177 protein-coding genes, 1 tRNA gene and 1 riboswitch (2 of these 179 cut by a window edge) are annotated in these 230,686 nt (G+C 53.5%); of the genes, 137 read left to right on the top strand and 41 right to left on the bottom strand.

Annotated elements, in window-relative coordinates; genetic code table 11:
* The 3 genes from MHI42_RS11650 to MHI42_RS11640 all read left to right on the top strand — a co-directional run.
* Positions 1-599: the end of an FAD-dependent oxidoreductase gene (locus MHI42_RS11650; RefSeq protein ID WP_342424725.1), read on the top strand. 802 nt of this gene lie to the left of the window's left edge; the window shows 599 of its 1,401 coding nt (coding positions 803-1,401); its start codon lies off the left edge, out of view; it ends in the stop codon at positions 597-599.
* Positions 596-1,594, top strand: coding sequence for an SGNH/GDSL hydrolase family protein (locus MHI42_RS11645; RefSeq protein WP_342423860.1), 999 nt, complete (start codon positions 596-598; stop codon positions 1,592-1,594). The genes MHI42_RS11650 and MHI42_RS11645 overlap by 4 nt, the downstream gene beginning before the upstream one ends.
* A gap of 1,553 nt (positions 1,595-3,147) precedes the next feature.
* Positions 3,148-3,915 (top strand): nucleotidyltransferase domain-containing protein, encoded by a 768-nt coding sequence (locus MHI42_RS11640; protein WP_342423859.1) that lies wholly within the window; start codon positions 3,148-3,150, stop codon positions 3,913-3,915.
* Positions 3,916-4,242: 327 nt separating this feature from the next.
* Here the strand turns inward: MHI42_RS11640 and MHI42_RS11635 are convergent, their stop codons facing one another.
* The 3 genes from MHI42_RS11635 to MHI42_RS11625 form a co-directional block, all read right to left on the bottom strand.
* Positions 4,243-5,448, bottom strand: a complete 1,206-nt coding sequence (locus tag MHI42_RS11635) for an ROK family protein (protein WP_342423858.1) — start codon at positions 5,446-5,448, stop codon at positions 4,243-4,245.
* A 126-nt stretch (positions 5,449-5,574) separates the two neighbouring features.
* Entirely contained in the window at positions 5,575-6,387 is an 813-nt protein-coding gene (locus MHI42_RS11630) for an ABC transporter permease subunit (RefSeq protein ID WP_342423857.1), read from the bottom strand.
* Complete coding sequence (locus tag MHI42_RS11625; protein WP_042134887.1) at positions 6,384-7,271, bottom strand: ABC transporter ATP-binding protein; 888 nt, start codon at positions 7,269-7,271, stop codon at positions 6,384-6,386. The genes MHI42_RS11630 and MHI42_RS11625 overlap by 4 nt, the downstream gene beginning before the upstream one ends.
* Positions 7,272-7,446: 175 nt before the next feature.
* Between MHI42_RS11625 and MHI42_RS11620 the strand changes: the two genes are divergently transcribed.
* A complete protein-coding gene (locus MHI42_RS11620) occupies positions 7,447-8,046 on the top strand; it encodes a TetR/AcrR family transcriptional regulator (protein ID WP_076242560.1) in 600 nt (199 codons plus the stop codon).
* Positions 8,047-8,113: 67 nt separating this feature from the next.
* On the opposite strand, the gene MHI42_RS11615 is transcribed toward MHI42_RS11620, so the two are convergent.
* Entirely contained in the window at positions 8,114-8,569 is a 456-nt protein-coding gene (locus MHI42_RS11615) for a CBS domain-containing protein (RefSeq protein ID WP_039309990.1), read from the bottom strand.
* A 118-nt stretch (positions 8,570-8,687) separates the two neighbouring features.
* On the opposite strand from MHI42_RS11615, the gene MHI42_RS11610 reads away from it, so the two are divergent.
* Positions 8,688-9,122 (top strand): MarR family transcriptional regulator, encoded by a 435-nt coding sequence (locus MHI42_RS11610; RefSeq protein ID WP_171718791.1) that lies wholly within the window; start codon positions 8,688-8,690, stop codon positions 9,120-9,122.
* 82 nt (positions 9,123-9,204) lie between these two features.
* Positions 9,205-9,672: a MarR family winged helix-turn-helix transcriptional regulator gene (locus MHI42_RS11605; RefSeq protein WP_042134894.1), complete on the top strand. Its 468-nt coding sequence runs from the start codon at positions 9,205-9,207 to the stop codon at positions 9,670-9,672.
* 99 nt (positions 9,673-9,771) lie between these two features.
* Here MHI42_RS11605 and MHI42_RS11600 read toward each other — a convergent pair whose 3' ends face one another.
* Complete coding sequence (locus tag MHI42_RS11600; RefSeq protein ID WP_342423856.1) at positions 9,772-11,406, bottom strand: MDR family MFS transporter; 1,635 nt, start codon at positions 11,404-11,406, stop codon at positions 9,772-9,774.
* A 287-nt stretch (positions 11,407-11,693) separates the two neighbouring features.
* On the opposite strand from MHI42_RS11600, the gene MHI42_RS11595 reads away from it, so the two are divergent.
* From MHI42_RS11595 to MHI42_RS11555, 9 genes are all read left to right on the top strand, one after another.
* The gene (locus tag MHI42_RS11595; protein ID WP_342423855.1) at positions 11,694-12,113 is read left to right on the top strand and encodes a MarR family transcriptional regulator; all 420 of its coding nucleotides are present in this window, start codon (positions 11,694-11,696) and stop codon (positions 12,111-12,113) included.
* Between the two features lie 678 nt (positions 12,114-12,791).
* Positions 12,792-16,745 (top strand): X2-like carbohydrate binding domain-containing protein, encoded by a 3,954-nt coding sequence (locus MHI42_RS11590; RefSeq protein WP_342423854.1) that lies wholly within the window; start codon positions 12,792-12,794, stop codon positions 16,743-16,745.
* A gap of 257 nt (positions 16,746-17,002) precedes the next feature.
* Positions 17,003-19,294 carry a helix-turn-helix domain-containing protein gene (locus tag MHI42_RS11585; RefSeq protein ID WP_171718794.1) on the top strand — a complete coding sequence of 764 codons (2,292 nt, stop codon included), beginning with the start codon at positions 17,003-17,005 and terminating at the stop codon, positions 19,292-19,294.
* Positions 19,295-20,474: 1,180 nt separating this feature from the next.
* Positions 20,475-21,359 carry an ABC transporter permease subunit gene (locus MHI42_RS11580; protein ID WP_039307795.1) on the top strand — a complete coding sequence of 295 codons (885 nt, stop codon included), beginning with the start codon at positions 20,475-20,477 and terminating at the stop codon, positions 21,357-21,359.
* A gap of 15 nt (positions 21,360-21,374) precedes the next feature.
* Positions 21,375-22,280, top strand: a complete 906-nt coding sequence (locus tag MHI42_RS11575) for a carbohydrate ABC transporter permease (RefSeq protein WP_342423853.1) — start codon at positions 21,375-21,377, stop codon at positions 22,278-22,280.
* Between the two features lie 94 nt (positions 22,281-22,374).
* On the top strand, positions 22,375-24,054 hold the full coding sequence (locus MHI42_RS11570; RefSeq protein ID WP_342423852.1) for an ABC transporter substrate-binding protein: 1,680 nt from the start codon (positions 22,375-22,377) through the stop codon (positions 24,052-24,054).
* Positions 24,055-24,209: 155 nt separating this feature from the next.
* The gene (locus MHI42_RS11565; RefSeq protein WP_342423851.1) at positions 24,210-25,508 is read left to right on the top strand and encodes an SGNH/GDSL hydrolase family protein; all 1,299 of its coding nucleotides are present in this window, start codon (positions 24,210-24,212) and stop codon (positions 25,506-25,508) included.
* A 67-nt stretch (positions 25,509-25,575) separates the two neighbouring features.
* Positions 25,576-27,390: a right-handed parallel beta-helix repeat-containing protein gene (locus MHI42_RS11560; protein WP_342423850.1), complete on the top strand. Its 1,815-nt coding sequence runs from the start codon at positions 25,576-25,578 to the stop codon at positions 27,388-27,390.
* 61 nt (positions 27,391-27,451) lie between these two features.
* Positions 27,452-29,791, top strand: coding sequence for a glycoside hydrolase family 95 protein (locus MHI42_RS11555; protein ID WP_342423849.1), 2,340 nt, complete (start codon positions 27,452-27,454; stop codon positions 29,789-29,791).
* 502 nt (positions 29,792-30,293) lie between these two features.
* Here MHI42_RS11555 and MHI42_RS11550 read toward each other — a convergent pair.
* A complete protein-coding gene (locus MHI42_RS11550) occupies positions 30,294-33,173 on the bottom strand; it encodes a glycoside hydrolase N-terminal domain-containing protein (protein ID WP_342423848.1) in 2,880 nt (959 codons plus the stop codon).
* A 297-nt stretch (positions 33,174-33,470) separates the two neighbouring features.
* Between MHI42_RS11550 and MHI42_RS11545 the strand changes: the two genes are divergently transcribed.
* The 10 genes from MHI42_RS11545 to MHI42_RS11500 all read left to right on the top strand — a co-directional run bounded on the left by MHI42_RS11545 (position 33,471) and on the right by MHI42_RS11500 (position 42,864).
* Positions 33,471-34,199, top strand: coding sequence for a thioredoxin domain-containing protein (locus tag MHI42_RS11545; protein WP_342423847.1), 729 nt, complete (start codon positions 33,471-33,473; stop codon positions 34,197-34,199).
* 41 nt (positions 34,200-34,240) lie between these two features.
* Positions 34,241-35,098 carry a helix-turn-helix domain-containing protein gene (locus tag MHI42_RS11540; RefSeq protein ID WP_342423846.1) on the top strand — a complete coding sequence of 286 codons (858 nt, stop codon included), beginning with the start codon at positions 34,241-34,243 and terminating at the stop codon, positions 35,096-35,098.
* Positions 35,099-35,378: 280 nt separating this feature from the next.
* Positions 35,379-37,508, top strand: a complete 2,130-nt coding sequence (locus MHI42_RS11535) for an alkaline phosphatase family protein (protein ID WP_342423845.1) — start codon at positions 35,379-35,381, stop codon at positions 37,506-37,508.
* Positions 37,509-37,510: 2 nt separating this feature from the next.
* Positions 37,511-37,855 (top strand): thioredoxin family protein, encoded by a 345-nt coding sequence (locus tag MHI42_RS11530; protein WP_171718803.1) that lies wholly within the window; start codon positions 37,511-37,513, stop codon positions 37,853-37,855.
* A 109-nt stretch (positions 37,856-37,964) separates the two neighbouring features.
* The gene (locus tag MHI42_RS11525; protein WP_342423844.1) at positions 37,965-38,873 is read left to right on the top strand and encodes a LysR family transcriptional regulator; all 909 of its coding nucleotides are present in this window, start codon (positions 37,965-37,967) and stop codon (positions 38,871-38,873) included.
* A 22-nt stretch (positions 38,874-38,895) separates the two neighbouring features.
* Entirely contained in the window at positions 38,896-39,399 is a 504-nt protein-coding gene (locus MHI42_RS11520; RefSeq protein ID WP_342423843.1) for a multidrug efflux SMR transporter, read from the top strand.
* Positions 39,399-39,713 carry a multidrug efflux SMR transporter gene (locus MHI42_RS11515; RefSeq protein ID WP_342423842.1) on the top strand — a complete coding sequence of 105 codons (315 nt, stop codon included), beginning with the start codon at positions 39,399-39,401 and terminating at the stop codon, positions 39,711-39,713. Before MHI42_RS11520 ends, MHI42_RS11515 begins: the two co-directional genes overlap by 1 nt.
* A gap of 145 nt (positions 39,714-39,858) precedes the next feature.
* Positions 39,859-40,758 carry an ABC transporter permease subunit gene (locus tag MHI42_RS11510; protein ID WP_083705135.1) on the top strand — a complete coding sequence of 300 codons (900 nt, stop codon included), beginning with the start codon at positions 39,859-39,861 and terminating at the stop codon, positions 40,756-40,758.
* 37 nt (positions 40,759-40,795) lie between these two features.
* Positions 40,796-41,938, top strand: coding sequence for an aliphatic sulfonate ABC transporter substrate-binding protein (locus MHI42_RS11505; RefSeq protein ID WP_342423841.1), 1,143 nt, complete (start codon positions 40,796-40,798; stop codon positions 41,936-41,938).
* A gap of 29 nt (positions 41,939-41,967) precedes the next feature.
* Positions 41,968-42,864 (top strand): ABC transporter ATP-binding protein, encoded by an 897-nt coding sequence (locus MHI42_RS11500; protein WP_342423840.1) that lies wholly within the window; start codon positions 41,968-41,970, stop codon positions 42,862-42,864.
* Between the two features lie 96 nt (positions 42,865-42,960).
* Here MHI42_RS11500 and MHI42_RS11495 read toward each other — a convergent pair whose 3' ends face one another.
* Positions 42,961-43,230, bottom strand: coding sequence for an NUDIX domain-containing protein (locus MHI42_RS11495; protein WP_083442782.1), 270 nt, complete (start codon positions 43,228-43,230; stop codon positions 42,961-42,963).
* 215 nt (positions 43,231-43,445) lie between these two features.
* Here MHI42_RS11495 and MHI42_RS11490 point away from each other — a divergent pair, with 215 nt between their 5' ends.
* Entirely contained in the window at positions 43,446-43,904 is a 459-nt protein-coding gene (locus tag MHI42_RS11490; protein WP_342423839.1) for a GNAT family N-acetyltransferase, read from the top strand.
* 716 nt (positions 43,905-44,620) lie between these two features.
* On the opposite strand, the gene MHI42_RS11485 is transcribed toward MHI42_RS11490, so the two are convergent.
* On the bottom strand, positions 44,621-46,126 hold the full coding sequence (locus tag MHI42_RS11485; protein ID WP_342423838.1) for an amidase: 1,506 nt from the start codon (positions 46,124-46,126) through the stop codon (positions 44,621-44,623).
* A 123-nt stretch (positions 46,127-46,249) separates the two neighbouring features.
* Positions 46,250-47,215 (bottom strand): AraC family transcriptional regulator, encoded by a 966-nt coding sequence (locus MHI42_RS11480; protein WP_342423837.1) that lies wholly within the window; start codon positions 47,213-47,215, stop codon positions 46,250-46,252.
* Between the two features lie 216 nt (positions 47,216-47,431).
* Here MHI42_RS11480 and MHI42_RS11475 point away from each other — a divergent pair, with 216 nt between their 5' ends.
* The 8 genes from MHI42_RS11475 to MHI42_RS11440 all read left to right on the top strand — a co-directional run bounded on the left by MHI42_RS11475 (position 47,432) and on the right by MHI42_RS11440 (position 59,017).
* Positions 47,432-48,460 carry an oxidoreductase gene (locus tag MHI42_RS11475; RefSeq protein ID WP_342423836.1) on the top strand — a complete coding sequence of 343 codons (1,029 nt, stop codon included), beginning with the start codon at positions 47,432-47,434 and terminating at the stop codon, positions 48,458-48,460.
* Complete coding sequence (locus MHI42_RS11470) at positions 48,460-49,455, top strand: aldo/keto reductase (RefSeq protein WP_342423835.1); 996 nt, start codon at positions 48,460-48,462, stop codon at positions 49,453-49,455. The genes MHI42_RS11475 and MHI42_RS11470 overlap by 1 nt, the downstream gene beginning before the upstream one ends.
* Before the next feature lie 615 nt (positions 49,456-50,070).
* On the top strand, positions 50,071-51,717 hold the full coding sequence (locus MHI42_RS11465) for an extracellular solute-binding protein (protein ID WP_342423834.1): 1,647 nt from the start codon (positions 50,071-50,073) through the stop codon (positions 51,715-51,717).
* A gap of 77 nt (positions 51,718-51,794) precedes the next feature.
* On the top strand, positions 51,795-52,742 hold the full coding sequence (locus tag MHI42_RS11460) for an ABC transporter permease subunit (RefSeq protein WP_047014013.1): 948 nt from the start codon (positions 51,795-51,797) through the stop codon (positions 52,740-52,742).
* A 9-nt stretch (positions 52,743-52,751) separates the two neighbouring features.
* Entirely contained in the window at positions 52,752-53,633 is an 882-nt protein-coding gene (locus MHI42_RS11455) for a carbohydrate ABC transporter permease (RefSeq protein WP_039306819.1), read from the top strand.
* A gap of 38 nt (positions 53,634-53,671) precedes the next feature.
* Positions 53,672-54,796 (top strand): glycoside hydrolase family 88 protein, encoded by a 1,125-nt coding sequence (locus tag MHI42_RS11450; RefSeq protein WP_342423833.1) that lies wholly within the window; start codon positions 53,672-53,674, stop codon positions 54,794-54,796.
* A gap of 191 nt (positions 54,797-54,987) precedes the next feature.
* Positions 54,988-57,351 carry a helix-turn-helix domain-containing protein gene (locus MHI42_RS11445; protein WP_342423832.1) on the top strand — a complete coding sequence of 788 codons (2,364 nt, stop codon included), beginning with the start codon at positions 54,988-54,990 and terminating at the stop codon, positions 57,349-57,351.
* A 28-nt stretch (positions 57,352-57,379) separates the two neighbouring features.
* Positions 57,380-59,017: an extracellular solute-binding protein gene (locus MHI42_RS11440; RefSeq protein WP_342423831.1), complete on the top strand. Its 1,638-nt coding sequence runs from the start codon at positions 57,380-57,382 to the stop codon at positions 59,015-59,017.
* Between the two features lie 64 nt (positions 59,018-59,081).
* Here the strand turns inward: MHI42_RS11440 and MHI42_RS11435 are convergent, their stop codons facing one another.
* Together MHI42_RS11435 and MHI42_RS11430 are read right to left on the bottom strand one after the other, a co-directional pair.
* The gene (locus MHI42_RS11435) at positions 59,082-59,663 is read right to left on the bottom strand and encodes a TIGR00730 family Rossman fold protein (RefSeq protein ID WP_042211442.1); all 582 of its coding nucleotides are present in this window, start codon (positions 59,661-59,663) and stop codon (positions 59,082-59,084) included.
* Between the two features lie 204 nt (positions 59,664-59,867).
* Complete coding sequence (locus tag MHI42_RS11430) at positions 59,868-61,733, bottom strand: S8 family peptidase (RefSeq protein WP_342423830.1); 1,866 nt, start codon at positions 61,731-61,733, stop codon at positions 59,868-59,870.
* A gap of 300 nt (positions 61,734-62,033) precedes the next feature.
* Between MHI42_RS11430 and MHI42_RS11425 the strand changes: the two genes are divergently transcribed.
* Genes MHI42_RS11425 through MHI42_RS11405 form a run of 5 tightly spaced genes read left to right on the top strand, consistent with a single transcriptional unit; the run spans position 62,034 to position 68,166 of the window.
* A complete protein-coding gene (locus MHI42_RS11425) occupies positions 62,034-64,754 on the top strand; it encodes an endonuclease (protein WP_342423829.1) in 2,721 nt (906 codons plus the stop codon).
* Positions 64,755-64,782: 28 nt separating this feature from the next.
* Positions 64,783-65,295, top strand: coding sequence for a histidine phosphatase family protein (locus MHI42_RS11420; RefSeq protein WP_342423828.1), 513 nt, complete (start codon positions 64,783-64,785; stop codon positions 65,293-65,295).
* Positions 65,296-65,318: 23 nt separating this feature from the next.
* The gene (locus MHI42_RS11415) at positions 65,319-66,050 is read left to right on the top strand and encodes a hypothetical protein (RefSeq protein ID WP_342423827.1); all 732 of its coding nucleotides are present in this window, start codon (positions 65,319-65,321) and stop codon (positions 66,048-66,050) included.
* Between the two features lie 14 nt (positions 66,051-66,064).
* Positions 66,065-66,733 (top strand): YukJ family protein, encoded by a 669-nt coding sequence (locus MHI42_RS11410; RefSeq protein WP_342423826.1) that lies wholly within the window; start codon positions 66,065-66,067, stop codon positions 66,731-66,733.
* Positions 66,734-66,753: 20 nt separating this feature from the next.
* Entirely contained in the window at positions 66,754-68,166 is a 1,413-nt protein-coding gene (locus MHI42_RS11405) for a M14 family zinc carboxypeptidase (protein WP_342423825.1), read from the top strand.
* A 68-nt stretch (positions 68,167-68,234) separates the two neighbouring features.
* On the opposite strand, the gene MHI42_RS11400 is transcribed toward MHI42_RS11405, so the two are convergent.
* Positions 68,235-69,089 (bottom strand): CPBP family intramembrane glutamic endopeptidase, encoded by an 855-nt coding sequence (locus MHI42_RS11400; RefSeq protein WP_342423824.1) that lies wholly within the window; start codon positions 69,087-69,089, stop codon positions 68,235-68,237.
* A gap of 347 nt (positions 69,090-69,436) precedes the next feature.
* Here MHI42_RS11400 and MHI42_RS11395 point away from each other — a divergent pair, with 347 nt between their 5' ends.
* The 4 genes from MHI42_RS11395 (at position 69,437) to tyrS (ending at position 76,021) form a co-directional block, all read left to right on the top strand.
* The gene (locus MHI42_RS11395) at positions 69,437-70,270 is read left to right on the top strand and encodes a PRD domain-containing protein (RefSeq protein WP_042134932.1); all 834 of its coding nucleotides are present in this window, start codon (positions 69,437-69,439) and stop codon (positions 70,268-70,270) included.
* 120 nt (positions 70,271-70,390) lie between these two features.
* Positions 70,391-72,292 (top strand): beta-glucoside-specific PTS transporter subunit IIABC, encoded by a 1,902-nt coding sequence (locus MHI42_RS11390; protein ID WP_342423823.1) that lies wholly within the window; start codon positions 70,391-70,393, stop codon positions 72,290-72,292.
* Positions 72,293-72,879: 587 nt separating this feature from the next.
* Positions 72,880-74,334 carry a 6-phospho-beta-glucosidase gene (gene ascB, locus MHI42_RS11385; RefSeq protein ID WP_342423822.1) on the top strand — a complete coding sequence of 485 codons (1,455 nt, stop codon included), beginning with the start codon at positions 72,880-72,882 and terminating at the stop codon, positions 74,332-74,334.
* A gap of 427 nt (positions 74,335-74,761) precedes the next feature.
* The gene (gene tyrS / locus MHI42_RS11380; RefSeq protein WP_341070070.1) at positions 74,762-76,021 is read left to right on the top strand and encodes a tyrosine--tRNA ligase; all 1,260 of its coding nucleotides are present in this window, start codon (positions 74,762-74,764) and stop codon (positions 76,019-76,021) included.
* A 1,601-nt stretch (positions 76,022-77,622) separates the two neighbouring features.
* On the opposite strand, the gene MHI42_RS11375 is transcribed toward tyrS, so the two are convergent.
* A complete protein-coding gene (locus tag MHI42_RS11375; RefSeq protein ID WP_342423821.1) occupies positions 77,623-77,808 on the bottom strand; it encodes a hypothetical protein in 186 nt (61 codons plus the stop codon).
* A gap of 306 nt (positions 77,809-78,114) precedes the next feature.
* Between MHI42_RS11375 and MHI42_RS11370 the strand changes: the two genes are divergently transcribed.
* A complete protein-coding gene (locus MHI42_RS11370) occupies positions 78,115-79,146 on the top strand; it encodes an FIST N-terminal domain-containing protein (protein ID WP_342423820.1) in 1,032 nt (343 codons plus the stop codon).
* Between the two features lie 17 nt (positions 79,147-79,163).
* Positions 79,164-80,279, top strand: a complete 1,116-nt coding sequence (locus MHI42_RS11365) for a methyl-accepting chemotaxis protein (RefSeq protein ID WP_342423819.1) — start codon at positions 79,164-79,166, stop codon at positions 80,277-80,279.
* Between the two features lie 513 nt (positions 80,280-80,792).
* Here the strand turns inward: MHI42_RS11365 and MHI42_RS11360 are convergent.
* On the bottom strand, positions 80,793-82,781 hold the full coding sequence (locus tag MHI42_RS11360; RefSeq protein ID WP_342423818.1) for a beta-galactosidase: 1,989 nt from the start codon (positions 82,779-82,781) through the stop codon (positions 80,793-80,795).
* Between the two features lie 244 nt (positions 82,782-83,025).
* On the opposite strand from MHI42_RS11360, the gene MHI42_RS11355 reads away from it, so the two are divergent.
* The 10 genes from MHI42_RS11355 to MHI42_RS11310 all read left to right on the top strand — a co-directional run bounded on the left by MHI42_RS11355 (position 83,026) and on the right by MHI42_RS11310 (position 97,796).
* On the top strand, positions 83,026-83,994 hold the full coding sequence (locus MHI42_RS11355) for a sugar ABC transporter permease (RefSeq protein WP_342423817.1): 969 nt from the start codon (positions 83,026-83,028) through the stop codon (positions 83,992-83,994).
* 16 nt (positions 83,995-84,010) lie between these two features.
* Positions 84,011-84,895, top strand: coding sequence for a carbohydrate ABC transporter permease (locus tag MHI42_RS11350; RefSeq protein WP_039306771.1), 885 nt, complete (start codon positions 84,011-84,013; stop codon positions 84,893-84,895).
* 34 nt (positions 84,896-84,929) lie between these two features.
* The gene (locus tag MHI42_RS11345) at positions 84,930-86,537 is read left to right on the top strand and encodes an extracellular solute-binding protein (protein WP_342423816.1); all 1,608 of its coding nucleotides are present in this window, start codon (positions 84,930-84,932) and stop codon (positions 86,535-86,537) included.
* An 89-nt stretch (positions 86,538-86,626) separates the two neighbouring features.
* Positions 86,627-88,993 carry a helix-turn-helix domain-containing protein gene (locus tag MHI42_RS11340; protein ID WP_171718836.1) on the top strand — a complete coding sequence of 789 codons (2,367 nt, stop codon included), beginning with the start codon at positions 86,627-86,629 and terminating at the stop codon, positions 88,991-88,993.
* A gap of 119 nt (positions 88,994-89,112) precedes the next feature.
* The gene (locus MHI42_RS11335; RefSeq protein ID WP_342423815.1) at positions 89,113-92,028 is read left to right on the top strand and encodes a hypothetical protein; all 2,916 of its coding nucleotides are present in this window, start codon (positions 89,113-89,115) and stop codon (positions 92,026-92,028) included.
* On the top strand, positions 92,025-92,720 hold the full coding sequence (locus tag MHI42_RS11330) for a DUF1961 family protein (protein WP_342423814.1): 696 nt from the start codon (positions 92,025-92,027) through the stop codon (positions 92,718-92,720). The genes MHI42_RS11335 and MHI42_RS11330 overlap by 4 nt, the downstream gene beginning before the upstream one ends.
* Positions 92,721-93,293: 573 nt before the next feature.
* Complete coding sequence (locus MHI42_RS11325; protein ID WP_171718838.1) at positions 93,294-94,094, top strand: polysaccharide deacetylase family protein; 801 nt, start codon at positions 93,294-93,296, stop codon at positions 94,092-94,094.
* 107 nt (positions 94,095-94,201) lie between these two features.
* Entirely contained in the window at positions 94,202-95,398 is a 1,197-nt protein-coding gene (locus MHI42_RS11320; protein WP_342424724.1) for a hypothetical protein, read from the top strand.
* Entirely contained in the window at positions 95,395-96,549 is a 1,155-nt protein-coding gene (locus MHI42_RS11315) for a hypothetical protein (RefSeq protein WP_342423813.1), read from the top strand. The genes MHI42_RS11320 and MHI42_RS11315 overlap by 4 nt, the downstream gene beginning before the upstream one ends.
* The gene (locus MHI42_RS11310; RefSeq protein ID WP_342424723.1) at positions 96,432-97,796 is read left to right on the top strand and encodes a glycoside hydrolase family 88 protein; all 1,365 of its coding nucleotides are present in this window, start codon (positions 96,432-96,434) and stop codon (positions 97,794-97,796) included. The genes MHI42_RS11315 and MHI42_RS11310 overlap by 118 nt, the downstream gene beginning before the upstream one ends.
* 332 nt (positions 97,797-98,128) lie before the next feature.
* On the opposite strand, the gene MHI42_RS11305 is transcribed toward MHI42_RS11310, so the two are convergent.
* A complete protein-coding gene (locus MHI42_RS11305) occupies positions 98,129-98,308 on the bottom strand; it encodes a hypothetical protein (RefSeq protein ID WP_342423812.1) in 180 nt (59 codons plus the stop codon).
* A gap of 207 nt (positions 98,309-98,515) precedes the next feature.
* On the opposite strand from MHI42_RS11305, the gene MHI42_RS11300 reads away from it, so the two are divergent.
* Entirely contained in the window at positions 98,516-99,907 is a 1,392-nt protein-coding gene (locus MHI42_RS11300; RefSeq protein WP_342423811.1) for an MATE family efflux transporter, read from the top strand.
* Positions 99,908-100,299: 392 nt separating this feature from the next.
* On the opposite strand, the gene MHI42_RS11295 is transcribed toward MHI42_RS11300, so the two are convergent.
* On the bottom strand, positions 100,300-101,118 hold the full coding sequence (locus MHI42_RS11295; protein ID WP_342423810.1) for a DDE-type integrase/transposase/recombinase: 819 nt from the start codon (positions 101,116-101,118) through the stop codon (positions 100,300-100,302).
* Positions 101,084-101,491 carry a transposase gene (locus MHI42_RS11290; protein ID WP_342423809.1) on the bottom strand — a complete coding sequence of 136 codons (408 nt, stop codon included), beginning with the start codon at positions 101,489-101,491 and terminating at the stop codon, positions 101,084-101,086. The genes MHI42_RS11295 and MHI42_RS11290 overlap by 35 nt, the downstream gene beginning before the upstream one ends.
* 445 nt (positions 101,492-101,936) lie before the next feature.
* Between MHI42_RS11290 and MHI42_RS11285 the strand changes: the two genes are divergently transcribed.
* Positions 101,937-105,980, top strand: coding sequence for an endo-1,4-beta-xylanase (locus MHI42_RS11285; RefSeq protein ID WP_342423808.1), 4,044 nt, complete (start codon positions 101,937-101,939; stop codon positions 105,978-105,980).
* Between the two features lie 116 nt (positions 105,981-106,096).
* Here MHI42_RS11285 and MHI42_RS11280 read toward each other — a convergent pair whose 3' ends face one another.
* Both MHI42_RS11280 and MHI42_RS11275 read right to left on the bottom strand, forming a co-directional pair.
* On the bottom strand, positions 106,097-107,074 hold the full coding sequence (locus MHI42_RS11280; protein ID WP_342423807.1) for a Gfo/Idh/MocA family oxidoreductase: 978 nt from the start codon (positions 107,072-107,074) through the stop codon (positions 106,097-106,099).
* A gap of 184 nt (positions 107,075-107,258) precedes the next feature.
* Positions 107,259-108,104, bottom strand: coding sequence for an SDR family oxidoreductase (locus tag MHI42_RS11275; protein WP_342423806.1), 846 nt, complete (start codon positions 108,102-108,104; stop codon positions 107,259-107,261).
* Between the two features lie 91 nt (positions 108,105-108,195).
* Between MHI42_RS11275 and MHI42_RS11270 the strand changes: the two genes are divergently transcribed.
* Entirely contained in the window at positions 108,196-108,612 is a 417-nt protein-coding gene (locus MHI42_RS11270) for a MerR family transcriptional regulator (protein WP_342423805.1), read from the top strand.
* Between the two features lie 36 nt (positions 108,613-108,648).
* Here MHI42_RS11270 and MHI42_RS11265 read toward each other — a convergent pair whose 3' ends face one another.
* Together MHI42_RS11265 and MHI42_RS11260 are read right to left on the bottom strand one after the other, a co-directional pair.
* On the bottom strand, positions 108,649-109,842 hold the full coding sequence (locus tag MHI42_RS11265) for an MFS transporter (RefSeq protein WP_342423804.1): 1,194 nt from the start codon (positions 109,840-109,842) through the stop codon (positions 108,649-108,651).
* 218 nt (positions 109,843-110,060) lie between these two features.
* Positions 110,061-110,137: transfer RNA gene (locus MHI42_RS11260), tRNA-Pro, on the bottom strand.
* A gap of 142 nt (positions 110,138-110,279) precedes the next feature.
* Here MHI42_RS11260 and MHI42_RS11255 point away from each other — a divergent pair.
* From MHI42_RS11255 to MHI42_RS11200, 12 genes are all read left to right on the top strand, one after another.
* Positions 110,280-110,663 carry a hypothetical protein gene (locus MHI42_RS11255; protein ID WP_342423803.1) on the top strand — a complete coding sequence of 128 codons (384 nt, stop codon included), beginning with the start codon at positions 110,280-110,282 and terminating at the stop codon, positions 110,661-110,663.
* Complete coding sequence (alaS, locus tag MHI42_RS11250; RefSeq protein WP_342424722.1) at positions 110,650-113,283, top strand: alanine--tRNA ligase; 2,634 nt, start codon at positions 110,650-110,652, stop codon at positions 113,281-113,283. Before MHI42_RS11255 ends, alaS begins: the two co-directional genes overlap by 14 nt.
* A 319-nt stretch (positions 113,284-113,602) precedes the next feature.
* On the top strand, positions 113,603-113,878 hold the full coding sequence (locus tag MHI42_RS11245) for an IreB family regulatory phosphoprotein (RefSeq protein WP_036696603.1): 276 nt from the start codon (positions 113,603-113,605) through the stop codon (positions 113,876-113,878).
* Entirely contained in the window at positions 113,878-114,294 is a 417-nt protein-coding gene (gene ruvX / locus MHI42_RS11240; protein ID WP_042140895.1) for a Holliday junction resolvase RuvX, read from the top strand. The genes MHI42_RS11245 and ruvX overlap by 1 nt, the downstream gene beginning before the upstream one ends.
* A gap of 13 nt (positions 114,295-114,307) precedes the next feature.
* A complete protein-coding gene (locus MHI42_RS11235) occupies positions 114,308-114,616 on the top strand; it encodes a DUF1292 domain-containing protein (protein WP_036696606.1) in 309 nt (102 codons plus the stop codon).
* Positions 114,609-114,917 (top strand): DUF1292 domain-containing protein, encoded by a 309-nt coding sequence (locus MHI42_RS11230; protein WP_039295631.1) that lies wholly within the window; start codon positions 114,609-114,611, stop codon positions 114,915-114,917. Before MHI42_RS11235 ends, MHI42_RS11230 begins: the two co-directional genes overlap by 8 nt.
* 134 nt (positions 114,918-115,051) lie before the next feature.
* Positions 115,052-116,098: an endolytic transglycosylase MltG gene (mltG, locus tag MHI42_RS11225; RefSeq protein WP_342423802.1), complete on the top strand. Its 1,047-nt coding sequence runs from the start codon at positions 115,052-115,054 to the stop codon at positions 116,096-116,098.
* A gap of 48 nt (positions 116,099-116,146) precedes the next feature.
* Positions 116,147-117,079 carry a peptidase U32 family protein gene (locus MHI42_RS11220; protein ID WP_340988355.1) on the top strand — a complete coding sequence of 311 codons (933 nt, stop codon included), beginning with the start codon at positions 116,147-116,149 and terminating at the stop codon, positions 117,077-117,079.
* Between the two features lie 266 nt (positions 117,080-117,345).
* Positions 117,346-118,668: a U32 family peptidase gene (locus MHI42_RS11215; RefSeq protein WP_342423801.1), complete on the top strand. Its 1,323-nt coding sequence runs from the start codon at positions 117,346-117,348 to the stop codon at positions 118,666-118,668.
* 861 nt (positions 118,669-119,529) lie between these two features.
* A complete protein-coding gene (locus MHI42_RS11210) occupies positions 119,530-121,527 on the top strand; it encodes a methyl-accepting chemotaxis protein (RefSeq protein ID WP_342423800.1) in 1,998 nt (665 codons plus the stop codon).
* 226 nt (positions 121,528-121,753) lie between these two features.
* Entirely contained in the window at positions 121,754-122,818 is a 1,065-nt protein-coding gene (locus tag MHI42_RS11205) for a LacI family DNA-binding transcriptional regulator (RefSeq protein ID WP_340988354.1), read from the top strand.
* Positions 122,819-122,941: 123 nt separating this feature from the next.
* The gene (locus tag MHI42_RS11200) at positions 122,942-123,904 is read left to right on the top strand and encodes an alpha/beta hydrolase (RefSeq protein ID WP_340988353.1); all 963 of its coding nucleotides are present in this window, start codon (positions 122,942-122,944) and stop codon (positions 123,902-123,904) included.
* A gap of 114 nt (positions 123,905-124,018) precedes the next feature.
* Here MHI42_RS11200 and MHI42_RS11195 read toward each other — a convergent pair whose 3' ends face one another.
* From MHI42_RS11195 to MHI42_RS11185, 3 genes are read right to left on the bottom strand one after another with little or no spacing between them, the layout of a single operon-like run.
* Positions 124,019-125,191: a glycosidase gene (locus MHI42_RS11195; protein ID WP_342423799.1), complete on the bottom strand. Its 1,173-nt coding sequence runs from the start codon at positions 125,189-125,191 to the stop codon at positions 124,019-124,021.
* On the bottom strand, positions 125,191-126,405 hold the full coding sequence (locus MHI42_RS11190) for an AGE family epimerase/isomerase (protein WP_342423798.1): 1,215 nt from the start codon (positions 126,403-126,405) through the stop codon (positions 125,191-125,193). The genes MHI42_RS11195 and MHI42_RS11190 overlap by 1 nt, the downstream gene beginning before the upstream one ends.
* Positions 126,406-126,451: 46 nt before the next feature.
* A complete protein-coding gene (locus MHI42_RS11185; protein WP_342423797.1) occupies positions 126,452-127,414 on the bottom strand; it encodes a 1,4-beta-xylanase in 963 nt (320 codons plus the stop codon).
* A 267-nt stretch (positions 127,415-127,681) separates the two neighbouring features.
* On the opposite strand from MHI42_RS11185, the gene MHI42_RS11180 reads away from it, so the two are divergent.
* The 3 genes from MHI42_RS11180 to MHI42_RS11170 all read left to right on the top strand — a co-directional run bounded on the left by MHI42_RS11180 (position 127,682) and on the right by MHI42_RS11170 (position 132,865).
* The gene (locus MHI42_RS11180; RefSeq protein ID WP_342423796.1) at positions 127,682-128,704 is read left to right on the top strand and encodes a glycoside hydrolase family 130 protein; all 1,023 of its coding nucleotides are present in this window, start codon (positions 127,682-127,684) and stop codon (positions 128,702-128,704) included.
* A gap of 181 nt (positions 128,705-128,885) precedes the next feature.
* Entirely contained in the window at positions 128,886-130,949 is a 2,064-nt protein-coding gene (locus tag MHI42_RS11175) for a methyl-accepting chemotaxis protein (RefSeq protein WP_171718855.1), read from the top strand.
* Positions 130,950-131,059: 110 nt separating this feature from the next.
* Positions 131,060-132,865: a penicillin-binding transpeptidase domain-containing protein gene (locus tag MHI42_RS11170; protein ID WP_342423795.1), complete on the top strand. Its 1,806-nt coding sequence runs from the start codon at positions 131,060-131,062 to the stop codon at positions 132,863-132,865.
* Here MHI42_RS11170 and MHI42_RS11165 read toward each other — a convergent pair.
* Complete coding sequence (locus tag MHI42_RS11165; RefSeq protein ID WP_171718857.1) at positions 132,826-134,052, bottom strand: AI-2E family transporter; 1,227 nt, start codon at positions 134,050-134,052, stop codon at positions 132,826-132,828. The genes MHI42_RS11170 and MHI42_RS11165 overlap by 40 nt on opposite strands.
* 252 nt (positions 134,053-134,304) lie before the next feature.
* On the opposite strand from MHI42_RS11165, the gene MHI42_RS11160 reads away from it, so the two are divergent.
* Entirely contained in the window at positions 134,305-135,690 is a 1,386-nt protein-coding gene (locus MHI42_RS11160) for a polysaccharide deacetylase family protein (RefSeq protein ID WP_340988347.1), read from the top strand.
* Positions 135,691-136,202: 512 nt separating this feature from the next.
* Here the strand turns inward: MHI42_RS11160 and ilvD are convergent.
* The gene (ilvD, locus tag MHI42_RS11155; RefSeq protein ID WP_042234058.1) at positions 136,203-137,888 is read right to left on the bottom strand and encodes a dihydroxy-acid dehydratase; all 1,686 of its coding nucleotides are present in this window, start codon (positions 137,886-137,888) and stop codon (positions 136,203-136,205) included.
* A gap of 384 nt (positions 137,889-138,272) precedes the next feature.
* Positions 138,273-139,313, bottom strand: coding sequence for a fucose 4-O-acetylase (locus MHI42_RS11150; RefSeq protein ID WP_342423794.1), 1,041 nt, complete (start codon positions 139,311-139,313; stop codon positions 138,273-138,275).
* Between the two features lie 201 nt (positions 139,314-139,514).
* Here MHI42_RS11150 and MHI42_RS11145 point away from each other — a divergent pair, with 201 nt between their 5' ends.
* The 4 genes from MHI42_RS11145 (at position 139,515) to mgrA (ending at position 142,963) form a co-directional block, all read left to right on the top strand.
* Positions 139,515-140,264, top strand: a complete 750-nt coding sequence (locus tag MHI42_RS11145; RefSeq protein ID WP_047013676.1) for an alpha/beta hydrolase — start codon at positions 139,515-139,517, stop codon at positions 140,262-140,264.
* Between the two features lie 49 nt (positions 140,265-140,313).
* Entirely contained in the window at positions 140,314-141,084 is a 771-nt protein-coding gene (locus MHI42_RS11140; protein ID WP_342423793.1) for an HAD-IA family hydrolase, read from the top strand.
* 36 nt (positions 141,085-141,120) lie between these two features.
* Positions 141,121-141,861: an NAD-dependent protein deacylase gene (locus tag MHI42_RS11135; RefSeq protein WP_342424721.1), complete on the top strand. Its 741-nt coding sequence runs from the start codon at positions 141,121-141,123 to the stop codon at positions 141,859-141,861.
* Between the two features lie 97 nt (positions 141,862-141,958).
* Entirely contained in the window at positions 141,959-142,963 is a 1,005-nt protein-coding gene (mgrA, locus tag MHI42_RS11130; RefSeq protein WP_342423792.1) for an L-glyceraldehyde 3-phosphate reductase, read from the top strand.
* 100 nt (positions 142,964-143,063) lie between these two features.
* Here mgrA and MHI42_RS11125 read toward each other — a convergent pair whose 3' ends face one another.
* Positions 143,064-143,966 (bottom strand): AraC family transcriptional regulator, encoded by a 903-nt coding sequence (locus MHI42_RS11125; protein WP_342423791.1) that lies wholly within the window; start codon positions 143,964-143,966, stop codon positions 143,064-143,066.
* A gap of 184 nt (positions 143,967-144,150) precedes the next feature.
* On the opposite strand from MHI42_RS11125, the gene MHI42_RS11120 reads away from it, so the two are divergent.
* The 16 genes from MHI42_RS11120 (at position 144,151) to pulA (ending at position 166,112) form a co-directional block, all read left to right on the top strand.
* Positions 144,151-145,329, top strand: a complete 1,179-nt coding sequence (locus MHI42_RS11120) for a galactokinase (RefSeq protein ID WP_342423790.1) — start codon at positions 144,151-144,153, stop codon at positions 145,327-145,329.
* Between the two features lies 1 nt (position 145,330).
* Positions 145,331-146,317 (top strand): UDP-glucose 4-epimerase GalE, encoded by a 987-nt coding sequence (gene galE, locus MHI42_RS11115; protein WP_042135011.1) that lies wholly within the window; start codon positions 145,331-145,333, stop codon positions 146,315-146,317.
* An 86-nt stretch (positions 146,318-146,403) separates the two neighbouring features.
* Positions 146,404-147,987, top strand: a complete 1,584-nt coding sequence (locus tag MHI42_RS11110; protein WP_342423789.1) for a UDP-glucose--hexose-1-phosphate uridylyltransferase — start codon at positions 146,404-146,406, stop codon at positions 147,985-147,987.
* Between the two features lie 905 nt (positions 147,988-148,892).
* Positions 148,893-150,056 carry an iron-containing alcohol dehydrogenase gene (locus tag MHI42_RS11105; RefSeq protein ID WP_042135017.1) on the top strand — a complete coding sequence of 388 codons (1,164 nt, stop codon included), beginning with the start codon at positions 148,893-148,895 and terminating at the stop codon, positions 150,054-150,056.
* A 265-nt stretch (positions 150,057-150,321) separates the two neighbouring features.
* Positions 150,322-150,858, top strand: a complete 537-nt coding sequence (locus MHI42_RS11100) for a hypothetical protein (RefSeq protein WP_042135018.1) — start codon at positions 150,322-150,324, stop codon at positions 150,856-150,858.
* The gene (locus tag MHI42_RS11095; protein WP_342423788.1) at positions 150,858-152,432 is read left to right on the top strand and encodes a flotillin family protein; all 1,575 of its coding nucleotides are present in this window, start codon (positions 150,858-150,860) and stop codon (positions 152,430-152,432) included. The genes MHI42_RS11100 and MHI42_RS11095 overlap by 1 nt, the downstream gene beginning before the upstream one ends.
* A gap of 89 nt (positions 152,433-152,521) precedes the next feature.
* A complete protein-coding gene (locus MHI42_RS11090; RefSeq protein ID WP_042234087.1) occupies positions 152,522-153,229 on the top strand; it encodes an ABC transporter ATP-binding protein in 708 nt (235 codons plus the stop codon).
* Positions 153,213-154,841 (top strand): hypothetical protein, encoded by a 1,629-nt coding sequence (locus tag MHI42_RS11085; RefSeq protein ID WP_342423787.1) that lies wholly within the window; start codon positions 153,213-153,215, stop codon positions 154,839-154,841. The genes MHI42_RS11090 and MHI42_RS11085 overlap by 17 nt, the downstream gene beginning before the upstream one ends.
* 141 nt (positions 154,842-154,982) lie before the next feature.
* On the top strand, positions 154,983-155,861 hold the full coding sequence (locus MHI42_RS11080; protein ID WP_076242614.1) for a PRD domain-containing protein: 879 nt from the start codon (positions 154,983-154,985) through the stop codon (positions 155,859-155,861).
* A 241-nt stretch (positions 155,862-156,102) separates the two neighbouring features.
* Positions 156,103-158,160, top strand: coding sequence for a glucose-specific PTS transporter subunit IIBC (gene ptsG, locus MHI42_RS11075; RefSeq protein ID WP_171718869.1), 2,058 nt, complete (start codon positions 156,103-156,105; stop codon positions 158,158-158,160).
* A gap of 98 nt (positions 158,161-158,258) precedes the next feature.
* Positions 158,259-158,534 carry an HPr family phosphocarrier protein gene (locus tag MHI42_RS11070; protein WP_039309348.1) on the top strand — a complete coding sequence of 92 codons (276 nt, stop codon included), beginning with the start codon at positions 158,259-158,261 and terminating at the stop codon, positions 158,532-158,534.
* Positions 158,527-160,239 (top strand): phosphoenolpyruvate--protein phosphotransferase, encoded by a 1,713-nt coding sequence (ptsP, locus tag MHI42_RS11065; protein WP_171718870.1) that lies wholly within the window; start codon positions 158,527-158,529, stop codon positions 160,237-160,239. The genes MHI42_RS11070 and ptsP overlap by 8 nt, the downstream gene beginning before the upstream one ends.
* Before the next feature lie 181 nt (positions 160,240-160,420).
* Positions 160,421-161,662: an MFS transporter gene (locus MHI42_RS11060; protein ID WP_342423786.1), complete on the top strand. Its 1,242-nt coding sequence runs from the start codon at positions 160,421-160,423 to the stop codon at positions 161,660-161,662.
* A gap of 154 nt (positions 161,663-161,816) precedes the next feature.
* Positions 161,817-162,215, top strand: coding sequence for an IS200/IS605 family transposase (gene tnpA / locus MHI42_RS11055; RefSeq protein WP_156123092.1), 399 nt, complete (start codon positions 161,817-161,819; stop codon positions 162,213-162,215).
* A 9-nt stretch (positions 162,216-162,224) separates the two neighbouring features.
* Positions 162,225-163,298 (top strand): IS200/IS605 family element RNA-guided endonuclease TnpB, encoded by a 1,074-nt coding sequence (gene tnpB, locus MHI42_RS11050; RefSeq protein ID WP_342423785.1) that lies wholly within the window; start codon positions 162,225-162,227, stop codon positions 163,296-163,298.
* Between the two features lie 411 nt (positions 163,299-163,709).
* A complete protein-coding gene (gene pulA, locus MHI42_RS11045) occupies positions 163,710-166,112 on the top strand; it encodes a type I pullulanase (protein WP_342423784.1) in 2,403 nt (800 codons plus the stop codon).
* 83 nt (positions 166,113-166,195) lie between these two features.
* On the opposite strand, the gene MHI42_RS11040 is transcribed toward pulA, so the two are convergent.
* Entirely contained in the window at positions 166,196-166,573 is a 378-nt protein-coding gene (locus MHI42_RS11040) for a MerR family transcriptional regulator (protein ID WP_342423783.1), read from the bottom strand.
* A gap of 175 nt (positions 166,574-166,748) precedes the next feature.
* Between MHI42_RS11040 and MHI42_RS11035 the strand changes: the two genes are divergently transcribed.
* Positions 166,749-167,603: an SDR family oxidoreductase gene (locus MHI42_RS11035; protein WP_342423782.1), complete on the top strand. Its 855-nt coding sequence runs from the start codon at positions 166,749-166,751 to the stop codon at positions 167,601-167,603.
* Between the two features lie 37 nt (positions 167,604-167,640).
* Positions 167,641-168,600: an alpha/beta hydrolase gene (locus tag MHI42_RS11030; RefSeq protein ID WP_342423781.1), complete on the top strand. Its 960-nt coding sequence runs from the start codon at positions 167,641-167,643 to the stop codon at positions 168,598-168,600.
* 70 nt (positions 168,601-168,670) lie between these two features.
* On the opposite strand, the gene MHI42_RS11025 is transcribed toward MHI42_RS11030, so the two are convergent.
* The 5 genes from MHI42_RS11025 to MHI42_RS11005 all read right to left on the bottom strand — a co-directional run bounded on the left by MHI42_RS11025 (position 168,671) and on the right by MHI42_RS11005 (position 176,900).
* Positions 168,671-170,275: a diguanylate cyclase gene (locus tag MHI42_RS11025; protein ID WP_342423780.1), complete on the bottom strand. Its 1,605-nt coding sequence runs from the start codon at positions 170,273-170,275 to the stop codon at positions 168,671-168,673.
* Positions 170,276-170,839: 564 nt separating this feature from the next.
* Positions 170,840-172,012 (bottom strand): ABC transporter permease, encoded by a 1,173-nt coding sequence (locus tag MHI42_RS11020; RefSeq protein WP_039310234.1) that lies wholly within the window; start codon positions 172,010-172,012, stop codon positions 170,840-170,842.
* Complete coding sequence (locus tag MHI42_RS11015) at positions 172,009-172,710, bottom strand: ABC transporter ATP-binding protein (RefSeq protein ID WP_076242620.1); 702 nt, start codon at positions 172,708-172,710, stop codon at positions 172,009-172,011. Before MHI42_RS11015 ends, MHI42_RS11020 begins: the two co-directional genes overlap by 4 nt.
* A complete protein-coding gene (locus MHI42_RS11010) occupies positions 172,707-174,188 on the bottom strand; it encodes an efflux RND transporter periplasmic adaptor subunit (protein ID WP_342423779.1) in 1,482 nt (493 codons plus the stop codon). The genes MHI42_RS11015 and MHI42_RS11010 overlap by 4 nt, the downstream gene beginning before the upstream one ends.
* A gap of 54 nt (positions 174,189-174,242) precedes the next feature.
* Positions 174,243-176,900 (bottom strand): hypothetical protein, encoded by a 2,658-nt coding sequence (locus tag MHI42_RS11005; protein WP_342423778.1) that lies wholly within the window; start codon positions 176,898-176,900, stop codon positions 174,243-174,245.
* 617 nt (positions 176,901-177,517) lie between these two features.
* Between MHI42_RS11005 and pheS the strand changes: the two genes are divergently transcribed.
* From pheS to MHI42_RS10955, 10 genes are all read left to right on the top strand, one after another.
* On the top strand, positions 177,518-178,552 hold the full coding sequence (pheS, locus tag MHI42_RS11000) for a phenylalanine--tRNA ligase subunit alpha (RefSeq protein WP_042135043.1): 1,035 nt from the start codon (positions 177,518-177,520) through the stop codon (positions 178,550-178,552).
* 349 nt (positions 178,553-178,901) lie between these two features.
* Positions 178,902-181,346 carry a phenylalanine--tRNA ligase subunit beta gene (gene pheT, locus MHI42_RS10995; protein ID WP_342423777.1) on the top strand — a complete coding sequence of 815 codons (2,445 nt, stop codon included), beginning with the start codon at positions 178,902-178,904 and terminating at the stop codon, positions 181,344-181,346.
* A gap of 203 nt (positions 181,347-181,549) precedes the next feature.
* Positions 181,550-183,715: a cell division protein ZapA gene (zapA, locus tag MHI42_RS10990; protein ID WP_342424720.1), complete on the top strand. Its 2,166-nt coding sequence runs from the start codon at positions 181,550-181,552 to the stop codon at positions 183,713-183,715.
* Between the two features lie 1,077 nt (positions 183,716-184,792).
* Complete coding sequence (locus tag MHI42_RS10985; RefSeq protein ID WP_039308444.1) at positions 184,793-185,785, top strand: sugar-binding protein; 993 nt, start codon at positions 184,793-184,795, stop codon at positions 185,783-185,785.
* Positions 185,782-187,215, top strand: coding sequence for a sensor histidine kinase (locus tag MHI42_RS10980; protein WP_342423776.1), 1,434 nt, complete (start codon positions 185,782-185,784; stop codon positions 187,213-187,215). The genes MHI42_RS10985 and MHI42_RS10980 overlap by 4 nt, the downstream gene beginning before the upstream one ends.
* A gap of 29 nt (positions 187,216-187,244) precedes the next feature.
* Positions 187,245-188,825 (top strand): helix-turn-helix domain-containing protein, encoded by a 1,581-nt coding sequence (locus MHI42_RS10975; protein ID WP_342423775.1) that lies wholly within the window; start codon positions 187,245-187,247, stop codon positions 188,823-188,825.
* A 41-nt stretch (positions 188,826-188,866) separates the two neighbouring features.
* Positions 188,867-189,034, top strand: a complete 168-nt coding sequence (locus MHI42_RS10970; protein ID WP_342423774.1) for a hypothetical protein — start codon at positions 188,867-188,869, stop codon at positions 189,032-189,034.
* Between the two features lie 56 nt (positions 189,035-189,090).
* Positions 189,091-190,119, top strand: a complete 1,029-nt coding sequence (gene xylF, locus MHI42_RS10965; RefSeq protein WP_342424719.1) for a D-xylose ABC transporter substrate-binding protein — start codon at positions 189,091-189,093, stop codon at positions 190,117-190,119.
* An 88-nt stretch (positions 190,120-190,207) separates the two neighbouring features.
* Complete coding sequence (locus tag MHI42_RS10960) at positions 190,208-191,719, top strand: xylose ABC transporter ATP-binding protein (RefSeq protein ID WP_342423773.1); 1,512 nt, start codon at positions 190,208-190,210, stop codon at positions 191,717-191,719.
* Positions 191,720-191,721: 2 nt separating this feature from the next.
* Positions 191,722-192,915: a sugar ABC transporter permease gene (locus tag MHI42_RS10955; protein WP_342423772.1), complete on the top strand. Its 1,194-nt coding sequence runs from the start codon at positions 191,722-191,724 to the stop codon at positions 192,913-192,915.
* Positions 192,916-193,030: 115 nt separating this feature from the next.
* On the opposite strand, the gene MHI42_RS10950 is transcribed toward MHI42_RS10955, so the two are convergent.
* Positions 193,031-193,423 (bottom strand): cupredoxin domain-containing protein, encoded by a 393-nt coding sequence (locus MHI42_RS10950; RefSeq protein ID WP_342423771.1) that lies wholly within the window; start codon positions 193,421-193,423, stop codon positions 193,031-193,033.
* Between the two features lie 311 nt (positions 193,424-193,734).
* Between MHI42_RS10950 and MHI42_RS10945 the strand changes: the two genes are divergently transcribed.
* Entirely contained in the window at positions 193,735-194,790 is a 1,056-nt protein-coding gene (locus MHI42_RS10945) for a GGDEF domain-containing protein (protein WP_342423770.1), read from the top strand.
* Between the two features lie 120 nt (positions 194,791-194,910).
* On the opposite strand, the gene MHI42_RS10940 is transcribed toward MHI42_RS10945, so the two are convergent.
* Complete coding sequence (locus MHI42_RS10940) at positions 194,911-195,258, bottom strand: phage holin family protein (protein WP_039308415.1); 348 nt, start codon at positions 195,256-195,258, stop codon at positions 194,911-194,913.
* A gap of 152 nt (positions 195,259-195,410) precedes the next feature.
* Between MHI42_RS10940 and MHI42_RS10935 the strand changes: the two genes are divergently transcribed.
* From MHI42_RS10935 to MHI42_RS10910, 6 genes are all read left to right on the top strand, one after another.
* Positions 195,411-197,777 (top strand): endonuclease MutS2, encoded by a 2,367-nt coding sequence (locus MHI42_RS10935; protein ID WP_342423769.1) that lies wholly within the window; start codon positions 195,411-195,413, stop codon positions 197,775-197,777.
* 24 nt (positions 197,778-197,801) lie between these two features.
* Positions 197,802-198,221 (top strand): DUF350 domain-containing protein, encoded by a 420-nt coding sequence (locus MHI42_RS10930; RefSeq protein ID WP_039308413.1) that lies wholly within the window; start codon positions 197,802-197,804, stop codon positions 198,219-198,221.
* 137 nt (positions 198,222-198,358) lie between these two features.
* Positions 198,359-198,907 carry a hypothetical protein gene (locus tag MHI42_RS10925; RefSeq protein ID WP_171718889.1) on the top strand — a complete coding sequence of 183 codons (549 nt, stop codon included), beginning with the start codon at positions 198,359-198,361 and terminating at the stop codon, positions 198,905-198,907.
* Between the two features lie 78 nt (positions 198,908-198,985).
* Entirely contained in the window at positions 198,986-200,206 is a 1,221-nt protein-coding gene (locus tag MHI42_RS10920; RefSeq protein ID WP_342423768.1) for an MFS transporter, read from the top strand.
* A 91-nt stretch (positions 200,207-200,297) separates the two neighbouring features.
* Positions 200,298-201,965: a DcuS/MalK family sensor histidine kinase gene (gene dcuS, locus MHI42_RS10915; RefSeq protein ID WP_342423767.1), complete on the top strand. Its 1,668-nt coding sequence runs from the start codon at positions 200,298-200,300 to the stop codon at positions 201,963-201,965.
* Positions 201,962-202,684 carry a response regulator gene (locus MHI42_RS10910; RefSeq protein ID WP_342423766.1) on the top strand — a complete coding sequence of 241 codons (723 nt, stop codon included), beginning with the start codon at positions 201,962-201,964 and terminating at the stop codon, positions 202,682-202,684. The genes dcuS and MHI42_RS10910 overlap by 4 nt, the downstream gene beginning before the upstream one ends.
* A 445-nt stretch (positions 202,685-203,129) precedes the next feature.
* Here the strand turns inward: MHI42_RS10910 and MHI42_RS10905 are convergent, their stop codons facing one another.
* A complete protein-coding gene (locus MHI42_RS10905) occupies positions 203,130-203,588 on the bottom strand; it encodes a hypothetical protein (RefSeq protein WP_171718893.1) in 459 nt (152 codons plus the stop codon).
* Positions 203,589-203,934: 346 nt separating this feature from the next.
* On the opposite strand from MHI42_RS10905, the gene MHI42_RS10900 reads away from it, so the two are divergent.
* The 3 genes from MHI42_RS10900 (at position 203,935) to MHI42_RS10890 (ending at position 207,046) form a co-directional block, all read left to right on the top strand.
* The gene (locus MHI42_RS10900; protein WP_039308392.1) at positions 203,935-204,507 is read left to right on the top strand and encodes a TetR/AcrR family transcriptional regulator; all 573 of its coding nucleotides are present in this window, start codon (positions 203,935-203,937) and stop codon (positions 204,505-204,507) included.
* A gap of 23 nt (positions 204,508-204,530) precedes the next feature.
* Positions 204,531-205,142, top strand: coding sequence for a GNAT family N-acetyltransferase (locus tag MHI42_RS10895; RefSeq protein WP_171718895.1), 612 nt, complete (start codon positions 204,531-204,533; stop codon positions 205,140-205,142).
* A 344-nt stretch (positions 205,143-205,486) separates the two neighbouring features.
* The gene (locus MHI42_RS10890; RefSeq protein ID WP_042135081.1) at positions 205,487-207,046 is read left to right on the top strand and encodes a flavocytochrome c; all 1,560 of its coding nucleotides are present in this window, start codon (positions 205,487-205,489) and stop codon (positions 207,044-207,046) included.
* A 135-nt stretch (positions 207,047-207,181) separates the two neighbouring features.
* On the opposite strand, the gene MHI42_RS10885 is transcribed toward MHI42_RS10890, so the two are convergent.
* On the bottom strand, positions 207,182-208,420 hold the full coding sequence (locus tag MHI42_RS10885; RefSeq protein WP_342423765.1) for an FAD-dependent oxidoreductase: 1,239 nt from the start codon (positions 208,418-208,420) through the stop codon (positions 207,182-207,184).
* Positions 208,421-208,607: 187 nt separating this feature from the next.
* Between MHI42_RS10885 and MHI42_RS10880 the strand changes: the two genes are divergently transcribed.
* From MHI42_RS10880 to MHI42_RS10825, 12 genes are all read left to right on the top strand, one after another.
* Positions 208,608-208,841, top strand: coding sequence for a hypothetical protein (locus MHI42_RS10880; protein ID WP_039308384.1), 234 nt, complete (start codon positions 208,608-208,610; stop codon positions 208,839-208,841).
* 67 nt (positions 208,842-208,908) lie between these two features.
* A complete protein-coding gene (locus MHI42_RS10875) occupies positions 208,909-209,304 on the top strand; it encodes a spore coat protein (RefSeq protein ID WP_342423764.1) in 396 nt (131 codons plus the stop codon).
* A gap of 207 nt (positions 209,305-209,511) precedes the next feature.
* On the top strand, positions 209,512-210,012 hold the full coding sequence (locus tag MHI42_RS10870) for an Lrp/AsnC family transcriptional regulator (protein ID WP_039308379.1): 501 nt from the start codon (positions 209,512-209,514) through the stop codon (positions 210,010-210,012).
* Between the two features lie 13 nt (positions 210,013-210,025).
* On the top strand, positions 210,026-211,216 hold the full coding sequence (locus tag MHI42_RS10865) for an aminotransferase class I/II-fold pyridoxal phosphate-dependent enzyme (RefSeq protein WP_342423763.1): 1,191 nt from the start codon (positions 210,026-210,028) through the stop codon (positions 211,214-211,216).
* Between the two features lie 254 nt (positions 211,217-211,470).
* Complete coding sequence (locus MHI42_RS10860) at positions 211,471-211,665, top strand: aspartyl-phosphate phosphatase Spo0E family protein (protein ID WP_340989372.1); 195 nt, start codon at positions 211,471-211,473, stop codon at positions 211,663-211,665.
* A gap of 1,273 nt (positions 211,666-212,938) precedes the next feature.
* Positions 212,939-213,598, top strand: coding sequence for a TetR/AcrR family transcriptional regulator (locus tag MHI42_RS10855; RefSeq protein ID WP_342423762.1), 660 nt, complete (start codon positions 212,939-212,941; stop codon positions 213,596-213,598).
* A 31-nt stretch (positions 213,599-213,629) separates the two neighbouring features.
* Positions 213,630-214,520 carry an alpha/beta hydrolase gene (locus MHI42_RS10850; protein ID WP_342423761.1) on the top strand — a complete coding sequence of 297 codons (891 nt, stop codon included), beginning with the start codon at positions 213,630-213,632 and terminating at the stop codon, positions 214,518-214,520.
* Between the two features lie 129 nt (positions 214,521-214,649).
* The gene (locus MHI42_RS10845) at positions 214,650-215,414 is read left to right on the top strand and encodes a methyltransferase domain-containing protein (RefSeq protein WP_342423760.1); all 765 of its coding nucleotides are present in this window, start codon (positions 214,650-214,652) and stop codon (positions 215,412-215,414) included.
* Positions 215,415-215,540: 126 nt separating this feature from the next.
* Entirely contained in the window at positions 215,541-216,107 is a 567-nt protein-coding gene (locus MHI42_RS10840; RefSeq protein ID WP_342423759.1) for a cob(I)yrinic acid a,c-diamide adenosyltransferase, read from the top strand.
* Entirely contained in the window at positions 216,104-217,246 is a 1,143-nt protein-coding gene (locus MHI42_RS10835) for an RluA family pseudouridine synthase (protein ID WP_342423758.1), read from the top strand. Before MHI42_RS10840 ends, MHI42_RS10835 begins: the two co-directional genes overlap by 4 nt.
* Positions 217,247-217,674: 428 nt before the next feature.
* Complete coding sequence (locus MHI42_RS10830) at positions 217,675-218,040, top strand: arsenate reductase family protein (RefSeq protein WP_342423757.1); 366 nt, start codon at positions 217,675-217,677, stop codon at positions 218,038-218,040.
* A gap of 27 nt (positions 218,041-218,067) precedes the next feature.
* A complete protein-coding gene (locus MHI42_RS10825; protein ID WP_042135106.1) occupies positions 218,068-219,009 on the top strand; it encodes a 5'-3' exonuclease H3TH domain-containing protein in 942 nt (313 codons plus the stop codon).
* Positions 219,010-219,133: 124 nt separating this feature from the next.
* Here the strand turns inward: MHI42_RS10825 and MHI42_RS10820 are convergent, their stop codons facing one another.
* Positions 219,134-219,544, bottom strand: a complete 411-nt coding sequence (locus tag MHI42_RS10820; RefSeq protein WP_342423756.1) for a peptide deformylase — start codon at positions 219,542-219,544, stop codon at positions 219,134-219,136.
* A gap of 238 nt (positions 219,545-219,782) precedes the next feature.
* Complete coding sequence (locus MHI42_RS10815) at positions 219,783-220,181, bottom strand: hypothetical protein (RefSeq protein ID WP_342423755.1); 399 nt, start codon at positions 220,179-220,181, stop codon at positions 219,783-219,785.
* A 262-nt stretch (positions 220,182-220,443) separates the two neighbouring features.
* Here MHI42_RS10815 and MHI42_RS10810 point away from each other — a divergent pair, with 262 nt between their 5' ends.
* Together MHI42_RS10810 and MHI42_RS10805 are read left to right on the top strand one after the other, a co-directional pair.
* Entirely contained in the window at positions 220,444-221,940 is a 1,497-nt protein-coding gene (locus MHI42_RS10810) for an alpha-N-arabinofuranosidase (RefSeq protein WP_342423754.1), read from the top strand.
* Positions 221,941-221,956: 16 nt separating this feature from the next.
* Entirely contained in the window at positions 221,957-222,232 is a 276-nt protein-coding gene (locus tag MHI42_RS10805) for a DUF6171 family protein (RefSeq protein ID WP_336102646.1), read from the top strand.
* Between the two features lie 107 nt (positions 222,233-222,339).
* Here MHI42_RS10805 and MHI42_RS10800 read toward each other — a convergent pair whose 3' ends face one another.
* Positions 222,340-223,281, bottom strand: a complete 942-nt coding sequence (locus MHI42_RS10800; RefSeq protein WP_039303273.1) for an ArsR family transcriptional regulator — start codon at positions 223,279-223,281, stop codon at positions 222,340-222,342.
* A gap of 162 nt (positions 223,282-223,443) precedes the next feature.
* Positions 223,444-223,640, top strand: a riboswitch (cobalamin riboswitch).
* A gap of 155 nt (positions 223,641-223,795) precedes the next feature.
* Between MHI42_RS10800 and MHI42_RS10795 the strand changes: the two genes are divergently transcribed.
* The 7 genes from MHI42_RS10795 to MHI42_RS10765 all read left to right on the top strand — a co-directional run.
* Entirely contained in the window at positions 223,796-224,560 is a 765-nt protein-coding gene (locus MHI42_RS10795) for an energy-coupling factor ABC transporter permease (protein ID WP_171718911.1), read from the top strand.
* Positions 224,560-224,856, top strand: coding sequence for an energy-coupling factor ABC transporter substrate-binding protein (locus MHI42_RS10790; RefSeq protein ID WP_171718986.1), 297 nt, complete (start codon positions 224,560-224,562; stop codon positions 224,854-224,856). The genes MHI42_RS10795 and MHI42_RS10790 overlap by 1 nt, the downstream gene beginning before the upstream one ends.
* Entirely contained in the window at positions 224,853-225,641 is a 789-nt protein-coding gene (cbiQ, locus tag MHI42_RS10785) for a cobalt ECF transporter T component CbiQ (RefSeq protein WP_342423753.1), read from the top strand. The genes MHI42_RS10790 and cbiQ overlap by 4 nt, the downstream gene beginning before the upstream one ends.
* A 259-nt stretch (positions 225,642-225,900) precedes the next feature.
* On the top strand, positions 225,901-226,746 hold the full coding sequence (locus MHI42_RS10780; RefSeq protein WP_171718913.1) for an ABC transporter ATP-binding protein: 846 nt from the start codon (positions 225,901-225,903) through the stop codon (positions 226,744-226,746).
* Between the two features lie 29 nt (positions 226,747-226,775).
* Positions 226,776-229,754: a precorrin-3B C(17)-methyltransferase gene (cobJ, locus tag MHI42_RS10775; protein ID WP_342423752.1), complete on the top strand. Its 2,979-nt coding sequence runs from the start codon at positions 226,776-226,778 to the stop codon at positions 229,752-229,754.
* Positions 229,751-230,542: a precorrin-6A reductase gene (cobK, locus tag MHI42_RS10770; protein ID WP_342423751.1), complete on the top strand. Its 792-nt coding sequence runs from the start codon at positions 229,751-229,753 to the stop codon at positions 230,540-230,542. The genes cobJ and cobK overlap by 4 nt, the downstream gene beginning before the upstream one ends.
* Before the next feature lie 2 nt (positions 230,543-230,544).
* On the top strand, positions 230,545-230,686 hold the 5' portion of the coding sequence (locus tag MHI42_RS10765) for a precorrin-8X methylmutase (RefSeq protein ID WP_342423750.1). The gene runs 524 nt beyond the window's last position; 142 of the gene's 666 nt are visible here — the first part of the coding sequence; it begins with the start codon at positions 230,545-230,547; the stop codon falls past the right edge of the window.

Here is a 230,686-nt window from a genome sequence, read left to right as displayed (position 1 = left end):
AGGAGCTTACGCGCGGAGCCATCGAAGGCCGCCGGACCGTGCTGCGGCAACTGGAATTCTTCCGCAAGTATGTACCGGGCTTCGGGTCGGCACATCTGGTGGCGAGCGGTGAGCAGCTTGGCATCCGGGAGACGCGGCGGATTCAGGGCGATTACATGCTGACCGTAGACGACTTCATTGCGGCGCGTTCCTTCCCGGATGATATTGCCCGCAATGCCTATTACATTGATATCCACCTGGCTACCAGCAAGAGTGATATGACCTTCAATCATCTGCCGCCGGGCGTCTCCCACGGCGTGCCTTACAGGGTCATGCTTCCCGTAGGCATCCGCAATCTGTGGGTGGCCGGGCGCTCCGTGTCCTCGGACCGGGCGGTTCAGGGCTCCCTGCGGGTGATGCCGAACTGCTTCTCGATGGGCCAGGCCTGCGGAACGGCAGCATCGCTGGCGCTCCGGGATGGCGCGGATTCCCGCAGCATCTCGATCCCTGAGCTTCAGCAGCGTCTGCTGGATCAGGATGTATGGCTCGGGAAGGGTTTCGTTCCGGGCACCGGTGCGGCGGACAGCAGGGAAGCAGGGGAAGCAGAGGAAGGGCATTGAAGAGCCTTCCTCTGACAGATGAATGGTTTCACAGCGCAGTTTCACTGGAGCACCGGGAGGAGGGGATCAAGCCCTGGCGTATTCCTTACCGGGATTATGAGTTGTATCCGCCGGACGGGATCGATGGCAAGGCGGAAATCTGCTCCGGTATCCGGCTGCGGCTGGCCACCGGCTCCAAGGCACTGGCCTTGTGGTTCAGTCCGCTTGCGGAGGCTGCCGCACTGGACTGTCTTATTGGCGGCGTGCTGTTCCAGAAGCTCCGACTTGCTGCGGGCGGCACGGAAGCCTTATTCACCGGGCTTCCGCCCGGTATGAAGGAGCTGGAAGTCTATCTGCCGCAGAATACCGGCATTACACTGAGCGGCTTGCGGATCGAAGATGAGGCGGCTGCTGAACCGCTGCCGGATCACCGGCCAAGGTGGATCACCTATGGAAGCTCCATCACCCAGTGTGTGGCAGCGTCCAGCCCTTCGCGCACCTGGCCGGTCATTGCCGCCGGGGAGTGCGGCTATCATCTGACCAATCTCGGCTTCTCGGGCAACTGCCTGATGGAGCCGATGGCGGGCCGGCTGATCCGGGATTTTCCGGCTGAACTGATTACCTTGTGCGTCGGAGTCAATATATATGGTGCAGCAGCCTCCAGCCCGCGGATGTTCAAGCCGCTGCTGATCGGCATGCTGGAGACGATCCGTGAGAAGCACAAGGAGACGCCGCTGGCCGTCATCTCTCCGATCTACGGGACGGAGCGGGAGACGGAGGAGAACAAGCTCGGCTTCACCCTGCCACTCATGCGGCGGCAGATCGTAGAGACAGTGAAGCTGCTGCAGGAGCGGGGAGACCGCCATCTGCATTACCTGGATGGCCTGGGATGGTTCGGTCCGGAAGATGGCAGTCTGCTGACGGATGGCCTGCATCCGGGAGCCGAAGGCTACGAGCTGCTGGGAAGCCGTTTCGGCAGCAGGCTGGCGGCAGCGCTTCAGGTGGGGCGGGTGTAGCCAGGCGATGGAGCGCCTGAGCGGATTCATTGGGCGAGTATAACAGCAGGTGAAAGACAACTATAAAAAGGCAGCAGCCATCCCGGTTAAGGGATGGCTGCTGCCTTTCCTGTTGTATAGGGAATTCTGATATATGTCAGTTGTGGTCAAATAAGTCCCTTGGAATTAGGAGCAGATCCGTAATCCCATTGAATCTCCTGGTAAGCGTAATGTACGCGAAAAATCGAACACAATGAGCTATCGCGAAGGTAACCGGAGCAAATGTATGCGAAAAGTCGAACACAATGTGCTACTGCGAAGGTAACCGGAGCAAATGTATGCGAAAAACCGAATACAATGTGCTACGCGAAGGTAATTGGGCCCAATGTATGCGAAAAATCGAATACAATGTGCTATCGCGAAGGTAATTAGGCCTAATGTATGCGAAAAACCGAACGCAATGTGCTATGCGAAGGTAACCGGAGCAAATGTATGCGAAAAACCCAACACAATGTGCTACTGCGAAGGTAACCGGACCCAATGCGAATGTGTGCGGAAAACCGAACACAATGAGCTACTGTGAAGGTAACCGGGCCCAATGTACGCGAAAAATCGAATACAATGCAATGAGCTATCGCGAAGGTAACCGGACCCAATGTATGCGAAAAACCGAACACAATGTGCTATGTGAAGGTAACCGGGTCCAATGTATGCGAAAAACCGAATACAATGCAATGTGCTATCGCGAAGGTAACCGGACCAAATGTATGCGAAAAACCGAACACAATGTGCTATCGCGAAGGTAACTGGAACAAATGTATGCGAAAAGTCGAATAGATTTTGTCCTTGTTAAGGCAATTGCATCATTTGTTGCTTGAACAATTGCTGATCACTCACACCTGCCAATGAAGCGGACTGAGAGGACGCTATATCTCCCAAAAGCCACTTTATGAGGCTGAGGCGGACTGAGAATCGCTTATCTTGTAGATTCGGGCCACGAATCCGGTGAATTTGCTCACTTAACGGAATCTGAGTCCGCTTAGCCGGCAAATCTGCCTGATCTGCCCGAATAACGGAATCTCAGTCCGCGTTGCCAGCGGGCAGGCTGGCTTGATGAGCCGCCAAGCACTCTGCGAACATCGGCACTCTACAAGGCCCGCCAAGCACTCACTGCGAATATTCGCACCCGATAAGCCCCACCCCGAAATCACCTGACGCACCGTTAGGAGTGATTGTCGGTATGCAAGAGTGATGAGTGGCGTGCTAGAGTAAGAATCAGTGCGTTAGAGTGACTGTCGATGCGTAAGTGTGATTACCGGTACGTTGACTATCGATGCATTAGTGAGATTACCGGTGTCAAAAGATAATAAAGTTCTAGACTGAAAAATAAAGTGTTAGACTCGGCAAATAAAGTTGCAGACTGAGAAAATGAAGTATTAGACTGTCAATACTTCATTAAGCTCTAACGGGCAGGATAGTTGAATGATTACGCGAATAACTTAAGTCATGACGAATTTACGAAGTTCGCAAAAAGATGTTAGCCGAAAGAAGTTCTTAGTTTAGGAGGAGTCTATATGATATTAGAAAAAGTTATAAATAGAATTGTAATACAAAGTGAATATAAGGATTTTGTTGATAAGTATATAGATAATATACTTACCGAATTTAAAGATAAGATTCATAGCATTTATATGTGTGGCTCGATTCCAAAAGGAACTGCTAAACCTTTTAAGTCAGATGCAGACTTTACTATTGTATGTGTAAATCCCAAAGATATTGATTACGAAAGATTGTCAAATATTAAAGACAGGCTTTTGGAAGAATATCCAGTAGTAACTAAGATTGATACGATAATTTGCCCGATTGACGATGTATTAAGTAAACCAAATGAGTGGGGTTTTTGGGTAAAGATAATTTGTGTTTGCATATATGGTCATGACGTTGGTGAAAAAGTACCACCGATAATTATTTCTCCAGAGTTCATTTTAGACTTAAATACAGAGACCAAGGAGGAAGTAGCTCGTATACATAGTTCACTTTCTAATGCTAGTGATAACACAATGAAAGCTAGATATATTAAAGGTTACTCTAAGAGATTAATTCGTGCATTATACTCTTTGGTTATAGAAGATACAGGTGTATGGCAAGATGACATCTTTAAGATGAAGAATGCCATATTAAACTATTGTGAGATTGACTCTGCTTTAATTGATTATCTGTATGCTTGTTACTTGGATAGTAATGTACTTGTTGAAGAGTTTCTGGGAGTTGCAGATGAAGTATATAGCTATTTTGAGAACGCCTTAAATGCAATGGCTGCTTCCAGAACTTCCTTCGGCTAAAACCATATTGACGCTCCGGGTCACTCTGAGAAGCGAGTGACCATATCCAGCCCCCTAAGCCCGTCGGGACGTCACTGCGTTAGGTGTTCGGCAAGCCTCACAGCTATAAGCAGCGACTCTAATTAAAACATAAGACGATTAAGCTAACCGGAAACGTTAGTCGAACGACAACAGCGGCAGTCAAAGACTTTATTTATCAGTCTTTGACTGCCGCTGCTTTTATTAATGGATCAGTCTAAGACTTTATTTTCACCGAACAACCGGTACGTTGACTATCGATGCGTAAGAGTGATTACTGGGGCATTAGAGTGATACCGGCACTGTTCCCTAGTTCGTCAACTGGTGCAGCACCATAGCGCAAGCGCCTGCTGCGACCGAGCGTTCACCCAGTCTGCTGCGGGTGAAGCGGACGTTATACTGCTCGCGGTAATAGGTCCGCTCAAGGGCGATCCGGGTCGCCTCCTGATAGAAATCATCGGCCGTGAGGAATAGCGGGCCGCCGAGGATGACTTCCTCGGGATGGAGGATATTGATCAGATTGGCCAGCCCGATGCCGCAGTAGACGGCCATCTCGTGGAACAACCGGACAACCTCGGGATCACGGGCATGGAGCGCTTCTATTAGATGGGCGAATTCCAGCTGCTCCGCACTCTCGGCCAGGCTGCGGAGCAGCCCGCTGCTGCCCAGCCGCCAGACTTCACGCGCCTGTCTCTCCAGGGTGTGGATGGACACATAGCTCTCCCACGCACCGGCGTTGCCGCCGGGAATATGCGGCGGAAGCCCGGAGCCTTCGATGATCATCTGCCCGACAGCCCCCTCGGTATCAATCATGCCATAGAGCAGCCGTCCATCATTCATGATGGCGGAGCGCAGGCCGATTCCGGCATGGAGGTAGAGCAGATGATGCTGCATCCGGTTACTGCTGGCCCAGTATTCGCCCAGCAGAGCCGTATTGGCTCCATTGTCCAGATATACCGGCACAGCCAGCCGCTGTTCCAGCAGCTCCTTAATATGTACCTGAGACCAGCCCGGCGCAGTGAATCGTGCCGGATTCAGGATAACTCCGGCCTGGCGGTCCAGCGGGCCGACTGCGCCGATGCCAAGTCCCGCGACCCGGCCAAGATCAATGGAGGCTGCAGCTAGCATCTGCAGTGCCTGACTATGTAAGGATTCCATCAGATGCTCCGGGGTAAGGGCGGTATCCATGTTCCAGGTATATTCGCCCAGCAGCTGCAGATGGAAGTCCATCAATACGAGCTTGGCATGGGTACGGGAGATCTCCAGTCCCAGCAGATAGGCATAGGAAGGGTTGGTCTCATAGAGAGTGGGACGGCGGCCTCCGGTAGATTCGCCGAAGCCGACTTCAACCAGCAGCTCCAGGGACAGCAATTCATCCAGTATGCGTGTTAACGTGCTTATGGTCAGTCCGCTTTCGTCCAGCAGACTTTGTTTGGAGACGGTGCGGTGTTTTCTTACAGTGAAATAGATTTCCCTGGCTTTGGGATTGGCGATAAGTTCATGAATAAGCAGCAAAGACGGTTCTCTCCTTATGAATATACTAAACCTGATGAATAGACAAGACCTGCTTTTACAATGACACAAAAAGCAAGGTGCCGCAACTGTTCCAAGGAGAGAATAGACTTGCAGGGTTCCATCCAGTTATAGCGGTAAATCCCGTCGTCTGAACAGCTGTATGCCGATGGTGAAGCAGGCCAGCCCAATCATCAGCAGCCAGATGGAGACCTCTAGCCAGGCTGCTGTTCCCTGGACAATCTCGCCGGGACGGTAGAAGCTGAATAGGGTGAAGAAGCGCAGCACATCCAGCTTATCACTGATTTTGCCGAGAATATCGAGGGTGAAGAACCCGAAAGTGACCGCCCCGGAGATTCCGAGCGCCTTCTTCTCGTCATTGCAGGCACAGGAGACCAGGAAGCAGAATCCGCCGATGGCGAAGAACAGCAGAAATGCCACCAGGTTAAGCTGGCTGAACCGGGCAATTCCGAACTCGTAGCCGCTGCCGAGGAACCAGGCTTTGCCTGCGAAGCCGGATAGTGTGGTCACAGCCATTATGATGAACAGGGAGGTAACCAGCACCATCGCCTGGGTGAAGGCCACCTTGCTCCGTGTTGTCGGTGTAGCCAGCAGGTAGGCCATCGAGCCGCGGTCCACAAGCTTGGCCACCAGCTGTGTGGACATCTGTACGCAGACTATAGCCAGAATCAGGACGAGAATCAGCCCGTAATATTCGCCCGAGATGAAGCCCTCCGCGCTTGAGAAGCCGTTATTCAGCCCGAAGGCCTTGCCTACGCCTTCCGGCATCGCCTGCACCAGATCGTTCAGCGCCTTCGTGTTATCTGCCAGGCCGGGGTAGAGCCAGATCATGAACAGAATATAAAAAGCCGAACCCCCGGCGTAATTCATAATCCCCCGCAGGTTGACGCGCATCATTTCCTTATATAGGGCCAGATTCATTGCACCTTCGCCTCCCGGTCATAATAGTCCATGAAGATATCCTCCAGGTTCTGGGTAAAGATATCCATGCTGCGGACCGGATATTTCGCAAGCTCAGCGGTGAACGGATTATAATTGCCTTGCACGGCAATCCTCACCCGGTTGCCTGCGATAGAATCAATTATCAGACCGGAGGCGGCGAACCGCTGTGCATCTTCCGGGGTTTCGAATAGGATTTCAAACAGCTTGCGCTGCATGGATTGCAGCTCATGAATATTCTTCACAGCCACGATGCTGCCGTCTTTGATAATCGCTGCGCGGTCGCAGGTCCGTTCAATCTCCTGAAAGCTGTGCGAGGACATCAGGAAGGTGGTTCCGGCTGCTTTTTCCTCCAGCACCAGCTGGGTGAAGATCTTCTGCATCAGCGGGTCCAGGCCGGAGGTAGGCTCATCGAGAATGATCACTTCGGGGCTGTGCATGAAGGCGGCGACAATGCCGACCTTCTGCTTCATGCCCTTGGACATTTTGCGGATCGGGGTGGCCGCATCAAACTGAAGGCGCCGGATCAGCATCTCCCGTTTGGCTGTGTCCTTCACGCCCTGCATGGAGGCCATGAACTGCAGGAAGCTTGCTCCGGTCATGCCGTCGATGAAGCTGATCTCGCCCGGCAGATAACCGGTATGGCGCTGCACCTGGCCCTGACCCTTCCAGGCATCGAGGCCATTGATCGTTACCGAGCCGCGGTCCGGACGCATGAAGCCCATAATATGCCGGATCGTTGTGGATTTGCCGGCGCCGTTGGGGCCGAGGAACCCGAATACCTCACCTTTATTCACGGTAAATGAGACATCGCGAATCCCCTTGCCGTTTGAAAATTGTTTCGTTAAACCTTCCACTTGCAGCATGCTGCCACCCCCGACAGAAAATAATGAAATAGTATTGAATGGATATTTCAGATGTTATAATAGTCCCAGGCTACGCCTAAGTCAATATAATTATGAAATGAAAACATTCATATATTTCATTATTTTTTCGGGTAGGGAAACAGCCCGGCTACAACGTCAAGTTAGGGTGAAGGAAATGAACGGTTTTGAGAAGCGCACGGCTCTAATCAAGGACAAAATCATGAAGACAACGATCTCCATGCTAAACACCTGGGAGCCGAAGCGGCTGAGAATTGCGGACATTGCCCGGGAAGCCGGCGTGTCACAGGTAACAATTTATAATTATTTCGGGAGTAAAGAGGCGCTGATTAGCGAATCTTTCAAGGATTTTATCCAGCAGGCTATTGATGAGTTCAGGGAGGAAATGAGGCGGCAGCAATCGCTCAAGGAACTGATTGCCTATAGCCTTTTTAAGGAGAAGGAGACCTATTCCAGCCTGCCGCCGGCGTCAATCAAGGAGATTATGGTTGATGATCAGGAGATGTACGTATATATTCAGCGGCAATATGAAGAGCAAATTGTACCGCTGATGGTACAGATGGTGGAAGAAGGCAAAGCCCGGGGAGAAATTTCGGATAAAGTGTCAGTGAAGGCGGTTCTGCTGACCATACAGTTATATATTAAGAGCTCGGGAGAGATGCTGGGCAGCCTGGCAGGGCATGAGGATAAGGATGCGTTTCTGGAGGAGCTTATTCACATCTTCTTCTATGGCTTATGCGGCCGGGAGCCGCAATAGACGCGGCGCCGGCAACAGTCCGGTAAGGCAGCTTGCATAGCAGGATACAGCAGAACACAGCAGCTGGCTAGAGCAGAGCCTTGAAGGAATGGCGGATCACATCGCCGCGGCTGATGATGCCGACCAGCACACGGTTACGCTCAACGGGGACCTTTTTGATCTGCTTTTTGCCGAGAATGGTGGCGATCTGTTCAATGTCCTCTTCGTAGTGCACAGTGACCACTTTCTTCTTGGCGATGGCCATGACGTTCAGATTGAGCAGCTTGCGCGTCCGTTCTTCGAACTCATCATTATCCCCGACGAATACATTGATCTGGAAAAAAGAATCCACAATCAGATCCTCATGCCTGCCGATATAGCGCATAATATCTCCGTCGCTCAAGTAAGCGACAATCTCGTTCCGGTCATTGACTACAGGCATGCCGCTGATCCGGTGGGTGATGCATTTCTCAATAAAAGTCCGTACAGTGTCTTCCTGCTTGACCTTGTAGACCTGGCGGATCATGAACTCATGGGCTTTCATATAGGTTCCCCCTGAAAAGTATCTCATGCACAAATAAGTTGCATAATGAAAGTATATACTTGTATTATACAAGTGGAAAGAACGATGTCAATGAAGAAAGAGAAGAGGATGGGACTGCATGGAGAAACGTTCAATAGAGACGATAGAGCTGGAAATGGCGGTTCTTGTCCGCCGTCTGACTTCACTTACCACGTACAAAAAAATCGGCAATCTCGACCGGGCGGCCTACCTGCTGCTGCATCAGATTGCTTTCAATAACGGAACTGCCGGAGTGAAGATGCTCTCCGATGAATTCCAGCTGGATATCTCCACCGTCAGCAGGCAGGCGGCTGCACTGGAGAACAAGGGATATATCATCCGTGTACCGGACCCTGTGGATGGACGGGCCTATACATTGCAGATTACGGAGCTGGGCGGAGAAATTCTGGATGAGAACCGGCAGATGCGGCAGGAAATTATGGGCAAGCTGCTGGTAAACTGGTCGGATGAAGAGGGAGATTCCTTCGGGGAGCTGCTGCGGAAATTCAATGCGACTTTTCTGGAAGAGGATTAACCAGGGCAGAGCCGTTTCCTGAGTGGAGGGTTTGGGCTGTTTTGGGCTATACTTAAGTTAATAAAGCTTATGGGGTGTACCGATGAACGAAGATAAATATGAACATATTGATGACTTAATAGAGGCTTTTCAGCAGTTTGCCCGGATGAATTGGCGCAAGACGACGCTCTGGGGACTGAAGCCGAGTGAAATCCGTGTGCTGGTCTCGATCAAAAAGGGCATGGAGCAGGAAGGCAACAAGGGGCGGACGGTTTCCGATATCAGCAAGCTCCTCAAAGTGACTTCTCCCACGGTCACGCAGATGGTGAACAGCCTGATTGCCCAAGGGTACGCTGTGCGCACGCCGGATAGCCAGGACCGCAGAATCAGCGACATTACACTAACAGACAAGGGTGCGCATCTTGCCGATATGGCGGTGGCGAAATCCCGGGAGACCTTCCAGGGGATGATTGACCATCTCGGCAAAGAACGAAGTGAGACCTTAAGCGAGCTGCTGAACGGGGTATACGAATATTTCGAGCAGCTGAATAGCCAGCAGAATGATTTCTGAACAGTAATATTGGGCATTGTATACAAAAAGAGATGTCCCGCAGCTGCAGCTGTTCCGGGACATCTCTTTGCTGTTTATAAGGATTAACTTGTGAATCTGTTAATGCCCTGCAGGCGCAGTTTCCTTCCGCAGCTTGCTCCCCGCACCGGATTCCTCTGCGGCAGCCTCTGTCTTGGATTCGCTGGAACGCAGCGGAATCTCCTTCAGGAACAGAACAAGCACGGCTGCAATAACGAGCAGCGCAGTACCGCTCAGGAACACTACCGTCAGGGAGTCGCTCAGCGCCCCGCGCAGCATCTCAATCAATTGATTGAAGAGCGGCCGGATCTGCTCCGGCAGCGTTGTATGCAGCTCCTTCAGCTTAGGCTGGTCTAGCAGCAGCTGCGGATTCATGAAGGCTGTAAGCTGCCCCGCGGCTTCCGGATCAAGCTTGGACAGGTCGGGACCTTTGCCGGAGGCCACCGCAGATTCCAGCCTATGCGTAAGAGTTGTGTTCATCACGGTACCCATAACGGCAATCCCGATAGTACCGCCAAGGTTACGGAAAAGAGTTGTGGTAGCTGTAGCTACGCCCAGCATCTGCGGAGCCACGGCGTTCTGCACGGTCAGCGTGAATACCGGCATCGCCAGCCCGAGTCCGATCCCGAACACGATCATGCTGGCCACAGCCATAATTATGCTGTTCATGAAGGCCATCATGATCATGGCGGCGACCATAAACGGCATGCCGATCATGGCGTAGCGCTTGTATTTACCGGACTTGGAGATCCAGCGTCCGGCCAGTGTGCTGAGCACAATCATCATCAGCGACATCGGCATGTTGATGAAGCCGGAATTGGTCGGGGACACGCCCTCGACCCCTTGCACGAAGAACGGCAGATAGATCATGGCGCCCATCATGCCCGCATTCATCAGGAAGCCGATAATCATCGAGATGGTGACAATCGAATTCTTGAACAGGGAGAGCGGCAGCACCGGACTCTTGGCTTTGCGCTCAATCAGAATCAGAATGACTGCACCGGCAATCGCTGCCGCGAACAGTCCGAGAATCTCCGGTGAACTCCAGGCATATTTGGTGCCTGCCCAGGAGAAGCCGAGCAGCAGGGCGACGATGCTGAGGGACAGGAAGATGGAGCCCGGATAGTCAATCGTTTCGGAAGTTGCGCGCGTTCCTTTGGGGAACATTCTCCAGATCATGATGAACGCTACAATCCCGAGCGGCAGGAAGATCCAGAAGATCCAGCGCCAATCCATATGATCGACCATGAATCCGCCGAGGGTAGGACCGATTACGCTGGAGAAGCCGAACATGGCCATCATAATTCCCGTCCACTTCGCCCTTTCCCGGGGAGCGAACAGGTCGCCTACGGCAGTGACGGTGGCCGACATCAGAATTCCGCCGCCAACACCCTGTATCCCGCGGTAGGTGATCATCTGATAGATGTTGTCAGACAAGCCCGACAGGAAGGCCCCGATGATAAAAATAACAATCCCGGCGAGCAGGAAGGGCTTGCGGCCGTAAATGTCGGATAACTTACCGACCAGCACCGTGGCAATGGTGGAGGTCAGCATATAGATGGTGATGACCCAGGTGTAATGCTCAATTCCGCCCAGGATGGCAATAATCCGGGGCATTGCGGTGCCGACAATTGTCTGGTTGATCGCCGCGAAGAACATAGCCGCCATTAAGGCGATCATAATGGTTACTTTCTTTTTTTGCGTGAGATGCTCCATGGCAGGGTACTCTCCTTTGATCCTATACGTATTATAGTTTGGCCTTTTATGATATTCTAATTAGGTAGCCAAACTACCTTTTATGTATAATACACAACTATTTTAAACATCACAATAATTTTATTTTTTATCGGAAGATAATAGCGGTTTGTATTGATTTTCACATGTTAGGTAGGTAATCTAATGATATAGAACGGAGGTGTCTCATGAGTATCCAGGACAGTCAGGAAAGGCAGCTGCTTATCACACTGGAAAATATAAAACGCCTAACCCCCCGTCAGCAGAGCATGGACTCTATCCCGCATGGAGAATTTGTAACGATGTTTGTCATACATGCAGCCATGAAGCAACAGGAGGCGGATGAACAGGAACGGGGAGGCCCGTGCCGCGGCCTGATGGTCTCCAGATTAAGTGAGCTGATGCAGGTCAGCCGGCCGACGGCTTCACAAATGGTCAGTACGCTGGAAGAGAAGGGTTATATTGAACGCGTGATGTCCGAAACCGACCGCAGGGTCATCTATATCTGCCTGACGGCCAAAGGCCAGGCGGTATTCGGCAGCAGAATGGACCGTTATTCGGATGTGCTGGCCGAGATTATCGATAAGGTGGGCCGGGAGGAGATTGATCAGCTGATCTCAACCTGCGGCCGTCTGATGGAAGCCGTGAACGAGGTACGGCCGCGGGTAATGGGGAATGCGTCCGAATGAGCCGTGATCCGGGTAACTTATAAACCTGTAAGCTGGAACATGGAAGCTGTAAACCTGTAAGCGATGAAGACTTTAAACTATAAATTCCACTTTTGCTAACCGTCTGATTTCAGGCGGTTTTTCTGTTGCGTGATTATCGCAGATTGTGCCAATGTCCTCTACACTGCAGGCAATTTCTGCTTGGTCCACACGTAAAGAAGAGAAGGCAGCTAAGTGGAAAAACGACATCTAATAATGCAGAAACCTCTGTATACGGTAGATTAGTTGGAGAAATAGCACTTGCTGCCACACGGATCGGAGAAAAACGAGGGAAGAGGGAAAATTAGGTGGAGAAAATCCAGCTAAAATCGGTAAGGCTACCCGTGAGGCCTTAGGAAGTGGAGGAAATCCAATTAATCTCTGGGGCGCCATTTACCATCACAAGGAGCAATAACTGCAGGAAAACTGGATGCCCGCCTGAGTTTTGTCCCCCTCGAACAGGGGAAGCTGTACGCCGAACACCGCAGATGTACCTATCCAAGGATGGCAAAACCCCTCTATGATCAACTCGTATGGAAAGCGCTACCATTATTGGCCGTCTCATCATGAGTAAGCAGAGAGCATGCAATGAGCATGCAGTGGGTAAGTTGCGGCAGGAATAGAAAGCGCTTTATAAATTGCCGAGGGGAGCTGGGATATTTGAAGTCTTTGGGTAAGAAAATCGGCTTGTGCCTGCTGATGCTGATCATGACAGCAGCGCAAACCGGACTTGCGGGAACCAGGCAGAATGTAGCGGAGGCAGCTGACAAGGAGCTGGCACAGAAGCCTTATATGGGCTGGAGCAGCTTCAGTATGCAGGTGTATGAGCCTTCAGGGAACTGGATATCGGCGGACAGCATCAAGAAGCAGTCGGATGCCATGCATGAGAAGCTGCAGTCGCACGGCTATGAGTATATTAATATTGACGCTGGCTGGAACGGAAGTATGGATGAATACGGCAGGCCTATTCCAAGTACTGAGCGTTACCCGAACGGGTTCCAGGAGGTTATCGACTATGTCCACAACAACGGGCAGAAAATCGGAATCTACCTGATCCCCGGCTTGTCCATCGACGCCTATAATCAGAATCTAGAAATCTACGGAACTGCCGGTGAATGCCGGATGCAGGACATTGCCGTGCAGCCGCTCAAGATTGTGGATGCCTGGAATGCTTACAGCTACAAGATCGATTTCAGCAACCCCTGCGCGCAAAAGTATATTGATTCCATCGCCGATATGCTTGGCGAATGGGGGATTGACTTCGTCAAATTTGACAGCGTAACTCCGGGATCGGGAATCAACAATCTGAGTCTTGATGCACGCGGCGATGTGGAAGCCTGGTCCAAGGCTTTGGCCCGGCATGACATCTGGTTCGAGCTCTCCTGGGCGCTCGATCATAATTATGTGGACTTCTGGAAGAAATACGCCAACGGCTGGCGGATCCAGTGGGATGTTGAAGCCTACGACAGCAATGTGGGATTAACCCAGTGGGCCAATATCGCCCGGCTGTTCCCGGATGCTGCCGTATGGTGGCGGGATGCCGGTCCCGGCGGATGGAATGACTTTGATTCGCTCAATGTCGGAAACGGTGCGATGGATGGTCTGACCAAGGATGAACGGCAGACAGCCATGACCTTCTGGGCCGTATCTGCGGCGCAGCTCTATATCGGCAACGACATGACCCGGCTTGACGACTATGGCCTGCAGCTGCTGACGAATGATGAGGTCATTGCCGTCAACCAGTCAGGTCGTCCGGCACATCCGGTGTCGATGGATACGAAGCAGCAGGTGTGGTATGCGAATAACGGCGACGGTACCTACAATGTGGCGCTGTTCAATCTCGGCAGCCGCAGTGCAGCAGTGGAGGTGAAGTGGAGCGATATCGGACTCGAGGGTCCCGCTTCTGTCCGCGATCTCTGGAGCCACACGGAGCTTGGAACCTTCGGGGACGGCTACAGTGCAGGAGCGCTTGAACCGCATGCTTCGCGGATGTTCAAGGTGACAGCCAAGGAGGGCACCTCGATTGTTAATGATGATGATACCGGGCTGCGCTACACCGGCTCCTGGCAGCGTAACGGCGGTAAAGAGCAGGTTCCCGGCAGCCAGGATATGAATATCAGCATCACGGATTCCTCCTCGGTTCCGGGTGAAGGAGAGCCTGGAGACGGCGGGCAACAGGGAGGCGGAGCTGGAGCAGATCCGAGTGATCCGGGAACAGGCAGCGGAGCTTCGGTTACCCGCTCGGTCTATGTCAATGACAGCAATCCGGCGATCACCTACAGCGGCTCCTGGTCTTCCTCGACCGGCAGATCTGCCGGGGACCACAGGGCAGATGTGCACTATACGGAGCAGAACGGTGACTATTTCCAGTATACCTTCAGCGGTACGGGAATTGAGCTGCTGACGGAGAAGGACCCCGCACAAGGCGATATGCTGGTGTATCTGGACGATGCTGCAAGTCCGGACCGGGTAAGCACATATACGTCCGGGGATAAGGAAGCCCAGCAGATCGTATATAGCGCTTCGGGGCTGGCGGAAGGTGAGCATACTCTGAAGGTGGTCAAGGACTCCGGCCAATATATGCTGCTTGATGCGCTGCGGATTACGGCAGGCCAGCTGATTAATCCGCAGGCAGGCAGCTTCGACAAGGCGCCCGGCAGCCAGGCGGATCTGGAGCTTGCACTGGCAGCCGGCAGCGACTCGCTGCTGGCAATCACGAATAATGGCGTTGCTCTGCTGCCGGGCGCCGATTACACTGCTGACGGCAGCACAGTCATCCTGAAAAAGGAGTATCTGTTCAACCAGCCATCCGGCCTTACGGAGCTGGCGCTTAGCTTCGACGGTGGAAGCAGTGAGCTGTGCACTGTCCAGATAACAGGCTCCTCTACAGTGCGCTACGAACAGATCAACAATGATGATCCCGGAATTACCTATAATGGCTCCTGGTCGCGCAGTACAGGAAGAAACATGGGAGACTACAAGGATGATGTGCAGTACACCGAGCTGAACGGTGATTCCTTCGAGTACGCCTTCAACGGGACAGGGATCAGTCTGTATACCGAAGTAGACAGCTCGCAGGGGGATATGGATATCTATGTCGATGGAGAATTCAAAGAAACCGTAAGCGCGTACCGCAACGGGCGGCTGGCCCAGCAGAATCTGTACAGCATTTCCGGTCTTCCGGAAGGCATTCATACTTTGCGGGCAGTGAAGAAGTCAGGCCGGTTCATGCTGCTGGATATGCTGAAGGTGGAGATTCCCGATCTCGTTAATCCTGTGGAGGCTGTCTTCGACAAGGCAGCTGCGGCTCAGGCCGATATAGACGTGACGCTGCTCCGGCAGCCGGGACTGTTCGGCGGCATCCGCCAAGGGTCTTACACGTTGGTAGAGGATACGGATTATACGCTCTCCGGCAGTACAGTTACGCTCGCGAAGTCCTATCTGGCCGCTCAGCCGGCTGGAACACTTACGCTGACCTTTGAATTCAGCGGTGATTATCAGAATGATGTGCATTACACGGAGAGTGATGGTGATTATGTCGAATATGTCTTCAAGGGTAGCGGGATTTCGCTCGTAGGGCCGACGGGCCCGGAAATGGGCGACATTGAGCTGTACGTGGACGGCGAACTGCGGCAGACAGTCAGCGCCTATAGCGCGAACCGGCAGATTCTGCAGAGTATTGCCGTGATTACAGGACTTGAGGCAGGCCCGCATGTGCTGAAGGCTGTGAAGAAGTCAGGCGGTCTTATGCTGGCCGATCAGTTAAGAATCACCTTGCCGGCTGCTGACGAGGGTCCGGGTGAAGAGCCGACGGCAACACCGGCTCCAAGTGCAACACCGGAACCTGCTGCAACGCCGGAAGCTACAGCCACACCACAGCCCGGAGCCACGGCGCAAACCGGAGGTAATCCGGCTCCGGCTGCAACCGCTTCGCCTGCAGTAACTGTAGCGCCATCGCCGACATCTGCGCCGGTTCCATCTTCTACGCCGGGCATTGCAGAGGAACATCATTCCGCATATGCCAAAGGATATCCGGACGGCTTATTTAAGCCGAATCAGAAGATTACCCGCGCCGAGATGGCATCGCTGCTGTTCGCAGCCATCACACCAGAGGCCGGCGGATCAGCGGCATCGTTCAGCGATGTAAGCGCAGATTACTGGGCAGCAGCGGCGATATCCGCTGTGGCCGAAGCCGGGATGATGACCGGTTACAGCGATGGCAGCTTCAAACCGGCGCAGCTGATTACCCGTGCAGAGATGGCGAGTCTGGCAGCCGTACTGATACCGGCAGACACGGCAGACACGGCGGCAGGCCGCGGATTCCCGGATATTGCCGGGCACTGGGCAGAGGCAGCCATCCTGAAGGCGCAGGTTGCCGGAATACTGAGCGGCTACAGCGACGGTAGCTTCAAGCCCGGCAATCCTTTAACCCGGGCAGAGGCGGTTACGGTGATTAACAGACTTACCGGCAGAGGACCATTACGCGGGATGGCAGTTACCCCGTGGCGGGATGTTCCGCTTACCCACTGGGCTTATGCCGATATCATGGAGGCTTCGGTGAATCATGCCTGGAAGCCTGCAGACGGAGGCGGTGAGCAGTTCAGCGGCTCCTGATTCCTGGATTTCTAATATCTGACTAATGTTAATCATCCGCTTGCACTGCCGCTCGCGCGAATCTCGCGCCGGGCGGCAGTTGTCTGCAGCGAGATCGGAATTACTAATAAAAAGCAGTGATGCCGGCCTGCATCGCTGCTTTTTATTAAATTCCCGATGGCCGCCGCGCGGAGGCGCAGGACAAAAGCTTGACTGGACGGCAAATTGTTTTAAGCTAATATTATGATAGCGCTACCAATAGAGGGGAGAATCTTACCATGCCCAAGTACTCCAAGGTGTTCCGCAGATTTCTGATCTCCTATCTGGTCATCTTAATTATTCCCAGCATTGGGGGCTATATGTCGTACCACACCTCAATCTCTGTAACCCAGTCCATTTCGATTGAGAACAGCGTGACCCAGCTGGAGAAAAGCCAGGAGATTCTGGAGCGCCGCATGGCTGAGGTTGAAGGGCTTACCCGGCAGCTGGCCATTAATCAGGAACTGAATGTTCTGATGAATGAACAAGGCCGTGAAACGAATGTGTTCGGGATCTGGAGAGCCATGCGCAATGTCCTGACCTTCGGACAGACGAATGATTTTTTGCAGGACTATTATATTTATCTGGCCAATTATGATCTGGTGCTGACTGCCGGCTCCTCCTACCGCCCGGATCATTATTACGAGATCTATCACTACAAGGATCTCCCGCTGGAGGAGTGGAAAAAGGAGATTCTGGACCGTACGCACCGGAGTGAGATTAAGCCGCTGAGCGCTTTTGTGAGTAAAGGTACACCTACCTCGGTAATCACCTATATGCAGTCCCTGCCGCTGGATAGCTTCAATAATTCTTCGCCGGCTGTCGTGGTGGTTAATATTGACGAGAAGATTATCGCCAGTCTGCTGTCCGGGCTGACCGAGCGTGATGGCGGCTGGGTGCATATCAGCGATGCGGACGGCAATACCATAGTGCTGCAGGGGCAAAATGATGGTTACGTGGATAAGCTGGCTGCTGATCCTTTTTTTGACGCGGATAAGGTAAGCCAGTTCTACAGGGATGATCTCGTGATCACGACCCGCTCCGGCACGAACGGCTGGGTGTACCAGGCGGGGATTCCCCGCAGTGTGCTGATGGAGAACGCCAATAAAATTAAGCATATGACCTGGCTGATTACGGCCGGCGCCCTGTTCCTCGGTCTGCTGGCCGGGCTTGTGCTTGCCTACAGAAACAGTATGCCAATTAACCGTCTGCTGGCCGTGATGAAGGAGCAGTTCGGCAAGGAGGACAGTCCGGAGCGCAATGAATTCGACTTCCTGAGTGGGAATATCGCCGATATGATAACGAAGAACAAGCTGCTGGAGACTGAGCTTAACCGTCAGCTGCCGCTGGTCCGGGATGCTTTTCTCAAACGGCTGATCGCCGGGGAATTCGAATCCAGGGAGGAGATTGTCTCGGCAGCCGAGCAGGCGGATATCGGACTGGGTGAAGGAACCGGGTATGCGGGAATTCTGCAGATCAAAGGGTATTCCGGTATGGACAGTGTTGAAATCCTGAATGAGCTGAATGCGGCCCGGCTTCTGCTGAAGCAGACGTTTGCCGAGCTGGCGGGTCCGCTCCCGATGACAGATATGGGCTCTGACAAAATAGTCATTTTGTTCTTCTCCAGCCCGGCTGACGGTGGCCCGGCGGGCAAGGAAGATGGGATGGAACGCCTGATGGATCAGGGGGTTCAGCGAGTGTTTGAGGAATACCGCATTTCGGTGCAGGGCGGCTTCGGGGAGTATTTCTCGTCGGTTACTGAGGTTAGCCAGTCCTTCGAGCAGGCCAGACAGGCACTGGAATATGCCGTATATACGAACCGTAAAGGAGTCATGCGCCATCAGGAGGTGCAGATTGAGAATACGACCTATTATTATCCTCTGGAGACGGAGCAGCGGCTGATCAGTACGATCCGCGCCGGCGAGCTGGCCGAGGCGGAGCGGATTATGGAGGCTACTTTTGCACAGAATCTGGGGCCCCGCGAGCTGTCGATGGAAATGAAGCATCAGCTGATCGGGGAGATGAAGGGCACCTTCCTCAAGCTGCTGGATCAAAAAATATTCATGGAGTCCCCCCTGGGGGAGAGCGTCAAACGGCAGATTATCGACATTGACACCTCGGCGCCGCTGGAGAGAATCCAGACGGAATTCCTTGAGCTGACCGGAGAGCTATGCGGATTCATCACCAACAAAAAGAAGGATGCGCACACCCAGATCATCAAGCAGATGTACCAGTATACCGCAGAAATGTACGCCGATACCGAGCTCACCCTGTACCGCGTCGCCGAGCATGTGGAGCGGCCCGAGAAATATATCTCGCAGCTGTTCAAGGAAGTGACGGGGGTCAATTATTCGGATCACCTGATTAAGGTGCGGATGGATGAGGCGGCAGTCCTGCTGCGAGAGAGCCGGTACACGGTGGATGAGATCGCGGCCAGAGTCGGCTACAACAGCTCACATTCTTTCCGGCGGGCGTTCAAGCGGCTGACGGGCATTTCGCCGAGCACCTACCGACAATCGCATGGCGAATAGTATTGATATCACATGCTCAAGCGGCTGCAGCTGTCCATGGTCCGGACGCGCGACCGTTTTTTCTTGTCTGGTAAAGTACAACGTTTAGAAAAGAACACCTCTAGGAAAAGAACACCATTCAGATAAATGTTGATAAAACAAATTTTCTCATTTTAAATTAGTACCAAGTTGAGTTAGCCGGAAATAGCAGCTGCCTTTAAATGCACCGGAAGTGAGCGGGAAGGCAGGGTGAGAGGGATAAATCCCTTTAATGCCGCCCCAATCGTGCGAAATGCTGGAATCAGAGGGATTAATCCCTTTGAATGCGCTGGAAAGTAGGCGGGAAGGGAGAATGAGAGGGATAACTCCCCTTAAATGCGCCGGAAGTGGGCGGGAAGGCAGGAATGAGAGGGATAAATCCCTTTAAATGTGCCGGAAAGTGGGCGGGAAGGGAGAATGAGAGGGATAAATCCCTTTAAATGCGCCGGAAAGTGGGCGGGAAGGCAGAATGAGAGGGATAAATCCCTTTGATTCCGCCAAAAGTAGGCGGGATGAGGAAATGAGGGGCAGAAGTGCCCCAGAATCCGCCAGAAGTGGGCGGGACGAGGAAATGAGGGGCAGAAGTGCCCCTGATTCCGCCAAAAGTAGGCGGGATGAGGAAATGAGGGGCAGAAGTGCCCCTGAATCCGCCAAAAGTGGGCGGGACGAGGAAATGAGGGGCAGAAGTGCTCCTCATTTGGACAAGGTATAAGCGGAATGCGGGATGTAAGCGCATGCAATGGACCCCGGAATCCGGGTGAACTGTACGCAAAATACGGAAATGTACCTGTTCAAGACCCGGCGCAGCACCTTATGATCGAGTCGTGGAGAAAGCGCTATCACACAGTTTAGCCAGTCAAACCTAAACACCTGCTTCCGCAGCAAGTTCTGCTTGAAGCAATTCAAGTGAAGCAACTTAGCACAACCAAGTACCTGCTTCCGCAGCAAGTTTTACGCAAAATGAGCTAACGAAGCCACACGGAAACCAGTCACACGCTTCCGCAGTGATTTTTGCACGAAGAACAATCATGAGCACAAACCAACGCAGTACACGCTGGCACAATCTTTAGGGGGGATTAATCTGGAGAGAAATCTGATATTAAACAACAAGCCGGCGCCCCGGAGGAAAGGCCAGAGCTGGCTCTCGAACGCCGGAAAAAGCATGCTGAAGCACTGGCAGCTCCATCTGCTGGTCATTCCACCTTTGCTGTTTTTTCTGATCTTCAAGTATTATCCGATGGCGAATGCGGTTCTGGCGTTCAAGGATTATAACGTGATCAAAGGCATATGGGGCAGTCCATGGGTAGGCTTCAGGAACTTTGAACTCTTTTTCGAGAATCCGATGTTCTGGACGCTGGTGAAGAATACCATTCTGCTGAGCGGCTTCCTGCTGCTGGCGGGGTTCCCGATTCCCATCCTGCTGGCACTGATGATCAACGAAATCCGCGGCGGACGGTTCAAACGGTTTGTCCAGCTGGTCTCCTTCGCTCCTTACTTTATCTCGACGGTGGTCATGGTATCGATTATTATGCTGTTTCTCGCTCCGCGCCTCGGCTTCGCCAATATTGCCCTGAATTTCTTCGGGCTGGAGTCGGTGAATTTCCTCGGGGAGCCCGGCATGTTCCGCTCGATTTATGTCTGGTCCGATATTTGGCAGACCGCAGGCTATAGCGCCGTCATCTATCTGGCCGCCCTGGCCGGCATTGACCCTACGCTGTACGAGGCCGCCAAGGTGGACGGAGCTTCAAGGTTCCAGAAAATCCGCCACATCGACCTTCCGGGCATCGTCCCGACAATCGTGATTATCCTTATTCTAAATGTAGGCAATGTGATGGCGATCGGTTTCGAAAAGGTCTATCTGCTGCAGAATCCGCTGAATATCGTCAATTCCGAGATCATCGCTACGTATGTGTACCGGATCGGCCTGCTGAATGCCAATTACAGCTTCGCCACCGCCGTCGGCTTATTCAATTCCTTAATTAACCTGGTCCTGCTGCTTACGGTTAACGGCTTGGCCAAACGAATCACGAACAACAGCATCTGGTAGGAAAGGAGTGCTCGTATGGCCGCTTCGGCAGCAGTTTCCCAAAAAATCAAAGAATCCACCGGTGACCGGATTTTCCTCACTGTGGTCTATACGGTGCTCATCCTAGTGGTGATAGCCGTACTGTACCCGCTTATCTTCATTATCAGCAGCTCCATCAGCAGTCCGGCGGCTGTAACCTCAGGGCGTGTATGGCTCTGGCCCGTCGATATTTCCTTCAAGGCGTTCAAGGTGCTGTTCAGCACGCATGAGATTGTTTCCGGCTATGCCAATTCAATTTTTTATACGGCGGCCGGCACACTGATCAGCGTCACCATGACGGTTATGATTGCTTATCCGTTGTCGCGCAAAGCGTTTTTTGGACGGAATGCGTTAATGATGGTAATAACGTTCACGATGATCTTCAGCGGCGGGCTGATCCCCACCTATATGGTGGTCCGGCAAATGCACCTGATCGATACCCGCTGGGCGCTCCTGATTCCGAATGCCATCTGGGTGTGGCAGGTGATCATCGCCCGTTCCTTCTTCCAGGCCTCAATCCCGGAGGAGCTGCTTGAAGCCAGTGAGATTGACGGCTGCAGTGACATGCGGTTCATCCGCAGCGTAGTGCTTCCGTTATCCAAGCCGATCCTTGCGGTGCTGGTGCTGATGTACGCCGTAGGCCAGTGGAACTCCTATTTCGACGCACTGATCTATCTGAAGACGGCGGATCTGTTCCCGCTTCAGCTGGTGCTGCGCAGTATCATTATCCAGAACAACAGTTCCGGAGCGATGGATGCGATGGCGATGGTAGAACGGCAGCAGATGGCGGAGCTTCTGAAATATGCGCTGATTGTTGTGGCTACGCTGCCGGTGCTGGTGATTTATCCTTTTGTGCAGCGTTATTTCGTTCAAGGGATGCTGGTCGGGTCCGTTAAGGGCTGAGAACTGGCATGTACATCTGCAAAGGGGGTGAGTTCATCAGCCGGCAGCAAGAAATATCCACCCTGTTCAACTCAAAAAAAGGGAGTGATTGATTTTGAAGAAAAGCCTTATTAGTCTGTTAATGCTGGTAACGGTACTTACAGTTGTGATCAGCGGATGCTCGGGCAAAAATACAGACAGCCCTTCGGGCGCCCAGGCCACCAGCGGGAATGCAAGCGGAAATACACCGGCTGCGGCAGCACCTGTTGAGGTCAGCGTCTTTGCCGTCCAGGAATCGGGCATTGATATTCCGACCAATAAATTCACCACCTTCCTTCAGGACAAATTCAACATCAAGTTCGATTGGCAGATCAACCCGTCCGACGGGGCCAAAGAGAAACGCCAGATCTCGCTGGCCAGCGGCGACTATCCTGATGCGTACCTGCTCACCGCCTATATTGATGAATTCTCGCAGGGCGATGTGCTGAAATACGGCCAGCAGGGCGTTCTTGTGCCGCTGAATGATCTAATTGACAAGTATGCACCGAACATTAAGGCAGCAATGGAAAAAACGCCTGCGCTGAAGACGCTGAACACGGCGCCGGACGGCAATATTTACGGGCTGGGTGCTTACACGGAATGCTTCCACTGCTCTTATCCGAATAAAATGTGGATCAACACCGAATGGCTCAAAAAGCTGAATCTGGAAGCACCGAAAACTACCGAGGAGTTCAAGCAGATGCTGGAAGCCTTCAAGACACAGGACCCGAACGGCAACGGCAAGGCCGATGAAGTGCCACTGAGCGGTTCCACTGAAGATTTCGGTGTACGGATTATTCCTTATCTGATGAACAGCTTCGTCTATGACGATGACCGCAATTACCTCAACCTGACACCGGACGGCAAGGTCGAATCAGCAGCCATCAAGCCGGAATGGAAAGAGGGCCTGACGTATATCAAATCCCTGTTCGATGCCGGGCTAATTGATCCGGGGGCTTTTACACAGAATGCTGAAGCTTTCAAGAAAATCGGCGAGAACGCCGATGCGGAAATTCTTGGCGCCGGTGCGGGCATGCACCCTGCCATCTTCATCAATATTGACCCGGGCAACACGCGTTCAGCTCATTACAACCCGCTTGCTCCGCTTACCGGTCCTTCCGGAGTCTCATTTGCTACACATGATGCAGGCGGTGTATCGCCGGGAGCCAAGTTTGTCATTACCAACAAAGCGAGTGAAAAAGCACAGATTGCTTTGATCAAAATGGTCGATTATATGTTCACGCCGGAAGGCCAGACTAACTCGGCCAGCGGGATGAAAGGCATTGACTGGACCGATCCGGGTGAAGGGGATGTGGCACTCGGCAAGGATTCGAAGCCGGTGATCAAGCAGATTCCGATGGCAGAAGGCGAAGCGCCGCGCAATGCGGGCTGGAGCGGAATGGGTCACTTCTATATGCCGAAGGAGTACCGCGATACTTTTGTCCAGGGAACAGATATCTATGCTTCCAACGGATATGAACGCAGACTCTATGATGCTACGCTGCTGTATGAGGGCCATGAACCGAAGGATCTGTTCCCGCTCTGGTCGATCTGGATTGACCCAAGTGACATCGATGAAGCCAGCATGCTGCAGACGAACCTCAGAAACTACATTGAGCAGAACGAGCTGCAGTTCATTACGGGCAACAAGGATCTGAACAAGGACTGGGATGCTTATGTAAAAGGTCTTAAAGACCTGAAGCTGGACCGCTATCTGGAGATTTTGCAGAAGGCTTATGATGTGTCAGCGAAATAAAGCCGGATAGCGCGGAAACGCGGGCGGCCTAACCGCTGCAAAAACGGATGCCGGCCTCTTTGGCCGGCATTGCTGTTTGTAGGGACGCAAGCTGAACTGAAGGACAAATAAAAGGCATAAGGACGTATCCAATTATTGCTTCTGGAGGTGAACTCATGAGCTACAAGAACAGCGGCTGCAATCCAGGCATTACGCCGCGCAGGGGATTGCCAGGGATGAAAAGTAAGCTTGCGGGGAATGCCCCGCTTACAGCCGCTTTTCTGGGCGGCTCGATTACGGAGGGGGCCGGCGCTTCGGATGCGGATACCACCAGCTGGCGTGCACTGACCGGAGCGTACCTGCAAAGGTTATACGCAGGCCATCCCGTGCGCTGCATTAACGCCGGAGTCGGCGGGACTACCTCCACCTTCGGTGCACACAGGCTGCAGGAGCATGTGCTGCACCACGGGGAGATAGACCTGCTGTTTGTTGAATTCAGCGTGAATGACGGGGAAGACCGCGGGGAGTCCATCCGCGGTATGGAGGGAATTGTCCGCCAGTGCCGGCGTCTGTCACCGGAGACGGAGCTGATCTTCGTATACACGGCAGCCGACAAGAATCTGACCGGCTACAAGCCTTTTAATATCGCCGTGCATGAGGAGGTGGCTGATCATTATGGCATCCCGTCGATTGACTGTGCGGCAAAGGTGTACACCATGATCCACACAGGTGAGCTGAATTGGAAGAGGTTCGCTCCGGACGGATACCATCCGCTCGATGCGGGGCACGCGCTGTATGCAGGGCTGGTGCGGGAGTACTTGGAACAGGAGATTGTGCCGGGTGGCGCTCAGCCGGGATGGCTGGAGGAGGCAGGGCCGGAAGCAGGGCCGGAAGTGGCGGTTCCTGGAGAGGGAACAGAAGCGCAAGAGACGGCGGTGCTGAAAAAGGAAGCGGGGCGGGAAGCATCAGTACCTGGAGAGGAAGCGGATGCGCAAGAGACGGTGCCGCTGATACAGGAAGCAGGAGAGGAAGCGCTGCTGCCCATTCCGCTGGATAGCCGGAATTACGAGTACGGTGGATTGCTGGATTACAGCGCCGCTGCCTATTCCGCAGGCTTCCGCAGCCAGGAGCTGCAGCCCGGCGAGCCGCTGATGAATTGGCGGTTCTCTACGGAGCATACCCATACAGATGATCCGCAGGCAGAATTCAGCTTCACGGTGACGGGACAAGGTGCCGGAGTGGTGCTGCTGTACGGGCCGGACTCGGGTATTGTGGAATATTCGCTGAACGGCGGGCCTTACGCTGAAGTCAATCTGTTCGATGACTGGTGCCTGAATGCTTACCGTCCAATCCTGGCACTATTCCCGGTTCAAGAGAAACGCGGCGTATTGCAGGTTACAATTCGCAATACAGTGCACAAGGACAGCCGGAGTACCGGGACCGGTCTGCGGGTACTTAAGCTACTGTACAACTGATGCAGCACCGCAACTGAGCAGTCCGGCAACTCATGAGCCGTCTGCTTCATAACTATTCATCCGGGAGGTGTTTGATATTCATCACGAAGTTCATCCCGCAGACGATGATCAGCCGGTTCACCGGACTGTGCTACGGCTGACTGATTTCGGCGCCGTTAAGGATTCGGACGGGGATGCCCAGCCTGCGATGCGGCGGGCAATAGAAGCCGCAGGCAGGCTGGAAGGACCGGTGCTGCTGGACTGCCCGCAGGGCAGCTATCATTTCTACCCGGACCATGCGCTCCGGGTTCCTTATTACATTACCAACACGGCCAGCGAGGAAGAGCTTCCCGATGTGACCAAAACCGCAGGGCTACTGCTGAAGGGGCAGCGTCAGCTGACACTGGACGGGAACGGCTCGCTGTTCCTCTTCCACGGGAAGCAGACGATGCTGATTCTGGACGGCTGCACGGACATGGAGATCCGCAACCTGCATCTGGATTATGTCCAGCCTACAGTAGCCGAGATGACCGTGGAGCAATGCGGTGCGGACTTCTGCGAAGTCACCGTGCACCCGGATTCACGGTATGAGCTGAACGGCGGCATGCTGGCCTGGATAGGCGAGGGCTGGCGGTTCCGTGAAGGCTCGATGCAGCTTTATGATCCCGTGCAGAACATAACCTGGCGGACGGATAACTGGCTGGCGGAGGCGCGGCTTGTCGAGGTGATCGGCCCGCACAGTCTGCGTTTCAGTTTCGGTTTCAGGCCGGATGTTGCCCCGGGGACAGTCCTGCAGGTGCGGGACGGCATTCGCGATCAGGCCGGAATCTTCATCACTGAAAGCTCCGGTGTGACGCTTCAGAACACAGGGGTGCATTTCATGCACGGGCTGGGGATCGTCGGCCAGTTCAGCCGGGATCTTGTCTTCCGGCAGCTGGATTTGTCACCGCGCCCTGAAACCAGGCGGACTGTGGCCGGATTCGCCGATTTCATTCATCTGTCCGGCTGCAGGGGACAGCTTCTGATCGAAGACAGCTGCTTTAGCGGGGCACATGATGATGCAATCAATGTGCACGGCACCTATCTGCGGATTGCCGGGCAGCCTGCCGGAAAGACGCTGAAGGTCCGCTTTATGCATCCGCAAACGTATGGGTTCATGGCCTTTCACCCGGGCGATGAGATTGAGTTCGTCCGTGCGGAATCCCTGACGGCGTATGCAGTCAGCCGGGTTGCCGGTGTCCGGCAGCTGAATCCGCGTGAACTGGAGTTAACGCTGGAAGGGCCGATTCCGCCGGGCATCGGCGGAACTGATGTCATTGAGAATGTCACCTGGACTCCTGAGGTGGAGATCAGGGGGAATGTTTTCCGGCGGATTCCGACCAGGGGAATTCTGGTGACTACAAGGCGCAGGACTGTGATTGCGGACAATGTATTCGAGCGGATGCAGATGAGCGCCATTCTGGTTGCTGCCGATGCGGAGTCCTGGTATGAGTCTGGTGCTGTCAGAGATATGACCATTACCGGGAACACCTTCATTGCCTGCGGCAGCAGTGAAGCTTCGGTCATCCACATAGCCCCGGAGAATAAGGAAGCGGACAGCAGGGCGCCTGTGCACCGGAATATCCGCATAGAGCACAATCTCTTTGAGACTGGGGATACCCCCGTTCTCAGTGCCAGAAGCACGCAGGGATTAACGTTCAGGCATAACCGTGTGGTTGTTGCGGCGGCAGATGCAGGAGATCGAAGCAGGAAAATGGGCATGGACAAAGACAAGGACAAGGACAAGGACAAGGACAAGAGCATGGACGAGGAAAGGTTCTCAAGCCTTGAGAATGCTGTCCGGCTTACAGCCTGTAGCGGGGTAGACGTGACAGCGAATTCTTTTTGCATAGAGGAACAGTGAATGTAAGCGTGCCTTGAACCTGCTGGGGGCGGGCAGATTATGACAGACAGGAGAATGCGGTATGAATGATTTCAAATTATGGTATTCTGAGCCGGCAGTGAGCTGGGCCCAGGGATTGCCTCTGGGGAACGGCAGATTAGGGGCAGTCGTGATGGCTGCTCCACACCGTGAAGTATGGAGTATGAGCGAGGTCACCTACTGGTCGGGGCAGAGCGACCCGGTACCTTCCTCCGGAGGGGGTAAGGCTGCTCTGGAAGAAATGCGCCAGTATTTCTTCAGCGGGGATTACGAAGGGGGCGACCGTCTGGCTAAGCGGCATCTGCAGCCTAAGAAGCAGAATTTCGGCACGAACCTCGGACTATGCGAGGTGGTGATTGATTTTGCAGAGCAGATGCAGAACCGGGAGCAGGAATCAGGAGATGGCGGACAATTCCGGCGGGAGCTCGATCTGACGAATGCGGTGGCCGGAGCGGTGCATCAGGGTAAGAGTTCAACGCTGCACCGTGAGGTTTTTGCCTCGCATGCGGGTGATCTGGTAGCGTCAAGGATCTGGGGCGGACTGCCGGGTACAGTGTCCTTTTCGCTCAGTCTGGTGAACGGGACGGGGCAGTTTAGAGCGACAGCCGTGGAAGGCGATATACTGGAATTCAAGAGCCAGGCAACAGAAAATATACACAGCAACGGCACTTGCGGAGTCTATGCCAAAGGATGGGTCAAGGTGGTGATATCCGGCGGTTCGATTCATAGCGGTGACGGCCAATTGACTGTCAGCGGAGCGGATGAAGCCTGGATTTACTTCGCCGTCAGCACGAATTACCGCCGTACAGATGCGGACTGGGAATCAGAAAGCCGCAGCACCATTGATCAGGCGTCAGGCAAGGGCTACGAACTGCTGCGAGAAGAGCATATTGCCGATTACCGCAGCCAGTATGACAAGGTGAATATTCACCTGGGGCGCTCAGATAAGGCCGATCTCCCTACCGGTCAGCGTATTCAATCCCTTGCCCGGGGCGGCGGGGATGATCCCCAGCTGTTCGCGCTGTTCCTGCAGTACGGGCGTTACCTGACGATCGCCGGTTCACGGGCGGATTCGCCGCTGCCTATGCATCTGCAGGGGATCTGGAATGACGGGGAAGCCTGCCGGATGGGCTGGAGCTGTGACTATCATCTGGACGTCAACACCCAGATGAATTATTACCCTACGGAGATTACGAATCTGGGGGACAGCCATCTTCCGCTGATGCGCTATGTTGAAGAGCTGGCACAGGCGGGAAAATCAACGGCCGGCAATCTGTACGGCAGCAAGGGCTGGGTTGCGCATGTATTTTCGAACGTCTGGGGATTTACGCTTCCCGGCTGGGAGACTTCATGGGGACTTAATGTTACAGGCGGACTATGGCTTGCCACACATCTGATACAGCATTATGAATATAATCTGGACCGTGAGTTCCTGGCGCGCCAGGCCTATCCGGTGCTCAAAGAAGTTGCAGCCTTCTTCCTCGATTACATGTGTATCCACCCCAAGTATGGCTGGCTGGTTACCGGACCGGCGAATTCACCGGAGAACAGCTTCTATCCCGGTCATGCCGGGGAAGGAGCACAGCAGCTGTCCATGGGTCCGGCGATGGACCAGATTCTGGTCCGGGAACTGTTTGAATTCTGCCTGATGGCGGCAGCGCTTCTGGACCAGGATGAAGCGTTTCGGCAGACGCTTCAGGCGGCTGCCGCTAAGCTTCCACCGCTCCAGATCGGCAGGAAGGGGCAGCTGCAGGAGTGGCTGGAGGATTATGAGGAAGCCCAGCCGGAGCACCGGCATCTGTCCCATCTGTTCGCGCTGTACCCCGGCAATCAGATTACTCCCGGCCGGACACCGGAACTCAGCAGGGCAGCCAGAGTTACGCTGGAGAACCGGATGCAACAGAACGAGCTGGAGGATGTGGAATTTACGGCGGCGCTGTTCGGACTCGGGTTTGCCCGGCTGCATGACGGGGAGAATGCCTATAAGCATATTTCTCACCTGATTGGCGGCCTGTGTTTTGATAATCTGTTCACCTACTCCAAATCGGGCATTGCCGGAGCGGAGAGCAATATTTTCGTCATCGACGGGAATTTCGGCGGTACAGCGCTGATTGCAGAGATGCTGCTGCAGAGCCACGCGGGAGAGATTCATCTGCTGCCTGCCCTTCCTGCGGCATGGAGCACTGGAGCGGTATCCGGCCTGCGGGCCAAGGGTAATGCGGAAGTGGATGTTGCCTGGGATAACGGCCGGCTGACTGCAGCCGAGGTCCGTACCTTTTCTCCGGGAACGGTGACGGTGCGATGGGGTGATGTACGAACAGACTTCCAGGCGGAAGCAGGCGGAAGCTACGAATTGGGCAGCCGGCTGGAGCTGTTGGCGTAAGAAAAGCGGGGGCGAAATTCGCCCCCGCTTATTTGCTGCTTTTGCACGATAACCATGTGTTCTTGTTGGGAATGAAGCCTTAGGGGACTATGGCGCTATGGAACTGTCGACTGAATCGTACTACATCAGAGCTAGAGTAGTGAGTTCATTCAAACATTTCATACATGCAGCAATTTGAGTATTCAATTCCAACGGGGAATTCCGTGATAGTTGTATAATGTACAACTAAAAAAGGCGAAAAGGGCTGCTCGCCTCTTATAACTGTAGTCTGTACAACTAAATTTGCCGAATCGGTAAAAACCTTCTAAGTACGGCAGTTTAATTGTACGGAATACAACTAAACGGATAATCCGTTCTAAATCAGATAATATAGTTGTACAAAGTGCAACTAAGATTAAGCCTGCCGCATATACCGTAATCCAGTCATTGCAAATCCTCAGCAAGCAAGCTGCCAAAGTGGCTTCACCTAGTTTGTTCTCTGGCGATTGATTTGATTTAGGAGCTATCCCCCCGCTTTAACGATGCGGATAATTTCCCCGGCAGAAGTCTGCATATCCGCGGTTATACCTGTGAAGGTCTGCATCTCCCCGGAGGAACGGGTACATTCGGCCCCTTGCTCCCAAGGAATATAGAAGGATAACGGAGCTCCTGCTTCACTGAACACCTCGATATGCTGCACTTCACCTGCCCGGATGGACGCACTGACGAGGAAGCCGCCTACCGCGCGCAGGCTGCGGAATTCTGCGCTGTCATGCTCCGGCCAGTTGGGGAAAAAGCGCAGCACGCCGTTATAACTCTGGAGCAGGCATTCGTTGATAACGGCGGGCAGTGCGAAATTCTCAAACCAGATACCCATGCGCGCCATGAAGCTGAAGTCGTCCGTATCGGAGTAGCGTCCGCCGCTCATCAGCACTTTATCTGTGCAGGTGCCGTTAGGCAGCAGGCAGTACCGGATCTGCCGCTTGAACCGCTCCAGATCAAGGATACCGAGCCGTGCCCCGGCCAGAGGCTGGAACACCAGCTCATTCCCGCCTTCATTGAGATGATTGCGGTAAGTATTCACCGCCGTCTGATACTCTGCCGGAGGAGAATGCAGACCGTGTTCCTCGCCGGGGAAGACGGTGGTCAGCGGAACCGGGACATTGTAGACAGTGTCCGGGTCTTCGCCTGCCACGGATACAAATACACGGCCCGAAGCTGATTCGGCTGCCGGATACTCCGGGAAGTGATTCAGGATGTCCTGTACTTCTGTTAACAGGGCTCCTTCTGCTTCATCCTCTCCCAGAACGGCACAGGCACTGATGAATGCCCGGAAGATAAATTTGGTCAGCGTCAGATCGATCAGGCAATCGCTGTTGCGGGCAAATCCCGGTGTGATCTCATACAACTCAGGCACCACCGTCGGGAAAATATGATAACACCCGTCCTCCCAGGGCTGACCATAGGCTTCAGGACGTTTCATATAAGCCGTCATGAACAGGACGGCTTCCTTCATGGGCGTGAAGGCGCGGCTGCGCAGGAATTCCTTATCCATGGAATATAGATAATGCCACCATAAACTCTGTACAGTCCATGGGGTCTCGCATATTTCCCAGCCCCAATGCGGAACAGGGTAAGGCATCATGTTCATTGCTACCGGATAGGCAGAATGCGGGAAATAGGCGCCGGGCAGACCGTAATAGTTACGCGCCCACTTGCGGCTGACCGGCAGTACATGATCCACCATGTCTGCATATGGCAGATGCTTCTCCAGATGGTTGCTGGAGAACGTCACCCAGAATGGCTGCTGGGTGTTGTAGTTCATATGATAGTCTCCGTGCCATTCCGCTCCGATGGAGCCGTAGCTCCAGTTGGCGAACAGCCCGGGGCAGGTTATTCCCGCCTTAACGGAGCAGTTCAGGAAATAGAGATTGCGGTACCAGATCTGCTCCAGGAATTCATCCTCCAAGGCGATGAAGGAATGCCCCCAGTATTCCCGCCATGCTTCCCGGGTCTGCGCCAGCGCGTGGTCGTAACCGGCGCGTGTCTGCGCGTTCATCCTGGCAGATGCGCTAGGTCCAGGTTGAGCACCGATTACAGTTCCTGTGTCAGCTATAGCTCCAGCATCGGCTTCAGACCCGTGTTCGGGTCCGGACCCGTTTCCGGTTCCTGTTTGTGGTACAACCCCAGATTCCGCTTCGGCTCCAGGTCTGGACTTATATTCGGCTCCACACCTAACTCCGCCAGTCGCTATCTCCGTTGCCGGTCCCTCCCGCAATTCTGCGCAGGCCAGGAAGCCGCTGGATTTCCCGGAGGTATCCAGACGGGCAATGCTGCCGCTGCCGGTGAATTCTGCCCCCGGAAGCCGGAATGCAAGCCGGAACGCCTTGTCCCGCTCATGCGGAATGTACGGCGAAGCGGGGAACTCCATGTGTGGCAGAATTTGTGTAAAAGCCAGCAAGCCAGCCGCAGCGTCATTATCCCATTGCGCCGGGGGGAATTCCTGCGGTGTCTTGGGATCGGGGATGAGCCTGGCCTCATGGAACAGCGGAACCTGCGAACCGGTCGCCGTATCTGTTACCGACATCCACACCCGGTCCTGCTCCGCCTCCACAAACAGCTCGAATACCGCCGGTTTGCCATTGATCAGGAAATCAACCGTGCAGCGTCCGTCGCCAATATGCACCGTGTGGCCGAGTACCTCCGCGCGGCGCCGGTCATACCGGAGCAGCAGCGAGCCGCAGGGCATCGGGCGCGGGTAGGGCTTGCTGTAGTTGTCTCCGGCCATTTCGCAGTATTCGCGGTACCACGGGTTGTCCGTAAGCTGGCGGAGATCAGCGGGAAGCGAAGCGAAGCGGTCGTACACTTCCTGGAAGGTCAGAATATCCTCTGCGTGATGCTCGGCAATGCGGATATCCCAGACATTATTGTGCCCGAAGTGCAGCATAACCGCATCCGGCCGGGTGGTCACCACCACACCAAGCCCGCCGTTGCCCAGCAGCGCCCCTTCGAAGAAGTCCGCCGCCGGAACGCTGAAGGTAATATTATGCCGCCCGGCCTGCTCTTGGGTATGAAGCAGACTGCCTGCCGCTGTACAATCCGCTGCTGCCCCAGCCTCCGCCTTAGCTTCTAACGCAGTGACCGCCATAGAATCTGCCGCCGCAGCTACTGCCTTAGCCTCTACCGAAGTGACCACCATAGAATCTGCTGCCCCAGCCTCCGCCTTAGCCTCTACCGCAGTGACCGCCATAGAATCTGCCGCCGTAGCTGCTGCCCCAGCCTCCGCATCAAACTCCTCCTTATCCTCTGCCTCCGCCACCGCTCCAGCCATCCCAAGCTCCACCACCTCTGCCTTCGCCGCCTCCGCACCCTCCGTCACCGATGATACCTTAGTTTTTTTCATCTTAGTTATGCCTCCTCCAAGCTGTATTGACCTGTTTTTCTAAATGCACTAAACCGTCTGTAGGGTTTACCTGTATAAATCGTAGGCGAATCCCGCAGGAAAGTATTTAGCAGAGGGTCCGGTTGTTGCACGATCGGCGGGTGAATTGACGCTGGACTGTCGCGCCCCGTCTGAACGGGGGAAAGGTACCCTGCTGCCGCAAGTGTACCTTTACGCTGAAACATCCCCCGGCTTATATTCAGCATAGAAAGCGCTATCAATAAGCGGTGTCAATTTGTTCTAGGGGGATAAATAGGGATGGCTAAATCAAAGGTAAAACAAACAAAGAAAAGTTACGGATTCGCAGTTCCGGTCATTATATTCATTATGCTGGTGCTGGCCGTATCCGTGGTGTTCCTTACCCGGACCAAGGCGGCGGGCGGACTGGACGGACTGCCCAATTATACGGAAATCCGCGGAGACTTCGATGCGAATGGCCTGAAATATGAGAAGCAGCCGCATCTGGGCAGCAGCACAGCCAAAGCCAAGGTGATTGAATTCGCAGATTTCAAGTGTCCTGCCTGCAAGAAGTGGAAGGAGACCTATTTTGAACAGTTCAAACAGGAATTCATAGATACCGGCAAGGCAGAGCTGTTCTTCATTAACTTCGCCTTCATCGACCGGGATTCGATTATGGCAGCCAGCGCAGGCGAAGCGGTATTTGCCCAGGACAACGATAAATTCTGGGAATTCATGAGCAAGCTGTACGACCATCAGGGGGATGAGACGAAGATTTGGGCTACCCCGCAGTTCATGCTTGATTTCGTGAAGGACAACATCAGCGGCATTGATTATGAACGCTTCGCGAAGGATCTGCAGGCGCGTACTTACATGCTTCCGGTCAAGGAGGATTTCAAAACCGCAGGGAATTACGGGGTAAACGGGACACCGAAGTTTATGGTGAACGGCCAATTGCTGCCGGGTTCATCTTACGAAGAGCTGGCAGCTGCCATTGAAGCCGCGCAGGCTTCGAACGTTACAGAGTAACCGCACCAACGAAAGGAAGGAAGGGAGAGGAGGAGGAGCATATGAACTTTTCCGCAATGCATCCTTACGTCTATCTGGCTACCCGCTATCCCTTTGCCAAAGGGCAATCCAGCTCTCCGAGAATTTGCTATATGAGCTCGGTTTACCTGATCAGCGAAGGTTACGGGACACTGTTAACAGGGGGACATGCCCACCGGGTCAGTCCGGGAATGCTGATCCATCTCCCGCCCGGGCAGCTTCATGAATGGCGTGCAGACGCTGCCGAACCCATGGTTCATCAGTGCTGCTATTTCGATTGGCATCATGTGGACCGGGAGGGCGTCTTCGACTGGGCCTGCCCGATCTGCTATAAGCCGGAGCAGCTGAAGGAGGAGCTACTGGGCCCTCTTTTCCCGTATCCGCTTCCGCTGTCCATGGATGTGGGGCTGCTGCGCGGGTGGACAGAGCGGTTTCAGAGGTTCTACAAGACAGGGGAGTTCGATAATGAGCAGACCTTCATCCGCAATCTGACGATTCAGCGCCATTTCCAGGAGTTTATTGATGATCTGCTGCATCTGCTGCTGAGCGGCCAGCCCATTCCGGACCGGAGGATCAGCTCACTGCTCGAGCAGATGGAGCAGGATCTGCTGCATGATGTACCGAAGCCGCTGGAGGCATATTACAGCAGTCTTCAGCTGAGCCGGGGGCATTTCTTCGAGCTGTTCCGCAAATCTACCGGGGCCTCACCTGTGGAGTATATGAACCGCTTCCGGGTCAACCGGGCCAAGGAAGATCTGCTGCATAGCCGGCTGAGTATTACCGAAATAGCCGAGAAATACCACTTCAGCTCACTCCACTACTTCTCCCGCCTCTTCCACCGCCAGACCGGCCAGACTCCGCGGGAGTTCCGCACGCGCTGAGCTAAGCTTCCGGACTGAAGCGGAATAGCGAGTCCAGAGGATATCCTGCCCCTGTAATGGGGCGGGATATTTCGCTTTGAAACGATCCCGCTGAAACGATCCCGCCCTTTATAAGGACTGCAAAGCCGTTTCCACTTGTTCTGCGGGGATAAGCGCCGCTTATACCCGTATAAGCAACGTCTATTTAACAAACGCACGGGCTGCCGTCTATAATGACCACAGAGATTAATTCCTAGTTATCTCATAGGAATATCTAAAAATCCCTGGACGGAGTGAGGTTATGGCAAACGGCAAAGACGGTGCTCACGGCAGCAGCAACAACAGCAACAACAATAACAGCAACAACAATAACAGCAAAGCGAAGAAGGTAATGCTGCTGGGTCTGGACGGTGCAGATCCGGTAGTCATCCGCAAATATGTGGCAGAAGGCAAGCTTCCGGGCTTCAAAAGAGCGCTCGATGCCGGTGTAACCACCAGCGATCTGGGTATGCAGAGCGTGCTTCCGGCGATAACGCCGCCGAACTGGGCATCCATTGCTACGGGCGCGTATCCGGCGACCCACGGCATTACCTGCTTCTGGAACCATACGCTCGGCAATGAGCTGGATGTGCTGGATTACGGCTTTGACTCGGGGCTGCTGAAGGCGGAGACCATCTGGCAGGCTTATGCGCGGGCGGGCAAAAAGAGCATTATTTTCAATTATCCAACGTCCTGGCCGCCGCAGGTGGAGGATGCAATCTATGTAGACGGAACAAGCATCTACACCAATCTGCGCGGTTACATTGACTATGAAAAAGTATATGAAGGCCGCTCGGAATATGCCGAGCTAATCGAAATTCCCCATGTCGTGGATAATACGGGGGCCAACTGCCGGTTTGAAGGGGAAGAAACGTCGCAGAAGGCGGAGATCAGCAAGGATACCTACGAAGGCTATGGCTATACCCAGCCAGGGCTGGTCACAACGACCCAGGATGGTGAGCTGTCTGCGGATGTACCGACGGCGGATCAGATCTATACGCCGCTGAGACCGGCTGAAGGCTGGGCTTCCGCTCCTGCCGGAGCACGCGAGTTCGCGGTTCCGGTAAATAACGGGCAGGCCAGACGGTACGGTCTGCTGGTTGCCGATGATCAAGGGGATTACAGCCGGATTCAGATTTATGCCTCCAAAACGGCAGCGGTGCCTCTCGGTGAAGCCGGACCCGGGGAATGGAGCGGCTGGATCTATGACACCTACAGCTTAGAGGGCGCAGACATTCCAGTCGCCTACAAAATCCGTGTGCTGGAGCTGGACCCCGCCGGTAACAGCTTTAAGTTCTACGCCTCATATGTGCTCGATTTGAAGACGGGCAAATACTTTTATCCGCAAAATATCGGAGAGGAGCTATACAGCAAAGTCGGCCCGATGCTACAGCCCTCCAATTACAGCCGTCTGAATCCGCAGGCGGATCAGGTGCTGCTGGAATCGATTGAGGAAATGTACAGCTGGCATGTGGATGCGATCAATCATCTGCTGGATAACAATGAGTGGGATTTGTTCTACACTCACATGCATGGTATTGATATGTTCAATCATTTCTACCTGGACCATACGCTGCCCGCTGCGTCTGCGGAGTATGAACGTTATCAGGAGATTATCTATAAAATCTATGAGATCAGCGACCGCTTCATCAGCGCTCTCTTGGACCGGCTGGACGGCGGGACGGCGGCCTTTATTGTCTCGGACCATGCAGGAGTCGCGAAGAATCCGGAGACTGATCACCCGCTGATCGGCGACATGTGGGGCATCAACGTCGGCATTCTCGGTGACCTCGGGTACACGCAGCTTAAGGAAAACGGAGGCAGCTATGAGATTGACTGGAGCCGGACGACAGCCGTTGCCCAGCGCGCTACCTTCATTTATCTCAATGTAAAAGGCCGTGATCCGCAGGGGCTTGTAGATCCGGGGGACTATGACAAGACTGTAGCGAAGATCATCGATGATCTGTACAGCTACCGTGATCCCAAGACAGGCAGAAGAGTCATCAGCTTCGCGCTGAACCGCAATGACATGGAAGTAGTGGGCCTTGGCGGTGAGAACTCCGGCGACATTTTCTACATCCTTGAGCCTGACTTCACCCGCTGCCACGGGAACGGCCTCAGCAACCACACTCTGCTGGGGTACTCCATGAGAGCTTTGTTTATTGCCCTGGGAGCCGGGGTGAAGAGCGGGGAAGTCATCGGCCGCAAAGTCAAAGTCGTTGATATCGTGCCGACCATCTGCCATCTTACCGGGTCCCCGGTGCCGGAGAATGCTGAGGGCGGGATCATCTATCAGATTCTGGCCGGTTCTGCGGAGGAGGAAATTCCGGCGGCAGGAAAACCCGCAGAGGCGGGAGAGCCAGTGACAGCAGGTGCGGGGGGCGGAGCGTAAGCATGCGCCCGGAAATTCCGCGCAGGCCGGTCTCCCATATTACGGACAGTGAATTCGAAGCGCTCGCTTTCGGCAGTGAAGGTCCTGTACTTGTCTTCTTCGGCTCCCGGCGCTGCAAAATCTGCAGGCAGCTGTTCCCGGTAGCCGAGGCCATAGCCCATGATTTCCAGGGCAGGATGAATGTGTATGGCGTAGATGCCGGCAAATACCGGCTGCTGTTTCAGAGTCTGCGCCTGCGGGGCATCCCGCAGCTGGTGTTGTTCCTGAACGGCGAGGTCAAGCTGCGGCTTGGCGGGTTTCACCCGCATCCGGTACTGGTGGAGCAGTTAAAGCAATGGGTGCCTTGAACAATGGCGTAGCAGGACGCAGCAGGAGATGAAGCAGACTTTTTTCCTAGTAGTCACATTGGTTTTATAGTTATATAATGAGGCTATTAAGAATCAAGAGGGAGAAGCCATGCGTCTGGAACAGCTCTATCATATAGTGGCGATAGCCCAAACGGGCTCCATATCGACGGCTGCCGAGCGCTCCTACATTTCCCAGCCTGCGCTGAGCTCATCGGTATCCAAGCTTGAGGTTGAACTCGGCATTCTGCTGTTTAAGCGGACTAACCAGGGCGTTCAGCCGACCGATATCGGCCAGGCTGTGATTCAGAAGGCGATGGAAGCTATCGACCTGCTGGAAGACATCAAGGCACTGGCTGAGGAGAATACGCAGGCCATGACCGGAAGTATCCATCTTGCGGTGGAGCCGTTCATCAGCAACACGATCATGGTCAATGCGCTGACTACCTTCAAATACCGGCATCCGGGTGTCAATGTGCTGATGAAGGTTGGGGAATCGAACAATAATCTGCGCGACATTGCGGCCGGCAAGGCGGACTTCGGTGTCGTCATGAAGACCTGCGGACAACCGGAGGAGAAGGATCTCTGCATCAAAGAGCTGTTCCGCGACCGGCTGGTGCTGCTTGTCAGCAAGGATTCAGAATCGGCAGGCCGGGGGGCGGTTCCCCTGCAGGAAGCGCTGGCCCAGCCGCTGGTGCTGTATAATACGGAGTTCGCTACCGACTGCTGGGTGTCCGAGCTGCTGCAGAAGCACGGAGACTACAACGTAGCCTACCGGCTGGACAGCTTTCCGATGCTGGAGAATGTGATCGGCCAGAACCTGTGCGCAGCTTTTGCCCCGAAATTCATGAGTGATTATTTCCTGAACAAGGGAAGCATTGTGCCGCTCGATATTGCCGATACGGAGCTGGATGTGTCAATTGTACTGGCCTGGACGAAGCGGCACCATCTCTCCTTAATGGAGAAAGAAATGATGGAAACGATCAAATCCTTCAGCTCCATGCTCCAGTTCATCGGCTAGACGGATAAGGAGAAGCACAGATATGAATGTACTGAAACAGACTTCTGCATTGCAGAACCGCAGCATGTCGGCCTGGTTCTATGTTGTTGCCGGAGGACTGGTGGATATCTTCTGGGCCACCGGGCTGAAATACAGTCAGGGCTTCCGTTTGTTCTGGCCGAGCCTGCTCGTCCTGTGCTGCATTGGAATAAGCTATACCTTATATGTAAAAGCCATGATGCGGCTGCCTGTTGGAACCGCATATACCGTATTTACCGGCATCGGGGCGGCAGGCACTGCCGCCGCCGGAATGCTGCTGCTGAACGAACCCGCCGGGTTCTGGCGGATCTTCTTCATTCTGCTGCTGCTCTGTGGCATGATCTGCCTGAAGCTGACGGCTGGGGATGAGAGTGTGGCGCAGGAAGGCGGCGGTGAAGCAGATGCAGCGCTCCGGGGCGGTGAGCCTGGCCGGGCACTGAAGAAAGGGCACTTCCTGCCATTGTCAACGAGGTCCCCGGGAGACCGTGAACAAGGAGGCCTGCGCTAGTGGGCTGGCTGCTGCTGATCATTGCCGGATTGTCGGAGGTCGCCAGTGTTCCTCTATTAAAATATTCCCGGGGATTCCGTCGGCTCTGGCCCTCTGTTGCCGCAGTTGCCGCCCTTGCACTTAGCTTCTATTGCCTGTCGCGCTCGGTAATGACGATACCTGTCGGGACGGCCTATGCCGTGTGGACAGGCATCGGCTCCTGCGGAGCGGTCGTGCTGGGGGCCATGGTGTATAGAGAATCGCTTAGACTGTCCAAACTGATATGCCTGGCCATCATTATTATCGGCATGATCGGCTTAAGGCTGACATCGTAACGGGTTCAGAAAAATAAATTCATAAATTCAGGTACAAGCCTACCGGACAGCCGGAGGCCTGATTAGCCGGAGCAAGGGCGGAAACTGCCCTGCTTGCCGGAGTCAGGCCTTTTTGTATGCCGGCAAGAGAGAGGAGACCCGCAACATGCAGAGCAATACACCGAAGGCAGCGCGTCCTGAGGAAGGGCAGAGTATCAGCGTTAGCGAACCAAAGGGCAACGGCCGGAATCCGGCTGAATCAACGGCATCCGCGTTACCGCCTGCAGCAGCAGGCTGGTCCAAAGAATGGCTGTACCGGGGAATTTCGGTGGCTTCCCTGCTGGCCGCACTGCTGCTGTGGTGGCTGGTCAGTGCCAGAGAGTGGGTGAATCCGCTGTTCCTGCCGGAGCCGCAGACCGTATGGGCAGCCTTCACCGATGTTCTGCATGAAGGGTACAAAGGCCAAACGCTGCTGAACCATATCGGCACCAGCATGCGCAGGCTGTTTCTCGCCCTGGCCGCAGCCTTTGTTACGGCTGTGCCGCTGGGAATTCTATGCGGCCGTTACCGGGTGCTGCGTGCGGTTATTGATCCTTTTATCGAATTCTACCGGCCGCTGCCGCCGCTTGCCTACTACACTTTGCTCATTCTCTGGTTTGGCATTACGGATGTGTCGAAGGTGCTGCTGCTGTTTCTCGGGGCTTTCGCTCCGCTCTTCATTACGGCCGTGTTCAGTGTGCAGCGGCTGAGTCCGGACCGGATCAACGGGGCCAGATCGCTGGGCGCACGGGGCTGGAAGCTGTATGCCTTCGTGATCTTTCCCTCGGTGCTGCCTGAGCTGTTAACCGGACTGCGGACCGCAGTCGGGGTAAGCTATTCCACGCTGGTAGCTGCGGAGATGGTGGCTGCCGTATCGGGAGTCGGCTGGCTGGTGCTGGATGCGAGCAAGTTCCTGCGCAGCGATATTATGTATCTCGGCATTATCATCATGGCACTGATTGCCATCGTGATTGATCTGATTATCCGCAGCTTAATCCGGCGTGTATCGCCTTGGACGGAGCAATGAATAACTATGGTTTTCATAAAAGGAGAGTAGAAAATATATGAAACAGCTTCATTCAAAGTTTCGCTTAGGGACCCTTCTGGCAATATTCGCTTTGCTGGTGGTGGTATCCGGCTGCGGCAATTCTGCCAGCAATAGCGGGAACAGCGGCAATACAGCGAAAGCGGCGGCTGCCACAGAGAACGCCAACGCTACGGAGGCAGCTGCGGTGGTGGCTGAGGAAGCTACGCCCGCACCTGCCGCGGCGGAAGAGCTGCCGAAGGAAATCCGCATCGGCTATCAGGTCTCACCAAACGGAGAGCTGCTGGCCAAGTCCCTCGGCCTGCTGGAGAAGAAATATCCCGATATCAAAATATCCTGGCTCAAGTTCGATTCCGGCCGCGACGTGAACGTGGCGATTGCCAGCGGCGGAATCGACTTCGGCCTGCTGGGTACCCCTCCGGGAGCTTCCGGTGTGGCCCAAGGTCTGCCGGATCAAATCTATTATATTCATGATGTCATCGGCGAGAGTGAGGCACTGGTAGTCAAGAGTGCTGCCGGAATCAGCTCCCTCGCCGAGCTCAAGGGCCACAAGATCGCTACCACCTTCGGCTCCACCTCGCATTTCAGCCTGCTGTCGGCACTGAAGCAGGAGAACATTGATCCTGCATCCATTACCATACTTGATATGCAGGCTCCCGACATCGTTGCCGCCTGGCAGAGAGGCGATATCGACGGCGCTTATACCTGGCAGCCGAGCCAGTCGAAGCTGGTGGAGGATGGCGGCAAGGTCATAATTACCTCAGCCGATGTGGCGGCCAAAGGCGGCATTACCGGAGAGTTCGGCGTGGTGCACAAGGATTTCATCGGGAAGTATCCGAATGCCGTTAAGGGCTATATCGCTGTGCTGGATGAAGCGGTGAAATATTACCGGGATCACCCGCAGGAGTCGGCGGAAGCGATGTCTGCTGAGCTTGGACTTAGCGCCGAAGCCACGCTTAAGGCGATGAATGAAATTATCGTGCTGGATGCCTCGCAGCAATCAGCCCCTGAATATATGGGCACGCCGGATCAGCCGGGCGCATTCGGACAGCTGCTGAAGGACACGGGTGATTTCCTTGTAGAGCAGAAGTCGATCACCGATTCACCGGACCTCTCGGTCTACCAGCAGGTTTTGCGGAGCGATTTGTATACCGGTAATTAGACCAGCAATGACAAGGAGGCGGTGGCGCGATGATCTTGGAAGAAAAACTGGACGGTACAGGTGTACTGAGTGCCGGGAATTACGGGGAGAGCGGACGCAGGGGGGCGGCTTCCGGTATGGCCGGAGCTGCTGCGGTACCGGTAACCTCCACCGGCAGCGGACAGGGCATCCTGCTGGAGAACATCGGCCTCACCTATGGCAGAGGGGCCAATGCAAGCCAGGTGCTGCAGGAGGTTAATCTGCAGCTGACACCGGGCGAATTCGTTGTTGTCCTTGGTCCTTCGGGCTGCGGCAAAACCTCCCTGCTGAACATTATCGCCGGGTACCTGAAGCCTTCGCAGGGCAGCATCGCCATTAACGGCAAACGCCATAGCCGGCCGGATTCCGAGGTCGGCGTGGTGTTCCAGCAGGCGAACCTTTTTCCCTGGCTGACGCTAGCCCGTAACATTGAGTTCGGGCTGCGGATGAAGAACCAGCCTAAGGCTGAACGCAGGGAGCGCGTCGCTTATTTACTGGAGCTGATGGGCCTTACGGCCTCAGCCGGGCTGTATCCGCATCAGCTCTCCGGAGGCATGAAGCAGCGGGCGGCTATCGCCCGCACCCTGGCTGCCGAGCCGGAGATCGTCCTGCTCGACGAGCCGTTCAGCGCGCTGGACGCCCTGACCCGCGAGAATATGCAGATTCACCTGCGGGAGATCTGGCGCAAGACCGGGAAATGCATGTTCTTCATCACCCATGATGTGGATGAGGCCCTGCTGCTGTCCAGCCGCCTGATTGTCATGCATCCCGGACCGGGCAGAATTGTCGAGGACTTCGCCAATCCGCTGACAGAAGGCAGCATCAGCCGCTCCTTCGCTGACATCCGCAGCGGCGGGGAGTACAGCAGTCTGCGCGAGTATCTGGTGTCGCGGATGGATGCGCCGTAGGAAATAGCAGGCGCCATGGACACAACAAAGTCCATGGCGCCTGCTGTTATTTTATAGAACATGATCAGGTTCTTAGAAGTCCTATGGCCTTTTCTTTCAGATCATGACAAACACAACTTCATTTCCATCAGGATAGGTGTACATCATTCTTGCTCCTGTATAAATGGAGAGTAGATTATAGTGATTGACCTCAAGTCCGGTTTCTTCTTTAACTTCTCTGATCATGGTCTCTTCAATCGTTTCACCGGCCTCCATTCCCCCGCCGGGCAATCCCCAATCCCCGTAATCAGACCGTTGTTGTAACAATATCCGGCCGTGTTTATCTTTAATAATGGCTCCGCCTGTAACAATAATACTTCTGGTCATGATCTCAGTCCTTATATTCGTAGTAGGCTGCTTCTTGCAAGAATCTCACATACAGTATCGTTTAGCGGCCTTCTTTTTCACAGGGGAAAAGTCACAGTTGATTACGGCAGGAATCATTTATGATAGGGGCAAGAGATTAATCATCACGCTATTTTCAGCATCATCAGAGCCTTAAGCCATTCCAAATAAAATGGAAACGGAGATGAAACGGGACTATGCTGACGATAGCCAAAGCCGGGACAGAGCATCTGGAAGAAATGTGCCTGCTGCTGCAGGAGCTGTTTGGAATGGAGCAGGATTTCGCCAGTGCGGCGGCTAACCTGGATAAGCAGAGGGCGGGACTGCGGCTGATTCTGGCGCATCCGGAACGCGGTCAATTACTGCTGCTCAAACGGGGAGATAAGGTGGCTGGTATGGTGAATCTGGTGTTTGCGTTCAGCACGTTCGAAGGCGGGCCGGTAATCATGCTGGAGGATTTCATTGTAGCAGCTGAAGAGCGGAGGCAGGGCAGCGGCCGCTTTTTCATGGACGGTATAGTTGCTTACGCCAATGAGCGCGGATTTCTGCGGATCACCCTGCTGGCCGATGCGGAGAACGCGCGGGCGCTGCATTTTTATGAAGCGGCGGGCTATGAGCACTCTAATATGAGATGTCTGCGGTTGGCGGTGAAGTGATGGAGAACAGGGAAGCCTGCCCGGTCATTCTTTTGAATGAGCGTTGCTGGCACCAAGACAATGAGCGTGCGAGGAAGTATATGTAATGAAGCGGATGTTAAAAAGCATATTTCGCGGTCCCGGATCAGCGGGTTGGCCTGCGGGGCTCCTTGCCATTCTTCTGTGCTTTTTGGCTTAACCCCTGCGCAGGCTGCGGCCCCGCTAAGTGCTTCAATTATAAGGTTGTTCCGGCAGGCAAGCCTACATGATGCGTGTGAGTTATGAAATGTAGAGTATTCCTGCCGGGACAACCTTTGCTATTAAGAGTAACCTTTCAATTCATATGCACAGTTAGCAACCAGAAGCTGCGTCTAAGCTAATCTGCATATTCATAATACTCAGCTAATCCGTTCATAGACAGAACTATGATAAATTACAGCCGGAAGCTGTAATAAGTGGATTTATGACACTTAATTTTTCGCGCCATCTGCTGAATCGGAATTAGGTGGATTTATGACACTTAATTGTGCCCAATATGCTCATATCAGCCAATATGCATGGAATTAAGTGTCGTTTATCCAACTAAAATCTCATATTCGAAAATTTCGAGGGAATTAAGTGTTGTTATTCCACTTATTAGTCGTATAGCCCTCGTTCCGCCAGCGTACATCGCACGCAGCCGCAGTCAGTCTGCATCTCGTCCAGCTTTACACACACTCAGCCTCAGCAAATACATATCAGGCAAACAGCGGGTTCCCCTTCATTCCCACCCACAGCGGTGATTGTTCCAGACAAGCGGCCAGCTGGAGCAGCAGGTCCTCGCGGCCTTTGGAGGCCATGACCTGAACCCCGATCGGCAGGCCTTCCGCCGTGAGATGCACTGGTACGCTCATCGCCGGCTGACCGGTCAGATTCGCCAGCTGGGTGAAAGGCGTATAGGCTAGGCTGGGCTCGAACATCTCGTAGATCATCCGCCGCTGAGCGTCTTTGGACAGACTGCTGACTTCCAGCAGCTGCTGAATCTCCTCAGGCGTCTGGGTCAGCTCCCCGACCTTCGGTGCGGAATCCGCATTCGCAGGCGTGATGTACAAGTCGAACCGGTCCATCAGCGCCGCCATCTGCGCGGCGGCCACATCCCATTCATGCAGGCTGTGTACGAATTCTGCGGCTGAGACCTGTTTACCGGCTTCGGCCAGCACCCAGGTAACAATATCCACTTCGCTTGCCGCAATCGTGCGGCCCATACCGCTCTCGAGCGACAGGAACATCGCCGATACCTCACCGGCATTCATCGTATAGTAGTTATCCATCAGTCTGACCCCGTTAACCGGACTCAGCTTTTCCTCAACCGCATAGCCTTCCGATTCCAGCCACTTTACAGTGTTCATCACAGCTTGTACAGCTTCTTCCGATACCGGTGTACCCACCGGCGAAGCTGTAGTGTACGCAATCCGCAGCTTCCGCTGCGCAGGCTTCAGCAGATCATCCAGATAGACCCCCGGATACAGCGGGGTCTGAAAAGCAGCTTCCGGCTGCACCACCTGAAGCAGATCAAGCATCGCGGCGCTGTCGCGCACAGTCCGCGTCAGGGCGAAGTCGATCGACGCGCCCTGCCACTGGCGGCCGACGCCAGGGCCGACCGGCGTGCGCCCGCGCGTCGGCTTCAGTCCGAACAGGCCGGTGAACGAGGCCGGTATGCGGATGGAGCCGCCGCCGTCACTGGCTCCGGCGGCAGGAACGATCCCTGCGGCTACGGCCGCCGCAGCACCACCGCTGGAACCGCCGGGGGAATAGGCGGGGTTCCACGGATTACGCGCCGGGCCGTGGAGCAGGGGCTCGGTAATATTTTTGAGGCCGAATTCCGGGGTATTCGTGTGTCCCAGCGGTATGAAGCCGCCGCGGCGGATACGGGCTACGTAATTAGAGTCCCGCTTGGCAATATTGTCCTTCATGAGCAGGGCACCCGAAGTCAGCGGTTCTCCGCCGATCGCCTGGGAGATATCCTTCAGCAGGTAGGGCACGCCGGCAAACGGCCGGGAAGTGTCATCATCAAGAACCGGCATCTCATCCGCTTCCTTCAGCGCTGCCTCCCGCCGGGTGCGGACTACTGCATTCAGCAGCGGATTCATTTCATCGAGCCGGGCAAAGGCGGTTTCCACGAGCTCGCGGGGTGAGACTTCACGTGCCTTAACAAGGGCGGCAAGCCCCAGAGCATCATGAGCGGAATAAGAAGACAACGACATGTGAACAACCTCTTTCTGGCAGGGTGTGCAGGCTATAATCGCTATAGATGCGTCTGCGGATAGTAATAGTTGGGACCAGCATCTCTAGTATACTTCGGGAGCGTCAGACTTCCCAATCGGCTGCTAGAATTCACCTGGGTCGATGCTTCTTCGCACAGCCTGGATATCCTTGAGCGGCGGGAGGCCGAACAGTCTGCGGTATTCGCGGCTGAACTGCGAGGCACTCTCATAGCCTACTTCCATGGCAGCAGCCGTGGCACCCATGGAACCGCTCAGCATAAGCCGTCTGGCTTCCTGGAGGCGCAGCTGCTTCTGATACTGCAACGGTCCCATTGCCGTAATTGCTTTGAACTTATGATGCAGGCCGGATACGCTTATATTATGGGCATCAGCAAGCTCCTGGACGGTGAAGGAGCGGCTGTAATTCTGGTGAATCCATGCGATGGCCTGGCCGATACCTCCGGCTTTCTGGTCAAAGAGCACCTCCTGCAGGAACAAATGCCCGTAATCGCCGGTCAGCAAATTGAAGATCAGCTCATGCTTGATGAGTCCGGACAGATAGACGGCTTCCCGGGGATTGCCGTTGACTGTGAGCTTCAGCAGCCGGCTGAACACCTCCAGAAGGCTGGCGTCGGCTTTGCCAATAAAGGTGGCATTATTCACCTTCTTGTTTCTGGGCTTTATGCTGATTCCGGCCTGCGTCATTACAGAGGCGATTTCCTGTGTAGTGATGTCAATGCGAAGACCGATATAAGGCATTTCCCTGGAGACCCCGGCAATTTGCGCGAAGGCAGGGAGATGGATCATGGACACCATGTAGTCTCCCGGCAGATATTCAAGACTGGTTGAGCCGTAGTGCAGCTTCTTCATGCCTTGTAGGATCAGACAAAAGGAAGGCGTTAAGACACTTGGAATCAGCGGGGTTATCCGGCTGTTGCGGGAAATCGAAAGATACGGGATCACAGTGGGATGGCGTCCGTCCGCAAGGGTGATTTTCTCAGTCTGCGCGATGATCCCGGCGATCTGCTCCTGATGATTACCGGTACTCTGTCCAGGAGCGGAGCGGGTCTCGAGCTGCTGCTCTGTCATTGTACATCCCGCCTTCCTGTTTATATAGGTTCAGTTCTCTCTAGCCTGTACTGTTAGTGTACAGTATAGCCGTAACTTGTACGGAAGCAATAGGCAGAATGGGATGGTAAAAGAGTGATTGCAGCTTTAGGCAAGTTTTAGGCAGAAACGGTCTATGATGTCCATGGAGGGCAAGCGATAATAGCCTTGAGATGTTATTCAAGGAGGTCCTGGATCATGACAGTTAACCAGCAACAACCTATCGGCTCCGGTTTTGGAGCCTCCACAACTGCCGAGGAGATTCTGCACGGCACAAACCTCAGCGGCGTCAATGCCATTATTACCGGCGGATACTCCGGGATTGGGCTCGAAACGGTGCGCGCACTGGCTTCTGCCGGTGCAGAGGTCCTTGTCCCGGCGCGGGATACCGCCAGAGCGGGAGCTGCACTTGCCGGAATAGACAATGTCAAAATTGAGCGGATGGATCTGATGGACCCGAACTCCATTGATGATTTCGCAGCACGGTTTCTTGCCTCCGGACAGCCGCTGCATCTGCTGATTAACAGCGCAGGTATTATGGCTGCTCCCCTGGTGCGCGATAAGAGGGGATACGAGTCTCACTTCTCTACCAATCATCTGGGACACTTTCAGCTGACGGCCCGTCTATGGCACGCTCTGCGTCAGGCCGAGGGGGCTAGAGTCGTCTCGGTATCTTCATGGGGACACCGGCAATCCCCGGTCATATTTGAAGATCCGAACTTCGTACACCGCAGCTATGACCGCATGTCCGCCTATGGCCAGTCGAAGACGGCCAATATTCTGTTCGCGCTGGCGCTGGACAAGCGCGGCAGGGACGAAGGTGTGCGCGCCTTCTCCGTTCATCCGGGCAGCATCGCCGGTACGGGCCTCGAGGAGCATCTGTCCTTCCAAGAACTTCAAGCCGCCGGTGTGATTGACGGAGCTGGCAACCCTATTCTAGATCCTTCGCGGAATCTCAAAACAGCACAGCAGGGGGCAGCGACCAGTGTATGGTGCGCGGTAAGCCCGCAGCTGGAAGGGATGGGCGGCGTCTACTGTGAGAACTGCGATATTGCCCCGCTGGTGGAGAATGCCGAAGCTGTCACCCGTAACGAGGCTGCCCGCCGTATAGGCTCATTGGCACTTGGCGTGATGCCGCACGCAGTCGACCCTGAAGCGGCGGACCGCCTCTGGAGCCTGAGTGAGCAGCTGACGAATGTGGAATTCACAATTGGAGGGGAGGGATAATGACACTGCACACACGCAAGCTTGGCAGTCAGGGGCTGGAGGTACCCGCCATCGGCCTGGGCTGCATGGGAATGAGTCAATCCTATGGACCGGCGGATGAGGGTGATTCCATAGCCACACTGCACCGGGCCATTGAACTCGGCTGTAATTTCTTCGACACGGCCCAGGGATATGGTCCCCTTACGAATGAAGAATTGCTGGGCCGGGCATTCAAGGGCCGCCGCAGCGAAGTCATCTTAGCAACCAAGTTCGGCTTCCGGTTCAAGGACGGCAAGCAGGTCGGTGCCGAGAGAGCCAGCCGGCCGGAGGAGATCCGCGAGGCGGTAGAAGGCTCGCTTCTGCGGATGGGCACCGACTATATTGATCTGCTCTATCAGCACCGCATTGATCCGGCTGTGCCTATCGAAGAGGTAGCCGGAACAGTAGGTGATCTGGTCAGAGAGGGCAAGGTACGTTACTTCGGCTTGTCCGAAGCGGGTGCCCGCAACATCCGCCGCGCCCATGCGATTCATCCGGTATCTGCGCTGCAGAGTGAATATTCGCTATGGGAGCGTAATCTGGAGGCGGATATCATTCCTGTGCTGCGCGAGCTGGGCATCGGGCTCGTACCGTTCTGCCCGCTGGGGCGGGGATTCCTGGCAGGAGGGGTGAAACGTTCGGAAGATTATGCCGAAGGCGATACCCGCCGCGCCGATCCCCGCTACCAGGGGGCCAATTATGACGCTAACCTGAAGGCTGCGCAGATTGTACATGAACTCGCTGCACTGAAGCAGGCGAAGCCCGCACAGATCGCGCTGGCCTGGATCCTGCATAAGAGTGCAGATTTCGTGCCGATTCCCGGCACGAAACGCCGGAAATACCTTGAAGAGAATGTGGCCGCGGGCAGCCTCGCGCTTAATCCGGCCGAGATGAAGCGGCTGGACGATGCATTGGCGCCGGGGACAATCTCCGGGCAGCGTTACCCCGACTGGATTATGGCAACGATTGACCGCTAAGACGTATCATAAGCGATTTCCCCGTTAGAACCGCCCTGCATGATGGCAGCTGATGCCTTCATTATGCAGGGCGGTTTTTCGTGAAATTTAAGAAATCTGACAGTTGAGCAAAAATTGCTGAGCATTTGGTGATAATCCAAGCTTTTATTTTATACGTAGTACCAACTCATCTTTTGTCCCTGAAAATAGACCCCGCATAGAGAAATCAGAGGGATAAATCCCTCTGAATTGGCCGGAAGCGGGCTATGGGAGGAAATCAGAGGGATAAATCCCTCTGAATTGGCCCGGAAGCGGGCTATGGGAGGAAATTAGAGGGATAAATCCCTCTGAATTGGCCGGAAGCGGGCTATGGGGGGAAATTAGAGGGATAAATCCCTCTGAATTGGCCGGCAGCAGGCTATGGGAGGAAATTAGAGGGATAAATCCCTCTAATTCCTCCAGAAATGCTCAAAATGGCGCTGTCAGAGCGATTTTGCCCATTGCATTGGAGAAATTGTCACTGCCGTAGCCGGAAATCAGCATACAATCCCTGTTTTCGCCCATATCGTAAGCCCTGCCCATTCGTTAATCTGTGGAAGAGATGCATCTCACCACACCTTATTCGGAGGTCATGTAATGAAAAGACGCTTAACTTCTGCACTGATTCTTATGATGCTCGCAGCATCGCTCTCCGCCTGTTCTTCCAATAATAATCCGGCGGCGGGCAACAACGGCAATACAGGCAATACAGGTAACACAGCCAATGATACCGAAGCAAGCGGGCCGGTTACGTACCCGATCCAGACGGACAAGAAGCTCTCTTATTGGGGGGAAATCAACGGCAATCTGATTAGTGTTGCGGCGACGCATGATGAAATTCCTTTTTTCCAGGATTGGCAAAAGCAAACCGGCGTTCCGCTGAAGTTCACGGCCCCGCCGACCGGCCAGGTTAAAGAAGCACTTAATGTCATGCTGGCTTCGGGCGATCTGCCGGATATGATTGAGTACAACTTTTTGGGCGACTTTCCGGGGGGGCCTGAGAAAGCGATCAATGACGGATACATTCTGAAGCTGAATGATCTGATTGACAAGCATGCGCCGAATCTGAAGAAATATCTGCAGGATCATCCGGACATTGACAAGATGGTCAAGACGGACAGCGGCAGCTATTATGCGTTCCCTTTTATCCGGGGGGATGAGTTCCTGCGCGTGTTCCAGGGGCCGATTATCCGCAAGGACTGGCTGGATGAGCTGGGCCTGCCGGTGCCGGAGACCATTGATGACTGGACCAAGACCCTGACCGCCTTTAAGGAGAAAAAAGGGGCGGCCGCACCGTTCTCCGTCGTCAGCAAGCCGCGTTTCTTCAATGAATCCGGCAACGGCGCCTTCCTGGGGGCTTTCGGCGTGACCCGCGGCTTCTATCAGGAAGACGGCGCGATCAAGTTCGGCCCTGCCGAGAGCGGCTTCAAGGAATACCTGAAGCTGTTCCGCCAGTGGTACGCGGACGGCCTGCTGGACAAGAATATCGCCACCTCAGATTCCAAAGCACTGGACGGCAACATGGCTTCAGGAGAGACCGGCGCATCCGTAGGCAACGCGGGCGGAGGGATCGGCAAATGGCAGCCGCTGGTCGAAGGCAATGATCCGAAGGCTGTGCTGGTCGCCGCACCTTATCCGGTGCTGAACAAAGGCGAAACGCCTAAGTTCGGACAGAAGAGCCAGGCCTATGCCTCCGAAGGAACGGTAGCCATCACAACCTCAGCCAAGGACCCGGTGCTCGCCGTGGAAATGCTGGATTACGGCTACAGCGAGGAAGGCCATCTGTTCTTCAACTTCGGTACGGAGGGCGTCAGCTACAATATGGAGGATGGCTATCCGAAATACACCGACCTGCTGCTGAAGAATCCGGACAAGCTGGCTCCGGCGCAGGCGATTTCGAAGTATGCCCGCGGCAGCTACAACGGTCCGTTTGTCCAGGATCAGCGTTATGCCGAGCAATTCTTCGCCCTGCAGACCCAGCGTGACGCGGTGGGCATCTGGAAGAACACGGATGCGGACAAATACAATCTGCCGCCGATTACACCGACTCCGGAGGAGAGCTCCGAGTATGCGACGATTATGAATGATATCAATACGCTGGTGGATGAAATGACACTGAAGATTATCCTCGGCCAGGAGCCGCTGGAGAAGTATGAGAGCTACGTGGACAAGATGAAGTCGCTGAAACTGGACCGTGCGATCGAAATCCAGAAGGCAGCACTGGACCGCTATAACGCCAGATAATGGCCGGATAACAATGGGCTGAGGGCGGAAGCCCTCGCTCAACCCTGGATTTGAGGTGAAACAGCCGCATGGCAAAAATGCAAACCGGCGCAGCACAAAGAGCCCTGGCACCTGCGCGGACGACAAACCGTTTCCTCCGTGATTTCCGGATCAACAAGTACCTGTATCTGATGATGATTCCGGTCATCGCTTATTATTTTATTTTTCATTATGCCCCCATGTACGGCGCACTGATTGCCTTCAAGGAATATTCGCCGATGAAGGGCATTCTCGGGAGCGACTGGGTCGGACTGAAGCATTTTCACGATTTCTTCAACAGCTATTACTTCTGGCGGATTCTGAAAAATACGCTGGTCATCAGCTTCTACTCCCTGATCTTTGAATTTCCCGCGCCGATCATTCTGGCCCTGCTGATCAACGAGATCCGCAGCAAGTCATTCAAACGGGTGGCCCAGACGATCACCTATATGCCCTATTTCATTTCACTCGTAGTCATTTGCGGAATCATTACCGACTTCACGAATGCTGACGGTGTGATCAACGGGCTGTTTACGTTCTTCGGCTATGACGGGCAGGCCATGCTGCAGAAGCCGGAGTTATTCCGTCCCATCTACATCCTCTCGGAGATCTGGCAGCGGATCGGCTGGGAGTCAATCATCTATATTGCCGCCCTGATGAGCATTGATGTGGAGCAGTATGAGGCGGCGCGGATGGACGGAGCCAGCCGGATCAAGCAGATGTTCTATATTACGCTGCCCGGCATTCTGCCGACCATCTCCATTATGCTGATTCTCCGGATGGGGAATCTGCTGAATGTCGGCTTCGAGAAGATTATCCTGCTGTACAACCCGATCACTTATGAGACAGCCGATGTGATTTCGTCCTTCGTCTACCGCAAAGGGCTGCTTGAATTCGGCTGGAGCTACAGCTCTGCCGTAGGCTTGTTTAATTCGGTAATCAACCTGTTCCTGCTGATTACCGCGAATTACGTGAGCCGTAAAGTCAACAAAAATAGCTTGTGGTGAGGTGAACCCGTGAAGGAACAAAGCTCTCTTTTCGATAAAATCTTCTATGCCGGCATCTATGTGCTGCTGGTCTTTCTGATCATCGTTACGCTCTATCCGCTGCTGTATGTGCTGTTCGCATCCTTCAGTGACGCCGGCCAGCTGATGGTGCATAAAGGCATCCTGTGGCGTCCGCTTGGCATCAGCTTCGATGCGTACCGGAGCGTGCTGGCCAATTCGGGCATTCTGACCGGATACCGCAATACACTGTTTATCGTTGTGGCCGGACTTGCCGTGAATCTGGTGATGACGGCCCTGGGCGCCTACGTGCTGTCCCGCAAAAATGTGCTCTGGAACAATACGTTTATGCTGCTGATCCTCTTTACGATGTTCTTTAACGGCGGGCTAATCCCCATGTATCTTGTGGTTAAGGGAGTGGGGCTGCTGGATTCACTGTGGTCTACGATTCTGCCCTTCTCCATCAGCACGTTCAATCTGATTATTATGCGTACGGCCTTCATGGGCATTCCCGACAGCCTGGAGGAGTCGGCCAAAATCGACGGGGCTAATCATTTTACGATTCTGTTCCGCATTATTATTCCGCTCTCCATGCCGGTGATTGCTGTAATGATCCTCTATTATGCCGTCGACAAGTGGAACGGCTGGTTCTATGCCTCTGTATTCATCAGGAGCAGGGAGCTGTACCCGCTTCAGCTGGTGCTCCGGGAAATTCTGATCGCGAATTCTACGGACAGCATGTCAGCGGGAGCCAGTGCGGGCGACCGCCAGCAGATTGGCGAGACGATCAAATACGCGACGATTATGGTCGCCACGGTACCGATCCTGTGCGTGTATCCTTTTGTACAGCGTTTCTTTGTCAAAGGGGTCATGGTCGGCTCTGTTAAGGGCTGACGGCAATCCCCAATCCACTATTGAAAAGGAGACTGGTTATGGCAGCAATCCAGCAGTTACTTGATATTCCTCTCCTCTGGGAGAAGCTTGAACATAAAACAGAGCAGATGCTGACGTTAATCGGCGGTAAATCGCCGCATGTTGCCAAGGACAGCGGCAAATATGACGATCAGCGGCTGGACTGGTGGACGTCGGGCTTCTGGCCTGGCATCCTGTGGATTATGCATGACATGACCGGCAGAGCCGCTTACCGCGAAGCAGCCTGGAACTGGGATGAACGGCTCGAACGGCTGACGCTGGCCCCGAATTCCTTCGATCATGATGTCGGTTTTCAGTTTTTGCCGACGGCTGTAATCAAGCATACGCTGACCGGTGATCCGGATGCCCTGCGGCGGGGCTTGTCCGCAGCGGACTTTCTGGCAGGACGGTACAATCTGAACGGCAGGTTCATCCGGGCCTGGAACGGCGACAAGACGGGCTGGTCTATCATCGACACCTCGATGAACCTGTCCCTGCTGTTCTGGGCTTCGCAGCAGACCGGCGATCCCCGGTACGCCCAGATCGCGCAGGCGCACGCCGGGACCGTGCTGAAGCATTTCATCCGCGAAGACGGCTCGGTTAATCATATCGTCAGCTTCGATCCGCATTCTGGCGAAGTCCTGGAGGTGCTGGGCGGCCAGGGCCATGCACCGGACTCCGGCTGGAGCCGGGGAACTGCCTGGGCACTCTACGGCATGGCGAATACTTACCGCCATACGGGGGACAAGACCTTCCTGCATGCGGCCCGGCGTGTAGCCCATTTCTTCCTCGCCCACCTGCCGGAGGATCATGTGGCCCATTGGGACTTCAGGGCAGGCAGCAGCCTGGACGGTGAACCGCGGGATACTTCCGCAGCAGCTTGTGCGGCGTCAGGGCTGCTGGAGCTGGCGGAGAGCTTGTCCGCTGTAGACGGAAGAATCTACCGGGAATCCGCAGAACGGATACTGAAGTCCCTGTATGAGCACTATGGAACATGGGAAGATGCAGAGCATGAAGCGATCCTTCTGCATGGCACGGGGCACAAGCCTGCCGGAGACAATGTGGATGTGTCGCTGATCTACGGAGACTATTTCTTTGTCGAGAGTATCGCCAGGCTTGCGGGCTGGAAGCACCGGATTTTCTAGTACAGGTCCGCTCTGTGCATGGGTGTACCAGCCTGTCAGGCAATCTATCAGAACACCCGAAATGGCACCGGCCGTTCGGGTTGTTTCTGATTTTGTCTATCGGTTTCTACTTTTTAACCATTCCCTCTTCAGAGATGGCCGTTATAATAAGGTTACGCTGAATCCAAAACATACAGATATGAGGGGTCTTCTTGAATTTTAAATATTTGTGGGAGAAACGGAAGAGTATTATCGTGACCTGGCTTGTTTCCTACAGCGCTGTGCTGGTTGTACCAATGGCAGTCAGCCTGCTGGTGTACATGCAGTCCAGCCAGGCACTGAAGAGCGAAATTCACCGTGCCAACGACTCCATGCTAAGGCAGGTCCGGTATACGATTGATACCCAGATTGATTTAATGAAACGGCTGAATATGGAGATTACCTGGAACACCAAGCTTCAGGATCTGATGTATTCGAGCAAATCCTCCGGCGATGCCCAGTTCACTGCTTATCAGCTGGCCAAGGAATTCCGGATGTACCAGACCTCTTACGCGTCAATTGATGAGTTCTATGTAACCTGGGAGCAGGAGGCGGCTGTCATCCGGCCGGGCAATGTACGCGATTTCGCAACCGCTTTCAACACTATTCATAACACAGGAACTATGAATTATGGACAGTGGCTGGAGAATATTCATCAATCGGCCAATAACCGTTTTCTGCTGCTGCCGCATCTCGATTCCGCTGAACCCCGGACCGGAATTGCCTATCTGATCCATCTGCCCAAGGATCTGAACGGGCGGGAGACGGGGACGGTTGTGGTTATGGCGGATACCGGCAGGTTTCAACAAGCGATTGAGAGTATCTCCGGCTTCAGCGGCGGACAGGTGCTCATCCTGAATGAAGAGAATGAAGTGCTGCTCTCCAATCTGCCGGTATCGATCAATCAGGACAGCCTGCTGAAGCATTTGCCGCCGGACGGCAGCCGGATGGTCAATATGCCAGCGAGAGACGGCGATTCGGAGCTGTTCTATATTCAATCCTCCGTCTCCAAACTGAAATATGTGCTGGTGATTCCAAGCAGCATCTATTGGGAGAAGGCAGAGTATGTCCGGAGATTCACCTATATCAGCCTGTTCATCAGTCTGCTGAGTGCCGGAGTCTTAACCTGGTTCTTCATGCGCCGCAATTATTCGCCGATCCAGAAGCTCGTCCAGCTGCTGACGGACAAGAATTCCCATGAAGAACGGACCGACTGGAATGAGCTGAGCTTTATTCAACGGGCCATCTCGAATACGAGGAGAGAGAAGGAGACCATCGCGCTGCAAATGCAGATCCATCAGCATGTGCTGCGCTCCAATATGCTCAACCGGCTGCTGAAAGGGAAGATGGATACACTTCTTCCTTATGAAGAAGCCTTGCAGTCCTTCGATATTCAGCTGCGCTCGGATGATTTCGCCGTGATCCTGTTCGTGGTGGAGAATAGCGAGAGCCTGTCGGCCCAGCTGCCGGGCATTGACCTGAATGAGAAGAACAAGCTGGTCCAGTTCATCATCAGCAATGTGGTGGAGGAGCTTGCAGGCCATTATCATCACGCCGGTTACATGGTCGAAGTGGATGAGATGATGGTATGCCTGGTGAATTGCGGAGAGCCGGAATCCGCCCTCTTCAGAGAAGATCTGGCCACCATTGCCGCTGAAGCACAGCGGTTCCTGAGCAGCTATCAGATGGATCTTACCGTATCCATCGGAGGCATCCATTCCTCTCTGCCCGGGATTGCCGAAGCCTATCGTGAAGCCGTCGATGCCATGGCGTATAAGATGGTGCTCGGCAAGCAGGAGATCATAACCTATGACGAGATCCGCAGTGAACAGGCGGATCATCCGCAGACCGGATACTACTACCCGCTTCAGGTCGAGCAGCAGATTATTAATATGATCAAGGTTGGCGACTTTGAGCAGGCGACCCGGCTGATCAGCGAGGTGACGGACCGCAATTTCAATCAGCCTATCACCTCGCTTACCCTCGCCAGATGCCTGATCTTCAATCTGGCCGGAACCATGGTCAAGGCGGTCAATGAGCTAGGCGGCGGGGACAACAGCCTGCTCGGGGACAATCCGCTGTGGCTGGACAAGATTATTGCCTGTGACACCATTCTGGAGATGAAGGCAGAGCTTCAGACGCTGCTCGCCGAGGTATGCGCCTACGCTGCGGCCCGGCTGGAGCAGAACGTATCCCATGAACGGGCCGAATCGCTGCGTGATCTGGTGGTGAAGGTAACGGAGCATATTGAAGAGCATTACAGCGACTCGAATCTGAGTGTTAATCTGATCGGCGAGCACTTCAATCTGAAGGGCAGCTATCTGTCCAAGCTGTTCAAGAATCAGACGGGGGAAGGCGTTCTGGATTACATCAACAAGTACCGGATCGGACAGGCCAAGGCCATGATCCGGGCCAGACAGGGATCAATTGCCGACATTGCCAAGCTGGCAGGCTATAATGAGGCAGCGACCTTTATCCGGGTATTCAAGAAATATGAAGGGATTACTCCGGGCAAATACAAAGAGATCAATGGATAAATTAACGAAGCGGACGGGGGATTAACCAATGCGGATCAAGAGAAGTAGCAAGTCTGTCCTGCTGTTGCTTCTGAGTCTGATGCTGTTGACATCCTGCAGGGAATGGAGTCCACAGGCAGATCAGACGCAGCAGGTACCACCGCCGTCAGCAGCGGAGGTCCTTCCCGGAGCAGACGGTTATCCGTTACAGACGGACAAGACGCTGACCTATTGGGCGGAGCTGAACGGCAACGCCGGGAACATTAAGCCTACCTTCCAGGAGGTGCCCTTCTTCCAGGAATGGCAGCGCCGCACCGGGGTGAAGCTGGACTTCATCCAGCCTCCGGCGAATCAGGCCAAGGAGGCGATCAATGTCCTGCTGGCTTCAGGTGAACTGCCGGATATGCTGGAATATGAATGGGCCAGCTTCCCGGGCGGCCCCGAGAAGGCGATCAGCGACGGATATATTCTGCGGCTGAATGATGCAATCGAGAAGTATGCGCCTAACCTGCGGCGGTATTTGAGCCAGCATCCGGAGATCGACAAGCAGGTGAAAACGGACAATGGCAGCTATTATGTCTTCCCGTTCATCCAGGGAGATGATCCGCTGCTTACCTACCAGGGGCCGATTATCCGCCAGGACTGGCTGGATGAACTGAATCTCCCGGTCCCGGCTACCATTGATGACTGGCATACGGTGCTGAAGGCGTTCAAGGACAAGAAGGGGGTTGCCGCCCCGCTTACATTCCTGGGAGTGCCGAATCCGTTATTCGGAATTGAGAGCGGTGCTTTCGTCGGCGCCTACGGGATTAAGAAGGGATTCTATCTTGATCAGGGAGAAGTGAAGTATGGACCCGTCGAGCCCGGCTATAAGTCTTTTCTGGCCTTATTCCGGAGCTGGTATGCAGAGGGCCTGATTGATAAAAATATCGCGACCGTGGATACGAAGACGCTCGATGCCAATATGATCTCCGGCAGAAGCGGGGCTAGTATATGGAATGCCGGAGCCGGAATAGGCATGTGGCAGCCTGCAATCAAGGACCTGTGGCCGGAGGCGAAGTTTGTTCCGGCACCTTATCCGGTTCTGCATAAGGGAGAGAAGCCGAAGTTTGGTCAAAGGGCTAACGCTTATATGGGCAGCGGAGGCGTAGCGATCTCAAGCGGCAGCAGGAATGTGGAGGAAGCCGTCCGGATGCTGGATTACGGCTACAGCCCTGAGGGACATCTGCTCTTCAACTTCGGAATGGAAGGCACAAGCTATGCCATGAAGGACGGTTACCCGAAATATACGGATCTGATTATGCATAACCCGGATAAGCTGGCTCCGTCGCAAGCCCTTGCCATGTATACCCGTGCCAGCTACTTCGGGCCATTCGTCCAGGATGTCCGGTATCTGGAGCAATACTATTTCCTGCCGGAACAGAAGGAGGCGGTGCAGATCTGGTCGGACACTGATGCCAGGAACACCATGCTTCCGCAAATCTCCAAGACGGAGAAGGAGAGCACCGAGTTCTCCGCCATCATGCTGGATGTGACGACGCTTGTGGATGAGATGTCCCTGAAGATTATTTTTGGCATTGAGCCGCTGGACAGCTTTGATGATTATGTAGCCCAGATTAAGGCGCTGGGTATTGACAGGGCGCTTGAGATTCAGACAGCGGCGCTTACCCGGTATATGAAACGGTAGAACAAACCCCCTGCAGAGAGGCTCTCGCAGGGGGTTTACTATGCTCAATCACAATATGTGTCAATCAAGTCCGCTCATCCGTAAGATATTTCTTCACCGGAGGCGGACTATAATCAGCCAATTGCTGCAGAATTCCCTCCGCAGTCGTATCGTTCAGCATGATGGAATGCTGTTTCTCCTGCATGAACTTCTCCTGGACCATGTTGCCAAACAGGGCAATCAGCGGATCGTAATAACCGTTGACGTTCAGCAGCCCGCAGGGCTTCTGGTGCAGACCGAGCTGCGCCCACGTGAAAATCTCGAAATACTCCTCCATCGTGCCCGGCCCGCCCGGCATGGCAATGAATCCGTCGGCAAGCTCAGACATCTTCAGCTTCCGTTCGTGCATGGAGTCCACCATAATCAGTTCGGTCAGACGGGTATGCTCGATTTCTCTTTTTTTGAGAAAATGGGGCAGAACCCCGATCACGCGTCCCCCCGCCTGCATGACGCTATCTGCAATAGCGCCCATTAAGCCGACAGTAGCTCCGCCATAGATCAGCGTGATGCCCCGTGCAGCCAGCTCTTTGCCCAGAGCAACAGCATACTCTTTGTATACGGGCGAAGCGCCGTCATTCGAACCGCAGAAAACAGCGATACTCTTCATATTATGCTGACTCTCCTTTGCCTAAGTATCTGAAAATAACATCGCGCATGATGTTGCACCTGTATATCTACATCAAAGATACCACACGATGCCGTGCGGTAGAAGGATATGCTCAATGTTTAACTCTGTATTACATTCATTTTACATAAGAGTCCTATGTACAACAGGAGCCAACCAATGTTGTTGGCTCCTTTGCGGATGAGCTTAATGGACAGGCGTTAATTCGCCGACTAATTGTACGGCTTTAGCAGCATCAATGCGTCCAAAGCCATAACGGTCATGCCAGCCGCCCGACATAGGTCTTGCGGATTTGCGGAGAATCTCGTGGATTTCTTCACTGGATAAGGAAATGCCGTGTGCCAACGCTTCTGCGAGCATCAGGGCAATAATGCCGGTTACTGCCGGGGCAGCCATGCTGGTGCCCATCATAGGAGTAACACCATCTATTGATCCTGATTTAGCGGCCATAACTTTGAATTTCACAGGTTCATCTTGGGTTTCATTTCCTCCAGGTGCGCTGATCTCGGGCTTTTGTCTTCCGTCCCGTGTCGGACCGGCGCTGGAGAAGAAGGAAAGTGGTGTGCCTGCTTCTTTGGCGCTGTATGAACCGACAACGACCGTTTTTTTGCCGCAGCAGATTGAACCGAGGGTATGGGTATTATCCAGTGGTTTTTCAAAATGGGATTGGCCAAAATCATCCCGTTCAATCCAGGCATGATATTTCCCCGACCGGATATTCTCTCCGCGCAGTCTAAGTGTCCATGCACCGGCAGGTAAACCTCTCTCCATGAAGATATTGATGACATTGTCATCGTTGTTCGGATCTTGTTTCCGGTGGGAGATGAAGATCAGGATTTCATTCCGGTTCCCGACCGCCTGGTGAGTCGTACCGAGCTTAACCTCACCGAGGTTCTGCCCATCCGGGGTGATTAACTGGCAGGAGAATTCATCTTCTGCATCGTACCAAAGCTCGATTTCATTAGAAGTACGGTCTGATTTTTCCACGATCCAGCTGAGATCCTTCACCTCATTCTGGCGGATTGTGCCACTGGCGTGTATGCCGTCAGTATAAGAGTTGCTGGCAGCCAATACGATGGCCCGATTGTTAGCAGCACTTAGGAGTGTATCGAATCCGACCTCAACCAGAGAAGTGCCGTCATGCGGGCCGCCATTGGTGCCCAGGCTTATATTGGTGACACACGGCCGGTCTCCGGCGAGCTTATAGATGTATTGCAGAGCCTCCAGCAGATGCACTGAACTCCCGAAATCCCCTTTTACCGCGTCAGGTCCCGACCATGGAACATCCTCGGCATTCAATTGCACAAATACGATATCTGCCTGAGGAGCAGGACCGGGTGTGTTGGTTCCGTTACCGTTGCCCGCAGCGGTATCCATAACGTGGGTTCCGTGCCAAGGGTCTCTGTTTCTAGGATTAGGAAGTTGCAATACTGCGAACGGATCATGTTTTTTCAGAGCACTGTTTAGTTGGGCTTGTGAAAAGACTTTGCCGTATCCGAACTCGGCATCGCTGGAATTGTCAAAAGTCTGATCCCAGTAGCTGAGAATCCGGCTTGTCCCGTCTGAATGGATGAAGTTCTTATGGGTAAAGTCACATCCATAATCTACAATCCCGATGACGACGCCTTTTCCGCCGTTGCTTTTAGTATTTTGATTCAGCAAATCCGCCCGGGCTTTAGTTTCTTCAATGGTCTTAAAGAGCTGGGGCTTTAACAATTGTGATGCCTTCAAGCTCATTACCGCCGGTGATTTGCGGATCTGCTCAATTTGGTCTGCGGCAATCCGTGCGGTGACGAGCCGGACATTCTCCTGCTCCTCAGGCACGCTGCCCAGGTCGGCAATTTGCCGGACTCCGGACAGGTTTTTCCACGCCTCAATATCCCTTACCTTGGCGATAACCGCGATTTCACGGGCATCCGCTGTCTCCGCTGATTCTGCGTTGAACAAATGCGGATGAGCCTCTTTGTGTTCACTTTGATTGAAAGCAATGACCCGCTGCAGTCTTGGATCAAGGTTAGCGGGGATCTCATTCGTGGTTTCTTTGAGTTTCATGTCATGTCTCCTTTAGCTGGCTAGTGTGCTGGAAAATACAACGTCCATATACTTTCACTAATTTGAATTTTTATAAAATCCATTATATTCAAGCAGAGACGTCATAAGGGGTGTGAAGAGTACAGCATGAAAATTATGGTCTTTTATACAAGGTCATTCTGATTAAATACATAAGTAGATAATGATAAAAAACAAATATGTAAATAAAAGTAAGTATCATCGAGTGAACGTTTTCACATAATAGCTCCGTTCCTTTTGGAGGTACCAGAGAAAATATAAACAGTAAGGGGTGAGCAACGTATGTTCATATCCAACGAATCAGGAAGCAAGACGTATTCACTGGTCGGGAAACGTTATGCAGCTGCGGACAATATCCCTTTGTCACCGGATGATTACCGTGATCTGGTGAAACGCCGAGCGATTTCTATTCTGCACATTACACCTGATGAACAGGAGTGGCAGGGAAACGAGGAGCTTCGAAGAGAAACCGAACAGCTAATCATGGAGAAAATTCATCGTGACAGCAATCTGCTGCCCATTGATTTCTTGAGCAAGGGGGTAGAACGCGCCAAGGCTGTCTGCAGGATTGTAACGCCTGGCGGCGGACTTGGAACCGGGTTTTTGATCGGACGCGGGCTGGTAATGACCAATCATCATGTGCTGGCAAGTGCGGATGAAGCGGGCAGCAGCCAGGCTGAATTTGGATACGAAGAGAATGGGGAGGTCATAAGGCTTAATTTAAAGCCTGACGAATTATTCATCACCTCACCCTTTGAGGAATTGGACTTCACAATCGTGGGCTGTGAGACTGCCGGGATTGAGGATGTGATACCGGTCAAGCTGTTGCGGAGTCCGACAACGATTACCCGCGGAGAGTATGCAAACATAATTCAGCACCCCAAGGGCAGACAGAAAGAAATTGCACTGCAGGACAACACCGTCAGCTATGTCTATGAAAAAGTGATTCATTATACGACCGATACGGAGCCGGGCTCCTCCGGTGCAGCGGTGTTTAACAATCAGTGGCAGCTCGTCGCCTTGCATCATGCAGGCTGGTATACAGACAATGATAACCAGCAGGCAGTGAATGAAGGTATAAGGATTTCGGCAATCGTTGCGAAACTCGTAGCTCTTGCGCAAACTGGTGATTCCGCTGCATTGCAGCTGACACAGAAGGTTGAAGGCACTTCGCCGTATCTGGGCTTCTACGATGTTGAGGGTCTGGTGGATAACCGCAAAGAGCTTGCTGAAATTGAAATCCCCTCCTTCAAAGGAGATAAACGGTTCGCGGATATCGGATTCTGGAATATTGAACACTTTAACAACGGCGTCAGTGAGCAGCGGATTAAGGATGTTGCCCATCTTGTGGCGGATATGTCCATGGATGCGCTTGGTCTGGTTGAAGTGGAGAGTGGCGCACTGGACCGGCTGAGACAAGAGCTGAGGAACCGCGGCGCCGCTATGGACTATGTGTACCTCGATGCTAATGGAGCGCAGGATCTTGCCATCCTGTACGATACGACAACGACTGGTGTTGAGCTCAGAAATGACATTAACCTGAAGTACGGCCGGCTGCTGCGTTCCGAAATCAATGGAAAAACTGCTTTTCCCAGGGAGCCTCTGTTCGCCAAGTGTACAGTCAGGGAAGAGGGCAAGGATATTCAGTTCCTGATGATCTTGGTGCATTTGAAAGCCATGCGGGATGCGGTAAGCATCGAAAGACGAACGCTTGCCGCCCAGACATTGTCAGTCATCATTGAGGATCTGAAGCGTACGGAAGAGTTCAAGGAGCTGCCTATTCTGCTGGGTGGAGACTTAAATGATGATGCAGGCAGTGTGTCACTGAGTCCGGTGATGAACATGCCCTCAGTCCTTACGCTTACACTTGACGATGCACTGGCCGGTCACATCTCCTACATTGTGGACCCTAAGTCATTGATCGACCACATCATTATTACCAAGGATACCAGGGCGGGAGTTATCACCTTCGACGGGAAGCAGGATGATGCGGGAATCGTCAGATTTGACAAAAACATGCCTGATTATGCTTCTAGAATCTCAGACCATGTTCCCCTCGTGCTGCGGATCATCTATAAAGACAGCAGTACCCAGCTGGATAACCTGAGGGTTCCTTCAGTTCCGAGTGTAGTTTGGGCGCAGGGAAATACGATGGAGCATGCGCTGCTCAAGCTTCAGCTGAATCGCTTCAGGCTCGAAGAGGAACGGGGATATTACGATGCCGAGAAGGATAAATTCGATATCGTGAACTACTATCGCAGCGTGGATCTCCAGTCCGGGGGAAGCCAGGTGTTCCGCCATTTGCATCAGTTGCTGCTGGAAACCCATAACAGTATATTCTCTTACCAGGCAAGCCGGACGCAATTGTATGCCGGAGTCGATATCCGTGAGGATGGCAGTCTGCACAGCCTGTATTCAGGAGAGAAGCTTGATGCAGAAGAGTTGATCCGGGAGGATCACCGTACCGAACGGCTGCGGAAGGAATTCATGGAGAGTCTTGCCCTACACGGCCAGGAGGAAGAAGAAGGGTTCCAGGAGCTGATCGATGAGAAATTCGGGTTCAATGTTGAGCATGTTGTTCCCCAGTCCTGGTTCAGCAAAAGCTCGCCCATGCGGGGGGATCTGCACCATTTATTCATCTGTGAGAAGGAATGCAACAGCTATAGAAGCAACATTCCATACTATGATTTTGCTGACTACAACCCGGAAGCGTACCGTGAGACTGTCCGGAATGCCTGCGGGAAACGCGGCGGGACGATCCGCTTTGAGCCAGAGAGCGGCAAGGGTGAGGCAGCGAGAGCGGTGTTGTATTTCATGGTGCGGTATCCAGGTAAAATAGAGCGGCAGAACGAGCGGGTTGACATTAAGCTGCTGCTGGGCTGGCACAAAGAGCATCCGGTAAGCCTGCATGAGAAGCACCGCAATCAGCTGATCTTTGAATTGCAGGGTAACCGCAATCCCTTCATAGATCTGCCTGAAATTGCAGATCAAATAGAGTTCTAACCAAGAGAAATAAGGAGGCGGCAGCATAATGAACATGACTGTTACCGGAATTAATCAACCATCCGCAGAAATGGTAAACCAGCTTCAGCAAGGCGGATACGTGCTATATTTCCGCCATGCCCAGCCGGTTGAGACTTCAGGTGATCCAGGCTTAAGTGCGGAGGGGCAAGAGAAGGCGGTATTACTCGGCAACTGGCTACGGGAGCAGAAGATTAAGATTAATCTGCCTGTGTTATCCAGTCCTACACAACGGACACAGGAGACTGGAAAGGCAGCTTTTCAGAGTATTCGTGTTGAAGAAGCACTGGCTTATATGGATGTCTTGTTTATGGAGAATCCGTCCGGTGCAGAACGGGTGATGAAGGCAAGGCTTGTGAGCCTGTTGGAATCCATCCCCTCAGAAGAAACCAACACGGTACTGGTGGCTCATAGCTTTTCTTTTAATAATCAGATCGAAGCCAGACCTTACCTGGGACTTATTCTGCTCAAGCCTAAGGGCAAGGGGCAGGGCTATGAGATCGCCGATGCATTTAATTTTTAACCGATAAGGAGATGTCTCCAATCATGCCCGAAGGAATGTCTTTTGAATTAAAGCTTTTCCTTGACCCTAAGCAGGTGCTGACGGGAGATGGACAACTGCCTCCCAAGGTTGCCGGGCTATCCTTTGAACTCAAGGACAAAATGCAAATTCACCTGCTCGATACGCCTGAGTTGAAGCTTTATGAGACGGGGTGGATTGTCCGTAGCCGCTTCAAGGAGGAGAAATGGGAGCTGACCTATAAGAGACGGATCAGGGATTATCCGGATATGCGTAGCGCTATGGAGCAAGCGGTACAGGAAGGATTTACACTTGCAGAATACGAACTTGAAGTCGAGTGGGGGTACAAGAAGCAAGCGTTATCTCTGGCAAAAGACTTTGACATTGCTCTGGAAGACAAGCCTGAGGGACAATGGAGGCAGCTGATCCTGGACAAGGCCCCGCAGCCTTTTAAAGATAGCAGTGTCTTCAAGTCTATAGCAGATACCCGGGTGATGGGTCCTATCCGGTCCGAGAAATATAAAAGTAAATGGGAACAGGAAAAAGTTCACCTGGAAGTCTGGACCCTCGGGGCAGAGTGCATGGCTGAAGCAACAATGAAAATAAAGAACGCCACCGAAGCCGAAGCAGCGGACAAGCATCAACAATTCATTACTCTGTTCAAAGAGGCTAATCTGCTGCTTGAGCAGGATATGTCCAAAACCAAATGGGCACTTGAGCGATTGAAGCAAGCACATACAACACAAACTACACACTAAAAGGAGCGATTATTATGCCGCTGAATCCATACGGAGTTTTAAAAGGAAAGATCATCAGAGGAATACCTGCACCAACTACAAGGGACAGCACCCCGCATTATCATGCTGTAGTCAAGGCTGACGGCAGAGAATATAAATTAGCCATCAACGTTCAATCCAGAGAGCAGCCTTCAGAGCTGTTATACCTGGTCGGAGATAAATTTAATTCTGAGCAGATTACCCATCTGCAGAGTTTAAAAGACGGTTTTACTAAAATTAGTAAATCCAACCGTGATGAAATAGCCTTGGACTACATCCGTGGCGGACTGTTTGATCCCTCCAAGATGATCGCACTTCGATTCAATGAAGACGGTCCGGATAATGACTTGAATGAGAAAGTGGATGCTTATCTGCAACGTGCCATCAAGGATGAAACAGCTAAAATTTATGTATACGGTGAGCCTTTCCCGGGCGGTATTCACAACATTCATATGAATCAAGGGAACGTTAAAAAATACAGAGCAGACGACGGCATCTGGCAGGATGGCGGAATTGTGATTCATTTCGAGCAGGAGGACAAATGGCTCGGCCTGTTCCTCGCCTTCCAGTCGCAATCCTGGTGTACAGACGACCAGGGCCATATGGAGCGTCCAGTTAGTGAATGCAATCACCTGACTCCAAAGTCTGCACAAGTGTCGGGATAGCCGAAGGAAGGATGATAAAAGTGAAAGTAGTACAAGCGGTTATTCATGCTTCATCGCTGGAAAAGCTGCATGAGCTGGAGAATTACAATCTGGATCTGGCTAGAAGCAGTGCCAAGCAAACAAAAGAGGACGATTATTCCGTCTCCGGGATTCTGTCTGCAGAACAGGCGGAGCTCTTGAAGAAAGAGGGCTACACTCTGGAGATCGAGCTGGATGCTACAGATATTCCTGCTCAGCGGTTGCAGGAGGTATACCATGGAAACCGGTTAGAGTCCGAATCCCAAGCCGCGAATTTCACAGCTGAGTCGGTGCGGGGCGGTTATATGACTGTGGACGAAATCGATAATACATTACTGCAGCTCAGCCGGCAAAACCCCGGGCTGGTCTCGCTGATCACTCTTCCCAACCGGACGTGGGAGGGGCGGACATGCCGTGCGGTTAAGCTCAGTGCCGCTCCACAGCAAGCCAGAGTGAAACCGGCCATTCTGATTACTGGTAATGTGCATGCGCGCGAGTGGGGTGGTTCTGACATTTGCATTAACTTGTTAACCAAGCTCACCCAGGCCTATACAAGCAGACAGCCCATCCAGTATGGGAACAAAAGCTTTACTTATGAACAAATTAAGCAGGCGCTGGAATCTGTAGACCTGATTATCTTTCCGGAGGTTAATCCGGATGGCAAGGTGTATTGTCAGGAAAACCATGGTCAAGATTCATTGAATGATCAGCTGGCGGGTAATGGCTTCTGGTGGCGGAAGAACCGCCGGCCTGATGAGAACGGGAGACCGATGGGCGTTGATTTGAACCGGAATTTTGATTTCTTGTGGGGCAGTACAATCGGTACCTCAGCAGATAAAAACAGTCTGATTTACCTTGGTCCAGCCCCATTCTCCGAGCCGGAATCACAAAATATCAAGTATCTTTTGGATACGTACAATCAAATCCGTTTTTATGTGGATATTCACAGCTTTGGAGAGAAAATTATGTACAACTGGGGGGATGATAATAACCAAACCACTGACCCCGGCCAGAATTTCTTGAATCATCAGTATGACGGAATGCGTGGAACTACTGAGTTTATGAGGGACCGCTATAAAGAATACATTGCGCCGCAGGATGAGAAACTGGAGCGTGATCTAGGGAACCGGATGAACGGAGCTTTACAAGCCGTACGGGGCAAATCCTACAAGGTTGAAGAGTCGGCCCGGTTGTATTATACCAGCGGGACGACACAGGATTATGCCTACAGCCGTCATTTAAGCGACCCTTCCAAGCCTAAGATTTACAGCTACACCTTTGAATTCGGTACCACGTTTGTCCCTCCTTATGAGGAAATGAAGCTTATTATTGCAGATCTGAGTTCTGCACTAACGGAGCTGACTTATGCGGTATCCCAGATAAATGCACTAGAGCCTGTTCGTCCGGGTAATTAGAACCCATTAAGCAAGACCCTGCGGCTTCAGCCCGCAAACAGGGTCTTGCTTTTTTTACAGTTAAACCGTCAATAATGTATCACGGATTTCCGGTTATGTACTTTCTTTCTCCGCAACAGCAGAAGAATTCCAATGGCAAAGCCTATACAGGTAAGCGAAGCCGTTGTGGCGTAGCTGTTAGTCCAGATCACCAGATTCACATTCAGCAGCGAGTGGATGCCCACTACGATGAACAGATTCCGGGTCAGGACATAGAGGAGTGCAAACATCATCCCGAGAATAACCAGCTGGATAAAATCATACACAAATTCCATTCCGCTAAGTCCGCCGTAAATCCGGTTCGGGATATGCATGAGGGCAAAGACCGTTTGCGAGATGAGCATCGCCTTAACTATGCGGGAAGAAGGCTTACCCGTTCCAGACAACCAATGATGGATCTGCACAAAAAGGAAGCCGCGGAAGATGATCTCCTCCAGCAAGGCATTGCCGAACAATTGTCCGAGCAGAGCTCCCAGAAACAGGTTCGGAAAGTCGGCAAGGTCTTGATTCCATGTAAGTGCTGTTCCGGCAATGAGATTGATGCAGGCACTCATTACATTGACCGCCAGCCAGAACACAAATGTCCATAGGCATCCGGCCAGCAGCTTCTCCCGTCTCAGTCCCAGATCCCGCAGCGGAATCCGGACCATTGCCCATAAATAAATAATGACAATTACCATGAGACCGAGCAGTCCTGCGCATAACGTGGCATTTATCCACCCGTGGGTCAGCCGGTTAATGCCATCGAAGGTCCCCTTTTCAAAGAAAAGGAGGTTCACTGTCATCGCGAAAATAATCTCCAGAATAATAAGGCCAACGATAAACCAGGCTGAAATACGTTTTCCTGTAAAAATCCCTGCATGTTCCCCTGTCTTAAGCTGCACCTAAGTAACACTCCTTTGAATGAAGAAAAATTTACCAGTTAATCCCTCCCCATTACTATATTGGCTAAGCAATGGTTTCACTGTCACAGAAGTCACAACAGTCACAGAAGTCATTGAGGTCACACCGCTGCACTGCTACAATCCTGCCACTCATAAAAAGAGCACTGCTATGGGCATAATTAGCAAAGCAGATTTCTGATAATTACGGTTGACACCGTTTTCAGCATATGTTAAATTGTTTCCGAGGCTTGTTACCGGTAATGCGGGCAAAACCACAATGGGAATGATTGATTCGTTTCCGTTGTTGTTTTGCCCTTTTTTATTCCTCAAAAGCAGGTGGGTCGAAAGTGATAATCAAACAGATTTTTAACAATAATATCGTCAGCACCGTGGATGATAAGGATCAGGAGCTGCTTATCCTCGGCCGGGGTATCGGTTTCCAGTTCCGGGCGGGCGACCCGATTGACGAGGCGAGGATTGAGAAAGTCTTCCGGCTTCAGGATTCCTCCATCTATGAGCGCTTCAAGGCGATTGTTACAGAAATGCCGGTTGAAATCCTGCAGGTGACCGATGATATTGTAAGTCTGGCGCGCATGCAGCTGAATAAGCAGATCAGTGACGGGATTTATGTATCGCTGTCGGATCATATCCATTTCGCTGTGCAGCGGATGGAGCGGGAGCAGATTGTCCGCAACCCGTTATCCTGGGAGGTACAGCATTTCTACAAAGCCGAGTACGATGTGGCGAAGGAAGCGCTGACGATTCTGCGGGAGCGGCTGGGGATTGATTTTCCCAAGGATGAGATCTGCAATATCGCGCTGCATTTCATCAATGCCGAAGTCAATGATTCGATGAACGATGTGACGCATCTGATGCAGCTGCTGCAGGAGATTATGAACATTATCAAATATCATTTTGGCGTGGATTTAGACGAGGACAGCGTCAATTATTTCAGATTCATTACGCATCTCAAATATTTCTGCCAGCGGGTCATCACCCATACCAGCCATGACGATACCGAGGAGTATTTGTACAAGGTGGTTAAGAAGAATTATCCGGACACCTTCAAATGCATCCGCAAGATTGAATCTTTTATCCTGAAGAACTACGAGTACGTCATGACCCATTCCGAGCAGCTCTATCTGACCCTGCATCTGGAGAGGCTGATGAAAACCAAATAACAAGGGGCTTGTTACTGTTCAATCAGGCAAAACCCGAATGAAAACCGGCATGCGTATCTTTCGCGTATGCACGTGTTCATTCGGGTTTTTTTATTACCTACAATTTAGGGGGAAAGACGAATGAAACACCAGGAAACAGCACAGCAAATCGTCAAGTCAGTGGGCGGAGTATCCAATGTGAAGTCGGTGTACCACTGTGTAACGCGTCTGCGCTTCGAGCTGAAGGACAACAATAAAGCGGATCAGGCCGCGCTCAAAAAGCTGGATATGGTGATGGGCACCAACATCTCGGGCGAGCAATTCCAGGTCATTATCGGCAATGATGTGCCTAAGGTATTCGACGAAATGGTTAAAGAGTACCCGGTGCTCAAGCAGACAGCGGAAGGAAATAAGCAGGAGGACGGGAAGAAGCAGAATGTGATTCTGAAGATTTTTGAGACAATCGCCGGTGTATTCGCACCGATGCTGCCCGCAATCACGGCTGCCGGTATCCTGAAGGGACTGCTCGCTCTATTCGTGACCCTGGAATGGCTGTCAGCGGGAACAGACACGTACCGTATCCTGTCTGCGATTGGCGATGGCGTATTCTACTTCCTGCCGATGCTGATCTCCTTCAGCGCTGCACGTAAATTCGGCAGTAACCCGTATATAGCAGTTGGTGTCGGCGCGGCGCTGATGTATCCGGATATGGGCGCACTATTGTCCAGCGGTAACCCCGTATCCTTCCTCAGTATTCCGGTAACGGCGGTCTCCTACGGATCTTCTGTAATTCCGATTCTGCTCGCAATCTGGATTCTTTCTTACGTGGAAAAAACAGTGGACCGCTTCATCATACCGTCTCTCAAGCTGCTGCTCGTTCCGCTGATCTCCCTCCTGGTGATGGTTCCGGTCACGCTGATCGCGATTGGACCTCTGGGAACCTTCGTCGGAGACGGATTGTCCGGCGGCATTAACTGGCTGCTGAATGAAGGCGGCCTGATCTCCGGGATCGTGCTTGGCGGGGCGATGTCCCTGATTGTTATGACGGGTATGCACTACGCACTGGTTCCGGTTATTATCAGCAACCTGGCTACACTCGGCTTCGACAAGTTCCTGCCGCTGACCTTCATCTCCAATATGGGTCAGGCCGGCGCTACTCTGGGCGTATTCTTCCGGGCCAAAGACAAGAAACTGAAATCCGTCGCCCTGTCCACCAGCTTCACCGCACTTATGGGTGTTACTGAGCCGGCCATGTATGGCGTCAATATGAAATACAAAAAGCCGTTCATCGCGGCGATGATCGGTAGTGCGGCAGGCGGCGGCTTCGCGCTGGCGTTCGGTGCCAAGGCATATGCGCTGGCTGGTAACGGCGGTATCCCGGGCCTGCCGGGATTGGTTGGACAGACCTTCTGGTACGCTTTTGGCGGGATGGTCATTGCCTTTGTAGTTGCAGCGGTTGTTACAGTGTTGCTTGGTTTCCAGGAAGAGGCTGATGATGCGGAGCAGATTTCCGGCAGTATCGCCGCTAAACCGGCAGATGTGACCCCGGCAGCTCCGGTAGAGGTTGAGGTAGAACCGGCATCCGCTACCGCAGACAGCACAGCTTATGCACCAATGACGGGTAAGGCGATTCCGTTAAAAGAAGTCAATGACCCTACCTTTGGCGATGAGCTGATGGGTAAAGGCATTGCGTTTGTGCCTACGGTCGGCGAGCTCGTATCTCCAGTCAGCGGTACTGTAATGAATGTCTTCAAAACCAAGCATGCTATGGTTATCCGCAACGCTGACGGCATGGAACTCCTGATCCACGTCGGGATCAACACCGTGAAGCTTCGCGGCCAATTCTTCGAAGCGCATGTGCAGGCCGGTGATCCGATTCAGGCCGGCGACAAGCTGCTTACCTTCGATCTGGCGCAAATTGCCCAGAATTATGATATTACGACCGCTATGGTCGTTACTAATACGGCCGATTACAAGCAGATTCTGCCGCTTAAGCTGGGCGAGGTTGCTTTCGGTGAGCCGGTGCTGAAGGCTGAGCTGTAAGGTTGCCGGTTTAGCTTTGATCGTATCTTCGATCTTTTATGGGGATTAGCTTGGATCTTCGATTTGGACTTTCGATTTTGGACTTTCGATTTTGGACTTTCGATTTTGGTTTTAGTTTTCGGTTTTAGTTTTTGGGTTTAGTTTTTTGTCTTAGTTTTTTGTCTTAGTTTTTTGTCTTAGTTTTTTGTCTTAGTTTTTGGTCTTAGTTTTTGGTCTTTGATTTTTGTCTTAGTTCTTGGTCTTTAATTTGGATCTTAGTTTTTGGTCTTCAATGTTGAGCTTAGCCTGAGTTATTTCCAGGCGCCAGCTCCGGTTTTAGCCTGAGTTTGAGCTTAGTGATTTCGGAACGAAGCGATCGGGTTGGCTTAGAATTTTGTCACCTCCGAATCCGCTTCATCCAAACAAAAGGCTATTAGTAACGGAGGGAAGTTTGGAACTGTAGGAGCGATAGCGTCCGCCTTTATGTTTGGATTTCTACCGCTGACAGCGGAATAAATTCAGGAAATCCAAACATAACAGCGGCCGAAAGTCCAAACTTTCCCGCAGTTACGGCCTGCCTTTTATAACGAACAATAGGAGATGACAAAATGACCACTTTTCCACATGGATTCCTATGGGGCGGAGCAATCGCCGCCAACCAGGCAGAGGGCGCTTTTGACGCAGACGGTAAAGGATTATCCACGGCAGATATGGTGCCATACTATAAGAAAAAAGATTACACCAACCTCAAAGAGCTGATGCATGTCACCAGTGAAACGATCGAGCGCGGGATGCAGCATGCCTCAGCGGAGGGCTACCCGAAACGGTACGGGATTGATTTCTATCACCGGTTCAAAGAGGACATCGCCTTGTTCGGCGAGCTGGGCTTCAAAGTGTTCAGGATGTCGATCAACTGGTCACGGATTTTCCCGAATGGGGATGATGCCGAGCCTAACGAGAAGGGCCTGCAGTTCTACGATGATATGTTCGACGAGATGCGTAAATATCGCATTGAGCCGCTGGTTACCCTCTCCCACTATGAGATGCCGATGTCGCTGGTGCTGAATTACGGGGGCTGGAGGAACCGCGCGGTGATTGCGTTTTATGAGAAATATGCTGAGACTGTCATGACCAGATACCGCGACAAAGTGAAATATTGGCTGACGTTCAATGAGATCAATACGACCATCATCGAGCCGTTTACCGGCGGCGGGATAGTAGAGGATACGGTGGATAACATCCGCGAGGCATCCTATCAGGCGCTGCATCATCAATTCGTCGCCAGCAGCCTCGCGACCCGCAAAGGGCGGGAGATTAATCCGGAATTCCGCATCGGCTGCATGCTCGCGCGTATGATCCATTATCCGGCGACCAGTGATCCGGAGGATGTGCTGCAGGCCCAGATCGATAATCAGCTCAACCTGATGCATACCGATGTGCAGGCGCGGGGAAGCTATCCTCCGTTCATGAAGCGTTATTTTGCCGACAATCATATTCAGCTTGTGACTGAGCCTGGCGATGAGCAGCTGCTGCGTGAGAACACGGTGGACTTCATCTCCTTCAGCTACTATACGTCGCTTATTTCCACAGTTACTCCTGAGAAATATGGTGTAACCGGCGGCAATCTGTTCAGCACCGTGAAGAATCCGAACCTGAAGATTACCGAATGGGGCTGGCAGCTGGACCCGATTGGCCTGCGGATTGTGCTCAAAGAGCTGTACGACCGTTACCAGCTTCCGCTGTTTGTGGTGGAGAACGGGCTGGGTGCGAAGGATAAGGTCGAAGAGGATGGTTCCATCCAGGATGATTACCGGATCGATTATTTGCGCAAGCATATTACCCAGGTCAAGGAAGCGGTTCTGGACGGAGTCGAAGTCATGGGCTACACCGCCTGGGGGGCGATTGATATTATCAGCGCGTCGACTTCGGAGATGTCCAAGCGTTACGGCGTGATCTATGTGGACCAGGACGATGACGGAAACGGAACGCTTGACCGGAAGAAGAAGAAGAGCTTTTACTGGTACCAGAAGGCAATTGCCAGCAATGGAGCGGATTTGGAGTAGGTAGCTCCTGGCTGGTGCTGCCTCTGCATTGACAACGATTTTAGAAGCGGCTATACTTTCTGTAATCTTATAGTTGGTATACGTTGAACGAGCCAGTAGCAGACTTGTCCCTGTTCCCAGAAAGCCGGGGGTTGATGGAACCCGGTATATACAATGGACTGCGAATTACACCTCGGGAGTATCTTGGGTAATGCCAAGCGGAGCTAAGCGAACGATAACTCGCGGAAGAGTGGTACGGACATGTTTGAATGATGATGTCTGTGCAATTTGGGTGGTAACACGGTTAATGATAATCGTCCCTGTGTCTGAATAGACAAGGGGCGATTTTTTGTTGCCCAAATTCGGAAATTGCGGAGTCACCCGTTAAGCTGGCTGTTTATCAATGCATACCAATTACACACAAAACAAACCAAAGGGGCTGTACATGTTGAACATTATCGACGAGTTGCTGTGGCGCGACGCCATCAACCAGCAGACAGATGCGGACGGACTGCGCGAATTAACAGAGAGTAAGGCTGTATCGCTGTACTGCGGCGTGGACCCTACAGGCAACACTATGCATATCGGCCACCTGATTCCTTTTATGATGCTTAGACGCTTCCAACTGGCAGGACACCGTCCGGTCATTCTGATCGGCGGGGCTACCGGAACGATTGGTGATCCGAGCGGACGCCAGAGCGAGCGCTCCCTGCAGACGCTGGAGCAGGTACAGGAGAATGTGGATGCGCTGACGGCCCAGATGAAGAAGCTGTTCATTACTGAAGGCGACAATCAGGTGCGGATGGTTAACAACTACGACTGGACCAAGGACATGAACGTCATCGAATTCCTGCGCGACATCGGCAAGAACTTCAGCATCAATACGATGCTGGCTAAGGACGTAGTCTCCAGCCGCCTGGACAGCGGAATCTCGTTCACCGAGTTCTCCTACCAGATCCTGCAGTCCATGGATTACCTGCATCTGTACCAGCATGAGGATGTGCAGCTGCAGATCGGCGGGTCGGACCAGTGGGGCAACATCACCAGCGGCCTGGATCTGATCCGTAAAAAAGAAGGCAACGAAGCCAAAGCCTTCGGCCTGACCATCCCGCTGATGCTCAAGGCGGACGGCACCAAGTTCGGCAAATCCGCCGGCGGCGCCATCTGGCTGGATCCGAAGCAGACCACACCTTACGAGTTCTACCAGTTCTGGGCGAACACCGATGACCGTGATGTGGTGAAATACCTGAAATACTTCACCTTCCTGAGCAAGGAGGAAATTGAGGCGCTTGCCGAGAAGGTGGCGACGGAGCCGCATAAACGCGAGGCCCAAAAAACACTTGCCGAAGAGATGACCCGGTTCGTGCACAGCGAAGAACTGCTGGAGCAGGCTAAACGCATCAGCGCAGCGCTGTTCAGCGGTGATATCAGCTCCCTGACTGCCGATGAAATTGAAGAAGGCTTCAAGGAAATGCCGACCTTCACCGCCACTAAGGAGTCGAAGAACATTGTCGACTGGCTGGTCGACCTGGGCATCGAGCCATCCAAACGCCAGGCGCGTGAGGATATTACTAAAGGTGCAATCTCCATTAACGGCGAACGTGTCAACGAGCTGGAGACAGAGATTACCGCTGAGCTTGCCATCGGGGGCAAATTCATCATCGTCCGCAAAGGCAAGAAGAACTACAGCCTGGTGAAATTGGGCTAACCCCTAGCTGCTGGCTGGGAAGTCCTTAGGTAAACAGGTAAACGGGCAAACAAGTAAAGAAGTAAACAGGTAAACAGGCCAACAGGCAAACAGGTAAACAAGGAAACAAGTAAATAGTAAATCGGCAAATAGGTAAACAGGTAAACCATAAGAGGCTATCCCGCTGTGTCAGCAATGACGGGGATAGCCTCTTTTTTATAAGGTGATTAATTTGTTTTAGGGTGCCTGCAAAGTATCTGAGTTGTCAGCGTGGCTGTGAGCGAGGTGATCAGTTGTCAGCGTGGTAGTGAGTGAGGTAATGAGGAGGTGATCAGTAGTGAGTGTGGTAGTGAGCGAAGTAACCAGTAGTCAGCGTGGTAGCGAGGAGGTAACTAGTAGTCAGTGTGGTAATGGGCAAGTAATCAGTGGTCAGCGAGGTAGTGAGGAGGTAATCAGTAGTCAAAGGGTAGTCAGCATGGCAGGGAGGGGGTAACTAGTAGTCAGTGCGGTAGTGGCCAAGTAATTAGTGGTCAGCGAGGTAGGGATGAGGTAACCAGCAGTGTGGTAGTGAGTGAGTTGATGTGTGGTCAGCGTGGTAGTCAGCGAAGTAATCAGTAGTCAGCGGTGCGAAGTAAACAGTAGTCAGTGTGGTAGGGAGCATGGTAACCAGTAGTCAGTGTGGTAGTGAGTGAGGTGATCAGTAGTCAGCGTGGTAGTGAGCGAGGTAATCAGTAGTCAGCGTGGTAGTCAACGAGCATACGCCCCGCTCTTGTGGGGATAATTGGTTGGACTCGCCGGGCGGACAGTGCCTGCTGGACGAGAATCCTGCACAAAATACAACATTTTCTTCCTATGTCCGCCTCAAATTGAGAATTGTTGTATGAAATGCAGCATTTCCTCTCTTTCCGGCGGCTTAGCCTGACAATTGTTGTATTTCATACAACAATTCCCTCAGACTCCTTGGAAACTAGGGGGCAGAGTTGTAATACGTACAACATTTCTGCCTGGACAAGGCTGTAAAGTGTAATCTTTGCTCAAAAACTCATTCGCTGCCGGGCAGAACGCTCGGAATAACGCTCAGCACGCACCCAGCACGCACCCAGCACACACAAAACGCCCAACACACACACAACGCCCAGCACACACAATGCTCAGCACGCACCCAGCACCTACCCAGCACTCACCCAGCACACGCTCAGCATACCCAGCACCCATCCCGCACTCACCCAGCACACGCTGAGCATACCCAGCACTCACCCGGCATACCCCGCACCTACCCCGCACCTACCCCGCACACCCTAGCACACCTAGAACAACCCCATATTCCCCGCAGCAGCCGGAAGCCCGGCCCTGCACCGAATGACTATCGGTTCGCTCGAGAAAACAGGTGCCTACTGCGGCGCTGCTGGAATCTGCATCTTTTTGTCATTGATAATCATTATCACATGATCTATTGTTAGGGATAGAATCGAATCAAGAAGTGACGGTACTACAATAAACGGCTTAATCAGGTGTAATCAGGTGTAATCAGGCTTAATCAGGTGTAATCAGGCTTAGTCAGGTGTAATCAGGTGTAATCAGGTGTAATCAGGTGTAATCGGCGTAATCAGATGTAATCAGGCTTAATCCTCAAGCAGCGCCAGCTCGTCTTCGAGTTTGGCAATTTTCTCGCGGATGGCCTCTGCCCGGGCTTCGTCTTGCGCCTTTACTGCCACCGCCAATTCTTCTGCAGCTAATTCGATCTGGTATAACAGATAGGTGTAGTCCGATGTGGCGGCAGGGTGACTGGAACGCTGTGAATAAGTCATGGTCTCACACTTCCTTTCTATTATTAATGTGATGCCCGGCTCTGGGCATCGTATCCTACGAATCCATCGTTCAATCGTATCTACAGTATGTTCATGATACAGCCTTTCTGTGAGCGGCTCAACCTTAGTCACCCGTGAAAGCAGTATTTTTGCGCCGGAAATAAGGCTTTGCCGATGGAATTGCGACATTATTCACAGACAGTAGGCCCGGTTCTGGTTTTACCATAAGAAGTATTGAAAATTAAAGCTTAATTTTTCAGTAACGTTTGCAGGGAGAGATCCCGCGAAGGAAGGTTGATATACATAATGAAAGCTTTATCTTTTAACACACCGGGCGAAGCCAGGCGGCATCTGGAACAACTGGATAGCAGCAGAGGCTTGGTGCTGTTTGCTTCCGCTGCGGCAGTCAGCGAATTGTCCCGGCATGCACCCTCCCGGGCGGTATTGTGCTCGACCAAAGGCGAATATACCCCGCAGGGCTACCGCAGCGGCGTAGTCACAGGGTTCGAATACGAATCAGGGATAGCCGATATTGTGGAGATCCTGCATCCGCCCGTGCTTAGCGGCAATATACTAAGTGCCTCATATCACAAAGTCCAAGGCAATGCTAATGCCTTTCTGCTGCTGCTATGTGACGGTACAGGTGCGATGGAGGAGACGCTCCTCTCCTCGCTGTTTTTCATTGCCCCGGAATTCAAGATCGTCGGGGGAAGTGCAGCGGATGATGAGCATGGAGAGACTTATATTTACATAGGAAGCCGACGGGTGCGGAACCTGGGGATTTTCTTCAATATGCCGGGCCGTACCGCACTGGTTAAAGAGAATATTTATGTTCCCACCGGGACAACGCTGCTGGTGACAGAAGCCGATGTGTTCGGCAGAACGGTGTATTCCTTCAACGGACGTCCTGCTGCGGAAGAATACGCGCGCGTGCTTGGTGTCCCGGAGGCGGACCTGGCAGAGCATTTCCTGAGCAGCCCGCTGGGCAAAAGATACGAAGACGATCTGATCATCGCCTCACCGATGACAATTAACCCGGATGGCTCTGTCACATTTTACAGCCAGGTTATGTCTAGTACTTATGTGGAGGTGCTGAGTGCAGCAGATCCGCTTGCTGTGCTGGAGGAGACGCTGGGCGGGAGCCCGTACAAGCCTTCCTTTGTGCTCAACATTAACTGTACGCTGCGGGATCAGCTCTTCATCCGGGACGGTCTGTGGGCGGATTTTGACAGGACGATGCTCGGATTCTGCGGCAACACTACAGGTTTCATCAGCTACGGAGAGCAATACTATAAAAAGCATGCCAACCAGACCATGATTCTGCTGCTGGTTGAATAAGGGAGAGTAGATTGATTATGCAGTGGATAACCAGATTACGCACTTCATGGGGCAAAAGCACCTCTGCCGGAGGTGTTCAAAGTCACAATACACTAGCCGTTCTTGAAAAAACGGACAGCTCCGGACAATCAGCCGGGACGGTAAATATAGCTGGAACAGCGGCAAATGCTCCTGAGCCTCCAGAGAATACTGGCGGGACAGCTGACGCTAACGCCGCTTCAGCCACTGAATCCTATGGGATGCACGCCTATACCCTGGCCGGACAGATCCGCCGCGAAACTGATGAGATTCTCAAGGAAGAGGCACAGCTGGTAGAGGAGTTTGCGGCTTTACGGGCGGGCAGCGGTGAGCTGATCAGCCAGATCGGCGGGACCCAGCAGCTGCTGGAGCATCTGAAGACCAACAGCGGGCAGACCGAAGACCTCATCAATGAAATGTATGGCAGCCTCTCTTTTTCCTCCAATAAAATTGAATTCGCCAAAGAGTCCAATATCCAGATCTCGGCTGAAATGCAGAAGGCTTCGGCGGTATTTACTGAATTTGTCACCTTGAATGAGGACCTGCGGGGGCATTTCCGGAGCATCGAGCAGCTGGCGAAGATCATTACGGATATTGCTGAGCAGACGAATCTGTTGTCGCTGAATGCAGCAATCGAGGCGGCGCGGGCCGGAGAGCACGGACGGGGCTTCTCGGTGGTTGCCACAGAAATCCGCAAGCTGGCCGACAGCACGCGCAGTCATGTGAAGGAGATCATGGGCTCCCTTTCGGGGATGACCCAGGTGATGGAGCAGCTACACAGCAAGTCCGGTGACGGGACAACGGCGATGACAGAGACGAATGCGAAGATCAGCCAGTCCACGGTATATATGAACGAAATCGTGGAGGCGGAGGAAGAGGTCTTCCAGCATCTGGAGAAGATTCAGGAGTCGCAGGAGAGCAGCATGGAGGATGTGGAGCAGATCAATGGCGATCTCCTGCGCATTCTGGAGAAATCGGGACAGGATGCAGGGCAGTTCCAGAAGATGGTGCTTACCGTCCAGAAAAAAGCCGATCACTATCAGCAGCTGCTTAATCATCTGCACCAGATAGAGCAGCTGCAGCAGCTTGATGAAGCACAGAAGATGGGCGTATAAGCAGAAGCAGGTATCCGATAAAAAAAGACTACACCCGGCAGAGGGAATGCTGGTGGTGTAGTCTTTCGTATGATTAGGTCAGCCAGAACCTTCTGGCTGGCCTTTTTGGTTACCGGGCATAGGTTCGCGAAGATACGGTAGAGTGTGCTGGAGCAAGTGGTCGTCAGCAGAGTGAAGTGGACTGAAAAGCGCTTATTTCCCGGAAAACCCCAATATTGAGGCCGAAGCGGACTGAGAATCACCTATCCTGTTCATTCGTGCCCGAAATGGGGGCTGACCGGCCCATTAACGGAATCTGAGTCCGCTTATCCCGCAATTCAGCCTGATTGGCCCGATTAGCGGATTGTCAGTCCGCCAGAACAGCTGATGTGCGATTAGGGCCTGGGCCTGAAGAGGCTGAGGAGGCTGAGGAGGCTGAGCAGTGACGGTAAACTCCGCTGCGTTACTGCCGGATTCAGATTGCAGCAGCTCCAGCCCGGATGAATTCTCCCCCGCCCGCTTGGCGCCCCTTGCCTACAACGCAATAAGTCTGTAGCCGTAAGCACCGACCGTCAGCGGACCGGCTGGCACGTGCTCACCGCTCAGCACATCCCGTCCGCCCCGCGGCAGGGTTACACTGCCTCCGAGTCCGTCCATATTCACGATCGTCCATAGTTCACCGGACGCTCCGTGTCTTGGACAGACGACCGTCCCCGGGGTGACATCGCTCCGCAGAGTTACACCGGCCCGGGCTGCATAATGATCGATCAGCGCGCACAGCAGCTTGTCCCCCGCTTCTCCGGAGGGCAGGGAGCCGAGCATTACGATGGCTCCGCGGCCATAGGGCTGCTCGGTCAGGAAGGCCAGGCCCGGCGTCCGGCCTGCCGTGATCCTGCCGGTCACGGTTGCACCGCCCGGCAGCGGCTCGAACACCGCGCTCCACAGGGACAACGGTGCGGAGAGGCCGAAGGCCTCGCCAATGCTGCCCGTTCCCTCCATCGGGTAGACATATCTGGTGTTTACCCCGGCGATGCGCTCCAACCCGCCCAGTGCAGCATCGGTATGCAGGGTATGGTCGGCCGTGCGGCCTCCGCTCAGCGGACCGGCGATCCAGATGCCGCCAGCCTCTGCAAAGCTGAGAGCCTTCTGGATATATTCCGGCGACAGATAATGCACAAAAGGGGTGAACAGCAGCTTGTAGCCGCTAAGCTCTCCGCCTTCGGGCAGCAGGTCACGGTGTATGCCCATATCGAGTATCCGCTTGTAGAAGTCCCCCAGCAGAGAGCGGTAGCTTAGCTTCCGGTGCGGCTCCGTCGCCAGGTACGCCTTGGTCCGGTCCGAGTAGGTAATTGCGACCTCGGCCTGTACCGGCCGGGTAGCCAGCAGGTGCGGCTCGATCAGCAGGCGCGCTGCGGAGGCTTCCCGCACATTGTCATAGCCGAGCGCAGGCTTGCCCCAGGCGCTGATGATGGAGCTGTGCGTCTGTTCGCTGCCGGTGCGCTGCTGCCGCCACAGCCAATAGCAGAAAGCCCCTGCCCCCAACGCATAAGCAGACACAGCTTCAGCGGTGAGATAGCCGTCCGGATGGGGTTCGCCGTAGCTCATGAGCGAACCGGCATAGGCCGGACTGGTCTCCAGCAGCCAGAAGTCCCGCTCTGGCTTGATATTACGCCACAGATCACAGTTCAGCAGATAGGCGTGCTTATTGGTCTGGGAGGCGTAAGTGTCGTACGAGGCGAAATCGAGCTCCCGGAACAGCTGTTCATTGTCCACATGGAAAGCGACGCTGCTGTTATGGGTTATGGGAGCTGGCGAATAGCGGCGGAGAATCGCTGCCTGTTCAGCTGCGAATCCGGCGGTTGTCTCCATCTGGAACAGGCGGTACAGGGTTACAAGAGATGAGTTATGCAGGAAGGGAGTAGCCACCGGCTGCGGCACCTGAACGAATTGCTGATAGGTCTGGCTCCAGACTCCCGTTCCCCAGGCTTCGTTCAGCTTCCCGATATTGCCGTAGCGGCTCTCCAGCCACTCATGCCATAGGGACTTGCAGGTCCCGCACATGCATTCTGAGACATGTGCCTTGAGTTCATTATCGAGCTGCCAGGCGACTAGACCCGGCAGCTGCCCCAGCTCTTTTGCCAGCTGTTCAGTGATTATCGCAGCCCGCTGCCGGAAATAAGGGTGATTCGTGCAGACATGCTGCCTGGACCCGTGGCCCATAACCGCCCCGTCCGCCCTGATGATCAGGCGTTCCGGGTGCCCGTGTGTCAGCCAGACCGGCGGAGTGGCCGTCGGGGTGCACATTATGGTGTCGATGCCGTAGGCATGCAGCTGCCGGATCTGCTCAGCGAATGGCCGGATATCAATGGAGCCTTCCTCCGGCTCCAGCTCCGACCAGATGAACTCACCCATCCGGACGAGATTGATGCCGGTTTCCTTCATAAGCTGAAGGTCATGCTTCCGTTCAGCTTCCCCCCAGAGCTCGGGGTACCATGCAGCGCCGTAATATAGCTTATGATTCACTTGCTTTACCTCCCGGGGAGCCCATTATGAGCGTTTTGGTCTCCCGGCATCATAGTTGCCCACTGTGCAGCAGGCAATAGTAAAGTTTTGCCGGCTTTGCACTTTATTGTAGCGGGGCGGATCAGGGCAGGACAGGCCCCTGTCCAAAAAGTCCGATTGCCGGAAAAATCCGCTGAAACCATAATAGGAAGCGCAGCCAAGGCACGGCAGTGCAAGGCTGCTTATCTATATGGAGGTGAATGTAATGAAGCAAGGAGCGGCAATAGGGACAGCAGATATACATGCTGCTGCAACCTACCGCAGCAGGCGGGAGCTGCGCTTCAGACGTCTGAAGCGGGACAAATGGCTCTACATCCTGCTGACCCCGGGACTCCTGTATTTTCTCGTATTTAAATATGTACCCATGTGGGGAGTGCTGCTCGCGTTTAAAGATTATCAGCCCTTTCTGGGCTTCTGGAAAAGCGATTGGGCCGGTCTTGAGCATTTCCGCACGTTCTTCCAGAATCCTGACTTCTTCATGCTGCTGCGCAATACACTCGTGTTGTCGCTGTATAATCTGGTGTTCTTTTTTCCGGCACCGATCATACTTGCCCTGCTGCTGAATGAAGTCCGGCTGTCCTTCTATAAAAGGACGATTCAGACGATGATTTATGTACCGCATTTCATATCCATGGTCATCGTCGCCAGTATATCGTATGTATTCCTGACTACACAGGGCGGTGCTGTCAACGAATTCCTGTACTCCGTGACCGGGAGCAAGATCGATTTCCTGGCCAGCGCCGACTGGTTCCGCCCGCTGATCATCCTGCAGACCATCTGGAAGGAATGCGGCTGGGGGACGATTATCTTCCTGGCGGCGCTGGCCGGTGTTGATGTTGAGCAATATGAAGCAGCCGTAGTGGACGGGGCCAGCCGCTGGCGCCAGACCTGGCATATTACGCTGCCCGCGATCCGTAGCACCATTGTCATTCTGCTGATTCTGCGGATGGGAACCATTCTGGATAATGGGTTTGAGCAGATTTATCTGATGATGAATGCGCTGAACCGTGAGGTGGCCGAGGTGTTTGATACCTACGTATATGCACTTGGGATCACACAGGGGGCGTTCAGCTACAGCACCGCAGTCGGACTGTTCAAATCGGTGATCGGGGTTGTACTGGTGCTCGGCACCAACTGGCTCGCCAAGAAATCGGGCGAATCGGGACTTTATTGAGAGGGAGGCTGTGTGCGTGGCTAAACATTATAAGAGCCCCGGAGAGATTACGTTTGACGTATTTAATTATTTTGTATTGGGAGTTATCGGAATCGCCGCAATCCTGCCGTTTCTGTTCGTGGTCTCCGGTTCATTCGCAACCGAGGCGGAAATTACGAAACGCGCTGTCTTTCTGATTCCGACTACCATCTCGTTTGATGCCTACCGGTTCATTTTCTCCACGGATACCATTGTAAGAAGTATCGGGGTATCGCTGTATGTGACGGTGATCGGTACGGCGGTCAATCTGTTTTTCACAGTAACCATGGCGTATCCGATGGCCAAACGTTATCTGATGGGCCGCAATGTAATCCTCAATCTGGTTATTTTCACCATGCTGTTCGGGGGCGGGATGATTCCCACCTATCTGGTGATCCGCGAGCTGCAGCTGCTGGATACGCTGAATGCGTTAATTCTTCCGGGTGCGATCAGCGCCTTCAATCTGATTATCGTCAAAAACTTCTTCCAGGAGCTTCCGGTCGAGATTGAGGAGGCGGCCCGCATCGACGGCTGTACCGAGCTGGGGCTGCTGTGGAAAATCGTACTGCCGCTCTCCAAGCCCGTGCTGGCGACGTTCACTCTCTTTTATGCGGTCGGGCACTGGAATAACTTCTTCTCGGCGCTGCTCTACATTAATGATCCGTCCAAGTGGCCGCTGCAGGTGATGCTGCGCCAGATCGTTATGCTGTCCCAGTCGGCAGCAGGTGATCTCAGCTCGATGGACCCGAATTTCGTACAGCCGCCAGAGCAGTCGATCAAAATGGCAGTTATCGTGGTCGGCACACTGCCGATTATGTGCGTCTATCCGTTTCTGCAAAAACACTTTGCCAAAGGGGTGATGCTCGGTTCGGTTAAAGGGTAAAAGGGTATGCCAACATACAAAGGGAGGCTAAGGAATGAAGATTGCGCGTAAAGAAGGTTCCATACATTTGAAACGATGGTTGTTTATGTTACTAGCTGCTATTATGATTTTAAGTGTGTTCACCGGCTGTGCCGGCAATAAGGAGAATAATGCTACAGGGCAGAAGGAGTCTGCCTCAAGTGAAGGGAATACGCCTGGCGGAGCTGAAGCTGCAGAACCGCTGGATCTGACGCTGATGCTGCCGATTTTCAAAACGAATTATCCGAAGGACGGCAGTCCGGTTGCCGCCAAGCTGGAGGAACTGACGAACACCAAGATCCATTTCGAATGGGTGCCGAACGCTTCCTATACCGACAAATTCAATATCACGCTGGCTTCCGGCAAGCTGCCCGACATTATCTATGTAGGCGATGTCAAAGCCTCGAGTTTCGTGAATGCGGCAAGATCGGGCGCTTTCTGGGAGGTAGGTCCTTATCTGAAGGATTATCCGAATCTGAGCGGAGCGAAGGAAGTCATTCTGAGCAACTCAGCCATCGACGGCAAGAACTATGGAATCTACAGAGGACGGGCGCTGGGCCGCAACGGCGTGGTTTTCCGCAAGGACTGGCTGGAGAAGCTGGGGCTTGAAGCTCCGCAGACCGTGGATGATTTCTACAATATGCTAAAAGCGTTCAAAGAACAGGACCCTGACGGCAACGGTCAGGCGGATACCTACGGCATGGTTCTGGTGAAGTGGACCGGCGGATGGGCCAGCGGCTTCGATACGATCAAGCTGTGGTTCGGTTCCCCGAACAAATGGGGCGTACAGGATGGCAAGCTGGTTCCTGAGCATGAATATCCGCAGTACTTGGAAGCGCTTAAGTTCATGAAAAAGCTGTATGATGAGCAGCTGATCAACTCCGACTTTGCGGTGATGGACAGCTCCAAGTGGAATGATCCGGTGGTCAACAACAAGGCCGGTGTCATTGTCGATGTGGTGGACAACGGGGCACGGCTTGATGACAAGATTCATGCTGCACTCCAGAAGGAAGGCACGGATGAGCCTGACCGTCATTATATGGATGTCATCGGCGGTGTGACAGGAACGGACGGAGCACTGCATACCCTTCCGACTTCAGGTTTCTCCGGCATGCTGGCTATACCGAAGTCTTCGGTCAAGACTGAAGCAGAGCTGAAGCAGGTGCTGACCTTCCTGGACCGGCTCAACGAAGAGGATCTGCAGACGATGCTGAACTACGGAATTGAAGGTGTCCATTATAATCTGGTGGACGGATATATTGAACGCTCAGGCGATACGGTTCTGCTGGAATCGGAAGTGGAAGGTCTCAACCAGATGCTGCCGTTCATTCCGGAGGACAAGGCGAAGCTGGTGAAGCAGACTGCCCTGCGGTTGAAGCAGACAGAGGTACAGAAGGCTAATGAAGCGACGATTGTGACCAATCCTGCCGAAGCGTTGATCTCTGCAGTATATACGCAAAAAGGCTCGCAGCTGGATAATGTAATCAATGATGCGCGCATCAAGTTCATTGTCGGCCAGATTGACGAAGCAGGCTTGAAGTCGGCTTTTGAGGTATGGCGGAAGACAGGCGGGGACGAGCTTGTGAATGAAATGAACGAACTGTACTCGAAGACGGGCAAGTAAGTCCGGCACTGCTCCAGGCACCAGCCGGTTTATACCCGTTATAGCCGTAAGGCTGCAACTCTAAACTATGGATTCGGCTGGTGAATGATATGGAGAATGGAACGGCAGGGGAACGAAAGGGATATACAGGGGGGCGTACCGGCCGGAAGGGCCGGTATTACCGCAATAATCTCATTATTGTGCTGATCGTTTCGTCTATCCCCGGCCTGATCATCGGGTCTCTTGTGTACTTCATGGCAGGGGGCAATCTGGAGAAGGAGCTGCTGGGTATGCATAACCGGCAGATCGAGCAGCGTGCGGACAACATTAATGACCAGCTGTCCAATCTGGAGCTGATGCTGGCCCACTGGGCGTTCGAGCCGAAGTTCGACTACAGCCTGAGCAACATGGATTTCACCCTGAATCATGAACGGGCCTGGGATATTACCAAAACCCTGGTGGTTATGCAGGGCTCGAATTCGATGGCGCGGCAGGTGGAGCTGTACCTGGCGGGCGATCAGCCGGTGCTGTTCGGCACGGAATACGGGACACTGGCGCCCGAAGAAGATGCAGTGTACGGCAAGCTGCTGGAGCAGGAGCGCAGTACCTATTGGACGGAATGGGCGTTTGATCCGGCCAAGCCGGAGCAGAAGGAGCTGACGCTGGTGCATCATATTCCCGGCGGAAGCCTGGAGCCCTTCGGGGCACTGCTGCTGCGGATGGACACAGAGAAGGTATCCGCCATGCTGCGGACCATGACCCCGTACAACACGGGGGAAGTATTCATGCAGCAAAAGTCCGGGGGCCTGTTCATCTCCGGTAACGGGATCGATGCAGCCACACCGTTTGTGACTGCGCTGCAGAAGGCGATAGCAGACAGAGGCAGTAAAGACAGCACATCTTTCCTGTATGACTGGGACGGAGTTACTTTCGCGGTGACCTACGGCGATTTCTCCCGGATTGCGAATGAATGGATGTATGTGTCGGCTTCTCCGATATCCAGTGTGACTTCACCGGTGGTGGGGTTATCCCGGATGATCATCCTGGTCAGCTTGTGCGCGCTGCTGCTTGCGGCAGTCCTCTCCTGGATTGCTTCCCGCAAAATCTACTCGCCTGTCCGCCGCCTGCTTCAGACGCTGCTTCCCGAGCATGCGGCCTCCGGGGGCCGGGTGGACGAGATGACGCTGATTGAGCGGCACTGGCAGAATCTTCACGGGCAGCGGCATGCCCTCCAATACACGCTTTCGGAGCAGCTTCCGCATGTGCAGCAGAGCTTTCTGCATCAATTGTTCCAGGGTTATCTGTATGCCTATTCCGAACAGGATCTGCTTAGCCGGATGAAGCAATACAAGTGGGAAGTGGACAATTGCGTTTTTGTAGTGCTGTATATTCAGCTTACAGGAATCTCCAGCCTGGAGGCCAAGTTCCGCAGCGGTGACGAGAGCCTGGTGTCCTTCGCGGCGGTGAACATCATCAGTGAACTGGCTGCTGAGCATTTCGGGCGTGCCGAGACCGTTAATCTGCATGATCTTACGTCGGGCATTCTGCTGATTGAGCAGGGAAGCGGCCCGGAGCCGGAGCGGGTTCAGGCTTTCGGTGAAGAACTGGCAGCCACGATCAACCGGATGCTTAAGCTGCAGGCAACTGTAGCGTACAGTGCAGAGGTGAACAGCATCTCCGGCATTCCGCGCTCGTTCGAAGCGGCGAAGCAGGCAGCCAGTCACCGCAGATATGGAGGCGGGAACCAGGTGATCAGCCTGGAGCAGCTGGAACGGGAAGGGCAAGGCACCCAGCTGCCGCAGTATTCGTTCGCGCTGGAGCGCGGCCTGATTCAGGCGCTGCGTACCGGCGAAGCGGAAGAGGCAGACCGGCTGCTGGAGGAGTTCCTGATGACGCTGTCCGAGGGCGGCGCGAAGGTCATTGATGTGCAGCAGGGAATGCTGCATCTGCTCGGCGCGATCCTGCATGCGGTGCTTGAGGCAGGGATTGCCCCGAATCAGCTGTTCAAGGGCAAGAACCTGTATGCAAGCCTGTCACAGATTCATGAGCCGGGCCTGATCCTCTCGTGGTTCCGCGGGCATGTGGTGGCCCCCTTCCTGAAGGAGCTGTGCGAACGTTCGGACGCCGGCATCCGGCGGACGGTTGAACAGGCCATGCTGTACATTCAGCAGCATTATATGGACAATATTTCGCTGGACAGCTGTGCAGATTATACGGGAACCAGCCCTTTTCTGCTCAGCAAGTCCTTTAAACGGGTTACCGGAATTAATTTTATTGATTATTTAACAGAGCTGCGGCTGGACAAAGCCAAGGAGCTGCTGCGCGATACGGATCTGAAAATGAACGATGTCGCCCAGCAGGTCGGCTATCAGCAGAGCTATTTTAACCGGATATTCAAAAAACAGGAGGACATCACTCCGACACGCTACCGTGAACTGAGCCGGCATGAAGGGGAGAAGGAGAACGGGATCAGGTGAGGCGGGTACCAAAGGGGTTCTCATTTACCGTGCACGAATAAGCAGCTTTCTCCGGCTCAGATTATTAGTCTCTGTGATCGGTGATGTCACATAAGGAGATGACCGTTTTGTCCTCAGCCATGCCAATACAATTACGCTGGTTGAATCAGCCAGCTGCTGCTGCGGGGGTTACCTGGGGCGTTCCCTGGTCCAAGGGAGAACTGAAGCGCGGGGACCTGTCCGCCCTATGTCTTAACGGGACGGGTGAAGGTTGCAGTCTGCCGCTGCAGAGCCGCCCTGCCGCTTATTGGCCGGACGGCAGCATCAAGTGGTCGTTTCATTCGGCCGTATGCCCTGACGGGAGTACGGAGGGTTATACGCTGGAACGGTCTGCAGTGCCGGGGGATATGCCGGCAGCCCTGCAGGTGTCCGTTCAAGAAACAGAAGAAGCCTATATTGTCGATACCGGCACCATCCTGTGTACCGTGGGCAAGCGGGGGGCGGGACCAATCTCCCGGATTATCCGCCGGGCTCCGGAGGAATCCGGAGGTGCCGGCAGCGATCATGGATATTCCGGAGCTGCGGAGGCTGCTGAAAGTGCGGCGTTGTCTGCGGGTGCAGGTGCAGATGTTGGCGCGGATGCAGGTGCAGGTGCAGGTGCAGATGTTGGCGCGGATGCAGGTGCGGGTGCAGGTGCAGATGTGGGCACGGATGCAGGTGCAGATGTTGGCGCGGGTGCAGGTGCAGATGTTGGCGCAGATACAGGTGCGATTGCAGGTGCAGGCATGGGCGCGGGTGCCGGTGTGGAGCAGCAGGGTTGCCGCTCAGAGCAGCTCCTGTGCAGCGGAAGTGAGCTGGTCTGCCTCCGCGAGCAGCGCGATACGCTCAGCGGTGAGCTGACACTGCGGCAGGAACGCTTTACGGACGTGACCCGCAGGGCAAGTCTGGAAGAAGCCGGACCGCTGCGTGCTGTAGTTCGGCTGGAAGGCAGGCATAGAAGTGTGAGAGGAGCCAGAGAATGGCTTCCTTATACTTTGCGGCTATACTTCTATGCCGGGCTGGATTCCATCCGGCTGGTGCATACCTTTCATTATGACGGCAATCCACAGCAGGATTTCATTAAGGGGCTGGGCATCGTGTTCAAGGTGCCGCTAAGCGGTCCGTTGTACAACCGCCATGTCCGGTTGGGTGGCAGTGAAGGAATCTTCAGCGAGTCGCCCAAGACGCTTCATACCCGCAGGACCAAAGGCAAATACGCCGGCATGTTCGCCGGGCAGCTGGAAGGAAAGATCCAGCAGTTTGACCCGGGGGAGGATGCGTATTTCACGGGACTGCTTCAGGATTCTGCTGTATGGGACAGCTTCAAGCTCGTTCAGGATTCGTCCGAGCATTATGTAATCCATAAGCGGACAGGGGCGGGCTGCACCTGGATTAAGGGGGCAGAAGGCCGGCGGGCAGGAGGGCTAAGCTATGTCGGCTCGGAATGCGGCGGTCTGGCTGCCGGAGTGAAGAACTTCTGGCGGAAGCACCCGTCCGGGCTGGAGATTACCGGCACCTCCGGCATTGAAGCGGCGTTAACGGTCTGGTTCTGGTCGCCGGAGGTTCCGGCCATGGACCTGCGCCACTATGATACGAAGACGCATGTGGAGTCCTCCTACGAAGGCGCGGATGAACTGCGTGCTACGCCGTATGGTATTGCGGGCACCAACGAGCTGACCTTGTGGTGCACCGCGGAAACGCCGGGAACTGCACAGCTGCTGCAGATGCAGCAGGAAGCGGATGAACCGGCGCTGCTGGTCTGCGCTCCGGAGTATTATCACCGCAGCCGGGCGTTCGGCCTGTGGAGCCTGCCGGACCGGAGCACACCGGCCAAGGCCTGCCTGGAGGACCGGCTGGAAGGCATCCTCTCCTTTTACCAGTCGGAGATCGGGCAGCGGAAATGGTACGGCTTCTGGGATTATGGCGACTTCATGCACAGCTATGATCGGGTCCGCCATGTCTGGAATTACGATCTGGGCGGCTGCGCCTGGCAGAATGCCGAGCTGGTGCCGAATATGTGGCTGTGGCTCAGCTTCCTGCGGACCGGGCGCGCAGATCTATTCCGCATGGCGGAAGCGATGACCCGGCACACCAGCGAGGTGGACGTTTATCATTTCGGGGAATACGCGGGCCTTGGCTCACGGCATAATGTCGTGCACTGGGGCTGCGGCTGCAAGGAAGCACGGATAGCTATGGCCGGACTGCACCGCTACTACTATTATCTGACCGGCGATGAGCGGACCGGCGACATCATGGACAGTGTGAAGGATGCGGATTATTCCACGGTGACGCTGGACCCGATGCGGGCTTATTTTCCGAAGGATGAATTTCCGACCCATGTGCGGGTAGGCCCGGATTGGGCGGCGTTCAGCTCCAACTGGATGACCCGCTGGGAACGGTATGAAGATACGGCCTACCGCGACAAAATCATAACGGGAATCAACTGCATCAAAGAGGCCAATCTGCGGCTGATCTCCGGTCCAACCTATGGCTACGACCCTAAGACAGGAATTCTGAGCGCTATGGGTGATGACAACTGGGGACGGCATCTGGCGATCAGCATGGGCGGGCCGCAGGTATGGTTCGAGCTGGCGATGATGCTGGAGGACCCGGAGTGGGAGGATATGCTCGCGGAATTCGGCGTGTTCTACAACCTGCCTCAGGAAGAGAAGGATGTCATTACCGGAGGAGCGATTACAGGCAGGCTGCGGTTTGAGCATCCGGTGCTGAGTGTGGCTATTGCCGCCTATGGCGCATGGTACAAGGATGACCGGGCTACTGCTGAACGCTGCTGGAACATCCTGCTGGAGAATCCGTTCGGAGCCGTTGACCTTCAGGCAGAGCAGACGCAGGTTACTTATCTGGAACCGATCAATGAGATCGGCTGGATGAATACGAATGAAGCTTCGCAGTGGTCGCTGAACACGATCATTGCCCTGGAGCTGATTGCTGAAGCTCTTCCGGAGCGGGGAGCAGGAGCAGAGGCGGATGCCGGAAAGGCGGTGGCGGCTGAGTGACTGCGCAGCAGGACTTGACGCTGATTCCGGAAGGCTGGCGGGAGATCTACCGCAATACACTGGAAGGACCCGGGCATGTGGAAGGTTTCCGGATGGAAGGCGACGGCATAGTTACCTTTCCGCAGGGACGTTTAAGGCTGGAGAGTAAACGGGATGCAAAAGAAGGGCAGCAGGCGAATGTTGTCTTCTGGTGCCCGGAGGTTTGTCCGGCGGAGCTTGCGGTATCGTGGAAGTTCCGCCCGCTGCGGGAACCCGGACTGGCTATTCTGTTCTTCGCTGCTGCCGGCGCCGGGGGCAAGGATCTGTTTGATCCGTCCCTGCCGGTCCGCACGGGGGAGTATGACCAGTACCATCATGGGGAGATGAATGCTTTCCATATCTCCTATTTCCGCCGGATGTGGGAAGAGGAGCGGTCCTTTCACACCTGTAATCTGCGCAAAAGCTACGGCTTCCACCTTGTCGCGCAAGGCGCTGATCCGTTGCCGGATGTTGCCGATATGACCGGAGCCTACCGCATGCTGGTCGTGAAGCAGGGTCCTGCGGTGACCTTTGCCGTGGACGGATTGCCGCTGCTGCACTGGGTGGATGACGGTTCGTCCTCCGGCCCGCTGCTGGCAGGCGGCAGAATAGGCTTCCGGCAAATGGCACCGCTGATTGCAGAGTATAGTGATCTGGTTGTCTATGCTCCTTGATTGCCCGGCGGGACGAAAAGAAAAAAAGAGGCGATAGGGGGAATTTCGCACTGAAGAAGGATTGAACCGGTAATCTTTCGTATTAGCACCGGGTTCCTTGCTTGAAATGCTGGCTTTCTGTGACGCTCCCTTAGGGCCTAAGCTTTAACTGTATTTTGTGCAACTAAAGCGATCGATTATTGCACTGCGAGAGCTTTAATTGTATTTCATGCAGTTAAAAGTACACATATTTGGAAAAGAAGAAGTTTCTCCATTTTTAATTGTACAGAATACAGTTAACCCGGCAAAACCCGTGTTTTGCCGTCTTTTAAGTGCAGGAAATACAACTATATAGAGTGAGCTTAAGAATCTGACTTGCTGCATGGACGAAATCCTTGCTCCGCAAGGGGGGGGCGTCCATCAACTGGCCATCATTCTATAACTGCTATCTGCTCCTCATTATTACACTCAACAGACCTGCTAGCGCAAGGTTCTGCAGAGGAAGTCTTTTACAAGTTCAAGCCATATAGTTCAGATCCTAAGTGTGTCTTATATAGATCATTCATTCTCATATGCAAAGGAGGCTTAACCGTAATGTCCGGAGTGTATTACTGCTATCCGCAAGGCCGGCATAAGGCGCTGACGATGAGCTATGACGACGGCAGACGGGCGGATGAACGGCTGGTCGGCCTGTTCAACATGCACGGAATCAAGGGTAGCTTTCACCTGAATTCGGGACTGCTTGGAGAAGGGGACCGCATTCGGGCAGAGGAAGTCGCCGCCTTGTACCGCGGTCATGAAGTCAGTGCGCATACGCGGAGCCATCCGACCCTGGCACGCTGCCCGCAGGAGTATATCGTTGAGGAGATTATGGAGGACCGCAAAGTATTGGAAGGGCTAATCCGCCAGCCGGTCCGCGGAATGTCTTATCCGAACGGGTCCTATACGGCGGAGATCAAGGGGCTGCTGCCCCATCTGGGCATCGAATATGCCCGTACTGTCCAGAGCAGCGGCGGTTTCGCCCTCCCGGAGGACTGGCTGGAGTGGCAGGCCACCTGTCACCATAACCGGGATTTGCTTGCCCACGGGGAGACTTTTATAGGACTGCATAAGCGCCAGTATCTCTATCTGATGTATGTGTGGGGCCATAGCTACGAATTCGACAATGATAATAACTGGGAGCTGATGGAGCGCTTCTGTGCCATGGCCGGCGGCCGGGACGACATCTGGTATGTGACCAACCTGGAGTTGGTTCATTATATGAAGGCCTGCCGGGGGCTGGTTTTTTCTGCCGCACGGGATTTTGTATACAATCCGGGAGCTGCTGCCGTCTGGCTGGAGGTTGCCGGAACTGTGGTCGGGGTACCTGGAGGACAGACTGTGGAGTTAGGCTGATTACAGGACTGGGATAGAGATAAGGAGGAATTACTGTGAAAAAAACGAATCAATCGCTGCACCGGCTGGCCGGAATCGATATTTCAGCCGCCGGTCCAAGATGTAAAATGCTGCTCGGTGATCTGGACGGGGACGGCAGGGCAGAGCTGCTGCTGGTTCAGCCGGATAACCGCCAGGATGTCCGTTATATTCCGCATCAGGTGCAGTGCCTGACTGCCTATGACTTGGAGGGCCGTCTGTTGTGGCAGACCGGAAAGCCGGATAAGGGTGCAGGCAGCTCAGGGTCGGATTATCCGGCCCAAATCTTCGATATTGACGGAGACGGCGCGCTTGAGGTGCTGTGTGTGATGGATGACCGGCTGCAGATTCTGGAGGGGGCGACGGGCAAGGTCAAGTCGGTCCATCCGCTGCCGGCCAAGGAAGCCCATGACTGCATCATTATTGCCAACCTGAAGGGCAGCGGACATCCTTCCGACATTATCCTCAAAGACCGCTATCATCAGCTGTGGGCACTGAACTCCAGCTTCGAATTGCTCTGGACCCATCAGGGCAATGTAGGGCATTATCCGTGGGTGTACGATTTTGACGGAGACGGGCGTGATGAGGTCATGGCCGGATATGATCTGCTGGATGCGGACGGTAAGCGGCTGTGGAGCTGCCATGATCTGGAGGATCATGCGGATTGCCTGTGGGTCGGCGATGTGAATGGAGACGGAGTGCCGGAGCTGGTGATCGGCGGCAGTGTGACGGTGATGTATGACCGTGACGGGCATGAGCTGTGGCGGTATGAAGGCTCCATTGAATCGCAGCATCTGGCGCTCGGACGGTTCCGTCCCGACCTGCCCGGCCTGCAGATTGCCGGTCTCGACCGTATGGTCCGTGAAGATGACGGCAAGGGCCTGCGCGGTAAAGACGCGATGTTTCTGCTGGACCAGTCCGGTCAGGAGCTGTGGAAGGAAGAGCGCACCACGGACGGCTGGCTGACGATCGTTGAAGCCGTAAGTCATTTCTGGAAGGATGCGCCGGATTATATTCTGGCTTACCGCCGGGGCGAAGCTGTGCTTCCCGCGCTCTATGACGGCTACATGAATATCGTTGCCCGGTTTGCCGAGCAGGGTTACGCCGTGCATGGGGACCTGCTGGGCAGCGGGACCGAGCAGGTCATTATTTATACGGATGAGCTTGCGGCCGTCTATGCCGGCGAACCGCTCCCGCTGCAGGCGGTGCATCCCGGGCGGCAGCTGCCGCAGCCCAAGCGGCTGTACAGCTCCACCCTATATCCCGGTGGTGAGGTGGCGTTGTGATAGGTGGTGAGGCAGGCGATGGAAGGGTGACGGTGAAGAGCGGTGAGGCAGCGAAGAGCGGGAATACTGTGGAGGCTGGCGGGACTGTGAAGAACAGCAAGACTGTGGAGGCTGGTGTTCCGGCATATTTTGATCCGCAGAATTCTATCGTCCGTACGGCTGGAGAGCATACCGAATCCGTGCTTGCGATCGTAGCCAATCGCTATATCGGTGCCCATCCGCCGCAGCCTCCGGTGTACCGGGTGCATCTGGAGGACAGCTTTCCGCGGCTATCTGACTGCCGGTATGAGATGAATCTGAAGGAACGGCTGCCGGAGCTGCAGGACGGGGAATTCGTCTATGTCTGGGGCAAGCTGTGGAGCGATGCAGAGAGCGATATCCCGCTGGCTGTCAGCTGCTTCGGTCCGGTAACGGTCTATGTCAATGGCTCCGCCGTGTTCCAGTCCAATCTGAACGATGATGTATTTCCGGACCGCAGAGCCTACTTCCGTACCGGGCTAAGCCAGGGCTGGAACCATGTGCTGCTGGAATTCACCGCAGTCGGCACGGGCTGCGGCGGCATCTTCGGCACGGGCAGCGTGAAAGGCGCGCCGCTGCATTTCCTGGCCCCGACAGCCGGGCGCAGCGGCTGTGAGGGCTGGATTTACAGCGCGCCGCAGCAGAGCAGATGGATGCTGCTGCCGGAGAGCGAGCGCGCCGGCGTTCCTCAAGGAGGAACAGCAGCACTCCAGGCGGAGCCGCTGCAAAGCGCATTCCGCAGCGGCGCGGCCGAAGCGGCGCTCGCGTCCCGCTGTGCCTGGTATCCGCAGGCCGGATGGCCGGATACCGTGGCCTGCGCCGGGAATCTCGCGCGTATCTTCGGCGAGGTTCCCGGCGCGAAGGCGCTGGCCTGGAGCCGGCTGGCGGTGACAGCGCCGGGCTTCACTGACACCCGGCTGAGCCTCCGCAGCCGGGACGTGGCGGCACTCCGGGTCTATGTGGATGGCAGGCTTGCCGCCATCCAGCCCGGGGGAGTGCCGGGCTTGAATGTGTGCTGCCGCTGGGCTTCGGCAGCCATGATCTGCTGGTTGAGGCCGTCTGCGATGGCCCGGACTGGGGCTTCCGGCTGGAAGCGGCGGACGCAGGGGGAGAAGCGGAAGCGGACACCGTGAACCTGGTCTTGCCGCATCCTGTGGAAGGGCAGGCAGGACCCTGGCTGTATCTGGGGACCTTCCTTGCATCGGCTGCACCGGAGGCTGCGGCGGCTGCTGTGATGGATACTCCCTTTGGGGAAGGGGCGGAGAGCTGCTTCTGGCGGGTAGACCGCCCCGGCGGAGCAGTCAGGCCGTATCTGGAGAGCACGCTGTACGGACGCTGGAACTATCCGCTGGGCGTGACGTTATACGGGCTGCTGTGCACAGGGATTGTGCTGGATGATTCCCATTACACTGCTTATTCCAGAGGCCATATTGAGCAGTGCACACGGCTTCATGAATATGCACTCTGGGACACGGGCCGTTACGGCGCTCCGGGAATTAATCAGCAGCTGGCGCTAATCGACTCCCTGGATGATTGCGGCTCATTCGGTGCGGCGATGCTGGCAGCGCACAGCGTGCAGCCGTTGCCTGGAGCAGCCGGGGCGGCAGAATATATTGCCCGTTACATTCACGGGACACAGTCCCGTGACGAGGCGGGTGCGCTTTACCGCACCAGGGGCACGACCGACTTCATGCAGGGAACGATGTGGTGTGATGATTTGTATATGAGCACCCCTTTTCTGGTCCGGTACTATCAGCTAACCGGCAATGCTGAATATCTGGATGACGCCGTGGCCCAGTTTCTGCATTACCGCGCGCGGCTGTTCCAGCCGGAGCTTGGCATTATGCACCATGTCTATGACTATAAATTCGGCAAGCCGAACGGTGTGCCTTGGGGCAGAGGCAACGGCTGGGTGCTGTTCTCACTGACCGAGCTGCTGGAGATTCTGCCGGAGCAGCACCCGCAGCAGCCGGAGCTGCTGGATTATTTCCGGGAGCTGTGTGAAGGGTATCTGCGGCTACAGGATGCAGCAGGGTTATGGCATCAAGTTCTGACGGATGCCGAAACCTATGCGGAGGCATCCTGCTCTTCAATGTTCGTGTATGCATTCGCTAGAGGGGCGCGCAGAGGCTGGCTGCTCAAGCCGCACCCCTACGCCGCTGCAGCAATACGCGGCTGGCACGCGCTTGCCGAATACTGCATCGACAAGCAGGGGAATGTCTACGGCGTCTGCCGGGGATCAGGCTACTCTTTCAATAAGCTCTATTACAAGGAGCAGCTCACCTGGCAGCTCAACGATACTCACGGAATGGGCATAGTACTGCTGGCCGGTATTGAAGCGCTTGAGCTTACGCGGGAGCTGGAAGCACAGAAACTATAGCCGGATTTACTGTACGGAGAAGCTTTGCGGACAGCCTTCCAATCCCCTAACCAACCCTGCGAGGTTCCGTCCTGGAGTCTCTCCGGGAGCGAATCGCGGCTGCCGGCTTACACTTCTCGGTTTCCATAATGGCATTACTTATTTGTGCTTAACGAAATGCGGCAGGCAGAGGTATACAGATTTTTGCGCCGACCGTCTGGATAACTGGTGAGGATTCAGCATTTTTATTGGTCAGCATTATTACAGCCGGCATCGTGGAGTAATCCACAATGCCGGCTGTTTGCATTCCATGCTATGCCGCTTGAGTATGTAACATCAATGTTTTTGCGCAGCTAGTCTTTATCGATAAGCTCAAGCTTTTCAAGGATTTTAATTATTGTTAAGGCGGACAGCTGAACGGCTAGTTCAATGCTATCCTGCTGGACTCCGTCTTTCTCCAAGGCGTCCTTGTTCTCTGAGAAGACTTCTTCAGTTACCTGGCTGATCAGACTTTTGACGATTTCATTATTCATTGTGTACCCCTCCTCTCCCCGAAAGATTGTCCCATGTTTTATTTCGGCTGAGACTAAGGTTTTTCTTTGAAAGATAAGAGTTTAATTGCTTTTATACAATCCATATACCAGCTTGTGAATTCCGGTCACAGACGTGAAATTGGATTTGTAGTAAACTGGAAGGAATGTAAAGTTTGCTCGCAATTATTCTACAGAAAAGAATGTGATATGTTTATGCAGCTTCAGGCTCGACTGCCGGCCAAGAAATGGCTGGAGAAGTACCTTTCCGGGGAAGGGATGGATTACCGGCAAATTGTAGCTTTATTTATTCCGATCCTGATTGACCAGGCTTTCATCATCGGGCTTAATCTGGTAAACACTGCGATGATCAGCTCATCCGGCATGGCGGCGGTCAGTGCGGTGAATATGGTAGATTCACTGAATATATTCCTGATCAACGTGTTCGTTGCCATTGCTACCGGCGGAACAGTGGTCGTTGCGCAGTACAAAGGCAGCGGCAACGACCGGATGGTATCCCAGGCTACGGCGGGTTCGGTTACCTCGGTATCGCTGATCGCCGTGGGAATCGGACTTCTGCTCATGGGCTTCCACACGCCGATACTGAACCTGCTGTTCGGAACAGCTTCCGCCGATGTGCTGGATAATGCCCGGATCTACATGATCGGCAGCAGTATTTCTTATCTGGGGATCGCCGTGGTTCAGGCTGTGTGCGGTGCGCTGCGCGGCGTCGGCAGGACGCGGGCTTCGCTGATGCTGTCGCTGATCATGAATCTGTTATACGTACTCCTGAACGTAGTCTTCATTAACCTGCTGCACATGGGTGTGCTGGGCATGACGCTGGCGGTCAATATCGCGCGGTATGCGGGCATGATCTTTGCCCTGGTGTACCTGTTCAAGATTGACACGGTACTGCGTGTGCGGGTCCGCGACCTGTTCCATGTTCCGGTCTCCATGCTGCGCAGAATTATGTTCATCGGCGTTCCATTTGCAGCTGAGCAGATGTTCTTCAATGGCGGCAAGCTGCTGACCCAGATTTTTATTGTTAGTATGGGCACCTATGCGATTGCGACCAATGCTATTGCCGGCTCGCTGGCGATGGTGTTTCAGATTCCGGCCAGTGCATTGTCGCTGACGATCGTAACGGTGGTCGGCCAATGCATCGGACGGGGGGATGTGGCAGATGCCAGAAAATTCATCAAGTCCTTCCTCTGGATCGGTTCAGCCTCGTATGCCTTGGTCGCCCTGCTCCTGATGCCGCTGTTCCATCCGCTGGTGTCGATCTTCTCTCCGCCTCCTGAGATCATTGACGACTTGTTTGTAGTCCTGCTGGTGAATGCTATTGCCCAGATTCCGCTGTGGGCGGTCAGCTTCATTCTGCCGTCCGCGCTGCGGGCAGCGGGGGATTCCCGCTTCACCTCTATCACCTCCATGCTGTCGATGTGGCTGTTCCGGGTCGTATTCGGTTACATTCTCGGGATCGTCCTCGGCTACGGTGTGCTGGGGGTCTGGCTGGCGATGAACTGCGAGTGGGCCGTCCGGGGATTTGTGTTTCTATGGCGCTTCAGAGGCGACAAATGGTTTGCGCATAAGCTGATCTAAACGCTGTCCCGTAAGTGGGTTTCATAATGAAATAGTCCTATTTAAGAGAAAAAGATAACAGAGCAGCACTTCTCGCGTTATGAGAAGTGCTATTCTGCGTTTTTGGCATTGCGTGCAGATTCCCTGCACGTGGTGTAATGAAGTGAAGGCTGGCGCGATATGATGTCGAGCCGCGACGGGCTGTCCAAGTGTTCTCCGGTAGGAGTGGCTTCTTCAGGCAAGCAAGTGGATAAACGTATCTTAATTCGTCAACTTCTGAGCAATGCGGTTCGGCCCCCTAATTATGGAGACATTCTGCTAAAAACTCGTGTTTTCGCAGGATATTGTTTACAGCTTTATTTCTATCGGTTTTAGCTTGCCCGCTTTCCATGCGGCGTGGTATTGCTTGGGGCTCATGCGCTGCAAACTGCCATGAAAACGGCGCTCGTTGTAAAAGTTAATATAGACTGCGACCGCTTCATAGGCTTCTTCAAACGTTTCAAAGTACCTTTTCGTATACAAATCTCTCTCCAAAATGCTGTGAACGACTCAATGTAGGCGTTCATATTCGGCGTCTTTGGAGGAATACGCTCATGCTCCAGAGGACGCTGCGTTTCCGCACACAGCTCGCCAAAGGCAGCGCTTAGGAATTGCGGACCGTTATCGGAACGGATAACCGGTGAGGGGTCTCCAGGCTGTAAACGTCGGCCCAGAGCCTCCCTCAACGTGGCACAGACTTGCTTCGCCGTACAACTCGCTCCAACGTGGTAACCAACGATACAGCGATCAAACACATCAATCATATCAAACATAAAAAAGAAGCGGTCGTAGCCATTAATGTATCTATATTTAATGTCAATTTGCCAAAGTTGGTTGGGGCGTGTGACCACTCGATTCCGCGCCAGCTGCCGAGGGTATTTTACGTTCCTCACCGGTTTCTTCTGAAGCAGCCCGAGCTTCTTGCACAGCCGGTATGCCTTCTTGTGGTTGAGGATTAAGCCCTGCTGGACCGATAGGGCGTACGCCAAATTCCGGTAGCCATAGCCGTTCTCCTCGCCCTCTACCAGTTCACTCAGCCACTCTTCGATCTGTAGGTCACTCACCCGCAGACCGCCAGTAGTGAGGGAGTAGGCGGGGATCGGACGACCCGAAGTCACTACCGCATCAGGGGCACTCAGAAGCCCCAGGAAACGTTTTTTATGCGCATAGTAGGTTGAGGGTTGAACCTCCACGATACGTAGAACAAGTGTAGCCGAATACCCCCGCTTTATCGCTTCGTCGGCCAGTTCGAGTTTGTCTTGTAAGCGGGGTTGGCTTTTTTAAGAGTTCACGCAGCAGTTCGATTTCCAGATCCTTTTCGCCCAGTAGCTTAATGGCCGTCTCCATCTTCGTCTCCAAGTCTTGGACACGCTCCGCATCTTCAATCCGTTCTTGGACGGACGGCGTAGCCTCTTCTCCAAATCGTTCCTTGTAGAACTTCACCCAATTGGCAATGGTGCTGGGAGAGACGGAATACTTTCGGGCTAGGAAGGAAACCTTGGTTCCATTGATCGCTTCTTGGGCTACCTTAATCCTCTGTTCGTCGTATAACTTGTTGCTTCTCATCGGCTCCACTCCCTCTTCTTAGTGTACCTCTTACATGTCAAGGTCTCCACTTTGATTAGGGGGCTTAAAAGAATGTGCTGAAGCAAGTGGAAAAACAACATCTAATAGGGGTAGTTTTCACTACTTTGGATGAAATGGAGTGATTTAAGTGCTGTTTATCCAACTGCTGATTAAGCAGGGACATTCGCTCATCAGCAAGTGTAGAAAATCCAACTGCTATTAATCAGGTCTCTATAGCATCCGGCTTATAAAGTGGTAGACAGGTGCTTCTTAGTTGTGACACTCCAGGAAATGAACTATAAAAAGCACGGTACAATCTTTAGTTTCGGGTAAGACGCGTTTTTTGCATTGTGCTACGATTTGGGTTGAGAAGGGGGGCAGCTTTCACATAACTGTAAGCGCTTAACTCAAAAGAAACCCAAATTCATACAGAGGAGTGCAATGCATGAAGCGAATAATCAAGCAAGTCTCTCTCGTATTACTGGCGGCCGTCCTGCTTCTTCCGGCAGGCGGGTATATTCCGGCTGCTCAGGCAGCAGAGGCCCCGGCCACGGTATATCACGAAACCTTTGCGGGCGGCACAGGCAAGGCAGTCCAATCCGGAGGCGCCAGCCTCAGTGCAGTCACGGGAGTTCCTTTTGACGGAAATGCCGATGGGGCAGCGTTATACGTAAACAACCGGGTAAATAACTGGGATGCGGTTGATTTTAATTTCTCAGATGTCGGCCTCAAGAACGGGCACACGTACACCGTCACTGCTGTCGTCTACGTTGATGCTAATGTAGCGGTCCCGGACGATGCGGCGGCGGCGCTCCAGACGGTGAAAAGCTATGGGAATTATACGGCAGTACCCTATGTGGCAGGCCAATCAGTCACACTAAAGAAAACATTCACTGTGGATACCAGTGCCGTGGACCCCGACAAGAAGGATCATTCCTTGCGCATCAACTCCAACGAGGCCGGGGCCGCAGTGTCATTTTACCTTGGAGATATTCTGTTCACTGAAGAGGGCACTCCAGGCGGCGGGGAAGAACCTGTCCGGGACCCGGCTTTACCATTCAATACGATCACCTTTGAAGACCAGACGGCAGGCGGCTTCACCGGCAGAGCGGGAACCGAGCTGCTTACTGTAACCGGTGAAGAGAATCATACGGCTGATGGTTCCTACGCGCTGAAGGTGGAAGGCAGAACCTCTACCTGGCACGGGCCTTCCCTGCGTGTGGAGAAATACGTGGATAAGGGCAGCGAATACAACATCTCTGCCTGGGTCAAGCTGATCGATCCTGCCAGCTCGCAGCTCCAGCTGTCTACGCAGGTGGGCAATGACAGTGGTGCGAGTTATGTGGCTCTGTCCCCCAAGACGATCAGCACTGCTGACGGCTGGGTGAAATTTGAGGGCAGCTACCGCTATAACAGTGTGGGCGGCGAATATCTGACCCTTTACATTGAAAGCTCCAGCAACACAGCAGCCTCCTTTTATATCGACGATATCACTTTTGAGCATACAGGCACCGGCCCGGTGGATATTCAAAGGGATCTGGTTCCTCTAAAAGCAGCCTATCAGAATGACTTCCTGATCGGTAATGCGATTTCAGCCGAGGATCTGGAAGGTGTCCGGCTGGATCTGCTGAAGCTGCATCACAACGTTGCTACCGCAGGCAATGCCATGAAGCCGGATGCACTGCAGCCGACTAAGGGGAATTTCACTTTTACAGCGGCAGATGCGATGGTGAACAAGGTACTGGCGGAAGGAATGAAGATGCACGGGCATGTGCTGGTATGGTACCAGCAGTCGCCTGACTGGATGAACCTGACCACGGATGCAGCAGGCAATACCGTTCCTTTGGGGCGTGCCGAAGCACTCACCAATCTTAGAACTCATATCCGGGAGGTTATGGAGCATTTTGAGGGCAGAGTGATCTCCTGGGATGTAGTCAACGAAGCAATGAATGATAACCCGTCTAACCCATCCAACTGGCAAGGGGCTCTGCGTCAATCCCACTGGTATGATGCCATCGGTGCGGACTATGTAGAGCAGGCTTTCCTGGCGGCCAGAGAGGTGCTGGACGATCATCCAGAGTGGGATATCAAGCTGTATTACAATGATTACAACGATGATAACCAGAACAAAGCCCAGGCCATCTACAGTATGGTCAAGGAAATCAACGACAGGTACGCGCTTACTAACCCCGGGAAGCTGCTGATTGACGGTGTGGGGATGCAGGCACATTACAATATCAACACGAATCCCGATAACGTCAAGCTGTCGCTGGAGAAATTCATCTCGCTTGGGGTAGAGGTGAGCATTACCGAGCTGGATATTCAAGCCGGAAGCGACAATCAGCTGACTGAGAAGCAAGCGGAAGCCCAAGGATATCTGTATGCGAAATTAATGGATATTTACAAGGCACATGCCGCCAATATTGCACGTGTTACCTTCTGGGGAATGGATGACCGTACGAGCTGGAGAGCTGTCTCAAGCCCGCTGCTGTTCGACAGGGATTTGCAGGCCAAACCGGCATATTACGGCGTCATCGATCCGGCAAAATATATGGCAGAGCATCAACCGAACACGACAGAGGCTAATGTGTCTGAGGCCGTTTACGGCACACCGGTCATTGACGGAACAGCGGATGCAATCTGGTCCTCAGCCCCTGAGATGGCAGTGAACCGGTATCAGCTGGCCTGGCAGGGCGCAAGCGGAACCGCGCGAACTCTGTGGGATGACCAGAATCTATATGTACTGGTCCAGGTCAGCGACGCCCAACTGGACAAGAGTAACACGAATGTGTGGGAGCAAGACTCGGTCGAGGTCTTCCTGGATGAGAATCTGGGCCGGACCACCTTCTATCAGGACGATGACGGACAGTTCCGGGTCAATTATGACAATGAAGCTTCCTTCAGTCCGGCCGCCATTGGTGAAGGGTTCGAGTCGGCAACCCGGGTAGCCGGAACTAGCTATACGATTGAAATGAAGATTCCGTTCAAAAAAATCACCCCGGCCGGCGGCACCAAGGTCGGCTTCGACACTCAGATTAACGATGCCAAGAGCGGCGTCCGGCAAAGTGTTGCCGCCTGGAATGATACCACCGGGAACGGTTATCAGGACACCTCCGTATACGGCGTGTTGACTCTCAAGAGCAGGGATGAAGAACCGGAACCGACAACGGCACCAACGCCGACACCGGCCGCAACAACAGAACCAACTGCGGAACCGACAGCAGAACCAACACCAACAGCTACACCAACCCCGGCACCGGTATCTGGCGGAACAACCTATGTCAGTAGCACACCTGCGCCCAAGCCTGTGAATCTGGACAGCAAGGACGGCGTGGTTACGATCAGACCGGAGGTCAAGAATCAGGGAGGAGAGGCAAAGGCTACGGTTACGGGCGATATTCTGCGCAAAGCGCTGGAGCAGGCAGTCCCGGCAGCAGACGGCATGAAACAAATCGTGATCGACCTGCCGAAGCAGACGGGCGCAGCCTCATATGAAGTTGAACTGCCGCTGCAAAGCCTGAAGGGGCAGGGGAACTTCGTGCTTGTGATCAAGACAGATCATGCAACGCTCGCCATCCCAAGCGGGCAGCTGGCTGGCATTACGGCAAACACTGAATACATCTCCATTCGTGTAAAAGAGTCCCCGGCGGCCAGTCCGGATGCGGCAGCCCGCAGCCTGACCGGCAGTCGTCCGGTGGTGGAGCTGAAGTTGTCGGCCGAAGGCCGGGAGATGGCCTGGAGCAACCCGGATATGCCAATAACAGTGTCTATTCCTTACAAGCCGGCTGTGGAAGAGCTGGGTTACTCCGATTCACTGCTGGTGCGGCGTCTCCGTGAGGATGGCCATATGACTGCTGTCGTGAACAACAGCCGTTATGATGCGGCGAACGGATCACTTGTGTTCCAGACAGCAGAGTTTGGCACTTTTGCAGCGGCATATGCTCCATTGACAATCACGGATCTGGGGAATCTGTCTTGGGCTAAGCAGGCTGTCGCTGCCATGGCAGCGCGTGATCTTGTCCCGGGAACCTCCAGCGGCAATTTCTCCCCGGCGGTTCCAGTGAGCAGAGCAGATTTCACCGCATCCCTTGTGAAGGTGCTTGAACTCAAAGCCACTGCAGAAGCAGGTGCTGGATTCAGCGATGTCGGGAATAATGCTGAGCATTTCAAGGAGCTTGCCGCCGCGAAGCAGCTCGGCATCGTCACCGGCTATGCAGATAACACCTTTAAGCCGGACAGCATGATTTCACGTCAGGAGATGATGGTGATCGCTGCCCGCGCGCTGAAGTCAGCCGGGATAACGGCTCACGGCAGCGGAACTCTGGATGCTTACGCGGATGCAGAGCAAATCTCTTCTTACGCCAGGGACAGTCTGGAAGCTCTGCTGAAATACGGAGTTGTGAACGGTAAGAACGGCAAGCTTGCCCCGGACGATACTCTTACCCGTGCGGAAGCAGCTGTCGTTCTGTACCGGATCTGGAAGCTGTAATTAGGACTTAGAGTTTTCTTTCAGATTGAGCGCAGCAACAGCCAGCCGCCGGGCGGATTCCCGGAGGCTGGCTGTTTATGTTGCAGGTTTATTGTTCTTCTTAAATATGCCGGCAATCAGCGTCCATTGTAATTCCGCACAAGTTCATCCATCACGCGGCTGGTACGGTTAGCGGAATCGCCGGTGCTGAGAGCGTTGCCGCATCCCAGAAGCTCATCTACAATGGACTGGATCAGCGGCTGCTGGATATGGGGCGGGTGGGCAATGAATTCAGGGTGATCCCCGTCTTCGGTCCTGAGAATAACCGGCTGCTCCGCAAAGGTGGAGAAGGTGATACTGCCACGGCTGCCGATAATTTCAGTAACGTCTTCGTTAGTAAAGGCATTAAAGCACCAGATGCCCGTCCCATGAACGCCTGTCTCAAAGCGGTATCTGCCGGATACGGTATCCTCAGGTTTGTAGGGGCTTCCGAAGTTGGACGCATGTCCGTTGACATCTTCAATCGGGCCAAGCAGGAAATCGAGCAGATCCAGCGTATGGCTGCCCACATCCAGCAATAACCCGCCGCCGGAAATTTCCGGGTCCACCCGCCAGTTCTCCTCACTTACCGCTGCGAGCGGCTTAGTCATATGCAGAGTGCGCACAAACCTGGGTTCGCCGATCGCTCCCGAGTCCAGCCACTCCTTAACCTTGCGGAAGCGAGGAAGCCCTCTGCGGTAATAAGCGACGTACAGCGGAACCCCCGCCTGCCCGCAGGCAGCAATCATGGCTTCGCATTCCGCCGTATTAAGACCCATGGGCTTCTCCACATAGACTGGCTTTCCGGCCTGTGCTGCCGCTAAGGTGTACTCCATATGGGTAGACGGCGGTGTAGCGATATACACGGCATCCACGCCGGGGTCGGCTATCAGACCGGCTGCCCCGTCGTACCAGCGGGGTACCCCATGCCGCCGCGCATAGTCCGCTGCAAGTTCTCCGCTGCGCCTCATGACGGCCGCGAGCTGTGATCCTCCGGCCTTTTGCAAGGCCGGACCGCTCTTAACCTCAGTTACATCCCCGCAGCCGATAATGCCCCAGCGAATGTTTTTACTCAACTCAGTATCCTCCTCCGGATCTTGTCCTGCTTACAACATTCTCTTCATTATATCAACCATATTCCTGAAATGTTGTACGAAAGACAGCATTTTTGCGCCTCCGAGCGGCTTGGCAGGAGAAATCTTGCAGTTTCTGCAACAATTCTCCCGGACACCCCGGTATCTATGAATCAGAGTTGCAGAGCTAGACGAAATAATGGCCTGCTTCCAGATCGGCAATCAGTCCGGGCTGTACCGGCTGCCAGCCCAGAAGCTCCCGTGTGGCCGGACCCGCCTCTACCGTATTGTACCGGCTTGTGATGTCGATTGCCGCGATGGCACCAAGGAAGCCGAAGTGGCCTGCGGCTTCTTCAGGGGTTATGCTGGCCGCCGGCACACTCAATTGCTGCCCGATGACTGCGGCGATCTCGCGCAGCGGAATGCCTTCATCGCCGGCGCCCAGCAGCCGCGAGCCCGCCGGGGCGGCTTCCAGCGCCAGGCGGTACAGCACCGCTGCATCCAGGCGGTGGACTGCCGGCCAGCGGTTACTTCCGTCGCCGATGTAGGCGGCGAAGCCCTTCTCCCTGGCGATGCTGATCATCATCGGCACAAAACCCCGGTCGCCTTCGCCGTGCACAGACGGTGCAAGCGAGACGATGGATGCCCGGATGCCCCGCTCTGCCATTGCGAGCACTGCAGCATCGACGGCATGTCCATTTGCGTGTGCTGTGGTGATGAACGGCTTCCCGGAGCCTTCCAGCGCCGCTCCCATAGCTTCAACGGCCCCCAAATCCAGGGCCAGCGCGCCTTCAAAGTCGGAGAAATCATTGGTGAACGCCAGATGAATCACGCCGTCCGCAGCAGCCGCGCCGCTGCGCAGAACCTCAAGATTATCCAGTGTGCCGTCCAACGCTTCAGCCCCCGCCGCCGTTAGTCCCGCGGCTTTCTCTTCAGAACGGCAAAGACCCGTCACAGTATGTCCCGCACTGATCAGTTCCTTGACGACCGCAGAACCGATATACCCCGTTGCTCCTGTAACAAAAACATGCATAATGATATCCTCCTTCATAAGTTGACTGCCTGATCATATTAAGCATAAACTATGAAGTGAACTCTAGGGCAAGCGGTCCAAAGGAGAAATAATGATGAAAATTCAGGAACTGGCAGACAAGATGGGACTCACGATCCATACGATCCGCTTTTATGAAAAGGAAGGCCTGCTGGATGAGCGGCATGTCCGGCGGGAAAGCAATAATTATCGCAACTATTCGGAAGAGGCTGTCCAGCGGCTCAAGCTCGTCAAGAAGTTCCAGTCCATCGGCTGTTCACTGGCGGAACTGAAGGAAGCTCTGCAGGACCACGAATCCAATGCGCATACGAACCAGCAGATCATAGATTGGATTCTCAGCAAGAAGAAGGAGATCGAACGCAAGAAGGAAGAATACGACCAAATGCTGAATACCCTGAACTGGATGCTGGAGTACCGCACTCTGCTCATGACAAATCCGCAGCAGGCGCAGGAGATGATGAAGAGCTGGCAGGCGGGCTCATCAGTGTGATCGTATGACAGTTCCCACACGCTTCAAGCGCCTGTATCATATTTCAGGCGCCTTAATGAAACAGGATAACCCGAAGGCAACAAGTAAAAGTGCAGCCAGTGCTTCAAACGCCGACAGACTGCTGCCTGCCTTTAACAGATTCAGTGCAACCTGCGGACCGGCTGAGGCCCCGATGAACAGCATAAGCGAATATACGGTAATTGCCGGGCCGCGTCTGTCCCCTGCGACCAAGCCTATCAGTGATATCAGCACCGGGATCATGATGGAGATACCGGCAATATAAACAATGCTCATTACTACAAGTACGGGCAGGCTGGAGCTTAATCCGACTGCGCTAAGGCCCAGGGCGGCGAGCAGAAGTCCGGCTTGGAGCGTTCGCTTGAAGCCGAATTTGGCTGCCAGACGTCCCGCAAACGGCGCCAGGATCATTCCCGCGAGTCCTGCGGCTCTTACCTGCATGAGCTGAGGGGCAGTAAGCGCAAAGGGAAGCTTCGTTAAATAGTCCTGAAATATCGTGTACATGCCGACAAACGAGAGAAGAATCGTCAGGCAGATCAGATAGCACAGCACAAGCCGTTTCTGGAGGAATAATGCGGGCAGCTGTTTGTAGAGTGCGGCCAGCCCTGCCTTTGTCCGGATTTCTTCACCCCTCGGAATGAAGATGCTGAATAACACTGCGGCTACGAGACATAAGACCCCATGAATATAAAATACATAACTCCAGCCCCAATTTTCACTGACCGCACTGCTGAACAGCTGCCCGGCGATGGCCGAAACCAGAAATCCGGTGCTTACAAACCCCATGGCAGCAACTCTGCGTTCTTGCGGGAAGCTCTCGGCGACATAGATCATAACCGTCGGCGCAAAGGTTGCTGCGGCCAGTCCTTGTACTGCGCGGAGCGCAATCAGGGCAGATAGGCCCGGGGCCAGCCCTAACATAGGGGTAATGACGCCTAGCGCCAGCAATCCTGAGAACATCAGAGACCAGCGGCCGAAACGCTCAGACAGTGGAACAAACAGCAGGAATCCCAAGGCGTAAGCGAACGTAAAAGCACTGCTTGCCCATGCCACCCTGGCCGGCGATGCCTGAAAGGCATCAGCCAATAAGGGGCCTAACGGCAGCGTAACATAGATGCCGGATACGACAACAAGTGAACAAAGGACCAGAACGGCAGTTATCATAGAATACCGTGCAGGCGAAGCAATCTGTTTCTGAATAGGTTCTGCCAAAAGTATCATCCATTCTTATGTGTATTCGTTGTAGAGTATTGCTCTGCACTCATTATAATCTGCGCTTCATCGTGACCTTTGCCCGTTCCCTTTGACTTGTTGCCAGATCCTACACGAATTCCAGCCTGGCCTTTGAACGCAAATAAGCCCGCAAGCCATCCGGCTGCGGGTATTCAAGGAACGTCAACTTATAGACTGTCTCTTTGGATTATTAAATATGGTCGAGACGACAGGATTCGAACCTGCGGCCTCTTACTCCCGAAGCAAGCGCTCTACCAAGCTGAGCTACGTCTCGACGTGTGGAACAATTCGAATTATACGCCTGTATGTAAGCGCTGTAAATATTCTTTTTAGCACAGCTTACCGGCCCCGATCAGGCAATTTTCCTGCCCGAGATTGACAGATATCAGGCCGCTGGCTATACTTGAAATGTTAAAATGCAAATCGGACAAAACGTTGATGAAAACAAGTACGCCGGAGAATGGCTCCATCAGAGAACAGGTTCCTTTGCGGATTCCCCGCAATTGGCTGTGAGAACCTTGAAGACAGGCCGGCAGAAAGCTAGTTTCGGAGTGCGGGGACAATCCCGCCGGGGGGCACCCGTTAACAGCCGCACAAGGCGATCGTCTGCAATAGTCCGTGTTTTCACGGAACAAGGCGATAACCAGGGTGGTACCGCGATAATCATCGTCCCTGAATCTAATTCAGGGGCGTTTTTTGTTTTTGATTTTTCGGGTAACTTTTGGGGCAACAATGAGATTTTCGGCCAAAGTGCCGCATTAAATGATGAGACGGGAGCTGTACATGATGAAAGCAAGTGAAATCCGTTCCAAATGGCTGCAGTTTTTTGAGAGTAAAGGTCACCGCATTGAGCCGAGCGCCTCGCTCGTGCCGCACAATGACCCATCGCTGCTGTGGATTAACGCAGGCATGGCGCCGCTGAAGGCTTACTTCGACGGCCGGGAGATTCCTGAGAATCCCCGCCTGACCAACTCGCAGAAATGTATCCGTACCAATGATATTGAGAACGTGGGCAAGACGCGCCGTCATCACACGTTCTTTGAGATGCTGGGGAACTTCTCCATCGGCGATTACTTCAAGGAAGAAGCGATTACCTGGGCTTGGGAATTCCTGACCGGCAAGGAATGGATCGGCTTCGACGGCGACCGGATTTCCGTTACGGTATATGCCGAGGACGAAGAAGCGTTCAAGCTGTGGAATGAAAAGGTCGGTCTGCCTGCAGAACGCATCATCAAGCTGGGTGACGAGAACTTCTGGGATATCGGCGAAGGTCCTTGCGGCCCTTGCTCGGAGATCTTCTATGACCGCGGCGAAGCTTACGGCAGTGATATGAGTGATCCTGAGATGTATCCGGGCGGTGAGAATGAACGCTGGCTGGAAGTGTGGAACCTCGTGTTCTCGCAGTTCAACCATAACAAGGACGGCAGCTACACACCGCTTCCTAACAAGAATATTGATACCGGCGCAGGTCTGGAACGCTTCGCTTCCATTCTGCAGGATGTGGACTCCAACTTCGATACCGACCTGTTCCAGCCGATTATCCAGAAGACTGCCGGTCTTGCCGGTGTAACCTACAAGGATAATGTTGAACAGGATATCGCGCTAAAAGTCATTGCCGACCATGTACGTACCGTTACTTTTGCAGTAGGTGACGGAGTGCTTCCTTCTAATGAAGGACGCGGCTACATTATCCGCCGTCTGCTCCGCCGTGCCGTACGCTACGGCAAGACCCTGGGACTGGACCGCCCGTTCCTGCATGAGCTGACAGAGACAGTGGGCGACATTATGGGAGTGTATTATCCTTCCGTAGTGGAGAACCGTGAATATATTGCCAAAATCATCCGTCTGGAAGAGGAACGCTTCCACGAGACACTATCCGACGGTCTGGCTATCCTGGGCGAGATCAGCGCCAAAGCCAAAGCTGACGGATTGAGTGCCATTGCCGGCGCTGATGCGTTCAAGCTCTATGACACTTACGGATTCCCGTTTGACCTGACAGAGGACTTCGCTTCCGAGCAGGGGCTTACGGTAGACCGTGAAGGCTTTGATGCTGCGATGCAGGAGCAGCGTGACCGCGCCAGAGCAGCCCGCCAGGACAGCGCCAGCATGAAGATTCAGGGCGGAGCACTGGCCGAGCTGACGGTTAAAAGTGAATTTGTTGGATATAATGACACGGTAACCGAGTCAAAAGTGCTGGCGATTGTAGTTGACGGCGCACTTGCTGATGTCGTCAGTGAAGGCGCCCAGTGCCAGGTTATCCTTGAAAAGACTCCGTTCTATGCGGAAAGCGGCGGCCAGGTCAGCGATACCGGACTTTTGACCGGCGGCTCTGTGACTGCCAAGGTTACCGGACTCTTCAAAGCTCCGCATGGCCAGCATGTGCATCTGGTTACTGTCGAAGCCGGAGACCTGAAGGTTGGAGATACAGTCCGTGCGGAAGTGAACCGTGCCGAGCGTGAGGATATCGTGAAGAACCATACGGCAACCCACCTGCTGCACAAAGCGCTGAAGGAAGTGCTTGGCGGCCATGTTAATCAGGCAGGCTCTTTAGTAGAAGGCTCACGCCTGCGCTTTGACTTCTCGCATTTCGGAGCCATTACTCCGGAAGAGCTCAGCGATATCGAACAACGCGTGAACGCCCAAATCTGGCGCGGCCTCGATGTTGTCATTGAGAACAAGCCGATTGATGAAGCCAAAGCTATGGGAGCGATGGCCCTCTTCGGAGAGAAATACGGCAATATCGTCCGTGTCGTGCAGGTCGGCGACTACAGCCTGGAGCTGTGCGGCGGATGCCATGTAGCTAATACATCGCAGATCGGAATCTTCAAGCTGCTCAGCGAGAGCGGCATCGGTTCCGGTGTGCGCCGGATCGAAGCGGTGACCGGCCGCTACGCCTACCAGTTCACGGAGAGCCAGCTGGATCTGCTGAAGCAATCGGCAGCACTGCTGAAGTCCTCGCTGGGCGATGTGCCGAAGCGGATCGAAGCCCTGCACGCCCAGGTTCGTGAGCTGGGCCGCGAGAACGAATCGCTGCAGTCCAAGCTGAGCGCAACCTTTGCAGCTGAGCTGACCAGCAGTGTAATTACAGTTGGCGGCGGCACGCAGCTGTTGGCAGTATCCGTGCAAGCCGGCAATATTGATGCTCTGCGCTCGACTGCCGATGAACTGAAATCCAAGCTTCCGGATGCCGTACTGGTGCTCGGCGCAGTAATGGATGACAAGGTGAACTTTGTGGTTGCTGTGCCGCAGGACCTGGTGAAGAAAGGCTTCCACGCCGGCAAGCTGGTGAAAGAAATCGCTGCGGTCTGCGGCGGCGGCGGCGGCGGACGTCCGGACATGGCACAGGCTGGCGGCAAGGATGCCTCCAAGCTGGGCGAAGCCTTGAAGAAGGCCGAAGAGCTTGTAGCTGCATTGGCTTAACGGATTGCCTGAAATAGCTGAGAAATTCCCCGGATAAAGATACAGCGGTACTGAGGGCAACATATCAGTACCGCTGCTTTATTCACAAAATGTATAATTTTTGGGGTTATTCATTATTGACCCGGGGCTTGCAATAGCTTAAAACCCAAAAAAACATCTATTTTTGTAGATAAAATACCAAAAAAAGCGCTTTTACAGTGGCAGGATTTCCTCGTTGGGCCATGAATATGTTATGATGAAGGCAGCAAGTAAGCTGTACAGCAGCAACTTTGCGAAGCCGCCCGAATCGGGGTGATTTTGCAGAAGGAAGGTGTCACAAATGGACTCCATGGACAAAACGGTCAAATTCAATGTGAAGGGCGACGAAAAGGAAGCTTCTCCCCAGGAAATTTTACTCGCCGTGTACGACGCGCTGGTGGAGAAGGAATATCATCCGATCAACCAGATCGTAGGGTATCTACTTTCCGGAGATCCGGCTTACATTCCGCGCCACAACAATGCGAGAAGTTTGGTCCGGAGAAAAGAACGTGATGAGCTGATTGAGGAACTGGTCCGGTTCTATCTGGCCAATCATCGGGTGGACCAGCCGAAATGATGAAGAAGCTGGGACTGGATTACGGCGACCGCAGAATCGGTGTCGCCACAAGCGATATTTTCGGGTGGACAGCGCAGGCTTTGGAGACTATTGAGCGGCGCGGAAACGGCAACGAATTCGACCGTATCCGTGAACTGGTCAAGGAGTACGAAATCGGTGAGATTGTCGTTGGGCTGCCGAAGAATATGAACGGCTCAGTAGGACCCCGTGGTGAAATTTGCATCGAATTCGCAGACCAGCTGCGGGAGCAACTTGATTTACCCGTACACCTTTGGGATGAGCGTCTGACGACGGTATCTGCTGAGCGGGTGCTGATTGAAGGGGACGTCAGTCGGAAGAAACGCAAGGGGATTGTGGACAAAATGGCCGCAGCCCTAATATTGCAAAATTTTTTGGATGCTAACAGTAAAAGGTGAGGGGTGTGCGGATATGACAAACGAGCAGATCGGCCAAGAAGAAGAACCGGAAATTATCTATATTCCTGATGAGGAAGGTAATGAAGAGGAATTTGAGGTCATTATGAAGTTTGAAGTCGACGGATCGGACGCGAAGTATATGATGGTGGTTCCACTGGATTCTGAGGATGAAGAGACTGATGAAGTCTATGCGTTCCGTTACGAAGAAGACGGCGACGACTTGCAGCTGTTCATGATTGAGAATGACGAGGAATGGGCTATTGTAGAAGAAACCTTCAATACTTTGGTAGACGAGCTGGATGGAGGAGCGGAGAATGACTGATTTTTCCGCTGATCAAGCGGTATGGACTTCGAAGCTTAAAGAAGTATACGGAGAAACAGTAGAACTGGAAGATGAGCAGGGCAAGTCTTCCGTTTACGATATTATTGCTGAATTTGCTGTCGGTGACCGTGCTTATGCTGTTTTGGCCGGTTCAGGAAGAGCTGCGGAGCAGGAAATTCTGCGGATCGTGGTTTCCCCTGACGGGCTTCCTGAGCTGGAGAGCATTATGGACGATGAAGAGTGGGAGGATGTTTCCGAGCTGTACGATGAGCTTACCTTCCCGGCTGAAGACACCGAATAAAGTCATAGCATTAGCACGGAAGAGGGCGGATTTTTTTCCGCGCTCTTTTTGCTTGGAATGCAGGAAATAAAAAAAGTGTTGAATTTAAGACAATACAATTTTATACTTTATAGTCGGAAAGTGAGGCGTAATATTTGAAAGCCGTGATCCGCACTGTGCTTATTATAATCCTTGTCCTGGCAGCTGCTGCAGGGGGAGGAGCATGGTATATCTGGAATGGAATGCAGCCGGTGGAGCCCGCAGGGCCGGCCGTGACGGTTACGATAGAGAAGGGTATGGGAAGCTCGCAAATTGCCGACCTGCTCGAAGAGAAGGGAATCATCAAGAACGGATTATTTTTTAAAGGGTATTTAAAATGGGTCCAGGAAGGCTCCAGCTTCAAGGCAGGAACCTATAACGTGAGCCCGGGCGATTCTTATGATACCTTGATCAGCCGGATGAATGCAGGGGATGTCGTGAAGGAAGATACCGTTGTATTCACGATCCCCGAAGGGTACACGGCGACTCAGGTTGCAGATAAGCTGGCTGAAGCGTGGAACCAGAAGGCAGAGGTATTCCTGCAGTTGATTGATTCAGGTGCGGGCCTTGAGGCAGTAGGAACTTTAGGAATCCCGGAGAATAAGGAGCTGCGGCACCGTCTTGAGGGGTATCTGTTCCCGGAAACCTATGAGCTGGCCAAGGACAGTACTCCGCAGGAGGTCATTGAAGCCATGCTGGAGCAGCTGGTGAAGAAGCTGGACACGATCCCTGAGTGGAAGGCGAAGCTGGCGAACCGGGGACTTACCTTGCATGAGCTGATGACGGTTGCTTCGCTCGTAGAGCGTGAGGTGGTAGTGAACGAGGAACGTCCGCTGGTCGCCGGTATTATTTATAACAGACTGGACAAGGGTCAGAAGCTGGAGATTGATGCTACGGTCCAGTATTTGCTGGATAAGCAGAAGGAACGGCTCTACGAGAAGGACCTGAAGGTGGACAGCCCTTATAATACGTACAAGCAGGAAGGATTGCCGCCTGGACCGATCAGCAGCCCGGGGCTTGCTTCTATTGAAGCCGCATTGACTCCGGAGGTATCGGAATATTTCTTCTATGTCACCAAGAAGGATGGTTCCCAGGCGCATTTATTCGCCAAGACCTACAAGGAACATTTAGCCAATATCGAAAAAAGCAAACAAAATCAGTAGGAAAAGAGCTACAATAGTATTGATGCGATAGGCACAGGAGGTAACACAATGAATAACAAACCGGAGCTGCTGGTGACAGCAGCCTCGCTGGAAGAAGCGGCGGCTTTGCTTGCGGCAGGCGCAACTGCGCTGCTGATCGGAGATGACCGTTTCGGCATGCGGCTCGCCGGGCATTTCTCGCTGGAAGATACTGCAGCAGCTGTAAAGCTTGCACATGATACAGGCGGTAAGGTGTACGTAAGCATAAACGGGCTGATCTCCAATAAAATGCTGGAAGAGCTGCCGGCTTACATCAAAGCAATCGGCGAATTGGGTGTAGACGGGGTCGAATTCGGAGACCCTGCTGTCCTGGCAGCTGTGAAGGCTGAAGCGCCAGGGCTGAAGCTGCACTGGAATGCGGAAATGACCTCCACCAACTACGCCACAGCCAACTATTGGGGCAGTAAGGGAGCTTCGCGGGTTGTCTTGGCACGTGAGCTGAATATGGATGAAATGACCGAAATGGTACCTCATCTGCAAGTCGAGGCTCAGGTCCAGGTGCATGGCATGACGAATATTTATCATTCCAAGCGTAAGCTGGTAGCCAGCTATATGTCTCATCAGGGGCGTCCGGGTGATGGCGGCAGTCTTGGCAAGGAGCGCGGACTTTTCCTGATCGAAGCGGAACGGCCGAATGAGAAGTTCCCGATATATGAGGATGAGAACGGAACGCATATTATGAGCTCGGACGATATTTGTATTCTTGAGGATCTGCATTTCCTGCTGAAGGCTGGTGTGCACAGCCTGAAGATTGAAGGGCTGCTGAAGCCGGTGGCTTATAATGTAGCTGTGGTTAAGGCTTACCGCCATGCCATTGACTTGTATTCCGCTGATCCGGCTGAATATGCTTACGATGAGGCCTGGATGGATGAGATCCGGGCGCTGCAGGACCCTGAGCGTGAACTGTCGTTCGGCTTCTTCTACAAAGAACAGGTATATTAAAATATATAAAAAGCATTGTCTCAGCTTTTTAAATTAGGTTGAGAAATTAGCATCAAGGTGGCAGCAGCGGAGGGGGAATTTGGAACTGTAGGAGCGATAGCGTCCGCCTTTATGTTTGGATTTCACCCGCTATTAGCGGATTAAAATCAGGAAATCCAAACATAACAGCGGCCGTAAGTCCAAATTTCACCGCAGCAGCGTTTAACACCTGGATGTAGGTTGCTCAAGCTTTTTAACTCGCTGTGACAATTAGGAGGAGAACAGGAATGGGAACCATGACCAAGCCCCAATTCAAGGGCAAACGTTACCGTCTGGACAAACCGGAGCTCCTGGCTCCGGCAGGAAACTTAGAAAAATTGAAATTCGCCGTGCATTATGGTGCGGATGCAGTATATATCGGAGGACAGAAATACGGCCTGCGCTCGGGAGCGGATAATTTCACTTTTGAGGAAATGCGCGAGGGCGTTGAATTTGCCAAGAAATATGGTGCCAAAGTATTCGTAGCGACGAATATCTATGCTCACAATGAAGACATCGCCGGGATTGAAGAATACCTGCGTAACTTATATGAAGCCGGCATTGCTGCCATTATTGTAGCCGATCCGGTGATTGTGGATACCGCGCTTCGCCTGGTACCGGGTCTTGAGGTGCATCTGAGCACCCAGCAGTCCACGCTCAACTGGCAGGCAGTATCTTTCTGGAAGCAGGAAGGACTGCCGCGGGTCGTGCTTGGCCGGGAGACCAGCCTGGAGGAGATTGCCGAGATCAAGCAGCATGTGGACATTGAGATCGAGAGCTTCATCCACGGTGCGATGTGCTCCTCGTATTCAGGACGTTGTGTATTGTCCAATCACTTTACAGACCGCGATTCCAACCGCGGGGGCTGCTGCCAGTCCTGCCGCTGGAAATACGACCTGTTCGAAGATGGCCGTCCGGAAGGAACCTGGGTATCGGAAGAGGACCAGGCAGTGGCGCCTCAGGCATTGCAGCCTGGCGTAACCCAGCTGCCGCTGCATCAGCCGGAGGATAATCCGTTCTCGATGGGTTCGAAGGATTTGTGCATGCTGGAGAGTATTCCTGAGCTGATCGAAGCCGGGATTGACAGCTTCAAGATCGAAGGCCGGATGAAGTCGATCCATTACGTGGCAACGGTGGTCAATGCGTACCGCAAAGCGATCGATGCCTATATGGAGGACCCGGAAGGTTATGTGCTGAAGCCGGAATGGCTGGAAGAGCTGCAGAAGGCCGCTAACCGACCGCTCAATACAGGCTTCTTCTACGATACGCCGGATCATGAGGATCATATTTATGAGCCGGAAGAGAAAGCAGCGCCTTATGATTTCGCCGGCCTGGTGCTGGAATATGATGCGGAGAGCGGCATGGCACTCGTTCAGCAGCGCAATAACTTCAAGCCGGGCCAGGAAGTGGAATTCTTCGGACCGGATGACACCTTCTTCAAGCAGACTGTCGGCGAGCTGTGGGACGAGGCGGGGAATCCGCTGGACGTTGCCCGTCATCCGCTGCAGCGGGTGCGCATGAAGGTGGATCAGCCTGTAGCTTACTTTGACATGATGCGTAAAAGAAAATAAAATCATAAGAATGATTTAAAGGGATGTCCTTCTTCTAGAAGGGCGTCCTTTTTTGCGTATATTCCTTGGAATCCGCCGGAAAGCAGGCTGGTGCTGAATAAGGATGAGTGCGGAATGAACTTTTCCGGCAGCTCTGCTGGGAGTAGAATGCTTCCTCTTCCTGAACCCGGACTGAGAAGCCGCTATTTTCCCAAAAGCCTGCCTATTCTGGATGGAGCGGACTGAGAATCCTTTATCTTATTCTTCTAAGCTTCAAATGAGCTGATTCAGAGCAATTAACGGAATCTCAGTCCGATTGTCGCGAGATTTCGCCAGATTTGGCCGAATAGCGGAATCTCAGTCCTCCTCACAAGCCGATGTGACCTTGGAGCGTCTGCCAGGTTCCGGCTGGAAAATAAGGAAACCGGGGAGCTTCATACGCTCCGGTTTGATTCACCCGTAGGGGGATTTTAGTTCTAGACCAAAATACTTATGCAGTTCGACAAAAACATAAAAATTCTGAAGCAATTTCTATAAAATACTAAGAAAAATGAGCCTTTGTGCCGATATATATCACAGGTAACGCTTACATACGTCTTCTAATCTAATTGGCAGGTGATTGTAATGGGGGCTCCAAATCCGGAGAGCGACAGAGACAAACCGAAAGAGAGAAGGATTAAAGTGGGAAAGAACAGTAAAAAGCCTAAGGTTATACAAAAGGCTGAGACAGGCCAAGCAGGTGATACCCAGTCAACAAGTAAAGCGGCAGTTCAAAAACTAACTTTAAAGAACGTACTGAATGGTTCAGTACGCCAGGTTAAGAGAGTTAACCCGCTGAGATCAGTTGGTGTTAAGCTTTTCCTGATATTCTTATCTTCTATTGTGATTGTTGTACTGTTCCTGGGGATTCTGTCTTACAACAAAGCCAAGAATACCATTAAGGATAATGTATCCGAAGCCAACCGGCAGACGATTATCCAGACTTCGGAGAAGCTTGATATTACCTTGAAGCAGTATGAAAATTTGGCACTTCAGCTGTATTTCGATACGCAAATGCAATCGAATCTGACTGAGCTTGCCGCTGCTGCGAGCAGTTATGATAAATTTGTGGCTACAGATGCCATCAGCAAAAAGCTCTCCAGCCAGACTACAACAGATTCCAATATCGTAGCGATCTCACTGATTCCAGAGGATCCTGCGATGACGATCATATCGAGCGGGAGCTCCGGTCTTACCGTGGACGGCTTAAGAGATCAGGAATGGTACAAGACTGCTGTCAAAAATTCAACCTCATATGAGCCATACTATACCTCGGAAGCGAAGTCCGCACAGAACTACTGGTTCCCGACTTCCGTTGAAGGCGATGGCGGCAAGAATATCGCTATGGTCAGATCACTCAAGAACCTGGGCTCGAATGCAGGTTATGTTGTTTTGCTTGAGCTTAAGAGCACTCTGCTTGAAGAAGCCTTCGAGAGCGTGAAGCTTGGGGACGGTTCGCGGATTCAGCTGGTATCACCGGAAGGAATGGTAGTTGCTTCTTCCGTACCGGCAGAGGACGGCAAGGTCTCAGAGCTTAACTTTATTATGGAGAGCAAGAAGAACAGCGAGAGTCAGGAAGCTAAGGATGCGAATGGCAAAGATGTCCTGGCTGTCTACAACCCGATGGAGAAGGCGGACTGGAAGCTTGCCGGAGTTGTTCCTACCGGCCAGCTGGTTGAGGCTGCCACTCCGATTCTGTTCACAACATTCATAGCGGCTGGAGCTGCAGCCCTGCTTGCCATTCTGGTCGGCTTCTGGATGGTACAGATGATCGCCAAGCCGCTGGCACGTCTGAAGGATCTTATGGTTCAGGGGGCTCAGGGTGACCTTAGCGTCCGTACAGAGTATGTCTCGAAGGATGAGATTGGAGATCTGTCCGCCTCCTTCAATCTGATGATGGGGCGGATCACCGAGCTGGTTGCCCAGACAACGGAAACTGCGCGTGAGGTGCTTGAAACAGCCAATGATCTGGGCGATGCTTCCCGCAAGACGGCGATTTCTGCCAAGGAGATTGCTGCTGCTACGGAAGAGATTGCCGGCGGTGCCGGAAGCCTGGCGCAGGAAGCGGAACGCGGCAATGAGCTGACGGATCTGATTGCTACGCAGATGCAGAGTGTTATTGCTGCTAATGCCGAGATGGATCAGGCCGCCCGCGGAGTAGGGGAAGCCAGCGGACACGGTGCCAGCCAGCTCGAAGAGCTGCTGGAACAGACGGGCCGCACCGGTGAGATGACCAGCGCACTGGTGGACCGGGTCAACAACCTGAAGGACACGGTATATTCGGTGATTAAGGTACTGGATGTCATGAAGAATATTACCCAGCAGACGAATATCCTGTCTCTAAATGCAACGATTGAAGCGGCAAGAGCGGGTGAAGCAGGCAGAGGCTTCATGGTCGTAGCTGGTGAAGTCCGGCAGCTCGCTGACCAATCCAAGCAGTCTATCGCCCTGGTTGCCGGCATTACAGACAAGATTATGGCTGAAATGGATGAGACAGTAGCTGTACTGTCAGAAGTGGCCCCGCTGTTCAAGGAACAGATGAGTTCAGTCAAGAGTACCAGTGACATCTTCGTATCGGTGAAGGGTCAAATGGAAGACTTCATTACCAGCCTGGAATCGGTCACCGGTGCAATTGACAGCCTGAATCATTCCCAAGGCGTATTGTCCGATGCCATGAGCAATGTAAGTGCGGTTGCACAGCAGTCTTCTGCTACTTCTGAAGAAGTTGCTTCCCTCAGCAATGAGCAGCAGAATGTTAGTGATCAGCTCGTATCGCTGTCCGGTAAGCTGCAAAGTGCATCGACACAGCTGGAGAGCAAGCTGTCACTGTTTAAGATATAGTCAGCTGGCAACGTACAATAACAAATTGAATAGTTTCAGGTATATAAATGTTGCATTCCGCCGCTTCTTTCCATCCGGGAAGGAGCGGTTTCTTTATGCTTGTGCATCGGTTCGCGACCCCGTATAATTATTTTGTTAGCTAAATGTTATGATTTCCGAAAAAGTTAGCAACAATGAATAAAGACTCGTTATGTGAAACCGTGAATAGTATCTGGAGGTCTTATATATGGCTAAGAAAGTCACTATGCAAAAAATCGCCGACCATCTCGGCGTTTCCAAGTTTGTCGTGTCCAAATCCCTGTCCGGCAAAGGCGGCGTCAACGAAACTACCCGGGAGCGGGTCATTCAGGCGGCTTCGCAATTAGGCTATTTCACTCAAAAGAATGCCTATGTTCAAAGCATCAAACGTCCTCCGCAGTCTGCGGACAGTGACCGGAACAAACAATCTGTGCTGGTGCTGATGCCTAATATCCGTTCGCAAACCCAGGATTCCCTGTATTGGGGGAAGATTGTAGACGGTATTGCACTGGCGCTGGACCAGGAAGGTCTGGGCATGGTCATAGTCTCTGAGCACCGGACGGATAACTTCGTCAATATTCTCAACCCTAACGGACTGCTCGGGCTGATTGGCGTGGGCCAGATCTCGACCTCACTGCTGCTGGAGGTGCACCGCATCGGCCTGCCGATGGTGCTGATTGACCATGAAGATCCGCTTATTCCAAGCGATACCGTATTCGCCAATAATACGGATTCCATGACCCGGCTCAGCAATCACCTGATGGGCACGGGACATACAGAGCTGCATTTTATCGGAAATATCCGCTATTCCCGCAGCTTCCGTGACCGCTGGATCGGCTTCCGCAGCGCCCTGGAAGAGAATGGAATGAAGACGCCTGCCGGGGATGATGAAATGCTGCAGCTGGAGGGAATGGATGATGGAACTTTTGATGAGAGCTTTAAGCAATGGCTGCAGAGACGCAAGAAAACCAAAAGTCTGCCAACCGCACTAGTGTGTGCCAATGATTTCATTGCGCTCACCATTAGTGATGTGCTCAAAGCAGAAGGCTTTGTCATCCCGGGTGAAGTTTCGGTAACCGGATTTGACAATATTGAGGACGCCACACGGGGGGTTCCCCCGCTCACTACTGTTCATGTTCCGAAAGAGGCAATGGGCCGGGCGGCTGTAGAGAAGCTGCTGAACCGTATCCATAACCCTGCCGCACCGCTGGAGAAGATCCTGATTGCTGCCGACATTGTCCACCGGGATTCGGTGACTGGACCAAGAGCATAGTTGGAATTATATTGTATTTCGTGCAGGATAATCGAAGGTAAAATAGGAAATGTCCCGGTTATAGTTTCTCTTTTTGGCCTGAGCACACGCCTATATAATTTGGACATCAGTTAAGAGAAGGGTGTGACCTTACACATGGCCGCGATTCCGCAGAACGAGCAGGCTCTGCACCGGTTCATTTCAATAATCTGTTCACCGCTGTCCATCGTTCAATATGTCCTTACGAAGCGTGATGCTCTAACCTACAAGCCTCCTGGAGAAATGGTTCCTGTGCAGGATGCCTGCCTTCATGCCCATGTTATGGGGAAGGGAGACCACACCGTAATTCTGGAAGCGGGTATGGGCGGATCATCCCTGGACTGGTCAATGGTGCAGCCGGAGCTGTCGCTGTATGCCAAGGTGGTCTCGTATGACCGGGCAGGCCTGGGCTGGAGCGGGAGCGGCAGCCAGCCGGAAAGTGCAACCTGCAGGAAATACGTCCGGGAGCTCAGGGAACTGCTGAAGGCAATGGACTGCAAGCCTCCCTATATTCTGGTGGGCCATTCCTATGGAGGCATGATTGTGAGATGTTTTGCTGGGGAATATCCGGATGAAGTGGAGGGGCTGCTGCTGGTTGATGCTGTACATGAGAGCCGTTATCTTACGGATGAAATGAGCAACCGCCGGAAACAGCAGCGGGAGGCGAACAGACGGCAATATAAGCTGGGTTATCTGTTGGCGCCTGCGGGGATTCCCCGCTTGCTTAGAAGGCCTGTAGGAGGGCGGAGACTCCCGGCAGCTATCCAAAAAAACGCCTCAAGTCTGGGATACCGCAAGAGTGCTTACCGGGCCGCATATGCAGAACTGCTCTGCGCGGAAGAGAGTGCCCTGCAGCTGAAGGCGGCAGAGCCGCTAAGCAGCAAGCTGCCCATTACGGTGCTTAGCGCAGGCAGTCCGGATGAAGAATGGAAGCAAGGCCAGCAGCGCTTAGCCAGGCTGACCCCAAATGTACAGCATATTACCGAAGAAGATCCCCGGCATTCCATTCCCATTCACAGACCGGAGACTGTCGTTAAATACGTCACCGAATTATTGAATACCTTATAGCCAGCGGCTCAAACGAATAAAAGGCAGTACCGGCAGAGCATTCTGCAGGTACTGCCTTTTTACTGGTATAACTGCTTCGTGCAATCTGCCCTCATACGGATATTACAGCTGCAATTACAGCTGGAGATTCCGGTCAATCAGGGCAATGCGCTGCTGGACACAGGCATAAGAGCGGAGCGGATCTTCAGGAGTATTCAGTACATAATCAAGCATTTGATCTACCGTAGTGGTAGCTACATGAATCCGGGTGTCGGAGGAAGCGTAGTAGATGTAGATGTCCCCGTTGTCCCGGGCGATTACGCCGTTGCAGAATACAACATTGGATACATCGCCGACGCGTTCTTCACCGTCCGGAGCGATGAAATGTCCGCCGGGAGCATGGGTAACCTTGTTCGGCTCATCCAGATCGGACAGGAATGCGTACAGTACATAACGCAGTCCCGCAGCAGTGTTGCGGACACCGTGGGCGATGTGCAGCCAGCCTTGAGGGGTTTTGACCGGCGCCGGGCCCTGGCCGTTTTTCACTTCCTTGATCGTATGATAATAACGCTGATCCATAATGGATTCGCTGGTAATTACAGCATTCTCAATGGTATCGGACAGTCCCCAGCCGATGCCGCCGCCGGAGCCTGCATCAATGAACCCATCCTGCGGGCGGGTGTAGAAGGCATATTTACCCTCTACGAATTCAGGATGCAGCACCACATTACGCTGCTGGGCAGAGCCGGTCTTGAGGTCAGCCAGACGTTCCCAGGTCTTCAGGTCCTTAGTGCGGGTGATTCCGCACTGGGCAACTGCGCTGGACAGATCGCCGTGCGGGGCAGCGGGATCTTTGCGCTCAGTGCAGAACAGGCCGTAGATCCAGCCGTCGGCATGCTTCACCAGACGCATATCGTAGACGTTGATATCCGGCTCTTCAGTTTCCGGCAGGACAACCGGATGATCCCAGAAGCGGAAGCCGTCTACACCGCTGTCGCTCTCGGCTACAGCGAAGAAGGATTTGCGGTCATTCCCCTCGACACGGGCCACAATGTAGAACTTGCCGTCCAGCTCAATGGCCCCCGGGTTGAAGATGCCGTTCACGCCGATCCGTTCAGCGAAATAAGGATTGGTTGCCGGGTTAAAGTCATAACGCCAGATCAGAGGCGCATGTTCCGCTGTGAGCAGCGGGTATTGATAACGGTCATAGGTACCGTTGCCAAAGGGAATCTTCTCATTTTTGCGGCCAATCAGTGATTCGTATCGTTCTGTTAACTGCGCCTTGCGTTCTGTGAATAATGTGCTCATTATTTAGTCTCCTTTGAGGTTGTTGTCAGTCTTCCGATCATTTCAAAGCAGGCTCTGCTGTTATGATAAGGGCATTTCCAGGCACTGACCTTGGAGGCATGCGCCAGCGGCTGCAGGGATTCATCAACGGCCCAGAACCACTCGCCTAAGGTATGATCGACCATGTAGCTGTTAGTGAACGTCCAGGCTGCCTCAGCAGCATCGCGGAACCTCGGATCTCCGGATAGCTGGTAGGCATTATAGAAGCCGACGATCGCTTCGGCCTGCGGCCACCAGTCTTTATTCTTATCCAGCAGCCCGTTCGAATCCGCCTCATTCCAGATTCCGCCGTCAGCGTCAATGCCTTCAGCCAATGTTGCTTCGGCCATGGACAAAGCCACACTGCGCACCCGGTGCAGCAGCTCCTCATCCCCAAGCACTTCAGCCGCTTCGACCAGGAGCCAGCTGCCTTCGATATCATGACCGTAGGAGATATGGTCGGACTTGATATTCCACTCCTCATCCAGGAACAGATGGAAATGCTTGCCCTCCTTATCAATGATGTGGAGGAGCATGACCTCAATCAGCTCAGCCAGCCGGACCCGAAGTTCCTCGGATTTCCACACACGGTACAGGCCGGTGTAGCCTTCCAGCACATGCAGATGGGTGTTCATCGATTTCTTCTCATTCATGTCCTTGCTGCTGAGGCTTAAATTCTCTGTCATCTGCCACTGCTCAGAGAGGGCTTCGATATAACCTTTATTAAGCGGATCATAGCCGTATTGCTCGACCAGACGGAACAGTGCCACAGCCTGATCGAGTGCATCCTGGCGTCCGGTAGCATGGTGGAACTCAGCCAGGGCGTAGATGGCGAAGGCCTGGCCGTAAATTTGTTTTTTGCGTTCGGAAGGGGCGCCCGGCGCATCTACCATCCAGTAATAGCCGCCGTATTCGGCGTCGGTGAAATATTGAAGCAAATAGGCGTGGGCCCGTTCAGCCATAGTCAGGTATTCAGCGTTGCCATACATGCGGTAAGCGCTCGCAAAGGTCCACAGAATCCGCGCGTTCAGCACCAGGCTTTTTCCGGCCTTCGGATTGATATTCATCTGGTTATCTATTTCACCTACGAATCCGCCATGCTTGTCATCCAGGGTATGCTTCATCCAAAAGCTGAGGATATTGTCTTTCAGCTCTGCTTCCATTTCATTCCGCCAAATCTGTGGCGATTTCGTCATATGGTTGTTCACTCCTAAACAGTAATGGTAGATATTGAAATCAAGGCTATAAGGTATGCGGGGATTTCGTCTTGGAACTGTAATACCCTTCAATAATGCCTGCCGCTGGCTTGCCGTACATGCAGTAATCATCGTTGCCTGCTGCTTCGTCCAGCGGATAGAGCTGTGCCGGCCAATCCCACAGCATGAAGCCCTGTACCCAGTCCCGCTTCCCGCAGGCGCCGAACATGGCAAGGTAGAACCGGCTCTGCTCTTCAAGATCCGGGCCGCCCTCGAGACTCCAGTCATTCGGGATGGCGGCACTGCCGGTCCGGCTGGGGCATCCCGCCTCCATGAAGAAGAAGGGCTTGCCGTGTTTCGTGACCACCGCCTCAATCCGGTCAAGCTGTACTTCCCAGTCCTGCTCGGGATAATAGCCGCTCGAAGAGATTACATCAAGCGCATCCCACCAGCTCACGTTATCCTCCTGATACTTATCGCAGTTGTAGGTGATTACACCGCTGTACACCTTGCGGACTTCGGCAATCAGGGCACGCCATTCTGCGGCCCGCCGGTCCGTCTGGACCAGCTCACAGCCGACACAGAACATCTCGCAGCCGCTCTCTTCGGCAAGCACAGCATAATGAAGGATAAAGGCTGTATAGGAACGGAACCACTCTGACCATTTCGGCTCGCAGGGAACATCCTTGTCGAAGAAGTTGATATGAGCCCGCCATGTGCCGTCTGCACAATTCACAATGGGCTTCAGGCAGACCTTCAGTTCAAGTGATTTTGCCTGGCGGATGGCCCAGCGTACCTCTTCATCACTGACCGTGGGTTCTGACCAATAGGGGATTTCTGTAGATTGCGGGGTAGCTTGAAGTGCGCTGAATGCGATGGCGGTCCAGTTCGCACCGGTAGACCTTTTCATCAGCTCCATGGAAGACTCCGCTGCATCATTGGCCCAGGTTCCCCGTCTGCCCATGAACCCCCAGGTTACGCCTCCGATATACTCGCTAAGCAGTGACATGTGGTAACCTCGCTTTGCTGTAGAATGAACAAAAAAATATAGTGTATAAAACAAAAATAATAATTTATTTGTATTTTGTTATTATGTTATTGTTATTTAACGATAACAAGAATACAATTAAGTTATAACGCTTTTTATGAATGTTTTCAAGGGGGAATTGTGCGGGAAGCCTGAAACCGGCCTCTATGTATGTCCATTCTGCGGAGTGGACGGAATCATCAGTCAACTGCAGCCGCGGCTGCGCCAATCTGAAGGGAGACTATTGCTATGAGAGAAGTTCAACTGACCGGAAGTAACATTCCGAATATGCCTTGGCAGGACAGACCGGAAGGAAATGAGAATCCGGTATGGAGACACAATGACAACCCGGTCATCAAACGTAATCCGGCCAAAGGGGTTGCACGTATTTTCAATAGTGCGGTAATTGCCTATGAAGGAAGCTTCCTCGGCGTATTCCGGGTAGAGGATAATACAACCCGCCCTCATCTGCGTATGGGCCATAGCCATGACGGACTGGACTGGAAAATTGAAGACGCTCCCATTTCGTTCATTGATGAACAAGGCAACCCCTACATGCCGAGATATGCCTACGATCCGCGTCTGGTTAAGGTTGAAGATACGTACTATATTATCTGGTGTACGGATTTCTACGGCGCCGCCATCGGTGTAGCCAGAACGCAGGACTTCAAGACCTTCATCAGCCTGGAAAATCCATTCCTGCCGTTCAACCGCAACGGCGTGCTGTTCCCTAAGAAACTTAACGGCAACTTCGTGATGCTCTCCCGTCCAAGCGACAGCGGTCATACCCCGTTTGGCGATGTCTTCCTGAGTGAGAGTCCTGACTTCGTCTACTGGGGCAAACACCGTCATGTGATGAGCAGAGGCGGACAGGGCTGGTGGCAGAGCACCAAGATTGGCGGCGGTCCCGCCCCGATTGAAACCTCCGAAGGCTGGCTCATGTTCTACCATGGTGTAACTGGAACCTGCAACGGTCTGGTGTATAGCATGGGTGCGGTTATTCTGGATAAAGACGAGCCGTCGAGAGTCAAATACCGCTCCAGGAACTTCGTGCTTACACCGGAAGAATGGTATGAGGAGAGAGGCTTCGTGAACAATGTGCTCTTCCCGTGCGCGACCTTGAATGATGCCGAAACGGGCCGCATTGCCATCTACTACGGGGCGGCTGACACTTATGTAGGTGTTGCATATACGACAGTGCAGGAAATCGTCAACTACGTGATCGACACCCATGAAGAGGTTGGCGATGATGCGGATTTAGGCAAAATCTAGGCAAAATCTAGATCGGATAAGGCGGCAGAGTCCTTTTCACCTGACACCGTTGGTCCGCATTCTATGGTACTCATCTCATACAACAAAATCACAGCGTTACAAGATCTGATGGTATATTATTAATACTGGCCTTGTGCGGAATCATTCCCTACAAGAATACAGCAGATCCGGCGGTGATTTTTTGAGCAAGTCAACAGTTCGCGGTAAAAGTATTCTTACTCGGCTGCATCCCTCCAAGTCGCTGGGGGTGCGGCTCTTTCTCGTGTTTTTCGTTGCGACGATGGGAATCGTCCTGTCTTTGGGCTATACATCCTACTCTGTTGCCAAACAAACAATCGAGAACAATGCACTGTCCGCTAATCAGCAGACAGTCGAGCAAACGGCAGAGAAGCTTGATGTAACTCTGCTGCGCTTTGAAGATAATCTGGGCCAGCTGTTCTACAATAAGGATATCCGGCAGGCAGTCTCGGAAGAAAGTGCTGCTGACGCAGGCGGGGGGACGGAACAGGCCGCTGTGATCAGCGGCGAATTGAACCATTGGCTCTCTGCAGTTACTAATGTGCAAGCGGTTTATCTGATTCCTCTTAATGAAGCACTGCCTGCCGCATCGGCGGGGGCTGTGGACAATGAATTCCTGGCGGGTGCCCGCGAAGCTTCGTGGTACAAGCAACTTCAGGATAAGCCGCAGGGCTTGTGGATTACCGAGGCCCTGAAGCAAGGGGAAGCAGAAGGCGTGGTCCATTTCGCCAAGTCCGTAGCGGGGGAAGCCGGAAGCTTAGGATACATAGCGGTCTGTGACATCAAGACTACGGAGCTGGCCAGCCACCTCAGCAAAGTCGATCTGGGGATGGACTCTTATATCCAGCTGCTGACTACCAAAGATGAGATGATTGCCTCTTCCCAGCATCAGGAGACAGACACTTACTTGCGTCTGGGAGGCACCCTGTTCAAGGGACTCAGCGAGAGCTCAGGCTCCCTGCCGACCAAGGATGAGAAGGGCAAATCCATTCTTGCCGTGTATGGTACGCTGGAGAGCTCGGGCTGGAGACTGCTTGGCGTTGTCCCTTCCGAGAATCTGATTAAAGATGCGGGACGGATCCTTAACACCACTTACATAGCAGTGGCTGCCGCTGCCGTCATCGCCATTCTTATTGGCCTCTGGATGGTACGGATGGTCTCACGGCCGCTGTCGCGCCTGCGGGACCTCATGTTCCAAGGGGCAGAAGGTGACCTGCGCGTGCGTACAAAGGTAGTCTCGCATGATGAAATCGGCCAGCTGTCAGGCTCCTTCAATATGATGATGGAACGGATCACAGAGCTGGTCGTGCACACCAATGAGACCGCACGTGAAGTACTGGAGACCGCAGATGCCCTGGGCAATGCATCCCGTGAGACCGCAGTGGCCGCACAGGATATTGCCGCAGCAACTGAACAGATTGCCGGCGGTGCAGGCAACCTGGCACTGGAAGCAGACCGCGGAAATGAGATGACCGCCCAGATCTCCGAGCGGATGGATGCGGTGATTGCTGCGGCCCAGGAGATTGGCGGGACTGCACATAACGTACAGGCGTCCAGCAGGGAAGGTGTCGTCAAGCTGCAGGAGCTGCTGGGCAGAACGCATGAGACCGGCGATAGGACAGGGAAGCTCGTCATTAAGGTCAATGAACTGAAGGATACCACCTCGTCAGTCATCCGGGTGCTTGAGGTCATGCAGAACATTACCCAGCAGACTAATATTTTGTCGCTTAATGCTACAATTGAAGCAGCCCGGGCAGGCGAAGCAGGCAAAGGCTTCACCGTGGTCGCTGATGAAATCCGCCAGCTGGCTGAACAGTCCAAGCGTTCCATTGCAGTAGTGGCTGAGATTACCGACAGAATCATGAATGACATGCATGAGACTGTAGCCGCATTATCCGAGGTGGCACCTTTGTTTGGAGAACAGATGACCTATGTTCAGAACACCAGCGAGATCTTCGTCAGTGTACAGGGGCAAATGAATCATCTGATCACCCGGCTGGATTCCGTGTCAACATCCATTGACGGACTAAACCACTCGCAGAGAGTACTGTCCGAGACGATTGGCAATGTCAGCTCGTTTGCTGAAGAATCCTCTGCCGCCTCTGAAGAGGTTGCATCCCTCACCGGCGAGCAGGAGAGCGTGAGCGAGTATCTGGTCAATCTCTCCGCCAAACTGGAGAATGCCTCGTCCAAGCTTAATGAAAGATTGTCTAAATTTAGCGTGTAAGCTGCAAGTACATTAACCGCTTTTCCTTCGGGGGAAGCGGTTTTTTTGCGGTTTGGGGTGGGCATAATAGAACCCATAGTTCCGCAGCCCACTTGATGGAGGAATAACATTTGCAGAAGCTGGTTCACAAACGTATATTTTGGAGTCTGCTGATCCTGTCTGTGCTCGTGGCAGGCTTGATCATCAGACTGGCCTGGGTCCAGCTGCTGCTGAAGAATCAGCAGGTAAGCAGCAGCGGGTACACGATGGCACAGATGGCTGAAATTCAGAGCGAGCGGGAGACAGTATTGGACAGCGGGCGGGGCCGGCTCTATGACAAGAACGGAGAACCGCTGGCCGGAGAGACTGTATGGACAGCGGCGCTGTTTCCGCAGGAAGAGTCACTTCCGCTGCATACGGTTACCGGGGAGCCTGCCGGGGATAACCATTTGCACCGCCTGGCAGAAATTCTTGGAGTCAGCTACAGCCAGCTGCAAGCCAGACGCACAGGACTTAAGGAGCCGCTGCTCTGGCCCTCCGGCAAGGGGGACACTCCGCTGGCATTATCCTTGTCAGAGGCCCGCGAAGTGGAAGAGCTGGGAATTGAGGGGGTTAAGGCGTTGCCCTTTGCCCGCAGATATGATGGAGCCGCTTCAGGGCGGCAATGGCTTGGTTATTTGTCTGAAGCTTCGGGTGAAGCCCTCCGGCAATCACCGACAGGTCTGCGGATTCCGCGTACAGGTACGGACGGGCTGGAGAAAACACTGGAGCCGCTGCTGCAGGGAGTGGGGCACACGGAGGCGGTTGCCCAGGTGGATGCCAGGGGCAACCGTGTTCCAGGCAGTCCGATTGTAGTCAAAGCACCGGGGAATCCTTATTACCCGCTGTCTTTATATACCACGATTGATAAGAAACTACAGGAGAGTATTGAGCAGCTGGCCGCAGAAGCGGGCGTGAAGGAGGGAGCCGTTGTAGTCCTGGATAGCCAGAACGGCGATATTGCGGCGATGGTCTCCTTGCCGTTCTATAACCCGGAGCAGATCTCGCCGCAAGGGGGCGAATGGAACAACCGGGCGCTGCAGGCAGCGGTACCCGGGTCCATTTTCAAGATCGTCACTGCTGCTGCTGCCCTGGAGGCCGGATTAACTTCACCGGAGGAACCGTTCTATTGTAAGGGGGAATACGGGAAATACGGATTAACCTGCCTGAACGGCAAAGGACACGGCGCCCTTACGATGGCGCAAGGGTTCGCCGTGTCCTGTAATACCGTGTTCGCCACGCTTGCCGAGCGGCTTAATGGAGCACAGCTTAATGCTGCTGCTCTGGCACTGGGCCTTGGCCGGGACATCGGCTGGCAGGCGGAGAATACGCTGGGCCTGCCGCTGCTCCGGCCGCTCTCCGGTGAGCAGGCGGGGACGATCTTCACCACGCTGCTGCCGGATGACGGCGGGGCCAGGGTGCAGACTGCAATCGGCCAGCGCGATGTGCGGATTACGCCGCTGCAGGCGGCGAATCTCGTAGTCACGCTGCTGCATGGCGGGGAGGTTAGAGCGCCGCGTATACTGCAGCGGGTTGCGTTTGCCAACGGCCAGACGCTGAAGGAGCTTCCGGGGCATCTGGCCCCTGCGCCGCAGGGCAGAATATCCGGGGCAACCGCCCGCGTGCTGCTGTCCATGATGCGTAAAGTGGTGACAGAAGGAACAGGCCGGACGCTGCAGGGCCTTGAATGGCCGGTCGCCGGCAAATCAGGCACAGCGCAGACTCTGGTCAAAGGCGTGGCCCGCAATAATCAATGGTTCATCGGCTATGGCCCGGTAGACCATCCGAGATATGCTGTATCCGTTGCTGTCGAGAACGTGGCTCCAAGCAGTCCGCAGGCAGCTGCCAAATTATTCGGTCAAGTATTTGAGCTGCTGTCCGGGTCAACGGGGGCCTGAGTACCGACTGTGCCTGCTGTACCTGCCGAAGCTGTACCTGCGGTATTACCCGATACGGGGCCGCCGGCTGTGGAGGGTTCAGAAGCGGCAAACGGAGACACGATGAATTCCTCCTGCGGCAGATAGATCCAGCGCTGCAGATACCCCTGCTGAATCAGCTCCTTGAGCAGGATCAGCAGGATCGGTGACAGAATAAGGCCGGCGATGCCAAATACAGAGGAAGACAGAATTACGAAGGATAACATCAGGAACGCCGAGGAGACGCCGATCGAATTTCCGGTGATTTTGGGCTCCAGCAGCTGCCGTATAACCATCACCACTGCCAGCAGAATGATCAGACCAATGGCAAGTGAGGTATTTCCGACAATGAACAAATAAATAATCCAGGGGATCAGAATCGCCGGTACTCCAAGTAGTGGCAGCAGGTCGAACAAGGCGCAGATCAGAGCCAGAGTAAGAACATTTCCAGTCTGCAGAATCAGCAGTCCGGCGAGAACGATCACGAAGGTGATGCTGATCAGAATCAGCTGGGCTTTAAGATAAGAACCGATAGCCTTGAACACATTCCCCTGCAGGAAAGCGTAAGCCGTCTTAAAGGTCTTGGGCAGCTTGTCATGGGCGATCCGGCGCCAGTCCTTAATCTCCATACTGAGGAAAAAGGCCAGAATAATCGCAATGCCGAAATTAGCCATAAAGGAAGAGAAGGAGCCAAGCACACCGATCATATATTTAAAGAAGGTGACCATCCACGTCGAGAGGACATTAGTCGCATCGGTGAAATAACCGTTCAGTTTGTCTGTGAGATCGGGCGGGAGCGCATCAATTTTTTGCTGGAGATAGGTGGTAGCCTCAGTAAAATGCTGCTGGACTATGTATGTATATCTGGGCAGATTGTCCTGGAATTGAATGACCTGAGTCGTAATCAGCAGTCCGGCAGCAAATAATGCGCCAAGCAGGATCACTAAGAAGAGTACCACGGAGATAGCGGAGGCGAAAGGCTTAGCCATTCCCTTGCGGTTCAGGAACCGGGCCAGCGGCTCAATCAGCAGGAACACAAAAAAGGACAGGAACACAGGAGCGGCCAGCTGATACAGCTTACTGAATCCCAGCATCACGAGATATAGCGTCAGAATAACCAATCCGATGTCGAAAAAAGTGCGCCAATATTTTTTGTACAGCGGCAGCATAGAGATAAACGACTCCTTTTCTAGATAAATTTACAATAATCACTTCAATTCATTGTACACGATTTTAATAAAAAAGCGTCTATTTCTTTGGCAGCTGTGTTAAAATAGGGGGTAACGTTTTTTTTGAATGTACTACTTGTCGCCACAACGGTATTGTCCTCTTGCAGGACAGCAGACGCTTCTACTTACTCTACTTGGCCGTATCACACGTAAGACGAGCCAAAGTCAACTCTGGAAAAGCGGGGAATTTACATGCAGACTTTGCTGCTCTGGCTATTTTACATTTCTACCTTTTATGCTTTCATTCCTGGAATGATCAGCCGTATATTTGGTTATCGTGTCTTTCGCAAGGGAATCGGGCGCACGGATTATGGCCTGACCTTTGATGACGGACCTGACCCGCATTATACACCGTTATTGCTGGATTTGCTTAAGCGCTATGGAGCTAAGGCGACTTTCTTCGTGGTAGGTGCTCATGCTGAAGCGCATCCGGAGATTATTAAGCGTATGCATGACGAAGGGCATCTCATCGGGATTCACAATTATGTGCACAAGACGAACTGGCTGATGCGTCCGGCAACGGTGAGGAAGCAAATTCAGCGGACCGATGATATTATCTTCAAAATAACCGGCGAGCGCAGCACCTATTACCGTCCGCCGTGGGGAATTGTGAACCTGTTTGACTTCTCGAAGCGGCGGCAGGTGCAGATTGTACTCTGGTCGGCCATGTTCGGCGACTGGAAGGAGAAGCTGGGGGCGGAACGGCTGACCGACAAGCTGATCTCCAAGCTGGGTCCGGGTGAGGTCATGCTGCTTCATGACTGCGGTACTACACTCGGTGCCGATCCGCATGCACCGGAGCATATGCTTATTGCCCTGGAGCGGATGCTTCAAGAAGCGGATAGGCGGGGGCTGCGAAGTATCCGGATTGACAAGATGATCAAGGCGGTGCAGGAATCACCTATCACAAGGCTGTCTTTCGGCAAACGGCTGGTTGTCGGCTTATGGCTGGCCTGGGAACAGGTATTCCAGCTGTTGTTCCAGATTAAGACGATCTCTCCGGCAGATCCGTTCCTGCATTACCGGCTGCGTAAGTATCAGGGGAATCCCGTGCAGATGGATAACGGCGAGACCTTAAGCAAAGGCGACAAGGTGATCGAGCTGCATATCGACAACAGGCAGCTGTTCGAGCTGGGGGTGCATTCGCGTTCCTCGGCACAGCTTGCCATCCGCATGATCCGCCGCATGGAGAAGGATCTCCCGGTGCTTGCGGAGCGGATTGCCGGTGATGTGGATCTGGCGGAAGCCAAGGCACTCTACGGTGTGAGCATGCTGAACCGCGGGCCGGAGAAGTTCGGATTCATGGTTCTGGATCTGCCAAGCGGCCTGTTCGCAAGTTCCACCAAATTCTATCTCAGTATTCTGCTCAGCGTCATTCACCCGTCAGGTGGAGCGAGACTTAAAGTCCGCAGTGAGCTGCTGGTACCCAAAATGATGCTGATGCCCGTGTCGCAGCTGCTCGACCAGATGAACCAGCAGCGGCCGCAGAAGCCGGTGAAGCAGCGGGAGCGGGTGCGGGAAGAGGAGCATTCCCTTGAAGCTGAACTTGAACTGCCCGGAGCAACGGTTGTTCATTGAATGCAGCAGGCAAACAGCACTTATAAATTTTGATATTTATCAATATCGCAACTGAAGCTGCTTCTTATGCTCCGCTGGCCTGAATGGGCTGGCGGGGTTTTTTATATATCTGGAGCTATTGCCGATATGTTCGCTGCCTGTGTCGGACGGAGATCCCGAGACCTCCATCCTAAGTCAAAATCCTGCACGAAATACAACATTTCCCGAGGTGAATCGGAGATAACCGGAAAATGTTGTATGAAATGCAGGATTTCACCTCCTCCGTGCGGCTTAGCGGGAAAATTATTGTATTTCATACAACAATCTTCCATAACAACCCGTTATCGATGAATCAAAGTTGCAGAGTGTACAAGATTTCCCTAGCGAACAGCGATAGGGACCCTTTGGGTGATTCCTGCTAAGTGCGCCACGTGTATTAAAGGACCCTTACATGTCAAAAAAGAGCAGTCCCGCCGCATTAACGGAGGAGACTGCCCTTTCAGTTCGTTCTTTCTATCTCAGGCTGCGGCCGATTAGATCTTCAGCACGCCGCCTTTGCTTGCATTGGTAACCAGCTTGGAGTAACGGGCCAGGTAACCGGTCTTCACCTTCGGTTCGAAGCCTTTCCAGCCGCTGCGGCGGACAGCCAGCACTTCTTCTTCAACCAGCAGCTCAATCTTACGGCCCTTCAGGTCCAGCTCGATGATGTCACCATCCTCGACAAAAGCAATCGGTCCGCCCTCAGCCGCTTCCGGCGAGATGTGGCCGATACTGATGCCGCGAGACGCTCCGGAGAACCGGCCGTCGGTGATCAGGCCGACCTTGGCGCCAAGACCCATACCGACGATCTGCGAAGTCGGTGCCAGCATTTCCGGCATACCCGGTCCGCCCTTCGGACCTTCATACCGGATAACAACGACATGGCCTTCTTTGACCTTGCCGTTCGCGATCCCTTCCAGCGCCTGCTCCTGGGAGTCGAAGCAGATGGCAGGTCCTTTGTGGTAGCCGCCAACGGAAGCATCTACGGCACCAACCTTGATGATGGAGCCTTCCGGAGCCAGGTTGCCGTAGAGTACAGCCAATCCGCCTACCGGGGAATAAGGGTTGTCTATTGTATGAATAACTGACGTATCCTGAATCTCATGACCCGTGACATTCTCGGCCAGAGTCTTGCCGGTTACGGTCATGCAGTCGCCGAAGATGGCGCCCGGCTTCTTCAGCAGCTCGTTCAGCACAGCGCTGACGCCGCCCGCCCGGTCCACATCCTCGATGAAGATGTCGGATGCCGGAGCCAGCTTGGCCAGGTAAGGCACGCGGTTGGCTACTTCATTGATGCGCTCCAGCGGATAGTCAATTTCAGCTTCCTGCGCCAGTGCCAGGGTATGCAGCACAGTATTGGTGGAGCCGCCCATAGCCATATCCAGCGCAAAGGCATTGTCCAATGATTCATGGGTTACGATATCACGCGGCTTCAGATCCAGCTTGATCAGCTCCATTAGCTGGGTAGCTGATTTGCGGACGAAATCTCTGCGTTCTTCGGCAACAGCCAGAATGGTGCCGTTGCCCGGGAGAGCAAGGCCCATAGCTTCAGCCAGACAGTTCATGGAATTGGCTGTGAACATACCCGAACATGATCCGCAGGTTGGACAGCCGAATTGTTCCAGTTCAAGCAGTTCAGCGTCATTGATCTTGCCGACCTGATGGGCGCCAACGCCTTCGAACACGGATGTCAGGGATAGCTTCTTGCCTTTGCTGTCCACGCCGGCCTTCATCGGTCCGCCGCTGACGAAGATCGTCGGGATGTTGACGCGCAGTGCGCCCATCATCATGCCCGGGGTGATTTTATCACAGTTGGGAATGCACACCATTCCATCGAACCAGTGAGCGGAAACCATCGTTTCTACAGAATCGGCAATAATCTCGCGGCTTGGGAGCGAATAGCGCATTCCGATATGTCCCATGGCAATACCGTCATCTACGCCGATGGTATTGAATTCGAACGGAACCCCGCCGGCTTCACGGATAGCTTCCTTAACGATTTTGCCGAATTCCTGCAGATGCACATGACCCGGTACAATGTCGAGATAGGAATTGCAGACTGCGATAAACGGCTTGCCGAAATCCTCTTCCTTAACGCCTGCAGCACGCAGAAGGCTGCGGTGCGGAGCACGGTCAAAGCCCTTTTTGATCATGTCTGAACGCATTTTCTTGTTTGCCATGATGAAATTTCCCCCTAAAAGTATTGTGAGCCTAACCTCTTGGAACGGTGAGAACAAATATAGTGCCGCATTAACGCATTGCAATCCCAAAAGCTGCGTGTCTGCGGTTTATAGAAGGTACAAGGTCCAGCTTCCTGCAGTAAACAGAAGTAGGGCGGAGCCGTTTCTATAAAACAAGCGGATTGGATACGAACGTTAATAGAGAGTCTATCACAAAAAAACTCATTTTTCTACCGGGCAATGTGAAGTTTGTCGCGGTCATCTCCCGGCAGGCCAATGGAAACGGCTACACTGTCCTCCACAGGAATTCATACACAAAAAGCCTATCCGCGGCGGGACAGGCTTCTACATATTAATAAGGGAAGAGGTTTCTGTGAATAATTACTAAAGTGAGCGCCGGATGGCGGCGCGCTGGAGCGAGATCATCCAGTCTACAGACGGCTCAACCAACGGGTTCAGCATACGTCTGACAGCGGGCTGGGCCAGCAGCACCGTGCAGGATACTGCGCCTGCAATCAGAAGAGCGGCTCCGGCAGCATTTCCGATATAGGCATACAGGCCGGAAACGGCAGCCGCCCGGACAATGAATCCGTGAAGCAGGAAGACGTAGAGGGTGCGGCGTCCCAAGTCTGTCATGCGGCTTAACCCGTAAGGGACCAGGCCCAGAAACGCCAGGGAAGCGGCAAATTGCAGACCATACACAGCGAGCCGGAACACCCCCGCATACCATTCATGGGCACCGAGCTGCATATAGGTCATACTGCCGAACAGCCAGCCCATCGGGAGATCGCGTCCCGCTACGCCCATCACTATAAGCAGCAGGAGGGAAGCGGCAGCGGCAGCGGTTTTGACATATTGCCGATACAGCTTAACGAAAGCTCCGAATGAGAAATGATATCCGATGACGAAAAAGGGCAGATAGACAAAGGTGCGGCTGATGCTGAACCAGATTCCATCCAGCTGCAGATAACCTACAGCCACACCTGCGGCGATGGCGAACGCAAACTGGGCGCTCTTGCTCCAGCGGCTCATCCCCAGCATGAGCAGACGCCAGAAGGCGTGGCTGGCCAGGAACCACAGCAGCAGGTAAGGAGCGAAGAAGGAATGCTGTATGTTATTTACATGGAATAAGGAAATGTCGAGTGCGGAGTAGAGGCTCTGAAAAATAATATATTGCAGTCCGATCTGCAGCAGCACCTTACGGCCGGCCGCGCCATTTAAGCTTTTACGGGCAAAGTAACCGGTAACAAGCACAAACAGCGGCATATGAAAGCTGAAGATCCATTGGTACAGGGTGTGGAGTCCGCTCATTTCAAGAATCAGGGGTTCGATCGCATTGGCCACAAAGACAGTTACAATAAGCATGAAGCGCAAATTAAGAAAAAACGTTTCTCCACGCGTGTCGAGCGAGCTTTCCCGGGTCATGACGTTACCTCCAATAAATGCGGTTTGCGCGATGCTTAATACTTTAATTTTAAAATACATGATTTACGGTAAATAAATTGTGAAATACATCACAATGGTAAGCGCTCTCATGGCCGCCAGATGTGGCGAAGTGTTGAAGGTTGTTTGATTTCATTGATTACACTATAATTTTCTGTATGCAGTATCCGGGAGTGAATTCTATTGAGAAAAAGCAGTACCAAACGCAATGTGCTTATAGGAATTGTATTGATTCTGCTGGTGGCAGGGGTGTTTATATGGAAGTACCTGACTCCGTATCAGCCTGCTGAAAGAGCCGAATCTGCACTTGTCTCTGCCGGGGGAGTTACAGTAGAGCAGAATGACAACTGGATCTCGTTTGAACCATCGGTTGCACTCGGCACCGCCGTGATCTTTTATCCCGGCGCACTAGTCGAGGCGGAAGCTTATGCTCCACTTGCCAGGAAAATCGCAGCAGCCGGCCACCCGTTCTATATCGCGAGAATGCCGCTCAATCTGGCCGTGATCAAGGGGAATGCTGCCGAAGAGATTATCCGCGTGCATCCGAAGCAGTCCTTTGTGCTTGGCGGACACTCGCTTGGCGGGGTAATGGCCTCGCGCTTCGCCGCAGATCATGCCGACCAGCTGGAAGGCGTTTTTTTTCTGGCTTCCTACCCGGATGAGAAGGGCAGTCTGAAGGATACTACGCTGTCCGTATTGTCGGTGCTGGGTACGGAGGACAAGGTGGTTGATCAGGAGAGCTATAACGAAGGCCGGGCTTATCTTCCGGGCAACACTGTATACACGCCGGTCAACGGCGGCAATCATGCCCAGTTCGGGAGCTACGGCCCCCAGAAGGGTGACGGCATAGCCACGATCACAGAGGAAGAGCAGCAGACACGCACTGCGCGGGCCTTGCTGGATTGGATAGGGAATCTGCGTCAGAGCAAGTGAGCACCGAATGACGGAAGTAACTCCGCCTGGGAGAGGAGTGTCAGTCTGAATGCCTGAATTGCATATTAATGAGATATCCGTTCCGTGCAGAGGCATCTTGTTCGACAAGGATGGAACGCTGCTGGATCTGCTTGCCACCTGGGGAAGCTGGGCTGATCTGATTCTGGAGGGGCTGGGCAGCCAGCTGGCATTAATCAGCGGCCTGCCGCGAGCCGGGCCGGATCTTGCTTCTATGCTGGGTACGGTTCATGATGCCAACGGCAAGGTGACCGGCTATGATCCCGCCGGGCCTCTCTCCATGGCGACCGCCGAAGAAACGACCGGGATTCTGGCCTGGCAGCTGTATGCTGCCGGCGTTCCCTGGAATGAAGCGGTAACGCGGGTGAATGCGATCTCCAAGGAAGCTATGAACGAGCTGCGCCGGCGGAGGGCGGCGGTGGCAATGCCGGGGCTGCCGGATTTCCTGGAGCAGTGTGCGGCCGCTTCGCTGAAACTCGGTGTAGTGACCTCAGACAATATGGCCACTACCCGCGAGCAGCTGGAGTGGCTTGGAATATCCGGTTATTTTGATTCCGTCGTCACCAGAGACAGAGTGAAGCACGGCAAGCCTGCACCGGAGATGGCCGAGACGGCCTGCCGGGAGCTGGGCCTGCTGCCCGGGGAGACGGTCATTATCGGTGACAGTAATGCGGATATGCAGCTTGGCAAGGGAGCCGGACTGCGGCTTGCTGTGGGTCTGTCTCCAGACGGGGCCGCAGCCCACCTGCTGGATGCGGATATTGTTGTTTCCGGCTATCCGCAGCTCCGGTTAACATTCTGATTTCATTTCAGTACAGAGAGGAAACGTGTGGACTCTATGGATCAATTGCAGCTACTGGCTTCCTGGATCAAAGACAGCGGGAATATTGTTTTTTTCGGCGGCGCCGGAACCTCAACGGAGAGCGGCATACCGGATTTCCGTTCGGCGGCCGGTCTATACCAGACTCAGCACAACTCTCCTTATCCGCCTGAAGTGATGCTGAGCCGCAGCTTTTTCATGTCCTCGCCGGACATTTTTTTTGATTTCTACCGCAGCAAGATGATTCATCCGGAGGCGAAGCCGAACGGAGCCCACCGGCTGCTGGCTGAACTTGAAGCCAAAGGCAAGCTGAAGGCAGTCATTACACAGAATATCGACGGTCTGCACCAGCTGGCGGGAAGCCGCCGGGTGCTGGAGCTGCACGGCTCGATTCACCGCAATCACTGCATGGATTGCAATACCTATTACGGTCTGGAGCAGATTCTGGAGCAGACGGCTGCTGTACCGCTGTGCCCGGAGTGCGGCGGCATCATTAAGCCGGATGTGGTGCTCTATGAGGAAGCGCTTGATCACGATGTACTGGTCGACGCAGTGGCGGCGATTGCGGCAGCGGATCTGCTGATTATTGGCGGAACTTCACTTACCGTCCAACCGGCGGCGAGTCTGATCACCTATTTCCGCGGAATGCAAACGGTACTGCTTAACGGCGATCCGACCCCGTATGACCACCAGGCAGATCTGATTATTACCGACCGGATCGGCGATGTGATGGGCAGGATACAGGGGCTGCTCGGGTGAGGATTCATGCTTTTCCCCTTGAGAAGATTATAAAGTCTGTCGGGAGTTTAAATTAGGGTAATGAATCAACTGAGGAAACGAGAGGCAGGGATAAGCAATGGTATATGTGGCTAACGATGAACGGTATGAAGTCATGCGTTACAACCGCACTGGCAGGTCGGGCCTCAAGCTTCCGGCAATTTCACTGGGCCTGTGGCATAATTTCGGCGGCATCGACACTTATGAGAATGGCCGCGAGATGATCACCCGCTCTTTCGATCTCGGAATTACCCATTTCGATCTGGCTAACAATTATGGCCCTCCGGCAGGCTCGGCAGAGGAACTGTTCGGCAAAGTTCTTGCCCGTGATCTCGCTCCGTACCGTGACGAGCTGGTAATCTCCACCAAGGCGGGATATTATATGTGGCCCGGCCCTTACGGCGACTGGGGTTCACGCAAATATATACTGTCCAGCCTGGACCAGAGCCTGAAACGGCTGGGACTGGACTATGTGGATATTTTCTATTCCCACCGTCCGGACCCGGAAACACCAATGGAAGAAACGATGGGAGCACTGGATCATGCCGTGCGTTCAGGCAAAGCGCTCTACATCGGCTTGTCCAACTACACGGCTGAGCAGACGGAGCAGGCAATTGGCATCCTGAAGGAGCTCGGAACACCGCTTCTGATTCATCAGCCGCGGTATTCCATGCTCGACCGCTGGATCGAAGGCGGGCTGCAGGATGTGCTGGAGGAGCATGGCGTCGGCAGTATCGCCTTTACCCCGCTGGCTCAGGGTCTGCTGACCAGTAAATACCTGAACGGCATTCCCGGAGATTCCCGGGCCGCCGGGCCATCCGCCTTCCTGAACGAGAGCCGGATTACGCCGGAGGTGCTGCGCAAGATTCACGCGCTCAACCAGATGGCGGTAGCGCGCGGCCAGAGCCTGGCCCAGTTCGCGCTCCTCTGGACGCTGCGCGGCGGCAAGGTAACCTCGGCGCTGATCGGCGCCAGCCGGGTAAGCCAGATCGAGGAGAATATTGCCGCTCTGGCGTATGGCGATTTCTCGCAGGAAGAGCTGGAACGGATCGAGACGATCCTTGGAACAGAGGATGAAGCCTGAGTAATCTATAGAATTGACAAGAAACAGCCCGCTTCCGGAACAGGAAACGGGCTGTTGGCTTAAGCGGAGTTCTGATAGAACGCCGGATGTTCTCCTGAGCCTATTTCTCCCCGGGATTGGCAGTTGCCTGCCGGTAAGTGCTGGGGGACTGGGCACAAAAGCGTTTGAACTGCCGGGAGAAGTACAGGGCATCGGTCAGGCCGACAGAGGCTGCGACCTGCTCTACCGACAGCTCAGGGCGTTCGCGCAGCAGCTGGCGGGACTTCTCAATGCGCAGCTTCAGCAGATAGGTCACCGGCGAGAGGCCGGTCTCCTGCTTGAAGATGCGCGACAGATAAGCGCGGTTATAGCCCAGGCTGCCGCACATCTGTTCAATGGAGACCGGATGGGCATATTGGGATGTCATATAGTTGATCATTTGCTTCACTGTGCGTTTGACCTGCGACTCCGCCCCGGGCGACCTTAAGGAGGAGATGAGCAGACCGGATGCTTCGCCGACGATCAGGTAAAGATAGCCGAGCGAGGTCAAGTGCGCACTCTCTTTGCCCGCATAGAAGGCGGACATCATCCCGGCGAGTGCGCCCGGGATCACACTGCCTTCAGCCGAGGTCAGGACCGGCTTCTCCGGGGAGAAGCCGGCCTGCAAGGCGAGCTGCTCCGCCTCCGTTCCGGTGAAGGCAGCCCAGCGGTACCGCCAGGGCTGCTGCTGATCCGAGATGTAGCTCACCAGCTGGGCCGGATGGATCAGGAAGCAGTCTCCCGTTCCCAGTTCATATTTGCGCTGCTCGGTCCGGAAGACACCGGAGCCGGACTCGATGTAGTGAAGCAGATAATAATCGTAGATCTTGGGGCCGGCCTGATGCAGCGGAAGCGTCTGGCTCTCCCCGGCGAACAGCACATGCAGAGGCTGCTGATCGAAATACACGGGATTTGATCCTACGGAATAGGTATGTTCCAACGGCCATCCGCCTTTCTTGAATATAACGCTATCATAGCTTAGCATGAGGGGAAGCGCAGAAATGAATCTTTATCTCCAGTATATCCTCCCGGCGGCTGGAAGTCACATTTGTCCATGTATTGCACACATGATTGCATTATCAGGGCAAGTCTGATTTTATTATAATGTAAGCATGAAGGAAGCAAGTTGCAAGCCCAAGCACAAGCAGCGAAAGGATGGAGTGGCAATAATGAGTGTACAGGAACTTAACAGTAAATTTATCGAGAAATACGGGGAGAGCAGCGAAGAGGCGCGGGTATTCTACGCACCGGGCCGTGTGAATCTCATCGGAGAGCATCTGGACTACAACGGCGGGTACGTGTTCCCGGCAGCACTGGACTTCGGAACTACCCTTATCGTGCGTCCGCGTACAGACGGCAAGGTTCAATTTGCATCAACGAATTTCCCTTATGAAGCCTCTATTAACTACAGCGAAATCGGCAAAGCCAAAACCGGCGAGTGGGTTGACTATCCGGTGGGTGTTATGGTCGAGTTGGCCAAGAAGGATCTTCCGGTATCCGGAGGGTATGACCTCTTGTTCCACGGAGAGATTCCGAACGGCTCGGGCTTGTCCTCTTCCGCTTCCATCGAGGTAGTAACAGGTTATGCCTTCCTGACGCTGCTTGGCGGAGACACGGATACTGTAGAGATCGCCCTGCTGTCCCAGCGTGCGGAGAACCAGTATGTCGGCGTAAACTCCGGCATCATGGACCAGTTCGCTGTCGCCAACGGCAAACGCGATCAGGCCATCCTGCTGATGTGCGACACCCTGGAATACAGCCTGGTTCCTTTTGTGACAGGCAGCTACAAGCTGGTTATCGGCAATACGAACAAGAAGCGCGGCCTTGTGGACTCCAAGTACAATGAGCGCCGCAGCCAATGCGAGGAGGCTTTGGCTATTTTGAAGCAAGAGGTGCCAACCCTGTCCTACCTGGCCGAGCTTAAACCTGAACAATTCGAGCTTCATCAGCATAAAATCACCGACGAAACCGTCAGACGCCGCGCCCGCCATGTGGTGGAAGAGAACCAGCGTGTGCTCGATTCGGTTGAAGTGCTCAAGAACAATGACCTGAAGCAATTCGGACTCTATATGAACGACTCCCATGTCTCCCTGCGTGACCTGTATGAAGTCAGCTGCGAAGAGCTGGACATCATGGTTGAAGAAGCACAGCGTATTCCGGGAACACTCGGCTCGCGTATGACAGGTGCCGGATTCGGCGGATGTACAGTATCTCTGGTACATGAGGATGATGTGGAACGTTTCATTGCCGAAGTCGGCGAAGCTTACAAGAAGAGATCCGGTCTGACGGGCGAGTTCTATGTATGCACGATCGGCAACGGCGTTGAAGAACTGAAAGGAGTGAAGTAAGATGGCGATTCTGGTAACGGGCGGAGCAGGATATATCGGTTCCCACACAGTGGCGGAGCTGCTGGACCGGGGCGAAGAGGTTGTAGTTATCGACAATCTGCTGACAGGGCACCGCGAGGCGCTGCTGGGCGGCAAGCTGTATGAGGGAGACCTGCGCGACAAGGCACTGCTGGCCAAGCTTTTCTCCGAGAACAAGATTGAAGCGGTAATCCATTTCGCAGCGAGTTCCCTGGTGGGCGAGAGCATGAAGGATCCGGTAAAATATTACGACAACAACGTGTATGGTACACAATGTCTTCTCGAAGCGATGCAGCATGCCGGAGTGGATAAAATCGTCTTCTCCTCCACAGCCGCGACCTACGGCGAACCGGAAAAGGTGCCGATTGAAGAAACGGACCGCACTGAACCTGCGAATGTGTACGGGGAGACCAAGCTGACCATGGAACGCATGATGGCCTGGTTCGACAAGGTACTCGGCATCAAATACGTAGCGCTGCGCTACTTCAATGCTGCAGGTGCACATGCCAGCGGCAAAATCGGCGAAGACCACCGTCCGGAGAGCCACCTGATTCCGCTGGTGCTCCAGGCTGCACTTAAGCAGCGGGAGAACATCGCGGTCTTCGGCGAAGACTACCCGACAGAAGACGGAACCTGCGTACGCGACTATATCCATGTCAGCGATCTGGCGGATGCGCATGTCCGTGCGGTAACCTACCTGCGCAGCGGCAGTGCAAGCAATATTTTCAACCTGGGCAATGGCCTGGGCTTCTCCGTCAAGCAGGTGATTGAAACTGCGAAGAAGGTCACCGGCCTGGACATTCCGGTTGTAATCCAGGAGCGCCGCGCCGGTGATCCGGCGGTACTGGTCGCTTCTTCGGCCAAAGCCCGGACGATCCTGGGCTGGGACCCGCAGCATGCCGATCTGGAAGGCATCATCCAAAGCGCCTGGAACTGGCATTCCGCGAATCCGGAAGGGTACGGCGGCTAAGCCTGCCAATGTACTTGTTGTGAATAGTACGGAAGCCTGGCTTGAAGAATAAGCAATTTAGGTTGCAGCAAATAAGGAGAATTGAAATGCAGAACGATAATATTACGGCTGCAGCCTCTGAGAAGGCATTGTATGCGATTGAACAGCTGGTCCTGTTCGCGCAGCACAAGGAGCTGATTCAGCCGGCTGACGTTGATTACAGCCGCAATGAACTGCTGGACCAGTTCGGCTTCAGTGAGCCGTATGCCGGTGAATTCACTGAAGGTCCGCTTGAGAGTCCGCAGGCCCCGCTGGATCAATTGATCGACTACGGATTTGAGACCGGGCTGATTCCGGAGAATACGGACACTTACCGCGATCTGCTGGACGCCAAGATTATGGGCCTTCTGATGGCCCGGCCGTCCGAGGTGAATGCAGAATTTGCAGCGATTCAGGCGGAGCAGGGAATTCAGGCGGCTACTGACCGCTTTTATAAGCTGAGTATTGATTCCAACTATATCCGTATGGACCGGGTGGCCAAGAACGTATATTGGCTTCAGGAATCGCCTTACGGGGATATCGAGATGACGATCAATCTCTCCAAACCGGAGAAAAGTCCGAAGGAAATCGCCATGGCCCGGCTGCTCCCGCCGCCGGTCTATCCGAAATGCCAGCTCTGCCGCGAGAATGTCGGCTATGCCGGACGGGTCAATCATCCACCGCGCCAGAACCTGCGCGTGATTCCGCTTGCAATGAATAATGAGAAGTGGTTCTTCCAGTACTCGCCGTATGTGTATTATAACGAGCATTGTATCGTGTTCCACCATGATCATGTGCCGATGAAGCTGACGAAGGATACGCTGAAGCGTCTGCTTAGCTTTGTTGAATCCTTCCCGCATTATTTCATCGGCTCGAATGCCGATCTGCCGATTGTCGGCGGCTCCATTCTGACCCATGATCACTTCCAGGGCGGACGCCACACCTTCCCCATCCAGAAGGCACCCAAAGAGGATAGCTTCACCCATGCTGCATATCCAGGCGTTAGCCTAAGCATTGTGAAATGGCCGATGTCTGTGCTGCGGATGCACGGGGCAGATCCTGCCGTGCTGCTGGAAGCCGGCAACAGTATCTATGAGGCCTGGAAGACTTACAGCGATCCGTCAGCTGATGTCCTGGCCTTCAGTGAAGAGGCCGGGGAGAGCGTGCCGCATAACACAGTTACACCTATTGTCCGCCGGGCAGAAGACGGCGGCTATGAGATGGATCTGGTGCTGCGTAACAACCGGACCAGCGAAGAATATCCCGAAGGGATTTTCCACCCGCACCGGGAAATGCACCACATCAAGAAGGAGAACATCGGCCTGATCGAGGTTATGGGCCTGGCGATTCTGCCGGGGCGCCTCAAGGAAGAGCTCGATGCTGTCGCTGGCGTTCTGGCCGGAGACACCGCACTGCTTGAAGCGGTCCAGAGCCAAGGTGCTGATCATCCGCTTGCGCTGCATGCCTCCTGGATCGCGGAGCTGGCCGGCCGTTTCGGCACCTCCCTGAGCCGCGAGGAAGCGGTGAAGACGGTGCAGAACGAGGTAGGCACCAAGTTCACGCATATTTTGGAGCATGCGGGAGTCTACAAACGCACACCGGAAGGCCAGGCGGCATTCCGCCGGTTCGTGAACAGCAGCGGGTTTAACTAAGACCCCTGTGTCTTGTAAATGAGATGTCCCTGCCGGAGTGTCGGCGGGGGCATTTTTTGTTGCGCGGGAAACTATACAATGCAATGATGTGTCCGCCGGAAGTGGGCAACGGGAGGAAATGAGGGGCAGAAGTGCCCCTGAATCCGCCGAAAGTGGGCAGCAAGCGAAAATGAGGGGCAGAAGTGCCCCTGATTTCGCCGAAAGCGGGCGGCAAGAGGAAATGAGGGGCAGAAGTGCCCCTGAATCCGCCGAAATTGGGCGGCAAGAGGAAAAGAGGGGCAGAAGTGCCCCTGATTTCGCTGAAAGCGGGCGACAAGCGGAAAAGAGGGGCAGAAGTGCCCCTGAACCCGCCGAAAGCGGGCGACAAGCGAAAATGAGGGGCAGAAGTGCCCCTGAATCCGCCGAAAGCGGGCAGCAAGCGAAAATGAGGGGTAGAAGTGCCCCTGATTCCGCCGAAAGCGGGCGACAAGCGGAAATGAAGGGCAGAAGTGCCCCTGAATCCGCCGAAAGCGGGCCGCATGGAGAAATTAAAGGGATAAATCCCTCTGATCCCGCCGAAAGTGGGAGGCACTGGGGAAATTAAAGGGAAAAATCCCTTTAATCCCGCCGAAAGCGGGCGGCAAACGGAAATTAAAGGGATAAATCCCTCTGAATTCGCCGAAAGCGGGCGGCATGAGGGAATTAAAGGGATAAATCCCTCTGATTCCGCCGAAAGTGGGCGGCATGGGGAAATTAAAGGGATAAATCCCTTTGAATTTGTGCTAGGCAGGCGTTAAGGGAACGCCGTGTCTTTTAAACACGATACCGACCTTTTGCCGCTCCTCTGCAGTCATTTGAATGCGGCAAGCCGGAGGTCTATAATATACAAGTGCGTCACATTCATATACTCATGGAGGTTTACCCATATGCGTAAGTTTGAGTTCTATAACCCTACCAAGCTGATTTTTGGACAAGGGACATTGCAGGCACTCCGCACCGAAGTGCCGAAATACGGCAAGAATGTACTGCTGATGTACGGCGGAGGCAGCATCAAGCGCAGCGGCCTGTACGACAATGTAATTGCTGAGCTGAATGCCATCGGAGCTGTAGTTACGGAATTGGCCGGAGTGGAGCCTAACCCGCGCCTGTCCACCGTACATAAAGGCGTGGATTTATGCCGCGAGAACGGGATCGAACTGATCCTCGCCGTCGGCGGCGGCAGTGTGCTGGATTGTGCCAAGGCTGTAGCTGTCGGTGCGAAGTACGATGGGGATATGTGGGACTTCGTGGAGCGCAAAGCGGCGCCTCAGGGAGCTCTTCCGCTGGGCACTGTACTGACTATGGCGGCTACCGGTTCGGAAATGAACAACGGCTCGGTAATTACGAATGAAGTGACCAAGGAGAAAATGGGCTGGGGCAGCGTGCATGCCTATCCGGCATTCTCGATTCTTGATCCTGAGAACACCTTCTCCCTGCCGCGTGACCAGACGGTCTACGGTATGGTGGACATCATGTCCCATACACTGGAGCATTATTTCCACACAGACGGCAATACGCTAGTACAAGACGGCTTCTGTGAAACCCTGCTTCGTACAGTAATCGAGACTGCACCGAAGCTGATCGAAGATCTGAACAACTATGAACTGCGTGAGACCATCATGTACTGCGGCACCATGGCACTGAACGGGATGGTCAGCATGGGCTTTGCCGGAGACTGGGCTACGCACAATATTGAGCATGCCGTATCCGCCGTTTACGATATTCCGCATGGCGGAGGATTGGCGATTCTGTTCCCGCAATGGATGAAATACAACCTCAGCACGAATCCTGCCCGTTTCCGCCAATTGGCGGTGAACGTATTCGGGATTGATCCGGCGGGCAGAAGCGATGAGGAAGTCGGTCTGGAAGGCATCGAGGCGCTTCGCAGCTTCTGGGATTCCATTGGAGCTCCCAAGACGCTTGGCGATTATGACATCGATGACAGCGAAATCGGCAATATGGCTGACAAGGCTGTCCGTTTCGGCCCGTTCGGCAACTTCCGTAAGCTGCAGCGTGAGGATGTTGTAGAGATTTACAAGCTGGCTCTGTAAGCTGCATTTACAAGCAGTTGACTTTGTAAGCCGGCCTTGCAAGGCAGCTGGATAGACATACCGGCAATGGTTAACCCTATATGCTGCTCCCAAAGATCAGCCGCTCCCGTTCACCGGGAGCGGCTTTTTAACATGGAAATCCCTTAATGTTCTCTCTCCAGAGATACAATAATGAGATTAATACCCAACTTTGTGAAACCAAGGACATGGTTTCTGCGTTTAAACTAGTATGACAGTCCGGAAGTAAAGACGGGAGGAGAACAATATGCAAACGCTGTATTTGGGCTGTTTGGCGCTGGGCATTATTTTTGCCGTAGTCAGTGTACTTGTAGGCGACCTGATCGGAGGCGCTCTGCACGGGGTTTTTGACTTCGTATCTTTTGATTTCGTCAATCCTGCCATCTTGGCAGGCGGAGTAACGGTGTTCGGCGGAGCGGGGGTGCTGCTTAGCCGCTACAGCGGACTGGAAGATGGCGCAATTCTTGCCTTGTCCCTGCTGATTGCGGCTTTTATGGGAGTGGTGCTGCATCTTGTTGTAGTGAAGCCAATGAGGAACAGCGAAATGTCGAACGGGTTCTCCATGAACGATCTGCCGGGAAGAATCGGTGAGGTTATGGTTCCGGTTCCTGCATCAGGCTATGGTGAGATTATGGTGAAATTCGGTGCAGGCAACAGTCTGCATACCGCAGCCAGCTTCGAACAGCATCCGCTGCCGGCCGGCATTAAAGTTGTGGTGGTAGAGGTCCGGGAGGGCGTAGCCCTTGTGTCAGAATTCGAAGACAGAAGAGGAGTGGATTCTTAATGTTCGGTATTCCTGATTTTTTGTTTATTCCCGCAGTCGTTGTGGCTGTATTATTTGTACTAGGGATTGCATTCTGGGCCCGTTACAAAACGGTAGGACCTGATGAAGGTATGATCGTCACCGGTTCCTTCCTGGGCAGCAATCATATCTCAGATGACGGCTCCGGCCGCAAAATCAAAATCGTCCGCGGCGGCGGTGCATTCATCCTGCCGGTCTTCCAGAAGGCCGAGTTCATGTCACTGCTCTCCCACAAGCTAGACGTGACGACCCCGGAGGTCTACACGGAGCAGGGCGTTCCGGTCATTGCCGATGGAGTGGCGATCATCAAGGTGGGCAGTTCCACCGAGGATGTGGCGACGGCAGCCGAGCAGTTCATGGGCAAGCCGATTGAAGCGCTGAAGAGCGAAGCCCAGGAAGTGCTCGAAGGCCATCTGCGGGCGATTCTTGGCTCGATGACCGTTGAAGAGGTCTACCGCAACCGGGACCGTTTCGCCCAGGAGGTTCAAGGCGTTGCGGCCCGTGATTTGAAGAAAATGGGGCTGCAGATCGTCTCGTTCACCATTAAGGATGTGCGTGACAAGCACGGCTATCTGGAAGCGCTGGGTAAACCGCGGATTGCCGCAGTGAAGCGGGATGCGGAGATTGCGGAAGCCGAGGCTGTGCGGGACGCGCGGATTCAGAAGGCCAATGCTGAAGAGCAGGGGCAGAAGGCAGAACTGCTGCGTGATACCAACATCGCTGAAGCCTCGAAGGAGAACCAGCTGAAGGTAGCGGCGTTCAAACGCGATCAGGATACCGCCAAAGCGGAAGCGGACCAGGCGTACCATATTCAGGAGGCGCGGGCCAAGCAGACGGTGGTTGAAGAGCAGATGAAGGTCGAGCTGGTCCGCAAGGAACGCGAAATTGATCTGCAGACCAAGGAAATCCAGGTTCGCGAGAAGCAGTATGATGCGGAAGTGAAGAAGAAGGCGGAAGCGGACCGTTATGCGGTGGAGCAGGCGGCGGAAGCCGACAAGGCCAAGCGGATGCGCGAAGCCGATGCGCTGCAGTACAGTATTGAGACTCAGGCTAAAGCAACCTCCGAGCAGAAACGTCTGGAAGGGCAAGCGGTTGCCGATGCCGAGCTGGCCAAGGGTAAAGCGGAAGCGGAAGTTATCCGCCTGCGCGGTCTGGCCGAAGCGGAAGCCAAAGAGAAGCTGGCGGAAGCCTTCCAGAAGTTCGGCGAAGCGGCGGTACTCGATATTATCGTCAAAATGCTGCCGGAGCTGGCCGGAAAGATCGCCGAGCCGCTGGCTTCTATCGATAAGCTGACTGTGGTGGATACCGGCAACGGGGAAGGTGCGGCCCGGGTCAGCAATTATGTGACCCAGCTGATGGCGACAGCCCCCGAGATGCTGAAAAGCGTGTCCGGCATTGATGTCGAAGCGCTGATCAAAGGGCTGACCAAGACTAAGGGCAAGCCGGAGCTGGCGGCAGCTGCCGAGCATGCCGCAGTACCAGTCACTGCCCTCCCAAGCAAACCGAAACCGGCCGTAATACCACCGGCCGCCCCGGTTGAACAACCAGAGGAATAATAGCGTATCACCGAGGTATGGCCGGCAGGTTTAACCGCCTGTCATACCTTTTTTATAGAATTACGGCGATAGGAAACGGAGGTGCAGGCATGGAGCTCATTTTGGATAATATACGCAAGAGCTTTGACGGTAAGGAAGTGCTGAAGGGAATTGACTTCACCTTCGAGCAAGGCAAGATTTACGGGCTCCTGGGACGCAACGGTGCCGGCAAAACCTCACTGTTCAACTGCCTCAGCGGTGAGATACGCATGGACAGCGGCGGGGCTTTCCTGCGGCGGGAGGAAGTGAGTCTTCCGCTTCGCGAAGAGGAGATCGGCTACGTCTTTTCCCTGCCGATTCTGCCGGATTTCTTAACGGGTTATGAGTTCGTGAAGTTCTACATGGATATCAACAAGGATAAAATTGAACCGGGCAGAAGTATCGAAGAGTATTTTGATATCATCCGTTTTGAGGAGGAGGACCGCCACCGCCTGATCAAAGGCTACTCCCACGGGATGAAGAACAAAATCCAGATGCTCTGCTTCATCATTTCCCGGCCGCCGCTAATTCTGCTGGATGAGCCGCTGACCTCCTTTGATGTAGTGGTGGCGCTGGAGATCAAGAAGCTGCTGCGTGAGATGAAGCAGAAGCATATTATTATTTTCTCCACCCATATTCTGCAGCTGGCTGCCGATCTCTGTGATGAGCTGGTGATTCTGAATAATGGCTCACTCCGTGAGATTCCCGCGGAAACGCTGCGCAGTCCGGAATTCGAGGAGCAGATTATCGCGCTGCTGAAGGATGGAGACCATGATTAGCACGCTGAAGGCGATCATGGAGATTCGCGGGATGTCCGGCGCTAACCGGCTGATGTTCTATTTCAGAAAAATCCCCGTTATCGGCGAGCTGTTACCGGCCTCGGCCTATGCCGAGACGTCGCTTAAGCGGACTTTATCGGTAATTGTCTATATCCTCAAAGCCATCTGGGCTTTCTTGTCCAAGTTTGCCTATTTGGGGCTTATGGTCTATTTGCCCGTCAAGCTTGCAGGCAGTGAATTAACATTAACGCTTTCAGCACAATATCAGCTGTACCTTCAGGTCCTGCTCTGTTTAAGCTTTCTGGTCGCTGCAGTTTCCAGCGCGGTTATTCTGGAGCCCAAACGGGACAAGTATATCTTCGTTAAGCTGATGAGGCTCCCCGCGGAGAGATATATGCGTGTTACGCTGACGCTGCGCGGGATCAGCTTTGCGGTTACGTTTATCCCGGCGATGATGGTCTTCGGGAATCTTCTGGGGGCTCCGCTGTGGCAGGGAGGTGTTCTTGCTCTGCTGCTGACCTTCTGGCGTATTGCCTGCGAGGCCCTGCATTTGTGGGTTTTTGATAAATACGGCATTGTGGTTGTCAAAAAAACAAGCTGGGTCTGGACCGCCATTGGTGTAGGTTACCTGCTGGCTTATGTACCTCTGCTCACGGGTTTTGCGGTGGTGGACAGTTCCATGTTGTTCAGTCTGCCTCTGGTGCTTGGTGTGACTGTGCTGGGAGCCTTATGTGCGGTCTACATCGCCCGTTATCCGGATTACCGCAATGCAGTGGATGCCGTTACCAAAATTGATGATCCGCTGCTGGATATGGGACGCATGATGAAGGAGGCACGGGTGAAGGATGTCGCAACCCGGGAGCAGCAGTACACGGCGGAGCAGCTGAACCCCGGACAATTCGCAGGCAAAAGCGGGTATGCTTATCTGAATGCGATTTTTTTCTCGCGCCACCGGCGGTTACTCATTCATCCAGTGCAGCGTCGTCTGGTAATTATTGGAGCACTCTTCGCAGCTGCCTTGCTGACGCTGCTGTTCTCGCAAGCAGCTTTTAACAGAATGGCTCATTATCTGATCAGTGCTTTGCCGACCTTTCTGATCCTTATGAATTACACTTCCATCGGTGAACGTGTCTGCAAGGCTATGTTCTACAACTGTGATCTCAGTCTGCTGCGTTACGGGTTCTACCGTGAACAGTCGGCGATCCTGAGCAACTTCCGGATTCGGCTGTTGCGCATCAGCCTGCTTAATCTGATTCCGGCGGCAGCGATCTGCCTGGGAGTGAATCTGCTGATCCTGCTGTCGGGTGAGAGCTGGGGCGCGGCGGATGCGGTTATCTTTTGCGTGACGATTGTGGCACTGTCCCTGTTCTTCTCAGTGCATCATCTGTTCATGTATTACATCTTCCAGCCGTACAGTACCGAGCTGAATGTGAAGAATCCGTTCTTTACAATTGTGAACAGTATCGTGCTGGCAGCCGGTTTTATAGCCATACAGTTCAAGAGCGAGCCAGGGATTTTTGCTTTTATCGTAGTACTCTCTGCTGTTGTCTATATGCTGGCGGCCCTGATATTGGTCTACAAATTCTCAGGCCGGACGTTTCGGGTGAAATGAGACTCCTGGCTCTTTGCCGCACACTTCTAATTTGAGATTCTTGATGTTATGATAGTAGTTCAAGGTTAATTTTCACATGCTGATACGTGTATCGTGCTGCCTTAATAGATCGGGTATTCAGAATTAAAAGAGGTGTCGCATTTGAGCAGCAGCATAACAGTGGCCAAGGTACTCAATAACAACGTTATCATTGCCGAGCATCCCCAGTATGCCGAGGTAGTGGTCATTGGCAAGGGTATCGGCTTCAACCGTAAGACACGGGACCGGATCAACCTCTCTTCTGTGGAAAAAATGTTCATCCTGCGGAGCCAGGAGGAGCAGGAGCAGTATAAGCAGCTTGTGCCCCAGGTGGACGAGAAGCTGATTGAGGTGGTCCAGGAGATTGTACTGCATATTATGCAGAGCAGCCGGCAGGCGCTTAACGAGCATATCCATATCGCGCTCACAGACCATATTTCCTTTGCCATCCGCAGGAGTGAACAGCATATAGCCATACATAATCCTTTTCTGTACGAGACCCGGGAGATCTATCCGGAGGAATACAGGCTGGCCGAATATGCAGTGGACCGGATTAACGAAGCCATGAAGGTTTCACTGCCGCCGGATGAGATCGGATTTGTGGCGCTTCACATTGTCAGTGCACTCAGCAACCGGCATATCTCGGAGGTTAAGCAGCATTCGCAGCTGATCGGGGACATGGTGGGACTGGTGGAGGATAACCTCGAATACCGCATTCCGCGTGATTCCCTGGACTATTCACGTCTGGTGACTCATTTGCGTTTTGTGCTGGAGAGGCTGCGCCGGGGGGAGACTGTACGTGAGACTTCGTCCCTTGACGGGCTGATGAAACGTGAATATCCCGAGATGTACATGCTTGCCTGGAAGCTGACCAAGGTTATCGAACAGCGCGTGCATATCCCGGTATATCCTGCCGAGGTGAGTTATCTGACGATTCATCTGCAGCGTCTTGCCCAGAAGAAGGAAGATGAATCCGGTATGGAACAGCAGGACAGCATTTAGCCTGTTAATTAATGCTTGCAACTTCAAATTATCGGTGCTACAATGATCCCTGTTATTAACAAAACAGAATACAAACGTGTAACTGATACGATCAGGCATGAGTGATTTACAGTATTATGGTTGTCTTGCCCCAACTCGGGGTACTCTAACGTTAGCGTTAGACGACAATCTGTGTGCTGTATTGCTCATGCCTTTTTTGGCTTCTGTTTTGAATGAAATTTAGGATTAGGAAGTGACCTCAATGTTCAAAAAGTTATTCGGCGTTTTGCAGAGAGTCGGTAAAGCGCTAATGCTGCCAGTTGCCATTCTGCCTGCAGCGGGACTGCTGCTCGGAATCGGGAACATGCTAGTTAATCCGGATTTCCTGCAGTATGTGCCGGCACTGGAAAATCATGTAGTTCAAGCTATTGCTACCGTATTGATGAACTCGGGGCAAATTGTATTTGATAATCTCTCCTTGCTGTTCGCAGTCGGCGTAGCCATCGGGCTGGCCGGAGGTGAAGGTGTAGCGGGTCTGGCAGCTATCATCGGATTCCTGGTTATGAACGTAACCATGGGTACGGTTGTTGGCGTCAACGCCTACGTCCTGACCTGGAAAGATTTCGCCTACTCCAGCGTGCTGGGGATTCCTACGTTGCAGACAGGGGTGTTCGGTGGTATCCTGGTGGGGATATTGGCCGCATCCATGTACAAAAGGTTCTTCCGTATAGAGCTGCCGTCCTATCTCGGCTTCTTCGCGGGTAAACGTTTCGTACCGATTATGACTGCGGTAACTTCCCTGATTCTCGGTCTTGCGCTCACACTGGTATGGCCGCCGATCCAGCACGGCCTGAACTATGTATCGCAGAGTATGATCAACACCAACCTGACGCTGTCGGCCTTTATCTTCGGGGTCATCGAGCGTTCCCTGATTCCTTTCGGCCTGCACCATATCTTCTATTCGCCGTTCTGGTATGAATTCGGAAGTTATGTGGACAAGGCAGGAGATCTGGTCCGTGGTGACCAGCGGATCTTCATGCAGCAGCTTCGTGACGGTGTGGATTTCACAGCCGGTACATTTACCACTGGTAAATATCCGTTCATGATGTTCGGACTTCCGGCAGCCGCCCTGGCGATCTATCATGAGTCCAAACCTGAGAACAGACGGGTTGTCGGAAGCTTGATGATTTCCGCAGCGCTGACTTCGTTCCTGACAGGTATTACCGAGCCGCTGGAATTCTCATTCCTGTTCGTGGCTCCGCTGCTGTTCGCTGTACATGCGGTATTTGCAGGTCTTTCCTTCATGACCATGCACATCCTTAATGTCAAAATCGGTATGACCTTCTCCGGCGGTTTCATCGACTATGTGCTGTTCGGCGTCATTCCGAACCGTACAGCCTGGTGGCTGGTTATTCCGGTAGGTCTGGTGCTCGCGGTGATTTACTACTTCGGATTCCGCTTCGTGATCCGCAAGTTCAACCTCAAGACTCCGGGCCGCGAAGATGCATCTGACGACGAGGAAGAAATGAGCACAGAGAGCGTATCGAAGTCGGGCGACGATCTGCCGCGCAACATTCTGTCCGCCCTGGGCGGCAAAGAGAATATCACGCATCTGGATGCCTGCATCACCCGTCTTCGTGTTGAAGTCAAGGATAAAGCGGGCGTTGATAAGAACCGGCTGAAGAAGCTGGGTGCTTCTGGAGTTCTGGAAGTGGGTAACAACGTACAGGCGATCTTCGGAACCCGTTCGGACACCATCAAATCGCAGATTCAGGATGTCATGAACGGAAGAACACCGGCTGCTGCTCCCGTAGCGCCGAAGCCGGAGCTTGAGAAGCAGGCCGGCGAGCAGGGTGAGGCTATTATCGCTGAGGATATCGTATCCCCTGTAAACGGTGAGCTGATGGATATTACACTGGTTCCTGATGCGGTCTTCTCGCAAAAAATGACCGGTGACGGCTTTGCCTTCCTGTCCGATGACGGCAAGATTGCTTCGCCGGTATACGGCAAGGTGTTCAATGTCTTCCCGAGCAAGCATGCGATCGGCATTATGTCCGACGGCGGCAAGGAAGTGCTCGTGCATATCGGTGTCAATACCGTTAAGCTTAAGGGCCAGGGCTTCACGGTTCTTGTAGAAGAAGGCGATCTGGTAGCTGCCGGACAGCCGATTATGGAAGTGGATCTGGAGTATGTGAAGGCCAATGCACCTTCGGTCATTTCTCCGGTCATCTTCTCCAACTTGCCTGAAGGCTCTTCTGTCACTTTGAAGAAACCGGGCAAAGTATCCATCGGCGATAAGGATATCATCACCATTCAGTAAAATGTGCAAAGGCGAAGCGCTTCCATTATAATTAAAGGGAGCGCGGCCTTCACCATAAGCAACTATCCTAATTAATAGAAAGCGAGTTGGATATTATTATGCAAACAACTTTCAGAATCATTGACGAAGATGGAATTCACGCACGCCCGGCAACAGCGCTGGTAAATACAGCTACAAAATTCAAAGGCACTGAGGCTTTTGCGGAAGCCAAAGGCAAAAAAGTAACCCTTAAATCCATTTTGGGCGTTCTATCCCTGGGCCTTGAAGCAGGAGATACCCTGACCCTTATTACTGAAGGCAGTGAAGAAGCTGAAGCCCTCAGCGCACTGCAGGAAATCATGGTTAAAGAAGGGCTGGGAGAAGTTCATGAGTAAAATTTCAGGAATCGCGGCTTCCGCAGGTATTGCAGTAGCCCGTGCCTTTATCCTGGAACATCCGGACTATACCATTACCAAAACAGCGGTCACTGATGTGGACGCTGAGCTTGCGAAGCTGACTGACGCCCTGGACAAATCCAGAGGCGAACTGCAGAGCATCAAAGAGCGGACACTGGCAGAGCTCGGTGAGAAGAAAGCAGAGATCTTCGAATCCCATCTGCTGATTCTTGATGATCCTGAGCTGATCACGCCTGTAATGGATAAAATCCGCGAGGAATCGGTTAATGCGGACTATGCCTTGAATGAAGTAGCTAATCAATTCGTGGAAATGTTCCAGAACATGAAGAGCGCGTACCTGCAGGAGCGCGCAGCCGATATGCGTGATGTAACGAAGCGCGTACTGAACCATCTGCTTGGCATTCACTATGTGAGCCCGGCTGAAATCAGTGAAGAGGTTATCGTTATTGCACTCGATCTGACGCCTTCGGATACAGCGCAGCTTAACCGTAATTTCGTAAAGGGCTTCACGACCAATATCGGCGGACGTACTTCCCACTCCGCGATTATGGCCCGTTCCCTGGAAATTCCGGCTGTAGTAGGAACTAAGAACGTATTGTCTCTCGTCAAAGCCGGCGATCTGATCATTGTTGACGGTCTGAACGGCGATGTGCTGATTAACCCTACTGAAGCTGAAGTAGCTGAATACACCGCGAAGCAGGAAGCTTATGATCTGCAGATTGCCGAGTGGAAAAAGCTCCGCGACGAACCAACCGTGTCGGCTGACGGCAAGCATGTAGAGCTGGCTGCCAATATTGGTACACCGAATGATGTAACGGGTGTAATCGAGAACGGCGGCGAAGGCGTAGGCTTGTACCGTACAGAGTTCCTGTATATGGGCCGCGACAAGCTGCCTTCCGAAGAGATTCAATACAATGCCTACCGCAGCGTGCTTGAGAACATGCAAGGCAAGCCGGTAGTTGTGCGTACACTGGATATCGGCGGCGACAAAGAGCTGCCTTATCTGGATCTGCCGAAGGAAATGAACCCGTTCCTCGGCTTCCGTGCCATCCGTCTGTGTCTGGACCGTCAGGATATCTTCCGCACCCAGCTGCGGGCCCTGCTCAGAGCCAGTGCCCACGGTGACCTGCGGATTATGTTCCCGATGATCGCGACTCTTGGCGAATTCCGTGCAGCCCGTGATCTGCTGCTGGAAGAGAAGGTCAAGCTGCGTGAAGAAGGCAAGGAAGTATCCGATAACATCCAGCTGGGTATCATGGTTGAGATTCCTTCGACAGCTGTACTGGCTGACCAGTTCGCCAAAGAAGTGGATTTCTTCAGTATCGGTACCAATGACCTTATCCAATATACAATGGCTGCGGACCGTATGAATGAACGGGTATCCTACTTGTATCAGCCATATAACCCGGCGATTCTCCGTCTGGTCAAAATCGTCATTGATGCAGCACACGCCGAAGGCAAATGGACCGGCATGTGCGGTGAAATGGCCGGCGACGCTACAGCGATTCCGCTGCTGCTCGGCCTTGGCCTGGATGAATTCAGTATGAGTGCAACCTCCATTCTGCCGGCTCGCAGCCAGATTGCCAAGCTGTCTGCTGCTGACATGAAGGAAATGGCTGCCCAGGCGCTGCAGCTCGGCACTGCCGAGGAAGTAGCCGCACTTGTGCAAAGCCGTGTGAATTAATTCGTTTTTGGTTTTCTGTTTGAGGCAATTCCACTTTTCCAACTACTTTAGCCGGTCTCCGTTACAGGAGGCCGGTTTTTTTTGAATTGTGAGCATGCATCCACTTCAGCAAGAACGGAACCGCCCATTCCGGCAGCATTATATATAATGAGTCCATTACTTCCGAAGGGTGGAACCATTTTTGCAGAAATTCAATGCCTCGCAGCTGTATATGTTCATGGTTTTTATGATGTCATTAGCGGGCAGCACCATATTTACAACCTACAGCATTTATTACGTCACTGAGCTAGGGTTAAATCCGTTTCAGCTGGTGCTGGTTGGAACGGTTCTGGAGATAACAGTGTTAGTGTTCGAAGGCATTACAGGTGTTGTAGCAGATACATACAGCCGTAAGCTGTCGGTTATTATCGGAATGTTCGTGCTGGGAAGTGCTTTTGTACTGGAAGGCTGTATTGTCTGGATGATGCATCCGGCCTCCATGCTGCCTGCATTTGCCTGGCTGCTTATGTCCCAGATGCTGTATGGCATCGGCTGGACGTTTGTCAGCGGGGCAGACACGGCCTGGATTGTAGACGAGCTGGATGAGGAGCAGACGGGGGCGATTTTTATGCGTTCCAAAGTATTTGCGCTAAATGCATCTCTGCTGGGCATTGCTGTCAGTGTAGGATTATCACTCCTTGCGCCTAATATGCCGTTTCTGGCAGGAGGCGCGGTCTATTTCATACTTGGGCTGGTATTGATCCGTTATATGAAGGAAACGGGCTTTATCCGGCGGGAGCGTGAGCCGCACACCTCACCAATCCGTGAACTGGGCAAGACCTGGGTAAGCGGCGTATCCGTACTCAGACATCACCCGCTGCTTCTGCTGCTGACCGTTGTAACATTATTTAACGGGGCTGCGTCTGAAGGGTATGACCGTCTGTGGCAAATCCACCTGATCGATGAAATCGGCTTCCCGGATGCCCGCGTGTCAATGGCGGTATGGTTCGGCCTGATCAGCGCAGCGGCTACAATGTTGGGGATGCTGGCCGTGCGTTTTGCCGGGAAAAGAATGGACCTGCTCCTGGAACGAAAGGTCTCTGCCGCATTGTTCATACTTACCTGTATCCGCATGGGCTGCATCCTGCTGCTTGCGCTTGCGCCGAATTTCACGGCTGCAATCTTTGCGGTGCTTCTCCTGGGGGTGGCCGGCTCCGTGAGCGATCCTATCTACACTACCTGGCTGAACTCGAAGCTTCCAAGCCGGAACCGGGCCACAGTCCTGTCGATGATTAGCCAATCGGATGCACTCGGCCAGTCCGCAGGCGGTCCGGTTGTTGGTTATATTGGCAGCCGTTTCTCGATCAGGGCCTCCATTCTGGCTGCTGGCTTCCTGCTGCTTCCAATTCTGGCGCTGTTCGGAAAGGTCATGCGTAAGCGCTAAAGGAAGCAAAACAACATTTAACAGTTAGCTGTCAGAATTCCCCCACTTCTCTAAGTGGCGGGATGAATGTCAGCGGTCTTTCTCATAGACAAATACAACCTAAAATATTACAATAAAACTATTCAGTAGTATTATGAAATGGGTTGTGATATCCGTGGAATTAGACACAAATAATCATTCAGTATTCTCTCTTCATTATCATCTTGTTCTAGTCGTGAAGTACCGCAGAAAAGTAATAGACGATGACATTTCGAATCGGTTACAAGAGATATTTGAGTCTATTCAGCCTAATTACAATATCACCCTGCAGGAATGGAAGCATGACAAGGATCATGTTCACATTCTAATGAAAGCTCACCCCAATAGCGATATTTCTAAATTTCTGAACGCTTATAAGAGTGCATCCTCCCGTCTAATTAAGAAAGAATTTCCTGTAATTCGTCAACAGCTGTGGAAGGAATATTTCTGGTCCAGAAGTTATTGTCTACTGACGACTGGCGGTGCGCCGATTGAAGTCATCCGGAAGTACATCGAATCTCAAGGTCAGAAATGAGGTGGGCAGGTGTTAAAGGCTTATAAGTATCGAATCCATCCCACCTATGAGCAAGAGCAGTACTTCACTAAAGTATTCGGCGCTGTTCGCTTCATCTACAATCGAATGCTTGCAGATAAGATTGAACATTACAAGCAAACGGAAACGATGCTCAAAACGACACCTGCGCCATACAAAAAGGATTTTGTCTGGCTGAAAGAAGTGGATAGTCTAGCCTTAGCCAATGCCCAGCTTCACTTAGAGAAGGCTTATCAGAATTTTTTCCGTGAACCGAACGCGGGATTTCCAAAATTCAAGAGCAAGAAGAAGAATAGCCATAGCTTCACAACCAATAACCAGAAGGGAACCATTGCCATTACAGAGGGAAGGATCAAAATTCCCAAACTAAAAACGAAAATCAAAATCAAGCTGCACCGTCCATTCGAGGGACGTATTAAATCATGCACCATTTCCAAAACACCCACGGGAAAATATTACGCTTCCGTATTGGTGGAAACGGATATCATGCCATTGCCCCCACTCGAGACGAAGATCGGTGTGGATCTGGGGTTGAAAGACTTTGCGATTCCTTCACATGGCGAAATCATACCGAATCCGAAGTACTTGCGGAAGTCTGAACAACGATTAGCCAAGCTGCAAAAGGACTTGTCACGAAAGAAGAAAGGGAGCCGTAACCGGTATAAAGCAAGGCTGAAGGTCGCCAGACTGCATGAAAAAATAGCGAATCAACGGAAAGACTTTTTACACAAAACGTCCACCCAAATGATAAACGAAAACCAAGTGATCGTGATGGAGGACTTGCGTGTAAAGAACATGATGCAGAATCATAAGTTAGCCAAAGCCATATCCGAAGTGTCTTGGAGCCTGTTCAGAGACATGCTGACCTACAAAGCGAAATGGTACGGCAGAGAATTAATCATTGCTCCCAAACACTTTGCAAGCAGTCAATTGTGTTCCTGCTGTGGCTACAAAAATGCAGAAGTAAAGAACCTAGCCGTACGGGAGTGGTCCTGCCCTGCCTGTCATACGGAGCATGACAGAGACCGGAATGCGGCACTGAATCTTCTACAACTAGCCATGTAAATGGCCCTTAGCGGGTTAGGAACTAGCCTATAAGCTTGGGTAAACTTGGAGCAGTAGCTCTATTGACCAAGAAGCACCCACCTCTTAGGTGGTGTGTAGTTCACCGGTTGTTATTTGGCTGCAGGACAAGTATACTTCCGGGTAGATTCGCAGCTGTTACCTCATGAGCTTAAATACCCGGGACTTCATGCCGATATAGGATATAGCAAGCAGATGCAATTCTACCCCGTAACCCAAACCTGTGAACATAATGTTACATATTATAAGATGAACCGTGAGTAAGAATTCTCAGCAATACCCGCTTGCAGAGCTGTGCAAGTATTAGATTGGTGATATGTGGAAATAGCTTGGTTGTAATAGAGTGATCAGTTTTCGGCCGGATGGCAGAGAGCATTAGGATGGTGAATATGAATGAGCAGCAATTATATAAATGCAGAATCAGTAATGGAGACCTATGAAGGCAAAGACCTTGGCTTAACGTATTCTGCGGAGTACAGTATGTTTAAAGTCTGGGCGCCGACCGCGTTTGCAGTATCGCTGGTGCTGTATGCTACCGGCGGGAATGGCATCTCAGCCGGTCATACCGGAGATTACAAGGACAGCGGACGGATTATCAATATGCAGCGCTCAGACGGCGGAATCTGGGAAGTCAGGGTTTCCGGTGATCTTAAGGGCAGGTATTATATGTACCGGGCTGTATTTGCGGACGGAAGCATCAACGAAGCTGCAGACCCTTATGCAACGGCTGTATCGGCTAATGGTGTGCGGACGGCGGTCATCGATTTGCAGGATACGAATCCGGCTGGTTGGGATCAGGATACTTCTCCTGCTCTGCCGCATCCGGCTGATGCTGTAATCTATGAGCTGCATGTACGTGATTTCTCGGCTCATGAGAGCTCGGGTCTTACCCATAAGGGGAAATTCAAGGCGTTCACTGAGATAGGGCTGCGGGATGCTGCGGGTCATGCACTGGGCATAGACCATCTGGTTGAGCTGGGGATTACGCATGTGCATCTGCTGCCGGTATTCGACTTCCAGACGGTGGATGAGCTGAAGGTTCCCGGTGAAGCACCGCGGTCTCCTCTATTCACAGACTACAATTGGGGCTATGACCCCCAGCACTATAATGTGCCTGAAGGCTCATACAGCACAGACCCGGCCAGTCCGCCTACCCGTATCCATGAGTTCAAGGAGATGGTGCAGGCCCTGCACAGCCGTGGTATCTCTGTCATTATGGATGTGGTCTACAACCATACGTATTCTATAGAAAAAGGACCCTTCCAGCCGCTTGTGCCGGATTATTACTACCGCCATGACTATAGCGGCCGGCTCTCCAACGGCTCGGGTGTCGGCAATGAGCTGGCTACCGAGCAGCCGATGGTCCGCAAATATATTAAAGACTCCTTGTCCTACTGGGCATCAGAGTATCATATCGACGGTTTCCGCTTCGATCTGATGGGATTGATGGACAGTGTGACCATGCGCGAGATCACGGAAGAGCTGCGGCTGGAGATTAATCCGAATCTGCTGCTCTACGGTGAGCCCTGGACAGGCGGAGACTCTCCGCTTGCTACCAAGACCCTGAAGGGTGTGCAGCGCGGCAAAGGTTATGCCGTCTTCAATGATAACTTCCGCTCTGCCATCAAGGGAGACAGTGACGGCTGGGGCAAGGGCTTCGCTACCGGAGAATACGGTAAAGAAGGTGCGGTTGCTTCCGGGATCAAGGGGGCCATACATGAGTTCACCGATTCGCCTGTAGAGACAGTGAACTATGTAACAGCACATGATAATCTCAATCTGTGGGACAAAATTCTGGCTACCCAGGGATTACGCCAGGAAGCGCGTTTATTGGAGCTTGAGAATGGCAGGCTGCGGAGCGGCGGGGATCTGGAAACCGCTGTGGAGCAGGCTGACCCGTATTTCGCGATTGATACCCTTGATGTGCTGGAGAATGAGACTGTACGGCGCTCTCTGCTGGCTAACGGGATCATCCTGACCTCGCAGGGAATACCGTTCCTGCACGCCGGGGATGAGCTTCTGCGCAGCAAATACGGGGACCATAACAGCTACCGCAGTCCTGACTGCATCAATGCCATCCGCTGGGAGAACAAGAAGAAGTTTATTCCCGTCTTTCAATATTACAAAGGTCTGATTGAGCTGCGGCGGGGACATCCGGCTTTCCGTCTGCATGGACGTCAGGAGATAGAGCGCAGCCTTGAGTTCCTGCGCTGTGACAGCGGAGTCATTGCCTATGTGCTGAAGAATCATGCCGGCGGCGATGGTTGGAATAATATTGTCGTGATTTACAATGCAAATATGGGACCGGTAACCCAGTGTCTGCCTGAATCCTCCGGCTGCTGGAATATAGTTGTCGATCATACCCATGCAGGAGCGGAGGCATTCCGGCAGACGGAGAACGGCAGTATTGAAGTTGCCGGGCTGTCGATGATGGTGCTCTACGATAAATACGGCGAGCCTGAACCGAGATCCAAGGTAGTCGAAGTTCATTATGAACGTCCGGACGGCGATTACCGGGGCTGGAATCTCTGGGTATGGGGTACAGGCATTCAGGATGGACAACGGGACTTCCAGCACATGGAGGACGGTCAAGCAGTAGCACGGATCGAGGTGCTGCCAGGCACAGCGTCTATCGGGTACATCCTCCGGCTGAATGACTGGGAGGAGAAGGACGGTACCGGAGACCGCTTCATCGACTGCTCCGGCAGCGAGGAGCAGGTGTTGAAAGTAACCATACGGGAACGTAAGCTGGAGCACGACGGTGAGGCGGCTGATCCGCTGCAGCGAACCAGTTAAAAAGAATAAGAGCTGATCTGTATCGTCCCGCGGGGGACGGCAGATCAGCTTTTTTTATAAGGCACACCATGAAAATTCACTTATCAGGGAAGTCTGTCAAACTTGTTTTCTTGGGCATCGATTAAGGCGAGCTTGTAATTGATCTTTTCCAGCATTTTTATCATCCGTGTTAATTGTTCCTCCACTTTGCTCTTTTGGGTGAACAGCATCGTTTTTCTCAGGTGCAGTGTAGGATCTCCGCGTTTGTACAGCTCAACGTATTGTTTTATTTCTGACAGCGGCAGCCCTGTCGAACGAAGAGCCTGAACCGTCTCAACGCACTCAATGTAGTGATCGTTGAATTGGCGGACCCCGTTTGTATCCCGGTCAACAGCCGGCAATACGCCTTCCTTCTCATAATAACGCAATGTATATGCGGTAATGCCCGTTCTCTCAACGATATCCCTAATCGTATACGCCATAAGATGTTTCACCGCCTATTGAATGTTAGAGTGACTCTAGTATATTCTACAATCCGGACTTGCCTCCAGTCCATATTATCCCTATATAAAAGGCTTGAATGGATAGATTTGACTTAGAGCCGCTTCAATCCGCTAAGCTGAGAGAGCAGCAACAAACTAATGAGGAGGATGTTCTATGCCCAAAACAGTGTTGATCACCGGGAGTTCGACCGGACTGGGAAATACAACAGCGAAGAAGTTTGCGAAGGAAGGATGGAATGTGATTGCGACGATGCGCAAACCGGACCAGCGCTTGACTGAGGAGAATCCCGAACGGATTTTCGTCACCGGGCTTGATGTTACTAAGCCCGCTTCCATCGAGGCGGCCATTGCGGCAGGGATCAACAGGTTCGGCCGGATCGACGCCGTCGTGAACAACGCCGGAGTCAGTATCCTCTCGATATTTGAGGCAACCCCCATGGACATTACCCGCGGGATTTTCGAGACGAATGTCTTCGGTGTCATGAACGTCATTCAGGCAATCACCCCTTATTTCCGCGAAGAAGGCGGCGGCACAATCATCAATATCACTTCGAACGTAGGCTTTGCCTCCAACCCGCTTCTGGCCGTATATGTCTCAACCAAGCATGCCATTGAGGGGCTGTCCGAATCACTCTCGTACGAGCTGGAATCGCAGAATATCTCCGTCAAGCTTGTGGAACCCGGAGCCATGATCACTACGAATTTCTCATCGAACACCATGGCCGCAACTCAAAACCTGTCCGTTCCGCAAGCGTACCAGCCTTATTACGAACATATGATGAACTGTATGCTGGACTATCCGTTTGAGAGTTCAGATGAGAATCACGCTGCAGATCAGGTGTATGCCGCTGCATGCGATCCGTCTGACCGGCTGCGCTATCTGGCAGGTCCGGACGCTGAAGAAACAGCAAGATTGAGATGGTCCCAGTCGGAAGAGAAGTACATGAAGACCATGCGGGAGCTGTTGGGGCAAACGGCGTGGCGAAAAGGACAAGCCGGCATTCAATAAAGAATACTAATTCTGCTTCACAAAGGATGGTTGGACAATGGAGGATAAAGTACATCCGGAACTTCAAAATATGTTTGCTGCTCTACCAAAAGTTGTATATACGCGAGAGAATTTGGCAGCCCAGAGGAAAGAGATGCAGGAGTTTACTGCCGGAATGGCGGCATCTCTGCCCTTTAATGATGAAGTGCTGATCTCAGAAAGAAAGGTTCCGGGTGCAGAAGGGGAGCCGGAGGTCCGTATTAAAATATACGAGCCCAGAGTGAAAAATCAAACTCTCCCGGGTGCCTTATATATTCACGGTGGAGGATATATTCTGGGGTCCGCCGATATGATGGACTTTACCCTGCAGCAGCTGGTATCGGAGCTCGACTGTGTCATCGTTTCTGTGGATTACCGGCTGGCTCCGGAGCATCCGTTCCCGGCTCCTCTTGAAGATTGCTATGCTGCACTCACCTGGTTCTCCGAAAACGCAGAATCACTGGGAAGCGATTCATCCAGAATCGCAGTATTCGGCCCAAGCGCCGGCGGCGGATTAACGGCTGCTCTCTCCCTGCTGGCAAGAGATAGAAACGGCCCTCCGATTATGTTTCAAATGCCCCTCTATCCGATGCTTGACGATCAGCTCCTTACAAGGTCCAGTAACGAAATAACGGATGACAGAGTATGGAACAGGGCCAAAAGCCAATTGGCTTGGGAAATGTACTTAGGAGAACAAGGCCAAGAATCCCCGTATGCCGCTCCGGCACGGGCAGCCGATTTGTCAGGACTTCCGCCCACATACACCTGCGTCGGTGACTTAGATCCGTTTCGCGATGAAACCATTCAGTATGTATTAAGGCTTACGCAGGCGGGTGTGCCGACAGAATTTCATTTGTACCCCGGATGTTTTCATGGGTTCGAAGAATACTTTCCTTCTGCGGAGATCAGCCAAAGAGTTGTGCAAGAATATTGCACAGCTTTAAAACATGCCTTATACAAAATACAAATGAACAGCTGATTTCTTCAGCATAACAGATAGAGGGGGCGCATTCGCTAAGGAATGCGCCCCCTCTATCTAAGGGCTTAAGCTATTTCGGCTGTCGGGTGTATTTTTCATCCACATTCTCGCTGTACAGATTGGCCTCATTGCCGCCATGATTCTTGGAGCGGTACATGGCCAGATCGGCGGCGCGGAGCAGATCATTGATGCTGCTGCCATGCTGCGGATAGAGGGCTACACCAATGCTGGCAGAGGTATGGAAGCTGGAGCCCTTGTTGACCGACCAGGATTTATTGAACAGCTGGAGCAGACGCGCCAGCATTTCATCTAGCATTTCCGGACTTGTGAACCGGTGCAGTACCACCGCGAATTCATCACCGCCGATGCGGAACGCCTGGCCTGAGCCCTTAACGGTCTGCTGCAGCTCCCGTGAGAGCAACTGCAGGAATTCATCGCCTGCCAGATGGCCCAGCGTATCATTCAGCTGCTTGAACCGGTCGCAATCCAGCAGGGCTACGGCAATCTCCTGCCGGCGCTCCTCCGGCTGGTTAATCAGGTTCTCCATGTACATTTTGAAATGGGCCCGGTTGGGAATGGCAGTCAAATGATCATAGAAGGCCAGCTTGTGCAGCCGTTCCTCATATTGCTTGCGCTGGGTAATCTCACGCGATACCAGCATGAATTGTGCAGGGAAAGCCCGGCTTCCCGGAATAGGTGTGACTTTGGTCTCCAGCCATACCCAGTGCCCTTCTGCCGAACGCATACGCAGCTCGGAAATCCGCGGTGAAGCCTGAACGACACTCTTCAGCTTGGCCCAGGAGATCTCGGCTTCGCGGATATAATTGGAGAGAGGGGCGCCCTTGCTTGGAACATACCCAAGTACACTTGAATGTGATGGGGATGCGTACAGGATCAGGCCATTGTGATCGGTCAAAATAATGAAATCGGACATGGTTTCGCCGATCAGCTGGTATAGTGATTTCTCTTCCAGCATTTCATTCTGCAATGAGATGAGTCTGCGGCAGAGATAAATAATAACCAGGACCAGCAGGAACAGGAATACTGAATAGACGGCAAACAGCGAGCTTTTCAGATTCTTGAACTCGAGAATAACCTGCCGGGCATAGCTGTCAATCAGACCCTCGGCGGTATCCAGCGTCCCCCTTACCTGGGTGAGCTGGGTATGAACGGCCAGCGGGGAGTAGGCCGCGGGGTTCCAATCACTCTGGACCCGCTGCGAGATCAGTTCCCTTCCGCTATCCTTCCAGAGCTCTAGTGAGGTCTCGAACTGCTCCAGCTCGCTTCTCAGCTCACCCAGCAGGAGCTCACTCTGCTTCATTCCATTGTATGGACTCTCTACAGAATCCAGATTATAACGGGCAGTACTGACCCGCTGCTGCGCCTGGGCATTATTGTCCTCGAACTCCTGCGAGAGCACACTGCGCTGCGCATCGGTTATATTGCCGCTGAGCGAAGTCTGGAGCGCGATGGCAGACTGATGAAGATCGCGGTCGGCATTCAGCAAGAGCTCGGAGTTCTGGTATACATCACTGTATAAGGAATCCGATAGTTTATTCATTGTATAATTCAGATATAACAGGGAGGCAACGCTGACGCCAACCAGAAGAACGGAGATGGAGGTGAATAATAGGATTAATCTGCGTGTACTTGTGATTTCGGAAAAAACTGCCACTGTCATCCTCTCCCCGCATAGAACTTTGCGAATCTCATTGGTGTACCTTGGGTGCATGCGGAACTTATCCTTATGCGGCAAATGGCTGTTTGCTGGCATGATAAAGAGAGTTTATGTTAGCGAGTCCTAAAAGCAGGGGAAGAAGGAGGGAAATGAAAGAAAAAATCCCGGTTTAACCGCGTTTTCTTTTCACCAGTATATAGGACTACCTTCATGCAGAGCAATTGCTGAAAAAAATAATAAGCCTCATCATCTCCTGCTGCCGGATTTACGGGTCGTCAAGCGAACCGGGAAACCGGGAAGGAAATTGCTTGAGACATATCACGTGCTACTTATACGAAGATTTATGTATAACTGACTACTATAAGTATTCTACCCTTGAGACCTATTACCCACATTTATTGCAAACGATACCCTCCCGGGATCAATTAAAAGTTAATTTTGCTGAAACGGCTACAGTTTACCCGGAAGGGTTGGATGGAACAGGAAAATCCGCCAGCCTCAACCAAAGATGAGACGGACGGATGGAGTAAATAAGATATAAGGCTCGTTAATACAGGAATGCTAATCGTTTCGCAGCGCGTAGATAGGCCGCATTCTGGCTGCCTTGTTAGCCGGGATCATACCGAAGACAACCCCGATGATCAGGGAGAATGTGAAGGAGATCAGGACCATGTTCCAGGATGTCGCCACATTCATGGTTGTATATTTCCCCACGGCCCAGCTGGCACCAAGCCCCAACCCGACTCCGATCAGGCCCCCTGTTCCGCTTAAGACTACAGACTCAATCATGAACTGCATCATGATGTTGATTTTTTTGGCCCCGATCGCTTTGCGGATTCCGATCTCCCGCGTCCGCTCGTTAACGGAGACAATCATGATATTCATGATTCCTATGCCGCCGACGAACAGGGAAATGCCGGCAATGCCGCCAAGTGCCATAGAGAGCGTATCACTGGTCTCGTTTACCGTTTCCAGCATTTCCTGAGAATCGAAGACAGAGTAGGAGTTCTCCGCACCGCTGAATTTGGCATCGAGCGTAGACTCCAGCTCGGTCTTTACATCCTCCACATTATCGTTGGAAGTAGTTGTGATGGTAATCGAGCGGACCCCCTTACTCTGCAGGAACCGTTCAGCGGTTGAAATAGGAATCAGAATCTTCTCGTCGCTGGAGCCGCCGCTGGTTGAGCCTTTGCTCTCCAGCAGACCGACGATCTTGAAGCTGCTTCCGTTGAGCTGTACCTTTTGGCCCACAGGATCATCCGTGCCGAACAGATCCTCAGCCGTATCTGTTCCGATCAAGGCTACCTTTTGACGGTAATCTGTATCAATCTCCAGCAGAAACCGTCCGGATTGCACATGGAAATCCTGGACCTCCTCATAGGCAGGTGTTATCCCTTCTACGGATACTGAAACGTTCTCGGTCCCATTCTTGGCGGTAACATTCCCCGTGATTACGGGAGATACATTCTCCACCCCTTCAATCTCTCCAAGTGCCAGAGCTTCCTCGTAGGTTAAGGAAGTCGTTGCCCCGCGTCCCATAATGTTAACCGTCAGCTGGTTGGTTCCAAGAGAGCTTAAAGATTCCGTAATCTGCGAAGTCGTTCCCTGTCCTACCGAGACGAGGGCGATTACGGAGGATACACCGATAATGATGCCCAGCATCGTGAGGAAGGCTCTGATTTTACTGCTGAGAATACTTTTAAAAGCCATTTTCATGCTCTGATACAGCATCATGAGTGGGACACCTTCCGATCCTCAACGAGATCCCCGTCCTGAATCCGGATAATCCGTTTGGCCTGCTCGGCGATTTCGAGGTCATGCGTGATTAGAATAATAGTATGTCCCTGTTCATTAAGCGCCTTGATCATCTCCAGAACTTCCTTGCCTGTCTTGGAATCAAGCGCACCAGTCGGTTCATCGGCAAGCAGGATAGGAGGGGTGCCGGCAAGGGCGCGGGCGATGGCCACACGCTGCTGCTGGCCTCCCGACAGCTCGGACGGACGATGATCAATTCTGCTCTCCAGGCCTACCCTGACCAGAGCATTGCGGGCAACCTCTCGGCGTTCCCGGTGAGACATTCCCCGGTAGATAAGGGGCAGCTCCACATTCTCTACTGCCGATAATTTCGGCAGCAGATTGAAGTTCTGAAAGATAAAGCCGATTTTCTCATTGCGGATCTGGGCCAGCTTGTTGTCTGACAGCTTGCGGATTTCCTGGCCGTCCAGGAAATAATCACCTTCATTCGCAACATCCAGGCACCCCAGCATGTTCATCAGGGTCGACTTGCCCGAGCCTGAGGGTCCGATGATCGCAACAAACTCACCGTAATCGATGTTGAAGGTCAGGCCCTTGAGGATCGCCATTGATTCTCCGGCCATGGTATAGCTGTGCTGCATGTTCTGAACCCGGATTAACGGTTCGGAGGTGCTCATCGTCCGCCACCGCCTCCGGAGAAGCCTCCGCCGCCGCCCGTCATTCCGCCGCCAGCACCGCCGCCAGTGAAGCCGCCGGTCATTCCGCCGCCGCCGAAGCTGCCGCCCATACCGCCTTGCATCTGTGTCTGCTGGGTGGATGTGTTGCCTGTTGAGATCACAGTTGGAATGATCACTTCATCACCTTCATTCAAGCCGCTCACAATTTCGATATTGCTCTCATTATGAATACCAACCTCAACGGCAACCCGTTTCTGGCCGGATGCTGAGCTTGCTGCGGTTCTGCCGCCGGATGCGCCGCCCGGAAACTCGCCTCCGCCGTAGCCGCCACTACCACCGCCGCCGTAACCGCCGCTGCGCATGCCCCGGCCGCCGCTCTGGCCTTCTCCGCCTTGCCATTCACCGCTCGGAGGGCCGCCCGCTGTGTCACCGCTCGGAGCTTGCCCGCCTACCGCATCACCGCCCGGAGCCTGACCGCCAGCCGCATCACCGCCCGGAGCCTGGCCGCCAGCCGCACCGCTGTCCGTTGCCGCAGATTCCCCGCCTTCGGTCACAGGTACATTCACGTAATATTTGCCGTTCACTTCGGATACCGCCTCGATCGGCACGGTCAGAATATCATTTTTCTCTTCAATGGTAATCGCCACTTCTGCGGACATGCCGACCAGTACTCCCTCAGAGTTATTCAAGCCTACAGTGACATTGAACAGGGAGACGCCGTTTGAGGAGGTTCCTTCCTTGGCGATATCAATAACCTTGCCGGCAAACTCTTTATCCTCAAGCGCATCCAGCGTAATCGTTGATACTTGATCCAGCTTGATCTGAGGAATATCCAGTTCATCCACCTGTACAGTTACGCTCAAATTAACGTAGTCAGTCATGGTGAACAGCTCTGTACCATTCTGAGCCTGTTCGCCGTCCGTAATATTTACAGCTGTAATCGTTCCGTCGATAGGAGCCGTTAACGGATCTGGCGGAACCATATCCTCATAGATGGCAGCAATGGAATCCTGCTGATCGGCAATATCGCTTTTGGCTTTATCAATGGCTGATTTTGCCGATTCCAGCTCTTCATCTGTAGCATTATTCATCGCGATCGTTTTGTAGTTTTCCTGCTTGTTCGTAAGCTCTGTTTTGAGGTTCTCCAGCGATTTGTTGGCTTCCTTCAGCTTGTCGTCGAAATCGCCCGCCACAAAGGTAATCAGCACATCGCCTTTTTTGACGACATCGCCTTTTTTAACCATGACTGTATCCACTTCACCGGCTTCTTTGGTGCGGATGCTCTCACTGTTGATTGCCGAAACGGAACCGGAGCCGGAGACACCAACGAGGATATTTCCCTTGGTCACCATAGAGGTGTTCATGGGAGCGGCTTTGACCTGCGGGTTCTGATCCGGCCATAATACATAGCCCAGAATACCTGCAATAGCAATAACAACAACGGCTGAGGCGATAATCATCTTCTTCTTCTTTTTCATTCCGATCCTCCATCTTACTCAAATAATATAAGGGGCCAGGTGTACCTGAGAATCTTAAGAACCGCTTGCTTCGGTGCTGCCATTGCCTGCGGCCGCTGTAGTGCCGGTATCCGTAGTTGAAGCTGCTTTGGTCACAACATCGACGGAGTAGACCTGTCCGCCAAGCTCTGTCCGCTGGCCTTGGAATTCGTCGTACAGAGTGAGCTTGTAAGTGCCTCCGCTTAAGTTCTTGAACAGTGAGTTGGTAATGGTCGTTGTGTAGGAGCCATAAGTTCCTACTGCCAAATCCGTTCCAAGGGACAGCGTTTTCTCGAAGTATTGTCCATACGGGTCAGTAATGTGCAGAATCAGCTTATGGTCGAATGCTCCCATCTGGTAAGTTGTATCCCGCGAGAGATTGTAGTTAAATGCCAATGCAAGACTGGTGGTGCCTGATGTAATGGTGCCTGTGGAATTTGATATGGCCAGCGTGTAAGGATACAGGGACACAGAAGTCAGGTTACCGGCAGGCGTAGGCACCACAGGAGCCAGAGTCAGTGCTGATGTATTCACATAAGCTGTAGCCGCGGTTCCGGCTGAAGTCAGCTTACCGTCTGCAATCTCCTGGCTGACATACAGCTGGAGGCCGTTTGTGTCCACGGCAGCTGGTATATTAGCCCAGAAGGTAACCAGAGTCTTGCCTGCCGGACTTGTGGAACTCTCCGACTGGATCGCAGTTGCCTCGAAATACTGTCCGTCTGCGGTTTTGAATTGTCCATACAGCCGGGAGAGGTCAGTCTGCCGGGTTTCTTCACTGTTCATTTCTACTTCACTGTATATGAGGTTATTGCTGGTTCCGCTGTATACAAGGGTTGAACGTTCCTTCACGCTGGCTTTTTTACCGGTCGATGTAATCTTGAACGATTCACCCACAGCCAGAGGCGTAATACCGCTGCTAAGCCCGTCCGTAGTGCCAAGAGAGAGGAACTGGGTAGTGCTGGTGCCGGAAGTCTCTTGAAGAATAATCTGGGCCAGGCTGAAATCAAGCGTATAAGGCACATGAGCAAGAACCGAGACCTGCGTGCTGGCTCCAGGCGCAAGAACCGTGCTGGTACTCTCCGTATATAGCTGTGAGGACGAGCTCAAATCCGTCTGGTCCACTTTCAGAACACCGGTAAGTGCAGGCAGAGTAATTGTTTTGGAGGAATGATTGCTGATGGTGACCTTAGCCTGTACGATATCTTCGCTGCCCCATGGCAGACGCTGCAGGGAATTCAGTGTGACGCCGAAGGTGCCGTAGCTGTTGGTAATGCTGTTCTCTGTAGTGATATGAGTGTTGCCCGCCAGGGAATAAGGGATTTTGAAATAGGCTACAGGCAGTATTACTTTACTTGAACTGGTGCTGGTCTCACTGCTGCCATTGCTGCCATTGCTGCTGTTGCTGCCGTTGCTACTGGTGCTACTGGTGCTGCTGCCCGCAGGGGCAACCATTTGCAGTTCGAGCGTATCCTGAGCCAGCTCAAGCGGAACGCTGGCGGTTAGTTCAATCAGCTTCTCTTCCAGCGGCTTTAAGGTAAGGGAGCTGAATGCAGTTGTTGTTACCGGGAAGGTATAGCCTTCAGCGGATTTGACAGCAAGCTCATACGCAGGCAAAGTCACTGCTTTGGTGCCGGCATTTTTAAGGGTGAGCTGATAACTCCATACGGCATTGCCATTGTCTGCATGCACACTTGCGTCCGCGAGCTTCATGTCTACAATATTGCTGTCGATGGAGATCTTCTTGGTATAGCCGGCCGCCACGGTGAAATCAGCTGTACCCGCAGCAGGAAGGGAATAGGAGGAGACCGGAAGATAGAGCTTCAGCCCTTCATCCAGCTTGGCGATCTGCAGCGTCATCTTGGTGACGTTCATGTAGGATGGAATCTCAGTCATATAATAGAGTGTCTTCTTCTCCTGAGGCTGAACCTTGTATTCGGAGCTGCTGTCATCCAGCGTGAGTGTGAAGGTAGAGCCGCCCGAGGATTTCAGGTATAGGCTGTAGCCCGGGTCGGTGAGCACTTTGGTGCCCAGATTCGTGATACTGAGTCCAACCTTGGCATAGACCTTGCCGTTATATTTGTAGATTTGTGCAGACTCAGCCTTGGTGTTGACCGGAATGCTGCCGAGTTCAACTTTACGGGTCTCACCGGTAAGGGAGGATAGCGAATAATTAGAAGGAATGGTGAACGTGCCGATGCGCTGTTCATAATTGGCGGCACTGAAATTCCAGCCGTACATGTTGATTTTGAGCCCTTTGGCCGAGGCGGCTGTTCCGATATTGGCATAATATGTAATGCTGGTGCTCTGCTTAGCAGCGATCTTTTTGACAGCACTGTCTGCGCTGACCGGGATTCCCTTAATGATGCTGCCGCCGGCAGTCACGATTTTGGAGAAATAATTGACCATATTGACGCTGCTGCTTGCATTGTTAGTATAGGTGAGTGTATAAGTAAGAATATTTCCGCCGGTTTGGCTCTGAATGCCTACATTGCCCAGCTTCACACTAAGCGTGGTGCCGAGCTTGATTGCGCTGAGGCCTGTAAGACTGGAGACTTCCGTTACTGTGGCAGCTGTTTTGGCAGTGGTTGTACTGGCCGAGGCAGCAAACGCCGTGGTTCCCGCGCTCCCCGCGAGTTGACTTGCAGCAAATGTACTGAGTAACAGCAGAACAAATGCTTTTCTTCGTTTAAGCATGAATTTCCCTCCCTGTATAAAAGCCGATACTATCCAAAAGCCGCCCTGTTCAAATGAGGACAGCCAGGCTTATCTCAAAAGAGAAAATATCAAAATTGGCTGAACGTTCGCTGAAAAAAAGCCCCCAAAACCGCGCTGAAGCTTAAAGGAAGCTTAAAGGAAGATAAAAATTAACCTAAAATTGTGCAACTTGTCAAAAGCGCCGTTATTGCATATAATAAATAGACATATCTTCCGAACTGGAAGATCGAGTATATTTGACACAATCCGCATAAATGCATTGATGGAGAAGAGTACGCAGTGCCTGGCTTACAGGGAGGAAGCGCCGCAGATTGAGAGCGTTTCTAAGAGAGCAGAGCTGCCGAAGTTCACTCCGGAGCAGTTCCCTGAATTCCATTCAAGGCTTCCTAGAGGGACACAGTAGGGGATACCGGCCGCAGACCGTTATTTCTGTTAAAGTGAGACAGGTCTCCGCCGGTCCGAAAGAGGGAATATTGCTCTTAAGGGAAGCGTCGCAGCCGTCTAACAAGGGTGGTACCACGGTCTTTTCGTCCCTTTACCGGGAGGAAAGGCCTTTTTTTGTTGACAATACGAGATTTAAGGGGGCAGTACAAGGCATGAAAGAGAAATTGGAAGCATTGAAGGCCGAGGCATTGGCTAAGCTGCAGGAGGTAACCGATCCGCAGATTCTGAATGATTTGCGCGTCAAATACCTTGGCAAAAAAGGTGAGCTTACGGAGGTTCTGCGCGGTATGGGCGGACTCAGCGCGGAAGAACGCCCGGTGATCGGCCAGGTGGCCAATCTGGTGCGCAGTGCCATTGAAGAGGTAATCGGCTCTAAGCAGGAAATCTTCCAGCAGCAGGAGACACAGAACCGCCTGAATGCGGAGAAGGTCGATGTGTCGCTGCCGGGCCGCGGCCTGCCGCAAGGCGGTATTCATCCGCTGAACCGCGTAATTCAGGAGATTGAGGATATTTTCATCGGCATGGGCTACCGGATTGAAGAAGGTCCGGAAGTAGAGACAGACTACTATAACTTCGAGGCTCTGAATCTGCCGAAGAACCATCCGGCCCGCGATATGCAGGATTCCTTCTATTTAACAGAAGATCTTCTGATGCGCACACAGACTTCTCCGGTGCAGGTCCGCACCATGCAGGCTATGAAGGGCGAAACGCCGGTCAAAATCATCTGTCCGGGCAAAGTATTCCGCCGTGATGATGACGATGCGACCCACTCCTTCCAGTTCCATCAGATTGAAGGTCTGGTTATCGGCCGCAATATCCGCATGAGCGACCTGAAGGGCACCCTGCTGCAGTTCATGAAGGAAATGTTCGGTCCTACAGCAGGTATCCGCCTGCGTCCGAGCTTCTTCCCGTTCACCGAGCCGAGTGTTGAGGTAGACGTGAGCTGCTTCAAATGCGGCGGCGAAGGCTGCCGTCTCTGCAAGCAGAGCGGCTGGCTGGAAATCCTCGGTGCCGGCATGGTACATCCGAATGTGCTGCGGATGGGCGGCTACGACCCTGAGATTTACAGCGGCTTCGCTTTCGGCGTAGGTGCAGAACGGATCGCGATGCTGAAGTACGGCATCGATGACATCCGCTACTTCTACACGAACGACATGGGCTTTGTGAAGCAGTTCAAGGGGATTTAGAGATTTGGCGGGTGTGCGGGGTGCGTGGGATTGGATATTGGCAAGCCGGATGAATGACGGCTGTTCTATAGAATTGACTGTAATAGAAGGACCGGAGGGGAATTTTGGAACTGTAGGAGCGGTAGCGTCCGCCTTTGTCACCGGATTTCAACCGCGAAAAGCGGTATAAATGAAGAAATCTGGGGACAACAGCGGCCGGAAGTCCAAATATTCTCTGTAGGAACACTGCTATACAGGAATTTTAATAGAACGAAGTTGGCATCGTGGCTTGTTCCTTATCCGTTTCCGCAAGCCAAGCATAGGGCGGCATGGAGATAAATACATCTGAAACAAAAGGAAGTGTGCGAAAATGAAAGTATCAACCGCCTGGCTGGCTGATTATATATCGCTGGACGGGGTGACCGCTGATGAACTTGCGGACAAAATCACTACCGCCGGCATTGAGATTGACGGAGTTGAACGCCGTAACAAAGGGATTTCCGGAATCGTAACCGGCTATGTGAAATCCAAAGAGAAGCATCCGGACGCCGACAAGCTAAATATTTGCATCGTGGATGCCGGACAGGGCGAGGATCTGCAGATTGTCTGCGGTGCCAAGAATGTCGCAGCGGGACAGAAGGTTCCGGTCGCACTGGTGGGCGCTAAGCTGCCCGGACTGGAAATCAAGAAAGCTAAGCTGCGCGGCGTGCTGTCACAGGGGATGATCTGCTCGGCCAAAGAGCTGGGACTGAACGACAAGCTGCTGCCTAAAGAGCTGCAGGAAGGCATTCTCGTATTGCCTGAGAATACGGAAGTCGGCCAGGATATTCTGAAGGTGCTTGGCCTGAACGATGAGATCCTGGATTTCGACCTGACGCCTAACCGCTCCGACTGTCTGAGCATGATCGGTGCTGCTTATGAAGTGAGCGCAATTCTGGGCCGTGACCTGCAGCTGGCAGATCCGGCGGCAGAGCTTGTGGAAGCAGGCGGACGGGCAGCGGATTCCATCACTGTCAATATTGAAAAGGAAGAATACTGCAGCCATTATGCAGTGCGTTATATTGCCGGAGTGAAGACAGCTCCATCCCCGCTGTGGATTCAGAACCGCCTGATGGCGGCCGGGGTACGCCCTATCAACAACATCGTCGATATTACCAACTATGTGATGCTGGAATACGGACAGCCGCTGCATGCGTTTGACGGCGATCAGCTGGCAGGCGGAACAATTGGTGTGCGGTTCGCCCGTGAAGGCGAGCTGCTGACAACCCTTGACGGCCAGGAGCGCAAGCTGGAGCCGCAGATGCTTGTCATCGCTGACGGGTCAGGAGCTATCGGCCTGGCTGGCGTTATGGGCGGATTATCGACTGAGGTTACAGCAAATACCGTCAATATCGTATTGGAATCCGCCAAATTCGACGGCGGGACTGTACGCAAGACCTCGCGTCAGCTGGGTCTGCGTTCTGAAGCTTCCCAGCGCTTCGAGAAGGAAGTCGATCCGAATGCCGTCATTCCTGCACTTAACCGTGCAGCTGCTCTAATCGCCCGCTATGCCGGCGGCTCTGTGCATGAAGGTATTGTTCAGGCAGGCAGTGCCTCTGCCGAGGAGAAAGTACTGACCCTTTCGCTGGAGAAGCTGAATCAATATCTGGGTACCGAGCTGTCTTTGCTGGAAGTGAAGACCCTGTTCGGCCGTCTGCACTTCAAGTGCGGTGATGCTGCCCAGGGAATCGTTGAAGTTCAGGTTCCCACGCGGCGCGGCGACATCAGCTATGATGTGGATCTCATAGAAGAGATTGCCCGCCTGTACGGATATGACAACATCCCGACAACCCTAATTGAAGGGACTACTACACCGGGGGCACTCACCAGAGAGCAGTTCCTGCGCCGTGAGCTCCGCCGCCTGCTGGCTCTTGGCGGGTATCAGGAGGTTATGGGATATTCCTTCATCCAGCCGGAACAGAGCAAGCTCTTCCCGGCACTTGCAGACGGTAAGCTCTCCGTGAAGCTGGCGATGCCGATGAGCGAGGAACGCAGCGTGCTGCGTACCAGCCTGCTGCCGCAGCTGCTGGACATTGCCCTCTATAACACCAACCGCCGTCAAGGCGATCTGGCGCTGTTCGAAATCGGCAATGTTTTCTTCACTGATGAAGAAGTGCTTACCCGCCAGCCCGGTGAACTGCCGGTACTTGGACTGCTGCTGAGCGGTACACGTGCTGCCAAGCAGTGGAATGTAGCGGCCGAGCCTGTAGATTTCTTCGATCTTAAGGGGGCGCTTGAAACTGTATTTGCCCACCTTGGCCTTACGGACCGCATAATCTATGAAGGGGATGCTCCTGAAGGCTACCATCCGGGACGCTCTGCTTCGGTCTACCTGCTGCAGGCTGAAGGCCGCGATAAGATCGGTACCATCGGACAGCTGCATCCGGAACTTCAGCGCCAGATGGATCTGGAGGATACTTATGTAGCTGAAGTGCTGCTACAGCCGCTATATGATGCGGCGCGTGCCCAATTACAGTACAGTGAGCTTCACCGCTTCCCTGGCATGGAACGGGATATTGCGGTAGTTGTAGACGCAGAAGTTCCTGCAGGGCACCTGATAGCTTCCATCCGTGAACATGGCGGAACACTGCTGCAGAATGTGCAAGTGTTCGATGTCTACACCGGCGGCAAAATGGAAGCAGGAAAGAAGAGCGTAGCCCTCTCGCTGCTGTACCGTCATACGGACCGTACACTTACCGATGAAGAGGTTGTGGAAGTGCATGACAGAGTCGTTTCTGCTCTGGAGCAAACTTTTGGCGCAGAATTAAGAAAATAGCAGGAATTGTGCAAAGCCGCAGCGAATCCATTTAGAAACCGATTCGCTGCGGCTTTGCTGTACCCTTGTGAAGTACGGAGTCCGGTTTAAATCTATGAAATGAACACGTTTTTTTTGCCAAAGGTTAAGGAATAACGCTACAATAGCAGTAAGGAAATCAGCTTAGAATCCGCACACATACAAAGGAGGGCACAACTGTGGCTATGGACCGGACTCGTGTCGCCGTGGAGATATACGGAACTTCCTATAAACTTGTCGGAAGCAGCACTGAATATATGAAGCAGGTTGCCCGTTATGTCGATGAGCATATGCGTGCAATATCCAAATCACATTCCAGACTGGATACCCCGCGGATCGCGGTGCTTGCAGCTGTACATATGGCAGAGCAGGCTATCCAGGTTCAGGATTTCAAGAATGAATTGAATATGCTGACCGGTGAACGTACCGAGTTGCGCGTCGAGGTATCACGCCTTCAAGAGGCGCAGCGCGAACGGCAGGAAGAATACGAGAAGCTTGAAGCGGCTGCCAAGGAAGAAGCGGCGCGGCTGATTGCCGCCGTGGAAGAAGAACGCGCAAGGCATCTGGAGCTGCAGGAGCAGGAGCGCCAGATGCACGTACAGCTGCTGGAGGAAGAGAAGCAGGCTGCTGCTTCCAGCCGCGGGCAGCTGACAGATGAACTGCAGGCGCGCGAAGCAGAGCTGAAAGCGCTGCGGGAGACTTATGAAGCAGAGCAGGCTGCAAGCCGCGAAGCTGCAAGACAGGAGCTGGAAGCGGCTGAAGCGTTACGGCTGCAGCAGCTTGAAGAGCTGAAGGCTGCTCATCTGCAGGAGCTGGAGCAGGTCCGGGAGACACTGACCCGTGAGAAAGCGGAGACGTTGGCGGGTCTGGAGCAGGAGCTGATCCAGACCCGGGAGTCTATGGGCAGTGAGATTGTTGAGATCCGTACTACCTTGAGCAAGGAGCTCGCCGATACCAAGGCAGCGCTCACCAGTGAGCTCAGCGGAGAGCGGGAAGCGTTTGAGAAGGAGCTGGCCAAGAATAAGGAGCTGCGGCAATCCCAGGGGACGCAGGAGCACAGGCACAAGCAGCAGCTTCAGGAGCTGGAGAAGCAGCTTGGTGAGCTGCGCGGCGGAACCGGGCAGCTGCAGTCCCGGCTGCGCGCGGCGGAAGCCGGGCTCAAGGGCGAGCGCGATGCGCGCCTGACGCTGCTCGCGCAGTACGAAGCTGTGCTGAAGCGGGAAGAGCAGCTTGGCGAAGAGCTGCGCCTTGCGGCAGAGCAGGGGCAACAGCATAGCGCAGAGCTGGAAGAAGTGCGCCAGCATTACGTCCAGGCGCAGGAAGAAGCAGCTGGACTTAACCGTGCACTGCAGGAAACAGCGGACAAGCTAAGTGCGGCGCTGGAAGAACTGCAGACTGCCAATGAGCTCAGCGGTCTGCTGAATGATGAGCTGGAGGGGCTGCGTCAGCGTTATGAGCTGACGCAGGAAGAAGCTGCGTCTCTCCGCAAAACTCTGCGGGAGACGACGGATAATCTGAGCCGGACACAGGCGGAATTTGACCGCACTGCGCTCGAAGCCAGCTCCTGGCAGGAGCTGGCGAACAAGCATATGGAGGATATCGGCGAGCTGGAGATGAATCTTCTGGAAGCCGGCGAGAAATCGGCAGCGCTGCAGCGTGAAGTCGAGACCCTCCGCGGACAGGCGGATGGAATGGTGCAGCAGCTTGACCTGGAAGCCCAGCTTCGTGCTGAGGCGGAGCAGGAAGCCGCCCTTCAGCAGGAAGCGGCAGAGGCAGCCCGTAAGGAACTGGCGGCGCTGCGCGGCCGCTACGAAGAGCTGATCGCCCAGTATGATGAAATTCTGCAGGATGGCGAACAGCTGAAGGAACGTTATGAGCTGCTGGAAGCTGAAGGCGAGGAAGCTGCGCGGCGTCTGGAAGAGCTGTACGAGGCGGGCCGCGAAGCTGCCGCAGCGGCGGCGGAGCAGCAGGAAGCGCTCCGCGAGACCAGGGTGTACGAAGCTTCATGGAAGCAGAAGTACGAAGAGCTGCAGCAGCGCGAGCAGCAGTGGAGCGAGCAGGAGGCGAAGCTGCGTGAGGAGATTGAGATCTGGCAGCAGGAAGCCGGGGACGCTGAAGCCCAGGCGGAATCCGTGAGCCGCTCGCGCAGCGAGACTGCGCAGCAGCTTGGGGAGATCGGCGAGAGCTACGAGCTCGTCCAGGGCCAGCTGCGCCTGGTTCAGGCCCAGTTCGAGCTGCAGCAGGGTGAGCTGGACAAGCTCTCCCAGGAGCACCGCAGCCTGCAGGCGGAATATGCCAAGCTGCAGAGTGAATATAATGAATGGATTCAACTGATCGAACAGGACAGTTGAATGGCGGATGCATTAACGAAAGAGCTGTTTTAAGCAGGAGACTGCTTGGAACGGCTCTTTTACTGTTTAGGGGGAGTCCCACCGAGTCCACCTGAAGTGAATGGTAAGGAGCATCAAAGCAACCTTGATTTCTTCGGAAGCGGACCAAAGGGCGGGAATGAAGAGCCGAAGTGCACCTGAATCCGCAAGTAGTGGGCGGCAGGCAGAGTGGACGAGCCGAATGTATGTGAAAAACCGAATACAATGTGCCTATGAGAGGCTAGATGAGCCGAATGTATGCGAAAAACCGAGTACAATGTGCGTCTGAGAGAGTAGATGGGGCGAATGTATGCGAAAAACCGAATACAATGTGCGTCCGAGAGCGTAGACGAGCCGAATGTATGCGAAAAACCGAGTACAATTAAAGGGATAAATCCCTCTGAATCCGCCGAAAGTGGGCGACATGAGGAAATTAAAGGGAAAAATCCCTCTAACTCCGCCAAAAGTGGGCGACATGGTGAAATTAAAGGGATAAATCCCTTTGAATCCGCCGAAAGTGAGCGGCATGGGGAAATTAAAGGGAAAAATCCCTCTGAACCCGCCCAAAGTGGGCAGTAGGAGTAAATGAGGGGCACTAGTGCCCCTGAATCCGCCGAAAGCGGTCGACAGGAGGAAATGAGGAGCAGAAGTGCCCCTGAATCCGCCGAAAGCGGGCATCAGGCGTGAATGAGGAGCAGAAGTGCCCCTGAATCCGCCGAAAGCGGTCGACAGGAGGAAATGAGGAGCAGAAGTGCCCCTGAATCCGCCGAAAGCGGGCGACAGGAGGAAATGAGGAGCAGAAGTGCCCCTGAATCCGCCGGAGGTGGACGGTGGAGGGGACTGAGGAAATCACAAATCCCTTTTGACTCTCGTAATGGGCAAATGGAGATAAGCCAAACACTGGTGTGCCGCTTAATTCGCCATCGGGCGGATTTGGCTGCGAATAGGCAACCCCCACAATTAATGATTCTGAAATTATAGGTTTCACATAACAAGTTATTCATAAATTAAATATTGCAACCGTTTACAACTCGGGGTAGGATGTTGATTGAGGTGAGCATGATGGATAAAAAATGGGTCAGCGGCGCGGGGGTTATTGTGCTTTTTCTGCTGCTGGCATATCTGTTTATAGACTTTGCCAATCATTCGGGCCGGATGGGCAATATTGTCAATGAATTAAGCGGGCATCCCGGCGGAGATAATTCCGGCTATCATATTGTGCTGATCGAGCAGGAGCGGTACCATCCGTACTGGGAAATGGTCGAGAAGGGTGCCAAAGAGGCTGCTGCGAAATACGGAATTGATATCGAGTTCACCGGCCCGGTGCGCAATAACATGGAGGAGCAGATCAGCCTGCTGGAAAAAGCGATTGCCGCACAGGCGGATGCGATCATCGTGCAGGGGCTGAACGACGAGAAGTTTACCCCCGTAATTGATAAAGCCGTGAACCGGGGGATTCCGGTGATCACCATTGATACCGACGCTCCGGCGAGCAGGCGGCTGGCTTATGTAGGGACCGACAATGTTGCAGCAGGCGAGGCGCTGGGCCGTATGGTGGTGCAGACGACCGGCGGTAAAGGGAAGATCGGCGTGATCATCGGCAGCGAGCTGGCCAAGAATCAGGTTCAGCGTCTGAACGGCCTTAGTAATATTGTGAAAAATTACAGCGGCCTTGCAATTGTGGATGTCCGCAGCTCCAACATCTCACATATGGAGGCAATCCAGCAGGCAGCCGATATGCTGAGGCTTCATCCGGAGATTGATGTGATGGTCGGCACCAGCTCAACGGATGCGCTGGGAGTACTGCAGGCCTCCAAGAGCCTGAAGCGTGTTCCGATGACGATTATTGGCTTCGATAACCAGGCAGAGACCCTTGCTGCCATCAGCCGCGGGGATATCACGGCCACAGTGGCACAGCAGCCTTATCTTATGGGGGCTACGGCTGTGCGGCTGCTCCATGAGCATTTTCAGGGAATGCAGCTGGAGTCCAAATACTTCACCGGCGTGAAGGTGCTGGACAAGTCTAATGTGCAGGAGGGAGAGAGCCTATGAGTATCCGCCATAAGCTGCTCATCTGCATTCCGCTGCTTGTGCTGCTGATGAGCTCGGTCTCTTTTGTGATTTTTGAGAGCGGAAAGAATGTGCAGGAGAGCTACCATCTGATGATGAACCGGATCATGCTATACAAGGAAGTATCCTATGAGGTAGGGGAGAATATGCGCTCCCTGAACCGTTTCATTATGCAGGTGGACGCGGACAGCTTCCCGGAGGTGCAGAAGCATCTGAGCGCTGTGCAGGAGCTGCGGGCGAAGCTGGACGGAATGGCGACCATCGGGGGAAGCGGCCTTCCGCTGATGAACTACAGCCATATCATTGATACGTTTCTGGAGCAGGCCGGGCAGATGATTACAGAGATCGACGGACAGGACTCCAACACGCTGGCCGGTGCCTATATCGAGGCGGAGCAGACGCAGCGGTTCATCCGCGAGGAGGCACAGGAGCTGGTTGACCTGGAACTGGACCAGTACAAGCCGATCTATGCGGAGATCATGTCCACGACGGCCAAGCTGAACCGGCTGGGGAGTCTGCTGGTAATTACCGCTGCGCTGCTTAGTATCTGTATGGCGATCTGGCTGTCCGGGAGCATCACAGGACCTATCCGCCGCCTCGTGGCCACCGCCAAGCAGATCTCGAAGGGGAGGATGGATACGAAAGCGCCGGAGAGTGTTAACAACGATGAGATCAGCATCCTGTGCCGGGCTTTTAACGGAATGATCGATAATATCCAGGAGCTGATGAAGGAGAATATCAAGAGCGTGGAGAAGGACCGGCTGGTCAAGGAGCTGGAGCTGAAAATGCTGCAGAGTCAGATCAATCCGCATTTTCTGTTCAACACACTGAACTCCATCGCCAAGCTGGCGTATCTGGAAGGAGCGGCAAGGACCAGTGATCTGACTGTATCGGTATCCCGCCTGCTCCGGTATAACCTGCAGAAGCTTGACCAGGCTGTACCGCTGCGCGAGGAAGTAGAGCATGTGAACGAGTATATTAACATTCAGCGGGCCCGCTTCCGTGACCGGATCGCTTTTGAGATGGATATTGATGAGCAGGCGCTCGGCGGAATGATTCCCTGCCTGACTCTTCAGCCGATCTTCGAGAATGCTTTTGTCCATGGGCTGGAGCAAATGGAGGAGGGGGCGGTGCTGTCACTGTCGATCCGCTACCGCAGCGGACTTGTAGAGATTGAGATCAGCGATAACGGAGTGGGCATGAACCGGGAGACCGTAGCCAGGCTAATGGGATCGATTCAGCAGGAAGCTCCGTATTTCAGCGGCAAAGGCCAGTCCACCGGACTGGGGACACAAAATGTATTCAAACGGCTGCATCTGTTCTTTGACGGACAGCAGCTGATCGAGATTGACAGCAGTGAAGGGCAGGGGACGGCGGTGCTGTTCAAAGTACCCTTCCGCCCGTCTGCCTGAGCCGCAGCTGAGAAAGGAGATGGATTACGATGTACAGACTGCTGATCGCCGATGATGAGGCGCTGGAACGGGAAGGGCTGGAGCTGATGATCCGCCATATTTTCCCGGATGGTTTTGAATTTCTGCATGCCGAGAACGGACGGAAGGCCATTCAGCTCGCGGAGGAGCACCGGCCTGATATTATCTTCATGGACATTAAGATGCCGGGCATTCAGGGACTGGAGGCCGTACGGCAGATTCTCACCAAGCTCCCTTCCGCGCAGATCGTGATGATTACCGCTCATGATTACTTCTCCTACGCCAAGGAGGGGCTGCTGCTGGGCGTGCGGGATTATCTGCTGAAGCCGGCCAGACGGGACGAAGTGGCGGATGTACTGAAGCAGCTGATGGCGGTGATCCAGGAGGAGAAGCGGCGCAGGAATGAGCAGCTGGAGCTGCAGGAGAAGCTGGCCCATCTGCTTCCGCTGGCCGAGAACGAGCTGACAATGATGCTCATGCTGGAGCATATGCAGGACCTGGAGCTGGAACAAGTGGCTGGTCTGCTGGAGCTGCAGTGGGCCAAAGGCTATGCGATGGTGCTGTCATTCCCGAGGCATTCTAGCTCAGCTTGGGAAGAATTCCAGCAGGGCAAGCGGGAGATCTATGAGGCGGTCAAGCAGTTTGCCAGAGCAGGGCTCGGCTGCCTGTCCGGGCCGCTGATCGGGCATCAGCTGGCGTTGTTTATCCCCTTGCCGCCGGGGCGGACCGGTTACTCACAGCGCGTCAGCTCCATGGATTGGGGGGAGCGGCTCCGCAGTCTGATGGAGCAGCGGTTTGGTCTGCCGGTCAGCATAGGCATAGGCTCGATCCGCGAGGGCTGGGACGGGCTTAGCCGATCCTACCGGGAAGCGGTCCGTGTCTGTGCGGATCACCATGATTCCTTCAGCGTGCACCACTATGATGATATCATCCAAAGCTCCGGGCAGACGGCCGTATCCCTGGATGAGGAGAAGCGGCTGCTGGATGCCCTGCTGCAGCGCAGCAAGCAGGAAGCCGTAGAACGCTTCGGAATTCTGTATGCCGCTTTCGAGCAAGGCGGCGGGCGGCCGCTGCCCGAAGTGCGGGGAGAGGTGACCGGGCTCCTGCTGTTCCTCGCCAGAGGCGTTCACTCCGCAGCCGGAGCGGAGATCCTGGCCTCCTTGCATACAGCGGAGGATCCCATATCGCTAAGGCTGAGCGCAGAATCCTGGCTGGAGCGGCTGATCCACAATCTGGAGCAGGAACAGGAACATAACCGTTCCCATGTCCATCAGCGGGCGCTGCTCTACATCAGCCAGAAATATAAAGAAGACATATCAATGGAGCAGACGGCTGAATATGTGAATTTAAGCCCGCATTATTTCAGCAAATTGTTCCGGCAGCATGCGGGCGAAACCTTCATTGATTACATCACACGGCTAAGAATTAACGAAGCGAAGCGGCTGATCGCCGGAGATCAGCTGAACCTTAAGGAGATTTGTTATGAGGTAGGCTACAAGGACCCGAATTACTTCAGCAGGGTCTTCAAAAAAGCGGCCGGCATGACGCCAAGCGAATTCCGGCAGCAGCATGAGAAGCAGGGTCCTTGCTGACAGAGCAAGGACTTTTTTGTGCTCCGGCCCCGGATAATCCTATGAAAGCGGCCGGGAAGAATTACATTACAGGAGATGAGAACGGAATGCAGGCGGAGAGCAAGAAAGTGCTGGGAATAGCGGCTCCTGCGGCGGATGATCCATGCTACACTTTTTTTGTAAGCGCAATCAAATATGCGGCTAATGAAAAGGGGCGAAGGGCAGAGTGAGAAAATACGGAAGAGCAATTTCACTGGGGATGGCAGCGTTAGTGCTGGCAGCGTCAATGGCGGGCTGTGGGGTGGTCTCAAACGGTGATAATCAGAAGAAGGAGACATCAGACGCAGCGAAGGACGGGGACAAAATTGTCATCGGCATGTCGATGGATACCTTGAAGGAGGAGCGTTGGCAGAAGGACCGGGATATCTTTACGGCAAAAGTAGAGGAGCTTGGCGGTGAAGTGAAGGTGCTGGCTGCAAACGGCGATGATGCTACCCAGTTAAGCCAGGCGGAACAGCTGATCTCCCAGGGTGTGGATGTGCTTGTGGTTATTGCCCATAACGCGGAAGCAACGGCTCCGATCGTAGAGAAGGCTCACAAGGAAGGCATCAAGGTCATTGCCTATGACCGACTGATCAATAATGCCGAGGTAGACTATTATATTTCGTTTGATAACGTGCGTGTCGGAGAGTTCCAGGCTCAGGCGGTCATTGATAAGGCTCCTAAAGGCAATATCGTCTATATCGGCGGTGCCGATACGGATAACAACGCCCATATGTTCAAAGAAGGGGCGATGAATATTCTGAAGCCGCTTGAAGAGAAAGGGGACATTAAGATTGTCTACGACCAGTTCTCCAAGGACTGGAAGCCGGAAGAAGCGCTGAAAAATATGGAGAATGCGCTGACCGCGAACAATAATGATGTTCAAGGTGTGGTAGCAGCCAATGACGGGACTGCAGGCGGTTCGATCCAGGCGCTCACGGCTCAGGGCATGGCCGGTAAAATACCGGTATCCGGCCAGGATGCTGACCTTGCTGCGGTACAGCGCATCGCCGAAGGCACGCAGCTGATGACAGTCTATAAACCGATCAACGCGATTGCAACGAAAGCTGCGGAAATGGCGATGGCAGCTGCCAAAGGCGAAAGTATTTCGACAGAAAAATCAGTTAACAACGGTAAAATTGATGTTCCTTCTATATTGCTCGATCCGCTAGCGGTCAATAAGGATAACCTGGACGTACTGATCAAGGACAGCTTCCACAAGCTTGAGGATGTCTATAAGAACGTTCCGAAGGACCAGTGGCCGAAACAATAAGGGCGGCCTGTACGGCAAGCAGATGCGGTGCCTGTGGCGCTACCGCATCTGCTTGCAGGTTTAAGGGCCGGAAGGAGGAGCGGAAGGCATGAATGTACTTGAAATGGTAGAGATCAGCAAGACATTCCCCGGTGTTAAGGCGCTGGACCATGTGAACTTCAAGGTCAGGCAAGGGGAGATTCACGCCTTATGCGGCGAGAACGGCGCTGGTAAATCCACGCTGATGAAGGTATTGAGCGGACTATACCCTGCAGGGACATACGGCGGGGAAATCCTGATCAATGGGGAGAAAAAGTCTTTTCATAGAATAACGGATGCGGAGAAGGCCGGTATCGCGATTATTCACCAGGAGCTGGCACTCGTGAAGGAAATGACAGTCGGAGAGAATATTTTCCTGGGAGCTGAACCGGTCAGACGCGGGGCCATCCAGTGGAATGAGCTCTATCATCAGGCTTCGCTATGGCTGAAGAAGGTCGGGCTGAATCTGTCTCCGGACACGAAGATCGGCAATCTCGGCATCGGCCAGCAGCAGCTGGTGGAGATCGCCAAAGCACTCTCCAAGCATACCAAGATTCTCATTCTGGATGAGCCGACGGCAGCCCTGACCGAGAGTGAGGTGTCTATCCTGATGGGCATTCTGAACCAGCTGCGGCGGGAGGGGGTTACCTGTGTCTATATCTCCCACAAAATGCCGGAAGTATTCGCGCTGGCTGACTCCATCACAGTGCTGCGCGACGGGCGGACGGTAGCTACACTTGACCGCAAGGAGACAAATGACGACCAGATTGTTTCCCTAATGGTTGGACGTGAGCTTACGGAGCGATATCCGCGGGTGGAGCATTCGCCCGGAGACAAGGTGCTTGAGGTCAGGGATTATAATGTGTGGCACCCGGAGAAGCGCCAGCAGAAGGTGCTCCGTGATATTGAATTTACCCTCCGGGAGGGTGAGATTCTGGGGATTGCCGGGTTGATGGGGGCAGGACGCACGGAGCTTGTCAGCAGCCTGTTCGGTGCCTATGGAGGCCGGGCCGAAGGGACTGTACTGATCGGAGGGCAGCCCATTAAGATCCGTTCCATAGCCGATGCGATCAAGGCGGGCATTGCCCTGGTGACGGAAGACCGTAAACGCCAGGGGCTGGTCATGGGGATGGATGTCAAACGAAACACCACGTTAGCCACACTGGGCAAAGTCGCAAAGCTGGGAGTCATCAACGAGAATGAGGAAATCAAGTGGGCAGAGCGGTACGTGCAGGATCTGAAGACGAAAACAGCTTCGCTGGAGACGCAGGTAGGCACACTGTCCGGGGGGAACCAGCAGAAGGTGGTCATCGGCAAATGGCTGATGAGTGGCCCCAAAATTCTGATTATGGACGAACCCACCCGGGGCATCGACGTCGGTGCGAAGTACGAAATATATAATCTGATGAATCAGCTGGTCGAGCAGGGCGTGGCTATTATTATGATCTCCTCGGAGCTTCCGGAAGTGCTCGGCATGAGCGACCGGATTCTGGTGATGTGTGAAGGGCAGTTTGTGCGGGAATATGATTGGCGGGAAGCAACGCAGGAGAATATTATGCTGGCCGCTACGGGAGGTAGATAGAGATGCAGCTGCAAAAAGAGCTTAGGGAACCTGAAGCGGTTCCGGCAGCCGGGGGATCGCGCTTACGCGGCTTGTTCGGCAAAATGGATATGCGTGCCTATACGATGGTGGGTGCATTAATACTGATCTGGGTGCTGTTCGGAGTACTGAATCCGACCTTCCTGACTTCGCGGAATCTGTCCAATCTGTTCACGCAGATGTCGGTGACCTCCATTCTGGCCATCGGGATGGTGCTGGTCATTGTGGCAGGGCATATCGATCTGTCTGTCGGCTCCATCGTCGGACTGACCGGCGGCATGGCAGCTATTCTCAGCAACTGGCTGGAGCTGCCGGCTATTGTAGCCATTCTTGGCACACTGGCCGCAGGTGCCGTGCTGGGCCTGATTCAGGGCTGGCTGGTGGCGTATAAAATGATCCCCGCCTTCATTGTCACCCTCGGGGGAATGATGGTGTTCCGCGGGGTGCTGATGGGCGTGACCGAGTCGATGACCATTCCGGTATCCGACCCGGTGCTGGCCTTGCTCGGCAATGCTTATTTTGCCCCGGGCTTCGGGATCATCCTTGGTGTGATCGCAGTAGGACTGCTGCTCTGGAGTGCGTTCAATAAACGCCGTTCCCGCAGGAAATACGGCTTCGAAATCGCCCCGCTGGGCCTGGACGTCGCCAAGGTGGCCGGACTTGCCCTGCTGGTGGTGGCTTTTGTAGCCGTGATGAACAATTACAAGGGCATTCCGTTCCCGATTATTTTCGTAATTGTCCTGGCGGTCATCTTCTATTTCCTGTCAACCAAGACGACCTTCGGCCGTCATATCTATGCAATAGGGGGCAACATTGAGGCGGCACGCCTCTCCGGTATTAACATCAAGCGCAAATCCATGCTGATCTTCGTGCTGAGCGGACTGCTGGGCTCGATCGCCGCCATCGTGCTGACCTCACGCCTGGCCTCGGCTACCATCACCGCCGGTAATATGGCTGAGATGGATGCTATCGCCGCTTGCGTCATTGGCGGCACTTCACTGATGGGCGGAGCCGGCACAGTTATCGGTGCCATTATCGGAGCGCTGGTGATGACTTCGCTTGATAACGGAATGTCGCTGATGGGACTGGAATCCTTCTGGCAGTATGTCGTCAAAGGCTCCATTCTGGTCATTGCCGTCTGGCTGGATATTTCCAATCGCAGCAAGGGTGTGAGATAACCGCAGCCCCAGCAGGTAAACAATTTCAGCAGAACAGCTAAACAGCCGGTTAAGGACAAGGGGACTGAGTCCCATGTTGACCTTGACCGGCTGTTTGCTGTGCCTATAGAGCCGCTTATTCGACGATAATCTTGGCGCTCATTCCGCTGTGGCCGGAGCCGCACATGATCGCGCAGGTGACCTCGAAGGTTCCTGCCTCCTCGGGGAGAATCACCTTGGAGGAATCTTTGGCGTCCAGCCGCAGCTTCATCTCAGGCACAAGAATGCCGTGGTTGCCGCTCTCGTTTTTGAAGATGATTTTGACAGGTACGCCCTTCTTCAAGTGGTATTCTTTCTGGTCAAAGCTGTAGTTGGTTGCTGTAATGACGATTTCTTCTTCCGCCGTAAGATTGGTGTCAGCAGCCGGGCTGTTAGCGCTGTCAGAATTGCTGCTGCCCCCGCCGGTTCCGCAAGCCGTAAGCAGTAGTGCAAATACAATAGAACAAAGAATAGCCGCCTTCCTGATCATAAGCATCCTCCTAAAAGGTTCGTGATGAATTGTGATAACAGATGACATTAGCATAGCTCAAATCCTGAAAGTTGTCTTGGATAATCTGTGAGGATTTGTTTGACCGGAAGCTGACTCCAAACTTTGTCGAAAATTGCAAAAATATGATGCAAAAACAATTAAAATTTATTATAATTAAAGCTATTATAATTTTAACTTTTATATTATTTGGTTAGAAGTAGGGGATCCACATTATTTTAGCGCACGAATCGCAAAGTTCGGAGAAATGGCACCGCAGAATATTAACCGGATACTGGATTATTGTGCTCTGTATGCTGGCAGCCCAATTTATTTTTATGCTGTCCTCCCATTCCACTGAGACTAAGACCATCCTCATCCCCAGTAAGGGCCACTTGTTCATCGCCTGTAATCTGATGATCATTATAGCTATGGCTTCCGCCGAGATTTGGCTGCGTATGATGCAGCATTATCATAAGCAGGCCGTTGTGATCTGCGGGTTCATCGTTTCTTATCTGATGTATTTTGTGCTGGAGCCTTTTGTAGATGGTGCCCAGATGACACTTATGATGCCGATTATGATTGCCCTGATCTATTTCGACCAGCGGCTGCTATACTATCTCGGGGTATTCAGCACGCTATTCTATAGCGGGATTTATTTCGGGCTGGAGCGGCCGCTGCTGGACAAACCGCTGCTGGAGTTTCTGATGGTGGAATGTGTGTTTATTGTGTTCGCCGTGATGGCGCAGGCTGTCATTGTCAGGGCCCGTGAGACCCGCGAATATCTGGAGCAGTTGACCAAGTCGGAGCAGGGGCTGATGGTGGAACGGGCGATTTCCGACAAGCTGCTGAAGATCGATGCGCTTACCGGCCTGTACAATCACAAAACCTTTCATGAATATCTGGACTCCCTGCTGGAGCAGTGCGAGAGCAACGGGCTGAGGCTGCAGCTGGCGCTGTTTGATATCGACAACTTCAAGCGTGTTAATGATACGTACGGACACTGGGTCGGCGATCTCGTGCTTAAGGAGGTGGCAGCGAAGGTGAATGGTCTGATCGGGCTGAATGATTTCGCGGCGAGATACGGCGGGGAAGAGTTCGCGGTGATTTTTACGGATAAAAGCTTTCAGGAAGCCTATGCTGCCGTCGAGGAGATGCGGGTAGGTATAGCCGCTATGGAGCATCCGTATGCCGGAGGCAAGCCGATTACGGTCAGTATCGGATTCTGCGATTATCAGCTGGGGGACGGCAAGGAAATGCTGTTCCGCAAGACGGACGAAGCGCTGTACAGCGCCAAGCGGGGCGGTAAAAATGCTGTCGTCACGGCTGCTATCACCCATGGCGATGATCCGGTTGTGTCCTATGCGTAATTTTTAGTTATAAAAATTTTTTAATTACAAAAAACCCCCAGTATCCGGTATAATCCGGGGATTGGGGGTTTCGTTGTGCGCTGAAACGGATACCGTCCCCTAAGGATGGTTCAGCCGTTTCTACTTGGCCGCTTCAAACGGAGTGGATACCGGCAGGAAGAGGTCGATAATACCAATGACCAGGGCTGCGAGCAGCGCTCCGAGAATGGTGACACTGACTCCGCTCACAATGAACTGGGCAATCCAGATCACCAGGGCACTGACCAGGAAGCCGACGATACCGCGGCCGAAGGGTGTTGTTTTTTTGCCGAAAATGCCTTCAACCACCCAGCCGAGCAGAGCGATAACCAGCGCAAGCACAAGCGCGCTCCAGAACCCCCCGACCGTGAATTGAGGGACAATCCAGCCGACCACCATCAGAACGATTGCCGCGACCACGAAACGTACCACATGACCTAAGAATCTCACCTAACTAACCTCCTTTGGCGTTCGCGTAAGGATATGTGCGTTGTTATTGTGGCCCGCAGCCGCTTTTCTATGCCCAGAAATCATACCCAAATAGCGAAAATGGGCTAAATTAGGTATAATGTAACCATCTATGAAGGGAGCTGTGACAGTAATTGGACGACAAAATTTTGCATACGCTTGAATATCGCAAGATTTTAAATAAATTGATGCAGTATACGCAGACACCGATGGGACGGCTGACTGCTGAATCGCTGAAGCCCTCCGGGGATTTCGAAGGAGTGAAGCTGCTTCTGCAGGCTACGGATGAGGCTGCTAATGTTGACCGGCTAAAGGGAATTCCTTCCTTCCGCGGTGTGACTGACATCAAGCCCGCCCTGAAACGCGCTTCGATCGGCGGAATGCTGGGTACCACTGAACTGCTCTCTGTCGGCAACACGATCGGCGGAGCCCGCAGAGTGAAGCGGTTCCTCGGGGCGATGCACGAGGATGAGAAGATCCCTACCCTCTTCGCCCAGAGTGATCTGCTCTCGGAGCAGAAGCATGTGGAGGACGCCATCCGCCTGTGTATCGACGAGAATGCGGATGTCATGGATTCGGCCAGTACAGAGCTGGCCTCCATCCGGCGGGAGCTGCGCGGCGGCGAGACCCGCATCCGCGAGAAGCTGGATTCCATGATCCGCTCGTCTTCGGTATCGAAGATGCTGCAGGATCAGCTCGTGACGATCCGTGGTGACCGGTTTGTCATTCCGGTCAAAGCGGAGTACCGTGCCCATTTCGGCGGCATTGTTCATGATCAGTCCGGCTCCGGGGCGACGCTGTTCATTGAGCCGGAATCGATTGTGGCGATGAACAACAAGCTGCGCGAGACACGGCTGCGCGAGGAGCGGGAGATCGAGATCATCCTGCACCGCCTGACGGCACTTGTCGGCGATATTGCCGAAGAGATGGCTTATGATATCGATATTCTCGGCGAACTCGATTTCATCTTCGCCAAAGCGCGCCTGGCACGCGACATGAAGGCTACCCAGCCACGTATGAATGACCGCGGCTACCTGCGTCTGCGCAAAGGGCGCCATCCGCTCATTCCCGCAGAGCAGGTTGTGCCGCTGGATGTGGAGCTGGGCAACCAGTACAGCTCGATTATCGTGACCGGCCCGAACACCGGCGGTAAGACAGTTACCCTGAAGACCATCGGTCTGCTCAGCCTGATGTCGATGTCGGGACTGTTCATTCCGGCAGAGGAAGGCAGCCAGATGTGCGTCTTCGATGCGATCTATGCCGACATTGGCGATGAGCAGAGTATTGAGCAGAGCCTGAGTACGTTCTCCAGCCATATGACCAATATCATCTCCATTCTGAAGAGAATGACGCCGAAGAGTCTGATTCTGCTCGATGAAGTTGGAGCAGGAACGGATCCGGCGGAGGGATCGGCCCTGGCGATTGCCATTCTGGAGAATATCCACCGTACAGAATGCCGGATGGTGGCAACTACGCATTACAGTGAGCTGAAGGCTTATGCGTATGAGCGCAAAGGCGTCATCAATGCCAGTATGGAGTTTGATGTGGCCAGTCTGAGTCCTACCTACCGGCTGCTGATCGGTGTGCCGGGACGAAGCAATGCGTTCGCCATTGCCGAGCGCCTCGGCCTGCCGAATGCCATTCTTGAGCATGCGCGCGGCGAAGTCAAGGAAGAAGACATGCGCGTCGAGCACATGATCGCTTCCCTGGAAGAGAACCGCCTCACCGCAGAGAATGAGCGTGAACGGGCCGAGGGCCTGCGCCGCGAAGCGGAAGAATTCCGCAAGCGGCAGCAGCTGGAGCTGGAGAAGCTGGAAGGCCAGCGCGACAAACGCCTGGAGAAGGCAGAGAAGGATGCCAGCGATATCCTCGCCAAGGCGCGTAAGGAAGCCGAGGAGATCATCAGTGACCTCCGCCGCCTGGCAATGGAGGAAGGGGCGTCCGTCAAGGAGCACAAGCTGATCGAAGCGCGCCGGAGACTGGATGAAGCGGAGCCTGCACCGCGCAAGAAGGTTATTGCCCGCAGCAGCACCAAGGCGCCGCGGAAGATTCAGCCCGGGGATGAAGTCAAGGTGGCTAATGTGAATCAGAAGGGCCTTGTTGTAGAGCTGAGCGGTGCCAAGGAAGCCGTGGTGCAGTTCGGCATTATGAAGATGAAGGTCAACCTTGCTGATCTGGAGTTCCTGGCCTCTGCACCGGATGCGCCTCCGCCGGCTCTGCGCCGGGCTACGACAGTCAAGCGTACGCGGGATGAGAATGTCCGCACCGAGCTCGATCTGCGCGGGGCCAATCTGGAAGAAGCCATCATGGAGACCGACCGCTTCATCGACGAGGCGTTCCTCGGCAATCTTGGGCAGATTTCGATTATCCACGGCAAAGGCACGGGGGTATTGCGGACGGGGATACAGGAATATCTGCGTAAGCATAAGAATATCAAAAGCTACCGGCTCGGGAATTACAACGAAGGCGGCGCGGGCGTAACCGTGGCTGAACTGCAGTAGCGTCCGGCAGAAAGAGGGAGAAGTATGCAAGATAATATTGATCTTTTGCTGGATCATCCGCTGGGAGCGCTGCTCGGCTACTTCACTGTGGCCATATTGGGTCTGGTGGTATTCCTGTCCTTCTTTGAAATGGTGACTAAATACAACTGCTGGGAAGAAATCCGCAAGGGGAATGTGGCCGTAGCGATGGCAACCGGAGGCAAGATCTTCGGCATCTGCAATATTCTGCGCTTCAGCATTGAAGCGGGAGCCTCGATCTATGAGACGATGAAATGGTCGGTTGTGGGTTTCCTCCTGCTGCTGCTGGCGTACTTCCTGTTTGAATTTCTAACCCCCGTCTTTTCGATTGATGACGAGATTGCTGCGGATAACCGGGCCGTGGGACTGACAGCACTGCTGATCTCCGTTTCATTGTCCTATGTCATCGGCGCCGCTATATTTTGATTTAGGGAGCAGGGAAATATGAAGATTCTGGTTCGGGTTCTGTTCTTTTCCGCTCTGGCGTTTATAGCGGCCGGAATTATCTATTTAATGTTGCATTGAAATTGAACCTAATGTGAGGAACGAAGGAGATTATACAGATGGAAACGACAGTATGTCCTTGGTGCCATACGGAGATTGTATGGGATGAGGAGTTTGGCCCGGAGGACACTTGTCCTCATTGCAATAATGAGCTTAGCGGTTACCGCACGATTACAATAGGCGCTGACGATCTCGAAGATGAAGAGCTGGACACAGAGGACGCTTCCGATCAGGAAGAGGTCAGTGACGAGGATCTGTGGGATGACGACGGTGACAAGGATAGTGTGGTTCCCATATTTAATACCCTGGTCCAGTTCGGTGATGATTATGATCTGACGCGTTATGAGCAGAGTGTCGCCAGCTTGCTGGCCGCGCAGCTGGAAGCGCCGGAATGTCCGCAATGCCATGAGCTGATGCTTCACTCCGGCACACAGCAGGTAAGCGGATTTACCCCGGCAACGCCGGAAGCGCTGGGCGGCGGAGCCGTGCTGAAGCCGCCGTTCTCGCTGAATCTGTTCGTATGTCCTTCCTGCTTCCATGTGCAGCACAGTCTGGCACAGGAAGACCGCATTCAGCTTGTGCGCAATCTCAGCACTACACCTCAGTAAGCTTCGGATTCATGCTTTACCTGTAATTTGGACATGTTAGTTATACATGAGGTGTCCAGAATAGCAGGGAGGTATAGCATGAGGAGGTTATTACGGAACCAGGCAGCGCTGCTGCTTGCCGTGGGCGGGCTCTACCTGCTGGCTACGGTGCTGGCAGGTACTTTTTTGAACGTGTATTTGTGGAAAAGCCGGCAGAACTTCGCCATGATCGGCTGGTTTACGGTTGCCCAGCAGCTCGCAGTCGGACTAAGCTTCTGGCTGGGCGGCAAATGGGTGAAGGAGCATAACAAAATGAATGCCCTGCGGCTGGGAATTGCCGTTTCGGGCTTTTTTTATTTGCTGGTGCTCTGGCTGCGCGGAGAAGCGGTGTATTATATCTGGCCGCTGGGACTCATTCTCGGTCTTTCAATCGGGTTCTACTGGCTGGCTTTTAATATTGTTTTCTTTGAGATTACCGAGGCGGGCAACCGCGATTTTTTTAACGGCTGGATGGGACTGCTGGGTTCGCTGACGGGCATTGTCGGTCCGTGGGTATCCGGTAGTCTGATCTCCTTGTGGCATGGGGACAAGGGCTACCGTATTGTGTTTATCCTGTCACTGTGCATCTATGGAGTGGCTGCTGTACTCAGCTTTGGGCTAGAGAAGCGGCCGCGCGGCGGAACTTACCTGTGGCTGGAGCCCTGGCGCGAGCTTAGCCGCAAGGAGAGTCCCTGGCGGCCCGCTGCGGCGGCGCTGCTGTTCCAGGGAGTACGGGAGGGCGTATTCTCGTTCCTGATCGGACTGCTGGTCTATATTGCGGTCCGTGAGGAGAGTAAGCTTGGGCAGTTCGCGCTGATTACCTCGGCAGTTTCTTTGATCAGCTACTATGCGGCCGGTAAATGGTTCAAGCCCGGAACCCGCTTCAAGGGGATGCTGGCCGGCAGTCTGCTGCTGGCCGCTTTCATTCTGCCGCTTCTGTGGAAGGTGAATTACGCCACGCTGTTAATTATGGGAATTGGAACCTCGCTGTGCATCCCGCTCTACATGCTGCCGATGACGTCTACCAGCTTCGATCTGATGGGTGTCTCTGAAGAGAGTGCCGGCAAACGGGTGGAGCTGGTTGTGCTTAGAGAGCTGAGTCTGATGACCGGGCGGCTGATAGGCCTGCTTATATTCATTGCTGTGCTGTCGGTCAATCAGTCCCCGCAGGCTGTCACTTGGCTTATGCTGCTGCTGGGAATGGCTCCGCTGGGGGGCTGGCTGGTGCTGCGGCGGTTGCTGAAGCAAGGAGCCGGGCTTAAGCATACCAAGATAACTTGAGCTGAACAGATCCGGGTGCAGGTGCTGAACCGGCTTGGATCTAGCCGGGATAACCTGTATAAATGTTATTTATGAGGAGGCATGGGCATCCTTGGCCAAGAAAAAAAGCTACAGCCTAAGGACAACGGTAGCGGTGATGGTATCTGCTGTTGTAGTCCTGGTGCTGCTGGTCTTATATATTATATTCCGCAATCAGATTATTCCCCAGACCCGGCATGCGCTGGAGGATAAGGCCATTACGATTGCCCGCACGATTGCCCTGATGCCGCTGCTCTCAGAGGGCTTAAGCGAAGGGAACAGCAAGGGGATTCAAGCCTACACCTCCAAGATTACACGCCGTAATGATATATTGTTTGTAGTGGTGATGGATATGAACAGCATCCGGTATTCGCATCCGGATGCCTCCAAGGTAGGACTGCCCTTCGTGGGAGGCGGGCAGGAGGCTGCGCTGCGCGGACAAGAGAGCATCTCCGAAGGAACAGGGACGCTCGGGAATTCGTTGCGGGCATTCGTGCCGGTCTATGACGGCAGAGGGCATCAGCTCGGGGTCGTAGTAGCTGGACTGTCGATGGACAGGGTGCAGCGTCTGGTCAGGCAGAATGAATGGACGATTATTGCCATTCTGGTCTCAGGCGCGCTGTTTGGGGCCGGAGGCGCTTTTGTTCTGGCGAGGAGGATCAAGCAAATGATGTTCGGCATGGAGCCTGCCGATATTTCCAGACTCCTGCAGGAACGCAGCGCCATGCTGGAATCCATTCGCGAGGGGATTATTGCGATTGACCAGGAAGCGCGCATTACGCTTATCAATATGGAGGCGCACCGGCTTCTCAAGGCGGCAGGGATCAACGGCGCCGTTGTAAACCGGCAGATTGCCGATTATTGGCCAGAGCTGCGTCTGGAGCATGTGCTGGCCAGCGGGGAAGGCAGGCAGGACCAGGAGCTGGAGCTGGGCGGTATCTCCCTGCTCGTAAGCAGCCTGCCGGTCCGCGTAGGCGGTGAGATTGCCGGAGCCATCGCTACATTTCGTGACAAGACTGAGCTGGCAGTTCTGGCGGAACGGCTGTCGGGTATTTCTGTCTATGCAGACGCCCTGCGGGCAGGTGCCCATGAATTCATGAACAAGCTGCATGTGATTATGGGCATGACGCATATGGGCTTATATGACGAGCTGCAGCAGTATATTCTGGGAACGGCAAATAACTACCAGCAGGAGATCGGGGCCATCACGAGACAGATTAAGGACCCGGCTATGGCGGGTTTTCTGCTGGGTAAGCTGAGCCGGGCGCGCGAGACGGGAATTGAACTGCTGCTGACTGCGGACAGTTATCTGCCGGAATCGGCAGATTCGCAGGTTATTCATGAGCTGATTACGATTGCCGGGAATTTGCTGGACAATGCGATGGAAGCGCTGGGCGGCCCGGGGCCTAATGAACACAGCGGCGATGTACACAGCAGAGATGTACACGGCAGAGATGTACACAGTAATAAGCGGGTCGGGCTTGCTTTTCACTATGAAGAGGGAAGGCTGCTGTGTGAGGTTAGCGACAACGGCCCGGGGATTCCGGAGGCACTCCGGGAGCAGATCTTCGTCCAGGGCTTCTCCTCCAAGGGGGAACACCGGGGAATCGGACTGTACTTAGTCAGGAAGAGTGTAGACAAACTGCAGGGACATCTTCAGATTGCCGCCTGCGGCGGCGGGCAGGGAACCACGTTCATCGTTGATGTGCCATATGCTGCAAAGGGTGAGGAGAGCCAATGAACATTAAAGTGCTGATTGTAGAAGATGACCCGATGGTAGCGAAATTCAACCGCCATTATCTCGAACAGGTCCAGGGCTTCGAGTTCGCGGGCTGGGCGGCTTCAGGAGATGAGGCCTTGAAGATGCTGGCGGAACAGGAGATCGATCTCCTGCTGCTGGATATCTATATGCCCCGTACCAGCGGGCTTCAGCTGTTGTCCACGCTACGGGAGCAGGGAAGCAAGGCGGATATCATTGTGATCTCCGCCGCCAGCGATAATGCAAGCATCCGCAAGGCGCTGCAGAACGGGGCTGTGGATTACCTGATCAAGCCATTTGAGTTTGCCCGATTTCAGGCGGCTTTGTCGGCATACCGCGAAGACTTTCGGTTAATGCACAAGGAGCATCTGAGCCAGGAACAGCTGGATAAGCTGCTGCGCCACTCCGCTCCGGAGGCTGAAGAAGACAAGACTGGGGCGCAGAGCCTGCCCAAAGGTCTTACCGAAGGCACACTGGAGAGCATCTGGGATACGATTAAGCAGCTGCCGAACCCGGTATTCTCCACTGAAGATATCAGCAGTCAGGCGCCGATTTCGCGGATTTCCGTCCGCAAATATCTGGCTTTTCTGACCGAGGCAGGCATTCTGGAGATGGAGCTCAGCTACGGTGCGGTAGGCAGACCGGTATATATGTACAAGGTGAAGCCGGAGGGGCATGAACTTATAAGTAAATATAGGTGAGCGGCTGGTAAATTGGACAGCGGGTGGTTAGTGGTTAATGGAGGGCCTTCGGGTCCTTTTTTTGTTGCCTGGGAGATTGTGTGATCGGGGAAATTGTTGATATTTCATGCCTGTAAGTGAAGCGGACTGAGAAGCCGCTATATTTCCAAATAACCTTTTTATGAGGATGAAACGGACTGAGAATCCCTTATCCTGTTCATTCGGGCCGGAAATGAGCTATGTCTGGTCAAATAAGCGATTCTGTGTCCGATTAGTCAACGAATCCGCCTGATCTGCCCAAATAACGGAATTTCAGTCCTCTACATCAAGGAATTAATGAATAAGATTACAACTTCTACTAATTCTACTAATATGGAGTCATGGCTGCCCTACCACTGCCCAGCTATGACTCCATGTTAATTCTTATTCTTAAACGTTAGCAAAGGTGATTTATGCAGCCCTGCGATCAGGCAAAAGCCAGTTTCAATGCCTGCGGATGGAAGGAACCCATGATTTTATAGGCTTTTAAATGCGGATTGTTCATATCATTATCGTAAATAATCATATGCTGCCTGCCCTTGAGAATGATATCAAACCGCTGCTTCCGGTCAGCCTGCACGATGGTAATATAATAGCTGTATTTGTTGTCTGTGCTTACATTCCGCGCTGATTTCATTAACCGGACGTCGGCGAAATCATCACATATTTGTTTGATGGCCTCCGGCTCCGTAACCACAATATCCTTCTGTTCACCGGGAACAGAGGACAGACGGGTGATTTCAAGGGAGGCGATATCCTCCAGCCGGATGGTTCTGGCCACCACTTTTTTGAAGGAAGTGTAACGGTTTGCTGTATAGGTCATTAGAGAAACACCAGCTGCGGTCAGGATGGCGCCGGCAAGCATATATTTTTTGCTTTTGTCCATGGTTCAGTTCCTCCTAGTCATACGATTGTGTAAGTCCCAATTATAAAACTATAAACATCCGCACGCAAATTCACTTACTTTAACGGGGTGCTTCCGTATAACATTGGCTGCGGGTTGGCGAATGAAAGAAGAATTAAATATGGTGAACATAAATGAAATCCCTACTGGAGGGAAATGCCTTGCCCCCTTAAAGAAGCGTTATGACATTTTTTTGAGGAGGGTTTATGTACATCAACAATTTGACTCCAGCTGCCCATGAGCATAAAATAATAATAAATGATATATAAATATATCATTATATTCATAAAAATATCAATTAATCCACAGCAAAGGCAGGACTATGTTCATGAAACCCAGTGTTAAGGACAATAAACGGAAAGCTATTCTGGACGCAGCAACGGAGCTGCTGGCGTTGAAGCCGACGGCTACGCTGCAGGAGATCGCGGATCATGCACAAATCGGCATTGCGACGCTGCATCGCTATTTCTCTACAAGGGAGCTTCTGCTGGATGCGCTGGCGCTGAATGCCATCGGGCTGGTGGATGAAGCGCTCGAAGGAATCATGAATGATGACAGCGATATGCTCCGCTTCCTGACGGAGGTGTTCGAGGCGCTGATTCCTTTGGGCAGCAAGATGTCTTTTCTAAGCTTCGCGGCATCGGTTGACGAGAATCCTAATATTCTTGCCGAGGAAGCCCGAATCAAGCAACCGCTGCGGGAAGCTGTGGAAGGGTGGCAGACACGCGGTCTGCTGAATGCCGCGATGCCCGCCCACTGGATGATAACCGTCATGTATAATCTGCTGTTCGTTGCCTGGCAGGAGATCCAGAATGGCAATCTTGCGAAGAATGATGCTCCGCAATTGTTGGTATCCACCGTCATTCAAGGCTTCGGCGCCCCGGGACGAAGCGGCAGCTGAAGCAACATAAAGGAGGAAGCTTTATGTCAACGTTAGACGTAGAAGTTGTCGACCGCCTGGACGAAGTGCAGAAAGGCGAGGTTGCCAGACTGTTTTATCAGGCTTTTGCCTTGAAATTCAATGCCCTGTGGATATTTACCCGCAATGAGAAGCAAGTCGTGGAGGTGTTGTGCCGGAGTCTGCGTTATGACAACGGTCTGTATGCGGTACGCGAGGGAAGGGTGGTTGGATTCGTCGGTCTGGAAAAAGGAGACGGCTTCTTCGCAACGCTGGGTTACGGGGCTCTCAGACATTCGTTCGGCATAGCGGGCGGCGCGTGGCGTTATGCAGCCTACGGTATATATCGTATGTTTCACGGCGGCGTTCCGAAGGACTCCATTCATATTGATCCGCTCGTCGTCTCCAGTGAGGTAAGAGGGTTGGGGATCGGAACCCGGCTGCTGGAAGCGTCCTTTGCCTTAACACGGTCGGCGAACCGCAACAAGATGTTGCTGGAGGTTGTTGACACCAATCCGCAAGCCAAAAAGCTCTATGAGCGGCTCGGCTTCAAGACCTTCAAGGTGCAGAATACCGGGCTGTTCACGGCAAAAGCCGGCTTTGCCAAAGTGCTGCATATGGAGAAGCTGCTGGACTAGCGCGTGCCCCCTTCCCGATCCGCAAGAGGATCGGGAAGTTTTGTTTCTTTTCGGAAATGATGACAGCAACAACCCGGGAGGTTAGGAGCGGAGAGAGTTAAGACAATAGCAGTTGGATTTTCAACACTTGCTGATGAATGATGGGATCGTGTTGGAGCAGCAGTTGGACAAACAGCATATAAATGCTCACCATTCCTGCAAAGTGGCTAAATCAACAACAGTAGATGCTGTTTGCCCACTTACTTTAGTTACTTAATAATTTCTTTAATTACGTAAGCTTCCAAGGACAGCCCTTTTGCGGATATGATAATTGTGAAAATATGCACAAGGGGGCAAGCGTTACTATGAAAAAGAGATATGCAGCGACTCTTATACTCGTTCTTTCCGTTATGCTGGTTATCGCAGGCTGCGGTAACAACAATGCTAACGGCAGTGTCAATGAGAGCAAGGGTAAGAATAGCGCAACCACAGAGCCTGCAGCAACCACTGCACCTAAAGAGACAGCCGAAGCCGTATCGGGAGCATCCGAAGCGAGCTATACACCGTACGATCAGTTAAAAGATAAATATGATATCATCATTGTCGGCGCAGGCGGTGCCGGAATGTCGGCGGCGCTGGAAGCCAAGGCTAACGGCATGAACCCGGTTATTTTGGAGAAAATGCCGGTTGCCGGCGGTAACACCACCAAATCCTCCTCGGGTATGAACGCTTCGCAGACGAAGTTCCAGAAGGAGCAGGGCATCGAGGATACCAATGATCTGTTCTATGAAGAGACACTGGCAGGCGGCCATGATACGAACAACAAGGAGCTGCTCCGCTTTTTCGTGGACAATTCCGCAAGTGCCATTGACTGGCTGGATTCGATCGGAATCCGTTTGAACAATATTACGATTACCGGCGGAATGAAAGAGAAGCGCACCCACCGTCCGGAAGACGGCTCAGCAGTCGGACAATATCTGGTTGCAGGACTCGTAAGAAATGTACAAGAGCAAGGGATTCCCTTGTTCGTTAATGCGGATGTGAAGGAACTTACAGTGCAGGATGGCAAGGTGAACGGCGTCAAGGTGCTGTTCAACCAGGCCGATGAGAAAACAATTACCGGATCAGCAGTGATCGTAACAACCGGCGGCTTCGGCGCCAATATGGAGATGATTACCGAAGTCAGACCTGACCTCGAGGGTTATGTGACCACGAACCAGATCGGCAGCACCGGCGATGGCATCCGGATGATTGAACAGGCTGGCGGCACAACGGTAGATCTGGATCAGATTCAGGTACACCCGACTGTACAGCAGGAGAAATCCTACCTGATCGGTGAAGCGGTCCGGGGCGAAGGTGCAATTCTGGTGTCCAGCGAGGGCAAACGTTTCGGCAACGAAATGGATACCCGTGATAAAGTGACAGCTTCCATCAATACACTTCCGGAGAAATCAGCGTATCTGGTGTTTGATTCCGGCGTGAAATCCCGCGTCAAAGCGGTGGACCAGTACATCAAGATGGGTGTAGTCAAAACAGCGGATACCATCGAATTGTTGGCAGAACAAATGAACGTTCCGGCAGATCAGCTGAAGAAGACCGTAGATACCTGGAACAGCGCAGTGAAGAATAAGTCGGATGCGGAATTCGGCAGAACAACAGGCATGGATAATGATCTGTCCGGCGCACCGTATTATGCAATCCAAATCGGCCCGGGAATTCACTACACCATGGGCGGTGTGGTGATTAATACAAATACAGAGGTCTTGAACAAAGACGGCAAAGCGATCACAGGACTTTTTGCAGCAGGCGAAGTAGTCGGCGGATTACATGGCCAGAACCGTATCGGCGGTAACTCTGTAGCTGAGATTATTATCTTTGGACGGCAGGCAGGGATCAAATCTGCTGAATTTGTAAAAGCACAATAAGCTATTATTCCATATTGTCAGGTTTATTATAAAAAGGGATGCTCCGCAGCCATCAGGCTTGCGGAGCATCCCTTTCCTGCGAGTACTTACTGCTGCTCCTGCCGGATGCAGCAAGGCTCCTGCAGGCTCTGCCGCTTATGCCTGAATTGCCGGAGACGGCGCAGGCTTCGCTGTACGGGTCAGCGAGAACAGCTCCAGCTCGGGGCGCACCTTGCCGGCAAGGGTATCTGCGAGCAGTTCGGCCGCGATCATGCTGTAGACGGTTCCGTTGCCCCCGTAGCCTTCAATGAAATAGCAGTGCGGGTACTCCGGATGCGGCCCCATATAAGGCAAGCCGTCACGGGTAGAGCCGAAGACCGCTCCCCAGGAGTATTCGGCCTCTATTCCCCGAAGCTCCGGGAACAGGGCCACAAGCTCCTCCAGCAGCCGCTGGCACTGGGAGAGCACACGGATATCGCGGCGCTCGGGACTGGTGAGCTGTTCATCCTTGCCTCCGGCAATGATCCGTCCGTCCGGTGTGGTCCGGAAGTACAGATAAGGCCGTGCCGTTTCCCAGAGCAGACTTTGCTCATGCCATTTGGGGAAGTCCGTAAGAGGCCTCGTCATGATGGCATATGTATTGATCAGCTCCGCGCCCCGGTCCTTTTTCATATCCTGCGTTTCATACCCCATGGCAAACACAACATTTTTCGCAAAAATCCGGCCATTCGCTGTGTGGCAGACCACGCCGTCAGCACTATATTCGTAATTAAGGGCTTCGGTATGCTCATAGACCCGGACTCCGCCGGAGTGGGCTTTATCGATCAGGCTGTGTACGGTCCGGAACGGATTGGTCTCGGCATCGCCCCGGGAGAAGAGTGCGGCAGGTTTGGAGAAGGAATAATGCGAGCGTACTTTATCCTCATCCCAGAATTCTGAATCAAATCCATGCCGGATCAGGTTTTCATTTTCCAGCTTCAGGGCGGGTACATCTTCAGGGACGCTGGCATACAGCAGACTACTGCGTTCTATGATCTGCGGATCAATATCCAGCTTGCCCGGCAGGTCGAGAATCGCGCGGACGCCCTGCTGGCACAGCTTATAGAACAGCACGCCGTTCTCTTCCCCGAAGGTATTCATGCAGGCGGTCAGCGACTTGTCGTTCGCGATCTGCAGCAGTCCCGTGTTGGCGTGGGAGCTTCCGCTGCCCACTGCTCTTTTATCGATGAGAACGGTATCCGCTCCGCTAAGGGACATACGGTAGGACATCGTCGCCCCGCCCATGCCGCCTCCTACAATAAGACAGTCACAGGTAATATCTTCATTTAGTACCGGATATACCGGCGGTTGAATCAGTGTATTCTCCCAGGGCAGCTGCCCGCTGATGAGTTTCATGGTATGGTCGCTCCTTTATATAATCAAGGTAAGGTATTGTTTGCAGTTTGGCAGCCGCTCATGCGCGGTTTATAAGGTGTTAATCCGATTTTTTCAGAAGCAGCTTTGCGCTTTTTGGCACATAAAGTGTTCTGCTCTGCGGCATACTAAGGAACGCTTGAACATCCAGAAGGAGGGAATACTGAACATGCAATCTAACCAAATGCAGGCGCTTAGCGGAAAAGAACTGGAATATATCGCAGATTCCATTTCCAACGAAGATTTGCTGATTAAGCAGCTGGCCGCTACAGCCGGAACCACTCAAAACTCCACGGTGCAGGGAATCTGTGTACAGCAAATTCAAAGTCATACCCACCATATGGATATGCTTGTACAGCTGCTGCATCAGCATCAGCAATATGCACCAACCCAGCCGCAATAATTATTACTGGCCGCACACAAATTTGATGCCGGGAAGCATATCCCACAAACTTTAAGGAGGTTTTACTGTGTACGCACAAAACGGAACGCCATTCATGGCAGATGAGGATTTACTGAACACGGTTTTGGCTGATTTGAAGCGGACAGTCCGTGAATATACAACAGCAGCTACAGAATCTAATTGTCCTACAGTACGCCGGGTATTCAATGATTTGACGATGGATACGCTCAGACTTCAGGGAGAGCTGTATAACCAAATGTCACAAATGAACATGTATACTGCCCCGGGGAAAGCGCTGCGTCAGGATGTAGACAAGCAGATTCAGACTGCACAGCAGACCCAGCAGAAATGCCAGCAGTTCGTGCGTGAGAAGACAGCCGGAGCCGGCGCCTACAATCAGGCCTCCAATGTTCCGCTGCATCAGGCCAATGTCCAGCACAATAACGGTTCTTACTATATGTAACCCTCACGCGGGGCGGATGAAGCATAGGACTGCCCGTCCGCTGGTGTGGAGAAACACAAATAAAAAGATCCATTGTAACCCCGCCCAGGCGGGGTTATTTTGTTTGCAGAACTGTCATTTTCGTGTCATATTAATACTAAACTCTTTTCGCAGGCGCTCTGCCCTGAAGCAGGGGTACCGGACTGGCGAACTATCCGGAGGGAAGGCATGAAGGAAATGAATGATTTGAAGAGGAAAGTGCTGGAACTGCTCAAGGAGGACGCGCGAAGCTCAACAGCTTTAATGGCAACCCTGCTTGGTGCGGAAGAAGAAGATGTCAAAACCGTGATTGCACAAATGGAACAGGATCATGTCATTGTGAAATATGCTACTGTGGTCAATTGGGATAAGGTGGACGATGAACGGGTGACTGCGCTGATCGAAGTCCAGATTACCCCGGAACGCGGCCGCGGCTTCGAAGGCATTGCCGAGCGGATCTATCTGTATCCGCAGGTCAAATCGGTCTATCTGATGTCCGGCGCATACGATTTGCTGGTCGAAGTGGAAGGCCGCAATCTGCGGGAGGTCGCCAATTTCGTCTCCGAGAAGCTGTCGCCGATTGATGCAGTACTCTCTACCAAAACTAACTTTACGCTCAAAAAATACAAACAGGACGGTATCATCTTTGAAGAGCATGAAGAAGACAACCGTCTGATGATATCTCCGTGAAGGATGTAATGCCATGATTACGAAGTCGATGAATTCCTATTTGGCCCCGCTGGTCCAGCAGATACAGCCCTCGGGCATCCGCAAGTTTTTTGATCTGGCGGCAGGCAGCAAGGATATTATTTCACTGGGTGTCGGGGAACCGGATTTCAAGACTCCCTGGCATGTCAGGGAAGCCTGCGTCTACTCGCTGGAGCGCGGCTTCACCGGTTATACCTCCAATGCCGGCATGCCGGAGCTTCGAGAAGGCATTGCCGAATATCTGCAGACCCGCTTCGCGGTGCAATATGATCCTGCGAACCAGATTATTGCCACCGTCGGCGGCAGTGAAGCGATAGATCTGGCGCTCCGGGCCTTGATCTCACCGGGAGACGAGATTCTGATTCCCGAGCCTTGCTATATCTCTTATTCACCAATAACAGCAATCGGCGGCGGGATTCCGGTCGGCATTGAGACCTTCGGAGAGAATAACTTCAAGCTTACGGCGGCTGATCTGGAAGCCAAGATCACCCCGCGCTCCAAGATTCTCATTCTCTGCTATCCGAGCAATCCGACGGGTGCGATTATGAGCCGTGAGGATTGGGAACCGATTGCCAAAGTGGTAGAGAAACTTGATCTCATAGTAATTTCCGATGAAATTTATGCTGAATTGACCTATGGAAGCAATCATGTAAGCTTTGCCTCCCTTCCGGGCATGATTGACCGGACCATTCTGGTCAGCGGCTTCTCCAAAGCCTTCGCCATGACCGGCTGGCGGATGGGGTATGCCTGCGGTCACCCGGATCTGATCTCCGCGATGCTGAAGATTCACCAGTACACAGTCATGTGCGCGCCTTCGATGGGCCAGGTGGCTGCTCTGGAGGCATTGACCAACGGAATGGAAGAGAAGGACCGGATGGCGGATTCCTATAATCAGCGGCGCCGGCTGATCGTCAAAGGGCTGCGCGATGCCGGGCTGGACTGTCATGAGCCGCAAGGCGCGTTCTATGCTTTTCCGAGTATTCAGCGCACCGGACTGACCTCCGATCAATTCGCCCAGCGTCTGCTTCTGGAATATAAGGTGGCTGCAGTTCCGGGCAGTGTATTCGGACTTGGCGGTGAAGGTTACCTGCGCTGCTCCTATGCAACCTCGGTATCCCAGCTGAACGAAGCGGTTGAACGGATTGGGGCATTTGTCTCACAGCTGGCCCGCGAGCGGGCAGAGTAATGCAAGCAGAATGAAGTAAATTGAACTATAGCCGATCACTCTTCTATATGGTATTATTTTACTCTAAGGACAAGAAACACCTGTAATACACTTACATGGAGGTCTTATTCTAGAATAGGGCGCAGAGTCCGGATAGGAAGAATTCAGTATCAGGTATCCGGATATCACGCAATAATACATTAGGAGGGATGATTGTGCTGAGCGCAGATTATTACTTACCTTCCTATGGCGGGGAATGTAGTTCCGGAAGCGGGATACATCCTCCCAGGGGTGATGCAAATGCACGCAGGCTCTCGCTGGAAAATGAAATACAGGTCCTCCGCAGCAGAATGGAACAGCTCTTTGTACAGGAGAATTCCTTTACCTCAGATAATGTGATTGCCATCAGCAGCTTGCTGGACCTGAAGATCAATGAGTATATGAGAGGCCGCCACCGTAAGAACGATTAACCGGCTGATTTATATTGAAGCGGACATTTCCCTTTGCGGGAGGTGTCCGTTTTTTATTGCGCCTCACAGTCGCACCATGTAGTTGATTATGATCTTTGTAATTGGAAGCTATCCATCCGAAGGACGGAGCTATTTCTTGTATCAGGAATCCCGCTGAATCCGCTGAAAGTGGCGGGATGGGGGGAATTAAAGGGATAAATCCCTTTGATTCCGCCGGATGCGGGCGGGATGGGGAAATTAAAGGGATAAATCCCTCTGATTCCGCCGAAAGCGGGCGGCATGGGGAAATTAAAGGGATAAATCCCTCTGAGTCCGCCGAAAGCGGGCGGGATGGGAAATTAAAGGGATAAATCCCGCTGAATCCGCCGAAAGTGGGCGGGATGGGAAATTAAAGGGATAAATCCCTTTGTTTCCGCCGAAAGTGGGCGGGATGGGGAAAATAAAGGGATAAATCCCTCTGATTCCGCCGGATGCGGGCGGCATGGGGAAATCAAAGGGATAAATCCCTTTGATTCCGCCGAAAGTGGGCGGGATGCGGGAAAGAGGGGCAAAAGTGCCCCTGAATCCGCCCGAACGCGGGCATCATGCGTAAATGAGGAGCAAAAGTGCCCCCGAATCCGCCGAAAGTGGGCGGGATGCGTAAATGAGGAGCAAAAGTGCCCCTGAATCCGCCCGAACGCGGGTGGGATGCGTAAATGAGGAGCAAAAGTGCCCCTGAACCCGCCGAAAGTGGGCGGGATGCGTAAATGAGGAGCAAAAGTGCCCCTGAATCCGCCGAAAGTGGGCGGCATGCGTAAATGAGGAGCAAAAGTGCCCCTGAATCAGCCAGAAGCAGGCGGCATGCGTAAATGAGGGGCAAAAGTGCCCCTGAATCCGCTGAAAGCGGGCATCATGCGTAAATGAGGAGCAAAAGTGCCCCTGAACCCGCCGAACGCGGACGGCATGCGTAAATGAGGAGCACTTCACAGTGCACGCAAAAGGAGGAAATGAGAAGCTCTGGCGTGTGATTTCGCCGAAGAGTGCCCAGTAAATAGTCTGAGTGAAGCATCGCGAGGTGGCCTTACTATCTAATAAGCTGCACAGGATATATAAGTCGCATAAGCTTCAGATTGATTCACCCGTTAGGGTGAGTTTGTACTGAATATATGAATGAACTTATTTGCTGAATGCTATAACTTTTCTGCGACTACACAGGCCCCTCTTTTAATTTACATAAATATCCTTTCATAGTATAATGAATGAACAGTCATTCATTTTGAGGGAGATGGGAATCGTGAGTGATAACAGCAAGAGTGATAACAGCAAAAGTGACAATGGCAAATTGCTGGAACGTAAATTCATTGAGGGTTTTGAGCTATTGGCTCCGGACAAGGCGATCCGGCAGATCATTTACCATGCTGTCGAGGTCTTCTCCAGGAAAGGCTATGCCGGGACCAAAATTAAGGATATCGCCGCCAGTGCAGGCTTCAGCCAGGGGTATGTCTATATGTATTTCAAATCCAAAGACGATATCTTCACCAGGATCGTTGAGCTGGCTTCGGATGGAGCAGGAATGTCGGTGCAATATGCAGCAGAGCTGGACGGAACCCCGATGGAGCGGATTACCTGGCTGACCGAGGCCTTCCTGTCGCAAGGCAGTATTGCCTTGCAGCACTTCCGGCTCATTCTTCTGCAGACGGCAATCTCGGAAGCTATTCCGGAGGCGGCTAAGCTTGTGGCGCAGGAGAAGATTATGAAGCCGTTCGAGCATCTCGTTCCTCTGATCATCGCCGGACAGGAGGCAGGGGAGATTATCCCGGGTGATCCGGTGGAAATCGCCGTCGCCTATTTCTCATTCATCCAGGGGCTTGGTATAGCGAGGGTACAGACCACAGCTGCCGCTCCTTTTCCCTCAACAGAACTGGTTCTGCGCTTCATGAAAAGAGATCATTAGCCCATCCATATCCGAAAAGGTGGAATTAGCCATGGTCAAGGTATTTAAAAGTGATGCCGGCAAAGAACAGGTTCTCCGTTCCTATAATGAGCTGCTCGGGGAATGGGGGACGGAGGTTCGGGAGCTGGATATCGAGACTCCGTACGGGACAACACATTGTATAACGGCGGGAGAGGCCGGTTTGCCGCCCCTGCTCCTGTTCCATGGGGTAGGCGATAATTCGGCGGTGATGTGGCTGCTGAATATACGGGAGCTGTCCCGGCATTTCTGCTGCATTGCGGTGGATACGCTGGGAGGGCCTGGGAAGAGCCTACCGGGTGCCAGGTTCAATAAGCAGGATTTTAATCAGGTAGATTGGATTAACGGCGTAGCTGAAGGATTGAAACTGGAACAATTCTATGTGGCAGGTGTGTCGAATGGAGCCTACATGGCCTTCAATTATGCGATTAACGAGCCAGGAAGGGTTTTGAAGGCAGTCTGTATGGAAGGCGGGATGGTCACGGCTCCGTTAAAAAGCATGATCCAGACGCTGCTGATGATGTTCCCGGAAATCATGGTACCTACGCGCAAAAATCTGCTTAAAGTATTTAATAAGCTCAGTTCGCCGGAATCACGACTTGCGGAAAAACATCCTAAACTGGCCGAGCATGTGGTGCTGCTCATGAAGAATCATAACCAACAGGCGATGTTTGTCCAGAGAACTGAGCTCTATGACAAGGCCCGCGCGGCTATAGTCAGGGATAAGCTGTATTTTCTGATCGGGGATTACAAGCTACAGCATAAGAAGGATTTTATCGGCATACTTCAGGACGGGGATTTCCGCTATAAGGTGATCGGGGGCTCAGGCCATGGCATCAATATGGAACAGCCGGAGCGGATCAACCGGGAGCTGATAGGATTCCTGCTGAGACAGGGGATATGAGGCTGCTGTAATGCTTGTACGTCCCGGGGCCTGATGGCGGACTCCTGCCGCAGGCATATAATGAATACTCACGATGATTCTAAAGGTACGGGCTCTTCTGCAGCGTACCGGAAAAAGAGGATGATATTCATGTTACAAGCCGATATACTGCGGGACCCCTATACGTATGATGAGCTGAAGCTGGAAGGAACAGGGGCAGTTAATCCGGAGAGCGGGCGTAAGTATCCGTTGAAGCAAGGTTTTCTCGCCTTTTTGGGAGAAGCGGATGCCGAGGGCAGCAACAAAAAGTACCTTGAGCTGTACAACCGGATAGCGCGTTTCTACCGGCTGTCCAACAAAGCTTATTTCGCTCTCAAATTCGGCGGGGAACGCAGCTACAGAGAGCAGTTCCTGTCTTCCCTTGAGCTGCATGGCGGTGACAGGGTACTAGAAACCTCGGTGGGCAGCGGCGATAATTTCCCCTATCTGGGTGTACAGGCAGAGCTGTACGGACTGGATATCTCCAGCGGAATGCTGAAGCAGGCGGTGCGCAATCTGCGTCGCTGGAAGCTTCAGGGACATTTGTTCCAGGGACAGGCGGAGAAGCTGCCTTTTAAGGACAACGTCTTCGATTGTGTCTACCATGTCGGCGGAATTAATTATTTCAGTGATCCGGGAGCTGCGGTGCTGGAGATGATCCGGGTGGCGAAGCCGGGCACGAGGCTGATGATTGCCGATGAGACAGAGAAGCTGGTTAAGGGAACGTACGGGAAGGTGCCGGTGGTTAAGGGGTATTTTCAGCAGGGGGAGGAGTTGCCGGGGGTTCTTGGACTCATTCCGCAGGATATGCTGGAGATCGATTATAAGGAAGTATGCAAAGGCCTGATGTACTGCATTACTTTCCGGAAGCCGTAGGCGGGGTGGGGATACTAGCTCATTAGGGAGTTATTTACATGTCAGAAATGCTGATCTTTGTTTGCCTACATACATAAGAACGATTACACTATTACTATGTGATTTGCAACTTAGGAGGGAAATACTATGGCGATCTATACGCGTACGGGGGATAAAGGGGAAACCTCAGTCATCGGCGGCCGTGTGGGCAAGGACGATGTCCGCGTCGAGGCTTATGGCACCATAGACGAGCTGAACTGTTTCGTCGGCCAGGCACGGAGTCTGTTGGAGGATGAACGGTTCGCGGATGTTAGGGAGCAGCTGCTGGAGATTCAGCATGAGCTGTTTGACTGCGGTTCGGATCTGGCGTTCGTGAAGCTGAGCGAGAACAAATATAAGGTGAAAAGCGAGATGGCCGTGCGACTGGAAGGCTGGATCGATGTGCTGCAGGCGGAGAATCCGGTACTGGAGCGCTTCATTCTGCCCGGCGGAAGCCAGCTGTCCTCGGTCCTGCATGTCTGCCGGACGGTCTGCCGCCGTGCGGAGCGCCGGGCTGTGACTCTGGGACGCAGTGCGGATATTAACCCGGAGGCTGTTGTCTATCTGAACAGACTATCCGATTATTTCTTCGCGCTGGCCCGTGCTGCCAATACACGCCTGGAGGTTGCTGAGGTAGAGTATGTGCGCAGCAAAAAGGTGTTCCGGAACAAATGACCAGCTACTATCCGCCGATTACTTATAGGGTGCCGCCGGATGAAGACGGCTGGCTGCTCAAAACCATCCTGCAGAAGCGGATGGATGTCTCCCGTAAGCTGTTGTCCCGTCTGAAGATGACAGACCTCGGGATTACGCTGAACGGAGAGCGTGTCTATATCAGCGTCAAGGTAAGCAGCGGTGACCGGGTAGAGATCCGGATGGAGGAAGAAACGTCAGAGGATATCCTGCCGCAGCCGATTCCTTTTGAGATTCTATATGAAGACGGCCATCTGCTAGTCGTGAACAAAGCCGCGGGTATCATTGTCCATCCGACCCATGGCCATTACACGGAGACCCTCGCGAACGGAGTGGTGCATTACTGGGCGGAGAAGGGAGAGCGGGTCCGCTTCCGTCCTGTCCACCGGCTGGACCAGGAGACCTCCGGTGTACTGGTCATTGCCAAGAACCCGTACAGCCATCAGCATATCTCCGAGCAGATGATCGCCGGGACGGTGGACAAGCGGTATGCTGCTTTTGTGCACGGGGTTCCCGCTGTGCAGAGCGGCGACATCGACGGTCCGATCGACCGCGACCCGCTGGAGCCGCACCGGCGGATTGTGACGCCGGATGGTTATCCTTCCTTGACCCGGTACGAGGTCAAGGAGGTCTATCCGCGCGCGGCTTCGCGCGTGGAGCTGAAGCTGGAGAGCGGGCGCACCCATCAAATCCGGGTGCATATGAGCTCGATCGGCTGCCCGCTGATCGGTGACGGCATGTACCGTCACCCTTTGTATGCCCGCGGGCAGGCGGCAGGCGGGCTCGTTCCGCCCGGCGGCGGAGAGCGGGAGGCTGGGCTGGTACTGTCCGGCGGCGAGACGCAAGAAGCCAGGCTGACGCTGCCGGGCGGCGAGACGCAAGAAGCCAGGCTGACGCTGCCGGGCGGAGAGAGCAAAGAGGCGGAGCTGTCGCCCGTGGAAGCGGCGCAGCTGGCAGAGATCGCGGAGCTGGACGCGTCCATTCCGCGCCAGGCGCTGCATGCGGTGCGCCTGTCCTTCCGGCATCCGGTCACGCATGCCGATCTGGTCTTCGAGGCTCCGCTGCCGCCGGATATGGCGAAGCTGCAGGCGAAGCTGCGTGAGACTGCGGCCGAGGAATAACGGTCTCAGCTGCCAGCCGTTAGATGGAGGGGCCGCTTAGGATTCCGCAGGTTGGTACAGCCAGGCGCCGGCGTGAGATTGTGAAATAAGTGCGAGACTGCACTTATTCTTGGCTGTTTCTCCACTCTAAGACCAACAAGTGGAAAAAGTACAACTAATTTCAGAGGTTGGCCGAAAAGTATCGAATGCGCTCAAATTAAGTGTTGAAAATCCAACTAATTCCTATTAAGCTGCTAATTCACGCTAAATAAATGTACAATTTCCATCTATTTAGATTGAACCGGGAAAATTCCACTGTGGGGATTAGCCGTGGCTGCAGAGAATGTTTGACTTCCGGCCCATCCGGCCCGCGAACGCGGCTGCGCCGGCAGCCTAATAATCAGCGCACTGCAACACTGCTGCTGCGCTTATAATAAAAGGAGAACCACATGAGTCAATTGAAGGTGTATCAATATCCGAAATGCAGCACCTGCCGCGCCGCAGTGAAATGGCTGAAGGAGCAGGGGCATGAGCTGGACTTGCAGCATATTGCCGAGCAGCCGCCCACAGTGGAGGAGCTGCGCGTCCTGCTGAAGAACAGCGGACTGCCGCTGAAGAAGTTTTTTAATACGAGCGGTGAGGTCTACAAGGAACTTAATCTGAAGGACAAGCTGGCCGGTCTCAGTGAAGATAAGCAGCTTGAGCTGCTCGCCAGCCACGGGATGCTGATCAAGCGTCCGGTTGTCACTGACGGCAAGAAGGTTACAGTCGGCTACAAAGATGAGCAGTACGCTGAAGCCTGGAGCAATATCTAAATTAAGGAACACAAGGAGAGGTTACACATGAGCACAGTAACAGAAACTAAGGGCCGGGTAATGATCGTGGATGGAATGGCTCTGCTGTTCCGGGCTTTTTATGCTACCTCTTATGGAGGATATATCCGCAAGACCAGCGCCGGGCTTCCGACGAATGCGGTGTATGGATTTTTGCAGTATTTTTTCGACGCGGTGAGTACGTTTGAGCCTTCACATGTGGTCTGCTGCTGGGATATGGGCAAGGGTACGTTCCGTACGGAGAAGTATGACGGTTACAAATCGAACCGTATTGACGCGCCGCTGGAGCTGATCCCGCAGTTTGACCTCGTGAAAGAGGTAGTGGCCGAGCTGGGCGTGCCGAATATTGGTCTGGTTGGTTATGAGGCAGATGACTGCATCGGTACACTGGCTTCGTGCTACAGCGGGGAGTCGGAGGTCTATATTCTCACAGGTGACCACGATATGCTGCAGCTGGTGAATGACAGCGTCAAGGTCGTGATTATGAAAAAAGGCCGCTCCAACTATAAAGTGTATGATCCGGCGGAGCTCCTTGCTGAGCGTGGCCTCACCCCTGCACAGGTGATAGACCTGAAGGGCTTCATGGGCGACACCAGCGATAATTATCCCGGTGTTAAGGGCATCGGTGAGAAAACAGCCACCAAGCTGCTGACCGAATACGGCACTGTGGAAGGTGTCATTGAGAACCTGCATCTGCTGCCCAAAGGCGTGCGGGCCAAAATCGAGGCTGACCTCGATATGCTGCATCTCTCGCGGGAGCTGGCGGAAATCCGCTGCGATGTGCCGGTGGTCTGCGAACTGGCGGACTGTCTGTGGGCACTGCAGCGGGATACTGCGGCACGCAAGTTCAATGAGCTGGAGTTCGGCAGCCTGATGCATCTGATCGGCGGGATCGCCGAGGTCCGGGATGACCGGGGAATCGTACAGATTGAACTCGGAGATTTGGGCTGAGAAGAGCCTTAGTTATAGGCTTAGGCAGGTCAGAGCCTCCTGAACAAGCAGAAGACCCCTTGCGAAAATCTCGCGTAGGGGTCTTTTTGTGTTGTCCCTAACAAATGAATACCATATGCCGGGCTCAGATAATAATTCCGTCGCAGTGGTCAATCTCATGCTGAATGATCTGCGCAGTAAAGCCGGTGAAGGTTTGCTTCTGAGGTTTGAAATTACGGTCGAGGAACTCTACCTCAATGGAATCATAACGCACAGTTCTGCGTACGCCATCATGTGACAGACAACCCTCCTCGGTTTCATAGGGATTATTACGCTTGCTGATGACCGGATTGATCATAGGGACATTTACCGGTCCGATACTGAACGCTATGATGCGCTTGTTGAAGCCGATCATGTCAGCTGCCATGCCGACACACCGGTCTGCATTCGCCCGCAAGGTATCCAGCAGGTCATCTAACACTGGCAGATCCTCTTTAGTTGCCGGAGTAGACTTCTGGCTTAGAATCGTCATATCTTTGCAAATAGGTCTGATCATAGTACTCTCCATATGTTTTATTTGGATGCCAATGCCATGATATCATTTTTCGAATGGACAGTGAAATGAATCTTTAAACTGCAGGGATACAGTCATCCACTGTGCCTCAGCACTAACAGCTCTACAAGCTACTTCAAGATGCAGCGTCTGACCGTTAGCTTACATTACTAGTTGAGGCTATATAGTAAAAAAATGACCGCGCAGGGCGGCCATTTGGGGATTGTCCGGTACATCCGGGCTAATTAAAGGAAATGGTGTAGGTTACAGAAGGGTAGGCTGTAGTGGACCCGGGTACTCTTTCTACTACTGTAACCAGTGTGCCGGGTTCATAGTAGCCCGAACCGCCGTAGTAATTGGTGCTGCTTACAGTGGAGGTACCAAGATCAATGGAAGTATTATTGTAGCTCCAGTAGTAGTGCAGCCGAAGGGTATTTGCTGCGGAAGCCGTGACATGTACGCTTGTACCCGTAGTCTTGGCGTTGGGAAGAATGTAAGTGTAGGAGGTCTGACTCGCATTGAGCGTATTGGAATAACTGCCCCCATAGCTTACGATGGCGGGATTAGCCGATGCGGTCAGGCCAAACATCAGAGACAAGCCCATAATCATGATAAATACCAGGGTGTTCAGTTTTTTCATAGATTGCCCATCCTCTCTAAATGAAATGCCGAACGGAATCGAGCCGCATCCTCCTTTCATAAAGCCGGATAGATTGTCCTATCGCCTTCAATATATACCACTTAATTCCATTCGTAAATAGTAGAATATAGGGTCGTGATTAGCTGGCAGCCTGCAGTGCGCAATTTAAAGATTGACGAACCGGAAGCTGCCTGACTATAATATTAATATAAGTGTTAAATGATTAACAAATATATTAACTTAAAGAGGAGCGTTAACTGAAATGGCAGAACGCATCGTACTGAACACTGATATCCGCAAAGGCACAATTAACCGTAACATCTATGGACATTTCGCTGAGCATCTGGGACGCTGTATCTATGAAGGCATCTGGGTAGGGGAAGATTCGCCGATTCCGAACACGAAGGGTATCCGCAACGATGTAGTGGAAGCGCTTAAGGAAATGAAGATTCCCGTATTGCGCTGGCCGGGCGGCTGCTTCGCCGATGAATACCACTGGAAGGACGGCATTGGCCCGAGTGAAGAACGCAAGCGGATGATCAATACCCATTGGGGCGGTGCGGTTGAGAACAATCATTTTGGTACACATGAATTCATGCGGCTCTGCGCCATGCTGGAATGTGAGCCGTACATCAACGGCAATGTAGGGAGCGGAACGGTACAGGAGATGTCCGAGTGGGTTGAGTATTTGACCTTTAACGGTGTATCGCCAATGGCTGAGCTGCGCCAGAAGAACGGCCAGGAAGAGGCCTGGAGTGTAGCTTACTTCGGCGTGGGCAATGAGAACTGGGGCTGCGGCGGCAATATGCGTCCTGAATATTATGCTGACCTGTACCGCCAATATCAGACTTATGTGCGCAACTATGGGGATAACAAGATTCACCGGATCGCCTGCGGCGCGAACTCGGATGACTATAACTGGACCGAAGTGCTGATGCGCGAAGCCACCCGCTTCATGGATTCGCTTACCCTGCACTACTACACCCTGCCGACTTCGGATTGGACTAATAAAGGTGCGGCTACCGGCTATGGAACGGATGAATATTTCAACACATTGAAGAAGGCGCTGTTCATGGATGAGCTGGTTACCCGCCACAGTGTCATTATGGACAAATACGATCCGGACAAAAGAGTGGGTCTGATCGTCGATGAATGGGGCACCTGGTATGATGTGGAACCCGGTACGAACCCTGGATTCCTCTACCAGCAGAACACGATCCGCGATGCGCTGGTTGCCGGTCTGACCCTGAATATCTTCCACAAGCACAGCGACCGTGTGCGGATGGCGAACATTGCCCAGACCGTTAACGTGCTGCAGGCTGTAATCCTGACCGAAGGCGAGAAAATGCTGCTGACTCCAACCTATCATGTATTCAATATGTATAAAGTACATCAGGATGCGGAGCTGCTGGATCTAACAGTGGATAGCCCGTTATACAGCTATGAGGGCGTGGAGATTCCTGAAGTATCTGCTTCAGCTTCCGTAACAGCAGAGGGTGTCATTCATGTCAGCCTGTGCAACCTGAATCACGCTGCACCGGCAGTATTGCCGCTGGAGCTGCGCGGACTGGCTGGACAGTCAGCAGCCGTAAGCGGCACTACACTTGCCGGGTCTTCCATCGATGCCCACAATACCTTCGGGCAGCCGGAAGCGGTAGTACCGCAGCCGTTCACCGCCTTCCAGCTTGAAGGCGACACCCTTACGGTTGAACTGCCGCCAATGTCGGTGACAGTACTGGCAATTACTCCGGGAGCTTAACGGGAAGGAGCACAGCATGACTACAACCTCAGCATGCAAGGGATGCCGGGAAGAGTACAAGGTGACGGAAGCGCAGATTGCCCGGATTCTCGCCTCCTCCATGTTCAATCCGGAGAATACAGCCCCGGACGAAGTCTATGCCGAGCGGGTTGCCCTATGCGGAGCTTGTCCCAAGCTGCAGGATGGCGTAACCTGCATTGCCTGCGGCTGCATTATACCGGTCGTGGCCCGGCTGAAGGCACGCGGCTGTCCGCTGCCGGGCGGCGGCCTGTGGCAGCCGGTGACTGATTAAACTCCAAAGCTGCTGCAATACACCGTAACCACAACAGCGGCAGCGGGGGACCTGAGCTTAAGGTCTCCCGCTGCCGCTGTTTGCTGTCTAGTCCTGTCCTGTCCTGGTCATTCCGTCCGGCTGGCACTTGCCGAAGCTTCAACAGCATCTGTATAAAAGAGCTCAAAGACCAGATCCTCGTTGTAGTTGCCAAACCCCTTGCCGAATAAGGTAAGGCCGCCGATATGCTCCGCATCCTCTTCCACTGAGACCTTGAACGTCCACTGCTTATCACGGATACCGACCTGCTCCAGCGTAACCTCTGACAGCTTCTGACCATCCATGAACGTGCCCGCCGGAGTAATCCGCAGCTGCTTAAGCAGTCCATATTGGTTGGTGAGCGCAGGCCACCAGGCAGGAGTGTATTTGCCCGGACTGTCCCCGTAGTCGCCGGGGCTGGTCCAGAAGCCGAGCCGCTGTCCGTTCAGTGTGAAAGTGATGTCGGAAGGCCAGTTATTATTGATGGACGGGGCTTCGGAGGCAATCTCCATCGTGATGACCAGCTCCTCAGGCTTCTGGCTGGACAGCAGGAAGTTCGGGATTTTATATTCTACGAATCCTTTGCCGAACCACAGAATGCCTGCATTCACCCGCTCCTGATCCCAGAAATACCGCGGATCGTCAAAGTTGCCAATCACCCGCTCGGTTGTAGATAAGCCGCAGGTCGGTTCAATCTGGAAATCAGAGTAGTGGCCCACGGGAATTTCCTTACGGTAGCCTCTGCGCTGTGTTCTGGCTTGTCCGGGGAAAATAATCTCAGCACTCTCGGCGGCCAGTGTACAAATCTTCTGCAGTCCGCTGCGTCCGGGAGCCATGTGGCTGCGGATCAGCCCGGCAGCTTCCAGCTTGCGCACATGCATCGTCATAATGGCACTGCTGAGCTTCAGCGCCCCGGCCAGTTCCTTGACGTTCATCGGCTGTTCGGACAGGAGCCGCAGCATCTGCAGGCGCACAGCGCTGGATAACGCTTCGTACACGGGTAAAGATTGTTCGGTTAGATCAAGTTTCATGTGCTGCCTCCACGTTCAGGTTATATAGTTAATAATTATATTACTCAAATGATGTTCTTACAAGCAAATGAACGCTGCCCTGCAAGCAAATGAATACTGCGCCTCGCAGCAGCTCCAATTTTATCACAGACATGCAGAGCCTGTTCCGCTATGATGTAGGATGGATTAGCGATGTAACAAGGTGCTCTTGCCAGATGAGGCAAGAGATAACAGGGAATCGGGTGCAAGTCCCGAGCGGTCCCGCCACTGTAAGGAAGAGCTGAACTTCAAGATGTCACTTGGGGAGAACCCCGGGGAAGACGAAGGATAAAGCGCCCGTATTCCAAGCCAGGAGACCTACCTTGATTACGCACACCACGACTCTACGCGGATAGGAGCGGTGTACGGATAGGTTAATGAGAAGAGGCGTCTCTGCAGCGTCCTCTATCGAATCATACCTGCGTACATACACTCCCACCCTGAAGGGCGGGAGTTTTTTTGGTTTGCTAAATTAAAGAAACTTGGAGGCTGACAAATGAAGAAACGCGGATTTTGGAGTTTTGCGGCGCTGATTGCCGGATTTACAGTGTACTTTATGCTGAACGAACCGGGAACGGCCCAGGCTATGCACATTATGGAAGGGTTTCTGCCGGTAGGCTGGGCTGTGTTCTGGTGGGTGGCGTTCTTACCGTTCTTCGTACTCGGGATTATTAGGCTTAGATCGATGACCAGGGAGAATCCGGAGCTGAAGCTGCTGCTGGGTCTGGCAGGGGCGTTCACCTTCGTCTTATCGGCACTCAAAATGCCGTCCGTTACCGGAAGCAGCTCGCATCCTACAGGTACCGGACTTGGCGCAGTTATGCTGGGGCCGCTGCCGATGGGCGTGATCGGCTCGATCGTCCTGTTGTTTCAGGCGCTGCTTCTGGCGCACGGGGGAATCACTACGCTGGGGGCGAATGCGTTCTCGATGGCGGTCGCGGGGCCTTTTGCCGGATATGCAGTCTATAAGCTGATGATGAAGCTGCCGGACCGTGAGAAGCTGGCCTTATTCTGTGCGGCGGCGGTTGCCGATCTAATGACATATGTAGTGACTTCCTTCCAGCTTGCGGTGGCTTTTCCGGCTGCGGATGGCGGAGTCCTGGCGTCTTTTCTCAAATTCGGGGGGATCTTTGCCGTGACGCAGATTCCACTGGCCATCAGTGAAGGGCTGCTGACCGTATTATTGTGGAACTGGCTGAAATCGTACAGTCCGAATGAAATGTCGCTCCTGAAACGCAAGGTCAAAGGGGGAAATGCATGATGAGCAATAAATGGAAAAATGGATTGATGCTGCTGGCCGTTGTCCTGTTGTGTGTCTTGCCGCTGCTGTTCGTGAGTGGTGATTTCGGCGGGGCCGATGATGCTGCCGAGGGTGTAATCACAGAGATAAACCCTGAATATGAACCCTGGTTCAAGCCGCTGACCGAGCTTCCGGGTGAGACGGAGAGTATGCTGTTCGCATTGCAGGCGGCGATTGGTGCCGGGGTGATCGGCTTTTCACTGGGGCTGCTGAAAGGGAAACAAGGCCAGGCGAAGCAGAACAGCATCAGCAAGTGATCAGACGAATTGATGTCCTTTCTTATAATAATGCCTTGAGGCAGCTGTCTCCCATGTGGAAAAGCTCGTTCGCGGCACTGATGTTCCTGCTCTCCTATACCGTACATCCGGTGCTGCAGATTGTGATTACGCTGTGGATGATGTCCTGGTGCATCCTGCATGCCAAAATTCCCTATCGCGCCTATGGGCTGCTGTTTGGTACGGCGCTGCTGTTCTATTGCCTTAGTGTCCCGGCGCTGCTCTTGGAATTCGGCCACCCGGCTGCGGGGGAAGCTGGCGTATTCCGGATTTCCGGGCAGCCTCTTCCGGTGTATATCACGGCAGCTGGGCTGGAGCGGGCCGGTGAACTGCTGGCCAGAGTCTCGGCCTGCATGAGCTGCTTCTTCTTCCTGATGTTCACCACCCCGTTCAGCGAGCTTCTGCAGGTGCTGCGCAGGCTGCGTATGCCGCAGATTGTGCTGGAGCTGATGCTGATCATGTACCGCTTCCTGTTCCTGCTGAATGATGCAGCGCACGGGCTGATGCTGGCCCGGAGGCTGCGCGGCGGCCGCAGAGGGTACAAGGCCAGGCTGCGGGAGACTGCAGCCATGGCCGGGGCCCTCTTCGGCAATACGATGCACCGTTATTACGGATTGTCGCAGGGGCTGCTGACCCGCGGGTTCACGGGGGAGATCATTCTGCCGCCGTACACTGCGCGTCCTGTGCCGCGGCGTTATGCGGTCCGGGCGTATGCCGGGATCGCTGTGCTGGTGCTGGCGCAGCTTTGGCTGTGGCTGCGGGGTTGAATTTAAGATTTTAGTGCAGGAAATCTGCTGGCTTTGTTGAAATCATGCCCAAAGTACAACGATTCCCCCGGAATATGGGATGTATTCCAAGATTGTTGTAAAAAGGCAGTATTTCACTTCATTTAGTTGGCTTTGAGGGAAGAATGTTGTATTCCATATAACAATCCCCCAGAAGGCCGGAGTATCCAGGATTCAAAGCTGTAAAACGTACAACATTTATCCGATACCGCTTTGCCAAATCACATTAGAGGGGGACGTCATGGACATGGAATATAGTCTGGCTTTTGACGGGGTGGTGTTTCATTACCCGGATACGAAGGAAGCCGCGCTGCGTGAACTAACCGTCTCCATTCCCAAAGGCCGCAAAACGGCGGTGCTCGGCCACAATGGTTCGGGCAAATCGACCCTGTTCCTGCATGCTGTCGGCATTCTGCGTCCACAGAAGGGTACGGTTCAGCAGGGAGGCAGGACATTGTCCTATGCCAAAAAAGAGCTGGCCGCGCTGCGGCGCAGTGTGGGCCTTGTTTTTCAGGACCCGGAGCAGCAGCTCATATTGAGCACACCTCTGGAGGATGTGTCCTTCGGGCTGCGGGGAACGGGGATGGACGAAGCCGCAATAGCTGAGCGCTGCCGCAGTGTCATGGAACTGCTGAACCTGACGGAGCTGAGTGACAAACCGGTTCACCAGCTTAGCCTGGGGCAGAAAAAACGCACCGCACTCGCCGGAGTAATGGCGATGGAGCCGGAGCTGATCCTGCTGGATGAGCCGACCTCGTATCTGGATCCGTTATCCGAGACACAGATGCTGCAGGGTCTTGATCTTATACATGAAAAAGGCACAACCGTAGTTATGGCTACGCATGATATGAACTTGGCGTACCGCTGGGCCGACTGGATTATCGTACTGGATCAGGGGAGGTGCCGGGCTGAGGGGACGCCGGAGGAGATTTTTGCCGGGGCGGAAGAATTGCAGGCCATCGGCCTCGGTCTGCCGCTGCTGGCTGACTTGTGGTACAGCCTGCCTGCACGGCACACCGCCGGCCAGCCGCCCCCCCGCACGGCGGAAGATTTCAAAGCCGTACTAACCAGGCTACTGAATAGTTAATACAGGCATTCACGAATGGGGGAAGAAGGATGAAGAAACAAGGAAAGCTGCTCATTATCGGCTTCGGTCCCGGAGCGCTGGAGCATATTACCGGCCGGGCGCTGGCCGCTCTCGAGGAGAGTGACGCTGTAATCGGCTATAACACTTATGTGGAGCTGATCCAACCGCTGCTGCGGCATCAGGAGATTGTCGGCACCGGCATGACCGAAGAGGTCAGCCGGGCGCAGGAGGCCGTCCGCCGAGCCGAGGACGGCCAGACCATTGCCGTAATATCCAGCGGCGATGCCGGTGTATACGGCATGGCGGGTCTGGTCTACGAGGTGCTTATAGAACGGGGCTGGAACCGTGCTGACGGTGTAGAGGTCGAGGTGATCCCCGGAATATCGGCGATCCAGTCCTGTTCTTCCCTGCTGGGAGCGCCGATTATGCATGATTCCTGCACAATCAGCCTCAGCGATCATCTTACCCCGTGGGAGAGCATTGCTGCGCGTGTGGAAGCGGCGGGCGCTGCGGATTTCGTGATCGCCTTCTATAACCCGCGCAGCGGCAAGCGTACGCGGCAGATTGAAGAAGCGCGGAATATCCTGCTGCGTTACCGTGATCCTTCCACGCCGGTCGGCATTGTCAAAAGCGCCTACCGTGACCGTCAGCAGACGATCGTCACTACGCTGCAGGAGATGCTGGAGCATGAGATCGGCATGCTCTCTACGGTTGTCGTCGGCAACTCGGCGACGGTGGTCTACGAGGGTCTAATGGTTACGCCGCGCGGATACGAGCGCAAGTACAATCTTGGCGCGCAGACGCAGGCGCTGAAGCCGCATGAGCGGCTGCGCACTGCGGCCGAGCCTTGGTCGCTGGCTGCGGTGGAGAGTGTGGCGGCTGAGGCGGGACTGTCTGAAGGGGCAGCGATGGAGAGTGTGGCAGCTGAGGCGGAGCGGACGGAAGAGATAGCGGTGGAGAGTGTGGCTGCTGAGGCGGGACGGATAGATGAAGCAGTGACACCGGGTGCAGCTGCCGGTGAAACCGGACAGGTAGAGCGATTGGGGTCAGAGAGTATGGCTCCAACTGACGGGGGACGGAAGGAGGAGGCTGCGGCGCTAAGCCTGGCAGCGACTGCGCGTGTGGAGCAGCTACGCCGTCCTGCCGTTCAGCTAGCGGAACACGCTGATGAAACCTTCGAGCTGGAGGTTTCTCCTGTCATCGGCAGCCGTAGATTCAGCGGTATCCAGATGAAGCTGCTGGCGGAGCTGGCAGGCGATGAGGGGCAGCTGATCTATACGAAGGACGGACATTTTCTACTGCGCAGCCATCCGGGCGACCGTGCTGAGGTGGCGGCGAAGCTTACAGAGGCAGGACTGAGCGTTAGTATACCCGGTGATTATGTGAAAGTAAAAACCTGCGGGTTCTGTGAATTGCGGAGAAGCGGTGCTTTAAGCGCGGCGGTCCGCCTGCATACCCTGCTGCACGGACTTGCTGTACCCAAAGAGCTGCATATAAGCGTGGCGGGCTGCGGCATGGCCTGCAGCTCGGCTGTTCTGGATGACATCGGGCTGGTCCTTTCGCGGGGCAGCTATGAGCTCTATCTGGGCGGCAAGAAGTCGGGCCGGGGAGCGCATGCCGGCACTCTGGTCCGGGAAGGTATGGATGAAGATGAAGCCGTGGCTGCTGTAGCAGCGGCAGTGGAGCATTATACTGCGCAAGGCCGGGAGAAGGAGCGGTTTCATGCTTTTTATGAACGGATGGGCAGTATTGAAGAACAGGTGAACAGCACTGCAGGAAGTATAGATAATAATGACAGCATAGAGGGAGCACGCATGATGAGAACCGTATTACTGGTTGGACACGGCAGCCGGATTCAAGCGGGAAATGATGAGCTGCTGCAATTCACCAGCCAGCTAGCCGCCCGCAAGCCGGAGCTTAAGTTTGAGACCTGCTTCATAGAGCTAGCCTCACCTTCAATCGCGGGCGGAATTGCCAAATGTGTGGAGGACGGCGCGACGCAAATTTATATTGTGCCTATTATATTGTTCGCGGCGGGCCATTCCAAGCTGGATATTCCGCTGGCGATCGATGAAGCCAAGCTGAAATATCCGGGTGTGGAGTTTGTATACGGGCGTCCGCTGGGTGTTCAGGAGCGGGCTGTCGATATTGTGCTGGACCGGATACGGGAAGCTGAATCGCTTTCTGCTTCTGTGAAACACATTAATGAAGCTGACTCTCTTGCCGTTTCTGTGGATCACAGTAATGAAGCTGGAGCTGCAGACTTGAGTTTGCAGGAAGCCCAAGCCCGTACAACATCTGCAGCAGAGGATAAGGATACCATCGTGCTGCTTATGGGGCGCGGGGGCAGTGATCCGGATGCCAACAGTGATTTCTATAAGCTGGGCCGGCTGCTATGGGAAAGAACGTCTTACCAAAGCGTTGAAAGCTGCTTCATTGCCATCACGAAGCCGTCGCTTCCGGATGGGCTTGAACGCTGCCTGGCACTGGGTGCGCGTAAGATTCTAGTTGTGCCGTATCTGCTGTTCACCGGAGTGCTGATGAAGCAGTTCGCAGAAATGGTTTCTCATTTCGCCGCAGAGCATCCGGAAATTGAAGTGCAGCTCGGCCGCCAGCTCGGCACACATCCACTGCTAGTGGATATGCTGACAGAGCGCATTGAGGAGACAATGGAGGGGCAGTCTTTCAGCAATTGCGATAACTGTAAATACCGTGATGAAGCGGCATTGCACCACCATCACCACCATGGTGAGGAGGGGCATGGGCACGAGCATCACGGGCACGAAGAACACGAGCACGGGAAACACGAGCATGGACACGATGATCATCAGGAACACGGTCATGGGGAACACGCGCATGAAGGACATGGTCATGAGCACCATCGGCACGGGCATCATGGTCATGGGCATCACGGTCGCGCGGATCATGAGCATGGGCATCAAGAGCGGCATGATGTAACCGGAACAGCGGCTCCGGCAGACAACCGGGATCTGCGCCAGCCGCGATGATCTTCATGCTGTGCGGCACCAGCGATGCCCGGGAGCTGGCGCTCAATCTGTCGCGTCAAGGACTGCCGCTGCAGGCCTCTGTCGTAACGCCCAGTGCGGCTGAACGGCTGGAAGCCGCAGCAATCCGCACCCGGGTCGGCCGGCTGGATAAGCCGGCCATGATCTCGCTGCTGCAGGAGGGCAGCTATCGTGCAGTCGTGGACGGCAGCCATCCTTTTGCGCTGGAGGCACACGCCAATGCTATGGGCGCGGCTGCAGCGCTGGGCCTGCCCTATTTTCGCTACGAGCGGCAAAGTCTTATCTATGACAGCCACCCCCGGCTGATCGTTGTGCATTCCTATGAAGAGGCTGCGCGCAAGGCCAGGGAACTTAAGGGTTCCATTATGCTTACAACCGGCGGCAAGACACTTGAGGTGTTTGCGGAGGCGCTGCTGGGAGATCCGGATATCCGGCTGACGGTCAGACTGTTGCCCTGCCTGGAGAATATGGAGAAATGTCTGTCCCTTGGCATTGAGCAGCGGAATATTATTGCGCTTCAGGGCCCTTTTAGCAGAGAGATGAACGAGGCACTTTACCGGCAATATGACACACAGGTGATGATTACCAAAGAGAGCGGGGCGGAAGGCTCGGTGGATGAGAAGCTGCATGCCGCGCTGGATATGGGGCTTTACGTCATTTTAATTATGCGGCCGGAGCTGACCTTTGGAAAGAGCGGGAAGGTGTTTGACTCTTTTGACGAGATTACGGAGGCCGTGAGAACTGCGCTGCAAATGAACAAGGAGGGATAACTGTGGATTTTGGTACGGATTTCAAGCCGGTGACGGTACAGCCGCAGGAAATAGAGGGCCTGAGTTTTCAGATGATTACAGAAGAGATGGGTGAACATTCCTTTAGCGAGCTGGAGTACAAAATAGTGCAGCGGATCATTCATG

It is taken from the genome of Paenibacillus sp. FSL E2-0178, assembly GCF_038593005.1.
Lineage (GTDB): Bacteria > Bacillota > Bacilli > Paenibacillales > Paenibacillaceae > Paenibacillus_AQ > Paenibacillus_AQ phytohabitans.
Note: the sequence above shows the minus strand (reverse complement) of the source record. Positions and strands in the feature narration are given on the sequence as shown.

Coding starts and splice junctions, on each gene's coding strand:
- MHI42_RS11640 (WP_342423859.1), top strand. CDS start 3,148: ATGATATTAGAAAAAGTTATAAATAGAATTGTAATACAAAGTGAATAT.
- MHI42_RS11630 (WP_342423857.1), bottom strand. CDS start 6,387: ATGAATCTGGCCCTATATAAGGAAATGATGCGCGTCAACCTGCGGGGG.
- MHI42_RS11625 (WP_042134887.1), bottom strand. CDS start 7,271: ATGCTGCAAGTGGAAGGTTTAACGAAACAATTTTCAAACGGCAAGGGG.
- MHI42_RS11620 (WP_076242560.1), top strand. CDS start 7,447: ATGAACGGTTTTGAGAAGCGCACGGCTCTAATCAAGGACAAAATCATG.
- MHI42_RS11615 (WP_039309990.1), bottom strand. CDS start 8,569: ATGAAAGCCCATGAGTTCATGATCCGCCAGGTCTACAAGGTCAAGCAG.
- MHI42_RS11610 (WP_171718791.1), top strand. CDS start 8,688: ATGGAGAAACGTTCAATAGAGACGATAGAGCTGGAAATGGCGGTTCTT.
- MHI42_RS11605 (WP_042134894.1), top strand. CDS start 9,205: ATGAACGAAGATAAATATGAACATATTGATGACTTAATAGAGGCTTTT.
- MHI42_RS11600 (WP_342423856.1), bottom strand. CDS start 11,406: ATGGAGCATCTCACGCAAAAAAAGAAAGTAACCATTATGATCGCCTTA.
- MHI42_RS11595 (WP_342423855.1), top strand. CDS start 11,694: ATGGACTCTATCCCGCATGGAGAATTTGTAACGATGTTTGTCATACAT.
- MHI42_RS11585 (WP_171718794.1), top strand. CDS start 17,003: ATGCCCAAGTACTCCAAGGTGTTCCGCAGATTTCTGATCTCCTATCTG.
- MHI42_RS11580 (WP_039307795.1), top strand. CDS start 20,475: ATGCTGAAGCACTGGCAGCTCCATCTGCTGGTCATTCCACCTTTGCTG.
- MHI42_RS11575 (WP_342423853.1), top strand. CDS start 21,375: ATGGCCGCTTCGGCAGCAGTTTCCCAAAAAATCAAAGAATCCACCGGT.
- MHI42_RS11565 (WP_342423851.1), top strand. CDS start 24,210: ATGAGCTACAAGAACAGCGGCTGCAATCCAGGCATTACGCCGCGCAGG.
- MHI42_RS11555 (WP_342423849.1), top strand. CDS start 27,452: ATGAATGATTTCAAATTATGGTATTCTGAGCCGGCAGTGAGCTGGGCC.
- MHI42_RS11550 (WP_342423848.1), bottom strand. CDS start 33,173: ATGAAAAAAACTAAGGTATCATCGGTGACGGAGGGTGCGGAGGCGGCG.
- MHI42_RS11545 (WP_342423847.1), top strand. CDS start 33,471: ATGGCTAAATCAAAGGTAAAACAAACAAAGAAAAGTTACGGATTCGCA.
- MHI42_RS11540 (WP_342423846.1), top strand. CDS start 34,241: ATGAACTTTTCCGCAATGCATCCTTACGTCTATCTGGCTACCCGCTAT.
- MHI42_RS11535 (WP_342423845.1), top strand. CDS start 35,379: ATGGCAAACGGCAAAGACGGTGCTCACGGCAGCAGCAACAACAGCAAC.
- MHI42_RS11530 (WP_171718803.1), top strand. CDS start 37,511: ATGCGCCCGGAAATTCCGCGCAGGCCGGTCTCCCATATTACGGACAGT.
- MHI42_RS11525 (WP_342423844.1), top strand. CDS start 37,965: ATGCGTCTGGAACAGCTCTATCATATAGTGGCGATAGCCCAAACGGGC.
- MHI42_RS11520 (WP_342423843.1), top strand. CDS start 38,896: ATGAATGTACTGAAACAGACTTCTGCATTGCAGAACCGCAGCATGTCG.
- MHI42_RS11510 (WP_083705135.1), top strand. CDS start 39,859: ATGCAGAGCAATACACCGAAGGCAGCGCGTCCTGAGGAAGGGCAGAGT.
- MHI42_RS11505 (WP_342423841.1), top strand. CDS start 40,796: ATGAAACAGCTTCATTCAAAGTTTCGCTTAGGGACCCTTCTGGCAATA.
- MHI42_RS11500 (WP_342423840.1), top strand. CDS start 41,968: ATGATCTTGGAAGAAAAACTGGACGGTACAGGTGTACTGAGTGCCGGG.
- MHI42_RS11495 (WP_083442782.1), bottom strand. CDS start 43,230: ATGACCAGAAGTATTATTGTTACAGGCGGAGCCATTATTAAAGATAAA.
- MHI42_RS11490 (WP_342423839.1), top strand. CDS start 43,446: ATGCTGACGATAGCCAAAGCCGGGACAGAGCATCTGGAAGAAATGTGC.
- MHI42_RS11485 (WP_342423838.1), bottom strand. CDS start 46,126: ATGTCGTTGTCTTCTTATTCCGCTCATGATGCTCTGGGGCTTGCCGCC.
- MHI42_RS11480 (WP_342423837.1), bottom strand. CDS start 47,215: ATGACAGAGCAGCAGCTCGAGACCCGCTCCGCTCCTGGACAGAGTACC.
- MHI42_RS11475 (WP_342423836.1), top strand. CDS start 47,432: ATGACAGTTAACCAGCAACAACCTATCGGCTCCGGTTTTGGAGCCTCC.
- MHI42_RS11470 (WP_342423835.1), top strand. CDS start 48,460: ATGACACTGCACACACGCAAGCTTGGCAGTCAGGGGCTGGAGGTACCC.
- MHI42_RS11465 (WP_342423834.1), top strand. CDS start 50,071: ATGAAAAGACGCTTAACTTCTGCACTGATTCTTATGATGCTCGCAGCA.
- MHI42_RS11460 (WP_047014013.1), top strand. CDS start 51,795: ATGCAAACCGGCGCAGCACAAAGAGCCCTGGCACCTGCGCGGACGACA.
- MHI42_RS11450 (WP_342423833.1), top strand. CDS start 53,672: ATGGCAGCAATCCAGCAGTTACTTGATATTCCTCTCCTCTGGGAGAAG.
- MHI42_RS11440 (WP_342423831.1), top strand. CDS start 57,380: ATGCGGATCAAGAGAAGTAGCAAGTCTGTCCTGCTGTTGCTTCTGAGT.
- MHI42_RS11435 (WP_042211442.1), bottom strand. CDS start 59,663: ATGAAGAGTATCGCTGTTTTCTGCGGTTCGAATGACGGCGCTTCGCCC.
- MHI42_RS11430 (WP_342423830.1), bottom strand. CDS start 61,733: ATGAAACTCAAAGAAACCACGAATGAGATCCCCGCTAACCTTGATCCA.
- MHI42_RS11425 (WP_342423829.1), top strand. CDS start 62,034: ATGTTCATATCCAACGAATCAGGAAGCAAGACGTATTCACTGGTCGGG.
- MHI42_RS11420 (WP_342423828.1), top strand. CDS start 64,783: ATGAACATGACTGTTACCGGAATTAATCAACCATCCGCAGAAATGGTA.
- MHI42_RS11415 (WP_342423827.1), top strand. CDS start 65,319: ATGCCCGAAGGAATGTCTTTTGAATTAAAGCTTTTCCTTGACCCTAAG.
- MHI42_RS11410 (WP_342423826.1), top strand. CDS start 66,065: ATGCCGCTGAATCCATACGGAGTTTTAAAAGGAAAGATCATCAGAGGA.
- MHI42_RS11390 (WP_342423823.1), top strand. CDS start 70,391: ATGAAACACCAGGAAACAGCACAGCAAATCGTCAAGTCAGTGGGCGGA.
- ascB (WP_342423822.1), top strand. CDS start 72,880: ATGACCACTTTTCCACATGGATTCCTATGGGGCGGAGCAATCGCCGCC.
- MHI42_RS11375 (WP_342423821.1), bottom strand. CDS start 77,808: ATGACTTATTCACAGCGTTCCAGTCACCCTGCCGCCACATCGGACTAC.
- MHI42_RS11370 (WP_342423820.1), top strand. CDS start 78,115: ATGAAAGCTTTATCTTTTAACACACCGGGCGAAGCCAGGCGGCATCTG.
- MHI42_RS11365 (WP_342423819.1), top strand. CDS start 79,164: ATGCAGTGGATAACCAGATTACGCACTTCATGGGGCAAAAGCACCTCT.
- MHI42_RS11355 (WP_342423817.1), top strand. CDS start 83,026: ATGAAGCAAGGAGCGGCAATAGGGACAGCAGATATACATGCTGCTGCA.
- MHI42_RS11345 (WP_342423816.1), top strand. CDS start 84,930: ATGAAGATTGCGCGTAAAGAAGGTTCCATACATTTGAAACGATGGTTG.
- MHI42_RS11340 (WP_171718836.1), top strand. CDS start 86,627: ATGGAGAATGGAACGGCAGGGGAACGAAAGGGATATACAGGGGGGCGT.
- MHI42_RS11335 (WP_342423815.1), top strand. CDS start 89,113: ATGCCAATACAATTACGCTGGTTGAATCAGCCAGCTGCTGCTGCGGGG.
- MHI42_RS11325 (WP_171718838.1), top strand. CDS start 93,294: ATGTCCGGAGTGTATTACTGCTATCCGCAAGGCCGGCATAAGGCGCTG.
- MHI42_RS11320 (WP_342424724.1), top strand. CDS start 94,202: ATGCTGCTCGGTGATCTGGACGGGGACGGCAGGGCAGAGCTGCTGCTG.
- MHI42_RS11305 (WP_342423812.1), bottom strand. CDS start 98,308: ATGAATAATGAAATCGTCAAAAGTCTGATCAGCCAGGTAACTGAAGAA.
- MHI42_RS11300 (WP_342423811.1), top strand. CDS start 98,516: ATGTTTATGCAGCTTCAGGCTCGACTGCCGGCCAAGAAATGGCTGGAG.
- MHI42_RS11290 (WP_342423809.1), bottom strand. CDS start 101,491: ATGAGAAGCAACAAGTTATACGACGAACAGAGGATTAAGGTAGCCCAA.
- MHI42_RS11285 (WP_342423808.1), top strand. CDS start 101,937: ATGAAGCGAATAATCAAGCAAGTCTCTCTCGTATTACTGGCGGCCGTC.
- MHI42_RS11275 (WP_342423806.1), bottom strand. CDS start 108,104: ATGCATGTTTTTGTTACAGGAGCAACGGGGTATATCGGTTCTGCGGTC.
- MHI42_RS11270 (WP_342423805.1), top strand. CDS start 108,196: ATGATGAAAATTCAGGAACTGGCAGACAAGATGGGACTCACGATCCAT.
- MHI42_RS11255 (WP_342423803.1), top strand. CDS start 110,280: ATGCAAATCGGACAAAACGTTGATGAAAACAAGTACGCCGGAGAATGG.
- alaS (WP_342424722.1), top strand. CDS start 110,650: ATGAAAGCAAGTGAAATCCGTTCCAAATGGCTGCAGTTTTTTGAGAGT.
- MHI42_RS11245 (WP_036696603.1), top strand. CDS start 113,603: ATGGACTCCATGGACAAAACGGTCAAATTCAATGTGAAGGGCGACGAA.
- ruvX (WP_042140895.1), top strand. CDS start 113,878: ATGAAGAAGCTGGGACTGGATTACGGCGACCGCAGAATCGGTGTCGCC.
- MHI42_RS11235 (WP_036696606.1), top strand. CDS start 114,308: ATGACAAACGAGCAGATCGGCCAAGAAGAAGAACCGGAAATTATCTAT.
- MHI42_RS11230 (WP_039295631.1), top strand. CDS start 114,609: ATGACTGATTTTTCCGCTGATCAAGCGGTATGGACTTCGAAGCTTAAA.
- MHI42_RS11220 (WP_340988355.1), top strand. CDS start 116,147: ATGAATAACAAACCGGAGCTGCTGGTGACAGCAGCCTCGCTGGAAGAA.
- MHI42_RS11215 (WP_342423801.1), top strand. CDS start 117,346: ATGGGAACCATGACCAAGCCCCAATTCAAGGGCAAACGTTACCGTCTG.
- MHI42_RS11205 (WP_340988354.1), top strand. CDS start 121,754: ATGGCTAAGAAAGTCACTATGCAAAAAATCGCCGACCATCTCGGCGTT.
- MHI42_RS11195 (WP_342423799.1), bottom strand. CDS start 125,191: ATGAGCACATTATTCACAGAACGCAAGGCGCAGTTAACAGAACGATAC.
- MHI42_RS11190 (WP_342423798.1), bottom strand. CDS start 126,405: ATGACGAAATCGCCACAGATTTGGCGGAATGAAATGGAAGCAGAGCTG.
- MHI42_RS11185 (WP_342423797.1), bottom strand. CDS start 127,414: ATGTCACTGCTTAGCGAGTATATCGGAGGCGTAACCTGGGGGTTCATG.
- MHI42_RS11180 (WP_342423796.1), top strand. CDS start 127,682: ATGAGAGAAGTTCAACTGACCGGAAGTAACATTCCGAATATGCCTTGG.
- MHI42_RS11165 (WP_171718857.1), bottom strand. CDS start 134,052: ATGCTGCCGCTGTACAAAAAATATTGGCGCACTTTTTTCGACATCGGA.
- MHI42_RS11160 (WP_340988347.1), top strand. CDS start 134,305: ATGCAGACTTTGCTGCTCTGGCTATTTTACATTTCTACCTTTTATGCT.
- ilvD (WP_042234058.1), bottom strand. CDS start 137,888: ATGGCAAACAAGAAAATGCGTTCAGACATGATCAAAAAGGGCTTTGAC.
- MHI42_RS11150 (WP_342423794.1), bottom strand. CDS start 139,313: ATGACCCGGGAAAGCTCGCTCGACACGCGTGGAGAAACGTTTTTTCTT.
- MHI42_RS11140 (WP_342423793.1), top strand. CDS start 140,314: ATGCCTGAATTGCATATTAATGAGATATCCGTTCCGTGCAGAGGCATC.
- MHI42_RS11135 (WP_342424721.1), top strand. CDS start 141,121: ATGGATCAATTGCAGCTACTGGCTTCCTGGATCAAAGACAGCGGGAAT.
- mgrA (WP_342423792.1), top strand. CDS start 141,959: ATGGTATATGTGGCTAACGATGAACGGTATGAAGTCATGCGTTACAAC.
- MHI42_RS11125 (WP_342423791.1), bottom strand. CDS start 143,966: ATGCTAAGCTATGATAGCGTTATATTCAAGAAAGGCGGATGGCCGTTG.
- MHI42_RS11120 (WP_342423790.1), top strand. CDS start 144,151: ATGAGTGTACAGGAACTTAACAGTAAATTTATCGAGAAATACGGGGAG.
- galE (WP_042135011.1), top strand. CDS start 145,331: ATGGCGATTCTGGTAACGGGCGGAGCAGGATATATCGGTTCCCACACA.
- MHI42_RS11110 (WP_342423789.1), top strand. CDS start 146,404: ATGCAGAACGATAATATTACGGCTGCAGCCTCTGAGAAGGCATTGTAT.
- MHI42_RS11105 (WP_042135017.1), top strand. CDS start 148,893: ATGCGTAAGTTTGAGTTCTATAACCCTACCAAGCTGATTTTTGGACAA.
- MHI42_RS11100 (WP_042135018.1), top strand. CDS start 150,322: ATGCAAACGCTGTATTTGGGCTGTTTGGCGCTGGGCATTATTTTTGCC.
- MHI42_RS11095 (WP_342423788.1), top strand. CDS start 150,858: ATGTTCGGTATTCCTGATTTTTTGTTTATTCCCGCAGTCGTTGTGGCT.
- MHI42_RS11090 (WP_042234087.1), top strand. CDS start 152,522: ATGGAGCTCATTTTGGATAATATACGCAAGAGCTTTGACGGTAAGGAA.
- MHI42_RS11085 (WP_342423787.1), top strand. CDS start 153,213: ATGGAGACCATGATTAGCACGCTGAAGGCGATCATGGAGATTCGCGGG.
- ptsG (WP_171718869.1), top strand. CDS start 156,103: ATGTTCAAAAAGTTATTCGGCGTTTTGCAGAGAGTCGGTAAAGCGCTA.
- MHI42_RS11070 (WP_039309348.1), top strand. CDS start 158,259: ATGCAAACAACTTTCAGAATCATTGACGAAGATGGAATTCACGCACGC.
- ptsP (WP_171718870.1), top strand. CDS start 158,527: ATGAGTAAAATTTCAGGAATCGCGGCTTCCGCAGGTATTGCAGTAGCC.
- pulA (WP_342423784.1), top strand. CDS start 163,710: ATGAGCAGCAATTATATAAATGCAGAATCAGTAATGGAGACCTATGAA.
- MHI42_RS11040 (WP_342423783.1), bottom strand. CDS start 166,573: ATGGCGTATACGATTAGGGATATCGTTGAGAGAACGGGCATTACCGCA.
- MHI42_RS11035 (WP_342423782.1), top strand. CDS start 166,749: ATGCCCAAAACAGTGTTGATCACCGGGAGTTCGACCGGACTGGGAAAT.
- MHI42_RS11030 (WP_342423781.1), top strand. CDS start 167,641: ATGGAGGATAAAGTACATCCGGAACTTCAAAATATGTTTGCTGCTCTA.
- MHI42_RS11020 (WP_039310234.1), bottom strand. CDS start 172,012: ATGATGCTGTATCAGAGCATGAAAATGGCTTTTAAAAGTATTCTCAGC.
- MHI42_RS11015 (WP_076242620.1), bottom strand. CDS start 172,710: ATGAGCACCTCCGAACCGTTAATCCGGGTTCAGAACATGCAGCACAGC.
- MHI42_RS11010 (WP_342423779.1), bottom strand. CDS start 174,188: ATGAAAAAGAAGAAGAAGATGATTATCGCCTCAGCCGTTGTTGTTATT.
- MHI42_RS11005 (WP_342423778.1), bottom strand. CDS start 176,900: ATGCTTAAACGAAGAAAAGCATTTGTTCTGCTGTTACTCAGTACATTT.
- pheS (WP_042135043.1), top strand. CDS start 177,518: ATGAAAGAGAAATTGGAAGCATTGAAGGCCGAGGCATTGGCTAAGCTG.
- pheT (WP_342423777.1), top strand. CDS start 178,902: ATGAAAGTATCAACCGCCTGGCTGGCTGATTATATATCGCTGGACGGG.
- zapA (WP_342424720.1), top strand. CDS start 181,550: ATGGACCGGACTCGTGTCGCCGTGGAGATATACGGAACTTCCTATAAA.
- MHI42_RS10985 (WP_039308444.1), top strand. CDS start 184,793: ATGATGGATAAAAAATGGGTCAGCGGCGCGGGGGTTATTGTGCTTTTT.
- MHI42_RS10980 (WP_342423776.1), top strand. CDS start 185,782: ATGAGTATCCGCCATAAGCTGCTCATCTGCATTCCGCTGCTTGTGCTG.
- MHI42_RS10975 (WP_342423775.1), top strand. CDS start 187,245: ATGTACAGACTGCTGATCGCCGATGATGAGGCGCTGGAACGGGAAGGG.
- MHI42_RS10970 (WP_342423774.1), top strand. CDS start 188,867: ATGAAAGCGGCCGGGAAGAATTACATTACAGGAGATGAGAACGGAATG.
- xylF (WP_342424719.1), top strand. CDS start 189,091: ATGGCGGGCTGTGGGGTGGTCTCAAACGGTGATAATCAGAAGAAGGAG.
- MHI42_RS10960 (WP_342423773.1), top strand. CDS start 190,208: ATGAATGTACTTGAAATGGTAGAGATCAGCAAGACATTCCCCGGTGTT.
- MHI42_RS10955 (WP_342423772.1), top strand. CDS start 191,722: ATGCAGCTGCAAAAAGAGCTTAGGGAACCTGAAGCGGTTCCGGCAGCC.
- MHI42_RS10950 (WP_342423771.1), bottom strand. CDS start 193,423: ATGATCAGGAAGGCGGCTATTCTTTGTTCTATTGTATTTGCACTACTG.
- MHI42_RS10945 (WP_342423770.1), top strand. CDS start 193,735: ATGCTGGCAGCCCAATTTATTTTTATGCTGTCCTCCCATTCCACTGAG.
- MHI42_RS10930 (WP_039308413.1), top strand. CDS start 197,802: ATGCAAGATAATATTGATCTTTTGCTGGATCATCCGCTGGGAGCGCTG.
- MHI42_RS10925 (WP_171718889.1), top strand. CDS start 198,359: ATGGAAACGACAGTATGTCCTTGGTGCCATACGGAGATTGTATGGGAT.
- MHI42_RS10920 (WP_342423768.1), top strand. CDS start 198,986: ATGAGGAGGTTATTACGGAACCAGGCAGCGCTGCTGCTTGCCGTGGGC.
- MHI42_RS10910 (WP_342423766.1), top strand. CDS start 201,962: ATGAACATTAAAGTGCTGATTGTAGAAGATGACCCGATGGTAGCGAAA.
- MHI42_RS10905 (WP_171718893.1), bottom strand. CDS start 203,588: ATGGACAAAAGCAAAAAATATATGCTTGCCGGCGCCATCCTGACCGCA.
- MHI42_RS10900 (WP_039308392.1), top strand. CDS start 203,935: ATGAAACCCAGTGTTAAGGACAATAAACGGAAAGCTATTCTGGACGCA.
- MHI42_RS10895 (WP_171718895.1), top strand. CDS start 204,531: ATGTCAACGTTAGACGTAGAAGTTGTCGACCGCCTGGACGAAGTGCAG.
- MHI42_RS10890 (WP_042135081.1), top strand. CDS start 205,487: ATGAAAAAGAGATATGCAGCGACTCTTATACTCGTTCTTTCCGTTATG.
- MHI42_RS10885 (WP_342423765.1), bottom strand. CDS start 208,420: ATGAAACTCATCAGCGGGCAGCTGCCCTGGGAGAATACACTGATTCAA.
- MHI42_RS10880 (WP_039308384.1), top strand. CDS start 208,608: ATGCAATCTAACCAAATGCAGGCGCTTAGCGGAAAAGAACTGGAATAT.
- MHI42_RS10870 (WP_039308379.1), top strand. CDS start 209,512: ATGAAGGAAATGAATGATTTGAAGAGGAAAGTGCTGGAACTGCTCAAG.
- MHI42_RS10865 (WP_342423763.1), top strand. CDS start 210,026: ATGATTACGAAGTCGATGAATTCCTATTTGGCCCCGCTGGTCCAGCAG.
- MHI42_RS10850 (WP_342423761.1), top strand. CDS start 213,630: ATGGTCAAGGTATTTAAAAGTGATGCCGGCAAAGAACAGGTTCTCCGT.
- MHI42_RS10845 (WP_342423760.1), top strand. CDS start 214,650: ATGTTACAAGCCGATATACTGCGGGACCCCTATACGTATGATGAGCTG.
- MHI42_RS10840 (WP_342423759.1), top strand. CDS start 215,541: ATGGCGATCTATACGCGTACGGGGGATAAAGGGGAAACCTCAGTCATC.
- MHI42_RS10835 (WP_342423758.1), top strand. CDS start 216,104: ATGACCAGCTACTATCCGCCGATTACTTATAGGGTGCCGCCGGATGAA.
- MHI42_RS10830 (WP_342423757.1), top strand. CDS start 217,675: ATGAGTCAATTGAAGGTGTATCAATATCCGAAATGCAGCACCTGCCGC.
- MHI42_RS10825 (WP_042135106.1), top strand. CDS start 218,068: ATGAGCACAGTAACAGAAACTAAGGGCCGGGTAATGATCGTGGATGGA.
- MHI42_RS10820 (WP_342423756.1), bottom strand. CDS start 219,544: ATGATCAGACCTATTTGCAAAGATATGACGATTCTAAGCCAGAAGTCT.
- MHI42_RS10815 (WP_342423755.1), bottom strand. CDS start 220,181: ATGAAAAAACTGAACACCCTGGTATTTATCATGATTATGGGCTTGTCT.
- MHI42_RS10810 (WP_342423754.1), top strand. CDS start 220,444: ATGGCAGAACGCATCGTACTGAACACTGATATCCGCAAAGGCACAATT.
- MHI42_RS10805 (WP_336102646.1), top strand. CDS start 221,957: ATGACTACAACCTCAGCATGCAAGGGATGCCGGGAAGAGTACAAGGTG.
- MHI42_RS10800 (WP_039303273.1), bottom strand. CDS start 223,281: ATGAAACTTGATCTAACCGAACAATCTTTACCCGTGTACGAAGCGTTA.
- MHI42_RS10795 (WP_171718911.1), top strand. CDS start 223,796: ATGAAGAAACGCGGATTTTGGAGTTTTGCGGCGCTGATTGCCGGATTT.
- MHI42_RS10790 (WP_171718986.1), top strand. CDS start 224,560: ATGAGCAATAAATGGAAAAATGGATTGATGCTGCTGGCCGTTGTCCTG.
- MHI42_RS10780 (WP_171718913.1), top strand. CDS start 225,901: ATGGACATGGAATATAGTCTGGCTTTTGACGGGGTGGTGTTTCATTAC.
- cobJ (WP_342423752.1), top strand. CDS start 226,776: ATGAAGAAACAAGGAAAGCTGCTCATTATCGGCTTCGGTCCCGGAGCG.
- cobK (WP_342423751.1), top strand. CDS start 229,751: ATGATCTTCATGCTGTGCGGCACCAGCGATGCCCGGGAGCTGGCGCTC.